Annotated in this window: 185 protein-coding genes, 1 other RNA gene and 45 pseudogenes (2 of these 231 cut by a window edge); 138 read left to right on the forward strand and 93 right to left on the reverse strand. The window is 59.4% G+C overall.

Annotated features, from left to right (window positions below; genetic code table 11):
* The 3 genes from AU14_RS07630 to phoU all read left to right on the forward strand — a co-directional run.
* Positions 1-639, forward strand: partial view of a PstA family ABC transporter permease gene (locus AU14_RS07630; RefSeq protein WP_236744542.1) — the 3' portion only. 522 nt of this gene lie to the left of the window's left edge; 639 of the gene's 1,161 nt are visible here — the last part of the coding sequence; its start codon lies beyond the left edge, outside the window; its stop codon occupies positions 637-639.
* A gap of 123 nt (positions 640-762) precedes the next feature.
* Positions 763-1,650, forward strand: a complete 888-nt coding sequence (pstB, locus tag AU14_RS07635; protein WP_041340039.1) for a phosphate ABC transporter ATP-binding protein PstB — start codon at positions 763-765, stop codon at positions 1,648-1,650.
* Between the two features lie 33 nt (positions 1,651-1,683).
* Positions 1,684-2,406, forward strand: coding sequence for a phosphate signaling complex protein PhoU (gene phoU / locus AU14_RS07640; RefSeq protein ID WP_041340042.1), 723 nt, complete (start codon positions 1,684-1,686; stop codon positions 2,404-2,406).
* Between the two features lie 27 nt (positions 2,407-2,433).
* On the opposite strand, the gene AU14_RS07645 is transcribed toward phoU, so the two are convergent.
* The 5 genes from AU14_RS07645 to mnmH all read right to left on the reverse strand — a co-directional run bounded on the left by AU14_RS07645 (position 2,434) and on the right by mnmH (position 7,106).
* On the reverse strand, positions 2,434-2,799 hold the full coding sequence (locus AU14_RS07645) for a histidine triad nucleotide-binding protein (RefSeq protein ID WP_041340045.1): 366 nt from the start codon (positions 2,797-2,799) through the stop codon (positions 2,434-2,436).
* 61 nt (positions 2,800-2,860) lie between these two features.
* Positions 2,861-4,156, reverse strand: coding sequence for an FAD-dependent monooxygenase (locus tag AU14_RS07650; RefSeq protein ID WP_041340048.1), 1,296 nt, complete (start codon positions 4,154-4,156; stop codon positions 2,861-2,863).
* A 27-nt stretch (positions 4,157-4,183) separates the two neighbouring features.
* Positions 4,184-4,789, reverse strand: coding sequence for an aminoacyl-tRNA deacylase (locus AU14_RS07655; RefSeq protein ID WP_236744543.1), 606 nt, complete (start codon positions 4,787-4,789; stop codon positions 4,184-4,186).
* 182 nt (positions 4,790-4,971) lie between these two features.
* On the reverse strand, positions 4,972-5,805 hold the full coding sequence (locus tag AU14_RS07660; RefSeq protein WP_041340051.1) for a mechanosensitive ion channel family protein: 834 nt from the start codon (positions 5,803-5,805) through the stop codon (positions 4,972-4,974).
* Between the two features lie 197 nt (positions 5,806-6,002).
* Positions 6,003-7,106 (reverse strand): tRNA 2-selenouridine(34) synthase MnmH, encoded by a 1,104-nt coding sequence (mnmH, locus tag AU14_RS07665; protein ID WP_041340053.1) that lies wholly within the window; start codon positions 7,104-7,106, stop codon positions 6,003-6,005.
* 136 nt (positions 7,107-7,242) lie between these two features.
* Here mnmH and AU14_RS07670 point away from each other — a divergent pair, with 136 nt between their 5' ends.
* The gene (locus AU14_RS07670) at positions 7,243-8,145 is read left to right on the forward strand and encodes a class I SAM-dependent methyltransferase (protein ID WP_094191179.1); all 903 of its coding nucleotides are present in this window, start codon (positions 7,243-7,245) and stop codon (positions 8,143-8,145) included.
* A gap of 184 nt (positions 8,146-8,329) precedes the next feature.
* On the opposite strand, the gene AU14_RS07675 is transcribed toward AU14_RS07670, so the two are convergent.
* The gene (locus AU14_RS07675) at positions 8,330-8,734 is read right to left on the reverse strand and encodes a VanZ family protein (RefSeq protein WP_041340056.1); all 405 of its coding nucleotides are present in this window, start codon (positions 8,732-8,734) and stop codon (positions 8,330-8,332) included.
* Positions 8,735-8,831: 97 nt separating this feature from the next.
* On the opposite strand from AU14_RS07675, the gene cysZ reads away from it, so the two are divergent.
* The 6 genes and pseudogenes from cysZ to AU14_RS07705 all read left to right on the forward strand — a co-directional run bounded on the left by cysZ (position 8,832) and on the right by AU14_RS07705 (position 16,938).
* Complete coding sequence (cysZ, locus tag AU14_RS07680; protein ID WP_041340058.1) at positions 8,832-9,581, forward strand: sulfate transporter CysZ; 750 nt, start codon at positions 8,832-8,834, stop codon at positions 9,579-9,581.
* A gap of 18 nt (positions 9,582-9,599) precedes the next feature.
* Complete coding sequence (gene rapA, locus AU14_RS07685; RefSeq protein WP_041340060.1) at positions 9,600-12,461, forward strand: RNA polymerase-associated protein RapA; 2,862 nt, start codon at positions 9,600-9,602, stop codon at positions 12,459-12,461.
* 125 nt (positions 12,462-12,586) lie between these two features.
* Positions 12,587-15,036: pseudogene (locus tag AU14_RS23255) on the forward strand (acyl-CoA dehydrogenase).
* Positions 15,037-15,231: 195 nt separating this feature from the next.
* Positions 15,232-15,612, forward strand: coding sequence for a fluoride efflux transporter CrcB (gene crcB, locus AU14_RS07695; RefSeq protein WP_041340062.1), 381 nt, complete (start codon positions 15,232-15,234; stop codon positions 15,610-15,612).
* Between the two features lie 259 nt (positions 15,613-15,871).
* Positions 15,872-16,078 (forward strand): cold-shock protein, encoded by a 207-nt coding sequence (locus tag AU14_RS07700; RefSeq protein ID WP_041340064.1) that lies wholly within the window; start codon positions 15,872-15,874, stop codon positions 16,076-16,078.
* A 164-nt stretch (positions 16,079-16,242) separates the two neighbouring features.
* Complete coding sequence (locus AU14_RS07705; RefSeq protein WP_041340067.1) at positions 16,243-16,938, forward strand: lysophospholipid acyltransferase family protein; 696 nt, start codon at positions 16,243-16,245, stop codon at positions 16,936-16,938.
* Here the strand turns inward: AU14_RS07705 and AU14_RS07710 are convergent.
* A complete protein-coding gene (locus AU14_RS07710) occupies positions 16,935-17,747 on the reverse strand; it encodes a dienelactone hydrolase family protein (RefSeq protein ID WP_041340069.1) in 813 nt (270 codons plus the stop codon). The genes AU14_RS07705 and AU14_RS07710 overlap by 4 nt on opposite strands.
* A 140-nt stretch (positions 17,748-17,887) precedes the next feature.
* Here AU14_RS07710 and ald point away from each other — a divergent pair, with 140 nt between their 5' ends.
* The 6 genes and pseudogenes from ald (at position 17,888) to AU14_RS07740 (ending at position 23,748) form a co-directional block, all read left to right on the forward strand.
* Positions 17,888-19,006 (forward strand): alanine dehydrogenase, encoded by a 1,119-nt coding sequence (ald, locus tag AU14_RS07715; protein ID WP_041340072.1) that lies wholly within the window; start codon positions 17,888-17,890, stop codon positions 19,004-19,006.
* A gap of 23 nt (positions 19,007-19,029) precedes the next feature.
* Positions 19,030-19,602 carry a glutathione S-transferase family protein gene (locus AU14_RS07720; protein ID WP_041340073.1) on the forward strand — a complete coding sequence of 191 codons (573 nt, stop codon included), beginning with the start codon at positions 19,030-19,032 and terminating at the stop codon, positions 19,600-19,602.
* Positions 19,603-19,796: 194 nt separating this feature from the next.
* On the forward strand, positions 19,797-20,408 hold the full coding sequence (locus AU14_RS07725) for a Yip1 family protein (protein ID WP_041340076.1): 612 nt from the start codon (positions 19,797-19,799) through the stop codon (positions 20,406-20,408).
* A gap of 133 nt (positions 20,409-20,541) precedes the next feature.
* A pseudogene (ilvD, locus tag AU14_RS07730) lies at positions 20,542-22,217 on the forward strand (dihydroxy-acid dehydratase).
* Between the two features lie 253 nt (positions 22,218-22,470).
* Positions 22,471-23,226: a serine hydrolase gene (locus AU14_RS07735; protein ID WP_236744546.1), complete on the forward strand. Its 756-nt coding sequence runs from the start codon at positions 22,471-22,473 to the stop codon at positions 23,224-23,226.
* A gap of 42 nt (positions 23,227-23,268) precedes the next feature.
* On the forward strand, positions 23,269-23,748 hold the full coding sequence (locus AU14_RS07740) for an asparaginase domain-containing protein (RefSeq protein ID WP_041340078.1): 480 nt from the start codon (positions 23,269-23,271) through the stop codon (positions 23,746-23,748).
* Positions 23,749-23,838: 90 nt separating this feature from the next.
* On the opposite strand, the gene AU14_RS07745 is transcribed toward AU14_RS07740, so the two are convergent.
* The 3 genes and pseudogenes from AU14_RS07745 to AU14_RS07755 form a co-directional block, all read right to left on the reverse strand.
* Complete coding sequence (locus AU14_RS07745) at positions 23,839-24,468, reverse strand: pseudouridine synthase (RefSeq protein WP_269079124.1); 630 nt, start codon at positions 24,466-24,468, stop codon at positions 23,839-23,841.
* A gap of 2 nt (positions 24,469-24,470) precedes the next feature.
* Positions 24,471-25,500: pseudogene (locus AU14_RS07750) on the reverse strand (metal-dependent hydrolase).
* 6 nt (positions 25,501-25,506) lie between these two features.
* Positions 25,507-26,676 carry a lytic murein transglycosylase gene (locus tag AU14_RS07755; protein ID WP_094191180.1) on the reverse strand — a complete coding sequence of 390 codons (1,170 nt, stop codon included), beginning with the start codon at positions 26,674-26,676 and terminating at the stop codon, positions 25,507-25,509.
* Positions 26,677-27,000: 324 nt separating this feature from the next.
* Between AU14_RS07755 and AU14_RS07760 the strand changes: the two genes are divergently transcribed.
* Entirely contained in the window at positions 27,001-27,885 is an 885-nt protein-coding gene (locus tag AU14_RS07760) for a response regulator (RefSeq protein WP_041340081.1), read from the forward strand.
* A gap of 3 nt (positions 27,886-27,888) precedes the next feature.
* Here the strand turns inward: AU14_RS07760 and phoR are convergent, their stop codons facing one another.
* From phoR to AU14_RS07785, 5 genes and pseudogenes are all read right to left on the reverse strand, one after another.
* The gene (phoR, locus tag AU14_RS07765) at positions 27,889-29,214 is read right to left on the reverse strand and encodes a phosphate regulon sensor histidine kinase PhoR (RefSeq protein WP_041340083.1); all 1,326 of its coding nucleotides are present in this window, start codon (positions 29,212-29,214) and stop codon (positions 27,889-27,891) included.
* Between the two features lie 44 nt (positions 29,215-29,258).
* A complete protein-coding gene (gene phoB / locus AU14_RS07770; RefSeq protein ID WP_041340086.1) occupies positions 29,259-29,951 on the reverse strand; it encodes a phosphate regulon transcriptional regulator PhoB in 693 nt (230 codons plus the stop codon).
* A gap of 75 nt (positions 29,952-30,026) precedes the next feature.
* A pseudogene (ubiA, locus tag AU14_RS07775) lies at positions 30,027-30,913 on the reverse strand (4-hydroxybenzoate octaprenyltransferase).
* Positions 30,914-31,009: 96 nt separating this feature from the next.
* Positions 31,010-31,591: a chorismate--pyruvate lyase family protein gene (locus AU14_RS07780; RefSeq protein ID WP_052471995.1), complete on the reverse strand. Its 582-nt coding sequence runs from the start codon at positions 31,589-31,591 to the stop codon at positions 31,010-31,012.
* A pseudogene (locus tag AU14_RS07785) lies at positions 31,572-32,128 on the reverse strand (hypoxanthine-guanine phosphoribosyltransferase). The gene AU14_RS07780 and the pseudogene AU14_RS07785 overlap by 20 nt, the downstream one beginning before the upstream one ends.
* 282 nt (positions 32,129-32,410) lie before the next feature.
* Between AU14_RS07785 and AU14_RS07790 the strand changes: the two are divergent.
* The 3 genes from AU14_RS07790 to AU14_RS07800 are packed head-to-tail and all read left to right on the forward strand — an operon-like array spanning position 32,411 to position 34,661.
* Positions 32,411-32,578, forward strand: a complete 168-nt coding sequence (locus AU14_RS07790; protein ID WP_008173532.1) for a rubredoxin — start codon at positions 32,411-32,413, stop codon at positions 32,576-32,578.
* Positions 32,579-32,596: 18 nt separating this feature from the next.
* Positions 32,597-33,751 carry an NAD(P)/FAD-dependent oxidoreductase gene (locus AU14_RS07795; protein ID WP_041340089.1) on the forward strand — a complete coding sequence of 385 codons (1,155 nt, stop codon included), beginning with the start codon at positions 32,597-32,599 and terminating at the stop codon, positions 33,749-33,751.
* Positions 33,752-33,806: 55 nt separating this feature from the next.
* Positions 33,807-34,661, forward strand: a complete 855-nt coding sequence (locus AU14_RS07800) for an acyl-CoA thioesterase (protein ID WP_041340092.1) — start codon at positions 33,807-33,809, stop codon at positions 34,659-34,661.
* Here the strand turns inward: AU14_RS07800 and AU14_RS07805 are convergent.
* The 4 genes from AU14_RS07805 to AU14_RS21130 all read right to left on the reverse strand — a co-directional run bounded on the left by AU14_RS07805 (position 34,652) and on the right by AU14_RS21130 (position 38,963).
* Entirely contained in the window at positions 34,652-37,273 is a 2,622-nt protein-coding gene (locus AU14_RS07805) for an EAL domain-containing protein (protein WP_094191181.1), read from the reverse strand. The two genes, AU14_RS07800 and AU14_RS07805, sit on opposite strands and share 10 nt — an antisense overlap.
* 55 nt (positions 37,274-37,328) lie before the next feature.
* Entirely contained in the window at positions 37,329-37,775 is a 447-nt protein-coding gene (locus AU14_RS07810; RefSeq protein WP_041340094.1) for a flavodoxin, read from the reverse strand.
* Between the two features lie 85 nt (positions 37,776-37,860).
* Positions 37,861-38,808 (reverse strand): GGDEF domain-containing protein, encoded by a 948-nt coding sequence (locus AU14_RS07815; RefSeq protein WP_236744547.1) that lies wholly within the window; start codon positions 38,806-38,808, stop codon positions 37,861-37,863.
* Entirely contained in the window at positions 38,781-38,963 is a 183-nt protein-coding gene (locus tag AU14_RS21130; RefSeq protein ID WP_236744548.1) for a hypothetical protein, read from the reverse strand. The genes AU14_RS07815 and AU14_RS21130 overlap by 28 nt, the downstream gene beginning before the upstream one ends.
* Positions 38,964-39,169: 206 nt before the next feature.
* On the opposite strand from AU14_RS21130, the gene AU14_RS07820 reads away from it, so the two are divergent.
* Both AU14_RS07820 and AU14_RS07825 read left to right on the forward strand, forming a co-directional pair.
* Positions 39,170-40,729: an inorganic phosphate transporter gene (locus AU14_RS07820; RefSeq protein WP_041340097.1), complete on the forward strand. Its 1,560-nt coding sequence runs from the start codon at positions 39,170-39,172 to the stop codon at positions 40,727-40,729.
* Positions 40,730-40,827: 98 nt separating this feature from the next.
* Entirely contained in the window at positions 40,828-41,094 is a 267-nt protein-coding gene (locus AU14_RS07825) for a hypothetical protein (protein WP_041340099.1), read from the forward strand.
* A gap of 160 nt (positions 41,095-41,254) precedes the next feature.
* Here the strand turns inward: AU14_RS07825 and panP are convergent.
* From panP to AU14_RS07845, 4 genes and pseudogenes are all read right to left on the reverse strand, one after another.
* Positions 41,255-42,930 (reverse strand): annotated as a pseudogene (panP, locus tag AU14_RS23260) (pyridoxal-dependent aspartate 1-decarboxylase PanP).
* Positions 42,931-43,123: 193 nt separating this feature from the next.
* Entirely contained in the window at positions 43,124-43,462 is a 339-nt protein-coding gene (locus tag AU14_RS07835) for a DUF503 domain-containing protein (RefSeq protein WP_041340102.1), read from the reverse strand.
* A 152-nt stretch (positions 43,463-43,614) separates the two neighbouring features.
* Positions 43,615-45,315, reverse strand: a complete 1,701-nt coding sequence (locus tag AU14_RS07840; RefSeq protein WP_041340104.1) for an isovaleryl-CoA dehydrogenase — start codon at positions 45,313-45,315, stop codon at positions 43,615-43,617.
* A gap of 19 nt (positions 45,316-45,334) precedes the next feature.
* Complete coding sequence (locus AU14_RS07845) at positions 45,335-45,949, reverse strand: TetR/AcrR family transcriptional regulator (protein WP_236744549.1); 615 nt, start codon at positions 45,947-45,949, stop codon at positions 45,335-45,337.
* A gap of 275 nt (positions 45,950-46,224) precedes the next feature.
* Between AU14_RS07845 and AU14_RS07850 the strand changes: the two genes are divergently transcribed.
* The 7 genes from AU14_RS07850 to AU14_RS07870 all read left to right on the forward strand — a co-directional run bounded on the left by AU14_RS07850 (position 46,225) and on the right by AU14_RS07870 (position 52,304).
* The gene (locus AU14_RS07850; protein ID WP_041340107.1) at positions 46,225-46,446 is read left to right on the forward strand and encodes a hypothetical protein; all 222 of its coding nucleotides are present in this window, start codon (positions 46,225-46,227) and stop codon (positions 46,444-46,446) included.
* A 154-nt stretch (positions 46,447-46,600) separates the two neighbouring features.
* Positions 46,601-47,524: a lipase secretion chaperone gene (locus AU14_RS07855; protein WP_052471996.1), complete on the forward strand. Its 924-nt coding sequence runs from the start codon at positions 46,601-46,603 to the stop codon at positions 47,522-47,524.
* Positions 47,455-47,634: a lipase secretion chaperone gene (locus AU14_RS22745; protein WP_269079141.1), complete on the forward strand. Its 180-nt coding sequence runs from the start codon at positions 47,455-47,457 to the stop codon at positions 47,632-47,634. The genes AU14_RS07855 and AU14_RS22745 overlap by 70 nt, the downstream gene beginning before the upstream one ends.
* Positions 47,635-47,775: 141 nt before the next feature.
* Positions 47,776-48,792 (forward strand): porphobilinogen synthase, encoded by a 1,017-nt coding sequence (gene hemB / locus AU14_RS07860; protein ID WP_041340110.1) that lies wholly within the window; start codon positions 47,776-47,778, stop codon positions 48,790-48,792.
* A gap of 67 nt (positions 48,793-48,859) precedes the next feature.
* Positions 48,860-51,001 (forward strand): polyphosphate kinase 1, encoded by a 2,142-nt coding sequence (gene ppk1 / locus AU14_RS07865; protein ID WP_041340112.1) that lies wholly within the window; start codon positions 48,860-48,862, stop codon positions 50,999-51,001.
* Between the two features lie 14 nt (positions 51,002-51,015).
* Complete coding sequence (locus tag AU14_RS22750; RefSeq protein WP_269079125.1) at positions 51,016-51,363, forward strand: DUF945 family protein; 348 nt, start codon at positions 51,016-51,018, stop codon at positions 51,361-51,363.
* 32 nt (positions 51,364-51,395) lie between these two features.
* Positions 51,396-52,304, forward strand: a complete 909-nt coding sequence (locus AU14_RS07870; RefSeq protein ID WP_269079142.1) for a DUF945 family protein — start codon at positions 51,396-51,398, stop codon at positions 52,302-52,304.
* 58 nt (positions 52,305-52,362) lie between these two features.
* Here the strand turns inward: AU14_RS07870 and coaD are convergent, their stop codons facing one another.
* The 4 genes and pseudogenes from coaD to AU14_RS07890 form a co-directional block, all read right to left on the reverse strand.
* Positions 52,363-52,845, reverse strand: a complete 483-nt coding sequence (coaD, locus tag AU14_RS07875; protein WP_041340114.1) for a pantetheine-phosphate adenylyltransferase — start codon at positions 52,843-52,845, stop codon at positions 52,363-52,365.
* Positions 52,846-52,911: 66 nt separating this feature from the next.
* Positions 52,912-54,503: pseudogene (locus AU14_RS07880) on the reverse strand (GMC family oxidoreductase N-terminal domain-containing protein).
* Positions 54,504-54,529: 26 nt separating this feature from the next.
* Positions 54,530-55,168: a hypothetical protein gene (locus tag AU14_RS07885; RefSeq protein ID WP_041340116.1), complete on the reverse strand. Its 639-nt coding sequence runs from the start codon at positions 55,166-55,168 to the stop codon at positions 54,530-54,532.
* Positions 55,169-55,251: 83 nt separating this feature from the next.
* Entirely contained in the window at positions 55,252-56,697 is a 1,446-nt protein-coding gene (locus AU14_RS07890; RefSeq protein ID WP_041340119.1) for a coniferyl aldehyde dehydrogenase, read from the reverse strand.
* A gap of 179 nt (positions 56,698-56,876) precedes the next feature.
* On the opposite strand from AU14_RS07890, the pseudogene AU14_RS07895 reads away from it, so the two are divergent.
* The 7 genes and pseudogenes from AU14_RS07895 to AU14_RS07920 all read left to right on the forward strand — a co-directional run bounded on the left by AU14_RS07895 (position 56,877) and on the right by AU14_RS07920 (position 62,432).
* A pseudogene (locus tag AU14_RS07895) lies at positions 56,877-57,568 on the forward strand (TetR/AcrR family transcriptional regulator).
* A gap of 428 nt (positions 57,569-57,996) precedes the next feature.
* Entirely contained in the window at positions 57,997-58,863 is an 867-nt protein-coding gene (locus tag AU14_RS07900) for a TRAP transporter substrate-binding protein (protein ID WP_236744550.1), read from the forward strand.
* Between the two features lie 65 nt (positions 58,864-58,928).
* Positions 58,929-59,537, forward strand: coding sequence for a TRAP transporter small permease subunit (locus AU14_RS07905; RefSeq protein WP_094191182.1), 609 nt, complete (start codon positions 58,929-58,931; stop codon positions 59,535-59,537).
* Positions 59,530-60,309: a TRAP transporter large permease subunit gene (locus tag AU14_RS22755; protein ID WP_269079126.1), complete on the forward strand. Its 780-nt coding sequence runs from the start codon at positions 59,530-59,532 to the stop codon at positions 60,307-60,309. The genes AU14_RS07905 and AU14_RS22755 overlap by 8 nt, the downstream gene beginning before the upstream one ends.
* A gap of 88 nt (positions 60,310-60,397) precedes the next feature.
* Positions 60,398-60,844: a TRAP transporter large permease subunit gene (locus AU14_RS22760; protein WP_269079127.1), complete on the forward strand. Its 447-nt coding sequence runs from the start codon at positions 60,398-60,400 to the stop codon at positions 60,842-60,844.
* Entirely contained in the window at positions 60,844-61,404 is a 561-nt protein-coding gene (locus AU14_RS07915) for a gluconokinase (protein WP_236744551.1), read from the forward strand. Before AU14_RS22760 ends, AU14_RS07915 begins: the two co-directional genes overlap by 1 nt.
* Positions 61,405-61,433: 29 nt before the next feature.
* Positions 61,434-62,432 (forward strand): substrate-binding domain-containing protein, encoded by a 999-nt coding sequence (locus AU14_RS07920; protein ID WP_041340122.1) that lies wholly within the window; start codon positions 61,434-61,436, stop codon positions 62,430-62,432.
* Between the two features lie 31 nt (positions 62,433-62,463).
* Here AU14_RS07920 and yihA read toward each other — a convergent pair whose 3' ends face one another.
* On the reverse strand, positions 62,464-63,096 hold the full coding sequence (gene yihA / locus AU14_RS07925; protein ID WP_041340125.1) for a ribosome biogenesis GTP-binding protein YihA/YsxC: 633 nt from the start codon (positions 63,094-63,096) through the stop codon (positions 62,464-62,466).
* Positions 63,097-63,270: 174 nt separating this feature from the next.
* Here yihA and AU14_RS07930 point away from each other — a divergent pair, with 174 nt between their 5' ends.
* The 3 genes from AU14_RS07930 to AU14_RS07940 all read left to right on the forward strand — a co-directional run bounded on the left by AU14_RS07930 (position 63,271) and on the right by AU14_RS07940 (position 65,615).
* Complete coding sequence (locus tag AU14_RS07930; RefSeq protein ID WP_041340127.1) at positions 63,271-63,879, forward strand: c-type cytochrome; 609 nt, start codon at positions 63,271-63,273, stop codon at positions 63,877-63,879.
* 161 nt (positions 63,880-64,040) lie between these two features.
* Positions 64,041-64,673, forward strand: a complete 633-nt coding sequence (locus tag AU14_RS07935) for a thiol:disulfide interchange protein DsbA/DsbL (protein ID WP_041340130.1) — start codon at positions 64,041-64,043, stop codon at positions 64,671-64,673.
* 81 nt (positions 64,674-64,754) lie between these two features.
* Positions 64,755-65,615, forward strand: a complete 861-nt coding sequence (locus tag AU14_RS07940; RefSeq protein ID WP_041340133.1) for an endonuclease/exonuclease/phosphatase family protein — start codon at positions 64,755-64,757, stop codon at positions 65,613-65,615.
* Between the two features lie 89 nt (positions 65,616-65,704).
* Here the strand turns inward: AU14_RS07940 and rpmG are convergent, their stop codons facing one another.
* From rpmG to radC, 3 genes and pseudogenes are all read right to left on the reverse strand, one after another.
* On the reverse strand, positions 65,705-65,860 hold the full coding sequence (rpmG, locus tag AU14_RS07945; protein ID WP_007153739.1) for a 50S ribosomal protein L33: 156 nt from the start codon (positions 65,858-65,860) through the stop codon (positions 65,705-65,707).
* A gap of 11 nt (positions 65,861-65,871) precedes the next feature.
* Positions 65,872-66,108, reverse strand: a complete 237-nt coding sequence (gene rpmB, locus AU14_RS07950) for a 50S ribosomal protein L28 (protein ID WP_008173462.1) — start codon at positions 66,106-66,108, stop codon at positions 65,872-65,874.
* Between the two features lie 217 nt (positions 66,109-66,325).
* Positions 66,326-66,998, reverse strand: a pseudogene (gene radC / locus AU14_RS07955) (RadC family protein).
* A 178-nt stretch (positions 66,999-67,176) separates the two neighbouring features.
* Here radC and coaBC point away from each other — a divergent pair.
* The 11 genes and pseudogenes from coaBC (at position 67,177) to argA (ending at position 76,342) form a co-directional block, all read left to right on the forward strand.
* Positions 67,177-68,379: a bifunctional phosphopantothenoylcysteine decarboxylase/phosphopantothenate--cysteine ligase CoaBC gene (gene coaBC, locus AU14_RS07960; protein WP_041340135.1), complete on the forward strand. Its 1,203-nt coding sequence runs from the start codon at positions 67,177-67,179 to the stop codon at positions 68,377-68,379.
* Between the two features lie 36 nt (positions 68,380-68,415).
* Complete coding sequence (dut, locus tag AU14_RS07965) at positions 68,416-68,877, forward strand: dUTP diphosphatase (RefSeq protein ID WP_041340138.1); 462 nt, start codon at positions 68,416-68,418, stop codon at positions 68,875-68,877.
* 1,295 nt (positions 68,878-70,172) lie between these two features.
* A complete protein-coding gene (locus tag AU14_RS21135; protein WP_236744597.1) occupies positions 70,173-71,132 on the forward strand; it encodes a phosphomannomutase/phosphoglucomutase in 960 nt (319 codons plus the stop codon).
* Positions 71,030-71,242, forward strand: a pseudogene (locus tag AU14_RS21140) (phosphomannomutase/phosphoglucomutase); the annotation flags it as partial. The gene AU14_RS21135 and the pseudogene AU14_RS21140, both read left to right, overlap by 103 nt.
* Before the next feature lie 123 nt (positions 71,243-71,365).
* Complete coding sequence (locus AU14_RS21145) at positions 71,366-71,593, forward strand: hypothetical protein (protein WP_236744598.1); 228 nt, start codon at positions 71,366-71,368, stop codon at positions 71,591-71,593.
* Positions 71,594-71,640: 47 nt separating this feature from the next.
* On the forward strand, positions 71,641-72,537 hold the full coding sequence (gene argB, locus AU14_RS07975; RefSeq protein ID WP_041340140.1) for an acetylglutamate kinase: 897 nt from the start codon (positions 71,641-71,643) through the stop codon (positions 72,535-72,537).
* Positions 72,538-72,561: 24 nt separating this feature from the next.
* Positions 72,562-72,966, forward strand: coding sequence for a hypothetical protein (locus tag AU14_RS21150; RefSeq protein WP_236744552.1), 405 nt, complete (start codon positions 72,562-72,564; stop codon positions 72,964-72,966).
* Positions 72,966-73,193, forward strand: a complete 228-nt coding sequence (locus AU14_RS21155; protein ID WP_236744553.1) for a hypothetical protein — start codon at positions 72,966-72,968, stop codon at positions 73,191-73,193. The genes AU14_RS21150 and AU14_RS21155 overlap by 1 nt, the downstream gene beginning before the upstream one ends.
* On the forward strand, positions 73,166-73,810 hold the full coding sequence (locus AU14_RS21160) for an LSm family protein (RefSeq protein WP_236744554.1): 645 nt from the start codon (positions 73,166-73,168) through the stop codon (positions 73,808-73,810). Before AU14_RS21155 ends, AU14_RS21160 begins: the two co-directional genes overlap by 28 nt.
* Positions 73,811-73,835: 25 nt before the next feature.
* Positions 73,836-75,003, forward strand: a pseudogene (gene argE / locus AU14_RS07985) (acetylornithine deacetylase).
* Positions 75,004-75,034: 31 nt separating this feature from the next.
* Complete coding sequence (gene argA, locus AU14_RS07990; RefSeq protein WP_041340143.1) at positions 75,035-76,342, forward strand: amino-acid N-acetyltransferase; 1,308 nt, start codon at positions 75,035-75,037, stop codon at positions 76,340-76,342.
* Here the strand turns inward: argA and AU14_RS07995 are convergent.
* Positions 76,316-77,385, reverse strand: a pseudogene (locus AU14_RS07995) (aminopeptidase). The gene argA and the pseudogene AU14_RS07995 overlap by 27 nt on opposite strands.
* 180 nt (positions 77,386-77,565) lie before the next feature.
* Here AU14_RS07995 and AU14_RS23770 point away from each other — a divergent pair.
* Both AU14_RS23770 and AU14_RS23265 read left to right on the forward strand, forming a co-directional pair.
* Positions 77,566-81,343: pseudogene (locus AU14_RS23770) on the forward strand (DUF1631 family protein).
* A gap of 17 nt (positions 81,344-81,360) precedes the next feature.
* Positions 81,361-82,226: pseudogene (locus AU14_RS23265) on the forward strand (phosphoribulokinase).
* Positions 82,227-82,232: 6 nt separating this feature from the next.
* Here the strand turns inward: AU14_RS23265 and AU14_RS08010 are convergent.
* The 4 genes and pseudogenes from AU14_RS08010 to AU14_RS08025 form a co-directional block, all read right to left on the reverse strand.
* Positions 82,233-83,078 (reverse strand): pirin family protein, encoded by an 846-nt coding sequence (locus AU14_RS08010; RefSeq protein ID WP_041340145.1) that lies wholly within the window; start codon positions 83,076-83,078, stop codon positions 82,233-82,235.
* Between the two features lie 37 nt (positions 83,079-83,115).
* A complete protein-coding gene (locus tag AU14_RS08015) occupies positions 83,116-83,718 on the reverse strand; it encodes an FMN-dependent NADH-azoreductase (protein WP_041340148.1) in 603 nt (200 codons plus the stop codon).
* 153 nt (positions 83,719-83,871) lie between these two features.
* Positions 83,872-84,665, reverse strand: a pseudogene (speD, locus tag AU14_RS08020) (adenosylmethionine decarboxylase).
* A 258-nt stretch (positions 84,666-84,923) separates the two neighbouring features.
* On the reverse strand, positions 84,924-85,346 hold the full coding sequence (locus AU14_RS08025) for an OsmC family protein (RefSeq protein ID WP_041340150.1): 423 nt from the start codon (positions 85,344-85,346) through the stop codon (positions 84,924-84,926).
* Positions 85,347-85,614: 268 nt separating this feature from the next.
* On the opposite strand from AU14_RS08025, the gene crp reads away from it, so the two are divergent.
* Positions 85,615-86,256, forward strand: coding sequence for a cAMP-activated global transcriptional regulator CRP (crp, locus tag AU14_RS08030; protein ID WP_007153756.1), 642 nt, complete (start codon positions 85,615-85,617; stop codon positions 86,254-86,256).
* A 1-nt stretch (position 86,257) separates the two neighbouring features.
* Here the strand turns inward: crp and AU14_RS08035 are convergent, their stop codons facing one another.
* The 4 genes from AU14_RS08035 to AU14_RS08045 form a co-directional block, all read right to left on the reverse strand.
* Positions 86,258-87,217, reverse strand: a complete 960-nt coding sequence (locus tag AU14_RS08035; RefSeq protein WP_094191183.1) for an alpha/beta hydrolase — start codon at positions 87,215-87,217, stop codon at positions 86,258-86,260.
* Entirely contained in the window at positions 87,180-87,590 is a 411-nt protein-coding gene (locus AU14_RS21170) for a sterol desaturase family protein (RefSeq protein ID WP_269079130.1), read from the reverse strand. Before AU14_RS21170 ends, AU14_RS08035 begins: the two co-directional genes overlap by 38 nt.
* A complete protein-coding gene (locus tag AU14_RS22780) occupies positions 87,560-88,156 on the reverse strand; it encodes a sterol desaturase family protein (protein WP_269079131.1) in 597 nt (198 codons plus the stop codon). Before AU14_RS22780 ends, AU14_RS21170 begins: the two co-directional genes overlap by 31 nt.
* Positions 88,157-88,270: 114 nt before the next feature.
* Positions 88,271-89,020, reverse strand: a complete 750-nt coding sequence (locus AU14_RS08045; RefSeq protein ID WP_041340153.1) for a glutathione S-transferase family protein — start codon at positions 89,018-89,020, stop codon at positions 88,271-88,273.
* A 149-nt stretch (positions 89,021-89,169) separates the two neighbouring features.
* Between AU14_RS08045 and AU14_RS21175 the strand changes: the two genes are divergently transcribed.
* Both AU14_RS21175 and AU14_RS21180 read left to right on the forward strand, forming a co-directional pair.
* The gene (locus AU14_RS21175) at positions 89,170-89,667 is read left to right on the forward strand and encodes a hypothetical protein (protein WP_236744555.1); all 498 of its coding nucleotides are present in this window, start codon (positions 89,170-89,172) and stop codon (positions 89,665-89,667) included.
* 32 nt (positions 89,668-89,699) lie between these two features.
* The gene (locus tag AU14_RS21180; RefSeq protein WP_236744556.1) at positions 89,700-90,158 is read left to right on the forward strand and encodes an META domain-containing protein; all 459 of its coding nucleotides are present in this window, start codon (positions 89,700-89,702) and stop codon (positions 90,156-90,158) included.
* Here the strand turns inward: AU14_RS21180 and AU14_RS21185 are convergent.
* The 5 genes and pseudogenes from AU14_RS21185 to AU14_RS23775 all read right to left on the reverse strand — a co-directional run bounded on the left by AU14_RS21185 (position 90,134) and on the right by AU14_RS23775 (position 94,230).
* Entirely contained in the window at positions 90,134-90,367 is a 234-nt protein-coding gene (locus AU14_RS21185) for a type 2 periplasmic-binding domain-containing protein (RefSeq protein WP_236744557.1), read from the reverse strand. The two genes, AU14_RS21180 and AU14_RS21185, sit on opposite strands and share 25 nt — an antisense overlap.
* A gap of 167 nt (positions 90,368-90,534) precedes the next feature.
* Positions 90,535-90,972, reverse strand: coding sequence for a type 2 periplasmic-binding domain-containing protein (locus tag AU14_RS21190; RefSeq protein WP_236744558.1), 438 nt, complete (start codon positions 90,970-90,972; stop codon positions 90,535-90,537).
* A gap of 82 nt (positions 90,973-91,054) precedes the next feature.
* Positions 91,055-92,110: a quaternary amine ABC transporter ATP-binding protein gene (locus tag AU14_RS08060; RefSeq protein ID WP_041343762.1), complete on the reverse strand. Its 1,056-nt coding sequence runs from the start codon at positions 92,108-92,110 to the stop codon at positions 91,055-91,057.
* 10 nt (positions 92,111-92,120) lie between these two features.
* Entirely contained in the window at positions 92,121-93,155 is a 1,035-nt protein-coding gene (locus AU14_RS08065; protein WP_041340156.1) for an ABC transporter permease, read from the reverse strand.
* Between the two features lie 104 nt (positions 93,156-93,259).
* Positions 93,260-94,230, reverse strand: a pseudogene (locus AU14_RS23775) (ABC transporter substrate-binding protein).
* 305 nt (positions 94,231-94,535) lie between these two features.
* On the opposite strand from AU14_RS23775, the gene AU14_RS08075 reads away from it, so the two are divergent.
* From AU14_RS08075 to AU14_RS08095, 5 genes are all read left to right on the forward strand, one after another.
* Positions 94,536-95,636 carry a M14 family zinc carboxypeptidase gene (locus AU14_RS08075; protein ID WP_041340159.1) on the forward strand — a complete coding sequence of 367 codons (1,101 nt, stop codon included), beginning with the start codon at positions 94,536-94,538 and terminating at the stop codon, positions 95,634-95,636.
* Position 95,637: 1 nt separating this feature from the next.
* On the forward strand, positions 95,638-96,372 hold the full coding sequence (locus tag AU14_RS08080; protein WP_041340161.1) for an alpha/beta fold hydrolase: 735 nt from the start codon (positions 95,638-95,640) through the stop codon (positions 96,370-96,372).
* A 106-nt stretch (positions 96,373-96,478) separates the two neighbouring features.
* The gene (locus AU14_RS08085; protein WP_041340164.1) at positions 96,479-97,096 is read left to right on the forward strand and encodes a glutathione S-transferase family protein; all 618 of its coding nucleotides are present in this window, start codon (positions 96,479-96,481) and stop codon (positions 97,094-97,096) included.
* Positions 97,097-97,144: 48 nt separating this feature from the next.
* A complete protein-coding gene (locus AU14_RS08090) occupies positions 97,145-97,810 on the forward strand; it encodes a glutathione S-transferase family protein (RefSeq protein WP_041340167.1) in 666 nt (221 codons plus the stop codon).
* 139 nt (positions 97,811-97,949) lie between these two features.
* Positions 97,950-98,471, forward strand: coding sequence for a DUF4202 domain-containing protein (locus AU14_RS08095; RefSeq protein WP_236744561.1), 522 nt, complete (start codon positions 97,950-97,952; stop codon positions 98,469-98,471).
* Positions 98,472-98,625: 154 nt separating this feature from the next.
* On the opposite strand, the gene trpC is transcribed toward AU14_RS08095, so the two are convergent.
* The 6 genes and pseudogenes from trpC to rpe all read right to left on the reverse strand — a co-directional run bounded on the left by trpC (position 98,626) and on the right by rpe (position 104,218).
* Positions 98,626-99,438 (reverse strand): indole-3-glycerol phosphate synthase TrpC, encoded by an 813-nt coding sequence (trpC, locus tag AU14_RS08100; protein WP_041340170.1) that lies wholly within the window; start codon positions 99,436-99,438, stop codon positions 98,626-98,628.
* Between the two features lie 12 nt (positions 99,439-99,450).
* A complete protein-coding gene (gene trpD / locus AU14_RS08105) occupies positions 99,451-100,479 on the reverse strand; it encodes an anthranilate phosphoribosyltransferase (protein WP_041340172.1) in 1,029 nt (342 codons plus the stop codon).
* A gap of 47 nt (positions 100,480-100,526) precedes the next feature.
* Positions 100,527-101,105 carry an aminodeoxychorismate/anthranilate synthase component II gene (locus AU14_RS08110; protein WP_041340174.1) on the reverse strand — a complete coding sequence of 193 codons (579 nt, stop codon included), beginning with the start codon at positions 101,103-101,105 and terminating at the stop codon, positions 100,527-100,529.
* A gap of 16 nt (positions 101,106-101,121) precedes the next feature.
* Positions 101,122-102,609 carry an anthranilate synthase component I gene (gene trpE, locus AU14_RS08115; protein WP_041340177.1) on the reverse strand — a complete coding sequence of 496 codons (1,488 nt, stop codon included), beginning with the start codon at positions 102,607-102,609 and terminating at the stop codon, positions 101,122-101,124.
* 237 nt (positions 102,610-102,846) lie between these two features.
* Positions 102,847-103,536 (reverse strand): phosphoglycolate phosphatase, encoded by a 690-nt coding sequence (locus AU14_RS08120; protein WP_041340179.1) that lies wholly within the window; start codon positions 103,534-103,536, stop codon positions 102,847-102,849.
* Positions 103,533-104,218 (reverse strand): annotated as a pseudogene (gene rpe / locus AU14_RS08125) (ribulose-phosphate 3-epimerase). The gene AU14_RS08120 and the pseudogene rpe overlap by 4 nt, the downstream one beginning before the upstream one ends.
* Positions 104,219-104,364: 146 nt before the next feature.
* Here rpe and AU14_RS08130 point away from each other — a divergent pair.
* Entirely contained in the window at positions 104,365-105,318 is a 954-nt protein-coding gene (locus AU14_RS08130; RefSeq protein WP_052471997.1) for a DUF3530 family protein, read from the forward strand.
* 9 nt (positions 105,319-105,327) lie between these two features.
* Here the strand turns inward: AU14_RS08130 and AU14_RS08135 are convergent, their stop codons facing one another.
* From AU14_RS08135 to AU14_RS08145, 3 genes are read right to left on the reverse strand one after another with little or no spacing between them, the layout of a single operon-like run.
* The gene (locus tag AU14_RS08135) at positions 105,328-106,089 is read right to left on the reverse strand and encodes a co-chaperone DjlA (RefSeq protein ID WP_041340182.1); all 762 of its coding nucleotides are present in this window, start codon (positions 106,087-106,089) and stop codon (positions 105,328-105,330) included.
* A 3-nt stretch (positions 106,090-106,092) separates the two neighbouring features.
* Positions 106,093-106,773, reverse strand: coding sequence for an N-acetylmuramate alpha-1-phosphate uridylyltransferase MurU (gene murU / locus AU14_RS08140; RefSeq protein ID WP_041340185.1), 681 nt, complete (start codon positions 106,771-106,773; stop codon positions 106,093-106,095).
* Positions 106,770-107,816, reverse strand: coding sequence for an aminoglycoside phosphotransferase family protein (locus AU14_RS08145; RefSeq protein ID WP_041340188.1), 1,047 nt, complete (start codon positions 107,814-107,816; stop codon positions 106,770-106,772). The genes murU and AU14_RS08145 overlap by 4 nt, the downstream gene beginning before the upstream one ends.
* A 271-nt stretch (positions 107,817-108,087) precedes the next feature.
* On the opposite strand from AU14_RS08145, the pseudogene AU14_RS08150 reads away from it, so the two are divergent.
* From AU14_RS08150 to slmA, 9 genes and pseudogenes are all read left to right on the forward strand, one after another.
* Positions 108,088-110,413, forward strand: a pseudogene (locus AU14_RS08150) (LPS-assembly protein LptD).
* Between the two features lie 62 nt (positions 110,414-110,475).
* The gene (locus tag AU14_RS08155) at positions 110,476-111,834 is read left to right on the forward strand and encodes a peptidylprolyl isomerase (protein WP_041340190.1); all 1,359 of its coding nucleotides are present in this window, start codon (positions 110,476-110,478) and stop codon (positions 111,832-111,834) included.
* Positions 111,831-112,839: pseudogene (gene pdxA, locus AU14_RS08160) on the forward strand (4-hydroxythreonine-4-phosphate dehydrogenase PdxA). Before AU14_RS08155 ends, pdxA begins: the two are co-directional and overlap by 4 nt.
* Complete coding sequence (rsmA, locus tag AU14_RS08165; RefSeq protein ID WP_041340194.1) at positions 112,836-113,669, forward strand: 16S rRNA (adenine(1518)-N(6)/adenine(1519)-N(6))-dimethyltransferase RsmA; 834 nt, start codon at positions 112,836-112,838, stop codon at positions 113,667-113,669. Before pdxA ends, rsmA begins: the two are co-directional and overlap by 4 nt.
* Complete coding sequence (locus AU14_RS08170) at positions 113,662-114,462, forward strand: symmetrical bis(5'-nucleosyl)-tetraphosphatase (protein WP_041340195.1); 801 nt, start codon at positions 113,662-113,664, stop codon at positions 114,460-114,462. The genes rsmA and AU14_RS08170 overlap by 8 nt, the downstream gene beginning before the upstream one ends.
* A 25-nt stretch (positions 114,463-114,487) precedes the next feature.
* A complete protein-coding gene (locus AU14_RS08175) occupies positions 114,488-114,877 on the forward strand; it encodes a DUF423 domain-containing protein (protein WP_041343766.1) in 390 nt (129 codons plus the stop codon).
* Positions 114,878-114,908: 31 nt separating this feature from the next.
* On the forward strand, positions 114,909-115,109 hold the full coding sequence (gene thiS, locus AU14_RS08180; protein ID WP_041340197.1) for a sulfur carrier protein ThiS: 201 nt from the start codon (positions 114,909-114,911) through the stop codon (positions 115,107-115,109).
* A gap of 80 nt (positions 115,110-115,189) precedes the next feature.
* Positions 115,190-115,999, forward strand: a complete 810-nt coding sequence (locus tag AU14_RS08185) for a thiazole synthase (protein WP_041340199.1) — start codon at positions 115,190-115,192, stop codon at positions 115,997-115,999.
* Between the two features lie 92 nt (positions 116,000-116,091).
* Positions 116,092-116,679: a nucleoid occlusion factor SlmA gene (gene slmA / locus AU14_RS08190; RefSeq protein WP_041340201.1), complete on the forward strand. Its 588-nt coding sequence runs from the start codon at positions 116,092-116,094 to the stop codon at positions 116,677-116,679.
* Between the two features lie 143 nt (positions 116,680-116,822).
* Here slmA and AU14_RS08195 read toward each other — a convergent pair whose 3' ends face one another.
* The 4 genes and pseudogenes from AU14_RS08195 to AU14_RS08215 form a co-directional block, all read right to left on the reverse strand.
* Positions 116,823-117,650 (reverse strand): inositol monophosphatase family protein, encoded by an 828-nt coding sequence (locus AU14_RS08195; protein ID WP_041340203.1) that lies wholly within the window; start codon positions 117,648-117,650, stop codon positions 116,823-116,825.
* 56 nt (positions 117,651-117,706) lie between these two features.
* Positions 117,707-118,834 (reverse strand): pyridoxal phosphate-dependent aminotransferase, encoded by a 1,128-nt coding sequence (locus AU14_RS08200; RefSeq protein WP_236744562.1) that lies wholly within the window; start codon positions 118,832-118,834, stop codon positions 117,707-117,709.
* A gap of 270 nt (positions 118,835-119,104) precedes the next feature.
* Positions 119,105-119,847, reverse strand: a pseudogene (locus tag AU14_RS08205) (substrate-binding periplasmic protein).
* Between the two features lie 51 nt (positions 119,848-119,898).
* A complete protein-coding gene (locus AU14_RS08215) occupies positions 119,899-121,098 on the reverse strand; it encodes a substrate-binding domain-containing protein (protein ID WP_094191184.1) in 1,200 nt (399 codons plus the stop codon).
* 341 nt (positions 121,099-121,439) lie between these two features.
* Here AU14_RS08215 and AU14_RS08220 point away from each other — a divergent pair, with 341 nt between their 5' ends.
* Positions 121,440-122,096: a response regulator transcription factor gene (locus tag AU14_RS08220; protein WP_052471998.1), complete on the forward strand. Its 657-nt coding sequence runs from the start codon at positions 121,440-121,442 to the stop codon at positions 122,094-122,096.
* On the opposite strand, the gene AU14_RS18610 is transcribed toward AU14_RS08220, so the two are convergent.
* The 7 genes and pseudogenes from AU14_RS18610 to AU14_RS08250 all read right to left on the reverse strand — a co-directional run bounded on the left by AU14_RS18610 (position 122,065) and on the right by AU14_RS08250 (position 130,360).
* Complete coding sequence (locus AU14_RS18610) at positions 122,065-122,955, reverse strand: sensor histidine kinase (protein ID WP_052471999.1); 891 nt, start codon at positions 122,953-122,955, stop codon at positions 122,065-122,067. The genes AU14_RS08220 and AU14_RS18610 overlap by 32 nt on opposite strands.
* Before the next feature lie 56 nt (positions 122,956-123,011).
* Complete coding sequence (locus tag AU14_RS18615) at positions 123,012-123,479, reverse strand: hypothetical protein (RefSeq protein ID WP_052472000.1); 468 nt, start codon at positions 123,477-123,479, stop codon at positions 123,012-123,014.
* 81 nt (positions 123,480-123,560) lie between these two features.
* Positions 123,561-124,670, reverse strand: coding sequence for a lipase secretion chaperone (locus tag AU14_RS08230; protein WP_041340208.1), 1,110 nt, complete (start codon positions 124,668-124,670; stop codon positions 123,561-123,563).
* Between the two features lie 7 nt (positions 124,671-124,677).
* Positions 124,678-125,604, reverse strand: coding sequence for an esterase/lipase family protein (locus AU14_RS08235; protein ID WP_041340209.1), 927 nt, complete (start codon positions 125,602-125,604; stop codon positions 124,678-124,680).
* A gap of 184 nt (positions 125,605-125,788) precedes the next feature.
* Complete coding sequence (locus tag AU14_RS08240; protein ID WP_041340211.1) at positions 125,789-126,103, reverse strand: DUF3301 domain-containing protein; 315 nt, start codon at positions 126,101-126,103, stop codon at positions 125,789-125,791.
* 119 nt (positions 126,104-126,222) lie between these two features.
* Positions 126,223-129,257, reverse strand: a pseudogene (locus AU14_RS08245) (efflux RND transporter permease subunit).
* On the reverse strand, positions 129,257-130,360 hold the full coding sequence (locus AU14_RS08250) for an efflux RND transporter periplasmic adaptor subunit (protein ID WP_041340212.1): 1,104 nt from the start codon (positions 130,358-130,360) through the stop codon (positions 129,257-129,259). The pseudogene AU14_RS08245 and the gene AU14_RS08250 overlap by 1 nt, the downstream one beginning before the upstream one ends.
* A 242-nt stretch (positions 130,361-130,602) precedes the next feature.
* Here AU14_RS08250 and AU14_RS08255 point away from each other — a divergent pair, with 242 nt between their 5' ends.
* A complete protein-coding gene (locus tag AU14_RS08255; protein ID WP_041340214.1) occupies positions 130,603-131,145 on the forward strand; it encodes a DnaJ domain-containing protein in 543 nt (180 codons plus the stop codon).
* A 3-nt stretch (positions 131,146-131,148) separates the two neighbouring features.
* On the opposite strand, the gene AU14_RS08260 is transcribed toward AU14_RS08255, so the two are convergent.
* Positions 131,149-131,955, reverse strand: a complete 807-nt coding sequence (locus AU14_RS08260; RefSeq protein ID WP_041340216.1) for a secretin N-terminal domain-containing protein — start codon at positions 131,953-131,955, stop codon at positions 131,149-131,151.
* 354 nt (positions 131,956-132,309) lie between these two features.
* Here AU14_RS08260 and AU14_RS08265 point away from each other — a divergent pair, with 354 nt between their 5' ends.
* Positions 132,310-133,401: a 3-deoxy-7-phosphoheptulonate synthase gene (locus AU14_RS08265; protein ID WP_041340218.1), complete on the forward strand. Its 1,092-nt coding sequence runs from the start codon at positions 132,310-132,312 to the stop codon at positions 133,399-133,401.
* Here the strand turns inward: AU14_RS08265 and AU14_RS08270 are convergent.
* Entirely contained in the window at positions 133,346-134,017 is a 672-nt protein-coding gene (locus AU14_RS08270; RefSeq protein ID WP_041340220.1) for a LysE family transporter, read from the reverse strand. The two genes, AU14_RS08265 and AU14_RS08270, sit on opposite strands and share 56 nt — an antisense overlap.
* A gap of 226 nt (positions 134,018-134,243) precedes the next feature.
* Here AU14_RS08270 and AU14_RS08275 point away from each other — a divergent pair, with 226 nt between their 5' ends.
* Entirely contained in the window at positions 134,244-135,698 is a 1,455-nt protein-coding gene (locus tag AU14_RS08275; protein WP_041340223.1) for a dihydrolipoyl dehydrogenase, read from the forward strand.
* Between the two features lie 169 nt (positions 135,699-135,867).
* Complete coding sequence (locus AU14_RS08280; protein WP_041340225.1) at positions 135,868-136,341, forward strand: Dps family protein; 474 nt, start codon at positions 135,868-135,870, stop codon at positions 136,339-136,341.
* Positions 136,342-136,414: 73 nt separating this feature from the next.
* Here AU14_RS08280 and AU14_RS08285 read toward each other — a convergent pair whose 3' ends face one another.
* The 7 genes and pseudogenes from AU14_RS08285 to AU14_RS08315 all read right to left on the reverse strand — a co-directional run bounded on the left by AU14_RS08285 (position 136,415) and on the right by AU14_RS08315 (position 143,838).
* Positions 136,415-137,539, reverse strand: a complete 1,125-nt coding sequence (locus tag AU14_RS08285) for an NAD(P)/FAD-dependent oxidoreductase (RefSeq protein ID WP_041340226.1) — start codon at positions 137,537-137,539, stop codon at positions 136,415-136,417.
* The gene (locus tag AU14_RS08290; protein WP_041340228.1) at positions 137,539-138,852 is read right to left on the reverse strand and encodes an SAM-dependent methyltransferase; all 1,314 of its coding nucleotides are present in this window, start codon (positions 138,850-138,852) and stop codon (positions 137,539-137,541) included. The genes AU14_RS08285 and AU14_RS08290 overlap by 1 nt, the downstream gene beginning before the upstream one ends.
* Before the next feature lie 208 nt (positions 138,853-139,060).
* Positions 139,061-140,356: a TRAP transporter large permease gene (locus tag AU14_RS08295; RefSeq protein ID WP_041340231.1), complete on the reverse strand. Its 1,296-nt coding sequence runs from the start codon at positions 140,354-140,356 to the stop codon at positions 139,061-139,063.
* Positions 140,353-140,897, reverse strand: a pseudogene (locus AU14_RS08300) (TRAP transporter small permease subunit). Before AU14_RS08300 ends, AU14_RS08295 begins: the two are co-directional and overlap by 4 nt.
* Positions 140,898-140,999: 102 nt before the next feature.
* The gene (locus AU14_RS08305) at positions 141,000-142,076 is read right to left on the reverse strand and encodes a TRAP transporter substrate-binding protein (protein ID WP_041340233.1); all 1,077 of its coding nucleotides are present in this window, start codon (positions 142,074-142,076) and stop codon (positions 141,000-141,002) included.
* Positions 142,077-142,220: 144 nt separating this feature from the next.
* Complete coding sequence (locus tag AU14_RS08310) at positions 142,221-142,679, reverse strand: hypothetical protein (RefSeq protein ID WP_041340234.1); 459 nt, start codon at positions 142,677-142,679, stop codon at positions 142,221-142,223.
* 124 nt (positions 142,680-142,803) lie between these two features.
* Positions 142,804-143,838, reverse strand: coding sequence for an acyltransferase family protein (locus tag AU14_RS08315; RefSeq protein ID WP_041340237.1), 1,035 nt, complete (start codon positions 143,836-143,838; stop codon positions 142,804-142,806).
* 152 nt (positions 143,839-143,990) lie between these two features.
* Between AU14_RS08315 and AU14_RS08320 the strand changes: the two genes are divergently transcribed.
* Complete coding sequence (locus AU14_RS08320; protein WP_041340239.1) at positions 143,991-145,058, forward strand: beta-N-acetylglucosaminidase domain-containing protein; 1,068 nt, start codon at positions 143,991-143,993, stop codon at positions 145,056-145,058.
* Positions 145,059-145,066: 8 nt separating this feature from the next.
* On the opposite strand, the gene AU14_RS08325 is transcribed toward AU14_RS08320, so the two are convergent.
* On the reverse strand, positions 145,067-146,068 hold the full coding sequence (locus tag AU14_RS08325; protein WP_094191185.1) for a ChaN family lipoprotein: 1,002 nt from the start codon (positions 146,066-146,068) through the stop codon (positions 145,067-145,069).
* Positions 146,069-146,231: 163 nt separating this feature from the next.
* Between AU14_RS08325 and AU14_RS08330 the strand changes: the two are divergent.
* From AU14_RS08330 to AU14_RS08385, 12 genes and pseudogenes are all read left to right on the forward strand, one after another.
* A pseudogene (locus AU14_RS08330) lies at positions 146,232-148,180 on the forward strand (CASTOR/POLLUX-related putative ion channel).
* Between the two features lie 39 nt (positions 148,181-148,219).
* On the forward strand, positions 148,220-150,868 hold the full coding sequence (locus tag AU14_RS08335) for a hypothetical protein (protein ID WP_041340242.1): 2,649 nt from the start codon (positions 148,220-148,222) through the stop codon (positions 150,866-150,868).
* The gene (gene rimI, locus AU14_RS08340) at positions 150,855-151,373 is read left to right on the forward strand and encodes a ribosomal protein S18-alanine N-acetyltransferase (protein ID WP_330217974.1); all 519 of its coding nucleotides are present in this window, start codon (positions 150,855-150,857) and stop codon (positions 151,371-151,373) included. Before AU14_RS08335 ends, rimI begins: the two co-directional genes overlap by 14 nt.
* 89 nt (positions 151,374-151,462) lie before the next feature.
* Positions 151,463-153,044 (forward strand): annotated as a pseudogene (gene prfC / locus AU14_RS08345) (peptide chain release factor 3).
* Positions 153,045-153,065: 21 nt separating this feature from the next.
* The gene (locus AU14_RS08350) at positions 153,066-153,860 is read left to right on the forward strand and encodes a TatD family hydrolase (RefSeq protein WP_041340246.1); all 795 of its coding nucleotides are present in this window, start codon (positions 153,066-153,068) and stop codon (positions 153,858-153,860) included.
* A gap of 209 nt (positions 153,861-154,069) precedes the next feature.
* Positions 154,070-154,498, forward strand: a complete 429-nt coding sequence (gene rplM, locus AU14_RS08355; protein ID WP_041340247.1) for a 50S ribosomal protein L13 — start codon at positions 154,070-154,072, stop codon at positions 154,496-154,498.
* A 12-nt stretch (positions 154,499-154,510) separates the two neighbouring features.
* Positions 154,511-154,903, forward strand: a complete 393-nt coding sequence (rpsI, locus tag AU14_RS08360; protein WP_041340250.1) for a 30S ribosomal protein S9 — start codon at positions 154,511-154,513, stop codon at positions 154,901-154,903.
* 241 nt (positions 154,904-155,144) lie between these two features.
* On the forward strand, positions 155,145-155,738 hold the full coding sequence (gene petA / locus AU14_RS08365) for a ubiquinol-cytochrome c reductase iron-sulfur subunit (protein ID WP_041340252.1): 594 nt from the start codon (positions 155,145-155,147) through the stop codon (positions 155,736-155,738).
* Positions 155,738-156,969, forward strand: a pseudogene (locus tag AU14_RS08370) (cytochrome b). The gene petA and the pseudogene AU14_RS08370 overlap by 1 nt, the downstream one beginning before the upstream one ends.
* Positions 156,969-157,723 (forward strand): annotated as a pseudogene (locus AU14_RS08375) (cytochrome c1). The pseudogenes AU14_RS08370 and AU14_RS08375 overlap by 1 nt, the downstream one beginning before the upstream one ends.
* A gap of 109 nt (positions 157,724-157,832) precedes the next feature.
* Positions 157,833-158,462 (forward strand): glutathione S-transferase N-terminal domain-containing protein, encoded by a 630-nt coding sequence (locus tag AU14_RS08380; RefSeq protein WP_041340254.1) that lies wholly within the window; start codon positions 157,833-157,835, stop codon positions 158,460-158,462.
* 59 nt (positions 158,463-158,521) lie between these two features.
* Positions 158,522-158,929, forward strand: a complete 408-nt coding sequence (locus AU14_RS08385) for a ClpXP protease specificity-enhancing factor (protein WP_041343772.1) — start codon at positions 158,522-158,524, stop codon at positions 158,927-158,929.
* A 41-nt stretch (positions 158,930-158,970) separates the two neighbouring features.
* Here AU14_RS08385 and AU14_RS08390 read toward each other — a convergent pair.
* From AU14_RS08390 to AU14_RS08400, 3 genes and pseudogenes are all read right to left on the reverse strand, one after another.
* A pseudogene (locus tag AU14_RS08390) lies at positions 158,971-159,560 on the reverse strand (D-sedoheptulose-7-phosphate isomerase).
* Between the two features lie 9 nt (positions 159,561-159,569).
* Positions 159,570-159,935, reverse strand: a complete 366-nt coding sequence (locus tag AU14_RS08395; protein ID WP_041340257.1) for a YraN family protein — start codon at positions 159,933-159,935, stop codon at positions 159,570-159,572.
* A 27-nt stretch (positions 159,936-159,962) separates the two neighbouring features.
* On the reverse strand, positions 159,963-161,837 hold the full coding sequence (locus tag AU14_RS08400; RefSeq protein WP_041340258.1) for a penicillin-binding protein activator: 1,875 nt from the start codon (positions 161,835-161,837) through the stop codon (positions 159,963-159,965).
* A gap of 132 nt (positions 161,838-161,969) precedes the next feature.
* On the opposite strand from AU14_RS08400, the gene rsmI reads away from it, so the two are divergent.
* The 18 genes and pseudogenes from rsmI (at position 161,970) to lpxC (ending at position 181,703) form a co-directional block, all read left to right on the forward strand.
* Positions 161,970-162,860, forward strand: coding sequence for a 16S rRNA (cytidine(1402)-2'-O)-methyltransferase (gene rsmI / locus AU14_RS08405; RefSeq protein ID WP_041340260.1), 891 nt, complete (start codon positions 161,970-161,972; stop codon positions 162,858-162,860).
* A gap of 59 nt (positions 162,861-162,919) precedes the next feature.
* Positions 162,920-163,272: RNase P RNA component class A (gene rnpB / locus AU14_RS18830), an RNA gene on the forward strand.
* A 300-nt stretch (positions 163,273-163,572) separates the two neighbouring features.
* A complete protein-coding gene (gene mraZ, locus AU14_RS08410; protein ID WP_041340262.1) occupies positions 163,573-164,025 on the forward strand; it encodes a division/cell wall cluster transcriptional repressor MraZ in 453 nt (150 codons plus the stop codon).
* Positions 164,022-165,005 carry a 16S rRNA (cytosine(1402)-N(4))-methyltransferase RsmH gene (gene rsmH, locus AU14_RS08415; RefSeq protein WP_041340265.1) on the forward strand — a complete coding sequence of 328 codons (984 nt, stop codon included), beginning with the start codon at positions 164,022-164,024 and terminating at the stop codon, positions 165,003-165,005. The genes mraZ and rsmH overlap by 4 nt, the downstream gene beginning before the upstream one ends.
* 2 nt (positions 165,006-165,007) lie before the next feature.
* Positions 165,008-165,412 carry a cell division protein FtsL gene (gene ftsL / locus AU14_RS08420; protein ID WP_041340267.1) on the forward strand — a complete coding sequence of 135 codons (405 nt, stop codon included), beginning with the start codon at positions 165,008-165,010 and terminating at the stop codon, positions 165,410-165,412.
* A 33-nt stretch (positions 165,413-165,445) separates the two neighbouring features.
* The gene (locus tag AU14_RS08425; RefSeq protein WP_041343774.1) at positions 165,446-167,185 is read left to right on the forward strand and encodes a peptidoglycan D,D-transpeptidase FtsI family protein; all 1,740 of its coding nucleotides are present in this window, start codon (positions 165,446-165,448) and stop codon (positions 167,183-167,185) included.
* Between the two features lie 4 nt (positions 167,186-167,189).
* Positions 167,190-168,674 (forward strand): UDP-N-acetylmuramoyl-L-alanyl-D-glutamate--2,6-diaminopimelate ligase, encoded by a 1,485-nt coding sequence (locus AU14_RS08430; RefSeq protein ID WP_041340269.1) that lies wholly within the window; start codon positions 167,190-167,192, stop codon positions 168,672-168,674.
* Positions 168,671-170,061: pseudogene (locus AU14_RS08435) on the forward strand (UDP-N-acetylmuramoyl-tripeptide--D-alanyl-D-alanine ligase). Before AU14_RS08430 ends, AU14_RS08435 begins: the two are co-directional and overlap by 4 nt.
* A complete protein-coding gene (gene mraY, locus AU14_RS08440; protein ID WP_041340272.1) occupies positions 170,046-171,131 on the forward strand; it encodes a phospho-N-acetylmuramoyl-pentapeptide-transferase in 1,086 nt (361 codons plus the stop codon). Before AU14_RS08435 ends, mraY begins: the two are co-directional and overlap by 16 nt.
* A 15-nt stretch (positions 171,132-171,146) precedes the next feature.
* Positions 171,147-172,487, forward strand: a complete 1,341-nt coding sequence (murD, locus tag AU14_RS08445; protein WP_041340275.1) for a UDP-N-acetylmuramoyl-L-alanine--D-glutamate ligase — start codon at positions 171,147-171,149, stop codon at positions 172,485-172,487.
* Positions 172,487-173,686, forward strand: coding sequence for a putative lipid II flippase FtsW (gene ftsW, locus AU14_RS08450; RefSeq protein ID WP_041340277.1), 1,200 nt, complete (start codon positions 172,487-172,489; stop codon positions 173,684-173,686). The genes murD and ftsW overlap by 1 nt, the downstream gene beginning before the upstream one ends.
* Positions 173,679-174,764, forward strand: coding sequence for an undecaprenyldiphospho-muramoylpentapeptide beta-N-acetylglucosaminyltransferase (murG, locus tag AU14_RS08455; RefSeq protein WP_041340279.1), 1,086 nt, complete (start codon positions 173,679-173,681; stop codon positions 174,762-174,764). Before ftsW ends, murG begins: the two co-directional genes overlap by 8 nt.
* The gene (gene murC, locus AU14_RS08460) at positions 174,757-176,202 is read left to right on the forward strand and encodes a UDP-N-acetylmuramate--L-alanine ligase (RefSeq protein WP_041340282.1); all 1,446 of its coding nucleotides are present in this window, start codon (positions 174,757-174,759) and stop codon (positions 176,200-176,202) included. The genes murG and murC overlap by 8 nt, the downstream gene beginning before the upstream one ends.
* Before the next feature lies 1 nt (position 176,203).
* Complete coding sequence (locus AU14_RS08465) at positions 176,204-177,199, forward strand: D-alanine--D-alanine ligase (RefSeq protein ID WP_052472001.1); 996 nt, start codon at positions 176,204-176,206, stop codon at positions 177,197-177,199.
* 202 nt (positions 177,200-177,401) lie between these two features.
* Positions 177,402-178,030, forward strand: a pseudogene (locus AU14_RS08470) (cell division protein FtsQ/DivIB).
* A 35-nt stretch (positions 178,031-178,065) separates the two neighbouring features.
* Positions 178,066-179,300 (forward strand): annotated as a pseudogene (gene ftsA / locus AU14_RS08475) (cell division protein FtsA).
* Positions 179,301-179,395: 95 nt separating this feature from the next.
* On the forward strand, positions 179,396-180,553 hold the full coding sequence (ftsZ, locus tag AU14_RS08480) for a cell division protein FtsZ (protein WP_041340286.1): 1,158 nt from the start codon (positions 179,396-179,398) through the stop codon (positions 180,551-180,553).
* Positions 180,554-180,786: 233 nt separating this feature from the next.
* A pseudogene (gene lpxC, locus AU14_RS08485) lies at positions 180,787-181,703 on the forward strand (UDP-3-O-acyl-N-acetylglucosamine deacetylase).
* 10 nt (positions 181,704-181,713) lie between these two features.
* Here the strand turns inward: lpxC and AU14_RS08490 are convergent.
* Positions 181,714-182,160 carry a DciA family protein gene (locus tag AU14_RS08490; protein WP_041340289.1) on the reverse strand — a complete coding sequence of 149 codons (447 nt, stop codon included), beginning with the start codon at positions 182,158-182,160 and terminating at the stop codon, positions 181,714-181,716.
* 212 nt (positions 182,161-182,372) lie between these two features.
* Here AU14_RS08490 and AU14_RS08495 point away from each other — a divergent pair.
* The 6 genes and pseudogenes from AU14_RS08495 (at position 182,373) to ribA (ending at position 189,899) form a co-directional block, all read left to right on the forward strand.
* Positions 182,373-183,325 (forward strand): annotated as a pseudogene (locus AU14_RS08495) (M23 family metallopeptidase).
* A 195-nt stretch (positions 183,326-183,520) separates the two neighbouring features.
* Positions 183,521-186,271, forward strand: a complete 2,751-nt coding sequence (secA, locus tag AU14_RS08500; protein ID WP_041340291.1) for a preprotein translocase subunit SecA — start codon at positions 183,521-183,523, stop codon at positions 186,269-186,271.
* 99 nt (positions 186,272-186,370) lie between these two features.
* Positions 186,371-187,588 (forward strand): bifunctional glutamate N-acetyltransferase/amino-acid acetyltransferase ArgJ, encoded by a 1,218-nt coding sequence (argJ, locus tag AU14_RS08505; RefSeq protein WP_041340293.1) that lies wholly within the window; start codon positions 186,371-186,373, stop codon positions 187,586-187,588.
* 2 nt (positions 187,589-187,590) lie between these two features.
* Complete coding sequence (locus AU14_RS08510; RefSeq protein WP_330217975.1) at positions 187,591-188,619, forward strand: Nudix family hydrolase; 1,029 nt, start codon at positions 187,591-187,593, stop codon at positions 188,617-188,619.
* Positions 188,620-188,663: 44 nt separating this feature from the next.
* Positions 188,664-189,144: pseudogene (moaC, locus tag AU14_RS08515) on the forward strand (cyclic pyranopterin monophosphate synthase MoaC).
* Positions 189,145-189,284: 140 nt separating this feature from the next.
* Positions 189,285-189,899, forward strand: coding sequence for a GTP cyclohydrolase II (ribA, locus tag AU14_RS08520; RefSeq protein WP_041340295.1), 615 nt, complete (start codon positions 189,285-189,287; stop codon positions 189,897-189,899).
* A 93-nt stretch (positions 189,900-189,992) separates the two neighbouring features.
* Here ribA and dxs read toward each other — a convergent pair.
* The 4 genes and pseudogenes from dxs to AU14_RS08540 form a co-directional block, all read right to left on the reverse strand.
* Positions 189,993-191,929, reverse strand: a pseudogene (dxs, locus tag AU14_RS08525) (1-deoxy-D-xylulose-5-phosphate synthase).
* Between the two features lie 131 nt (positions 191,930-192,060).
* Positions 192,061-192,956: pseudogene (locus AU14_RS08530) on the reverse strand (polyprenyl synthetase family protein).
* On the reverse strand, positions 192,956-193,210 hold the full coding sequence (locus tag AU14_RS08535) for an exodeoxyribonuclease VII small subunit (protein WP_041340298.1): 255 nt from the start codon (positions 193,208-193,210) through the stop codon (positions 192,956-192,958). The pseudogene AU14_RS08530 and the gene AU14_RS08535 overlap by 1 nt, the downstream one beginning before the upstream one ends.
* A 54-nt stretch (positions 193,211-193,264) precedes the next feature.
* Positions 193,265-194,036, reverse strand: a pseudogene (locus tag AU14_RS08540) (NRDE family protein).
* Between the two features lie 90 nt (positions 194,037-194,126).
* On the opposite strand from AU14_RS08540, the gene AU14_RS08545 reads away from it, so the two are divergent.
* The 4 genes and pseudogenes from AU14_RS08545 to AU14_RS08560 all read left to right on the forward strand — a co-directional run bounded on the left by AU14_RS08545 (position 194,127) and on the right by AU14_RS08560 (position 197,230).
* Complete coding sequence (locus tag AU14_RS08545) at positions 194,127-194,924, forward strand: sulfite exporter TauE/SafE family protein (protein WP_041340300.1); 798 nt, start codon at positions 194,127-194,129, stop codon at positions 194,922-194,924.
* A gap of 10 nt (positions 194,925-194,934) precedes the next feature.
* Positions 194,935-195,722 (forward strand): annotated as a pseudogene (lgt, locus tag AU14_RS08550) (prolipoprotein diacylglyceryl transferase).
* Entirely contained in the window at positions 195,719-196,558 is an 840-nt protein-coding gene (locus tag AU14_RS08555) for a thymidylate synthase (RefSeq protein ID WP_041340302.1), read from the forward strand. Before lgt ends, AU14_RS08555 begins: the two are co-directional and overlap by 4 nt.
* Positions 196,559-196,720: 162 nt before the next feature.
* On the forward strand, positions 196,721-197,230 hold the full coding sequence (locus tag AU14_RS08560) for a dihydrofolate reductase (protein WP_041340304.1): 510 nt from the start codon (positions 196,721-196,723) through the stop codon (positions 197,228-197,230).
* Here the strand turns inward: AU14_RS08560 and AU14_RS08565 are convergent.
* On the reverse strand, positions 197,227-198,753 hold the full coding sequence (locus AU14_RS08565) for a DEAD/DEAH box helicase (RefSeq protein ID WP_052472002.1): 1,527 nt from the start codon (positions 198,751-198,753) through the stop codon (positions 197,227-197,229). The genes AU14_RS08560 and AU14_RS08565 overlap by 4 nt on opposite strands.
* 194 nt (positions 198,754-198,947) lie before the next feature.
* Between AU14_RS08565 and AU14_RS08570 the strand changes: the two genes are divergently transcribed.
* Entirely contained in the window at positions 198,948-199,736 is a 789-nt protein-coding gene (locus AU14_RS08570; RefSeq protein ID WP_041340307.1) for an acyl-CoA thioesterase, read from the forward strand.
* A gap of 51 nt (positions 199,737-199,787) precedes the next feature.
* Here AU14_RS08570 and AU14_RS08575 read toward each other — a convergent pair.
* From AU14_RS08575 to AU14_RS08585, 3 genes and pseudogenes are all read right to left on the reverse strand, one after another.
* A pseudogene (locus tag AU14_RS08575) lies at positions 199,788-200,686 on the reverse strand (haloalkane dehalogenase).
* A 150-nt stretch (positions 200,687-200,836) separates the two neighbouring features.
* The gene (locus tag AU14_RS08580) at positions 200,837-201,091 is read right to left on the reverse strand and encodes a hypothetical protein (protein ID WP_094191187.1); all 255 of its coding nucleotides are present in this window, start codon (positions 201,089-201,091) and stop codon (positions 200,837-200,839) included.
* 84 nt (positions 201,092-201,175) lie between these two features.
* Positions 201,176-201,519: pseudogene (locus AU14_RS08585) on the reverse strand (hypothetical protein).
* A 153-nt stretch (positions 201,520-201,672) separates the two neighbouring features.
* On the opposite strand from AU14_RS08585, the gene AU14_RS08590 reads away from it, so the two are divergent.
* Together AU14_RS08590 and AU14_RS08595 are read left to right on the forward strand one after the other, a co-directional pair.
* Entirely contained in the window at positions 201,673-202,770 is a 1,098-nt protein-coding gene (locus AU14_RS08590; RefSeq protein ID WP_041340310.1) for an AI-2E family transporter, read from the forward strand.
* Between the two features lie 131 nt (positions 202,771-202,901).
* Positions 202,902-203,318 carry a peptidoglycan-binding domain-containing protein gene (locus AU14_RS08595; RefSeq protein ID WP_236744565.1) on the forward strand — a complete coding sequence of 139 codons (417 nt, stop codon included), beginning with the start codon at positions 202,902-202,904 and terminating at the stop codon, positions 203,316-203,318.
* A gap of 66 nt (positions 203,319-203,384) precedes the next feature.
* Here AU14_RS08595 and ilvD (AU14_RS08600) read toward each other — a convergent pair.
* A pseudogene (ilvD, locus tag AU14_RS08600) lies at positions 203,385-205,221 on the reverse strand (dihydroxy-acid dehydratase).
* Between the two features lie 173 nt (positions 205,222-205,394).
* On the opposite strand from ilvD (AU14_RS08600), the gene AU14_RS08605 reads away from it, so the two are divergent.
* Together AU14_RS08605 and AU14_RS08610 are read left to right on the forward strand one after the other, a co-directional pair.
* Positions 205,395-206,660 carry an HDOD domain-containing protein gene (locus AU14_RS08605; protein ID WP_041340312.1) on the forward strand — a complete coding sequence of 422 codons (1,266 nt, stop codon included), beginning with the start codon at positions 205,395-205,397 and terminating at the stop codon, positions 206,658-206,660.
* 52 nt (positions 206,661-206,712) lie between these two features.
* Positions 206,713-207,360: an LON peptidase substrate-binding domain-containing protein gene (locus AU14_RS08610; RefSeq protein ID WP_236744566.1), complete on the forward strand. Its 648-nt coding sequence runs from the start codon at positions 206,713-206,715 to the stop codon at positions 207,358-207,360.
* Positions 207,361-208,318: 958 nt separating this feature from the next.
* Here AU14_RS08610 and AU14_RS23270 read toward each other — a convergent pair.
* The 3 genes and pseudogenes from AU14_RS23270 to AU14_RS08625 all read right to left on the reverse strand — a co-directional run.
* Positions 208,319-208,747: pseudogene (locus AU14_RS23270) on the reverse strand (DedA family protein); the annotation flags it as partial.
* On the reverse strand, positions 208,744-209,742 hold the full coding sequence (locus tag AU14_RS08620; RefSeq protein WP_041340315.1) for a GGDEF domain-containing protein: 999 nt from the start codon (positions 209,740-209,742) through the stop codon (positions 208,744-208,746). The gene AU14_RS08620 and the pseudogene AU14_RS23270, both read right to left, overlap by 4 nt.
* Entirely contained in the window at positions 209,739-210,755 is a 1,017-nt protein-coding gene (locus tag AU14_RS08625) for a GGDEF domain-containing protein (protein WP_041340317.1), read from the reverse strand. Before AU14_RS08625 ends, AU14_RS08620 begins: the two co-directional genes overlap by 4 nt.
* 141 nt (positions 210,756-210,896) lie before the next feature.
* Here AU14_RS08625 and AU14_RS08630 point away from each other — a divergent pair.
* The 11 genes and pseudogenes from AU14_RS08630 (at position 210,897) to AU14_RS08680 (ending at position 221,485) form a co-directional block, all read left to right on the forward strand.
* A pseudogene (locus tag AU14_RS08630) lies at positions 210,897-212,149 on the forward strand (glutamate-5-semialdehyde dehydrogenase).
* Between the two features lie 5 nt (positions 212,150-212,154).
* On the forward strand, positions 212,155-212,805 hold the full coding sequence (gene nadD / locus AU14_RS08635) for a nicotinate-nucleotide adenylyltransferase (RefSeq protein ID WP_041340319.1): 651 nt from the start codon (positions 212,155-212,157) through the stop codon (positions 212,803-212,805).
* 69 nt (positions 212,806-212,874) lie between these two features.
* Positions 212,875-213,225, forward strand: coding sequence for a ribosome silencing factor (rsfS, locus tag AU14_RS08640; protein ID WP_041340322.1), 351 nt, complete (start codon positions 212,875-212,877; stop codon positions 213,223-213,225).
* Positions 213,226-213,227: 2 nt separating this feature from the next.
* Complete coding sequence (gene rlmH / locus AU14_RS08645; RefSeq protein ID WP_041340325.1) at positions 213,228-213,698, forward strand: 23S rRNA (pseudouridine(1915)-N(3))-methyltransferase RlmH; 471 nt, start codon at positions 213,228-213,230, stop codon at positions 213,696-213,698.
* 8 nt (positions 213,699-213,706) lie between these two features.
* On the forward strand, positions 213,707-215,602 hold the full coding sequence (gene mrdA, locus AU14_RS08650) for a penicillin-binding protein 2 (RefSeq protein ID WP_041340327.1): 1,896 nt from the start codon (positions 213,707-213,709) through the stop codon (positions 215,600-215,602).
* A complete protein-coding gene (gene rodA / locus AU14_RS08655; protein WP_041340329.1) occupies positions 215,602-216,744 on the forward strand; it encodes a rod shape-determining protein RodA in 1,143 nt (380 codons plus the stop codon). Before mrdA ends, rodA begins: the two co-directional genes overlap by 1 nt.
* A 109-nt stretch (positions 216,745-216,853) precedes the next feature.
* The gene (locus AU14_RS08660) at positions 216,854-217,747 is read left to right on the forward strand and encodes a septal ring lytic transglycosylase RlpA family protein (protein WP_041343784.1); all 894 of its coding nucleotides are present in this window, start codon (positions 216,854-216,856) and stop codon (positions 217,745-217,747) included.
* Positions 217,748-217,793: 46 nt separating this feature from the next.
* Positions 217,794-218,960, forward strand: a complete 1,167-nt coding sequence (locus tag AU14_RS08665; RefSeq protein WP_041343786.1) for a D-alanyl-D-alanine carboxypeptidase family protein — start codon at positions 217,794-217,796, stop codon at positions 218,958-218,960.
* A 33-nt stretch (positions 218,961-218,993) separates the two neighbouring features.
* On the forward strand, positions 218,994-219,263 hold the full coding sequence (locus AU14_RS08670; protein ID WP_041340331.1) for an HP0495 family protein: 270 nt from the start codon (positions 218,994-218,996) through the stop codon (positions 219,261-219,263).
* Between the two features lie 5 nt (positions 219,264-219,268).
* Positions 219,269-219,897: pseudogene (lipB, locus tag AU14_RS08675) on the forward strand (lipoyl(octanoyl) transferase LipB); the annotation flags it as partial.
* Positions 219,898-220,051: 154 nt separating this feature from the next.
* On the forward strand, positions 220,052-221,485 hold the full coding sequence (locus AU14_RS08680) for an ABC1 kinase family protein (RefSeq protein ID WP_041340333.1): 1,434 nt from the start codon (positions 220,052-220,054) through the stop codon (positions 221,483-221,485).
* Here AU14_RS08680 and AU14_RS08685 read toward each other — a convergent pair.
* The gene (locus tag AU14_RS08685; RefSeq protein WP_041340336.1) at positions 221,440-221,868 is read right to left on the reverse strand and encodes a YqaA family protein; all 429 of its coding nucleotides are present in this window, start codon (positions 221,866-221,868) and stop codon (positions 221,440-221,442) included. The two genes, AU14_RS08680 and AU14_RS08685, sit on opposite strands and share 46 nt — an antisense overlap.
* A 60-nt stretch (positions 221,869-221,928) precedes the next feature.
* On the opposite strand from AU14_RS08685, the gene AU14_RS08690 reads away from it, so the two are divergent.
* Complete coding sequence (locus AU14_RS08690; RefSeq protein ID WP_041340340.1) at positions 221,929-224,055, forward strand: methyl-accepting chemotaxis protein; 2,127 nt, start codon at positions 221,929-221,931, stop codon at positions 224,053-224,055.
* A gap of 154 nt (positions 224,056-224,209) precedes the next feature.
* Positions 224,210-224,464 (forward strand): GrxA family glutaredoxin, encoded by a 255-nt coding sequence (locus tag AU14_RS08695; RefSeq protein ID WP_041343788.1) that lies wholly within the window; start codon positions 224,210-224,212, stop codon positions 224,462-224,464.
* 78 nt (positions 224,465-224,542) lie between these two features.
* On the opposite strand, the gene AU14_RS08700 is transcribed toward AU14_RS08695, so the two are convergent.
* Positions 224,543-225,805, reverse strand: coding sequence for a 6-phosphofructokinase (locus tag AU14_RS08700; RefSeq protein WP_041340342.1), 1,263 nt, complete (start codon positions 225,803-225,805; stop codon positions 224,543-224,545).
* Positions 225,806-225,959: 154 nt separating this feature from the next.
* Here AU14_RS08700 and mpl point away from each other — a divergent pair.
* The 4 genes and pseudogenes from mpl to AU14_RS08720 all read left to right on the forward strand — a co-directional run.
* Positions 225,960-227,352: pseudogene (mpl, locus tag AU14_RS08705) on the forward strand (UDP-N-acetylmuramate:L-alanyl-gamma-D-glutamyl-meso-diaminopimelate ligase).
* Between the two features lie 35 nt (positions 227,353-227,387).
* A pseudogene (locus AU14_RS08710) lies at positions 227,388-228,040 on the forward strand (flavin prenyltransferase UbiX).
* A 120-nt stretch (positions 228,041-228,160) separates the two neighbouring features.
* Positions 228,161-229,300 (forward strand): acyl-CoA dehydrogenase family protein, encoded by a 1,140-nt coding sequence (locus AU14_RS08715; protein WP_041343790.1) that lies wholly within the window; start codon positions 228,161-228,163, stop codon positions 229,298-229,300.
* 143 nt (positions 229,301-229,443) lie between these two features.
* A protein-coding gene (locus AU14_RS08720) for a hypothetical protein (RefSeq protein ID WP_236744567.1) crosses the window boundary here: on the forward strand, positions 229,444-230,686 show its 5' portion. 548 nt of this gene lie beyond the right edge of the window; 1,243 of the gene's 1,791 nt are visible here — the first part of the coding sequence; the start codon lies at positions 229,444-229,446; its stop codon lies beyond the right edge, outside the window.

The raw sequence follows: 230,686 nt of genomic DNA on the forward strand, positions 1-230,686 counted from the left end.
CGTGAGCGCGGCGCGATCGATACCTCGTTCAACGACACCTTCTTCAGCGGTGGTGATTCGCGGGATCCGTCCAAGGCGGGCATCCTGGGTGCCATTGTCGGCTCCCTGCTGACGATGTTCGTCACCCTGATCCTGTCGTTCCCGATTGGTGTTGCCGCGGCCATCTATCTGGAGGAGTTTGCGCCCCAGAATAAGTTCACCGATTTCATCGAGGTGAACATCAACAACCTGGCGGCGGTACCGTCGATTATCTTCGGTCTGCTCGGTCTGGCGGTGTTCATTAACCTGTTCGGGATGCCGCGCTCCGTGCCGGTGGTCGGCGGGCTGGTGCTGACACTCATGACCCTGCCCACCATCATCATTTCCAGCCGGGCCGCGATCAAGAGTGTGCCGCCCTCCATTCGGGAAGCCGCGGAAGGAATCGGCGCCTCGAAAATGCAGGTGGTGCTGCATCACGTGCTGCCGCTGGCCATGCCGGGCATGCTTACCGGCTCCATTATCGGTATGGCCCAGGCCCTGGGTGAAACAGCGCCGCTACTCCTTATTGGCATGGTGCTTTCATCGTCGATGTGCCCGGTGGATTTTTCGACTCTGCAACGGTTTTGCCAGTGCAGGTGTTCCTGTGGGCCGGCAGCCTGAATTGGCTTTCATTGAACGTGCGTCAGCCGCCATTATGGTGCTGTTGGCCTTCCTGATCAGTATGAATGCATTGGCCATTTGGCTGCGCAAACGCCTCGAACGCCGGTGGTAAGGAGAATTGAGATGAATAGCATGAACCAAAGTATCGCCAATGAAGTGCCCTCCGAGGATGACTCAGTCGCACCGGTGGCAGAGAGTCAGCCCGCTGATACTGTAATTGAGGAAGGCAAGACCGTCGGCAAGCCGTTCGCAGACAATGCCAAGTTTTCCTTGCGCGATGTTGAAGTGTTCTATGGTGAAAGCCGGGCCATCAAGAAGATCAGCCTGGACATTGCCCGGAACCAGGTCATGGCGTTTATCGGGCCGTCAGGCTGCGGCAAGTCCACGTTCCTGCGTTGTCTGAACCGGATGAACGACAGTATTGAAATCTGTAAGGTCAAGGGTTCTTTGCAGCTGGACGGTCAGGATATTTACGATTCCAAGCGCGACGTGGTGGAGCTGCGTGCTCGGGTGGGCATGGTGTTCCAGAAGCCTAACCCGTTCCCGAAATCGATCTATGACAACGTCGCTTACGGCCCCCGGATCCATGGCCTTGCCAACCGTAAGGCCGACCTTGATGAAATCGTGGAAAACAGCCTGCGCAAGGCGGGGCTGTGGGAAGAGGTAAAAGATCGGCTGGAGGCTAATGCCACCGGCATGTCCGGTGGTCAGCAGCAGCGTTTGTGCATTGCCCGCGCCATCGCCGTTAATCCGGAAGTGGTGTTGATGGATGAGCCCTGTTCAGCACTGGACCCGATCGCTACGGCAAAAGTTGAAGAACTGATCGCCGAGCTGTCCGAGAGTTACACCATTGTGATCGTGACTCACTCCATGCAGCAGGCTGCTCGGGTTTCCCATCGCACGGCTTACTTCCACCTTGGGCACCTGGTGGAAGTGAACGAGACCAACAAGGTATTTACTTCGCCGCAACACGAACTGACTGAATCCTACATTACCGGTCGCTTCGGCTGATCCCGGCGCAGAGGAACATTGGAGAACAAACGTATGCCTATAAAGAAGGACGATGTTTACGGGGATCATATTTCCCACAAGTTCAATGACGAACTGATGGAGCTCAAAACCGAGTTCCTGAAAATGGGCGGAATGGTCGAATCCCAGGTCGAGCACGCCATTCAGGCTCTGATGGACAGCGATGGTCACCTGGCCGAAGAGATTCGGGCCAAGGATAAGCGTGTCGACCAGATGGAAGTGGCCATCGACGAGGAAGCCACCCTGATCATTGCGCGCCGGCAGCCGACTGCGCGGGATCTGCGCCTGGTGATTTCGGTCATCAAGATGGTAGCAGACCTGGAGCGGGTTGGTGACGAGGCCAAGAAGATCGCCAAACTGGCAATCAAGCTGTCAGAGGAAGGCCAGGCCCCGCGTGGCTATGTGGAAGTGCGCCATATCAGCACGCACGTTCTGACCATGCTGCACGATGCGCTGGACGCCTTTGCCCGTCTTGATTCCGAGCAGGCGCTGCGGATTATGAAGGAAGACAAGCGGGTGGACGAAGAGTATCAGGCCGCGGCCCGGACCCTGCTGACGTTCATGATGGAAGACACGCGCAACATCTCTCGCTGCATGTCAGTGATGTGGGTGCTGCGCGCGTTGGAGCGGGTTGGTGATCACGCCTGCAACATCGCGGAGAATGTGATCTTCATGGTGAAGGGCGAGGACGTCCGTCACACCTCGGTCGAAGAAGCCGAGCGGGTGGTGGGGCGCTAAGCCCCACTCAGTCCCTGTTTTTTCAGACTACGCCTGCTTCATCCGGTCGGTGTAGGGCGGCCAGCCCATAGGTTTGCCAGCCAGCAGGTGCAGATGGATGTGAAACACCGTCTGCCCTGAATTCTCCCCGCAGTTCATCACCGTACGATAGCCGTCTTCGGCGAACCCCATCTCTTTAGCCAGTTTGCCAGCGACCCAGTAGAGGTGGCCGACCAGTTCGCGGTCGTCTTCACCGATGTCGTTGATGGTGGCGATGGCTTTTTTCGGGATCACCAGCAGGTGCACCGGTGCCTGGGGGTTGATATCCCGGAATGCCAGGCTGATGTCATCTTCGTAGACGATATCTGCCGGGATTTCCCGGTTGATGATCTTGGTAAACAGCGTTTCTGACATGGTGGCTCCTGAATGATGCTGGGTTTGCTCGTGAGCGTAAATAGTGCTGTGTCTCCGGCCGTCAGAGCTGACGCAGGCCGGGAATCCGGTCGATCAGCTGGCTGAGCCCGGCCGGTAATCTTTCATCAATGCCCATAGCATAGCGCGCCACCTGATTGCGGGCGAAGGGCAGGGCGCGGGCGGCGCCGAGACCCAGGTTGCGCAGCAGGTGCAGGGGTGGCACGCGATTGCTGAACAGATGATAGAACAGGTCCATGGTCATCATCATCCGCCGGTTGGCCGGACGTCGCAGTGCTTCATACTGCTGTAACCAGGCCGGATCGGCCAGGTCCGTGTTGGCCCGGGCGGCCTCTTTGAGCTGCCCCTGCAGGCACTGGGCATCCTGAAAACCGAGATTCACGCCCTGGCCTGCCAGGGGATTGATCGTATGGGCAGAATCGCCGGCCAATACCACCCGGCCCGAGAAGTAGCGTTTGGCGTGTTGGCGCGCAATGGGAAAGCTTGCTCGGGCCTCGAGGTGCGTGAGCTGGGGCAGTTCCGGCGGGAACGCTGTCTGGATGTCCTGCAGCAAATGTTCTTCGGGCAGCGCCTTGAGCCGCGCTAATTCCTCCGGAGAGTCGTACCAGACCAGTGATGCCCAACTTTCGCCCGGGTGGTCGGGTTCGGCGCTGTGCAGTGGCAGGAAGGCTCTGGGCCCGCTGGGACAGAATCCCTGCCAGGTGATGTCATCCACCGGACCCTGGTAGCGCACCGACATCACCATGGCCTGCTGCGCATACTGATTGCGGTTGATGCCAATACCAGCCAGGTCCCGGATTTTTGATTGTGCGCCGTCGGCGCCCACGACCAGTTGTGCCTCCAATCGCTGGCCGTCATCCAGAATCAGGGTGGCGGTCGTGTCGTTTTCTTCCAGCGCGACGACGCTCAATCCGGTCAGTGTCGTGACGGTGTCCTGCGCTTGTGCTGATTGCCAGAGCGCCCGTTGGGTCACCGAGTTTTCGACGATGTGGCCCAAGTGGCTGCCGCCCAGGCCGGCAGCGTCAAATTCGACGCGGGTCAGTTGGCGGGGCATCAGCTTGCTGAGCGGGTGACGGGTTTCGTCCCAGACGGCGAGTCGGCGGTAGGGGGTGCTGCGCATGCTGGTGATCTGGTCCCATGCGTCCAGGCTATCGAGATAGCGTTGGCTGCCGGCGCTGAGTGCCGACACCCGGATATCTGGCGCTGCGTCTGGGTCAAAGGCTGGGGCTTCCAGGCGGTCGATCAAACAGACCCGGAAGCCTTGTTGGCCCAGGCCGGTTGCGAGGGCGGCGCCGACCATGCCAGCGCCAACCACCACTATGTCAAATGCGTGCGTCATATTGGGTTCCTGTCTGAAGCCACCAGTTTACGCGATGGCACAGCTCAGACAAGCGACCCGAGGGGGCAGTCGTGTAGCTTTAGTAGCCGGCCACAGTGGGTTCACTGGGTCGCAGATCTTCAGGGCGCCGCCGACCTTTCGCCAGCCACGCGGGTTTCTTGGTTCCTGGTTTTTTGAAGCCTGATTCAAGATCATCGGCTGGACCAGAGTAAGGAAGTCGGATGTTTTCATGTGCACCGATTCGGTATGACTGCCGGCGGCAAAGGCCAGCTCTGGTTGTTCAGTCAATGCCTCACTGCAGTAGACCGACATGCCGAACAGGTTGCCGAAGGGCGGCATGGCCCCCACTTCACAGTTCGGGAAGCGGTCCTTGAACTCCTGTTCGTCAGCCAGATCAATGAAGTCGGTGTCGAGGATTCGGGATAGGCGGTCCCAGCGAATACGCCAGGTCGCGGGCATGACCAGCATGGCCATCTTGCCGTCCAGCTCGATGATGACGGTTTTAACAACACGGTCGCCGGCTATTTTTACGTGGTGCGCCAGTTCCTGGGCGGTAAACGCAGGGGGGTGTGAGAGGCACATGTACTCCACGGCGGCCTCATCGAGAAAGTCCTTCAACTGCTGTGCGGGCATAGTGACAGCCTCCTACCAGCAATGACAGCGTTTCGGGGCCGTTGTGATGTCTGTGACGGGCCCGGACGGCCTGGTGGAGCCCGTAAACTCCACCATTAACCGTCATCTTAGTCGAGGATCCGCGGTTTGCGAGTAACCAGATGTATCAAAGCGCAACGGTGTTTGCCGATTACTCTTGCTGATCACTCGGCCTTGTACATGTGCACGTCGCGCTGCGGGAACGGAATGGTGATGCCTTCGGCGTCAAAGGCTTTCTTCACTTTTTCCTGCATGTCCCAGTAGTATGGCCACAAGTCATCAGTAGGTACCCAGACTCGGAACATCAGATTGACGGAGCTGTCTCCGAGACTGCCGACGCAAATACGGGGAGCCGGATCCGTGAGGCTGCGATCGTCTTCTTCCATTAAGCGCTTCAGTATGGATTTGGCCTTATCGATGTCGTCGTCGTAGCCGATGCCGAAAGTCATGTCGCAGCGGCGATTCTCATAGATGCTGACGTTCACCAGGGTGGCATTGGAAAGGCTGCCATTGGGGATCACGATACGACGGTTATCGAAGGTGTTAACGATGGTGTAAAGAATGCTGATCTCGTCAACGGCACCCAGGAATCCCTGAGCTTCGATGGTATCGCCCACCTTGAACGGCTTGAAGATCAGTATCAGTACACCGCCTGCGAAGTTGGAGAGGCTGCCCTGCAGAGCGAAACCAATTGCCAGGCCGGCGGCACCAATGATGGCGACGAAGGAGGTGGTGGCGATGCCCACCATGGAGGCCACGGAAATGAGCAGAAGAATCTTGAGGACCGCACTGATCAGGCCACACAGGAACTTGTTCAGGGTTGGGTCTTTCTTGCCAAGCTTGACGTCGAGCACGCCGACAAAGCGGTTGATCAGCCACAGGCCAATGAACAGCGTAACGATGGCCAGAACGACTTTGGGTGCGTAAGTCATTGTCAGGGAAATGGCTTGCTCGATCAGCTCTGAAGCACTGCCTTCAGATCCGAATAGGTCTTCCATAGGGGGACTCCTTGTTCGTTAGTTTTGAGATTGACCCAAGGGTAAGGGAAATAGGCTCATGAAAAAAATGCGTTTTCTGCATTGTTTATAGCAGACAAATGTTTTACCGGCCTGCCCGCAGGATCTTGGTTGGATCCTGATAGTGCCTTGCATGAACCTTCAGAAGATCCTGATCGGAACTTGGGTTACGGCCGGGTCTACGCAGTTGCGCCAGAATTGGCCCACTCGATGATGGTTTTCGGGCCTCCTCGGACAAGAATTCGACCCTGTTTCTTGTTCAACTGGTAGTCGTACATGGGGTCGTAGTAGTCCTGGAGCAGGGCCTGAATCCAGACATCGTGGCCGCTGAGGTCGTGCTGGCGGTGCTGAAGGGTCAGGGCGTCTTCCATCACTTTCCTGAGCTTTTGATGGCGTTCACCGCCTAGTCGTTTGCGAATGCGGTCAAGGGCGCTCAGCAGATACTCCTGGAAATTCAGCCAGCCATTTTCCTCGCCATCGCGGGAAAGGTAGTCGGCACACATGCCCTCGACGTAATCCTCGCGGATGATGGTGGTGCGTTCTTCCAGCGAGCGTTCCAGTACCAGCAGGGGGGTCGCTGAAATCCGCTCGCGCAGAGTCTCCGGCAACGCACAGCGCCCTACAAGGCGGCTCTCGTCTTCGAGCTGCACGGGCCCGGTCTGGAAGTGATGGGCCTTCAGCAGGGCAATCGCGAGACGGTTCTCAAAATCGATCTGTGACGGCTGCGGGGTAACCTGGCGACCAAAACTTGAACCGCGATGGTTGGCCAGGCCTTCGAGATCCACCGGGTTGGGCATCTTCTGCAGAACCCGGGTTTTGCCGGTACCGGTCCGGCCACTCAGGACCTGGAATTCGCCAGCTTCAAGACGCTGCTCCAGGCTGTCGATGAGAAAACGCCGCAGGGCCTTGTAGCCGCCCTGAACCAGTGGGTAGTCAATGCCTGAATCCTTGATCCACTGTTGGGTCAGGCGTGAGCGCAAACCGCCGCGAAAACAGAACAGGTAGCCTTCCGGGTGTTGTCGGACGAATTGCTTCCAGGCCTCAATTCTCTCGGCCTTGATGTCGCCGTTGACAAGCTGGTGCCCCAGTTCGATGGCCTTGTCCTGCCCCTGCTCCTTGTAGCAGATGCCCACCTGATGGCGTTCGTCATCATTCATCAGCGGGGCATTTTCGGCAGTTGGAAAACTGCCTCTGGCGAACTCTACCGGTGCCCGGACGTCCATCAGCGGGACATCATTCAGGAACAGTGACAGGTAGTCGTCGGTGTCGGGTCTGGTTGCCATTTCAGGGTGTAACCGGTTGCGGAAAATGAGGCGCCAGTATAGCCGAACTGGCGTTTTTCTGCTCGCCGAGCGCTGTGCCACCCCCGAGAGCTGGGTACAATGGCGAGCCCAAGAAACCAATCAGTGCGGAGAGCGGATGTCCCCCGAGTGTCTTGATCAGCATTTGCGCAAAACCCTGAGCCGGGGCCGGGTGGCGGTGTCGCGGCCGGCCGGTTGTTCAAGGATTCCACTGCATCTTTTTGATCCGTCGGTGTTGGAAGGCCCGCTTAGCCACGATGAAGCCCAGGCGGTGGTGGCAGAACCGGCGTATTGGTCGTTTTGCTGGGCCAGCGGTCAGGTTCTGGCAAGCTGGATACTGGAAAATCCCGGCTCGGTGGCGGATAAGCGGGTGCTGGATTTCGGTTCGGGCTCCGGCATCGTTGCGATCGCCGCTGCTCTCGCCGGTGCCCGCGAGGTGATTGCCTGTGATCTTGATCCGGCTTCTCTGGATGCAGTGGCGGCGAACGCGGCTTTGAACGAAGTGTCGGTGACCTTGTGCGACGACTGGCAAGCCCGGCCCGATGGTATCGATGTGATGACCGCGGCAGATGTGCTGTACGATCCTGAAAATCGGCCATTGCTGAAGGTTTTCCGAAGTGCAGTGCCAACGGTTCTGCTGGCAGATTCGAGAGTCCGGGATCTGGGTGACGATGCCTATGAGCAACAGACTGTCGTGGAGGCGCGAACCTGGCCGGATCTGAACGAGTTTGGAGAGTTCAATCGGGTGCGAATTTACGTGGCGGAGCATGATTCTGGCGGGGTAAAAAATAAAGGGCAGCGCTCAGGCTACCCTTTTCAATGCTTTGTCGAAACAAGTCGGCGCTTCCTTGCGCAAAGGGCAACAACCTTGTTGCGAGTCCCTGTGCCGCTCCCTGGTGCTGGCGTCCTAGCCGGCGTTCCGAATCTACCCTTTAAGCGAGGCGTCCATGTGTCCCTGCCTCTCCCTGCAATCCTTGCAGGGGTGCGTCCAATGCGTCGTCCTTATCCTTCTCATCCTTGATGTAAACACTATAGCAATTCCTGCTTTACAGACTTGTGACGCGAGTCCGCGAGTTTTTGACACGAATTGGGCGCTATGGAATTAAATCGCTGGTATTCAATTAGTTGGCGATCTCTTGGCTGATGGGTTTCCAAGCTGCGTACGTAATTTCGCTGTATCGTCTTACGTACATGTAGGAAATATCTCACAAGGATTTGGGCGAATCTCTCAAGTCCGGGTTTTCGGCCTGTCGTAGTCCGGGCCAGGGCAACAATCCGAGTGCGATACCGGCGCCGTCAGCGGCAAGGTCCGCTAATGAAAATTCCCGGTAGGGTAGGCCGGCCTGGATACCTTCAATCGCCAGGCCAAACAGCAGTAATGCCGGGGCGAACCACAGGGCCTTGACCTCGGGCCAGGACAGGCGCGTAAGCAGGGTCAGCTCGATAAACGCGATCACGTGGTTGACCTTGTCGCTGGCCGAGGCCGGCACGGGGTAGGGGTTCGCCGTGGTAGCCAGGAACAGGATGGCTACCACGGAAATGAGCAGGGCAATTCGCCATAGTGGCCGACAGCGAAGGAGGGTTAGAACCTGGTGTTTCAAATCTGCCATGGGGGAATTTCCGTAGGCGGCCTCGGGCTGTGGGAATGGTGGCAACATGATATGCTTTGCGCCCCGTCACTGTCATTGAAGCGGAGGGCCTACCGGAATGCTCAAGGGTAATTTTTTTCGAGGACTGGGCTATCTGGGAGAAGGCTTCCGGCTGATTCGACAGCCTGGCCTGCGCCTGTTTGTCATCATCCCCCTGGTTATAAACGTCCTGCTGTTTGGGCTGCTGTTCTATTTCCTGGCCGAAATGTTCGCCGGACTGATTGCCGCTGCCATGGGCTGGTTGCCTGACTGGGCCTGGTTGCAGGCGCTGGACTGGCTGTTCTGGCTGCTCTATGGCGCGGTCATCCTGCTGATGCTGGCCTACGGTTTTGTGATCGTGGCCAACCTGATTGGGGCGCCTTTCTACGGCTACCTGGCCGAACTCACCGAAAAACACCTCACCGGTCAGGAAGTGACCACAGAAGACAGCTGGGCTGCCATCGTCAAAGACATCCCCCGGGTGCTGCTGCGCGAGGTGCAGAAAATCCTGTACTACCTGCCGCGGGCTCTTGGATTGTTGATCATTGGTCTGATTCCGGTGGTTAACCTGGTTGCGGCCGTGCTGTGGTTCCTGTTCAACAGCTGGATGATGGCGTTGCAGTACGTCGATTACCCGGCCGACAACCACAAGGTCAGCTTCAAGGCGCTGCGGGGACTGCTGGGTGATACCCGGTTGTCGGCCTTCGGTTTTGGTTTGCCGGTTGCCCTGGCGGCCATGGTGCCGGTTCTTAATCTTGTGGTCGTGCCCGCGGCGGTATGCGGTGCCACGGCCTACTGGGTGCGCGAAAACGGCGCTACCCGACACTAATTTCTGTTTGGAGGTTTCTTGGATACGTCGGAATTTGTCATCGGTCAGCGTTGGGTCAGTCACAGTGATACCGCTCTGGGCTTGGGGATCGTCACCGATATCTCCGGCCGTCGAGTCACCCTGGGCTTCCCGGCCGCCGACGAGGAGCGCACCTACGCCATCGACAACGCGCCCCTGTCCCGGATCATTTACCAAATGGGCGAGGAGATCGAGACCTACGACGGCGAGCACTATGTCGTGCAGGCCGTTGAAGATATTGGTGGCGTGTTGATGTACCACGCCGATGACGGCGAAAACATCCAGCAAATTTCGGAAGTTAAGCTGAGCAGCTCGGTGAACTTTTCGGCACCTCACCAGCGCCTGTTTGCTGGCCAGTTCGATCGCAATGGGGCGTTCCGCCTGCGCATGGCCACGGTTCAGCACCAGGACCGGCTACGTGCCTCGCCGGCCCAGGGCCTGATCGGCGCCCGGACTCAGCACCTGCCGCACCAGATCTACATCGCTCACGAAGTGGCCAAGCGACACGCGCCTCGGGTGCTGCTGGCGGATGAAGTTGGTCTGGGTAAAACCATTGAGGCCGGCCTGATCCTGCACTACCAGCTGCATACCAACCGCGCCAAGCGGGCACTGGTGGTGGTGCCGGATTCGCTGCTGCACCAGTGGCTGGTGGAAATGCTGCGCCGGTTCAACCTGCGCTTCTCGCTGATTGACCAGGAGCGCTACGACGCGCTCAAAGACGATCAGGACGACGTCGATGCCCTGATGAGTCACATCTTCGGTGAAGAAGAGGCCGTCAATCCGTTCGAGACCGAGCAACTGGTGCTGTGCAGTCTGGATTTCCTGACCAGCAACGAGCAGGCACAGAAAGATGCGGTTGCAGCGGGCTGGGACCTGATGATTGTCGATGAGGCCCATCATCTGGCCTGGAGCCCGGAGGAAACCAGCACCGAGTACCAGGTGGTTGAGGAACTCTCCGCCGCCAGTCGTGGCCTGTTGTTGCTGACCGCGACCCCGGAACAGGTCGGCGTGGCCAGCCACTTTGCCCGATTACGGCTGCTGGATCCGGCGCGCTTCCACGACCTGGAGACGTTCAAGCAGGAAGAGCAGCAGTACGAGGCTATTAATGCCGTGGTTCGGCGCCTGCAGGACGAAGGCTCGGAGATGACCGCCGATGACCGTGCGGCGCTTCAGGCCTGGCTCGGGGATGAGCTGGATCAGCTGTTGGCCGGCGATCAGCCGCATCAGGCCATCATCGATGCGCTGCTGGACCGTCATGGGACCGGCCGGGTGCTGTTTCGCAATACCCGGGCCGCGATCCAGGGCTTCCCGGAGCGTCGCCCCTTGCCAGCACCGCTGCCGTGCCCGGAGATGTACCAGGGCCAGGCCTGGGGCCAAGATGGCCTGGCGCCGGAACAAGCCGTGGAGGAAGACCAATGGCTGTCTGACGACCCCCGCGTGGCTTGGCTGGAGAAGACACTGGCAGGCCTGCGTCCGGCCAAGGTGGTCGTGATCTGTGCCCGGGCCGAGACCGCCATAGCGCTCGAGCATTACCTGCAGCTGCGCGCAGGTATCCGCAGTGCCGCTTTCCACGAACACCTGAGCCTGATTGAGCGGGACCGGGCGGCAGCCTATTTCGCTGATACCGAGCAGGGCGCCCAAGCGCTGATTTGCTCTGAAATCGGCAGTGAAGGCCGTAATTTCCAGTTCGCGCACCACCTGGTGCTGTTCGACGTGCCGGCCAACCCGGATCTGTTGGAGCAGCGCATCGGTCGTCTGGACCGTATTGGCCAGACCGACACCGTCGATATTCACATTCCCTACCTGCAGGGCACCGCCCAGGAAGTGCAGTACCGCTGGTTCCACGAGGGCCTGAATGCTTTTGCCGAGAGTTGCGCCGTTGGCGTCGCCGTGCAGGAGCAGGTTCAGGGTCAGTGGCAGAGCGCCCTGGACGGTGACACCGCTCAGCTGGATGGCCTGGTGGCGGCCACGGCCGAAGAAGCCGCGCGCCTGCGCACGATGCTGCAGAACGGCCGCGATGCCCTGATTGAGCTGAATTCGTGCCGCCGGGACGTTGCCGATCAGCTTATCGACGATATCGACGCGGAGGAGAACTCCGCTCAGGTCCGTGATTACATGATGGAAGCGTTCGACATACTGGGCGTGGATGTGGAGGATCACAGCGATCATTCCGATGTCTTGCGTCCGGGCGAGCAGTATCACGCCGGGCACGTGGCCGAGCTGCCGGAAGAGGGGATCACCGTGACCTGGGATCGGCAGCAGGCCCTGGAGCGGGAAGATCTGGCGTTCATGAGCTGGGAGCACCCAATGGTCACCGGCGTAATGGACTCGGTAACCAGTTCCGGCCTGGGCAAGGCCGCCCTGGCTAATCTCTCGGTCAAGGCGTTGCCGGCCGGCACGCTGCTGATGGAAGCGCTGTATACCGTGCATTGCCCGGCGCCAGAATCGTTGCAGCTGTCGCGCTATCTGCCGGTCTCGCCCCTGCGCCTGCTGGTGGATGTGAATGGCAAGGAATTGTCCAAGGCGTTGCCCCATGACCAGCTGAACAAACTCAGCTCCAACATCCGGCGCCGAACCGCTCAGGCCATCGTGCCGCAGATCCGGCCCCAGGTTGAAACCATGGTCGATCACGCCGAGCGTCTGTCGGAGCCCCATCTCGAACCCTTGAAAAAGCAGGCTCTGGAGCGGGTAGAGGCAAGTTTTGAGCCTGAAATTCGTCGATTGGAGGCGTTAAAGGCCGTAAATCCGGCGATCCGGGATGAGGAGATCGATTATTTCCGCACCCAGCTTGACGCCGCCCGGGATGCCATAGGCAGCGCCAGTCTGGCGCTTGAGGGCATTCGGGTGATCGTCACCTCCTGATTTTGGATGAGGCAGGGATAACATACTGATTTGCGACCGCTGTTAAGCGCTCATCTGATGAGGTAGTGTGGGCGTACCTACTTTCGTCTAAGTATGTTACGAACCATGGATGACTGAGAGAACCTATGATGACCTTCATTCTGTTTGTTGTGGCGTTGGCCGGCCTGCTGGTCGTGATGCGTCGTGAATCTGGTGCCACGCCGGCTATTGGCGTGATGGTTGTGACGGGACTGCTTTCCTGGATTTTTGCCTCCGGTTGGCTGGCCCTGATTTTGTTTGTCGGAGCAGGTGTTACTGCTGCAGCAGGCCTGCCGGGCTTCCGGCAGAGCTGGCTGACACCGAAAATCTTCGCCACCTTCAAGAAAGTGGCGCCGAAAGTGTCAGACACCGAAAAGGTCGCCCTTGAAGCGGGTACCGTCGGCTGGGACGGCGAGCTGTTCACCGGTCAGCCCGACTGGCACAACCTGTTGATCAACCGTCACACCGGATTGAGTGAAGAGGAACAGGCGTTTGTCGACAACCAGTGCGCCCAGGCTATTTCCATGTGCAATGCCTGGGATCTGGCGGTTGAACGCGCCGATTTGCCGAAGGAACTGTGGGACTTCCTGAAGAAAGAGAAGTTCTTCGGCATGATCATTCCAAAGGAATACGGCGGTCTTGAGTTCTCTGCGAAAGCCCAGACGGCAGTGCTGCAGAAACTGGCCGCCAACGAAATGCTGATGGTGTCGGTCGGGGTACCCAATTCCCTCGGCCCAGGCGAGCTGCTGCTCAAGTACGGCACCGACGAACAGAAGAACCATTACCTGCCGCGTTTGGCCGATGGCCGTGAGATTCCTTGCTTCGGCTTGACTGGCCCTCGCGCCGGATCGGATGCCACGTCGCTGCCGGATGCCGGTATCGTCTGTAAGGGCGAGTTTAATGGCAAGGAAGTGGTGGGCATCAAGCTCAATTTCGAAAAGCGCTGGATCACCCTGGCACCCATTGCCACGGTGGTGGGGCTGGCGTTCCGTATGTTCGATCCGGATGGTCTTCTGGGCGAGCAGAAGGATTACGGCATTACCTGTGCCTGATTCCCCGTGATACCGACGGCATGGAAATTGGCCGCCGGCACTGCCCGATCGGTACGCCGTTCCTGAACGGTCCTATCAAGGGCAAAGACGTGTTCATTCCGCTGGAATACATCATCGGTGGCCAGGAAATGGCAGGCCAGGGTTGGCGTATGCTGGTTGAGTGCCTGTCTGTCGGACGCTGCATCACCCTGCCGTCCGGTGCTGCAGGCGCAGCCGCCTATTCGGTGGGTACCGCTGGTGGCTTCACCCGTATTCGACGCCAGTTCAACACTCCGGTGGCCGACATGGAAGGCGTTCAGGAGCCGCTGGCCCGGATCGCGGGCAAGACATACATTTCTCAGGCCGCCGTTAACCACACCGCGAACATGATCGATCGGGGTGAGAAACCGGCGGTGCCGTCAGCGATCCTGAAATACCACCTGACTGAGTTCCAGCGTGGTGTCCTGTCCGACGCCATGGACGTGCACGGTGGCAAGACCGTCACCCTGGGGCCGCGCAACTACCTGGGCATTGGCTTCAGTGGTTCGCCGGTGTCGATTACCGTCGAAGGCGCCAACATCATGACCCGCAGCCTGATGATCTTTGGTCAGGGTGCCATCCGCTGTCATCCGTACGTGCTGAAAGAATTGGCGGCCAAGGACGCCGATGATATCAAGGCGTTCGACGAGGCCTTCTTCGGTCACGCCGGCCTGATCTTCGGCAACGCCGCCCGAGCCTTTACCCAGGCGTTGGGTCTGGGCAAAGCCGACGTACCGTTCGACAGTGCCAGTCGCCGGTACGCCCAGGCAGTGGCTCGCTTCAGTGCGGCCTTCGGTCTGTGTGCCGATGCTGCCATGACCACGCTGGGCAGCGAATTGAAGATGCGCGAGCTGATCTCCGCACGCCTCGGTGACATGCTGTCTAACCTCTACCTGGCCTCTATGGTGCTGAAGAACTGGCACGAGGGGCAGCCGGTGGAAGGCGAGAAAGAGGTGATGGAATACAGCCTCGGCTTGCTGCTGTATCGCACCGAAAACGCGCTCGATGAGTTCCTGCAGAACCTGCCGAGCCGCCCGGTGGCGCTGGCTCTGCGAGCGATCACCATGCCGCTGGGCCGCCGTTGGGATGCACCGCACGACGACCTGTCACGGAAGTTGGCGCGGGCCATCTCCACCGATACGCCAATCCGCAAGAAGCTGATTGCCGGTGTCTGGACTGAGGACGGTGAAGGTTCGGTGGAAAATCCGCTGGCGCAGTACAACGGCCTGCTGAAGGATTACGACAAAGCTGAACAGTTGTACCGCAAAGCCACCAAGGCTTACGCCAAGGGTGAGCTGCCAATGACCGCCCTGCATCCGGAAGAGCGGTTTGAAGCGGCGCTGGAAGCCGGCGTGTACACCGAGGAAGAAGCCGACTTTATGCGGAAGTACGAAGCGGTGGTGCTGGAAATGCTGACCGTGGACGATTTTCCGTTTGATGCGTTTGCCCGCAACAAGGAAACGGTCATCGACCACAACCCGGCCTGACCGGGCCAGCTGAACCGGACTAGCCGGAGCAGTTGAAATGAAAAGGGGCGCACACAGGCGCCCCTTTTTTTGTGCCGGGCCTCCAGTCTTCAGGGCAAACAAGACCTTAACTATCCTGGTGATTGTCGGCATACTCAGGACAGGTCGCCGGTAAGGGGCGCGGCCGACGTCAGCGAATGAGGAGATTCCGAGCGGATGTGGCTTTCAGTTCTGGCAGTGAGTGCCGGCGCCGTTATCGGTGCGAACTTGAGGTGGGCCCTGGGGCTCTGGCTCAATAGTATCTATCATGCGGTGCCCTACGGCACCTTGGTGGCCAATCTCAGCGGCGGCTGGCTCATAGGTTTGTTGATCGGTTATTTCAGTCACGGCAGCTCCCTGACACCGGAGTGGCGGTTGTTTGCCATTACCGGCCTGTGCGGCGCGTTGACCACCTTCTCGACCTTCTCGCTGGAAATGTTCGCGGCCTTGCAGCAGGGCCGGTGGGGGATGGCGGTGGCCGGTATTCTGGCCCATGTGGTGGGGTCATTGTTGATGACCGCGTTCGGGATTTACTGCTTTGGTTTGGTGCGCGGTTGACCAATGATTGAGCACGATATGGGTGGGTACCACTACTTACTTAAATTATTGAAAATCCACTTGGCAACTCAAAAAATCAAGAGTACAGTTATTCGCGTAGGAAAGATTCAGTAAAGCATTTCATGAATAAGACGTACCTCCGCAGTTAGTAGTGACCGTCCTGTTTTTGATTCCGCGAGTTCTGTATTTCCGTGAACGCCAGCCTACGCCACGAGGTGTACGGCGGCAGATTAAATGATTGATTTCAGGAAGTTTAAGTATGTCTACTACTACCGGTACTGTTAAGTTCTTCAACGAAGCTAAAGGCTTTGGCTTTATTACTCGTGAAGGCGGCCCGGACGTATTCGTTCACTACAGCGCAATTCAGGGCAGCGGTTTCAAGACCCTGGCAGAAGGCCAGCAGGTTGAGTTCACCGTTACCCAGGGCCAGAAAGGTCCTCAGGCGGAGAATGTTACTGCTCTGTAATCCTTTAAGGATCAGGCATTAACAGAAAAAAGGCAGCTCAGGCTGCCTTTTTTTGTGGTTAAAACTCGCTCGTTTTGACCCGCTTTGTGATTTTTCTCCCGCTGTGTAATCTTAGTGCCCCTGTTGCTCGTTAAAACGGACGTCGAGAAATACAGGACCCTTTCATGCTTAAGACCCTCAAGAGTATCTGGATTTTCTTCTGGGCCATCCTGCTCACCGTTATTTTATTCCTGCCCATCGTTGTGGCGGCCTTGACCGGCAAACGCGGAAATGCGGCCTTTCATGGAACCCAGGTTTTTGCTTGGTGCATGCTCAAGGTTTGCGGTATCCGATTGCGGGTGCGCGGTCTGGAAAATATTCAGTCCCATCAGCGCTACGTCATTCTGAGTAACCACGCCTCTTACTTTGACCCTCCGGCACTGGTCCTCGCGCTGGGGTTGCAGTATCGCTGGGTGATCAAAAAGGAGCTGCGCAAGGTGCCGCTGTTTGGTCTGGCGCTGGAGACCTCTCGCAATTTGTTCATCGATCGATCCAAGGGTAGCGCTGCGCTGGAGAGTATCAAACAGGGTGTTGCCCAATTGCCTGATGGCACTGGCATTCTGATGTTCCCGGAGGGAACCCGGTCCTGGGATGGCCAACTGCTCCCGTTCAAAAAAGGCGGATTTGTCATTGCCCGGGATGGCCAGCTGCCCATTTTGCCGGTGACCGTGCGCGGTTCCCACGATCGTCTGCCCAAGGGCAGCGCCGACTTCAGTCCGGGCGTGATCGAAATCGTCATTCATCCGCCCGTAGAAACCGCCGACGTACCTCTGGATAATTTGATGGACCAGGTGCGCGCAACCATCGCCAGTGCTCTCTAATCAGATGGCAGATTAAAAATCTCCTGATAGAAGGTCATGGCGCCTTGCCAGGAACGGTTAGCCGCCGATTCGTTGTAAGCCAGAGGAATGTCAAACTGGTCGGCAACGGCGTCCGCGCCCGGGTTGGTAAAGGAGTGCTGGACTCCCGGGAAGCTGACCAGGGTCAGGTCCGCCTCGGCCTGCTGCATTTCGGTTACCAGTCCGGCCACTTGCTCGGTGGGCACGAAAGGATCGGCGCCGCCGGTGTAGACCTGTATCCGTGCCTTGATCTGGCCAGGCTCAGCCTTGACCGGGCTGCCCAGAGAGCCGTGGAAACTGACCACACCGTCGAGATCCAGCCCCAGCCGGGCCATGTTCAGCACCACGGCACCGCCAAAGCAGTAACCCTGTGCTGCAATTCGGCTGCTGTCGACACTCTCATGGTTTTTCAACAGTTCCATGGCGGCGACAAACCGCGCTTTAACCTGTTCCGGCTCGCTGGTGGCCTCCTGCATGAACTGCTTGGCGGTGTCGGGGTGCTGCGCCAGCTTGCCAGAACCGTACATGTCCAGGGCGAAGGCGGTGTAGCCGGCCGCGGCAATCTGCTCTGCCTGTTCGCGCACAAACTGGTTATGGCCCCACCATTCATGGACCAACAGAACACCGGGGCGTTTCTGGCCGTACTCGGTATCCCAGGCAAGGTACCCGGTAAAGGTCTGGTCTCCCACCGTGTAGTCGATTGTTTCCGTGTGCATCTCCGCTCCCGCCTGCGTGTGAATGAGCATCAAGGTTAAGGCAGTAAGAACAGCTGGTCTCAGATAGTAGTGCATGGTCAGTAGCTTCCCTGGCTTATTGGTCTTGGCTGGGTTTCCGTCGTCGTCTTGGACTTAAGTGCGACTGTTTACGTAATACCCTTCAACTACACTTTAGCAACGTATAAACGAGTGCCAATAAACTCTGGGGGTTTACAGTGAAAATCGGCGTACCGAAGGAAATCAAAAACCACGAGTACCGAGTGGGTATGACGCCAGCCGCGGTGCATGAACTGTGCAATCACGAACACAGAGTTTATGTGGAAACTAACGCGGGTGCGGCCATTGGTTTCACCGACGAGGATTACCGGCAAGCGGGGGCGCGCATTCTGGACACCGCCCAGGAGGTCTTCGATGCGGCCGAGCTGATCGTTAAAGTCAAGGAACCGCAGGCGGCGGAGCGGGCCATGCTGCGACCGGATCACACCCTGTTTACCTATCTCCACCTGGCGCCGGACCAGGCGCAGACCGACGATCTGGTGAAGTCCGGGGCTACCTGCATCGCCTATGAAACGGTGACCGATCGGACCGGCCGGTTGCCCTTGCTGGCGCCGATGTCGGAAGTAGCCGGCCGTATGTCGATCCAGGCAGGTGCTCATTGCCTGGAAAAAGCCATGGGTGGTCGTGGTGTCTTGCTGGGTGGTGTGCCCGGTGTTAGTCCCGCCAAGGTAGCCATTATCGGTGGTGGCGTAGTAGGCCAAAATGCGCTGGCCATGGCGGTGGGCATGGGCGCTCAGGTCACGGTGCTGGACCGGAATATGGATGTGCTGCGTATGCTCGACAACCTCTATGGCAATCGCATCAGCACGCTCTTTTCCACGGCCCAGACGCTGGACCAGGCAGTTACCGAGTCAGACCTGGTGATTGGTGGCGTACTTATTCCTGGCGCCTCGGCACCCAAGCTGGTCACCCGAGACATGATCAAGCGGATGCCGGAAGGCAGCGTCATTGTAGATGTGGCTATCGATCAGGGTGGGTGTACCGAAACGTCGAAGGCAACCACCCATGATGACCCCACGTACGTGGTCGACGGTGTGGTACATTACTGCGTGGCCAATATGCCCGGTGCCGTGGCACGCACCTCAACACTGGCGCTCAATAACGTCACCCTGCCGTTCGTGGCAGCGCTGGCGAACAAGGGCCCGGTGCAGGCCATGAAAGACGATCCGCATTTGCTGGCCGGGCTCAATGTGTCCGGTGGCAAGGTAACCTACAGGGAGGTGGCGGAAGCGACCGGGCATTCATACACAGACCCTGAATCCCTGCTGGGATCCTGAGCCGTAAAACCCTCGGAGAAAGCATGAAACTGATTGGATCTACCACCTCGCCATACGTCCGACGCATTCGCATCCTGCTGGATGAGGAACGCTATGATTTCGTCAATCTCAATATCTATGGCGAAGGCCGGGATGAGCTGCGGAAAACGAATCCGACCCTGAAAATCCCGGTTCTGGAGGACGATGGCCAGGAAATCTACGACTCCCGGGTCATTGCACGCTATGTCAGCGCCAAGCAGGGCCGCGACCCGCTGACCTGGGACCAGCAGAACCAGCTGACTCTGATTGACGGTGCCAACGATTCTGCCGTCACCCTGCTGCTGTCGGAAAAGTCCGGCATCGATACCAAGCAGGACGTGATGTTCTTCAACCTCCAGAGAGAGCGCATCATGACGACCCTGCGCACTCTGGCTGCGATGGTTGACGACGGCCAGTTTGAAGACTGGAACTATCCGGCCATTTGTCTTTACTGCTTGGTGGATTGGCTGGAATTCCGCGACCTGGTTGACTGGGCGGGGGTTGAGAGCCTGCTGGCCTTCCGTGACAGTCGGCAGCAAAAACCTTGGGTTGCCGAGACCGATCCGCGCTTGAGCTGATCCCGTGAGGCCACCACCGGCAGCCTGCCGGGGTGGCCTGATTTCGACTGCCCCAGTCGGAACAAAAATTCACCAATTCCGCTTCCCCAATCGCTGATCTTGACTATAGTAAGGGAGAAGGATGGCGTTCGATCCGAGTTGATCGGCGGAACGTACCTGACAATACTAAAAACAGCGATCCAAGGGGGTCATCCATGCTCCTGTCACATGCATTTGGTCTATTCACTCACCCCGATGATGAGTGGGCTTCCATTCGAAAAGAACACCACACCCCACGGCGCCTTTACGTCGCCTATGTTTTCATTCTTGCGGCCATTGGCCCGATCTGTGCGTACATCTCGACCGCTCACTTTGGCTGGACCATCGGCAATGATCGGCTGATCAAGCTGACGGAAATCAGTGCCCTGCAAATGAGTGTGCTGACTTACCTCGCCATGCTGGTGGGTGTGTTTGCGCTTGGTTACGCCGTTAACTGGATGGCGAAAACGTACGGAGCCAGGGAAGAGCACGTGCCGTCGTACGGCATTGCGCTGGCATCCTACTCGTGCACACCGCTGTTTCTGGCGGGATTTGCACTGCTGTACCCGGTGCCCTGGTTTAATGCCATCGTCTTCCTGATTGCGGCCTGTTACGGCGCGTGGTTGATGTACGATGGCCTGCCCATCGTGATGGGGATTGATAAGGACCGGGCGGTTTTTTATGGCGGGGCGCTGCTGACCGTGGCTTTGGTTATCCTGGTCTCCACCCGGGTTGGTTCCGTGATTCTCTGGAACTTCGGGGTTGGCCCGGTATTCGTCAGTGGCTAGTGCTCTGAGCTGAAGTAACGTGATCATCGTTCAAGATTCGAGGCGGCCGGCATAGGGCTGTAATAGCCATTGCCGGCCGGCGTCGATTCTGCCAGCCTGAAGCACATAAAACAGTGCAACAGGAGAGGCAACGATGACCCAGGACAAACGTCGGCGCTATTCGTCCCCAGTGGTGGACGGTATCGGAAAATCTGCCAGCCGGGCCATGCTGCGTGCGGTTGGTTTCAATGATGACGACTTCAAGAAACCTCAGGTGGGCATCGCGTCTACCTGGAGTAATCTCACCCCCTGCAACATGCATATCGATGGCCTGGCCCGGCAATCCGCCGCTGGTGCCGATTCGGCCGGTGGCAAATCCCTGATTTTCAACACCATCACGGTCTCTGACGGCATTGCCAATGGCACCGAAGGCATGAAGTATTCCCTGGTGTCCCGGGAGGTCATTGCCGATTCGATTGAAACCGTGGCCGGCTGTGAGGGCTTTGATGGCCTTGTGGCCATTGGTGGCTGTGACAAGAACATGCCCGGCTGCATGATGGGACTGGCGCGATTGAATCGCCCCTCGGTCTTTGTCTACGGCGGCACCATCATGCCGGGCGAGAATCACACGGACATTATCTCGGTGTTCGAAGCCGTCGGTGCGCACGCTCGTGGCGATCTGGACCTGATTGAGGTTAAGCAGATCGAAGAAACCGCGATCCCCGGCCCAGGTTCCTGTGGCGGTATGTACACCGCCAACACCATGGCCTCGGCGATCGAAGCCATGGGCATGAGCCTGCCCGGCAGTTCCGCCCAGAACGCGGTGTCTGAAACCAAGGAGGCCGATTGTCGTGCTGCCGGGGCTGCTGTGCTGAATCTGCTGGAGCAGGACATCAAACCCTCCGACATCATGACCCGGGAGGCTTTTGAAAATTCCATCGCGGTGGTGATCGCCCTGGGCGGCTCAACCAATGCCGTACTGCATCTGCTGGCCATGGCCAGCACCGTGGGTGTCCGGCTTGATTTGGAAGACTTCGTTGAGATTGGCAAGCGGGTTCCAGTGCTGGCAGACCTGCGCCCCAGCGGCCATTACATGATGTCCGAGCTGGTGGCGATTGGCGGCATCCAGCCGTTAATGAAAATGCTGTTGGAGCGTGGCCTGCTCCACGGCGACTGCCTGACCGTAACCGGTCAGACCCTGGCTGAGAATCTGGCGGACGTCGAGCCCTACCCGGAAGATCAGAACATCATTCATGCCTTCGACAATCCGATCAAGGCCGACAGCCACCTCCGCATTCTCTATGGCAATCTGGCCCCCACCGGCTCGGTCGCCAAGATCACTGGCAAGGAAGGCACCAGCTTTACCGGACGGGCGCGGGTGTTCCATTCCGAGGAAGAAGCCCAGGAACGAATTCTGGACGGCACTGTAGTGGCCGGAGATGTGCTGGTGATTCGCTACGAGGGCCCGAAGGGTGGTCCGGGCATGCGCGAGATGCTGAGCCCGACTTCTGCCATCATGGGCAAGGGCCTGGGTAACGACGTAGCCTGATTACTGATGGCCGGTTCTCAGGTGGCAGTCACGGTTTCGTAGTCGGTCACATTACCCCGGAGGCAGCTGAGGGTGGTCCGATTGCATTGGTTGAGGATGGCGACACCATCACCATCGATGCCGTCAGCAATCGAATCGAGCTGGATGTGTCCGAACAGACCCTCGAACAACGGCGTCAGAATTGGCAGGAACCGGCGCTTCGGTTCGAGCGCGGGGTGTTGGCCAAATACGCGCGTACAGTCAGTTCGGCGTCCAAGGGTGCGGTTACCGATCTGCCATGATTGCGTTGGCTTTTGGCTGGTATAATCAGGCCAGATTACATTCGGGCGGGTCGAACGCCTGCCCGGATTAAGCCATAGAACACAGGAACGGAACCATTTTGAACTCAGGTTTTGCACGGTCCGGCGTGCGCGACGTGATGACTTGCGTCGTCTATCTATTGCTACTTGCCCTGCCCATGGCCGCTTCGGCACAGCAGGGCCCGAATCTGGCCTCGGTTAACGCTGCCGCGGCCTGGTGGATGGAGACGACCTGTTGTTTGGCAAAAATGCCAATCGCCCGGTGCCCATTGCTTCGCTAACCAAGGTGATGACGGCGCTGGTAGTGCTGGATTCCGGTGAGCCGCTGGATGAATGGCTCACCTTCAAGAAACGCCATACGCCCGCGGCCGCTAACGCATATAGCCGGATACGAATTGATTCCGAGATGCGTCGCTCTGCGGTGTTGCGCATCGCCCTGATGTCGTCCGAGAATTTTGCTGCCTACACCCTGGCCCGAAGTCACCCCGGGGGCTTTGACGCTTTTATTGAGGCTATGAACGCCAAGGCGAGGGAATTAGGCATGACTGGTTCCCGCTTTGTCGATCCAACCGGGCTGTCGGTGGACAATGTCTCCACTGCGGCCGATCTGGTAAAGCTGGCAAAGGCGGCGCTGCGGCACCCGGAGATTCGCGAGTACTCCACTACTGGCTATTATCGGGCCTGGTTTCGTAGCCCCCGCTATAGCTTGTCGTTCGGCAATACCAATGCCCTGGTGCACCGTGACAGCTGGGGTGTGACTCTGAGCAAGACCGGCTATCTCAGTGATGCGGGCCGGTGTCTGGTGATGGTCTCGAAGATGAATGGCAAACAGGTGGTGACCGTGCTGCTGGATTCCCTCGCACCCGCTCACCCATGGGCGATGCCGGCCGCATCAAGCGCTGGCTGGATACAGGCGCAAAAGGCCAGGTGGCCAGGGCGGCCCGACGCTATGAACAGTCAAAGAATGCGCCTATGCGGCTGCCAAAAATAACTCCGTCAGTACCAACTGACGCCAACAGGAAAACGAGCCGTCATGATCCAGATTTTCACCACCGGTGGCACCATCGACAAGGTGTATTTCGACGCCAATAGTCAGTTCGAAGTGGGGACTTCGTTGTTGCCGGAGTTGTTGGCCGAGTCCAATATCCACGACGGCTACCGGGTGCAGGAACTGATGCGTAAGGACAGTCTGGAAATGACCGATGCCGATCGGCAGGCGGTACTGGAGGCGGTGTCCGCCTCCGAGTGCGACCGGATCCTGATCACCCATGGCACCGATACCATGCCCGACACCGCCGCCGCATTGGCCAAGCTGGAAGGTAAGACCATCGTGCTGATTGGTGCCATGCAGCCGGCCCGCATGCGTCGCACCGATGCCCTGTTCAATATCGGTTTTGCCTGGTCGGCCGTGCAGTTGTTGGCGCCGGGTGTGTACATCGCCATGAACGGCGAAGTATTTGAGGCAGGGTCTGTGCGCAAGAATCTGAAAGCCCAGCGGTTCGAGCGGACCTGAACCGCGCCCAGGCAGAGCCTTAATCTTAATCGGCTGAGGCCACTTCCTCAGCCGTCAATTCCCGGAACTCGCCGGGATTCAGCGTCGGATCTAACGCGATGCTGCCAATGCGACTGCGATGCAGAGCCTCCACATGATTACCCACCGCTGCAGCATGCGTTTAACCTGGTGGTAGCGGCCCTCCGAAATGGTCAGTTCTATCATCTTGTCCTCCACCATTCGAACCTGTGCTGGCCGGGTAGGGCTCGGGTCATTGCGCAGCAGCAGCCCCTGTTCCAGCTGGCGGGCAGCCTCCGGGGTAAGCGGATTGCTCAGGCTGACCCGGTAGGTTTTTGGGCATTCAATCCTTGGTGACGTCAGCCTATGCGACCACTGACCATCGGTTGTCAGCAGCAACAACCCCGTGGTGTCTATGTCCAGCCGACCGGCGATGTGCAGGGTGTGCGCAATGTCGCTTGGCAGCAGGTCCAGCGCGGTGGGATGGTCGCTGTCCTGAGTGGCACTGACCACGCCAGCCGGTTTGTTCAACATCAGATAGCGCTCGCCCGGCAGCGTGCACACTTGTCCATCCAGGGTGACCTCAACTGCCGCCGATATCTTGATGTTGGCCGATTTACAGGGCTGGCCATCAAGGTGCACCCGCCCGGCACTGATGGCGCGCTTGGCCTCCTTCCGTGACAGCTCGGTACTGGTGGAGATGAAGTGATCCAGCCGGGTCATGATCAGCAGCTTTGACCCGGTGCAGGGATGGCCAGGTTGGCCAGGCAGATAACTGGTGCTTCACCGGTGAGCCGGGCCCAGAGCAAGCCGAGTGCCTGCGGATCAAGCGGCGGGCGCGGTTTCTGACTGCTGTTGACCGGTTGCAGGGCATCGCCATTTCGTTGCGCCAGCACAAAGGTAAACGGATGGGCCCCCGGAATACCCAGTCGGATGTCGGTCGCGGTAATCTGGTTGCCCGCTATGCGGTAATCCAGAAAGCCTTTGGTGAACCATTCCAGTCGCTGGGTTTCGGGGAAGTCAGCTACGGCCTGGGCCAGGTCAGGGCGGCGTGGGAAATACTCCAGATTCAGAGGCGTATTGCCGTCGAAGAAGCCAGTGACAATCTCCACGTGATCGCGCTCGGTGAGCGCGGTAGCGCGCCAGAGCACGGGTGTTGAACGGCATGGGCTGGACCAGCACCCGGGATTCCTCAAGCCCGGCTTCGGCCAGCGCCGGCTGGACACGGTCGCTAATGATCTGTTGAGCGAACAGGGTCCAGCCGAGGTACAGGCTGGACACCGCCAGCCCCGCTGCGATGGCGCCAGTGGCCGGCGGCCGGAGCAGAAAGGCCAGGCAGCCGGCCAGCAACGGCAGGGTGTAGAGCGGATCAATGATAAAGATACTGCTGAGCGCGATCGGTCCACCGATCGGCCAGAACAGCTGGGTGCCGTAGGTGGTAAAGCTGTCCAGCAATGGATGGGTGACCAGTACCAGCGAGGTCAGCGCCAGCCAGCGCTGAAAACCGAGCGCCGGTCGCCAGCGCCAGAGCCCCCAGGCCAGCGCAATCGCCAGTGGAATCAGAACAAACAGGGAATGGCTAAACCCGCGATGCTGGGTGAAGTTGGCCACCGCCGAGCCGTAGTCCAGCACGACATCCAGATCAGGCAGGGTGCCAAGGGCGGCCCCGGTAATCAGCGCGGTCCGCCCCAGAGTCTTGCCGGCTACCGCGCCGGCAATGGAGGCACCCAGTGCCATTTGGGTTATGGAGTCCATGGTCGGTTACCGGTTGGTAGTAATCCCAAGTTTGTCGAGCACTGCCTGCCCAGGGTAGCCATCGGCGACCAGGCCAGAGGCTGACTGGTACTTCCGGATGGCTGAGCGGGTTCCCGAGCCAATGATGCCATCGGGTTTACCGCTGTCGAATCCGCGTTCGTTCAGCGAGCGCTGCAGGTCGAGAATGGCGTCCCGGGACAGGGCGGGCACGTCTTCCGGCGGTGGATTTTGCAAACCACCGGCGCCAGCGACGCGATCGGCCAGGTGGCCAACGGCAATGGCGTAGAACTCAGAGCGGTTCCAGCCCATGATGACTTTGAAATTGTGATAGGCCAGGAAAGCCGGCCCCTGGTGCCCGGCTGGCACTACCAGTGAGGCTTCGATGGGCTCATTGGCCAAGGCATTGCCAAAGGCATCGGTGATCCCCAATTCCCGCCATTTGCTCAGTGGCAGGCGACGGCCATCGGCCAGGGCGTAATCAAACCGCTGGGGCAGCAGCACTTCCCGGCCCCAGCGATAGTCCGGGTTCCAGCCCATGGATTCAAGAAACTTACCGGCGGACATCATGGCATCTGGCAGGCTGTTCCACAGATCCCGTTTGCCATCACCATCGGCGTCGACGGCGTGTTTGAGAAAGACCGTGGGCATGAACTGCACGTGTCCCATGGCGCCGGCCCAGGAACCTTCCATCTGCTTGGCCGGAATAGCGCCTTCATCAATGATGCGCAGGGCAGCGATCAGCTGTTCGGTGAAAAAGCTGCTGCGTCGTGGATCGCAGGCCAGAGTGGTCAGGGAGCTGGGCACCGACATCTTTCCGAAGTAACTGCCGAAGTTAGTCTCCAGGCCCCAGAAGGCAACCAGGTAGGGTGCCGGTACGCCGGTTTCTGCAGTAACCCGGTCAAGTAGTTCGCTGTGCTGCTCGAGCAGCATCCGGCCCTTGCTGATGCGGTCCTCGTTCACCCGTCGGCCCAGGTAGTCGGCGAAGGTGGTGGTGAACTCCGGCTGCCGGCGGTCCAGCTCAATGACACGGTCCAGGTGCTCAACGTCGGCCATGACCGAATTGGCCGTTTGCTGGCTGACGCCGGCCGCTATCGCCCGGTCCGCGAGCCGTGCCTTACATTCGCCGAAGGCGTCGGTGTTGGCTGAGGTGGTGGTGTCCTGGCCGAAGGCGGGCAAAGCAGGGTGGTCAGCAGACCGGTGATCGACAGGCGAAAAACGGTACTCCGTTGGGGCAGAATCCTTGCAAACGCGTTCAGCACACAAAACCTCGGCACAATTACGATGGTGTGAAATTCCCGGGGACCATGGTAGCGCGTTTTGGAACGACAGAAATACCGTCCGGGGCCCTTCCGAGTGACAATTGTTTAACGTCGGGGTTCCGCTGTTTGGATCACTCTGTGCCGTTTGTCGTCTTTTTGTTGCTGCGGGGTTTCCGGCACCGCCCTTTGTTTTATAGTGAAGCGACAACAATGAGCCTGTGGATAACGTAAGGTCTGAATAATGGCAACGCTGAAAGCGCTGGTGGTAGATGATGCCAGCTTCGTAAGGGATCTGGTCAAACGCACAGTGCGTCAGCGGTTCCCGGTCATTGAAACCACCGATGCTCAGAATGGCCGGCGTGCCCAGTCATTGATGTCCCGCACGGCCTTTGATCTGGTGCTCTGCGATTGGGAGATGCCGGAGATGTCAGGGCTGGAGTTGCTCCAGTGGATGCGCCAGCAGCCCCAATACCAGAAAGTACCCTTCATCATGATCACTAGCCGGGGCGACAAGGATCACGTTATCGAAGCGGTCAAGGAAGGGGTGTCGGAATACCTTGGCAAGCCCTTCAGTCCTGAGGGTCTGAGCAAGAAGATCATCAAGGTGATGGGCAGCCAGCTGAAAAACGCCATGGAGCGGGGCAGTAAATCCATGGAGAGCCCGGCGGATGCGTTCAAGGAATCGGCGACGTTGTTGACCCAGAAGCGGGAGCCCGCCCCGGAGCCCGTCGCTCAGTCATCCCCGAAATCGGCGTCGCCGTTGCTGGCGGGTAATGCTGCCCCAGCGAGTCGCGCCCCGGCCCGAGCCTCACTGACCCTGGCCTCGGTACGGTTCTCAGACAGTACCCTCAAGTCCGTGATCAAGGACATCAACTTGACCGAAGTGCGAGTGCTGGCAAAGCGTGACCAGGCGTTCCCGGGCATTCTTGACCAGGCCGTCGTTGATATCGAGATCGCTGAGGGGCAGATGGCCCGCCTGAACGGCTATGTTCATCAGTTGCAGGCCGTCGATAAACGCCAGGACACTGAGTTTGTCAGTGTCACCATCCGGTTTGTCGATGAAGACCCCAAGAAATTGGAAGACCTGTCCCGCTTTGTCGCCCGTTTCCGGGCCGGTTCCCGTTAGCCGTTAGGCGTCGGAATCGGTTTTCTCGGGCACTCGCTCAACCAGGCGCTCCCGGGGGAAGTGGCAGATGAACTCGCTTCCGGAGCCAATACTGCTGCGAATGTTCAGGGCGCCATCGTGGTTCAGCAGCACGTGCTTGACGATGGCCAGGCCCAGACCAGTGCCGCCGGTATCTTTGTGGCGGCTGGGATCGGCCCGGTAGAAACGCTCGGTCAGCCGGGGGATATGAATCGGGTCAATGCCGATGCCAGTATCCTTGACCGACAAGTGAGCGCCGTCGCGATCGCTGAACCAGCTGACAGTGATCTGGCCCTTGGGCGGAGTGTATTTCACCGCGTTGAAAATCAGGTTGGAGAATGCGCTGCGCAACTGGCTCTCGTCCCCTCGTAACAAGCGCCGGTCGGAAACCTGAACCGAAAGCTGGTGCTGTTTATCGCCACTCAGGGCCTGGGCGTCGCGGCAAATCTGTTCCAGTAGCTCCTCAACATCGGTCAGGCTGTCGTGGACAGTCTGCTCCCCGGTTTCGATTTTGGACAGCAGAATCAAATCGGTAATGAGCGCTTCCATTCGGGACGACTGGGCCGACATGGTGTTGATGGCCCGGCGCCATTTCGGCGGCAAGTCTTCAGCATTGTCCACCATGGTTTCCAGATACCCGCTGATCACCGTCAGTGGCGTGCGCATCTCGTGGGAGACATTGCCGACGAAGTCGCGGCGCATCTGCTCAAGCTGGTACAGACGGGTCACGTCCTTGGCGACAATCAGCCGGTCGTCGTCGCCAAACAGGCTGATCTGGATTTGCAGGTGAATGTGGGGTTTGGCGGGTGAATTAATTTCCAGCGGCTCACGGTAATCTCTGGAGTCGAAATAGCTCTTGAACGCCGGCGTGCGAATCAGGTTGTGGATGAGCTGGCCCTGATCGGTGGTGCGGCGGAAACCGAGCAGGTATTCCGCGGAGCCGTTCCACCATTCCATGGAGCCTCTATTGTTGGTCATCACGACGCCGTCGCGCATGGCGTTGGTGGATTCCTGAACCCGGTTAATCTGGGCCCGGAGCCGGTCCTGGGTGCTCAGATGGGTCTGATGCAGCCTGTGCAGGTGGTCGAAGATGTCGCCCCATAAGCCGACGCTCTGGGGTGCCTGCTCAGAGGCATTGGGGTTGCCAAGCCATTTGTACAGGCGTCCGGTCTGTTTCAGTGTCCACCACAGATACACCGTCACGGCGAAGGTAAACCCGTAGATGGGCGAACCCAGGTACAGGCCGATCAGCGTTGCGCCGATGATCCCGCTAATTATCAAACGGACATGCCGTGACCAGTTGTACTGCATCAAACGCTGCCTTATCTAATGAACGGAGCTGATGCCCGGGTGGGCTAGGCGGCCCGGGTGGAGAACCGGTATCCCGTTCCCCTCACCGTCTGGATCAGGTGATCGTAGCCATCTCCCAATGCCTTGCGCAGCCGGCGGATGTGGACATCAACGGTCCGTTCTTCTACGTAAACATTTCCACCCCAGACCTGATCGAGGAGTTGGGAGCGAGTATAGACACGTTCCTGGTGCGTCATGAAGAACTGGAGCAAACGATACTCGGTCGGCCCCATCGTCAGTTCGCCTTCGCCGGTCGTCACTCGGTGGCCGATCGGGTCCAGAGTAAGTCCGTCTACCTCGATGGGCGTGTCTACGCCCGGCGGTGTTGTTCGGCGCAGTACCGCTTTCAGGCGTGCGACCAGTTCACGGGGGCTGAAGGGTTTGGTGATGTAGTCATCCGCACCCACTTCCAGGCCCTGGATCTTGTTGTCCTCTTCCACCTTGGCGGTGAGCATAATAATCGGGATGCCTGCGGTCGCCTCTTCTTTTTTCAAGCGTCGGGCCAGTTCAACGCCGCTGGTGCCGGGTAGCATCCAATCTAGCAGGATCAGATCGGGCAGTTTGTCGACGATCAGGGCGTGGGCTTCCCGGGCATCCTTTGCCTCTAAGTAGTCGTAATCTGCCATTTCGAGGGCCACGGCGATCATTTCCCGGATGGGCGCCTCGTCATCGACGATCAGGACAGTTTTTCCAGACATAAGCTAAACCTGTGTCAGACCTTGTTGTATTGCTGCCTCATTACACAGCGACAATATGACAAGTATATGACAGCCTCAGGTAAACATCAGATCAAGCACCAGTCCGGTGAACACCGAAAATCCGGCCCAGTTGTTATTCAGAAAGGCCTTGAAGCAACCATCACGGGTCCGCTCACGGGCCAGAAACTGCTGGTAGATGAACAGGCAGGCCATGCCCACCAGGCCCAGGTAGTAGAGGCTGCCAAGCTCCGCATGGCTGCCGACCATCATCAGGATCAGCACCACCATGGTTTGCAGGATGGCAATGATGATCCGGTCGGCTTCACCAAACAGGATGGCGGTGGATTTGATGCCCACTTTCAGATCGTCGTCGCGGTCGACCATGGCGTAGAAGGTGTCGTAAGCCACGGTCCAGAGCACGTTGGCGGTAAACAGGAGCCAGGTGATCTGGCTGAGGCCATCGGCCTCGGCTGCCCATGCCATGGGAATGGCCCAGGAGAAGGCCGCGCCCAGAAACAGCTGGGGCAGGTGGGTGTAGCGCTTCATGAACGGATAGATAAACGCCAGCAGTGCGCCGCCGAAGGAGAGGTACAGCGTCAGGGTGTTGGTGAACAGCACGACCATCAGAAACGAGACCAGGCACAGACCGGCAAACAGGGCTACGGCTTCCCAGGCTTTGATGCGCCCCGCTGTCAGGGGGCGGTCCTGGGTGCGTTTGACGTGACGATCCCAGTCCCGGTCGGCGAAATCGTTAATGGCGCAGCGGCGGCCCGCATGAAGAACACGCCCAGGGTAAACACGATCAGGTTGCCAATGGCGGGGCTGCCATCCCCGGCCAGCCACAGCGCCCAGTACGTCGGCCATAAAAGCAGCAGGCTGCCAATCGGGCGGTCTATCCGCAGCAACCGGGCGTAATCGGCAAGCCGGTTCTGAAGATGATCGGGCATGGCGTCGAGAAGCATAGGCTTGGTCCGTGTGCAGATGCAGGTGAGCGGGTGATGCCCGGATTATAGCCAGTGCTGGGTAGAGGATGAAAGGTGGCGGATGAAAGGCGGCGGTCAGTTGAACAGGTCGGGGAGCAGGTATTCACCGACCAACAGGCATTGCTGGCGGTGGCAGAACATCGAGCGCCGGGCCATGGCCGGCTGGCCACTCACAACCCGATTACACAGTCCGGTTTCCAGCGGGCCACGCTGCCAGTCCGGGCTGCTGAACAGATAGGCGCCCAGGGGACGATTGCCAAGGTGGCGCAGGCGACGGCCCCGGCCTTCCAGGCAGGCCAGTGGGATAATGGTTCGGGCCAGCACCCAGGGCTGGCCGTCGCCACAGAGCCGGACTTCGCGAATCCAGGCCCGCTGCCGGGCCGGTAGGCCCAGATGCTGAGCTTCTTCCCGGGTGGGAACCGCAAAACCTTCGTGTTGCACCTCAACGTGGAAGGTCTCGGTGCACTGTCGTTGCAGGGCCCGGGTAAACGAGCCCTCTACCTGTAACCAATACCTGGCCGGGCCATGCACCTGGGGATTCCGGAGCCCGGCTGCTGCCAGGGACCGGTACCAGTCCGTCGAGGGGATAGTCAGGCGACGCTTATCGGAGTGACCGGAGGTCGGGTGGGCGCCGGTGTCAAAGTCCTTTGACGGCATAAATTCCAGGCGCGTTGCGCCAGTAGCCCTTGTAGTCCATGCCAAAGCCGAACAGGAAACGATCCTCAACTTCCAGGCCGGTGAAATCCGCCTTCAGCCAGGCTGGGCCTTGCGATCGTGCTGCTTGTCGACCAGAACCGCGGTCAGAACTTCCTTGGCGCCGTGAGCCCGACAGTAATCGGCTATGGCACACAGCGTCGTACCTTCATCCAGAATGTCGTCAACGATGACAATGGTGCGGTCCTGCATGTCCGCTTCCGGACGCAGTTTCCACTCCAGGATGCCGCCGGTAGTTTCCTGACGGTAACGGGTGGCATGCAGGTATTCGGCCTGCACCGGAAATTTCAGCTGAGTCAGCAATTGGCCGGTCAGGATGAGGCCACCGTTCATGACACAGAAAAGCAGTGGGTTGCTGTCTTTCAGGCGGTCGGTAAGCGCGTCAGCCAGGTTGCCAATGGCGGCGTGCACCTGCTGTTCATCGACCAGGCAGTCGGCTTCGGCCATTACCTGATTCATTTCGGCGACGGTATCGGTCATAACGGTCGGTCCTGTCGTAAAACGGGCGATTATACCGGAGAGGGGCGCTCGAAGGGAGGGGCAGTGTCGGGCCGAATGTCTGTATTTATGGCTATTGGCAGAAAACCCCGGAAGCGTCCGTCGATGCCGGCATTGGTCAATTCCGGGGTGATGGGTATGATGGCTGCCTGACTAAAACGGTTGGCCGTGCGGTGACGCCGGCCACTGTAAACCAAATTAAACAGTTGCGCGCATAATTGTCGGACAATTATGATCGCGTTCTGATCAACCGGGAGAGTAGTAATGAAGAAGTGGCAGTGTGTGGTGTGTGGCCTGATTTACGACGAAGCCGAGGGCTGGCCGGAAGACGGTATCGAGCCGGGCACCAAGTGGGAAGATGTGCCGGAGGACTGGGTTTGCCCTGACTGTGGCGTGGGTAAAGAAGATTTTGAAATGATTGAGATTGGCTGATCCCCTCGGAGCACGGATATGACTGAACAGGCCCCCATCGTTATCGTCGGTACCGGGTTGTCCGGCTATTCGCTGGCGCGGGAAATGCGCAAGCTGGACAAGGAACAGCCCATTGTCATGGTGACCGCCGATGATGGCGTCAGCTACTCCAAGCCCATGTTGTCCACGGGCTTTACTAAGGGTAAGGACGCCGACGGTCTGGCCCAGGCCTCCACCGATACCATGGCCGAGCAGCTGAACATCGAGCTGCGCACCTTCGCCACTGTTACCGGGATAGATACTGAGGCCAAGGCGCTGTTGCTGGGTGAGGAGCGGCTTGAATACAGCAAGCTGGTGCTGGCCTGGGGGGCTGATGTTATTCGGCTGTCGATCGACGGCGATGGCTTTGAGCATGTGTTCTCAATCAACGACCTGATGGACTACCGGGCCTTTCGCAAGGCGTTGGCCGGCGGCAAGCGGGTGGCGATCATGGGTGCGGGGCTGATTGGCTGCGAATTTGCCAATGACCTGCGCAATGGCGGCTACGAGGTTGATGTGATTGCCCCCTCGGATGTGGTCATGCCTGGCCTGCTGCCAGAGCCTGCGGCTGCCGCCGTGCAGCACGAGCTGGAAAATCTGGGCGCGCGCTTCCATCTGGAAACCGTGGTCGAGCGCATCGATCGTGCCGAGCAGGGAGTCTCACTCACGCTCGCCAACGGTGAGGTTGTGCACGCGGATCTGGTGATTTCCGCGGTTGGCCTGCGCCCGCGCACCGAGCTGGCCCACGCTGCCGGCATCGAGACCGGGCGCGGCATCACGGTCAATCGCGCGCTGGAAACCTCGGCTCAGGATGTCTACGCCCTGGGCGACTGTGCTGAAGTGGACGGCCATGTGCTGTTGTATGTGTTGCCGCTGATGGCCTGTGCCCGGGCCCTGGCGAAAACCCTCGCCGGCGAGCGCACGGAAGTGAAATACGGCACCATGCCTGTGATGATCAAGACACCTTGCTGCCCGACTGCGGTGTGCCCGCCGGCACCGGAGGCCGACGGCGAATGGCATGTTGAGGCCGAGGGTTCGGATGTCAAAGCCCTGTTCCGCAGTCCGGAGGGTGAGGTGCTCGGATTTGCCGTGACCGGGCGCTTTGCCGTGGAGAAACAGGCACTGTCCAAGGAAGTGCCGCCCATTCATCAGTGATCCCGCGGGGCGGCACGCAGCGTCTTCACAGAGTAGGAAATTGACAGGAGCAGGCATGCTTGAGGTAACGAAAAAGCTGGTCGATCTGCTGGATCTGTCGCCGATCGGCGATGACCACTTTCAGGGTGACAGTGAAGACCTGGGGTTTCCCAATGTCTTCGGTGGCCAGGTACTGGGCCAGGCCCTGATGGCGGCCAGCCGCACCGTTGAGGGTCGGTTGTGCCACTCCCTCCATGCCTATTTCCTGCGCCCGGGCAATCACAGCATGCCCATCGATTACGAGGTTCAGCGGGTGCGGGATGGCGGCAGCTTTTCCGTGCGCCGGGTGATTGCGCGCCAGGGCGGCAAGGAGATCCTGACCGGTTCCATGTCGTTCCAGGTGACGGAGCAGGGCTTCGAACACCAGCTGACGATGCCCGACGCCCCAGACCCGAATACCCTGAAATCCGAGCACGAGTGGGGTCAGATCATGGCGTCGAAAGTGCCAGAGCGCATGCGTGATTCGCTCACCCGCGACCGGCCGATCGAAATTCGCCCGGTTGATCCGATGAACCCGTTTCAGCCGGAGAAGCGCCCGCCGCACAAACAGAGCTGGTTCCGGGCCCAGGGACAGCTGCCGGACGACCCGGTATTGCACCGGTGCCTGCTGACGTACGCCTCGGACTTCCAGTTCCTGGGTACCTCACTCAACCCCCATGGCGTGACTTTCATGAGCAAGAACATGCAGGTAGCCAGTCTGGATCACGCCATCTGGTTCCATCGGGATTTCCGCATGGACGAGTGGTTGCTGTACGACAAAGACAGCCCCAGCGCCTCAGCAGGGCGGGGCTTCAACCGTGGCAACTTCTTCAATCAGCAGGGTGGCCTGGTGGCTTCGACCACTCAGGAAGCCCTGATCCGTCAACGCTGATTCGCCAGCACTTCCGGGAACTCTGACATCTGGCTGGCCGACTGGCGCAGCCAGTCCAGGGCATCGTTGAAGGGCAGTGGCCGGGACAACAGGAAGCCCTGAATCATGTCGCAGCCCATATCCCTGAGAAGCTGGGCGGTATGCTCATCCTCAACACCTTCCGCCACCACCGAATAGCCGAGACTGTGGCACATGTCGATGGAGGTCTGAACGATCACACGGTCTTCGGCCCGGGTGGTCAGTTCAGTGATCAGTGATCGGTCTATTTTGATTTCCCTGGCGGGCAGCTGCTTGATGTAGGACAGCGACGAGTAGCCCGAGCCAAAGTCATCGATCGAAACAGGTATGCCGTTAGCGTTCAGCTGCTTCAGCGCGGTCAGGGAATTAGCCGGATCCTGCATCATGGAGGTTTCAGTAACCTCGAAGGTTATGCGGCCCTGGTGCTTCGGGAAACTGCGCATCAGACGCTGAACGTAGCTGGGGAAATCCGGCTCCCGCAGGTTGTTGGGGGAGATGTTGACGGCAATGCCGATGTTCCAGCCATGTTCCAGTAGCCCGCTGCGCATGGCCAGGGCCTGTTCCAGGACCCAGCGGGTCAGTGGTTTGATCAACCCTGTCTGTTCCGCTATGTCGATCACTTCGTCCGGACGCAGTTGGCTCTGTTTTTCTGGCCAGCGAATCAGTGCTTCCATGCCGACCACTTCACCACTGGTCAGCGACACCTTGGGTTGCAGATATAGCGCCAGGCTGTTGTTGATCAGGGCCTGGCGTAGTTCCGAGACAATCGTCAGTCGGTCGGCACTGAATGAGTCCCGTGATGGCTTGTAGTAGGCCATCCCTCGTTCCTTTGCCCGCTCGGAGCCAGCGGCAATGGCAGCGCGGCGAATCAGGGTGTTGGCGTCGGCGCCATGGTCAGGAAACACTGCGACGCCCAGACGGGCATCCAGCGGAACTTGCATGCCCAGGTAGTCGATCGGATAGCGGATATCCTCGAGCGTTCTGACCACCTCGCGGGGCGTTTTCCGGGTAACTTGCGCATCCACCACAAAGGCAAAGGTTTGCGGGTCCAGGAAGGTCAGGAAGTAACTGCGTTCGTCGGTCAATTCCGTGGCGATCGCGCCGGGGAGATTGCGAATGGCGGCGTTGTAGTGCTTGGAGGCCAGTGCCAGGATATGGTCGCTGTTGCGGTGGCCCAGGGTCTTGGTGACCGAATCCTGGTTGTACAGGTGAATGACAGTGATGGCGTAGCGTTTTTCCGGGCTGCGCATCATCAGGTCGTTCAGCATCATTTCAAAACTGCTGCGGTTGGGCAGCCCGGTCAGGGGGTTGTGGAGTGCATGGTCCATCAGCTTGAGCTCCGCCGACCGACGAGCTGCCATGGCTCGCAATTCAGCTTCTCGTGCTTCTACCTTGTTTTGCCGTTCCTGAAAAATGCGCACGGCCAGAGCCATGGCCAGCAGGACCGCTTGCACCGCCGAGCCAATCTGCATGCCGTAGACTGTCACGAAATTATTGGGCAGCAGACCGTATTTGTTCGCGGCTGTTATAGCAGTTCCCAATGTTAAAGCGCCCCAGGCCAGCGAATAATAGGCTGCCTGTCGGTTGCCTCGCAGCCACTGCTGGGGCCCAATCAGCGTAAGAACCAGGTTGGTGGGAATGGACAATGCCACCACCAGCCGGATAGCGGTGTTGTAATCGGCCACAAAGGTGGCCAGGCCTGCTGCCGCGTTCACGGCCATGGCCAGGGCCAGTGTGCGCTTCAGGGCGATGCTGGTGTTGCCCAGGTTCAGGAACGCCTGGGAGAACCACAGGGTAAAAATCATGGCGGCAGGCACGCTCAGCAGCATGGCGCGGTTCTGAATGTCGGGGCTGGTAGGCCAGAGCACCTGAAAAGAGATGCCATTCAGGGTGGCAATGAGCAGCAGGTAACTCAGTGTCGACAGCACGTAGAGCAGGTAAACCCGCTCCCGCAGAGCCACAAATACGAACAGGTTGAACAGGATGGCGGTGATCAGGATGCCATAGTAGACCGCATGTACCTGATCTTCGATAAAGGAACCTTCGAAAAACGACTGATCATTCCAGAGCGTGAGGGGGACCTGCATTGCGCCACTGGAGCGAACTTCCAGCAAGATCTCGTAATCGGCGTCATTCGGCCGCTCGAATGGGAACAGAAAGTGCCGGTGTAGAATCGGGCGCTGCTGGAACGGGAACTTGTCGCCGGTGGTAACGGTGCGAACTACGGTCCCGTTTTCGATCAGAAAAAAACGAATCTGGTCGAGGTGTGAATAACTGATTTCCAGCAGATTCAGGTTCGGCTGGTCCGGAACTGGCAGTTTCAGCCAAAGAGTATCGGGGATGTAGCCGAAATTAGGACTCCTGTCTGCCAGCGGCTGCCACTGGCTGGAGGTCAGGAGCTCGCTGGCGGACGTTTCTGTGCCCGGCGGTACGGTCAGGTAGCTGGTCTGGGGAGATTTAACAACGTCGGCCCCCCAGCCTGGCTGGGCGATCGCAAACAGCAACAGCAAGGTTGCACAGAGTCTTGACCAGTGGGTGAGTATCACGCAGTACCGCTTTTTGTTTTCGTTATGGTTGCGAGTATGGCCTCTCATGGGCGCCGGCTCAAGACCTGGCACCGGTACTGGTCGCGGTTTTGCAGCCTTTTGCTCAGATTCTGTCCAGCCAGTCACGAACCCAGGGCAATGCCTCGGCTTCCGGTTCGGTGGTCTCCAGTGCATCGATGCGCAAGGTGTCGCCGACTTTGCGTGCCGAGGTTTCGAACAGGGCTTCTTCCATCAGGTCACCGGCACCGCAGAATGTATCGCCGTAGGAGCTGTCACCCAGAACAATCACGCCGAACGGCCGGCCCGGCTGCTGGGGCAACTGGTCGCGCAAGGCTGCGTAAAAGGGCAGCAGGTTGGCAGGCACTTCACCCTGGCCGGTGGTGGAGGTGCACACCAGCAGCGCGTCTTCATTGCCGGTAATGTCCTCAAGCGCCGGGTTTTCAAGCACAGTCACGGTGTGGCCTTCGGCATCCAGGGTTTTCTTGATGTCCCGGGCGGTCAGCAGGGCGCCCCCGTAAACACTGCCCACCAAAATACGTATAGCTGTCATTGCGGTTCCTGTTTTGCTGGTAACACCCGGTTCGGGGCGACGAAATTGGTTTGGAGCCCGATCATAAAGTCCGTTGTCGGGTCACTCAACCATCAACGTCGGCAGCCTTGCTGGTGTCCCGGCTGCGAACCCGTGGAGCGATGCGGTTACGGCCATCTTTCTTGGCGCTGTAGAGATAGATGTCGGCCTGTTTCAGCAGCTCGTCGATGGAGCCGGCCTTGGCGATGGAGCAGACTCCGGCGCTAATGGTGACCGGTAATTCGGCGCCACGGAAGCGGAACGGCGTTTGGGCTACTTCCGAGCGCAGCCGTTCGGCCAGAGTCAGCGCCTGGAGCAAGGAAGTGTCCGGCAGCAGGATCAGGAATTCTTCACCGCCCCAGCGAGCCGCAACGTCAGTTTGTCGGATGACGGTTTGCATTAGTGCCGAGAACGCCTTGAGCACTTCATCGCCGGCATCGTGGCCGTGGTTGTCATTGATGCCCTTGAACAGGTCCAGGTCAATCAGAGCGATGGAAAAATGGTGTCCGGAGCGCTGATAGCGGGAAAACTCCGCGCTCAGCCGGTTGTGCATATCGCGGCGGTTGGACAGGCCGGTCAGTTCATCGGTCTTGGCCGCCTGTTCATGGTTCTGTGCCAGTGTAACCAGTTCGTTGCGTGCCTTCAGGCGACTGGCTTCAAGTACGAAGCACAGAACCGACTCGAAGGTCAGGGTGGCGAAGAAACGGATCTTGAAATCGAGGCTGTATTCCGCGCTGACCATCGGCAACCCGGGGAACTGGAAGACAATGACGGCAACCAGATAACAGAACAGCAGCACCGCGGTGCCGGTCTTCAGGCTGGTCAGATAGAACAGCAGTGGAGGAAACACGTAGAACCAAAGCGGCCCGGTATTACTCTCTCCGCCCGAGGCGATCAGGTAGGTGAACAACAGCCAGACCATCAGCAGCAGGCCGCCCTTCTGCGCGGTTCGGTTTCCGGTCTGGGCAAAGTACGCCATGTTGACGATCACCACCAGGGCGAAACCCCAGAGCACCCAGGCGTGGCCATGGTGCCCGGCATACCAGCCTTGGCGCCAATGCCGACCAGAAACAAAATGGCCATAGCGGACAACCAGGTGATCAGACGTGATACCTGGGCGTCTTCACGCTCTCCTTCGGCGAGCTGGCCTGTGATCGACTGGTTGGACATGGGCACCTTGCGACGGGTTTTTGTAATTTTGGCGCATTTTTCCGGATTATGAGCCAATTAGCCGTAGGTTTGCATCTATTGCCTGGTCAGAATGTGATCTGGGTGAACAATGACCGTTTTATTTCAATTTGATGACAAAAAAATTATAGTTGCGCCCGGTAAACAACTTCAATTTCCCATTCAGACCAAACGAGACCCAATCTCTTATGGCCCGTTCAACCGGACTTTTGGACACTCTCCTCACCAGCCCCACCACGGAACGGTATAGGGTCGGATTCAGTCTGCTTTTTCTCCTCGGCGTATGGCTGACCGTTGGTTCTTTCAGTCAGGGCATGCCCAATAGCATGTTGCTGATGGCGGCAGCCGTTATCGGTGGGTACATGGCGATCAACATCGGTGCTAACGATGTTGCCAACAACGTCGGCCCAGCCGTTGGTTCGGGCGCGCTGTCTCTCGGCGCGGCCGTCATTATAGCGGCCATTTTCGAATCGGCCGGGGCGTTGATCGCCGGCGGCGATGTGGTCTCCACCATCAAGGGTGGCATCATTGATCCGTCGTCGTTGAGCGACAGTCAGGCCTTCGTCTGGTTGATGACGGCTGCACTTCTGGCCGGCGCGCTCTGGCTTAATCTGGCTACCTGGATGGGGGCACCGGTTTCCACCACGCACTCTATTGTTGGTGGCGTTTTGGGTGCCGGTATTGCGGCCGGCGGCTGGGGTATTGCTGATTGGGCCGTGATGGGCAAGATTGCCGCCAGTTGGGTGATCTCCCCGGTTCTTGGTGGCGCTCTGGCGGCACTGTTCCTGTATGTGGTCAAGAGGACCGTGCTCTATCGCAAGGATGTGATTCCGGCCGCGCGCACCTTCGTGCCGATACTTGTGGCGATCATGGCCTGGGCCTTTGGCACCTATCTGATGATCAAGGGCGTCAAAAAGGTGGTGAAGGTCGACTTCCTGGACGCGGCCCTGATCGGCCTGCTGGCCGCTGCGATCGTCTATTTCGCGGTCCGCACCCTGGTCGGCCGCCGCGCGGCGACCATGGAGAATAATGCCGCCGGTGTGAACACACTGTTCACCTGGCCATTGATCTTCGCTGCCGCGCTGCTCAGTTTTGCCCACGGCGCCAACGACGTCGCCAATGCCATCGGTCCGCTGGCGGCCATCAACGATGCGCTGTCATCCGGTGGTGTAGTGACCTCCGCCAGCATTCCGCTGTGGGTGATGATGGTCGGTGCACTCGGTCTGGCGGTTGGTCTGATGCTGTTCGGTCCGCGCCTGATCAAAACCGTGGGCAGCGAAATTACCGAACTGGATAAGACCCGCGCTTTCTGTGTCGCGCTCTCGGCCGCCCTGACCGTGATCGTGGCGTCCCAGTTGGGGCTACCGGTCAGCTCCACCCACATCGCCATTGGTGGCGTGTTTGGTGTTGGCTTCCTGCGGGAATACCTCAAATCCAATTACGCGACCCAGCTGCACAAGATCATGGAGCACCATGATGAGGACGAGCAGAAGCGTCTGAAGCCGTTCCTGGATAATTTCCGTGATGCCTCCGTTGAGGAGATGGAAGATCTGCTGAAACAGGCTAAAAAGCAAAAGCAGGTGCCGCTGTCCAAGTCCGAGCGCAAGCGCCTGAAGAAGATTTACCGGGAAGAGTTGGTCAAGCGGTCGCATCTGTTCAAGATCGCCGCAGCCTGGATCATCACGGTTCCGGCCTCCGCAATCATGGCCGCCCTCTTGTTCTTCACCCTGCGTGGGTTGATGATCTGATCCCGTAGGCTGGCTGTCGCTGGCCACTTTGGTCATACTATTCAGCAAGAGCGGGGGCCGTCTGTGCCCCCGGCAACCGATTATCCGTGGAGTGAATAATGAGTACATCTGTTGAAAGCCAACAGGCCAAGATGATTGATGAGCTGAGGGTGTTCATCAAGAAAGTCTTGAGCGAGCCGACTATCGCCGTTAAGTCCATGGAAATTGCCCGCAAGTATCGCAACGAGCCCAATGCGAACGAGATCATCGCTCGGGAAATCAGCGCGAATACGACGATCCGGATTCCGGAGAGCTGGAGCAAGGCGGATCACATGTTTCTCGATATCATCCACGAGGTGCTGGATGACGAAGAGGCGCTGTATTGAGGTTGGCTACGATTACTGAGCTTTGAGCGCGGAAGGCGAACGCCTGGGCAAAACCGTGCGGAGCCATGGATGGCGGAGCCGAGCGTACAGGGAAGTATTTACAGCGTGTTTTGACCGGGCGTTTGCCTGCCTCGCATACCCCAAGCCTGAGGGGTTAAGCTCAGGCCTGCTTGGCACTCTGTTCGTGCTGCTTCAACACCGCATCGGCCATCTGATGCAGAATCTGCATTTCGTCCTCAATCCCTTCTTCCGCCGACAGCTCCCGCTGTTCGATCAAGATATCGCTCAGGATTTCCCGCGTGGTTAGCGGGTTCGCCAGAACCACCCGGAACACGATGCACGGAAAATGGTAGTAGTGTGAAGGTTCCAGCCGGGTCCGTGAGACAAAGGCCTTGCCCCGCTCCCGCTGGGTTTTCTGGATGAACTTGGTGATGCGGTTCAGGCAGGTATTGAGCTTTTCCGCTTGCAGGGGGTCCGCTATTGCCAGGGCGTTCTGGACAGATTCCGGGCAGTAGCGGTAGGTCAGGATGTTCAGCTCGGGCTTGGTGATCAGCTCGAAATCTGGCTCGGCATTGATCATCGCCGCAAAGCTCTGGGCTTTCTCTATGCCCTGATCGATCAGAATCTCATAGCCTTCCCGCGCCAGAATCTTCAGGCCCGAGTGAATCAGCATCGACATGCCCGGGCGTGAGCCTTCCAGGGTGGTGCTGCCCAGATCCCGGGAGCCCTTACGGATGATGTACTGGGCGTGATGCTCGACGGCACTGGCCAGGCTTGGGTCCTTGAACACGACCAGGCCAACACCCATGGGTACATAGAGTTGCTTGTGGGCGTCGAAGGTGACGGAGTCGGCCTTCTCGATGCCCCGCAGCAGGTGTTTGTGGGTACGGGAGAACAGGGTGGGCCACCCCAGGCAGCGTCCACGTGGAAATGGGCGCCGAATTCCCGGGCTATGTCTGCCATGCCATCAAGCGGGTCGACGTTGCCGGTTTCGGTGGTGCCAGCCACGCCGCAGATGGCCATGACCTTGATCTTCTGGCGGTGCAGTTCCAGGCATTTGTCCCGCAAAGCGTCGGTCTGGATGCGGTTGTCGTCGTCGGTGTCCACCGGTACCAGGGCTTCGCGGCCAAGACCGAGTACGTCGGCGGCCTTGCGCAGGGAGTAATGCCCACGTCGGGACACCACGATGGCGGCACCCTCATAGCCATAGTATTTCAGCGCCCGGAACAGGCCTTCCTGATGCAGACCGCGGAAGCTGCCCTCGGCCGGGAAGGCGCGGTTGCGCGCGACCCACAGTGCGGTCAGGTTGGCAACGGTGCCACCGGAGCACATGGCGCCCAGGGCATAGCGGGGGTCGTGCATCCACTTGCGGTAGAAGGCGCCGTCTTCTTCATAGACCAGGCGGTGAATCATGCCCAGGACCTGGCGCTCCATGGGCGTAAACGCCTTTGAGGTCTCGGTTTTGACCAGGTTCTGGTTCAGCGCAATCATGATTTTCGACAGCGGCAGCATGAAGTACGGCAACGCGGACGTCATGTGACCGATGAAGGCGGGGGAGGCGGTGTGGACCGAGTTGGCCACCAGTTTGTCGAGCAGGAATTGCGCTTGCTCGGACACGAAGACGGGTTTTTCCGGGATGGCGTAGTCGGAGAAGTTTTTTTCGACGTCCGACAGGTCCCGTTCAACCGCAACGATGTGTTCCTGCAGAAAACCGGCAAGGTTGTTGGAGATATTCTGGTCGATCCGGCTCAACGTGGATTCCGGAGCCTCGGGCACCGTGAACACGCGATACATCGCCTCGACTGAGGCCTGGGCGGATTTTTTCTTTCCGGTCATAGGTGCCACACATGATCAGCGGTTATCCGCTGGGCCAGTTCCGGATGCCCGACGGATATGGCCGGAGTGTCGGTCCGGCGATTCAAAACTGGCCACCTGCGGTCAGCAGGCGCTCTGACATCCCTGAGGAGCAGTAGTATACGGGCTGTCGTAGCCATACGCTATAAGGCCCCATTGCAGTGTAGATAGTGGATCAGAGAATTTCCCGGTGCACGTCCAAGATGGCCGCATCGACGCGCTCTTCGATGGCTTTTTCAATCTGGTCAAGGCGCTGGGTGATCTGCTGGGATGAGGTGCCAAGGGCCGCGATGGTCCAGGTTGCACAATCCAGTGCGTCCAGGTCGGCGGTTTCGGCGACAGCCAGGTCCGGCTCTTTGCCCCAGACTGCGCGCAGGGCGGTAAAGACCTTGCGCTTGGCCTTGAGGTCTTCGCAGCCATAGAGCTGGAAGTGCAGGGTCAGTACACCCACGTGCGGGGTAATCACCGGCTGTGCAGTGGACTGGTTCAGGAGTTTTCTCAGGGCTTCAGACATTTTAATCCGTGCATGAGGGGCCGGGGCGAAGTCTCTGAAACCCGCTCAAGCACGTCCATGTGACGCTTGAGCTCCGCCATCCATGGCTACGCACAGTTTCAGAGACTCCGCCCCGCCCCCTCCTTGGCCTGTTTCAGGGACGTTGAATATCCTTAGCCTACTACAGGTGTTGCCCGTTTGATAATCGCCGCCGCATCCGTGCCCGAAGGCAGGTTGCCATAATTCATACCGCCGGCTGATTGCAGGCGGGACGCGCAGAAGGCGTCGGCAACCGCCGGGTCGGAGTGGCGTAGCAGGAGTGATCCCTGCATGACCAGGGCCATGCGGTCGACCAGGTTGCGGGCCCGGTACTGGATATCGCTGATGTCGCCGAAGTCCTGCTGCAGCTGGGCCAGGAACAGATCGAAACGGCGGTCGGCGCCTTTGGCTTCGGCGGCTTCGCGGAAGAAGGCATCCAGGGTTTCCGGTTCTTTTTGCAGCGCGCGGAGGGTGTCCAGACACTGAACGTTACCGCTGCCTTCCCAGATAGCGTTGACCGGTGATTCCCGGAACAGCCGCGGCATGATGCAGTCTTCCATCACGCCGCTGCCGCCGATGCACTCCATGGCCTCGTAGGCATGGTTGGGGGTGCGCTTGCAGATCCAGTACTTACCAACCGGTGTGGCCAGGCGTGCCAGCAGTCGTTCGTGTTCCTGGTCCTGATTGTCCAGGGCGCGGGCGATGCGCAGGGTGTAGGCCAGAGCCGCTTCGCTTTCCACCGCCAGGTCTGCGAGGACATTTTGCATCAGGGGCTGTTGATTCAGGCGGTTGCCAAAGGCGCTACGATGGCGGCAGTGGTGGGTGGCCTGTGCCACCGCCTGGCGCATGCCGGCGGAGCTGCCGATCATGCAGTCAAAGCGGGTCATGGCCACCATTTCAATGATGGTGGGCACGCCTCGGCCTTCTTCGCCAACCATCCAGGCCAGCGCGCCGCGCAGCTCGACTTCACTGGAGGCGTTGGCGACGTTGCCCATTTTGTTTTTCAGGCGCTGGATCTGCCAGGGGTTCTTGCTTCCATCCGGGCGCCAGCGTGGCATCAGGAAGCAGGACAGGCCGCCCCGGGAGTGGGCCAGTACCAGGAAGGCGTCGCACATGGGAGCCGAGACAAACCATTTGTGGCCAACCAGTTCGTAGGCCTGGCCCGGGCCTTCGGTACTCACCGGGTAGGCCTTGGTGCTGTTGGCACGGACATCGCTGCCGCCCTGTTTCTCGGTCATTGCCATGCCGATGGTAACGGAGGCTTTCTGGCTGTCGGGTAGGTTGCGCGGGTCGTAGCTGTTGGCAAGGATGCGCTGCTCCCAGTCCCGGGCCAGCTCGGGCTGTTTCCGGATGGAGGGGATGGCGGCAAATGTCATGGTGATGGGGCAGCCGTGCGCAGCTTCTACCTGGGAGTGCATGAAGTACTTGGCAGCCCGCGCCACGTGGGCCCCCTTGCCGGGGTTGGTCCACGGACTGCTGTGCAGGCCATGCTCCAGTGCAATGGTCATCAGGTCGTGGTAGGCCGGGTGAAATTCCACCTCGTCGGTGCGGTGACCGAAGCGATCGTGGGTCTGGAACACCGGTTTGTTGCTGTTGGCCTTGAAGCCCAGATCAATGGTGGCTGCAGCTCCTGCGAGCGCGCCAAACTCTCTCAATTCCGGCGCAGCAGCCTCGGCGCCCTCCCGGATGACCGCTTCCTGCAGAGCAGTGTCCTGCTCGAACAGGTTGTAGTTCTCCAGCGCCGGGGGCTGGTTGACCACTTCGTGGGTGCTGGCCAGGTATCGGTCTTCGGAGCCGTTGGTTGGGGTCTCGGGGTGTGGCTGCCGCGCGTTCATGGTTATCTCCTGGTGCCAGTCAGTCCCTGCATGCAAAAGCGAATGATGGAATTGACCAGTGCATCGGTGTTGTCAGGTGTTGCCGCCGGATTCTGGCCGGCTGAGTTGGTGACAGTGGACCTACAAGGCTTTCCGCGATGGCACCCACCAGACAGGTACTGCTCTGGCGGGCGTCTTGATCCGGCAGGCAACCTTCGGAGATGCCTTCGCGAATCGCCGTTTCGAACAGGCTGGCGTAGGCCTTGCGGTACTTCAGTCGTTCTTCTTCTACTTTCGGGTCGACCGGCTCTGCAATCAGCGACCACGCCATCATGGGGCCGCGCAAGGCGCGTTCGGCAAATTGCCGTAATGCCGTTTCCAGGCGGGCTGCGGCATTGCCCTCGGTTGCCAGCGCTTCTGCGACCTTGTCGACCTCGCGCTGGGTGGCCAGCCGGAATACGCCGGCAAAAAGGTCTTCCCGGGACTCGAAATGCCGGTAAATTGTGCCCGTAGCAACGCCGGCGAGATCTGCAATTCGGTTAATGCGAGCACTTCGGAACCCGCCATCCATAACGCACTGGAAGGTGCAGTCAACAATCCGTTGCCGCGCCTCGGCCTTGCGCTGGCGCATCTTCTCCGTTTCACGATAAGCCATGCCGGCTCCCTAGAAGTAGTGAATCACTATTCATTCTTTGTGTCAATTTCACAAGCCCCTGATTGAGCCTCATTTTGTCACATAAAATCAGTGCTTTATTAACAGTTACAAAAAATTACAAAAAATGGGTTTGATTGAAATAGCGCGGTCACCGAAACAGGATTATAAAGACGCCAAGACGATGCCAAAGCCGGCCGTTCGTCGAGACTGAGTGTAGTTGCCCTGCGGGGCGCGCCGGCACTCGATTCTCTGTTTTCGTTGATGGGGAGAGCATTATGAGTGAATTCGACGAAAGCAATCTTGAACAACCCGGAAGCTGGGGCCAGGACAGCGATGATAGTCATTCCATTGCTGGTCGGGCACGGGTTCGGGCGCAGCTGCAGGCCGATATCGAGGCTTACCTGAGTCAGGGTGGTGAAATCCATGAGATTGATACCCTCTTCCGCTCAGACGCACCGCGTAAAGTCGCTGTAGGTTTTAACAACCGTTCCTTGTGATTAATGCCAGATCAGGTCGGGGCGATTAGCCCCGGCTCTGTTTTTGACACCGTTCTCGGTAGTTGGTCCCGCGCTGGTCTATCCTCGTGCCATTCCTTTCTGGCGATGCTGAATCAATACGCCCGCACCCAAAGACCACGGATTCGCGCTGACCATGAGATCCCTTGCTCGCCCCCGCATCCTGATTCCGTTCATCCTGACTCTGCTGCTGGTGTCCGGCTGGTATGTGCTGACGTCACAAGCTGGCACTCCGGCGCAGACCTCGACCGAGCCCCGTCCCTCTGAAGCCGAGTCCGGCACTGGCCTGGCAACGGTCTCCATCGCCACAGCGCCATCGAAGTTGGTAGGGCAGGCTAAAGCTGTTTCGGTGCCGGAGCAGCTGCCGGCCTCATTGGTCGGCACCTCGGTGCCCGCTGGCTGGAACCAGGTGGACAGTGTCGGCGACTTGATTCCAACGCCGGCGTTGCGACAGTTGTTTGAATACTATCTGTCGGCGCTCGGGGAGGAATCGTTGGAGCAGCTGGTCGCCCGTATCGGACAAACACTGTTGGCGCTGCAGGAACCGGCACGCACCCAGGCCCTGGATACCCTGCGCGCCTATCTTGATTACAAACTGGCGATTTCCGACCTGGAGGCCGGCTATGGGGGCGGTACTGAGCTGGATGCGGTTCAGATGCAGCAGCGCATGCAGGAAATTCAGGCTCTGCGCCGGGCCTGGCTCGACAGTGCCACCGCCGACGCGTTTTTTGCCCAGGACGAGGCCATCGATCGTTTTCAGATCGAGAAACTCAGGATCAGCCGCGACCCGAGCCTGACCGGGGATCAGCGTGAGGTTGCGTTGGCGCAGGCCGAAGATGCCTTGCCCGCCTCATTGCGGCAGGCGCGCCGCGAAACCCGCAGGTTTACTGATTATGAAAGGGCGCGCCAGGAACTGGCCGATGATCCCGAGGCCCTGAAAAACTGGCGCCGCGAGGCTTCGGCATTGAAACTGCGCAACGGCTGCAGGCCCTGGAGCAGGAGCAGGCGAATTGGAACCAGCGCTGGCATGCCTATTCGGCCCAGCGCCAAAGCCTGCTGACTTCCGGTTTGGCCGGGCCCGAGCTGAAGCAGGCCATTGCCGACCTGCGCGAACAGCATTTCACGGATACGGAGCGGGTTCGCGCCCAGGCCCTGGATTCAATCCGGTAACACGAATGTCACGGCTACTCCTTAACCTGTCCAGGGAGTCTGCAATGGGTGGCCCGTGCCGTGTATGATGGTGTGCAGAGCGCCAATCCGGCGCTGCCAGCAGTCTTTGAATGTCCGGCCATACCATCCAGGAGGTTATCCGTGCCGAGTCCGACTCCCCGTGTTTTCCCTGCCACCCGTCTGCGTCGCAACCGCGCCAGTAGTTTTTCCCGTCGATTGGTGCGGGAGAACCAGCTGACGCCGGACAATCTGATTTACCCGGTGTTTGTCCTGGAAGGCGAAGGCCAGCGCGAAGCTGTGCCGTCGATGCCGGGGGTAGAGCGTCTGAGTGTCGATCTGCTGGTTGAGCAGGCGGCGGAGCTGGTCGAGCTGGGTATCCCGGCGGTAGCGCTGTTTCCGGTGGTGGCTGCGGACCAGAAAAATCTGTCCGGTTCTGGTGCCTGGGACCCGGATGGCCTGGCGCAGCGTGCCGTGCGGGCGCTGAAACAAGCGCAGCCCGAGCTGGGCGTAATTACCGATGTCGCACTCGATCCGTTCACCACCCACGGCCAGGACGGCATCATTGATCAGGCCGGCTACGTGCTGAACGACGTCACGGTGGAAGCCCTGGTGAACCAGGCCTTGTCCCATGCCGATGCCGGCGCGGATGTGGTGGCGCCGTCGGATATGATGGACGGGCGCGTAGCCGCCATTCGGGAAGCGCTGGAGGCGGCCGGGCATGTGAACACCCGAATCCTGGCCTATTCTGCCAAGTATGCCTCCAGTTATTACGGTCCGTTCCGGGATGCCGTCGGCTCCGCTACTAATCTGGGCAAGGCCGACAAATCGACCTACCAGATGGATCCCGCCAATTCCGATGAGGCGTTGCACGAAGTGGCCCTGGATCTGGCTGAAGGCGCGGACATGGTGATGATCAAGCCGGGCATGCCGTACCTGGATATTGTGCACCGGGTGAAGACCGAGTTGCAGGTGCCTACTTTTGTCTATCAGGTCAGTGGCGAATACGCCATGCACATGGCAGCGGCCGAGAACGGCTGGCTTGATGGCGACGCAGTGATGATGGAAAGCCTGATGGCCATGCGCCGGGCCGGCGCCGATGGCATCTTGACCTATTTTGCAGTGCGCGCGGCGCGCCTGATGAACCAGCCGCGACGCTAGAACCACGGACGACATGACAGCGTGACCGGTGTCTGCCGCTCCCGCTACAGACTGGAATTGAGGAACTATGACCACGGAAACCGCCAAGAAGCTCAAGGCTGACCCCGACCAGAATGTGCCAGCCCCGGTGGATATGCCGGCGCTTGGTGAGAGCGTTAATCTGGAGGCCAGCGAGAACTACTTTAATCGGGAAATCAGTCAGTTGCAGTTCAATTACCGGGTCCTCAAGCAGGCGCTGGATACCACGCACCCGTTGATCAATCGACTGATTTTCTGCTGCATATTCAGCAGCAATATGGACGAGTTCTTCGAGATCCGGGTCGCCGGTCTGCGCCAGCAGATGAAGTATGGCCGGGAAACCGTGGGCATGGACGGCATGATGCCGGAGCAGGCGCTGGCGGAGATCAGCCGGGTTGCCCACGAGTATATCCACGAGCAATACGACATCCTCAACAACGTGCTGATCCCGGAAATGGAACAGCAGAATATCCACTTTGTCCGTCGGCGCGAGTGGACGCCGGCCCAGGCCGAGTGGGTGCGTACTTACTTCGAAGAAGAGATTCTGCCGGTGGTCAGTCCGATCGGGCTGGATCCGTCGCACCCGTTCCCTCGTCTCGTCAACAAGAGTTTGAACTTCATCGTTGAGCTCGATGGCAAGGACGCCTTTGGTCGGGAAACCGGCATGGCCATCGTGCCCGCTCCGCGGTCCTTGCCGCGCCTGGTGCGCCTGCCGGACGACGTGTGCGACGGTGGCGAGAACCTGGTGTTCCTGTCATCGATGATCCACGCCCATGCCGACGAGCTCTTTCCGGGCATGGAGGTGAAGGGCTGCTATCAGTTCCGCCTGACCCGGAATGCCGACCTTGAGCTCGAGGACGATCTGGACGACCTGGCGTCGGCGCTCCGGGGTGAGCTGCTGAGCCGTCGCTTTGGCGATGGGGTGCGGCTGGAAGTGGCGGACAACTGCCCGGATGAGCTGACCCAGTTCCTGTTGACCGAATTTGGCCTGACTGCACGGGATCTATACCAGGTTCACGGCCCGGTTAACCTGACCCGGCTGATGGCGGTGGGTGGCCTGGTGGATCGCCCGGACCTGACCTATTCCGGTTTCTCACCGTCGATTCCAAAGCCGATCCGCAGCAAGGATTCGATGTTCGACAGTATCCGCAAACAGCCGATCCTGTTGCTGCACCCCTATGAGAATTTCAGTCCGGTGGTAGATCTGCTGCGCCAGGCCGCCAAGGACCCCCAGGTGCTGGCGATCCGACAGACCCTGTACCGTACCGGGGCGGATTCCGAGATCGTGGAAGCGCTGGCGGACGCTGCCCGGCGCGGCAAGGAAGTAACGGCGGTGATCGAACTGCGGGCGCGGTTCAGCGAGGCCGAAAACCTGGAGCTGGCGAGCCGGCTCCAGGAGGCCGGTGTGATCGTGGTTTACGGGGTGGTTGGCTACAAGACCCACGCCAAGATGATTCTCATCGTGCGCAGGGAGGAGGGCAAGCTGCGGCGCTACGTGCATCTGGGGACTGGCAACTATCACGCCGGGAACGCCCGCCTGTACACTGACTACAGCTTCATGACCTGCGACGATTCCATTAGTGATGACGTCAACAAGCTGTTTCAGCAGCTGACCGGCATGGGCAAGGCGCTGAAGATAAAGAAACTGTTCCATGCCCCGTTTACCCTGCATTCCCGCCTGCTCAGTCTGATTGAGCGCGAAGCCGGCTTCGGTGAAAAGGGGCGTATCATCATGAAATTCAATGCGCTGACCGAACCGCAGTTGATCAAGGCGCTGTACCGGGCCTCCCAGGCGGGCGTGAAAATTGATCTGATTATCCGGGGTATCTGTTGCCTGCGGCCCGAAGTGCCGGGGCTGTCGGACAACATCCGGGTCCGCTCGATCATTGGTCGTTTCCTGGAACATACCCGGGTGTACTACTTTGGCAACAAGGGGCGCCCGGATGTTTACTGCTCCAGTGCCGACGGTATGGAGCGGAATTTGCTCAGCCGGGTAGAGACTGCGTTCCCGATTGAGGATCCGGCGCTGGTGGCTCGAATGCGTGAGGATCTGGATACTTACCTGGCGGACAATTGTCAGTCCTGGGCGTTACTGTCCGATGGCAGTTACGTGCAGAAACAACCGGCCGAAGGTGAAGAGCGGCTGGCATCTCAACTGGTGTTGCTAGAGCGACTAACCGGTAAATCCTGAGGCGGAGACAGGTCTTGCAGAAAAAATGGATTATCACCGGCGTTGCCGTGTTGGCGGTAGCTGGGGCCATGCCCTGGGTTGTGGGCTTTGTTACGGAGCAGCAGTGGCAGCAGGCGACCGAGGAGATGAATCGTGCCCAGTCGTTTCTGAAGATGGAAACCGGTGCCTATCGTCGCGGGGTCCTGGGCTCGGAGCTGACCGGGGCCCTGGTGGTACAGAATCCGGAGACTGGCGAGTCACATCAGGTCGAGTACCGGGCCAATGTGACCCACGGTGTCACCGGTAGCTTGCTGGATTTCGAGCCGGTGGACGCTGGTCGCCGGAAGGACGTGACTGGTTTCCCGAAGCCAAACCGAAGCTGACCCTGGAAACCCGGCTGTGGGGAAGTGCCACGCTGGAGCTTGAGGCACCGGTGATGACCATGACCAACGAGGTCACTGGCGAAACTCTGAACACCAGCGGCGGCCTGGCGCGTATCGAGATTAGCGATACTGGCTCCCACGCCGACGCACTGATGGTCTGGCCGACACTGAGCCTGTTTGGCCCTGAAATCGATATCCGTATGGCCGACATCCATATGGAGCAAAGCCTGAATCACCTGATGGCGGACGTCTGGACCGGTGCCGGAGAGCTTGAGGTTGGGTCTATGACGGTGGTCCATCGGGCCGAACCGCCGGTGGAGTTCCGGGACTTCAGTCTGTCCAGCAGCACTGAAGCCAACCCTGAGCAAACCCGCCTGGATTCCCGGGTTACTCTGGAACTGGAGGAAATCATTCGTGGCGGCCAGGGCTACGGCCCCCACCGAATCGAATTCGCCCTGGAAAATCTGGATCTGGCCAGTTGGAGCTCCCTTACCCGGGGCATGTCCGATCTGCAAACCGTGATGCTGCAAAACGGAAGCTCGGCGCCAGTGGAGCCGGAGCAGCAAATGGCAGCCATGCAGCAGATCAATTTGGCCCTGCGCGAGCTGGCCTCGGCTGGATTTTCGTTGGGTATGCCACAGATGAGCCTGAGCACACCAGAGGGGGTGGTCACCGGTAATGTCACCGTTCGTCATCCGGAGCTCAGCGCTGACGAGCGCGCGGGCATGTTGATGGTGATGCAACGACTGACCGGCGACATGCAGCTGAGCGTGCCATCAGCATTGGCGGAGAATTACCCGAGCGTGCGCATGCAGCTGGCGCCGATGATCAAGCAGGGCCTGCTGATCAAAGACGGTGATCAGCTGGTGATGAAGGCGGTGATGAAGGATCTGATGGTGGACGTGAACGGAATGGAAATTCCGCTGCCCCCATTGCTCTGAGCCACGTTAAGCGTGACCAGGTCCCGGCCAAGGCCTGGTCCGCTCACGCCACGTTTTCTCAGGCTGATTCGAACTTCTGCTTCATAGCCGCCTCAACGGCGGGATCGACAAATTCCGAGACATCGCCACCCAGGGAGGCAATCTCCCGAATCAGGGTCGAGGAAATGTACGACAGGTGGTTCGCCGGGGTCAGGAATACGCTTTCCACTTCCGGTGCCAGCCGCCGGTTCATATCTGCCAGCTGGAATTCATACTCGAAGTCAGACACAGCCCGCAGCCCACGCAGGATGACCGTCGCGCCCTGGTCCCGGACAAAATCCGCAAGCAGGTTGCTGAAGCCGGTGACGGTGACGTTAGGAATGTGGGCGGTGGCCTGGCGGACCAGATCGCAGCGCTCTTCCAGATTCAGCAGTGGCTGTTTCTTGGGGTTGTAGGCGACGGCAACCACGATGTCGTCGAACATGCGACCGGCACGCTCGATCAGGTCGGTATGACCATTGGTAATCGGATCGAAGGTGCCTGGGTAGATGACTTTCGGCATGCACAGCTCCTTAATTCGTGAGGCCTTAGAATACCAGCTTGCCGGCCATCCCAAAATGGCGGGCGCTCAGCTCGTCAATTTAGCGGCCAGCCGTGCGCTGTTCCGAGCTGCCAGGGCATAGATCGACAGCTGTGGGTTGGCACCAATGCTGGTCGGGAACACCGAAGCATCGTGTACGCTCAGGTTGCTGACCTGATGGTGCTCGCCAAAGCCGTTCACCACCGAAGATCGGGGATCCTGGCCCATGCTGCAGCCGCCCATCTGGTGGGCAGTAAACAACCGTACCCGGTGCGGTTCCATGGCAATGCTGTTGATGGCGGCCCTGGCTTCGCCCCAGGTGGTGTACCAGTCTGAGTCCAGGTGCACCAGCCGGACCTTGCTTGCGCCGGCGGCAAACTGAATCTCCGTCATGGTCAGGTAGGCCTGTCTCAGTCCTTGCCAGAGGTAATCTGTGATCGGGTAGTCCAGAACCGGTGAGCCGTCGTCGCGCAGGGTTACCGTGCCCCCGGGGCTCTCGGGATGGAAACCGTCGCGCATCAGGGCGATGACGGATTGGGTCCAGGGCAGGCCCGCCATAGCGTCAATCTGCTCCGGCCCGTGGCCCGGAATCACGCCCGCCGACATGCCCGGATGCAGTGGCGGAACCTCCAGCTTGAAGCCGGCTGGTCCATCTACGCCATTCTTGAAGTTGAACTCATCGGAGTAGATCGACTGGGGCGCACCGTAAAACGGATCCACTTTTTCCGGCATCTGGGCAATGGTGGCGTTCACCGGATGGATGAACGAGCGCTTGCCAACACGGGCATGTGGATCTGGAATGTCGGAACGTAACAGCAGGCCCGGAGAGCCGATGGCGCTGGCGGCAACCACAAAGTGGCGAGCTTTCAGGGTCACCGTGACACCGGACGGGGTAATGCCGTCCGCGGCCATGGCGCTGGCTTGCAGGTGATCAATACGGTCCTGGTCCATGACCAGCCGTTCTGCCCGAAGTCCGTGAAACAGTCGGGCCTGATGATCGAGGGCACCGGGAATGGTGGTCATCAGCGCGCCCTGCTTGGCATTGGTGGGGCAGCCCACGCCGCAGTAGCCCAGGTTCCAGCATCCTTTCACATTCCGGGGAATGGTCTGCCAGCTGTAACCGAGCTGTTCGCAGCCCTGACGCAGGATGTCGTTGTTGACGTTCGGAGGTGTCTGCCAGGGCGCCACGGTGTGCCGCTGTTCCCGGCCTTCAAACCAGGGGGCCATGGCCTCGGGGCTAAGGTTGTCCAGGCCGAAACTGTCGGCCCAGTAGTTCAGGGTTTGAGCCGGGGTGCGAAAGCTGGAGGTCCAGTTCACCGTGGTCGATCCACCCACGCAGCGGCCCTGGAGAATGGCGATGGCGCCGTCCTGGGTCGTCCGGCTCATGCCCTCCTGATACAGGCTGGCGTAAGCGCTGTGCTCATCCATGGTGAAGTCTTTCTGGTAGTACAGCCGACCTTCTTCTACCAGGATCACGGACAGCCCGCTCTTGGCCAGGATTTCAGCGGTGGTGCCACCGCCGGCGCCAGTCCCGACGATGACCACATCGGTTCGTGGGTCTGGTGGTCGGTCAGGGTGGTGGCATCGGTTACTTTCCAGCCTGCTTCCAGGCCCCGGGCAATGCGATCGGTTAACGACATGGATAGCTCCGTTACTGAGCGTGGAATCAGGCAGTCTTGAATTGGGGCAGGGCGTCTACGGCCCACTGGGGCGGTCCCGGGTAGCCCGACAGGTGCCATTGGTCATGGCCGCCGTAGAAGGCGACGTTGCTGATCTTGGTCAGGGCAATGTAACCATTGTTGAACAGGCCGATACCGCTGGTGCGCCAGCGCTCCAGAAACGCGTTGGCGTCGGCGGTGCTGACATTGGGCCAACGAGACCACACACGGGCAATGGTCACCCGGGTGAAACCAAAGGTCAGCAGGTCGAATAGCCGCCGCAGTTCCTGTTGATTTGCTGGCCCGAAGTTGTGGATGCCGGAATCGATACGCTCAATGGTACCGGCAACGGCCAGACGCCGCGCCTGAGGTTGTTCCGGTAGCGCCGGGCCAAACATGGCAGGCAGCAGCGCCTCAAACAACTCGATATCGTCCCGGGTCAGGAACCGGAACTGGTAGCTTGTGTCCATTTGCCTGTCGACGTCGTCCAGCCGACCGGCCGGCGCTGTTGCACAGCCGCTCAGCCCGGCAGTGGTGCTGACCGTGGCGAGAAACAGGGTGCCGCCCAGTCCGCTTTTCAGAAAGCTGCGGCGATCAAGCCGGGCAAATTCGGTGTCGCCCGGTTGGGCGGCGGACGGGTCAAGCATGGCGAGTTCCCTTCTTGTTATTGTCCTGGGTGGCTTTGGATCGTTATGGATGGCGGGGGCTTTGCTTGCCCCCGCGCCAGGTCTCAGCGGATGAAGAGCTTGTATATCATCTTGTGGGCAGCGGTGCCGTGCGGTGCGTACACAAATTTGCCGCTGTTGAATTTCTGTTTGGCAAAAATGGCCCGGTGGTGGGAGAAGGTCAGGAAGCCTTCCTTGCCATGGTAGTGCCCCATGCCGGAGTCGCCGACACCGCCGAATGGCAGATCATCCTGTGCCACATGCATGAGTGCATCGTTGATGCACATGCCGCCGGAGTGGGTGTTGTCCACCACATGCTGCTGCTGGCTCTTGTCGTACCCGAAGAAATACAGGGCCAGCGGCCGGGGGCGATCATTGATGTAGTGCAGGGCCTCGTCCAGGCCGCTGTAACTGACCACCGGCAGCAGCGGGCCGAAAATCTCGTCCTGCATCACTTTCATGTCCGGTGTGGTGTTCAGGATCAGTGTCAGCGGGATTTTCCGGGTGCCATCGCCCAGGTTTTCCCGGGCCGGGTTGATTTCGATCAGCTCGGCACCTTTGGCGCGGGCGTCTTCCAGGTAGCCCTGCAGGCGGTCGTACTGGCGCTCGTTGATGATGGCGGTGTAGTCGTCGTTGTCACGCAGACTGGGGTACATGTCCGAGAAGCGGGTGCGGAACTCGTCCACGAAGGCCTGGATCCGATCAGCAGGACACAGCACATAGTCCGGGGCGACACAGGTCTGGCCGGCGTTCAGGGCCTTGCCGAAGGCGATACGCTGAGCGGCGTCTTCCATCGGCACGTCGGGCGCGACAATGGCCGGGGACTTGCCGCCCAGTTCCAGGGTGACCGGTGTGAGGTTTTCAGCTGCAGCCCGCATTACCAGCTTGCCAACTGAGGTCGAGCCGGTGAACAGCAGGTGATCGAAGGGCCGGGCGGAGAAGTCGGCGGCGACATCGGCCTCGCCGGTAATGACTGAAACCAGTTCTTCCGGGAAAGTGGCTTCAATGATTTCCTTGACCAGCGCCGAGGTGTGCGGGGTGAACTCGGACATCTTGATCATGGTGCGGTTGCCGGCTGCCAGTGATGCCACCAGTGGCCCTACTGCCAGGTATAGCGGGTAGTTCCAGGGCACGATAACCCCGACCACGCCCTTGGGCTGGTAGTGCACTTTGTTGCTGGCGGGCTGGAACAGCACCGATACATGCCGTTTCGACGGCTTCATCCACTCACCCAGATGCTTCAGGGTGTAGTTGATGCCCTGGATAGACGGCATCACCTCGGCAATCAATGATTCGTCCCGGGACCGGCAGCTGAAATCCCGGTCAATGGCGTCGAGCAGGCGCTCTTGATTCGTCAGCAGGGTGCGCTTCAGGCGTTTCAGGTTTTCCTTGCGCTCAGTGAGCGAGGGCATGGGGTTGCTACGAAACGCCTGCTTTTGATCCTGAAAAACCCGGTGGGTGTGCTGGATCTGCTTTTTACTTTCGGTAAGCTGAACGACCGTGGCTCCCATACTCTGCTCCCTCCGTTCACTGTCGGCGTATCGGGCCGGCAGTGTGCGGTTCTGTAGTGGTGAAAAAGTGCGCAATTTGCGCTTAGCGGTATTATTAGAGTATATACTCTAGGGAGTCAAGCAGGGTACGGTGGCCTATCAGGCCATCCTCAAGGCACCTAACAATCGCCGGCAAGTTTATGAAAACAAGAGACAAGATTCTGCTCTCAAGTCTGGAGCTGTTTAACGAACGGGGCGAGCGTAACGTCACTACCAATCATATAGCGGCGCACCTGGCGATCTCGCCGGGTAATCTGTATTACCACTTCCGCAACAAGTCGGACATCATTTACGAGATCTTCCTCGAGTACGAAAAGCTGGTGGATTTCTACCTGGATATTCCGGAAGACCGGGCCATGACGCTCGCCGACATGACTTTTTACCTGGAGTCGGTGTTTGATGGCCTGTGGAGTTACCGGTTTTTTCACCGCGATCTGGAATACCTGCTGGACAGCGATCAGCGCCTGCGCCAGGACTATCGGGAGTTCACTCAGCGCTGCCTCACGGCCATCAATCGCATTTTCGAGCGGTTGGCGGAGGCTGGCATCATTGAGGCGCAGCCGGAGCTTTGCGCGCTGCCATGTCGCTAAATGTGTGGCTGGTGGTGACTAACTGGATGGCGTTCCTGAAAACCGCGCACGCCGAGGAAACCTACGCCAACCTGACTTTGAATGAGCTCAAGCAGGGCATTTACCAGGTGCTGACCCTGGAGCTGCCATACCTCACGCCGGCTTATCGGGACCGGGTGCTGGCGCTGCGGGAGCAATACCGGCCAACGCTGTCGGATCAGGACGAGGCGGCACCTGAGCCGAGTCGGGTGGCCAGCCGCTAGGTCTGTTCAAAAAGTAACCGCATCAGGGAACTTTCATGGACGCTAGCCGTCATAATAGTGGACGTAGGAAATCCGGACATTTCTTGCGTCTCCTGAGCGAGTTCTCAGGTTTTAGCACGTCGCAAACCCTGACGTTTCACCGGTCTGTCTCTGGCAGACCGGTTTTTTTATGTTTTTTCCCGTTTCTGACGCCTGCCTGAGCTTGTCAGCACTTTTGGTTTTAACTAGACTCGCAAATGTTACCGGTAACATTTGCCGATACAAAAACAACCAGGAGTCCCACGTATGTTTACCAAAAGACTTGCCGCTGGCTGATTTCGGCCACTTTCGCGCTTCACGCCGCTGCCGCCGATTTTAATTTCAAGTTCCAGTCGTCAGACCCGTCCGGTGTCAAGAACTTTGAGATCCAGCAGGAGTGGGCCGACCGGGTGGAAAAAATGTCAGGCGGTCGGGTCAGTATTGATCTGCTGCCGGTTGGCAGTGTGGTCAGTCACACCGAAACCCTCGGTGCCATGAAAATGGGCGTGCTCGATGGCCATATCTCCGTCACCGGTTACTTCTCCGGCCAGGATCCGGCCTTTGGCCTGATCGGTAATACCGTGGGTGCCTGGTCCAGCCCCGACCAGCTGATCGATTACATCAATCATGGCGGCGGCTACGAGCTGATGAACGAACTTTACCGTCCGTACGGTGTGAAGTTTGTTGGCGGTGGTGGTACCGGCCTGGAGTCGTTCGTTTCCAAGAAGCCGCTGAACAGCGTTGAAGACCTCAAGGGTCTGAAGATGCGCGCCCCTGAAGGCCTGGTGCAGTCGGTGTTTGCCGCTGCCGGTGCCGCACCGGTTAATCTGCCGGGCTCTGAGGTTTACACCGCACTGGGCAAGGGTGTGATCGACGCTGCCGACTACACGGTGTTCTCCACCAATCACAACGCTGGCCTGCATGAAATTGCCGCGCATCCGGTGTATCCGGGCTTCCACTCCCTGCCGCTGATCGAGATCGCAATGGGTCTCAAGGCCTGGGACAAGCTGCCGGAGGACATCCAGACCATCATGACGGTGTCGGCAAGGGATTTCGCCCAGGACATCAGCACCCAGCTGGCCATGGCGGACAAGACCGCGGTCATGGAAGCACGCGCCAACCCGGAGATCACCGTCCACGACTGGTCAGCCGAGGAGCGCCGGAAGTTCCGCACCATCGCCCGCGATCAGTGGAAAGCCTACGCCGAGCAGTCCCCCAACGCCGAGAAGGTCTACAAGTCAGTGACCGCCTACCTCGAGTCGCAAGGCCTGCTCTGATCTGATTTCGTCCCCTACCGATACCCTCCGGCCCCGTATTCAGGGGCCGGAGTCGGGAGTTTCTAATGTCTGCTGAACATGAACCAACAGGGCAGGCGCCAGGTGATCTGGTGCCGGAGCCCCCAGAGGATGTTGGCTTTACGCCACTGGATCGCGCCATCGTGTGGTTGGGCAAAAAACTGAGCTTGGTCTTTGCCCTTATCGCTGTGGTGTCCCTGTACGAAATTGTCCGCCGCTACCTGTTCAACTCGCCCACCCTGTGGGTGCACGAAACCGTCACCTTTGCCGGTGCCACCCTGTTCGTGCTGGGCGGGTTGTACGCGCTGGCGACGGACAAGCACGTGCGCATTGTGCTGGTGTACGACTCGGTGTCGCCGGCCGTCCAGCGCTGGCTCCGGGTTGTGCATCATCTTCTGGGGTTGTTGTTCAGCAGTCTGCTGCTCTACGCCAGCTGGTTCATGGCCCAGTCGGCCGTCGTCGCGCCCTGGGGCGGCTGGCGGCTGGAGACCTCCGGCTCGGCCTGGAATCCGCCATTCCCTGCGTTGCTGAAGGTCGTCATCTTTGTTGCCGTGGTCATTCTCACGCTGCAATTCCTGCTGCACCTGATTCGTGACCTGCGTAACAAGCCCACGCCTAACCAGGTCTCGGACGACAAGGGAGAGCGCAATGTTTGAACTTGCTTCCATGGGCATCGGCTACGGCAGCCTGTTGATGCTGGGGTTGCTGATCCTGTTGTTGTTGACAGGAATGCAGCTGGCGTTTGCCACCGGTCTGGTGGCTTTGCTGTTCGCACTGGGCTGGTTTGGCCCCGACGCATTGCCGATTGTCAGTAGCCGGCTATACAGCTTTATTGGCAATTATGTGTTCCTGGCGGTGCCGATGTTCGTGTTGATGGCGTCGCTGCTGGACCACTCCGGTATCGCCCGGGACCTGTTTGACGCCATGGCCCGCCTGGGTCGTCGTCTGCGCGGTGGTGTTGCCATACAGACCCTGGTGGTGGCGGTTATCCTGGCGTCCATGTCCGGGGTGATTGGCGGCGAAACCGTGCTGCTGGGCATCCTGGCGCTGCCCCAGATGCTGCGCCTGGGCTACGACCGCAAGCTGGCCATTGGTACCACCTGTGCCGGCGGTGCCTTGGGCACCATGCTGCCTCCGAGTATCGTGCTGATCATCTATGGCCTGACCGCCAACGTCTCCATCGGCGACCTGTTCAAGGGTGCCTTTTTACCGGCGCTGCTGCTGGCCCTGCTGTACATGGGCTATGTACTGATCCGGGTCTGGCTCAAGCCGGAGATGGCGCCGCTGCCGTCCGATCAGGATCAGCCGGACACGCCGGCGCCCAATTTTTTCAAGGCCCTGCTGTTTCCCATCCTGTCGGTAGTGGTGGTGCTCGGTAGCATTTACGGTGGTGTCGCCTCGGTGACCGAGGCTTCGGCCTGGGTGTGATCGGTATTGCGCTCAGCACCTGGGTGCGCGGTGAGCTGTCGCTGGACATGATCCGAAAAGCCACCATCAGCACCTGCGGGTGTGTGGCATGATCATCTGGATCGGTATCGGTGCAACCGCACTGGTGGGTGTTTACAACCTGATGGGCGGCATCGACTTTGTCCGGGACATGGTGTTCGCGGTCAGTGGCGGCGATGCCCTGCTAACCATCCTGTTCATGATGCTGATCTTGCTGGTGCTGGGCATGTTCCTGGACTGGGTCGGCGTGGCCTTGCTGACCATGCCGATTTTCGTGCCGATTGTGGTCGAGCTGGGCTACAGCCCGATCTGGTTCGGGGTGGTGTTCTGCATGAACATGCAGGTGTCCTTCCTGTCGCCGCCATTCGGACCGGCCGCGTTCTACCTGAAAACGGTGGCGCCGAAAGACATCTCCCTGGGTGAGATATTCCAGTCACTGCTGCCGTTTATTGTGCTTCAAATTGTCGCGCTGGGGCTGTTGATTGCCTTCCCGCAACTGGCACTGTGGTGGCAATAATGGCGAACGTACCGAAACTGGTCGTCATGGGTGTCTCGGGCTGCGGCAAGAGCCTGGTGGGGAGTCTGCTGGCGCAGGAGCTGGCGGTTCCCTTCTTCGATGCTGACAGTTACCACAGCCGCGCCAATGTTGAGAAAATGGCCAGTGGCATCCCGCTGACCGATGACGATCGGGCCGGCTGGCTGACCGACCTGGCGGAGCTGATCCGGCAACAGGACTCCGGTCTGGTGCTGGCTTGCTCGGCACTGAAGCGGGCCTATCGCGAGCGCTTGCGGTCCGACAACCCGGAGCTGCGCATCGTCTATCTTCAGGGTGACTTCCAGACCATCTGGCGAGGCTGTCGCAGCGTCAGGACCATTACTTCAATGGTCAGGCCATGCTCGAGAGCCAGTTCCAGCTATTGCAGGAGCCCGAGCTGGACGAGGGTGCCGTCACTCTCGACGTCACCGGTCGTCCGGAGAGCCTGGTGCGCCAGTGCCTTGCGGCGCTGGTCACAACCGGGGAAGATGCCAGGGGCTGAAGCCGGGGCCCGTACGGGCTCCTGTTCGCCTCAGCTTTAGCCGCCTCTCTGTCGTTGCAGGAATCATGCATGGGTAAGAACAAGCGTCCGACGTTGCAGGACATTGCCGACCGGGTTGGCACCACCAAGATGACGGTCAGTCGTTGCCTGCGCGGCGGCGACAACGTGTCCGAGAAGATGCGGGAGCGTATCTTTGCGGAAGCCGAGGCGCTCGGTTACATCCCGAATCGGGCACCGGACCTGCTGTCCAAATCCAAGAGTCACGCCGTCGGGGTGCTGCTGCCTTCGCTGACTAACCAGGTATTCGCTGACGTCATCAAGGGGATCGAGTCGGTCACCGAACAGGCCGGCTACCATCTGATGCTGGCCCACTACGGCTACAGTCCGGAGATTGAGGAGCGTAGCCTGGCGTCGCTGTTGTCCTATAACGTTGACGGTGTGATCCTGTCCGAGAGTCAGCACACCGATCGAACCTTCCGGATGCTGGAAACCGCCGGCGTGCCCACGGTCGAGATCATGGACACCCACACCCGGCCGTTTGAGCAGGCTGTCGGCTTTGACAACGTTCAGGCTGCCTACGACATGGTACGGGAAATGATTCGCCGGGGCCGCACCGCCATTGTTTACCTGGCGGTGCGGCTGGATGCCCGAACCCTGCAGCGGCAGGAGGGTTATGTCATGGCCATGACCGAAGCCGGTTTGACGCCGGTGACCCTGCGTAGCGAACAGCGTTCGTCGTTCAGCGTCGGGGCCACGCTGTTAAAGCGCATCCTGGCGGACAATCCCAACACCGATGCCATCTTTTGCACCAACGACGACGTCGCCATCGGTGCCTATTTTGAGTGTCAGCGCCAGGGCATTGCAGTGCCACAGGCCATCGCCATTGCCGGATTCCATGGCCACGATGTCGGACAGGTGATGGTGCCGCGCCTTGCCAGTGTCATTACCCCGCGGGAAGCGGTGGGCCAGCGGGCAGCCCGGGAACTGCTGGCGCGACTGTCCGGTCAGCCCCAGGGCGAAACCTGTATTGATCTGGGCTACCGGATCGAGTGCGGGGGCACGCTGTAAGGCGTCTAGTGTCTGCCTGGCGGGCTGACGTTCAGTCGTCGGCGGGTGCTTCCAGCCAGTTTGTCAGTGCCTCACGGCACTCATCCACACCCCTTTTCGATGTCGCTGAAAACATGATCAGGTGATGCACGCAGCTGAACGGCTTCAGATCTTTGGCGATGCCCATCATGGCGGTTTTGGCCTGGCCGAATTTCAATTTGTCGGCTTTGGTGGCCAGAATCATCAGCGGAAGGTTGTTATGTTCACACCATTCCACCATCATTTGGTCAAATTCGGTCAGCGGGTGGCGGATATCCATCACCAGCACCAGGCCCCTTAGGCAGCGGCGGTCGTTCAGGTAGTGGCCCAGGTGCTTTTGCCAGTCGTCTTTGAGATCCCGGGACACCTTGGCGTAGCCATAGCCGGGCAGATCCACCAGACGGCAGCCCTCGCGGTTCAGGGTGAAGAAGTTGATCAACCGGGTGCGGCCCGGTGTTTTACTGGTCCGGGCCAGCTTGCCATGGGCGGTGATCGCATTGAGTGCGCTGGACTTGCCGGCGTTGGAGCGGCCGGCGAAGGCTACTTCGGCACCAAAATCCGGTGGGCATTCGTCCAGCCGGGAGGCGCTGATCAAGAAGCGGGCACTGTTGAAAGAGACGGAGTTCGGGGTCAGATCAGGGTCCACAGCGGTTGGCTTTCCTTTGGATTTCAGTTATCAGGGATTAATGTATAATGCTACACCAAATCCGGGCGGCGCGCTGAGCGCGACCGCTGTCAGTCCCGGTTTTGCGCCTGATTGGTCAGTGCCTGCCGGCTGCACAACGAAGAATACCTTTAAGATGAGAGAAGCGGAGCGAGCATGAAAAAACTGATCGCAGGAGTTGTTCTCGGTGTAAGCCTCACAGCGATGGCACACGGGGCAGGAGATCCTCAAGCGGGCGAACAGAACGCAGCGGTATGCGCCGGATGTCATGGCCAGGCCGGCCAGAAGCCGATCATGGGCAGCTATCCTAAGCTGTCCGGGCTGGGTGAAAAGTACCTGTACAATCAGCTGGTAGCGATTCAAACCGGCGATCGTGCGATTGCTGAAATGACTGGTATCCTGGACGGTAAGTCCGAGCAGGAGTTGCGGGATCTGGCCGCCTATTTCGACGACCAGGAAATGCCCCTGAGCCAGGCCAACCCGGACCTGATTGAGCAGGGCGCGGCTCTGTACCGTGGTGGCAACATGGCCTCCGGTGTGCCAGCCTGTGCTGGCTGTCATAGTCCGCAGGGTAAAGGCAACGAGCCCGGCGGCTATCCCCGCCTGAGTGGCCAGAACGCCGAATACATCAGCAAGCAGCTGAAGGCTTACCGTGGCGGCGAGCGGGCCACTGGCTCCAACGCGGCCATCATGATGGACGTGGCGGCCAAGCTGACCGACGCCGAAATCGAGGCGGTTGCCAACTACGTGTCTGGCCTGCACTGATTGAACAGCGCGTAGCTGAGACTCCAAAGACCCCGCCTCAGGCGGGGTTTTTTATTGCTTACGGCTCTGTAATCGGCTGATTTACTCCGTCTGTGGAACTTTTTCCGCTGGCTGGGTCATAATCCCTCACACTTACGACTTCACGATATCGGAGATGTCTAATGATCAGAACACTTGGAGCGGCAACTTTCCTGGCTGCGATGTTTGCCTTTGGTGCCCCGGCCAGTGCCGAAACCTGGGAAGAGGGAACTCACTATCAGAAACTGGATACGCCGGTTCGCACGGACGACAACGGCAAGATCGAAGTGGCTGAGGTGTTTTGGTATGGCTGCCCGCACTGCTACAACTTCAAACCGGTGGTTGAGGCCTGGGAAGAAGACATGGCCGACGATGTCGAGTTTGTGATGATGCCGGCCGCCCTTGGCCGTTCCTGGGAGCCCCACGCCCGCGCTTACTACGCGCTTGATGCCATGGGTGAACTGCACAAGGTGCATGACGCACTGTTTGATGCCCTGGCCGGCGAGCGCCGTCAGCTGAACACTCCGGAGGCACTGGCGGACTTCGTGGCCGGTCATGGTGTCGATGGAGAAGCGTTCCTGAAGAACTACCAGAGCTTTGGTGTGAACGCCCGGATGCAGCAAGCCCAGTCGAAAATTCGGGGAGCGCGCATCACCGGTGTTCCAACTATGCTGGTAAATGGCAAGTACAAAGTGAGCGCTTCCATGGCCGGCAGTCACGAGGCCGCCCTGGACGTTGTCGACTACCTGGTCGCCAAGGAGCGTGAAGCCGAGTAACGGGGCCGTCCGCGGCCTTCGGGTCGCGGAACCTTCGCCTTCGGGTTGCGGAACCTTCGAGAGTTGAGTGGGGCTGGCAGCATGTACAAGCGAATCCGTAAGCAGTTCAGCGGGACGGCGAAAGCGGGCGAAACGCCTCGCAGTACTTGCTCGGGCTTTGAACATGTGCCGGAGTTTGAGCCCCACCGACACATCCGGTTGCTGACCTTCAATATCCAGGTTGGCATCAATACCTCATCTTATCGGCACTATCTGACCCGCAGTTGGCAGCACATACTGCCTCACCGTAATCGGATCCAGACCCTGGACCGCATTGCCCATCTGATCGGTAACTACGACGTGGTCGCGCTGCAGGAGTGCGACGGCGGCAGCCTGCGCAGTGGTTACATTAATCAGGTTCAGTATCTGGCCGAAGCGGCGGGTATTCCTTACTGGTACCAGCAGCTGAACCGCAATCTCGGGCAGATCGCCCAGCACAGCAATGGTTTGCTGAGCCGTTTCCGGCCGCTGGATGTCACCGAGCACAAATTGCCCGGACTGATTCCGGGGCGAGGCGCCATTATCGCCCGCTATGGTTCTGAGGACGATCCGCTGGTGTTGGTATTGATGCACCTGTCGCTGAGTAAGGCGGCGCAGCAGCGCCAGCTCGGCTACATTCGTGAGCTGATTGCCGACTACCAGCATGTTGTGCTGATGGGGGATATGAACAACCACGCCGAAGAGCTGCTGACCCAGACCCCGTTAAAGGAAACCGATCTGATCCCGCTTCCGGAGTCGGCGCACAGTTTCCCGAGCTGGCGGCCGGAAAAGGCGCTGGATCATATTCTGGTGAGCCCGTCGCTGGAAATCCGCCGGTCAGAAGTGGTGAGTTATCCGGTTTCGGACCACTTGCCCATTGCCATGGATGTGGCGCTGCCAAAAGGGTATTTGGAGACTTTCTAGTCTTGGTCCAGTTTTGGTTCAGGTATAAGATTTCAGGCACAAAAAACCCGGATAAGCGCCGGGTTTTTTTGTGGATGCCGGATCAGTTATTACTTGATCTTGGCTTCCTTGTACGCAACGTGCTTGCGGACAACCGGATCATACTTTTTGATCTCGATCTTTTCCGGAGTGTTACGCTTGTTCTTGTTGGTCGTGTAGAAGTGACCAGTGCCTGCTGATGATACCAGCTTGATTTTCTCGCGCATGATGCGGCTCCTTAAAATTTCTCGCCGCGGGCACGAAGATCTGCCAGCACAGCGTCAATGCCTTTTTTGTCGATGATGCGCATGCCCTTGGTGGATACGCGCAGCTTCACGAAACGCTTCTCGGACTCAACCCAGAAACGGTGGTTCTGCAGATTCGGCAGAAAACGACGACGAGTGTGATTCATCGCGTGGGAAACGTTATTACCGGATACCGGACGCTTACCGGTAACCTGACAAACTCTGGACATACTTGCCTCCGACCTGAGCAATGGTCTCTATAGTACAAATTCGTTTTTAATGCGTCTCTGGTTGCTAAGGAACGCTTGCGCCCCTGTTTCGCGCCTCTAAACTGAACGCTGCTCGCCAGACGCCGCCAGAAAGGGACGCTTTTATACCAGAACTCGCCCCCCAACGCAAAAAATTGTTGGGAATTTGGCCAGTTTTCCGGCGCCATGGTTCGGGCAATCACATCAGTCCGCGTTCAGCCAGCGATACTACCTCACCGTGGCCGACAACCATATGGTCAAGAACCCTGATATCGACCAGAGTCAGTGCTTCTTTCAAGCGCCGGGTCAGGGCCACGTCCGCCTCGCTCGGTTCGGCCACCCCGGACGGGTGGTTGTGGGCAAAGATAACGGCAGCGGCATTGTCCTCCAGAGCTGGCGCACCACCTCGCGGGGGTACACTGCGGCACCGTCGATGGTGCCACGGAACAGCTCACGGTACTGAATGACCCGATGCCGGTTATCAAGAAACAGTCCAGCGAACACTTCGTGAGGGTAGGTGCCGAGCCGGCTGGTCAGGAAGCGACGGGTGTCCTCTGGTGAGCGCAGCGGGTCTCCCTGGCGTAGCGGTTCATCCATCACCCGCCGGGCCATTTCCATGGCGGCCTGGACCTGGGCGTATTTGGCGGTACCCAGTCCCTTGGTGTCGCAGAATTGGCTGCGGGAGGCGGTCATCAGGCGCGCAGGCTGCCAAATCGGTTGATCAGAGTGCGCGCCATGGTCATCACCGGCATGCCGGTGGTGCCGGTGCGCAGGAAGATGGCCAGTAGTTCGGCATCCGACAGGCTGTCGGCGCCGTGAGCGAGCAACCGTTCCCGGGGGCGCTCGTCCGGGCGCCAGGACGGAGTGTTCATAGGCTTTCCTTGCAGGTTCTAGTGGCTTCAGACGCATCCTGCGTCGGCCTTGATTCGAGATTACAAAGGTTACTTTAAAAAGTAACAATCGGTAAACGTCCGGCCACGCATGCAGCTGTCTGTGGCGCCTGAGCATGCTATCTTATAAGCTTTCTTTTTATGAAGATACGGAGCCCCTATGGCCGCCAAACGAATTCTGCTGGGCATTACCGGCGGTATTGCTGCCTATAAGAGTGCGGAGCTGGTTCGTCTGCTGAAAAAGGCCGGCCACAGCGTGAGGGTAGTCATGACCCGCGGTGCCGAGGCCTTTGTCACTCCGCTGACCTTCCAGGCCCTCAGTGGCGAGCCGGTTCGGACCTCGTTGCTGGATCCTGAGGCCGAAGCCGGCATGGGGCACATCGAATTGGCGAAATGGGCGGATCAGGTGGTTATCGCACCGGCCTCGGCTGATTTTATCGCGCGCCTGGCCAATGGCATGGCCGATGATCTGCTGACGACCCTGTGCTGCGCCACCGAAGCGCCAATTGCCGTTGCCCCGGCGATGAATCAGGCCATGTGGGGCAACCACCGCACCCAGCGTAACCTCCGGTTATTGCAGGACGATCCGCAGGTCACGCTGTGGGGGCCGGACCAGGGTGAGCAGGCCTGTGGCGATACCGGTCCGGGTCGGATGCTGGAGCCGCTGGTGCTGGCGGGTTTGGTCGCCGGTCAGCCGCCCACCGGTGTCCTGACGGGCAAGCGGGTGGTGATTACCGCAGGGCCGACTCGAGAGCCGATTGATCCGGTGCGCTACATCAGCAACCACAGTTCCGGAAAGATGGGCTACGCCCTGGCCGCGGCTGCCCGGGATGCCGGTGCGGAGGTGGTGCTTATCAGCGGTCCGGTTGCCATCCCAGCGCCTTCTGGTGTCGAGGTGCGCAATGTGACGACCGCGGCGGACATGCTGAAGGCGTCGTCAGAGGCGGTCGATGTCGGTTGTGACCTGTTTATCGCCAGTGCGGCGGTGGCCGATTACCGTCCACAAAGCTGCGAGTCCGACAAAATCAAAAAATCCAGCGAGCAGATGGCGCTGTCGCTGGTGCGCAACCCGGACACCCTGGCCACCATTGCCGCCCGGGCCGATGCCCCCTTTACCGTGGGCTTTGCCGCCGAAACCACTGACGTAGCCCGGTACGCTATCGACAAGATGCAGCGCAAGAAACTCCAGATGATTGTCGCCAATGACGTCTCGGTGCCGGGGCTCGGCTTCAACAGTGACAACAACGCGGTGACGGTGTTCTGGCCGGACGGCCAGGCCTCCATCGGGCCGGACAGCAAACAACGGATTGCCGATCGCCTGATGGCACTGATCGGCGAACATCTTGACCAGGCGACGGGCTGAGCTCGAACCGCTTCCTCTTTCAGTAATAGGATGATTATGACCACGAAAAAACTTCAGGTGCGGATACTGGATGAGCGCATTGGCAACCAGATCGCATTTCCGGAATACGCCACCGATGGCTCCGCCGGTCTGGACCTCAGGGCCTGCCTCGACCAGCCTCTGACCCTCGAGCCGGGCCAGACCCAGCTGATCAAAACCGGCCTGTCGATTCATATCGGAGATCCTGCGCTGGCGGCGATGATCCTTCCGCGCAGCGGACTCGGCCACAAACACGGCATCGTACTGGGTAACCTGGTCGGGCTGATTGATTCCGACTACCAGGGTGAACTCATGGTGTCCTGCTGGAATCGTGGCCAAACCACCTTCACCATCGAAGTGGGAGAGCGCATTGCCCAGCTGGTTCTGGTGCCGGTAGTTCAGGCAGATTTCGAAGTGGTGTCAGAATTCAATGTCAGTGATCGCGGCGAGGGCGGCTTTGGTTCGACCGGTACTCACTGAGTCGCGGCCCTGCCACGCACAACCCCAGGCCGGCGTCTATACTGAGCGCAACGTGCGAGTTCAGGATAAAAAATACAACAGCAGGAAGGATTATGAAGCTGGGTAAGAAAAAAACTGACGACGCTTCCGGTGATGAAAAGTCTGCCAAGAAGGCGGCCAAGAAGGAAAAGAAGGCAGTCTCGGGACCAAAGCTCAAGAAGCTGAATTCGGTGGCCCGCAGTCAGGCGCTAGTGGTTGTGTTGGCCGGAGTCGTAGCGGCAGTCCTGGTGCATTTTCTGGTGGTGCAGCCAGCCGCGATCGAGCGGTTCGAAGTGGAAAAGGCTGTTGAGGCCGAGTCGGCGGCACTGCGGATTAACCAGTATCTGGCATTGATGCAGGCCAGCGTGAACGGTCTGGCCGCCCGCCCGGATGTTATTGGCGCGGTAACTGAGCCCAGCAGTATCGTGGCCACCGAGCAGAGCCTGGCCAGCGCACTGCCAGGTATTCAGGATGTGCATCTGTTCCCGTACAAGCAGATCCCCCGCACCGCCAACGAGCAAGGCGGGCTCGGGTTCGCCGGTCTTGAGCTGCTGCGGCGGGCGGAAAATAGCCAGCCGCTGCACCCGGATGCGTTTCCCCGGGATAATCGCTGGTTGGTTCAGATGGCAACGCCGGTACGCAATCCGGTTAGCAATGCCGTGATTGGCAGCCTGCTGGTGATCTTTGACGCTGCTCGCTTGCAGCCGCTGTTGCAGGTAGTAAACGACGATCTGGGTGGCAAGTTGGAGCTGACCCAAACCGTGGCCGGCACCACGCGCGCGATCGTCAGCCAGGGCAGCGGCTCTGGCGCGGCCGAAACCCGGTCACTGGCGAACCCCGACTGGTCTGTCGCCTATACCCCCGCCAAGGCGCCAACCGCGCCGGTGGACATTGTAATGATCGCCATCCTGGTCGGGGCGCCGATCCTGTTGGCGGCGATTCTGGTGTGGGTTCTGCTCAGCCGTGCGCAGCAGCGTATCCGCCAGGACGTGACCACACTGATTCAGTGGGCGCATAAAGTATTTGGCGGCGACCGGGTCAAGCTGCCGCCGCTCCAGTGGGACATGGTGGCGTCCACCGGCGAGGTTCTGGCCCGGCTGTCCCAGGTGGTGGACAAGCGCGTGTCCAAGGCCCTCGAAATGGCGCGGCCGAAAAAGTCGGCCAGTAGCAAACAGCCCGCAGCGGCCGGCGATGAGCCCCTGTTTCAGGACAAGGACATGCCCGACATCGATATGCTCGATGGTGATGACGATGTCCTGGGCTTTGGTGGCGATGACATGCTGGGTGGTACACACCTGGAAGTGGAAGAAACGCCGGAACCAACCGTGGAGTTATCCCCTGACATCTTTCGGGCCTACGACATTCGCGGCATCGTCGGCGAGACGCTGTCCGCTGATGCGGTCAAGCTGATAGGTCAGGCGATTGGTTCCGAAGCCGTTGAACGGGGCATTGGTGCCCTGTGTATTGGCTACGACGGTCGTCATTCCAGCCCCGAACTGGCCAATGCCCTGGCCCGTGGCGTTATGGCCACCGGTTGCGATGTCATTCATGTTGGCGCAGTGCCAACGCCGGTGCTGTATTTCGCCACCCAGGAGCTTCAGACCGGCTCTGGCGTGATGGTGACCGGCAGCCACAACCCGGCCAATTACAACGGTTTGAAGATCATGCTGGGCGGCGAAACCCTGTCCGGGGATGCCATCCAGAAACTGTACCAGCGCACCCAGGCTGCCGACTTTGCCAGTGGCCAGGGTGGTCAGTCGTCGGAAGATGTCCGGCGGGCCTATCTGGATCGCATCGTCGGCGATATCGCCGTGGCCGCGCCGCTGAAGGTGGTGGTGGATGCCGGCAATGGCATTGCCGGAGAGCTGGCACCGATGCTGGTGGAAGAACTGGGCTGCGAAGTGGTGCCGCTGTACTGCGAAGTGGATGGCGATTTCCCCAACCACCACCCTGATCCTGGCAAGCCGGAAAACCTGGTCGATTTGATTGCTCGGGTAAAGGAAGAGAAAGCCGATATTGGTCTGGCGTTCGATGGCGACGGTGACCGCCTCGGCGTGGTGACCAACACCGGCAAGATCATCTGGCCGGACCGCTTGCTGATGTTGTTTGCCCGCGATGTGGTCTCTCGCAATCCGGGTGCGACGTGCTCTACGACGTCAAATGCAGCCGGCGCGTGGCCGGGGTCATTTCAGAAGCCGGCGGACGGCCGATCATGTGGAAAACTGGCCACTCGCTGATGAAGGCCAAGATGAAAGAGACCGGCGCCCAGTTGGCTGGTGAAATGAGCGGGCATATTTTCTTTGGCGAACGCTGGTACGGCTTTGACGATGGCCTTTATGCCGCCGCCCGGTTGTTGGAAATTCTCGGCATCGAAGACCGTCACAGCGACGAGGTGTTCGCGGACTTCCCTGAAGACGTCAGCACGCCGGAGCTTAATGTCGAAGTGACCGAGAGCAGTAAATTCGGGATCATGGAACGGCTGGGCCAGGACGGACAATTTGGTGACGGTAATATCAGCACCATTGATGGTATCCGCGTGGATTACGCCGACGGCTGGGGACTATGCCGCGCGTCCAACACCACGCCGGTTCTGGTGCTGCGCTTTGAGGCGGAAACCGATGAAGGCCTGGAGCGGATCAAGGGTATTTTCCGGGAGCAGTTGCAGAAAGCAGCTCCGGATATCGCAGCGGACTTCTGACCGCTGTTTATCGAACCTTTTTAACCACGTATTTAGAAGGCAACAAGATGGCGTTGGATCGTGAAACAGCAATGCAGGTGGCTTCGGTTCTGAGCCGGGGCCTGCCGTATATTCAGCGGTTTACCGGTAAGACCGTGGTAATCAAGTACGGCGGCAACGCCATGGAAAACGAAGACCTGAAGAGCAGCTTCGCCCGGGACGTGGTGCTGATGAAGCTGGTGGGAATCAATCCCATTGTGGTGCATGGCGGCGGCCCCCAGATCGGTGAGCTGCTGGAACGCCTGAACATCAAGTCGCGGTTCGTAAACGGCATGCGGGTGACCGATGCTGAAACCATGGACGTGGTTGAAATGGTGCTCGGTGGCCAGGTGAACAAGGAAATTGTTTCCCTGATCAACGCCCAGGGTGGCACCGCCGTTGGCCTCACCGGTAAGGATGCCAACCTGATCCGGGCCCGCAAACTGGAAGTGGTGGACCGCTCACCGGAGCTGGTGCGCCCTGAAATCATCGACATCGGTCATGTTGGTGAGGTGGCCAGCGTCAATGTTGATGTTATCGACATGCTGACCCGCAGCAACGTGATCCCGGTGATTGCGCCCATCGGCGTTGGTCCGGATGGCGCTTCCTACAACATCAACGCCGATCTGGTGGCCGGCAAGGTCGCGGAAGCTATGAAAGCCGAGAAACTGATCCTGCTCACCAACGTTTCCGGGCTCAAGAGCAAGGAAGACAAGGTGCTGACCGGCCTGACCGCCCAGCAGGTCAATGACCTGATTGAAGACGGCACCATTCATGGCGGTATGCTGCCAAAGATCCGCTGCGCCCTGAACGCCGTCGAAAATGGGGTTCGGACTTCGCACATCATTGACGGCCGAGTGGCCCACGCCTGCCTGCTGGAGATCTTTACCGACGAGGGTGTCGGCACCCTGATTTCCCGCAATTAAACGTCTGGTACGAGGAGACTGTGGATGAAGCGCCTGCTGAAACTGCTGGTTGTGCTCGGGCTGGGCGGCTTTGTGGTGTTCAAGGCCGGGGTCTGGTGGTTGACTGACCAGCGCCTGGCCGAGGCCCGGTCCGCTCTGGAGTCGTACGGCGTGATCGAGCGCGGCACCATCAGTTCGGGCGTTGACGGCCGGGTGCTGTTGTCCGGCAGCAGTTGGCAGGACTTTCGGTTGACCCGTCCTTTGGAAATCGGTCGCCTTGAGTTCGATGCCGGATCGCCTCTGGATCTGGCGTCGGCCCTGATAGACCCGGGCACACTGCCGAACAGCTGGACCTGCAAGCCGACGGGCTGGGGCTGGTGCTTGAGGCCACTATGTTTCGCAACTGGGTTACGGCCGAGGGTCAGAACAGCAGTGGTGAGCCCACGCTGATGACCCTGTCCTGCGCGCCGGATCCGCGCCAGCAGCTGGGCAGTGGCGACCTGATGCGGATGGGGATCACCGCATTGGGCGGCGAAGTCCTGATCCGGCAGAACGCCGACGGTGTTCACGCCGAGCTGAACACGGCGGGCACCGGCAGCCTGGAGCTGCAATGGCCCGACGCCCGAATTGATGTGATAGACCCGAACGCGTGCTCGACAGCACCACCCAGGCCATGACCGTGACCCTGCGCGATGGTGGCTTGATGCGCCGGGTAGCAGCCTACTGCGCCCGTGAGGCGGGGCTGGAGCCATCGGCCTGGGCCGACCAGACTCTGGCTGCTTTTCAGCAGGGCCTCGACGCCCGGGGCCTGAATGCCAGCCGGCAACTGCTTGCGCTGTATCGGCAATGGCTGCTGGAAGGGGGCGAAATAACGGTGGCTGTGCAGCCGCAAGCGCCCGCCCTTGGCATCCCGATTGTGCCCGTGGGCGAAGAGCCTGAGGGTGCCGAATGGACCGTGGCGTACAACGGCGCCACAGTGCCCGATGTGTTCCTGCGTGAAGCCGAACCGGTGCTCGCGGAGCCTGATCCGGGGGCTGCCGAACCCGCTGTGCAGCAGGAGAACCCGGAGGTGCAAGGGTGGTATGCTGCTTCGGTTGAGAATGCCAGTCAGTGGATAGGGCGCCAGGTGCGCGTCACCTTGTCCAATGACAACGTGGTTGAAGGTCGGCTGGTCAGCGTCAGCGAGCGCGAGCTTGAAGTCGCTCGGGTCGTGGCGGGCGGTGAAGTAGCGTATCCAATGCTGGCGCGTGCCATTACCGGTTTTGAGGTGTGGCGGCGCGGTCGCAAACAGTGACCCGAATCGGGTCCGAGGGGAGTGTATGTCGCAGTCTGAAGTAAATGTTGCGTCGGTTCCGGGCGTCAAGGACATGTTGACGCGTTTGATCTCCCTGCCTTCGATAAGCAGTGCCTCGGCCAAGTGGGATCACAGCAACGAAGCGGTTGTTCGGATTCTGGCCGAGTGGCTGGAGCCCCTGGCTTTGCCGTCGAAATCCTGGAAGTACCGGGCATGCCCGGCAAATTCAACCTGATTGCCACCCTGGGCAGTGGCCCAGGAGGGTTGGTGCTGTCCGGTCATACCGATACGGTGCCCTACGACGATCAGCGCTGGACCAGCGATCCGTTCACCCTGACCGAGCGGGATAACCGTTGGTACGGGCTTGGCACCTGTGACATGAAAGGCTTTTTCGCCCTGGCTATCGAAGCCGCCCGGGAGTTCGCCGGTTTGCCGATGAAGGAGCCCCTGATTCTGCTGGCGACCGCCGATGAGGAAAGCTCCATGAATGGGGCCCGGGCGCTCGCCGAGGCGGGCAAGCCCAAGGCCCGTTACGCGGTCATTGGCGAGCCTACCAGTCTGAAGCCGGTGCGTATGCACAAGGGCATCATGATGGAACGCCTGAAGTTCGAGGGCCAGTCTGGCCATTCCTCGAACCCCGCACTCGGTCGCAATGCCCTGGAAGGGATGCATGAAGCCCTGTCTGAGCTTTTGACCCTCCGCGGTCAGTGGCAGGAACAGTACCGCAACCCGAACTTCGAGGTTCAGGTGCCTACCTGAATCTTGGCTGCATTCACGGTGGCGATAATCCCAACCGCATCTGTGCCCAGTGCGAGCTGCATTTCGATCTTCGGCCACTGCCAGGCATGGACATGGAGAGCCTGCGCCAGGCCATCCTGAGCAAGGTGCGGCCGGTGGCCGAGCGCCGGGAGCTGAGCATGGAGTTCGAGCCGCTGTTCGATGGCGTACCACCCTTCGAAACGCCGGCCGACGCCGCACTGGTAAAGGCCTGTGAAAAGCTGACCGGGCACACCGCTCACGCGGTGGCCTTCGCCACCGAGGCGCCCTGGCTGCAAAAACTGGGTCTGGAAACCCTGGTCATGGGGCCTGGCTCCATTGATCAGGCCCATCAGCCCGATGAGTACATTGAGCTGGCCCAGCTGGAGCCGACGATTCGGATCCTGAAGGGGCTGATCAGACAATTCTGCTTGTAAGAAGCTTGTAACGACTAACTTGGAGACCGGGTTGAAATCGAACGACTGGCTGCACGGATTCCGCCACTCATCCCCCTACATTAACGCCCATCGCGGCCGTACGGTGGTGTTGACTATCCCCGGAGATGCCATTGAACACGGCAACTTCATCAACATCATCCACGACATCGCCCTGTTGAGCAGTCTGGGGGTGCGATTGGTGGTGGCGTTTGGTGCCCGCCCGCAAATCCAGACGCGTCTGGACGGTGCCGGTGCCGAGTCCTCGTTCGCCCAGGGCCTGCGAATCACCCCGGAACAGCAACTGCCGATGGTCATGGAAGCCATTGGTGGTCTGCGCGCGTTTCTCGAAAGCCAGCTGTCCATGGGGCTGGTGAATTCCCCCATGCACAACGCCCGTATTCGGGTCAGCAGCGGTAACTATGTCGCGGCCCGTCCGGTGGGCGTGCTCGACGGTATTGATTTTGGGTACACCGGCCGGGTTCGGCGGGTAGATGTGGCCGGAATCGAGAAACTGCTGGAGCTGGGGCACATCGTGCTGCTGCCACCGATGGGCTATTCGCCCACCGGCGACGCCTTCAACCTGTCTTACGAGGACGTTGGCAGCCAGGTGGCGGCGGCCTTGCAGGCCGAGAAACTACTGGTGTTCATTGACGACGAGGGTTTGCTGGAAGAAGACGGCAGTCTGATCCGTGAACTCTCCGCCCGACAGGCCTCGGAGCGACTGGCCGCCGGAGCCGTAACCGGACATGACGCGGCGTTGCTGCGGGCCGCCTGCGACGCCTGTGTCAAAGGCGTGCGGCGGGCCCACATCATCAGCTATGTGAACGACGGTGCCCTGCTGGAAGAAATGTTCACCCGGGACGGTTCGGGCACGCTGGTCAGCGGCGATAACTACGAGCAGATCCGGCAGGCCCGGGTTGAAGACATCGGCGGCATCCTTGAGCTGATCCAGCCCCTGGAAGAGCAGGGTGTGCTGGTACGCCGGTCCCGGGAAATGCTGGAAACCGAGATTGACCGTTTTGTGGTGGCCGAACGGGACGGCACCATTGTTGGGTGTGCGGCCCTGTATTACTACCCGGAAGAGCAAGCCGGCGAGCTGTCCTGCTTCGCGGTGAACCCGTCCTACCGCCGGGCCGGCCGCGGCGACGATATCCTGGCCATGGTTGAGAAGCTGGCGAAGGCGCAGGGCATCCAGAACCTGTTTGTGCTGACCACGCAGACCGAACACTGGTTCCGGGAGCGGGGCTTTCAGATCTCGTCGGTACAGGCGCTGCCAGGCCCCAAGCTGGCGTCCTACAACGCCCAGCGCAAGTCAAAAGTCTTCGTTAAACCTCTCTGACAGCGCCTCGAGGGTCTGCTGACGTTCACGGCGAGGGCGCTCGGACAGGTCCTCGACGGCCCGGTAAAAGGCCGGGAAATCGTGATTCAGTTCCAGCAACAGCTGGCGGAATCCCGGCACGTACTGGTTGTACTGACGGAACAGCGCCAGGTTGGCATTGTTCAGGCTCGTGGGATTGGCACCGAACGGGCCGGGTTGCTGCCACTGTTCCGATAAGCGCAGGTAAGTCTGTACCAGTTCGGTTAACAGCTCATCTTTGCGTTGGCGCAGGGCCGCCACCGGAATTTGCCCTTGCTGCTGGTACAGAGCTTCGAGCTGTTGGCTGGTTGCCCGCACCAGGTTCAGGGTCTGTTCCCGTTGCTGCAGGCGTTCCCGGGCGCGTTCAAACACCTCGGGATTGTCGTTTTGCCTGGACCAGAGTTTCAGGCCTTCCAGCTCCACCGCCGTTGCAAAGCTTTCGTTGAAAGTGGTGTCGCCACTGACGTAGAGGACCTGGTGCGCCAGTTCATGGAAGATCAGCGCCACCATCCGGCCCTCGCTCAGATTGGTGAAGCCGGAATGCAGGGGATCGTCGAACCAGCCAGTGTTGAATAGGCGGTGACGCCGCCAACGAAGGTGTCGTACCGGTCGCTCTCAAATTTGGCCTGCTCCCTCTTGGCGTCGTCCAGGTTGAAATAGCCCCGATAGGCCTGGCAACCCAGCACCAGATAGCACCAGCGGTGTGGTTCCAGCGAGAATTCCGGTACTGCGACCAGATTGACCACGACCCAGGGGTGATCAAGCGCGACGTACTCGGAATAGGCGTCACCGGTGGGCAGACTCAGGGTGTCGCGGGCAAATTGCCGGGCCTGTTGGCTGGTTTTTAGCTTCGCTTTCAGCTCCTCGGATGTGGTATCACGGGCGATCAGCTGTTCGACCGGTTCGCCCGCCATCATCAGAGAAACGTGGCCCGACACCGCCTGACTGTAATAGCCAATACTGGAACAACCGGAAACTCCGGCAATAAGTAGAAATAGGAAGTAGATCTGACTAAGCTGTTTCATGGATCAAGATGTTATATTGGTAACGATTGCCGGTTGGGACCAAGCCGGTATATTACAGGCATGGTTCCGATATTAGCAGGTAGTAGCAGGTGGCAATTGCCATCGTTTCCAGGGACGTAGGCCAGATGGGGCGGAAGCAATTGCTCTCTCGTTCTGGTTTCAAGAATGATCAGGTAGTTAATGGATCCGAGAGAACGTCGCAGTAGCCTCGCAAGCCCATCAAACTGGCAGCCCAGATAGACCTGGGCAGGGGCGAAGCCTGGCCATGCCAGATCGCGGACTTCTGCGCCGAAGGTCTGTTCGTCCGCTATTCAGCCGAAACCTCCCGCAAACTCGACCGCGCCCTGGCCGACGGCGACCCCGCCGAGCTGGTGGTGCGTTTCCGGAGCCTGGACGGTCGGAAGCGCCACGAGTTGCATGTCAGTATTGTCCGGCGCATCGATGGCGCCATGGGCGTTCACTTCACCCGCTCCGCGCCCGAGGCGGTCGACGCCATGTTGCAGCAATGGGGTGGCTCCCGGGACCAGGATCGCGCCTCGCTGAAGGCACCCAATGACCGGGTCCAGTATGTCCTGCACCAGTCCGCCAAGGCCGTTATCCAGTTTATCGAGCCCTTGATGGACGACTGTTTTGGCAAGATGGTCGAGGGTCTGAAACAAGCCGCCCAGCGCGCGCCCAACGACCAGCAGGCCAACGAATTCATGGATGCCTCGGGCCAGCTCCAGGGGCGTCAGCGGGTGATCTGGCACCAGATGGCACGGACTCTGGAATCGCCGTTGAAACCGGCACCTAAAGGTTTTCCGGGCTCGGAATTGTCAGTGGTGGACAAAGGCGAGTTCGAAGACTGGCTGACCATCCGGGTGATGGTGACCAAGGCCGACACCCAATTCCGTGGCGACTTGCTTCAGCTGAAATTGCGACTCGACAAGCTCGGCATTGCCAACAGTACCGGACACCACAATCCGCTAGGACCTTCCCTGGTCTGCGAGGCCTTTCACAGCGGGTTGAGCCAGCTGAAGGCGTCCCGCGAGGTCGAGAAAGTCTGCCTGAAAGTTTTTGAACAGACCGTACTTACGCAGTTGGGGCCGCTATACCAGGAGCTCAACAACATCCTGATTCGTCACGGTGTGTTGCCGGACCTGGATCTGAGCAAATACCTGAGCGATCAGACCGCCTCCCAGGCTGAGTCCGGCCCGACGCCGGCCACTGAGCCAAGCCGCAGCCCGCTGTTCAGGAACATGAACAGGAGCAGCGTGCCGGCAAGAATGACGAAAAGAGCGCGGAACAGCAAAAGCCGAAACCTGCTCGTAGCCGGGACAATCGCAGCAGCGGTGAATTCCGCGGTTACACCCAGGCGGCACAAACTGCCTTTGCCACCGTTCGCAACCTGCTGACCACACTGACCGCCAGTCGTATTTCTCGCGGTGACCCGGAGCCCGTGCCCTTCCCGGTGAATGCCCGGCCGCTGTCCAGTGGCGAACTGCAGCGGGAGCTGCAGCAGCTTCAGGTGGCGGCCATTGAAGCCTCGGCAGCCGAGACCACACTCAAGGAGCGAGTGGTAGAGAAGGTCCGTGCCAGCGGCGACAGCAAGCTGGACGAGGAGCAGCAGGGCACTCTGGATGTGGTCGACCGGTTTTTCCGGTCGGTGGTGGAAAGCCCGAAGCTGAGCGAATATGCCCAGGAGCGTATCCGGCAGTTGGAAGTGCCGGTGCTCAAGGTGGTGATGCGCGATCCGGCGTTTTTTGACGATCTCGACAGCCCGGTGCGAGGCGTGATGAACCGGCTGGCGCAGCTCGGAACCAAGGGCGGGCGCATCAATCCGGTGGTGCAGCGGCGGGTGGATGAGTTGATCCAGCGCATTACCACCGAATTCGAACAGGATACCGGGGTGTTCGAGCAGACTGTGCAGGAGCTCGATTCCCTCATTGATCGCCAGAACCTGGTTTACCGGCGCAATGTTGAGCGGGTAGCTGCCGCCGCCGAAGGCGCCCAGAAAGTGGCGGACTCCAAACAGGCGGTTTCCGAGGTGCTGGATGAGAAACTCGCTGGCCGCAAGGTGCCCAGGGCAGTGCTGAGCCTGCTTGATGGCGGCTGGCGCGACCTGTTGTCGCTGACCTGGATCCGCCAGGGTCCGGACAGTCCGCTTTGGCACGATTACCTGGCGGTGATCGATTCGCTGTTGTCGTTTGCTGCCGATCCGGACAGCACCCTGAACCTGCCAGAGCTACTGCGGGTGATTCAGGACGGTCTGTCGTCTATTTCCAGCAATCACCTGCCTTCGTCACAGATTCGCGATGAGTTGAAACAATTCCTGGTGCGTAGTCCTGAAAAGGCGCCGGATATGGTTGAGGTGCCACCGGCGAAGCCCGAGCAGAAAACCGACAAGGTCCTGTCGGAGCGTGAACAGCGAAGCCTGCAGCGTTGGATCAACCGGGCCCAGAAGTTGCGGACCGGCGATTGGTTGCGGGACCAGGATAACCCCGATGAGCCCCAGTACATTCGCCTGGTGTGGATTGCCCGCGGGTTCAGTCGGTTCGTGTTTGTGAACCACCAGGGTATGCGGGTGGTGGAACTGGAGCTCGAGGCATTGGCCCGCCACATGCGCAAGGGCATCATTGTGCCGGACAACCAATACGAGCGGCCGCTGGTGGATGAAAGTATCGATCGTATGGTGCGTAAGGTCTACGATCAGTTGTCCTGGGCCTCCACTCACGATGAGCTAACCGGGTTGCTGGGACGTCGCGAGTTCGAGCGCATGCTGGAGCAGCAACTGGCCCGCCGCGAAGACGAGCGCACACTGGTCCGGCTGGACCTGCGCCGGTTCCGCTTGCTCAACGATACCGCCGGCTATCAGGCCGGCGACGCAACCCTGAAGCAGGTTGCCGAATTGCTCGGTCGCGCGGTGGAAGACGGCATGCCGCTGGCACGTCTTGCCGGGACTGAATTTGCCCTGCTGGTGCCCGCGGAGCACGCCCAGCAGACCGCCCGCGACCTGATCGAATCGGTGGAGGCGGCAAAGTTTGTGTTTGATGGCCGGACCTACCGGCTGTCGGCCAGTGCCGGGGTCGTTGCGGAGTTGCCGGGTCTGGTCAGTGCCGAACGTTGGTTGCGGGCTTCGGAGCAGGCTCTGGCTTCGGCCAAGCAGGACGGTCACGGTAAAGTGAGCGAGTACACCCTGGACCCGGACGACCAGTCGCGCCAGGAACAGATCGCCGCCAAGGTGGCGGGACTCAGCGATCTCAACGAAGAGCGTATGCTGCTGCGCTGCCAGAAAATCATTCCGTTGCATGCCCAGGTTGCTATGGCGCCTCAGTATGAGGTGCTGATCAGCATGTACGATGATTACGGCAACCTGATTACCGGCCGGGATTTCGTGCGGATGGCGGAACGGTATGACCGGATGCAGGCGGTGGATCGCTGGGTAGTCGGCCACATGCTGGACTGGTTGCGCGAGCGTGCGCCGGATCCGCGTCATATGGGTGGCATCTGTATAAACCTGTCGGGGCATTCCCTGAACGACCAGTCCTTGCTGGAGTTTATCTACGAAAAACTGAGTGAGAAAGACGCGCCGATCGAACGGCTCTGGTTTGAGCTGACCGAAGCTTCTGCCATCAACGACGTTGAGGCCTTTGCTGACTTCATGCTGGAAATGAAGGAACTGGGGTGTCGCTTCTGCCTCGGTAATTTCGGCAGCGGTCCGAGCTCATTCCAGTTTATGCGGTCATTGCCGGTGGATCTGATCAAGATCGACGGTTCGTTCACCAGTCAGCTCAGCACCAGTGAAACCGACCGCGCCATGGTCAAGTCCATGGTCGAAATGGCTCACTACATGAAGCGGGAAGTCATTGCCTCTCAGGTTGAATCCCGCGACATCCTCGATATGCTGACTGAGCTGGGCGTCGATTACGCTCAGGGCTTCGTGGTGGAAAGACCCCGATTGCTCACCAGTCTCACCTGATCTCCGGACCTTTCTGTATGTCCAAGCGTCACCCGATTATTGCGGTTACCGGCTCCTCAGGCGCCGGCACGACCACCACCGGCCAGATATTTAGCCGGATGTTTGCCAGTGAGGAACTGAATGCCGCGATGGTCAGCGGTGACAGTTTTCACCGCTACAACCGGGAGCAAATGGCGAGGCTGGCGGCCAAAGGTCAGTTTGGTGAGCGCAACCACTTCGCGCTGGCGGCCAACCATATCGATAAGCTGGAAGCGCTGTTCTACGACTACGGCCACACCGGCAATGGCCGCTACCGGCAGTACGTGCACGACGAGGACCGAGCCTGATGGCGGCGGGCCACAAGCCCGGTACCTTTACACCTTGGGGGCCTTTGCCGGCGGAGAGCGATCTGTTGTTTTACGAGGGCCTGCACGGTGGTGTGGTCAGTGAAACCTACAACATCGCCCAGTACGTCGACCTGCTGATTGGGGTGGTGCCAATCGTGAACCTGGAATGGATCCAGAAGATCCACCGGGACACCAACAAGCGGGGTTACAGCCAGGAAGCGGTGGTAGAAACCATTATCAACCGGATGGACGATTACGTGCACGACATCGTGCCCCAGTTCTCCCACACCCATATCAACTTCCAGCGTATTCCCCTGGTCGACACCTCCAATCCGTTTGTGGTCAGAGATGTACCGACCGAAGACGAAAGCATGCTGGTGATCCGGTTCCGGGACCCCTCTGAGGTGGATTTCCCCTATCTGCTGCAGGTCATCGCCAACAGCAGCTTGTCCCGTCACGACACCCTGGTGATTCCGGGCACAAAAATGGCGCTGGCCATGGATCTGGTGGTGCGACCCATGGTCCAGCGCCTGATGGCGCGCAAGCCCTTTGCCTGAGGCCGTTCAGGCGGTTAGTTTGCCATCCCGGTAGTCGCGCAGGGCCTGTTCGATTTCCTCACTGGTGTTCATCACGAAGGGGCCGTATTGCACCACCGGCTCGCCAATGGGTTTGCCCGCAATCAATAGCAGCCGGGCTCCCGCAGCACCAGCCGTTAACCGGATCTGGTCGCCGTCACCCAGGATATTGGCCGCGCTCAGGCAGAGCGCGGCATCGCCAAGCCTGGCCTCTCCCTCGTACAGGTATAACAGGCCATTGTGGGTTTCCGGCACCGGCAGCGTGACTTCTCCGCCCGGCTCCAGGTGCAGGTCAGCATAGATCGGCTGGGTGCTGCGGCCGCTCTCGGCGCCGCGATGCGCGGTGTCGCCCAGCACCAGGTTGCCGGCAATCAGCTTGATCTGGCTGCCATCCACATTAATGCTCGGGATCTGCTCGGGCTGGATGTCGCGATAACCGGCATCGGTCATTTTTTCTGCCGCCGGCAGGTTAAGCCAGAGCTGGAACCCTCGCATGGTGCCTTCTTCCTGCTGGGGCATTTCCGAATGGATGATGCCGCGCCCGGCAGTCATCCACTGCACACCGCCGTTGCGCAACTCGCCCCGATTGCCCAGGTGGTCCTGGTGCAGCATGTGGCCTTCAATCATATAGGTCACGGTCTCGAAGCCACGGTGCGGATGAGACGGAAAGCCAGCGATGTAATCGGCCGCATCGGCCGAGCCAAATTCATCCAGCATCAGAAACGGATCCAGCCGAACCGCCTGGGTCTGTCCCAGCGAGCGCTTGATACGAACACCTGCACCGTCGGATGTTTCGGCACCCGCGATCACCTGCTTGAGAGGTCGATCTGTCATTTTTGCCTCCTTCCAAAAGGGCATTGGAACGTTGTTATCAGGCGGTCAGAGTTTCGATATTGCGCCGGGCTTGTTGCAGTGCATCGGCTTTGCGGTCGTCCCCCATGTTCAGGCCTTCTGCGTAAACAAAGTGCAGGTCCTTCAGGCCCAAAAAGCCCAGGAAGGAGCGCAGGAACGGGGTCTGTGAATCGTTCGGGGTGCCGGCGTAGATGCCGCCGCGTGCCGCCAGAATATAGACCGGGCGATCTTCCAGCAGGCCCACCGGGCCGTTTTCAGTATAGCGGAAGCTGATGCCGGCCCGTGCGATGTGGTCAAAGTAGGCCTTGAGCACGGACGGAATGCCGAAGTTGTACATCGGCACGCCGATGACGATGATGTCGGCCTGTTTCACCTCTTCGATCAGTGAATCTGAATAATCCACCACGCGCTGCTGTTGGCTATTGCGGTCGTCTGCGTTGGTCAGGAAGGCGCCAAAGCGGTCGGCGTCCAGGTGCGGCACCGGCTCTGCCGACAGGTCACGTTGCAGGATGTCCAGGTCGCCATGGCTGGCCCGTAACTGCTCGAGCGTACGCTTGACCAACTGGGACGATTGGCCGTCCTGGCCAAAGATGCTTGCGGTGATGACGAGAATGTTTTTCATGTTCAATGCCTCCGGGATAATTCGACAATATAGAGGTATTGAACTGCGTCGCCGGCAAAGATGAAATCGGAGAATCTTGGAAGGTTTATTCAGAATTTTTGATTAAACGCTAGAGCCCGCATGTGGACGGGCTCTAGCGGGCACTGACAGGCGTTATTCGACGTTGCGGGAATAGAAGATTTCCAGCATTTCCCGACGCAGGCGGTCTTCGATGGACTGGGCTTCCCCGGGGCCGAGGTCGCTGGCATTAACGCCAAACACGTAGTTATCCAGGTCGAAGTTCTTCAACATCATCTTGGTGTGGAACAGGTTTTCCTGGTACACGTTGACGTCGATCATCTGGTAGGCGGCCTGGGTGTCCTCGGTCAGATAGTTCTGGATCGAGTTGATGTCGTGATCGATGTAATGCTTGGTGCCATCCACGTCACGGGTAAAACCGCGCACCCGGTAGTCCACGGTCACCACGTCCGAATCAAAGCTGTGGATCAGGTAGTTCAATACCTTCAGCGGTGAAATCAGGCCACAGGTGGACACGTCGATGTCGGCCCGGAAGGTGCTGACGCCGTCGTGGGGGTGACTTTCCGGATAGGTGTGCACCGTCACGTGGCTCTTGTCCAAGTGAGCAACGATGGTGTCGGGCAGAGGTCCCGGCGACTCCTCGTTATCCGGCTCCTCACCGTTGGTCAGTTCGTGCTCGGCGATCAGCATAGTGACCGAGGCGCCGTGGGGCTCGTAATCCTGACGGGCGATGTTGAGCACGTTGGCGCCGATGATCTTGACGACATCGGTCAGAATCTGGGTCAGACGCTCGGCGTTGTACATCTCGTCGATGTAATCGATGTACGCCTCACGCTGTTCTTCGGTCTGCGCATAACAGATATCGTAAATGTTAAAGTCAGGGATTTGGTCAGGTTGTTGAAACCGTGCAGCTGGAGTTTGGATTCCATGCTCAGCCCCTCCGTATCGTGGAGATGAATGACTGCAGACGTGTGTTACACGCTCTGCCAAGGCCGCCACCGATAACTGACCCGGTTGTTCACCTTTTGCGCAGACCGGCGGAGAGGGTGCGTATTATGCACACCGAGGGTGACGTTGAATAGTACAGGCACTGCATTTCCACATCCGTGATTGCCGCTGTGGCGGGGGCTCCAGCCGGAGAGTTCCGGCGCTGATACGCCGCCGGTACAGCGGTCCTAGTGTTGGCTTTAATCGGCGTCACGGATTTCGTGGCTGTGGCTGATTTCAACGCCGGCCTGCTCAAGCATGATGGACGCCGAACAGTACTTTTCAGCCGACAGGCTAACTGCCCGTTTGACCTGGTTTTCTTTCAGGTTGTGCCCGGTCACAACGAAGTGTAGATGGATTTTGGTGAACACTGCGGGCACGGCGTCAGCGCGCTCGGCTTCAAGTTCGGCATGACAGGCGGTGACCTCTTGCCGACTTTTCTTGAGGATGCTCATGACATCGAACGAGGAGCAGCCGCCCAGTCCCATCAGCAGCATCTCCATGGGGCGCGGGCCCAGGTTTTCGCCACCGTGATCGGGCGGGCCGTCGAGTTGCACGCTGTGGCCACTGCCACTGGTGACCTTGAAGCTGGCGTTTCCGGTCCAGTCAACGGTTGCTTTCATGGGGGATTCTCCGTTTCTGTCTGATCAGGGCCGAAATCGTCGGCGCGCTGTTAAAAATGGTTGGCTGGATGCTAGCACAGTCACTTTCTCGCGGCAGCTGAACGGGCCGTTACCTGGTTCACTTTGTGGAACTGTTCCGGTTGCCCAAATAAGGCCTTCTTGCTATAAGTTGCGGTGTTTTTGAATAAAAAAGAACGAACCCGCAGGGAAAGCTGGGTGCATAACAATCATAGGGACCCGCCAGTATTTAGGAGGCACGACTCGCACTATGGCCACTATCGTCAAGCCGGTTGAACAGAAAACCAAACATCTCGATTATTTCCTTTCGCAGTGCCATCGACGCCGTTACCCGGCCAAGAGCACCATCATTTATGCCGGCGACAAGAGTGATTCGCTGTTTTATATCGTCAAAGGTTCCGTCACTGTCATCATCGAAGATGACGACGGCCGGGAAATGATCATGGCCTACCTGAACGCCGGAGACTTTTTCGGTGAGATGGGCCTGTTCGACAACATGGATTCCCGTAGTGCCTGGGTTAAAGCCAAAACCGAATGCGAAGTGGCGGAGATTTCCTACACCAAATTCCGGGAAATCGCCCAGCAGGACCCCCGCGTGCTGTATTTTATTGGCGAACAGATGGCTTCACGTCTGCGTCAGACCACCCGCAAGGTCGGCGACCTGGCATTCCTGGACGTCACCGGACGGGTTGCCCGCACTCTGCTGGATCTGTGCAAGGAACCGGATGCTATGACGCATCCCGATGGCATGCAGATCAAAATCACCCGGCAGGAAATCGGCCGTATTGTCGGCTGCTCCCGCGAGATGGTGGGCCGGGTTCTGAAAACCCTGGAGGATCAGGGTCTGGTTCGGGTGAAGGGCAAGACCATGGTGGTCTACGGAACGCGCTGAGCTAGCTGATCCGTTCCTCCGCCAGAAAAAGGCCGCTGATCTCAGCGGCCTTTTTTTTGTCCGCTGGCGGACACAGGGAGAGGATGAACTCACGAACCTCCTCGGCATTGGTCTCATTTAACATCTCGTGGCGACCGCCCTCGAACAGTCTCAGGCTGACCCGTTCAACACCTGCGTCGCGGATGGCCTGAAAATGACGGGTAATGCCTTTGCCCATTTCGCCCACTGGATCGTCAGTGCCGGCAAACAGGTGCACTGGCAGGTCCTTGCGCCACCGGGTGGGGTTGATGGTCAGCATGCCCCGAATAAAATCGTGCCAAAGTCCGGTATTGCAGGCAAAGCCGCACAGTGGGTCGGCAACGTAGGCGTCCACCTGGGCCGGATCCCGGCTCAACCAGTCGCAGTCGGTTCGGTTAGGTCGGAACAGGCGGTTGAACTTGCCAAAGGTCATTCGGGCGATGAGGGGGCTGATGTGCCGGCCGCCGTAGAGTTGGCTCAGGCCGCCAATGATCAGCCGGGACACCAGCAGGTGAGGTCGGTGAATTCGGTTGGTGGCGCTCAGGACCAGCACATCCAACGCCTCCGGATGCTGCTGGGCACAGCTCTGGGCAATGAAAGAGCCCATGCTGTGGCCCAGCAATAACACCGGCAGCCCCGGAAACAGAGCCCGGCTGTGGCAAAGTACCCGGTGCAGGTCGTCGGTGACCTTGGCCCAGCCGTGGCTGTCGCTATAGTGCCCGCGGTCCTGTTCTGGCGTGGCCGCGCCGTGTCCGCGATGATCGTAGGTGACGACGGCGATACTTCTCGCGTTCAGCCACCGGGCGAACTCGGAGTAACGCCCTGCATGCTCAGCCATGCCATGGGCAATGACCAGAACGGAATTTGGCGTTGCTGGCTGGAATACGGTGCCGCGGATGCTGTGCTCATCCTGGCTGGTCAGTGTGAACGGGTGTTCGTGCATGGGTTGTCCCTGAAGCGTCCGATGCCGGGCGTTCCCATTCCGGCGGTTTCCAAAGGTGTCTGAGTCGAGACCATAATCCGCCGGGCCGTGCCATGTCGCGGAACAGGTCCACGTATTCGTGCGTCCATAGCACCAACAGGTTATTGGATGGCACCGGTCGGGTGATGCCGTAATCAGGCGGATCCTGGGCATTTTCGTCCACGAAGGAGCCGAACAGGCGATCCCAGATGATCAGGACGCCGCCATAGTTGCGATCGATGTAACCGGGGTTGCGGCCGTGGTGCACCCGGTGGTGGCTGGGGGTGTTGAATACCCACTCAATCCAGCGCGGCAGACGGCCAATCAGTGTGGTGTGGATGAAGAACTGATACACCAGCGACAGTGCGTAGCGATGCCGATCCAGACCGGGTTGAAGCCCAGCAGCGCCAGTGGCAGGTAAAACAGCCAGACGCCGTTGAAGATGTTGGTGGCGTTCTGGCGCATGGCGGTGGAGAAATTCATCCGCTCGGAGGAGTGGTGTACCACGTGGGCAGCCCAGAACCAGCGCATCCGATGGCTGGCCCGGTGCATCCAGTAAAAGCAGAATTCCACACCCAGGAAGGTGAGAAAGGCCGTTAGCCACGTGAGTTCCAGCTCAAATAAACGATAGTGGTAGCAAAGCGCAAACACCGGAAATGCAATGATGCCGGCAAACAACAGCTCCGTGGTCTGGTAGCCGGCGCCGAGGGCAAAATTGCGGATCGCCTCCCGGGTGTCCATCAGAGCCGGGTTATGACGGATTCGAAGGTATTCCCACAGCGCCACAGCGATAAATACCGGGGTGGCGATAACAAAAATGAGCTGGCGTTCGTCCAGCGCGAGCCAGGGCGAAACAGCGTCCCACAGGGGGCGTAGTCCGCTATCTTCCAGCACCGCCAGCAGCATGTCAGTCAGATTCATATCAGCCTGCCAGTTTAATTATTGATCTGATTCTATTCTGGCATGGCTTCGGGTCCAGCGCGGTGTCTGTTTCCGACACCGGCGCTAGCGATTTCCGACATCGCAGGGGCGCTTTCAGTTCGCCTTGCGGTGGTTCTCGTACAGCTCCGAGAGCGGCTGGATCTGGTCCTGCCACTGGTCAAGCCAGGCCTTGATGTCCTTTGGGATCTTGCCCGGCTTGGGCCAGGGCACCGGGTACTCGGCGGGCTGGAACATGGGCGCAAATATGGCTGCCGCGGTCAGGTCGGCCCGGCTAAAGCTGTCTCCCACCAGATACGGCTTAGCACCATACGCCGCGGCCAGATCGGTCAGCAGGCTTTCCATGACCTGACGCGATTGTTCTGAGGTTTTTTCGTTGATCTTCATCCACTTGCGCATGGTCTCGTCGACCCGGCTGAACACCAGGCTGAGCAGGATGCGGTTGTAGAACGGGGTACCGGCGGCCAGCATCGGCACCACCACCTTTGGGCGCTGCAGGAAGTGGTGATAGGCGTAGCACCGCACGGCCGGGCCGGCTTCCTCATCCAGGCGTCGCTCCCAGGCCAGGGCCTGCTCCCGCTGCCCGGGGTCGGCCGGAGTGAGGGGACGGTCCGGGAAAGTCTCATCGAGGTAGTCCAGGATCTGGGCCGAGCCCTGCACGCACTGACCGTCGTGATCCAGCACCGGAACCGAGGTGCATTTGCCCCCGGTGAGTTGCTGAACGGTCTTGATGTGTTGTCCTGGTAGTAGAGTCACGGTCTCATAATTGAGGCCTTTGTAGTCCAGGGCCCACCGGATTTTCTCGCAGTAGTGGGAAATGGCGAACTGATAGAGCTTGAGAGCCATTAAAAATCTCCTTGTTGTAGGTGCCTAGCATAGTCCCGAATCGCCGTCAGAAGAAGCCGGCGCGTGGGAGTGTGCGGCAGACGGTGGTCATGGCTATCCCAGCGCCTTACACTGTCGCGCCAGGATCACAGAAACAAAGGACGTTGACCATGTATTCACGCCATGCACGGCTAGTGCCTGTCGTCGCCACCGCCGGTCTGTTGGTGTCAGCCTGCACCTCATCGCCTTCGGACACCGAATCCAAAGAACCGGCCGTCGTCAGCCAGTATGCCTGCGGCCAGCTGCACATTCGTGTCACCGACGATCCCGATCGTCGGCTTCTTGGCATTGATTACCGCGACAAACGACTACTCCTGAAACCTGACAGCAGCGCTTCAAGGGAGATCTTCGTGGCCCCGGGCGATACCACGACCCGATTCCAGCGCCAGGGCGAGCAGGCCGAACTGACCATTCGCGGCGAAACCTTCCCGGAATGCCTGCCACCGGGTGCGCTGGAGCGGCCCTTCACCGCCCAGGGCAGCGACCCGGTTTGGCAGGCCCACGTGTCGAGTGCAGAGCTGGTCCTGAGCCCGCCTTACGAGGATCAACAGTCGCTCAGGCTGCCGAGTGAATTGGTTACCGCCAACAGGCACGGGCGGGAGTCGTAGCCGAAGCCAGCGGTACCCGGGCGACACTGACGGTGGCGAACCAACTCTGCCAGGATCCGGTAACCGGAGCCCAGTACCCGAATCAGGTTCGACTCACCATCAATGGTCAGAGTTTTCAGGGCTGCGGTGGTAATCCGCTGCGCCTGATTCGGGGTGCCGAATGGGTGGTGGAGGATCTGGCTGCCGAAGGGATTATCGATCGGTCACGGCTAACCTTGAGGTTTATGGACGACAACCGGATTGCCGGCCAGGCTTCGTGCAATCGCTACACTGGCCGCTACCAGTTGACCGATGAAGGCGGTATCACTGTCAGTGAGCTTACGATGACACGAATGGCCTGTGCACCCGCACTCATGGCCCAGGAAGCCCGTTTCATTGAGGCATTGGAGCGTGCATCCAGGATTCGGATTGGGCCCCATGGCGAGCTTCTGCTGTTAACCTCAGAGGCCGGGTTACTGTCGGCGTTTCAGTCGGACCACGACACGTTATAACTCGCCAGAATTTCATCAAGACGCCCGCTTTGCTTGAGCTTGCGAACGCCCTCGGTTAACAGGCTGGCGAACTCCTCAGATTGGGGATGGACCTGTGAAAAGGCAATGTAGACGGGCAAGCGTTCCAGCTTGACCACCATACGCAAATTGTCCTGTTTGCCCAGTTGCCCGAGGGTCCACTGCATCACGTCCAGGTCTTCAGGGAGCACGTCGGAGCGATGGTGCTCCAGCAGTTCTATGGCCCGGTCTAGTGGCGATAGGCCCGATAAAATCCAGACTCGTTCCGGGTTATCCCTGTGCTCCTCAATGTAGGCATCAAGCTCTGATGAGTAGGAGTAGCCGTTGATGGTTACCAGAGTCTGCTCACTTAGCGATTCTATGCCTGATAGCTCCAGTCGCTTTCTACGTGGGTAAACAGAGCGGTGCGCGCGTAGCCGATGGCCTCCTCGGGATAGACGAATCCCCTTGCGTCCCGGGTGAAGGCACCGACTACCGCATCGATATAGCCCTCATCGGCCAGTTCCAATGCCCGCGCCCAGCTTACGTTGGTGTACTCGACGTCCAGTTGAGCCAGGGCGAAGGCCTCCCTGGCGATCTCGATCATGTAGCCCTCCCGCTCTGAGCCTGCCGTACAGTTGTGGGGACACCAGGGATCGGCGGCGATGGTGATAGTTCGTTGGGCTTCAGGCTGGCGGATTTCGGTGGTGACGGAGACTTCGACAACGGGGGTTTGAGTGACTATAGGGGAAGAGTCTTCTGGCGGCGAGCAGGCCGCCAGAAAGGCAAGAGCAATCAACAACAAGGCGTTCAGCATGATGAACTGGCCGGATCGCCGCAAAAGCGGCTAGACCTTCATCATACGCCCGCCCCAGATTTTTGTAACCCGACCGGGCCAACTAGGCCCGGTTGTCCCTCTCGCTGGAGGCCTCGGTTGGCACAAGTGCCCGAGTCAGGTCCTTCATGGTCAGCGCGCCAACCTGCTCGCCGTCCCGCACCACCCGGAAGGTCAAAGAGGTGTCACCCTTGGAGCGGGACAGTACTGTTTCCAGGTTGTCCTTTTCGGTGATGTCACCCGCGTACTCAATGTCATCCCGATCTGGCTGGGTCATGATCGACCGAACCCGGAGCACTCGGGCGCGGTTGATGTCACTGATGAAGTCGATGATGTAAGGATCGTTCGGGTTCAGCAGGATATCCTGGGGATCGCCTTGCTGGATCACTTCACCGTCTTTCAGGATCACCAGGTGGTCGGCCAGTTTCAGCGCTTCGTCCAGGTCGTGGGTGATGAAGACAATGGTCTTCTTCAGTTCTTCCTGAAGTTCCAGCAGCAGGTCCTGCATGTCGGAGCGAATCAGCGGATCCAGCGCCGAGAAGGCCTCGTCCATCAGCATGACTGGGGCGTTGGAAACCAGCGCACGGGCAATACCCACGCGCTGCTGCATGCCGCCGGATAATTGATGCGGGTACTGGTTTTCGTTGCCTTCCAGGCCAACCCGGGCCAGCCACTTGCGGGCTTCCGCTTCGTAGTCCTCGGTTTTCTTGCCGCGCACATCCATTGCCATGCCCGCGTTTTCCAGCACCGTCCGATGCGGCAGCAGGGCGAACTTCTGGAACACCATCGACATGCGCTCGCGCCGAAGTTTGCGCAGCTGGGTTTCGTCGTACTGCATGACGTCTTCGTCGCCAAAACGGATCTCACCGGCGGTCGGTTCAATCAGGCGGTTGAGGTGCCGGATCAGCGTTGATTTGCCGGAGCCGGACAGCCCCATGATCACGGTGATTTCGCCATCGCGCATATCAACGTTGATGTCGCGCAGGCCCAGCACATGGTTCTGCTTTTCAAGCAGATCGGACTTGTTCATGCCGCGGCGTACGTATTCCAGCCCGACATCCGGTGTCGGGCCGAAGATCTTGTACAGGTTCTTGATGGAAATCTTGATGTCTTTATCCACGTCTCTGTCCTCAGTGCTTTTGGGAGGCATTGATGCGTGCCAGAGAAGCTTTGGTGACCCGGTCGAGGATCACGGCCAGAATCACGATGCCGAGGCCAGATACCAGGCCCACGCCCAGTTCCAGGTTTCGGATGCCGCGCAGAACCAGTACGCCCAGACCCGGTGCAGACACCAGGGAGGCGATCACGACCATGGCCAGGCTCATCATGATGGTCTGGTTAACACCAGCCATGATATTGGGAAGCGCGAGCGGGATCTGGACCTTGAATAGCTTCTGTCGAGGCGTCATGCCGAAGGCATCGGCAGCCTCAATCACGTCTTTGTCCACCAGCCGGATGCCGAGGTTGGTCAGCCGGATGACCGGAACAATGGCGTACAGGATGATGGCAATGCCGTAAAGCTTGGACTCGGTCACGCTGAACAGGAAGATCAGCGGGATCAGGTACACGAATGGCGGCAGCGTTTGCAGCATGTCCAGCACCGGGATGGTCATGCGTTGCATCATGTCGCTTCGGGACATGGCAATGCCAATGGGTACCCCTAACAGGACGCAGAGGAAGGCGCAGACAAAGATGATTGCCAGAGTCTGCATGGCGTAGGTGTAGTAATCGATAAACGCCAGGGTAACGAAGCTGGCGGCGACAAAGCCCACCAGTTTCCAGGATTTGCTCACCACGAACACCACCGCCAGCAACAACGGGATAACGATCCACCAGGGTGCGCTGAGCATGGCATACAGGGTGCCATCGAGGGCCCAGCTCAGCGGTTGGGTGATGGGATCAAGGACCAGGCTCATGCTGTCCTTGACGGCCAGGAAGCCTTCTTCCAGGCCCTTGGTCAGATCCCGGGATTGCGGAAACGCCGGGCAGGCTTTGTTCAGGGCGTCCATGGACGGGAAGGGAAGATCCCACAAAGAGGTTTCGGTGGGTTCGCCGCCTTTGGCTTTAGACAGCAGCTGTGCCATGGACATCGGGGCGTCACTCTTGCCCTGTGAGCACCAGTCTTCCAGACCGAGTGAGGAAAATAAAGCGTCGTAAGTAGCCATGATTCGTCAGGTTCCTGCGCGTATCTCCGCCAGGTCAACGGACATCGGGTTGGTGAGTGGAAGATAGGCAGGGCCGGCGCGGGCCCTGCCTCAAACGGAAAGTATTACTCGCCCAGGATCGCGGCGAGGCGCTCACGAGCCGAGTCGTTCAGCCAGTCTTTCCAGGTGTCGGTGTTGGTGCTCAGGAAGTACACCGCCGCTTCTTCGGCAGAGGCGTTGTTGTCGCTCTTCCACGCCAGCACCTGGCTCATCGTTTCGGTCTTGAACGTCAGCTTGCTCAGCATCTCGGCAACTTCCGGTTCGCGCTCCTGGAAGCTGGTGGTCACTGCGGTTAGCACCGATGCGGCTGGGAAGTCGGAAACCTGCGGGTTGTCGTTGTCTTTTTTGCCGTTGGCGTCGTGGGCTTCGGCGTCGTACTCGCCCAGGTCAATCCGGGTCATGTCGAATTTACCCAGCGGTACGGTCGGGGCCCAGTAGTAGCCAAACCAGGGCTCTTCGTTCTGTACGGCCGACGCCATGGACGAGGCCAGGGTCTCACCAGAGCCGTGATTGAAGACTTCAATGCCGGAGGCTTCGAGGTTCAGGGCGCGGATGAGGTTGTCGTTGATGATCCGGCAGCCCCAGCCATCCGGGCAGTTGTTGAAGCGGGCTTCGACCAGCTCGGGGTTGGCCATAATGCCTTCGATGGTTTTCAGCTCCGGATGTTTGTCGACCACGTAGGTTGCAGCCACCAACCTTCAACGCCGCCGGGTGACAGCACTTCACCAAGCCGGACGATCTTGCCTTCCTTCTCCAGACGTTCGAAGACTTCGCCAGTGGAGTTCACCCACAGCTCGGTCACAATGTCCGGCTCGCCGTTTTCAGCAACCGAGGTGATTGCGGGTACAGTGTCGGAAGGCACCACGGCCACTTCGCAACCGTAGCCCTGTTCCATCACGAACTTGGCGACGTTGGTGACCACGGAGGCAGAGGCCCAGTTCATTTCGGTGATGGACACCTGGCCGCATTCATTGGCCTGGGCAAATCCTGGGGCGGCAGCTGCACACAACAGCGCAGCAGACATAATCTTGCGCATAGTCACTTCTCCTTATCAGGGTTGGCTAATTAGTTGCTTGTACATTAATGATAGTTCACGAATTACGGTTGGGGGGCCGTAACAGATCGGAGCGGGAACGATAATTTCAATCTTGGTTTTGGCAGACAAAATAAGTAGGTTTCTGACATTACATACCGTTCAGGATAAGGATCTTGAGCAGAGATACAAGTTTGACACTAAATATGTGTCTGCTTTCAGTACGCATTGGTCGATTAAAATGCCCGATCTGTCAGCGCTTTGTAGCATTCGCCGATTAGACTCCGTCCGTTTAGGGGAGGTGAATCATGACAGAATTACGGGTACTGACACCGCACACCGCCATCGCGGAGGAACAAGCCACCCGGGACGGTCGACAGCGTCGTTTGCTGCGTTCGTTCCTGCCGGAAATGGTGCAGTTGGAGCGTCTGTTGGCGGAGGCTCCGAGGTCGGTGACGACCCGGATTCTGGATCGCATACCGGTTGCTGACATGTCGTTGCCCATCTATCGGGTGGATCTCGGCTCTGAGCGACCAGATGCGTCATCGATGGTGTTGGTTGGCGGGGTGCACGGCCTGGAGCGCATTGGTACTCAGGTGGTCATGGCCTGGCTGGAATCCGTGCTGGCGCGGCTGCGCTGGGATGACAGCCTGCGAAAGTTGCTGCAAACCGTACGGGTGACCATCCTGCCAATTCTCAATCCCGGTGGCATGTTCCTGAATCAGCGCAGCAATCCGGGTGGTGTGGATCTGATGCGTAATGCGCCAATTGTCGCCCAGGAGCGCAGTGCCTTCATGCTGGGCGGTCAGCGATTATCGGGCCGGTTACCCTGGTACATCGGAGCCCCTGAGCAGGGTATGGAAGCAGAAAACCTGGCGCTTGAGTCGGTGATTAACGATGTGGTTCCGGGACGGCCGTTTAGTGTGGCCCTGGATTGTCACTCCGGCTTTGGCTGGAAGGACCAGATCTGGTTTCCCTATGCCTACCGCCGTCGCCCAATGCGGCGTATCGCCTCGGTGATGGCGCTAAAGCTGATCTGGGAGCAGGCGTATCCGAACCATGATTACCAGTTCGAGCCCCAGTCGCGCCATTACCTGACCCATGGCGATCTTTGGGATTACTTCTACAAGCAGGTGAATCGCACCAGCGACGGGGTGTTCCTGCCGCTCACGCTGGAAATGGGATCCTGGCGCTGGGTGCGTAAAAGGCCACGGCAATTGTTACGGCTCGATGGGCTGTTCAATCCACAGGCTCCGCACCGTCACAAACGTGTTTTGCGAAGTCACCTGGCCTGGTTGGACTTCCTGCTCAGTGCCGCGGCCGCCCATGAAAACTGGTTGCCGGCCAGGGAGCAGGAGTCCATGCTGAGAGAAGCTGCGATTATGCACTGGTATCGGGACGCTCAATAGTATGGACTGGATTCTGTTGCGGGGGTTAACCCGTGAGCAGGCCCATTGGGGTGACTTTCCACAGCGCCTGCAGTTGGTATTTCCGGAACACCGTTTTCACCCGGTCGATTTACCGGGCACCGGTGTGCATTGTCGCGACGACAGTCCGGACACTATCGTCGGTATTCGTGAGGCGGTTCGGCGGCAGGTCGCTCACATCCCCAAGCCCTTCAGTATCCTGGCGCTGTCTATGGGCGGCATGGTGGCTCTGGACTGGGCCCAGCACGCGCCGGAGGGTGAAATTCAGCATCTGGTGCTGATCAACACCAGTTCCGGCTTCAGTCCATTCTGGCAACGTATGCGTCCAGGCGTCTGGCCACAGCTGGTCCGACTGCTGGCTCGACGCGAGCTGTTTGACCGGGAGCGAGACCTGCTCCGATTGACCTCCAATCGTGTTCCGCCCCTGGAATTGATCAAGCAGTGGTATCGTATCCAGCGCCAGCGCCCGGTCAGTGTCCGCAACGCGGGCCGACAGATAGCCGCCGCAGCCCGCTTTAAACCAACGCCCAAAAGACCCATGCCTGAAGCGCTGCTACTGGCCAGCCGGGGCGATCGAATGGTGCATTGGAAGTGCAGTGCGGTCCTGGAAGAGCGCTGGCTGTGGACACTGAAGCTGCACCCGGATGCCGGCCACGATCTGGTTATCGACGATCCGGACTGGATTGTCCGACAATTGTTGGCTTGGCTGTCTCGCTAGTAGTGGTTGCTTGACGCAACTCTCTGTTCGGGGCAGGCTCAGCGTTTGTCTGCCGGTGGCAGTCACCCTCAACCACTCTAAACCGTCTGGAACGGAGCCAACAACAATGAAAATCTTTGAGACCAAAACCGCCCCGAATCCTCGCCGCGTGCGCATGTTTATGGCCGAAAAGGGCTTGCTCGAGAAGGCCGAGTTTGTCGAGATTGATCTGATGAAAGGCGAGAACCTGACACCGGAATACGTCGCAAAGAATCCGATGAAAAAAGTTCCGGTGATGGAACTGGACGATGGCACCTGCATTGCCGAAACCATGGCCATCTGCCGCTACTTCGAGGAAAGCTACCCGGACACCCCAAGTCTACTGGGTGATACTCCGCTCGAGAAAGCACAGTTGGAACAGTGGATGCGGTGGATCGAGCTGTTTTTCTTCATGCCCACGGGCATGTGTTTTCAGCACACCAGCGGCTACTTCAAGGATCGCATGAATCCGATCAAGGAGTGGGGCGAGGAGTGCGGCCAGCAGGTCGAGAAGTTTCTGCACTTCCTGAACAAGCAGCTAGAGGGTAAAGAATACATCTGTCTCGATCGCTTCACTGCGGCCGATATCAATGCCTTCACCACCATTGCCTTTGCCCGGGTGATCAATATCCGCATCAAGCCTGAGCAAACCAATCTGCAGGCCTGGTTCGAGCGCATCAAGGCGCGGCCATCGGCACAGGTTTAATGCTACTTGTGATGCCAAGCCGCCGATCATCTGAATCAGGAGAATGCTTTGATTGATCTCTATACGTCGCCGACCCCCAATGGCCATAAAGTGTCCGTATTGCTGGAAGAGATGGGGGTTGAGTACAACCTGATCCCGGTCGACCTGTCCAAGGGTGCACAGAAGACCCCGGAATTTCTGGCGATGAATCCCAATGGCCGTATCCCGGTCATTGTGGATCGCGACAACGACGATTTCGTGGTGTTCGAGTCCGGGGCGATCATGATTTACCTGGCTGAAAAGTATGGCCAGTTCTACCCCGACGATCCCAAAGTGCGTTCGCGGGCGCTCCAATGGCTGATGTTCCAGATGGGCGGAGTGGGGCCGATGATGGGCCAGGCCAATGTGTTTTATCGCTATTTCCCGGAGAAGATCCAGCCGGCCATTGATCGCTACCAGCACGAGTGCCGGCGTTTGTTTGAAGTGCTGAACACCCGCCTGGAACAATCCCGCTACCTGGCCGGCGACGAGATCACTATTGCCGATTTCGCCAATTGGGCCTGGGTGCGTACCCATAACTGGTCCGGCGCCTCGGTGGAGGGTCTGGAGCATCTGATACGCTGGGTCAACGAGCTCTATGAGCGCCCCGGTTGTGTGGCCGGTATTCACAAACCGGAGCGCCCGGGAAGTTCGGACGACCTGGTCAAGAGTGCCCAGACCATGGTAACTCGCTGAGCATCGGGTAAAATCACAGCCTTGATGACAACCGACAGGAGACCGGCATGATCGCCTCGGCACAACTGACCTGTGCATTGGACAAGATTGATGGCGCCAACCGCGCGACCCGAACCGGGAAACCGTCGATGGCGAGTCGTTGCCGCGGGAGTACGCCTACAGCCAGCACATGACCCGCTGGCTGTTTGCGCTGGAATCGGAGCCCTCCGAGCGGATGCAGATTGCCTGCCGGGCCCAGCACATCGAACGTTGGACCATTCCGCGCTCGGATTACCCGGAAGGCCGCAAAGCCTACTACCAATGGCGCCAGGCCTGTGGCCGCATGCACGGACGCCGGGCCGCCGAGATCATGGCGGACTGTGGCTACCAGGCGGCCGAGTGCGAGAAGGTGGAAACCATTCTGACCAAGCGCGAGCTGCGCCAGGATGCCGATACCCAGTTGCTGGAAGACGTCGCCTGTATGGTGTTCCTGGAGCGTTACTTTGCCGATTTCTATGAAGAGAAAGCGGACTACGACCGGGAAAAGTGGCTGAGAATCGTTCGCCGGACCTGGGGCAAGATGTCGCCTCGGGGGCATGAGGCGGCGCTTAAATTAGCGGAGGGTATGCCTGCCCATTTGCTGGAGCTGTTGCAGGAGGCGCTGGCGGGAGCTGATGAGTGATGTAGGCTTCCAGTTGCGTGCACGGGGCGGCGGGTAGAGCCGCCCAAAATTCGCTGTGAATACGTCCCTGTACGCTCGGCTCCGCCATCCATGGCTCCGCACGATTTTGGTCAGCTCTACCCGCCGCCCCGTTCTGGCATTTGAGTAAGCACTCTCAGAAAAACAGTTCCTGCAGTTTCTTGCCGGGATCTTCTGCACGCATAAACGATTCACCCACCAGGAAGCCGTAAATTCCCCGGTCGGTCATGGCCTGCACATCGGCGCGGGTCATGATGCCGCTTTCGGTGATGCTCAGGCGATCCTTGCCAATGCGTTCGTGCAGGTCGAAGGTGGTGTCGAGCGACACCTCGAAGGTGTGCAGGTTGCGGTTGTTGATGCCAACCAACGGGGTTTTGAGGGTCAGCGCGTCGTCCAACTCTTCTCCGTTGTGCACTTCCACCAGCACATCCAGGCCGATTTCGTGGGCAATGCCTTCCAGCTCCTGCATCTGGTCCTTGGTCAGGCAGGCCGCGATTAGCAGGATGCAGTCCGCGCCCATGGCCCGGCTTTCGTACACCTGGTAGGGCGCCACCATGAAGTCCTTGCGGATTACCGGCAGGCCGCAGGCGTTGCGGGCGGCGACCAGGTAATCTTCGTGGCCCTGAAAAAAGTCCCTGTCGGTGAGCACGGACAGGCAGGCTGCGCCGCCTTGCTCGTAGCTTTCGGCAATCACTTGCGGCTCGAACGGGTCCCGCAGGATGCCCTTGCTGGGTGAGGCTTTCTTGATCTCCGCGATTACCGCCGGCGCCTGGCTTTCAATCCGGCTGCGCAGGGCCTTGGCAAAGCCTCGCGTCGGCGCCTGGTCGCCCGCCATCGCCTTCAGGTCATCGATGCTGACCTTCGCTTTGCGATCGGCAATTTCTTCCCATTTGCGCTCAACAATCTTGCGCAGGATGGTGGGGGTGCGGTCGGTGTGTCGGTCAGTCATGGGTGCTGTCGCTCAGAAACACTGTGAAAAGTCAGCCAGTTCGGACATCTTGCCGGCAGCCAGGCCAGAGCCGATGGCGTCCAGGGCCAGTTCTACCCCGTCTTTTGGAGTGGCGGCAAGTCCCGCTACGTAAATCGCTGCGCCGGCGTTCAGGGCGATCATGTCGCGGGCTTTCTCGGCCATCTCGTCGTGGCCGCGACCGAAGGCGGCCCGGATCAGCTTCAGGGAGTCCTCGGAGCTGTCCACGGTCAGGCCGACCAGGGATTCACTTTTGATGCCCAGATCTTCCGGGGTGATGTCGTATTCGGTGATCTCACCGTTTTTCAGTTCGGCCACGTGTGTGGGGCTGGCCAGGCTGATTTCGTCCAGCCCGTCCTTGGAGCACACCACCATGATGTGCTCGGAGCCCAGCCGCTGCAGAACTTCTGCCATCGGCCGGCACAGGTCCTTGGTGAACACCCCAAGCAGCTGGCGTTTTACGCCGGCCGGGTTGGTCATCGGGCCGAGGATGTTGAAGATGGTGCGGCAACCGAGTTCCTTGCGCGGGCCAATGGCGTGCTTCATGGCGCCGTGATGGGCCGGGGCGAACATGAATCCAACGCCGATCTGTTCGATGCAGCGGGCTACCTGTTCCGGCGACATGTTGAGGTTGATGCCGGCCTTCTCGATCAGGTCGGCACTGCCACTCTTGGATGACACGCCGCGGTTGCCGTGCTTGGCGACAAAGCCGCCGGCAGCGGCGACCACGAAGGCGGCCGCCGAGGACACGTTGAACAGGTTGGCGCCGTCGCCGCCGGTGCCGACGATGTCTACCAGGGGTTCGGCCTTGACGGTGACGCCGGTGGCCAGCTCTCGCATGACTTCGGTAGCCCCGGTGATTTCATCGATGGTCTCGCTTTTGAGCCGCAGGCCCATCAGGAAGGCCCCGATCTGCGAGTCGGTGGCCTCGCCCTTCATGACGATGCGCATAACCTGTTTCATCTCGTCCCGGGACAGGTCCAGGTTGGAGGCAATCCGGTTCAGAGCTTCTTTCATGTCCATGGTGTTGGGGCTCTCCATTGTCATTGGCTGATCAGTCATTGGCTGATTCAGCGTCTCAGGAAGTTGCGCAGCAGTTCGTGTCCCTGCTCGGTCATGATTGACTCGGGGTGGAATTGAACGCCTTCGATAGGCAGGGTCTTGTGCCGCACGCCCATGATCTCCTCGATGGAACCATCGTCGTTGCGGGTCCAGGCGGTCACTTCCAGGCAATCCGGCAGGGTGTTCTGGTCAATCACCAGGCTGTGGTAGCGGGTGGCCTGCAGTGGGTTGTTCAGGCCCCGGAACACACCGGTGTCCTGGTGGAAGACGGGGGACACCTTGCCGTGCATGACCCGACCGGCGCGGATGACGTCGCCACCGTAAACCTGGCCGATGGCCTGGTGACCCAGGCAGATGCCCAGGATCGGCAGTTTGCCGGCGAAATGGCGAATCGCCGCCATGGACACACCGGCCTCATTGGGCGTGCACGGACCAGGAGAGACCACGATGCGCTCCGGTTGCAGTGCCTCGATCTGCTCCACTGTAATTTCGTCGTTGCGGTACACCTGAACGTCCGTGCCCAGTTCCGCCAGATACTGCACCACGTTGTAGGTGAAGGAATCGTAGTTATCGATCATCAGCAACATAAATCGTTCCTCCGCCTCAGTGGTCGAAATCGTTGTAGGTCATGGCCACCGCGCGGAAAATTGCGCGGCCCTTGTTCATGGTTTCCTTCCACTCAAGGCGGGGCACCGAGTCTGCTACCACGCCGGCACCGGCCTGGATATGCAGGGTGTTGTCCTTGATCACCGCGGTGCGGATGGCGATGGCGGTGTCCATGTTGCCGTTGAACGACAGATAGCCCACGGCGCCACCATAAACGCCGCGCTTGACCGGCTCGAGATCGTCGATGATCTCCATGGCCCGAATCTTGGGTGCGCCACTGAGGGTGCCCGCAGGCAGGGTGGCCCTCAGAACGTCCAGGCAGCTGGTGCCCTCGTTCAGGCGGCCGGTAACGTTGGAGACGATGTGCATAACGTGGGAATAGCGCTCCACGATCATCTTGTCGGTCAGGCGCACGGTACCGGTTTCTGCGACTCGCCCGGCGTCGTTGCGGCCGAGATCAATCAGCATCAGGTGTTCGGCAATTTCTTTCGGGTCAGCCAGCAGTTCCGATTCCAGTGCCTTGTCTTCGGCCTCGGTGGCGCCCCGCTTGCGGGTGCCGGCGATGGGCCGGACCGTCACTTCCTCGTCTTCCACCCGGGCCAGAATTTCCGGTGAGGAACCGACGATGTGGAAATCGTCCAGATCCAGAAAATACATGTACGGCGAGGGATTCAGTACGCGCAGGGAGCGGTACAGGTTCAGCGGCGGCGCCTCGAACGGGATCGACATGCGCTGGGAGATCACCGTCTGCATGACGTCACCGTCGAGCACGTATTCCTTGATCTTGCCGACCGCGGCCTCGAATTTGTCCTGACTGAAGCCGGAAATGAAGTCGCTCTCGTCCACGGTTTTGCCCCGTAGGTGTGCCGGGGTGCGGGGAGCGTCGGCGGTCTGCCGATGTAGATGGCCTTCGAGTTCATCGATCCGGGCCAGGGCCTGTTCGTAGGCACCCTCGACGTTGGGGTCGGCATGGACGATCAGGTGGAGCTTGCCGCGCAGGTTGTCGAACACCACAATCTCGTCCGACACCATCAGCAGGATATCCGGGGTGCCGATCTTGTCCGGCGGGCAGCTCTTGCGAAGGCGTTTTTCGATGTAGCGCACGGTGTCGTAGCCGAAATAGCCGACCAGACCACCGTTGAAACGGGGCAGTTGTTCCAGATCCGGGGCGTTGAAACGGGCCTGATAGTCCTCGACGAACGCCAGCGGATCTTCCACCTCTGCCTCTTCCACCAATTCGCCGCCGCGGCGCACTTCGATGCGATGATCAAAGACTTTCAGCACCTCGTGGCTGGGTAGGCCGATGATTGAGTAACGGCCCCATTTTTCGCCGCCCTGAACTGACTCGAACAGGTACGAATACGGGCCGCTGGCCAGTTTCAGATAGGTGCTGAGGGGCGTGTCGAGATCCGCGAGAACCTCGCGATAGACCGGAATCCGATTAAAGCCGGCGTGGGCGAGCTCGGTAAATTGCTCGGGTGTCATGTCTTGTTTCCCTGAAGTCTGATCTGCTTTCGGGCGGCTCGGGAGTTGGGCGGGCCGTCCGGATGGTTGCGTGCTGATCCGACCATAGCCAGTCAGCCGCCGGGCTGTTTCAGCCGGTACGCCATCGCCACCATCGTGTCGCGCGGGTAGTGAGAGTGCCTCGCGCTGCAGTCAGATTCAGTCCCTGCACGGCAGGAATCTCCCGAAATGAAGTGATCAAGATAAAGTCCTTTGAGATTACAAAAGCTCGGCCAGCGAATCAACAACCGCGTCTGCGCCCAGGGCATCCACTGACTGGCCAAAGTTATAGCCATAGCGGACGGCAACGCAAGGCAGGCCGGCCGCCAGGGCTGCATCAATGTCCGCCGACGAGTCGCCCACCATCACCGTGGTGCCGCGGGTGCCGCCCAGGGCTTCCATGGCGTGCAGCAAGGGAGCGGGGTCTGGTTTCTTGACCGACAGGGTGTCACCACCGACCGACAGATCGAACCAGTGGTCCAGGCCCATCTGTTCCAGCAGCGGCGCAATAAACTGTTCCGGCTTGTTGGTCACCACCGCCAGTTTGCAACCGTGCCCCTTGAGTTTGGCAAGGCAGGCCTCGACGCCGTCATACACCACCGCGTGTTGACCGTTGATCTGTTCGTAGGCGTGGAAGAAAATCGCCAGGGCATCGTTGAACAGCGCGTCGTCTTTGGGTTGTGCCGGTTCCCAGTCGGTCTGTCGGGCCAGGGCGCGTCGCACCAGCACACTGGCGCCATTACCGACCCAATCACGAACCCGGTCGATGCCAACCGGTGATCGGCCCAGGTGCTCAAGCATCTGGTCCACGGCGGCTGCCAGGTCCGGGGCGCTGTCGACCAGGGTGCCGTCCAGATCGAACAGCGCCACTCCAGGCCAGCGCGAACTGAACAGGCCAGCCAGACTCATTGGCCGATCACCTTGCGGGCCTGCTCCAGTTCTTCGCGCATAGCGTCGATGGTGGTCTTGTAGTCATCGGTGTTGAAAATCGCGGAGCCGGCGACAAAGGTGTCGGCGCCCGCTTCAGCGATTTCCCGGATGTTCTCGGTTTTCACGCCGCCATCGATTTCCAGGCGGATGTTGAAGTTGCTGGCGTCAATGCGCTTGCGCGCCTCCCGCAGCTTATCCAGGTGCCGGGAATGAATTTCTGGCCACCAAAGCCCGGGTTGACCGACATCATCAAAACCATGTCGAGCTTGTCCATGACATGATCCATGTAGTGCAGCGGGGTGGCTGGGTTGAAGACCAGGCCGGCCTTGCAGCCGCCATCACGGATCAATTGCAGGGAACGGTCAATGTGGTTGCTCGCTTCCGGGTGAAAGGTGATGTAGCTGGCGCCGGCGTCGATGAACTGGCGGATCAGGTCATCGACCGGAGACACCATCAGGTGAACATCGATGGGGGCGGTAACGCCATGCTTGCGCAGCGCCTCGCAGACCATGGGGCCAATGGTCAGGTTGGGCACATAGTGATTGTCCATCACGTCGAAGTGGACCACATCGGCGCCGGCGGCCAATACGTTATCAACTTCCTCGCCCAGGCGGGCAAAATCGGCAGACAGAATGGATGGGGCGATCAGGTATGGATTCATGATGGCTCTCTCAGGATCTCTCAAAGACGTTGGCGCGCGCATGCGACGAGATGGACGTGTCGAGCAATCCCTGCCGCACAGAGTATAAAAGGAATGCTAGTCTAGCAGTTTGAAGCGCTTTTTTCGTAGCCAAAGAGTCAGGATCTGTGCGTAGAGTCGGTAGAGAGGCGATCAAACAACTGCTGGGCGGCCTGTTGCTGGTGGGTTGCATGGGCTATGCCGTTGCCGCCGCCGATGGCGAAGAGCCGGCAAGCGTGGGGGCGACCACTGCCACGACCATCCGGCCGGCGGTGGCTACTGAGCTGGCGGACAATGCATTGAGTCGGTTGCGCCCGGAGGCGGCGGTCTGGCTGGAGCTTGAGAGTGGTGGTCGTACCCTGGGGTTGTTTTATCCGGAACAGGACCCGCCGGCCAACGGCGCTCTGGTGATTCTGGCGGATGTTGGCGACAACGCTGCCGCTGGTGTCGCCGACGAGCTGAGCCGGCACCTGACGGCCAAGGGCTGGTCGGTGCTGGCGGTGGGGCTGCCGGCGCCTTCGCCGCCGCTGCAACGTCACCTGGAGGCGCAGCCGGAGCCCGCGGATGCCGACGCGGAGGACGGTACCGAAGAGGCCAAGGGGGATGGCAGTGACGACTCGTCGGTGATGATTGATGTCATGGCCTCGCCTACCGGCGAAAACCCGGAGCAGGTCTATCGGAATCGGGTTCGCCAGAGTCTGGCGGCCGCTGCGGCTGTGCTGGCGGAGCGAAGCTATGACCAGCCGGTGCTGGTGGGCTTGGGCCGGGCCAGCAGTCACCTGATCGCGACCGATGGCGAGCTTCAAGGTGCACCAGCGTTGATCTGGGTGGCACCGGAATTCTATCCCCGCGATGCCGTTGCCCTGGCGGACACGCTAACCAGTGGCGGCGAGGTGGCAATACTGGAGTTATACGCCAGTCGGGGGGAGGCCAGCGCGGCAAGCCAGCGGCGTTGGGCCGATTTGCGCCGTGCCGGTGTTGAGCAGCTGGATCGTCAGCCGGTAGCGATTAGTCGACCGCTGTCGGCCCATGGTGCGGGCGCCCTTGCCGGTCGCATCGATGCCTGGCTCAAAGCCCGCTGAAACCAGTTTCTATCGCAGTGCCCGGTGCCGACGCTTGACCAGTTCCCAGGCCTGTTGGTAGCGCAGCAGGCGTTCCTTGGCCAGGGCGCGTTCTTCATTGCTGACCTGCTGCTGGGCCAGCTTGTCCGGATGGCAGCCAGACACCTTCTTCTTGTAGGCCCGCTTGATGTCGATCAGAGCGTCCCGGCGGGTCACCCCCAATAATTCGCAGGCCTGTTCGTAGCTGGTTGGCTTGGCCAGGTTTTCGGCATGGCGGATCCAGACCTTGCTGGCGTAGCTGTCGAAAATGTCATCGCTGACAGCCACCGGCAGGCCAATCTGATCGATCGCGTCTTCGCAGCGATAACGGCGCTGTTTACCGGGGCGGCCCATCAGCTGGGCGGCATGACACAGGCAAATCGCCACGATCAGCGCCGGCGCGGGCCAGATCCGGTTGCTCAGGCGCAGGGACAGGCCCCGCAGCCCCGGTAGCTGCTCCGCGGACTTGCCGCGCTGGAACCAGTTGATGGCCCGGCGGCGCTGACGCTGGGAGAGTTTGAGCGCCTTGATCAGGCCCTCGGCGTAGCGAATGTCGGCTTCACTGACCCGGCCCTCGGCCTTGGCGACATAGCCGAGGAAATAGAACAGCGGCAGCCGGCACCAGCCTGGCAGTCGGGTGCGCTCGAGCAGGGTTGAGGTTTGATGGCCACAGGACGACAACTCCCGCAGCAGGCTGGTGAATTCCGCTTCGATCCGGGCCGGTAGTAGTGGCTGCTCCGTGCTGTCCACCATGGCTCAGGGCTTCCTGTGCTTGAGGGTCTGGTCCAGGGCTTGCAGGCGTTCCGGCGTACCTACATCGACCCACTGCCCATGGTGTTCGACGCCGCGAACGCGTTGGTCACTCATAGCTTCGCGCAATACTGGGCCGAGTTTGCCGGATTGGTCGTCCAGGCCCTGAAACAGCCGGCGGTGTAGCAGGCTGATACCGGTGAAGGTGAGTTTGTCGGTGCCGTCCTCGGTCACGGTGCCGTCGGCGTGGAGCTGGAAGTCGCCCGCCGGATGGTGCTCAGGATTGCTGGTCAGCACCAGTAACGCGTCGCAGTCGGACGGTGGTGTCAGTTCGGAGAGCGGGAAGTCGCACCAGATATCGCCATTGATCACCAGAAACCAGTCGCAATCCGCACTGGTCAATTGGGGCAGGGCGCGAACGATGCCTCCGGCGGTCTCCAGTGGCTCGCCTTCACGGGAGTACTGAATCGACAGGCCGAAATCCTCACCGGTGCCCAGTGCCGATTCAATCTGTTCGCCCAGCCATGCATGGTTGATGATCACATCGCGGAAGCCGTCGGCGTGCAGCCGCTCCAGGTGATGCACGATCAGCGGCTTGCCCCCGGCCGTAAGCAGAGGCTTGGGCGTGGTCAGGGTCAGCGGCCGCATTCGTTCGCCCTTGCCGGCGGCCAGGATCATCGCTTTCACTGCGGGGTTTGCTCCTGGTTCGGAGCCGCACCAATGCGTTGTTCGATGGCGGGCATGACCACAGCGCTAAGCCACTCGTGGAAATGGCGCAGGGCCGGTTGCCGGCGGCTGGCGATGATCAGGTAGTTCACCGTGCGGGGAATGTCGGCCAGGTAACCGTGCTTGCCATCCCGGATCGCCAGGCGGGCAAAGATGCCCGCGGCTTTCAGGTGCCGTTGCATGCCCATCAGTTCAAACCACTGGCGGAAGGTTTCGGCATCGGCCCGGTGCAGCCCGGCGTCGGCGCTGCGCTGGCGGAAAAACTCGAGCCAGCGGCAAATGGCCTCCTCGGGCCAGTGGATATAGCAGTCCTTCAGCAACGATACCGCATCGTAGGTGACCGGCCCGCAGACCGCATCCTGGAAATCAATGACGCCCGGACGGTCGCTGTTGTCGGCGACCAGAAGGTTGCGGGAATGGTAGTCCCGGTGCACGGTCACTTCCGGCTGTGCCAGGGCGCTTTCCCGCAGGAAAGCGAATGCGGTATCCAGCAAGGCCCGTTCCGTGTTGTCGAGGCTCAGGCCGAGGTATTGCTCGAGCAGCCAGTCTGGAAACAGGGCCATCTCACGGTCCAGCAACGCGGCATCGTAGGGCGGCAGCGGATAGTCGTCCGGTGCGGCCAACTGCTGGATCTGCACCAGCTCGGTCAGCGCGCCCTGATATAGGCGATCGGCGTTGCTGTCATTCAGTTCGGCTAGCATCAGGTTGTCACCGAAGTCTTCCAGCAACAGGAAGCCCTGCTCGAGATCAGTCTGCAGGATTTCGGGCACGTGGATGCCGTGCCGGTGCCAGTGACGGGCAATGGCGAGAAAAGCAGTGCAGTCCTCGTGCTCCGGGGGCGCATCCATGACAATCAGCGGAGTGGGTTGGCGGCTCTGGTCATTGCGCCAGACCCGGAAATAGCGCCGAAAGCTGGCGTCACCGGAGACCGGCTCGGCGATGGCTTCGGACAGGCCATTGAACTGCCTGACCCAGTTGGTCAGCAACTTCTGACGGGTATCCATGATGCGGCTGGCTTTCCTGGAAAAATGGATGATCGATGACAGCGAAAGTTAGCAGACCAGTATAAAGACGGTAAATCGGTTTTGCAGCGGACTTTCCGTTAACAACCCCTTAGGGCACGTGTAAACTAGGCTGCTTTCGTGGTGTTGCGCAGTGATGCGCAGTCGTGCCCATAATCATGCCGTCGATTCACTGACCAGCAACAGGAAGCCTGTCACCGTGCCAATTTCCGATCGCCATCTGCAAAGGCCTGCGCTCCGGTTCGGCAGGTGTGTGGCGGTCGCGATCCTGGGATCGGCGCCGTTTTCGGTGCTCGCCCAGTCTGCACCCACTGCCGCGGAAATTGACTGGCGCCCAAGGGCGCAGTTACCAGAGTCGGCGCTCGAGCGCCTGCCGGTATTCTGTGACGGTGGTTATCTGCCGTCCGGTGCCGACGGTCACCAGGCTGGCGTCGGCGCCATGCTCGGCGAATCCGGCGCTGGGCCAGCACCGATCGAGGCGAGCGGCTTGATGCCCGCTACGAAATTGATCGCGCGCTCTACCTCAAGGGCGATGTCCGGATACGCAGGGTGGCTTCGAAGTCAGCGGGTCCGAGGCGCGCTACAATCAGTCCGAAGGTCGGGTTTCGGTGCAGGGGCCGCTGGTAAGCCGGGGCGAGGGTTTTCTGCTCACCGGTGACAGCGCCGAGTACAGCGTCGATTCCGGACGATTCGATATCAACACTGCCACCTTCCTGATTCACGGTGCCGACATGCGCGGCCAGGCCGGCAGCCTGACGCGGCTGGACGAGAGCCAGGTCGACATCCGTGATGGCATGCTGACCACCTGTGGTCCCCAGCAGAACGACTGGGCCATCGTCGCATCGGATATTCATCTCAATCAGGCCGAGGGTTTTGGTACTGCCAAACACGTGCGCCTCGAGGTGCTCGATGTGCCGGTGTTCTACTGGCCCTGGGCCAGTTTCCCCATTGATGACCGGCGCAAGACCGGCTTCCTGTATCCGTCGTTCGGGTCCTCCAGCGCCGGCAGTGGTGCCTTTGTCTCGGTGCCCTATTACCTGAACCTGGCGCCGCACTACGACGCCACCCTGACGCCCCAGTACATTCACGGCCGCGGCCTGTTCAATGAAGCCGAGGGCCGTTACCTGAGCCGCTGGGGCGAATCGGTGCTGCAGCTCGGCTACATCGACAACGATTCGGCCTACACCGACGAGAATCCGGGCGAAGACGGCGAGCGCTGGGCGCTGGATGTCGCCACCCGCGCCAACATCGGCAGCGGCTGGACTGGCTACGGTGACTATTCGGTAGTCAGCGACGAAGACTACCTGAGTGATCTCAACCGCAGCCTGGAAATCAATCAGACCACACATCTGCAGCGTCGGGGCGGCGTGCGGTATCGGGATCGGAATCAGTACTTTGAAACCTACCTGAATGACTACCAGACCATCAGTGACAGCATCGCTGACGTCAACAAGCCCTATGCCCAGCTGCCGGAGGTGCTCTACGGTGCCACCCGGGAAATGGGCTGGCTGGAAGCCGGTCTGGAAAGCCAGTACACCGTGTTCTATCGCGACAATGAGAACCTGACCGGGCTGGATCGGGCCAATGGCCAGCGCCTGCGCGCGGTGCCGGAGTTGGCGCTGCCGATGCGGGCTCTGTGGGGCTTCAGTCGGCCCTCGGTGAGTGTGGATTACACTCGCTACGAGCTGGAAGATTACACCCTGGGTGACGAAAGCATTGACCGCACGGTGCCGATCGCCGAATGGGATAACGGTTTGTACTTTGATCGTCAGTCCAGCGTTTTCGATGTGCCCTACAACCAGACCCTGGAACCCCGGCTCTACTACGCCTGGGCCGATGCCGAAGCTGACCAGAACGACATTCCGGATTTCGATACCGATCTGCAAGCCTTTCGTTTTGATCAGCTGTTCCAGCCGGATCGATTCACCGGGGGTGACCGGGTCGGTGACACCAATCAGCTGACGGTGGCGGTCACCAGTCGATTCAACGATCTGGTGACGGGTGCGGAGCGTGCTCGCTTCAGTATCGGCCAGGTCCAGTACTTTCAGGATCGTGAGGTGACCCTGTTCGGTGAGGGCGCCGGTACCCGGTCTCGCTCACCGCTGGCGGGTGAGATGGTCCTGGCGCCCCTCGACACCCTGGAAATCCGGTCATCGGGTTTGTGGGACCCAGAGACGGGTGAAACCGAGGAAGGCCGCAGCCAGTTGATATACCATTCCGAGGATTACCGCTATCTGGCCAGCCTTGGTCACACCTACAGCAAGGACGAACTTGAACAGTCGGACATCGCCGGGGTTTTACCGGTCACTGATCGTGTTAGCCTGATCGGTCGATGGGTTTATGATTCCAGTCTGGATCGCACGGTTGGATCCCTGGCCGGGCTGGAATACAACAATTGCTGCTGGAGCGTTCAGGTGGTGCACCAGAACTACCTGACCGATGACAGTGAACTGGATACCCGGTTGCTGTTCCAGATTCAGCTGAAAGGACTCGGTGGCAGTGGTGGCTCGTCCACCCGCATTTCCGAGGCTATTTACGGTTTTGATGAGCGGGAGCGTCGTCGGTTTGGAACTCCCTGACCGGAGTTCAGACTAACCCACGGCCACGGTGCCCGCAGCCCATTTATTATCAAGAGGTGTTTATGAAGGCGACCCTTCGCCATGCTGTACAAACGTTGCTGTTGGTCGCGGCCGTTGCCCTGTCGCTATCGGCGCAGGCGGAGCGCAAGCTGCTTGACCAGGTGGTTGCGATTGTTGATGACGACGTCATTCTGCAGACGGAACTTGATGCCCGCATCAATACGATTACCACCCGGCTGCGCGCCCAGGGCACGGGGTTGCCGCCCCAAGATGTCCTTGAAGAGCGGGTGCTGGAACAGCTGATTACCGAATCCATCCAGCTCCAGCGAGCGGATAAGCTGGGCATGCGGATCAGTGACAACGAGCTGAACGAAACCATGGACAACATCGTTGAGCGCAACGGCATGACCATGGCCCAGTTTGAGCAGCAGCTGGCGTCCGAAGGTGTGACCTTCCGCCAGGCTCGGGAACAGATCCGCAACGAGATGCTGACCAGCCGGGTGCAGCAGCGCCAGGTGGGCAACCGGGTGCGGGTAACTGATCGTGAAATCGAGAATTATCTGGAAGCGCTGGAAGCGTCTGGCCAAAATACCGCCGAGTACCAGTTGGCCTACATTTTCATCGAAGTGGACGACCCCAGCGACGAAGCCTCCGTGGCCGAGACCCGTGAACGTGCCCAGGATCTGCGCCAGCAGATCGTCGATGGCCGTGATTTCCGGGAAGTTGCGGTAGCGGAATCAGACGCCAGCAACGCCCTTGAGGGCGGCAATATGGGCTGGCGTACCGAAAGCCAGTTGCCGTCGCTGGTGGCACCGGTGGTGCCCGAGCTGGAAGTGGGCACGCCCTCGGCAGTGCTTGAGAACAACAGTGGCTTCCACCTGGTTATGGTGTTGGACAAGCGCGGCGGTGGCCAACAGCAGGTTATCCAGCAGCACAAGGTACGGCACATTCTGATTCGCCCCTCCGAGGCGGTGCCCGATGCCAGTGCCGAAGCCAAGATCCGCGATATCTACAACCGGCTTGAGCAGGGCGCAGACTTTGCGGATCTGGCTCGCGAGTACTCTGACGACCCGGTCTCCGGCTCTGACGGCGGCAACCTTGGCTGGGTCAATCGGGGCCAGATGGTGCCGGCTTTTGAGCAGGCCATGCTGGAGGCGGACCTGGGTGAACTGCGCGGACCCTTCCGCTCGCAGTTTGGCTGGCACATCCTGCAGGTGCAGGAGCGCCGGCAGAAGGACATCAGTGGCGATGTGAAAAAAGCCGAAGCGCGTCAGGCAATATACCGTCGCAAATCGGAAACCGAGCTGCAGAACTGGTTGCGCGAGATTCGGGACGAAGCGTTTGTTGAATTCAAGGGCGAGTACGCCCCTGAAGAAACCACCGATGGAGAAACCACCGATGGAGACGGCAGCGAGTCATGACCGATCCGGTGATCCTTGCTCTGACCGCGGGTGAGCCCGCAGGCATTGGCCCGGAGCTGTGCTTGCAACTGGCTGCGCAGCATCGGGACGAGGGTATTGTGGTGGTGGCCAGTAAAACGCTGCTGGCGCCCGCGCCGAGCAGCTGGGGCTGGATGTCATCCTGCACGACTGGCAACCGGGCCAGCGTCCTGCTACCAGGGCCGGTGAGCTCTCGGTCCTCGTGGTCGATGGTTGCGCCAGTACCGAAGCCGGTGTGCTCGATCCGGCCAACAGCGCCTACGTGCTGGAGACGCTTCGTGCGGCCGCCAACGGCTGCCTGCAAGGAGACTTCGATGGCATGGTTACCGCCCCGGTGCACAAGGGGGTAATCAACGAGGCCGGCATCGCATTCAGTGGCCATACCGAATTCCTGCAGGAATTGTGCGGCGTCGAGCGCGTGGTCATGATGCTGGCAACCGAGGATCTTCGGGTCGCGCTGGTGACCACCCACTTACCGCTGAAAGACGTGTCCGCGGCCATTACGCCAGAGCGACTGTCGCAGGTAACCCGCATTCTCAATGCTGACCTGAAGGCGTTTTTCGGCCTTGAGCAGCCGCGTATCCTGGTCGCCGGCCTGAATCCCCATGCCGGGGAGGGCGGGCACCTTGGCCGCGAGGAAATCGAGACCATTGAGCCGACGCTTGAGCAACTCAGGCTGAAGGCATACAGCTGACCGGTCCCTTGCCCGCCGATACCCTATTTACGCCCCATTGGCTGAATGATGCCGATGCCGTCCTGGCGATGTATCACGACCAGGGTTTGCCGGTGTTGAAATTCCAGGGCTTTGGCAGGGCGGTAAATATCACCCTGGGCTTGCCTATTGTCCGTACCTCCGTCGATCACGGCACTGCCCTGGATCTGGCCGGAACCGGTACCGCCGATGCGGGCAGCCTGCAGACGGCAATCCGCGTGGGTGCACAAATGGCCCGCTGTCGAAATGTCGCTAACCAAGAGAACCGTCCGTGAGTAATAAAGCCGGCCACCAGGCCCGAAAGCGATTTGGTCAGAACTTTCTCCACGATCCCGGCGTGATCGAGCGCATCGTGCGTGCGATCCACCCAAAACCCGAGGACACGCTGGTGGAAATCGGCCCGGGTCTGGGGGCAATCACGGAAGAAATCCTGGCGGTGAACCCCAGGCTGCAGGTGGTGGAACTCGACCGTGATCTGATTCCGGTGTTGCGAACCAAGTTCTTCAACTACCCGGAATTCCGCATCCACGAGGCCGATGCCCTTAGCTTCGACTTCAGCCAGCTCGCCGACGATGACCGGGGCCTGCGGATCATCGGTAACCTGCCCTACAATATTTCCACGCCTCTGATCTTTCATCTGCTGGGACAGGCAGGTGTGGTCAAGGACATGCACTTCATGCTGCAAAAGGAAGTGGTGCAGCGACTGGCGGCAGTGCCCGGTGATAACAACTATGGTCGCCTGGGCATCATGGCGCAGTACTTCTGCAAGGTGCAGCCCCTGTTTGAAGTTGGCCCCGGCGCGTTCCGGCCGGCGCCGAAAGTGGATTCGGCCATTGTTCGCCTGGTGCCCCATGAGACCCTGCCGCACCCGGCCAAAGATTTGGGTACGCTGCAGGCGGTGGTTCGCACCGCGTTTAACGCGCGGCGCAAGACACTGCGCAAGGCACTCGGCAGCCTGATCACCGTCGACCAGCTGCAAAGCCTTGGCATCAACGATGGCCTGCGACCGGAAAACCTCAGTCTTGCCGACTATGTTCTGATTGCCGATCTGCTGGTCGATCAGAAAGTCTCAGATGCCGGCTCCGAAGAGGTAAGTAATGACTGACTACGCCATTGGCGATATTCAGGGCTGTTATGACCGCATGCGGGATGTCCTGGCCAAGGTTGAGTTTTCGCCGTCGCGGGATCGGTTGTGGGTCGCCGGCGACCTGATCAATCGTGGCCCGTCGTCACTGGAAACGCTCAGGTACCTTGAGAGTCTGGGCAGTTCGGCGGTGGTGGTGCTGGGCAATCACGACCTGCATCTGCTGGCGGTGGCGCTGGGCGGACATCCACCAAAGCGCAAGGACACTCTGGCGGATATTCTCGATGCCCCCGATCATGACCGGCTTGTGGCCTGGCTGCGTCAGCAGAACCTGAGTGTTCATGACCCGGATCGCAATCTGATCATGGTACATGCCGGTGTTCCCCACATCTGGAATGTGGACCAGACCATGGAGTACGCCCGGGAAGTGGAGTCGGTGATTCGGAGCGACGATGCCGAGTACTACTTTACCCACATGTACGGCAATGAGCCGGCGTGCTGGCATGAGAGCTTAGCGGGCATGGACCGCTGGCGGGCAATCACCAATTACTTTACCCGCATGCGCTTTATTCGTGCGGATGGGACGCTGGAGCTGGCGACCAAGGAGTCAGCCGAACATGCACCCAAAGGCTATGCTCCCTGGTTCACCTATGCCCGGCCGGATGACGTACGCGTGGTGTTTGGTCATTGGGCAGCGCTGGAAGGCCAAACGGGCAACGATCAGTTCATTGGGCTGGATACCGGTTGTGTCTGGGGTGGTGTGCTCACCATGATGAACCTGGACACAGGAGAAAAGATCCACTGTGAGTGCTGAGCACGTAAAACCCGGGCCCGGTATCATGCGAGCGCCGCTGGCTCTTGGTGCCGGGGCGGCGTTGCTGGCTGTCATGGCCGGAGCCTTTGGCAGTCATGGTCTCAGGGGTACGCTGGATGCGCGCGGCCTTGAGGTTTTCCAGACGGCCGTCACTTATCAGATGCACCACGCCATTGCTCTGGTGCTGGTGGCGTTGCTGGCATTAACCTCGCTCAGTCGACGGTTGCTGGCTTGCGCGGCTGTGTTGTTCAGCGCAGGTATTGTGCTGTTCAGTGGTAGCCTATACCTGTTGGTGTTAACCGACCTGCGCTGGATTGGACCACTCACACCCCTGGGTGGGTTGTGCTTTATGATGGCCTGGGCCCTGCTGGTTGTGGCTGCCGTGCGCCATCCAAGAGTCCCGGGCCAGAGTTAGTGCACCGGGAAAACAGAGGTAAGCAAACGCTATGCAAGTTGAAGTGAACGGCGATGCGATGGAGCTCCCGGCCGGAGCAACCATAGGCTCCCTGATTGATCAAATGGCCCTGGCAGGCAAGCGCCTGGCCGTGGAAGTGAACGAAGACATTGTCCCGCGCAGTCAGCACCAGAGTTTTGCACTCAGTGACGGCGACCGGGTGGAAGTTGTTCACGCCATCGGTGGCGGCTGAACTGCCACGCTTTTGGCTCCGTCCGGCTTTGCGCTGCCGGGGCTACAAATCCAAGATTCATTGAAAACCGCAGGTAGGTTATGAGCGACACTCCCGAGACACAGCTTCCCGAAGACAAGCCCCTGGAAATTGCGGGCCGGGTTTACCAGTCCAGACTACTGGTAGGCACAGGCAAGTACCGTGACCTGATGGAAGCCGGTCATGCCATTGAATCCAGTGGCGCTGAAATTGTTACCGTGGCTGTGCGCCGTACGAATCTGGGCCAAAATCCGGATGAGCCCAATCTGCTGGATGTGATTTCCCCGGAAAGCTACACCATCCTGCCCAATACCGCCGGCTGCTACACCGCCAAGGATGCGGTCCGTACCTGTAAGTTGGCCCGGGAACTCCTCGACGGTCACGATCTGGTGAAGCTGGAAGTTCTGGGCGAAGAGAAGACCCTGTACCCCAACATGACTGAAACCCTGGTGGCGGCGGAAGAGCTGATCAAAGATGGTTTTAAGGTGATGGTGTACTGCTCCGACGATCCGCTGCTAGCCAAGCGTCTTGAGGAAATGGGCTGTGTGGCGATCATGCCGCTGGGTGCACCGATTGGCTCCGGCCTGGGTATTCAGAACCGCTACAACATCCGCCTGATTGTTGAAAACGCCAATGTTCCGGTTCTGGTTGATGCCGGGGTAGGCACTGCCTCTGACGCTACCATTGCCATGGAGCTGGGTTGTGATGGCGTGCTGATGAACACTGCCATCGCTCAGGCCAAGGATCCAATCCGTATGGCCAACGCCATGCGCCTGGCTATTGAATCCGGCCGCGAGGCTTACCTGGCTGGCCGTATGCCCAAGAAGCTTTATGCCAGTGCTTCATCGCCCATTGATGGCACCTTCTTCTAATATCGGGCTTTCCGTCCAACCACGAAAAAACGAGGGCCGGCGCATAGCGACCGGCCCCGAAAAACGACAAATCAGAGCGCTGTAGTCCTGCCATGACCGATCAAAAACCGAGTCGCCGTGAGGCCATTCTCCAAGCCCTGGTGGAACTCCTTGAATCCGATCCAGGAGCCCGCATCACTACCGCCGGTCTCGCCAAATCCGTGGGCGTTACCGAGGCGGCGCTGTATCGTCATTTTCCCAGCAAGCGGAAGATGTTCGAAGCCTTGATTGAGTTTGCTGAAGACGCGGTTTTCTCCCGTTGTCAGCTGATACTGCAGGAGCAGGAGGATGTCCGTGTTCGCCTGCAGCAGCTGGTGCATCTGGTGCTGGTGTTTGCCGAGCGCAACTCCGGCCTTTGCTGCGTGCTCACAGGGGATGCCCTGATGGGTGAAAACGATGCCCTGCGCCGGCGTGCGTCGCAGTTCTTTGAACGTCTGGAGACTCAGGTGCGCCAGGCCTTGAAAGAGGGTGAGATTCGTCAGGGTTTGCGACCGCGCACCAGTGCGGCCCGAGGGGCGGATTTTGTGCTGGTGTTCCTGGAGGGGCGGATTCAGCGGTTTGTGCGCTCGTCCTTTACTCGATTGCCGTCGGCTGACTTTGATGAGAGTTGGGGGTTGGTTGCTGAGGGTGTTTGGGGCTGAGGGTTTTGTCCTCAAAATCCGTGGAAGTGATTGCCAGGTAATGCCAGCACAGAACCGCTACGAGCACATCCATGTGGGCTTGTTTCCGGCCATCCATGGCCTCCAACATTCTGTGCCGGCATTACCCGACAATCACCCAATCTTCAGTCGTAGGCCGAAGCAGTCCTGAGGATTTTTCGTACAGGCTCCCAGATTGCAGGTGCTGAGATCAGAATATCCCTGCCATAAAGATCAGCCGGGTAGCCTTCCGGCACTTCACCGAAATGACCCGCTGTCGCGCCGGCTTCCAGTGCGATCAGTCGTGCGGCAGCAAAGTCCCAGGGGCTGACGTTCTCGTAGTAAATGTCCAAGCGACCACAGGCCACCCAGCAGATATCCAGTGCGGCCGAGCCAATGCGTCGCAGATCCCGGCATTGATGGATCATCGCATCCAGTCTGCGCACCAGGGGTTCGAGGTTGTCCTTGGTGTAGGGGAAGCCGGTGGCGAACAGGGAGTCCCGGGGTACGGTGGCGCCACTGTGGTTGATCGTCTCGCCGTTCAGTGTTGCCCCGGCGCCGCGGGTGGCTCGGAAGGTTTCGCCCGGAAACGGCGCGTGCACTACGCCTGCCTGAACCCTTCCTTTCTCAGCGTAGGCAATCGACACCGCTACCTGCGGGTGGCCATAGGCATAGTTCACTGTGCCATCGATGGGGTCAACGATCCACAGCGGTGTGTCCAGCTCTTCGGCCTGGGATAGGTCGGGCATGGTTTCTTCGGAGAGTATGCGGTGATTCGGGAAGCGTTCGCGGATGGCGCCGGTAATGAATTCGTCGGCCATCACATCGGCGTGGGTGACCAATTCAGTTTGCTGTTTCAGGTCTGTGCGCAGGGTGTTTTCTTCCCGCTCGTGGCGGATCAGCTCACCGGCCTGAAGGGCCAGCTGCTCGGCGAAGTCGGTGATGGCTTGAAGAGAAGATGCAGAATCGGACACGGCGCCCCCATGGTTTACGCAAGTGCGAATGAGGGCGCCAGTCTATCACGTCAAGTTCAGAGGCTGGTCAGCCAGGCCTCCATCTTGTTCATGGCTTTGACGAGCCGCGGGCAAGCCTGCTCGACAAAGTCGTCGGCCAAGTCCGTGGCGGCATAGTCACCACCGGCCAGGTTCAGCGCTTCGGCACCATCGAAGTCAACGAAGGCCAAGCGAGCGGCGAGGTGGTCTGGTACGAAGCCAAAATCACTGGCCGGAAGAATCGCCACGCCGGTGTTTTCCAGCAAGGCCTGGCAGAAGGCCTGGCTGGTTTTGATGTCTTTGCTGGCGAGCTGTTCGCGGAAGTTGGAGAAGTCCGGGAACAGGTAGAAAGCACCTTCGGGCTTTTGCACGACCGCACCCATATCGCTGAGGCGACGGTGCACGTATTCGCCGATCACCTTCAGCACACGACGGGACTGCACCAGGTATTCGTCGATATCGTCGCCGCCATTGAACGCCGAGATGGCGGCGTACTGGATTGGCGCGCTGGTGGAGGTGAAGGTTTCACTGGCAATGATTGCCATGGCATCCAGCAGTGGACGAAGCTCCCTCGGGAAGATGAAGGTGCCCAGTCGCCAGCCGCCGGCGCCGGCCCACTTGCTCAGGCCGGTGCTGATGATGGTGCCTTCCGGATAGTAGCGGGCGATGGACTTGTGCTTGCCTTCGAAGTGTACTTCTCCGTAGATCTCATCCGACAGCAGAATCAGCTTGTACTTGCGGGCGACGTTGGCGATGGCCAGCAGCTGGTCGTCGGTGTAGGTGCAGCCGGTGGGGTTGGACGGGTAGTTCAGGATCAGGATCCGCGGCCGTGACGGGTCGTCGCGGCAGATGATGTCCAACTCTTCGGCGGTCAGTTGCCAGTTGTTTTCAGCGTGGGTTGGCAGCCAGTGCACGGAGCGGCCGATGATCCGCGCCTGGGGGGCGTAGGATACCCAGCTTGGGCGCGGTATCAGCAGGTCGCCGTAGTAGGCCAGCTGCAGGATGAATAGTAGTTCCTTGGAGCCCGGGCCGATTAACACGTCTTCCCAGGAGCAGCGCATGCGTTCGCTGCGGTTGATGTAGCCTGCGATGCTTTCGCGCAGGCTTTTCAGACCTTTGACCGGTAAGTAGTCCTTTTCATGGGCGTGCTCTTTCAGCGCGTCCACAACCCGCTCTGGCACCGGGAAAGGTGACTGGCCCAGCCCGAGTTTGATGATGTCTTTGCCATCGGCTTTGAGTTGGTTACTTAGCTCGTTGATGCGGAGGGTCGCGGAGGCTGAATGCCCCGAACGTTCAGGTTGATTGCATAACGGTGTTCGGTTTGTATGTCCATTATCCCGGTCTGTGGTTTTTGAATGGCTTTTTCAGTATAGAAAACCCAAACATATCTGTGACCGGGGTAAGGATAGGTGATTGCCGCATTCCAGGGTTGGACTTTAGTCGGTGATCTCCAGGTCCAGGTGTTCCAGTGCCTGATTGAATTCGCTGCGCAAGGCACGGGCATCTGGATGATGCCGGGAGAAGGCCGCGCGAAAGAGGCGTTCGTCACCGACTACTCCGGGTAAGGCGGTTATCCGCGACAATTCAGGGTATCGCCCTTTGTTGGTATCGATCAGATGATTGCACGCCTTTTTTTCGCAGATGAATACATCGACCCGGCCCATCGCGACCATGCGAAGACCGGCCAGATCAGGATTCTCCTGGTTCATGGTCACCACCTGCGATGGGCCTTGCCCAAGCCAGGCCATGAACTCCGGAGCGTAACTGTAGCCGGCGGTCACTCCCACGCTCAGATCTGCCAGATCGTTGTAGCTGGTCCAGGAAAGCGCGGCGTCTTTGCGGGCGTATAGTACGTCTCGTGCTGAGCTGATTGGTGCGGTGAACAGGTAATAGCGCTCGCGCTCCGGTGAGCTGGTCAGTGAGAACAGCAGGTCTGCATTGCCGCGGCGAACCATCATTTCCGCCCGGGCCCAGGTAGAACCTGAAACTCCGGTTCATAGCCCATCGCCCGAAGTACAGTACGGATGGTGTCGACGTCATAGCCCTGAAGGACGCCATCCTCAACGTACTCGAAAGGCGGATACTCTGTAGTCACCACCTTCAGCACCGGTGCCGTTTCCGACAGCACCGGCAAGGCTGCTGATATCAGGAGGATGCTGATAGTGTGGCGGATCAGCATAGGTAAAGGTTTCCCCGCATGAATCGTTGATTTCTCAAGGAGTCTAGCTCATCAGCGCGTGCGCACCCAGACCTCAACCCGGCCATTGCGTTGTTGGCCACTATCGCCGCCAACGGTTCCTACCGGCATGTAGTGTCCGTAACCGGTGTAGGCAACATTCTTTAACCCTTTCGTCGACAGAGCCTTGCGAACGGACAGGGCGCGCAACTCGGAGATCATCTGGGCTCGTAATTCATTGCTCTGGGCATCGGCGAAGCCGATCAGCAGGACATCGTCGGCGCTCTGGTTATGGCTGTCGAGAAAGGACATTACTCGCGCCAAATCTCGCTGGGCCTTGTTGTCGAGGCGGGTGCGCCCTTCTGCGAACCGGAAATTAACCGTCAACCGCTGATAATTGCCGGTCAGGCGTTTGAAGGTCGAGGGTGCCTTGCCGTCCAGCTCCGGTTTTACCGCGATGGGGGTTTGCGACACAAAGCCAGACCGGGAGACGATTTCTTGGCCTTCCTGACCAAGAGCGAACTCAATAAAGGCTTTCGCGAGGGGAGTGGTCCGCTCGCCCGGGGTGTACATGAACAGGCGTCGGGCGAGTGGGTAGTCTTCGCTGGCAACGGTCAGTTGGTTGGGCTTCAGGGCCGGGGCCGCACCATCAGAAATGGCCAGAACCTTGCTGTTGCGAACCGAAGCCAGGCCGGCAAAGCCAATACCGGCGGGATCCAGGCTAACATCGTCGGACAGCTGATCGTTGGACTCGTAGCGCTGAGCGGTAGCATCCAGGGTGAATTGCTTGCGCAGAACCAGGCTCTTGAAGGTATCCCAGGTGCCGGATCGGTCGTCCCGGGCATAGAGGTTTATGGGTTCATTTCGTCCTCCGAGCTCTGCCCAGTTGCTGATCTGGCCGGCAAAGATGCGAGCCAGGGTGTCGATGCTGAGCTGGTTAACCGGGTTGGATGGGTGCACGAGAATGGCCAGGCCATCAATCGCGATGACGTGTTCGCTGGCCAGTTCGGTGAGATCAGCGCGTCCTGCCATTTGCGACAGTTCCGACGATTTCACCGGGCGTGACGATGCCCAGATGTCGGCTGTGCCCGCGTTCAGAGCTGCAAAGCCGGTACTGGAGCCATGCGCGGCGACCAGCACCCGCACCGGTGAGTCTGAGCGTTCGCCGATCAGGATCGCTTCGTTTTCGGTACCTGTGTTGCGGGTGATGACCCTCGTGTCGCCTTGGCTGTGCAGGAAACCCTCAACCAGCATGGGCGCCAGCGTGGCGCCAACGGTGTTAGAGCCGTGAATGGCCAGGTCGTTGGCTTGGGCCAGGGGTAGCCAGAATACTGTGGCCAGAAACCACAGGAATGCATGGCGCAGGCTCCGCCGGGATGCAGGTTTTTCATCCTAAAACTCCGTTAAAACTGATAGTTAGCGTTTTAAAAGAATGCGACAGAAATGTGACAGTTATGTGTCAGGTGCGCTGAGCCAGGGCTGAAGCTGCACGGGGTTTTGGCCAGAACTGTTAAGCAGGCCGCGGTGCCTGGGCGATAACTGGCATAGAGTGATTGGGCTGCAGTAACAAAAACACACAAGATGCGGGGTTACCCATGAACCAAACCTCAAGCCAGGTGGTCCGTGATCAGCTCGCCCGTTCCGGACAGTCATTGCCGCTGCACCGGGTTCTGATTGTTGATGATCATCCGCTGTTTGCCCAGGGACTGGCCGGTTTGCTCACCCAGTCTGCCCTGGCTGGTGCGGTGGAGGTGTCGGAGTCGGTGGAGCAGGCAGTTGCCGCGCTGTCCGGCCCATGCACAATCGATCTGGTGCTACTGGATGTTTCGCTCCAGGGTGAAACCGGGCTGATGTTGCTGCCCAGAATGAATGCCCACAAGCCACCTGTGGTGGTGATTTCCAGCTCTGAGGACGAAACCACGGTGCGCGCGGCACAGGCCGCTGGCGCCCGGGGCTTTTTGCCAAAATCCGCAGGTCGGACGGCGTTGATCCGTATGGTTCGCAGTGTCAGTCGGGGTGGGGAATATTACCCGGGACGGCGGTCTCTGCCGACACAGATTCAGGTGCTGACGCCCCGGCAAAAGGATGTGCTGGCGCTGCTGGCACAGGGGTTTCCGAACAAGCGCATCAGCCAGAGCCTTAACCTTACCGAACACACCGTTAAAACCCACTTGAAGGCCATCTTCATGCACCTTGGGGTGCACAATCGCACCGAGTGCGTCAGTCAGGCACGCCAGATGGGCTGGCTGTAACCGACCAAGGGGGGGCTTGCTGCTGTGCCATCGGAGGTTGAGTCGGGGTGATTGGTAGCGCCGGCAAATCGAGCCAGAAGGTCGTGCCAGCATCGACCGTCGAGCTGACGCCGCAGGTGCCGTGCATTAATTCAGTCAGCTCCTTTACGATGGCCAGTCCGAGCCCAAGCCCGGCTGAGTGTTCGTGATTGCCGGTGCCGCGTATAAACGGCTGGAACACCCGATCCTGAAGCTGCGGGGCGAGCCCGCTGCCGTTGTCGCTGACACTGATCCGTATCAGCCCGTTCCGCAGCATCGCTGAGGTGCGAATGTCGGTGCCGCCGCTGTGATCGATTCCGTTAAAGACCAGATTCTGCAGGGCCCGCAATAACAGCTGAGGGTCGGCCAGCACCTGTAGTTCCGACGCAGTATCGGTCCGGTACAGCCGGATCTTATGCAGTTCAGCATGATCAACCGTCAGGTCGATCAGCTGATCCAGCAGCCCGTCCAGATCTACGACCTGGGGTTCCGGATGAATCATGCCCTCGTTGATGCGGGAAATATCCAGCATCGTGCTCAGTAACCGCTGAAAATGACCGACCGTACCCTGCAGCCGATGTACCAGGGCCTGTTGTTCGGTTGGCAGTGAGGTTGCTGCCAGGTTGGCGAGGTTCAGGCCGATGATGTTCAGGGGTTGGCGGAGGTCGTGACTGGCCACGGTGATCAGGCGGCTCTTGCGCTCGCTCTCTTCTGCAGCAGTCTGGTGTAAATGGTGGATTAGCTGCTGGTCGAGGTAGTGGGCGCGGTGACGGTATTCGGTAAGCCAGGCGCCGATCATGCCTATGCCATTGGCGGTCAGCATGAAGAACAGGTTGTTCATCAGTGCGTGGGTGGGTAGTCCAATGGTCAGCTCGCAAATCAGGTACGCCAGGATGATCAGGCGGAAGCCAGGCTGGCGGAAAAGAAGGGCAGGCCCATGGCGAAGTACCCAAACATCAACATCAGCAGCATGCCTTCATAGGGCAGCGGGAAATCCCGCAAGCGGGCAGCAGCAATGATGGCGACAACACTCAAACCCCCGACCAGATAGGCCAGGGTATACAGACGCTCGAAGGCCAGGTCTCCCGGCCAGCGCTGATGTGACAGCCAGCAGATCAGGGCAATCACCGGGCAGGTGACCGTCAGCCGGATGGTCACAGTCACCTCGGCCAGTGCTGGGGGCAGTGTGGCCAGGTCCAGGAGGATAAAGATGCCGAAGATCAGCAGACCTGCTGCGGACACCAGCCGGGCGCGTTCCCGCACCGCCAAAGCCCGGCGCTGCCGGTATGCTGGTTCAAGTTCGGTGCAGAAGCGCAGCCTCCGGAACCCGGATGACTGCTGCGACATGATGACCTGAGGGTCCATGATCAATTACCTGCCGGTGTTGGGCGACCGCCAGTGTAAAACGTTGTGCGGGCCGAAGACGCGCATGCCCGCACAGTCTGATCAATTGCTTCCCAGCATTTTCAGGCGTGCCCAGGTCTGCTGTTTCTGATCGGGAAAGTGCTGGTTCAGCAGTTGAGTTTGCTGGGCTGACACATCCGTCTCGCTCAGGCCGGAAGCGCGCAACTGGTCCAAAGCTGCTTCGTAGTGCTGGTAACGGGCATCGAAGGTTGACCGCTCCTGCAGGTAGTCGGTCACGCTGGCGGCCGCTTCCGGCGACATGCCCTGTGCCATGAGCTTCTGGCCAGCGCTTTCCGGTGATTCGGCGGCGTTGATGGTGGCCATGCGGCGACGGTTCAGTTCGTTGCTTGTCAGCAGGTGTCGCTCGGTCTGTTGCAGTTGCGACGGCAGCTGGTCGCGGTGCCAGGCTACCAGTGCGGTTTTGGCTTCTGCCGACAGGTCGGTGCGGGCAGCGACGCCCAGCGTTGCCAGGGTGTACTCGCCGTAGGCTTCCTCCAGTCCAAAGAAGGCCTGGTGGGCTTCCGGGCTGAATACGCCCTGGCGCACCTGTTTCAAATCTGTGAACGCTTTTTCAAGCATCTCTAATCGGTAAGTCGGGTCATTCTGGCGGCTCGGGTCCAGCGCTGTGGCCTGAACGGCCAGGGCTTCCTGCTTGTACTCAAGGTACTGGTCCAACAGTGCCATGGTCTCATCTGCCGCCGTGGGTGGCAGACTGGTTATGGCCAGCGTCCGGATCTGTTCCAGTGCCTGGTCTGGGGACACTTCACCCACGGTGTTCAGGAAATAGTCGAAGAAATCCTTGGTCTCCAGATCGACGATCAGCTTGCCCTGGCTATCAGCTTTGAGCGCACCATCAATGTCGGTGCCCTTGAGTGAGGGTGCATAGGGATCGGGGCCCAGGCTGGTTGGGGTGCTGCTCGCCACTTCGGCGCCTGTTTTCGAGTCATCCGCGGCTGACCCATCGGACGAATCTGCTGGCGGATTGATGGTCGTGTCAGCAGTCGGCACCGGGGCAGGCGCGTTGACTGTCTTGATGTCGGTGGTGGGTGCGGACGCCTCTGGCAGGTACCACCAGATCGCACTGCCGGCCACCAGGGCCGACAGTGCGAAGCTGATGAGCCATCGACGATATTGCTGGGGACGATGTCTCATAACTGCCTCACAGACCACGGTTCTTCAGGCGGTTGGCTTGTGAGCGATAGAGTGACACCGGATTGGTCCAGAGCGAGCGAACCCCAAACAGGTGGTTGATGGCATCAACGTGGTTCATGTCGTAGTGAGTGCCGATGACGTTGCCCATCTTGGTGGAGCAGACGCCGACTAAGCCATCGCTGGGCTCACCGCCAAAGGCCAGGGAGGTAATGCCAAGGAAGGGGTCGGTAGCATCGAGAATGTTGGTCCAGACTCCGCGGCCGGTCCATGAGAAGTACTTGATGCGGTTGCCGTTGATCCAGACATCTTCATTGGTGCCAGAGCAGGAGGAGCGGTTTACGCCTTTCCAGCCGAGGGCGTCGTTGAGATCAGTGGTGCCTCGGGTGGTCAGGGTTTCCAGGGCTGCGACGCCATCCTGTGGATTGCTGGAGCCGGACAGGGCGTTCACCAGGCCGCCCAGAGCATTGGCAATGGCCTGGGCGCCACCCTCAACATAGCTTCCCGGTGGCAGTACACCACGGACCACGTCCGCCACGGTGGAGCCCTTGTTTACCCCGTTGATGGAGGTGATGGAGGCAATCTTGTGGGGAATGAGTGACGCGGTGACCCGGGAGGTGGGCGCACCCTGGCTATGGGCCATCAGGTTCACCTTGGAGTGGCCCAGGCCGTTGACGTAGTTGGCCAGCTGCTGGCCACGCTGTTCACTGCTGTTAACGAAGGAAACACTGGCGGAATAGACTCGCGCACCGCTGCGTTCCAGGTTCCAGGGAATGGTGTGGAAGTAGTTGATCAGACCGCCGATGGTGTTGAAACCGGTGACGCCATGGACCAGAACGATGGGGTGCCGGGTTGAGGTATAGCCTGCGTGGGTGAAGAATGAGACTGACAACAGGACGAGCCCCAGCGCGAAGGCTGCGGTTTTTCTTATACGCATGATTAACTCCAATTGTTGTTGTAAGCGGCCACGTTAGTGCGGCCATAGGTCGTTAATGCGTTGTCGATTATTGGTGTCCAGGCAGGGGCAATAAATCGCCCATTTGGGGGAGGGGTGTGAGCGAATAGTGGCGATAGGGTTATCGGGGCAGACTGCTTAGGAGAGAGTGCTCACAGAGAAGCGTTCACGGATGCCGGTGAGCGTCCAGTTCCATGTGCATGATGCGTTGACCCAGCATGATGATCCGCCCGGTATAGCGCTCCTCTCCGGTGCTGGTGAAATCGAACAGGAATCGGCGCCAGACCCTGATCCGGCCTTCGGGGTCGCGCTTGAACCAGATTCCGCGGAGAAAAACGGCGTCGTCCAGCAGCATCACGTCCATCGATTTGCAGTAGCGGCGAGCGGCCAGCAGCACAAAGTCCTTGATGGCCTTGGCACGCCACCAGTACCAGACAACGAACGTAGCTGTGAAGAGCCAGAAAAGGGTTCCGAGGGTCACGATAAACGCAGCTTCAATGGGAGTGGAGAGTAAAGGATGGGCCCCAGACTACCCCATCAGGGCGGCCCGGGGAAATACTGCCCGGCATGTCGGCACGCCGGGCAGGGATCGGGCAAGGCTCAGTGTGTAGTCTTGTTGTGGTCCCGGGCCAGCAGGATATAGAACGCCGGCAACACGAAGATGGTGAACAGCGTACCGATACCCAGGCCCGCACTGATGGTGAGGCCGATGGCAAACCGGCTCTCGGCACCGGGGCCGACCGCGATCAGCAGTGGCACCATGGCGAAGATAAGCGCCAGTGACGTCATGATGATCGGGCGCAGGCGGATGGCCGCCGCTTCGATGACTGCCTTGATCTTGTCCAGCCCGCGTTCGACCTGGAGCTGGTTGGCGAACTCCACGATCAGTATGCCGTTCTTGGACACCACCCCGATCAGGGTAATCAGCCCACCTGGGTATAGATGTTCATGCTGGCAAAGCCGAGCACGATAAACGACATGGCGCCGGCTACCGACATGGGCACTGATACCAGGATGATCAGCGGATCACGCCAGCTTTCGAACTGTGCCGCAAGCACCAGGTAGATCACCAGCAGCGACAGGAAGAAGGTCACCACCAGCGCGCTGCCCTGGGTGGCTAGCTGCCGGCTTTGACCGGTGTAGTCGAAGCTGAAGCCCTGGGGGAACACTTCCTCGGCGGTCTTCTCCATGTAGTCCATGGCCGTACCCGCGGCGACACCCGGCATCACCACACCCTGGAGCGTGAGCGAGTTTTGTTGGTTGAACTGGGTACGTGATGAGGGTTCAACGTCATTGCTGAAGCTCACCACGCTGCCCAGGGGCACCAGAGTGCCGGTATCGGAACGGATGTAGTAATCGTTCAAGGCCTGGGAGTCCAGACGGAATTTCTGGTCAACCTGGGGTATTACCTGGTACGACCGGCCTTCCATGTTAAATCGATTGATGTAACCACCACCCAGCATGCTGGACAGTGCCTGGCCAACGTCCTGCATCGAAAGCCCCAGATCGGCTACTCGATCCCGGTCGACCTTGATCCGGGTGATGGGCCGGTCGAAGTTGATCGACTTCTGCAGGAACATGAAGTTGCCGCTACCCATGGCTTCACCCAGCAGCTCGTCCGCCACCTGGTTCAGCTGCTCATAGCTGTTGCCAGTAGTGATCACGAACTGGAACGGCAGGCCGCCACCAGAACCGGGCAGCGACGGCCGTGGGAACACCGCGGTTTGCAGACCGGTTACCTTGCTAAGTTCGGCGTCCAGTTGCGGTTGTGCCTCGAACTGGGAAATTTCCCGCTCGCTCCAGGGCGCCATCTTGAAACCACCGAACACGGCATTCGGCCCGGTGAAGCCAATGATCATGAAGTCTTCCTCGTACCCGGGCAGGGATGACATCCGGCTCTGGATCTCGTCGCCGTGCTCCTGCAGGTAATCGAGGGTTGAGGTCTGTGGTCCCAGTCCCTGATAGAACAGAATGCCCTGGTCTTCGGTCGGCGCCAGCTCGTTCTGGCTCATCATTGCCATGAAGTAGATGGAGCCGAGTACGACAAAGGCAAAGAAAATGACCACCGATTTGGTTTCCATCAGCGAGGTCAGTGCCCGTTTGTAGCCATTGGACAGGCCGTTGAAGCTGCGCTCGACCAGACCCTCGAATTTGCCGGGGTTGCCGTGGGGTTTCAGTACCATGCCAGACAGCATTGGCGACAGGGTCAGGGCCACGATACCGGAGATCACCACGGCGCCGGCCAGGGTGAAGGCGAATTCGGTAAACAGCGAACCGACCAAACCGCCCATGAAACCAATCGGTGCATAGACGGCGACCAGGGTGGTGGTCATGGCGATGATTGGCACCGCCATTTCCCGGGCGCCTTGATGGCGGCATCAAACCGGGTCTCACCCTGCTCGATGTGGCGGTGCACATTTTCGACCACGATGATGGCATCGTCGACCACCAGGCCAATGGCCAGAACCATCGACAGCAGGGTAAGCAAGTTCAAGGAGAAGCCAAACATCAGCATGATAAAGGCGCCACCCACCAACGACAGCGGCACTGCCACTGATGGCACGATGGAGGCACGAACGGAGCCCAGGCACAGGAATACCACCACCAGTACGATCACCAGTGCTTCCAACAGAGTCTTGATAACTTCGTTGATGGAGTCTTCGATAAAGTCGGAGGCGTCGTACGCCAGCCGGACGTTCAGACCGGAGGGCAGTTGGCTCTCGATATCAGGCAGTGAATCTTTCACCAGGCCGGCAACAGTGAGGGGGTTGGCGCCGGGTGCCAGCTCGATAGCGACGTAGGTAGCCGGGTCGCCTTTATACAGCGCGAGCTGGTCGTAGGATTCAGAACCGAGCTCCACGCGGGCGATGTCCTGTAGGCGAATCTGGGTGCTGCCGGACTGCTTCACCACCAGGTTGCGGAACTGGTCAGGGTCGGCGACATCAGTGTCGCTGGTCATGCTGATTGCGGTGTACTGACTTGGTGTTGCCGACCGCAGCCTGGTAGTTGTTGGCGCGCAACTTGGCGACGACTTCCGGTGGTGTCATGTCTACCGCGGCTAGTCGCTCCGGGTCTAGCCAGACTCTCAGGGCAAACTTGCGGCCAATGAGGTCGGCCTTGCCGACGCCGGGGAGTGCCTGCAGCTTTGGCTGCACGACGCGGGTCAGGTAATCGGAGATCTGCGGAACTTCCAGCTCACTACTGTAGAACGCGATGTACATCAGCGCCGTGGAGTCACCAGTAGTGGACGTGATAACCGGATCCTGGGCTTCGGCCGGCAGCACGTTGCGCTGACTGGCCACCTTGGCCTGGATTTCCGCCAATGCGGCGTTGGCATCGTAGTTGAGCACCATCTTGGCTTCGATGGTGGAAGTGCCCTGGGAGCTTGTGGAGGTCAGGTAGTCGATGCCGCTGGCTTCGGCAATGGCCTGTTGCAACGGGGTGGTGATGAACCCTTTGATCAGATCCGAGCTGGCACCGGGGTAGGCCGTGGTGACGGTTACCGTGGTGCTTTCAAGTTCCGGATACTGCCGGATTTCCATCTCCATAGCCGCTCGGGCGCCGAGCAGCAGGATCAGTAGGCTGACCACCGTTGCCAATACTGGACGGTGGATAAAAATGTCGGTAAATCGCATTATTCAGACGCCTCCTTTGACTGGGCGGAGTCGTCCTGAATCGCGACTGGCTGGCCAGCTCGCAACCGCAGCAGGCCTTTGGAGACGATGGTTCCGCCTTCTTCCAGACCCGACAGAATGGCCACTTTATTGTTCCGGGTCTCACCGGTCACCACGGTGCGGCGGGTGACGACCTGGGTGTCGTCATCGTTCTTGCCAATGACAAACACGAAGTCACCGTAGGTGTTGTAGGAGACAGCCGTGCGCGGAACGGTGACCACTTCGTTGTCTTCCGGCTGGCGAGTCATGACAGTGGCGAACATGCCCGGGCGCAGAAGCTGTTCTTCGTTATCGAGCGTGGCGCGAATACGCACGGTGCGGGTTTCCGGGTTAACCGAGGTGTTGATGGCGGCGACGGTGCCCTTGAAATCGCGCTCGCGCACGGCGGCGACGGTTGCTACAACCGGGTAGCCAGTTTGCACGTCCGGCAGGTTCTTCTCCGACAGGGTGTAATCCACGTAAATCGGATCCAGCATGTTGATTTCAACGATGGGGGTGCCGGTGGCGACGTATTCGCCACGGTCGACCATGCGGATACCGAGACGACCATCGAAAGGCGCGCGGATGATTTTCTTGCTCAACTGGGCTTCAGCTTCGTTGACCCGAGCCCGGGCGGCGTCGAAGTTGGCTTTGGCCTCGTCGTACTGGGACTGGGACACAGCGCGCTTGGGCAGCAGGTCAGACACCCGCTTGAATTCCTGCTCGGCCAGCTGGGCTTCGGCGCGACGGGTGCGCAGGGCCGCCTGGTCGATGGCGGAATCGATACGCAGCAGCACGTCGCCCTGCTTGACGGTGTCACCTGATTCGAAGTTGACCACTTCGACCACTCCGGGCACCTCGTTGGCGACCTGAACGCCGTTTACCGCTTCGATGCTGCCCACGGCTTTGATGGCAGGTGTCCATTTTTCGATTTTGGCTTCAACGGCGGACACTTGAGCCGGTGGGCGTGGCTGACTCATCTGTTCTTCCATCTGGCCAAACTGGTAGAACTTGTAACCAAAAATGCCGCCAAGGACGACGCCAAGAAAGATGATAACGATCACGAAGCGGGAGGCAGTACGCATAATTCGGGTCCTGGGAATCGGGTTTGTTCTTTCGTGGGTGCAGCCGGAAAATACATGTTTTCTACAAAACATAGCATCCTACAAAATATGCAGGGTGCTTGTCACCGGGTTGTCGGTATTTCTGCGTAGGGCGCCTGGGCGTTTGGGACTCCGGTGACGCTGCCGGCTTACGCGCTCGAGGCTGGTATTGTCGACGGAAGAAGTGACAGAATTACGACCATTCATTCGCTAAGGATCAACCCATGCACTGGATTCTCGGTATCGCTCTGGCGGCTGCTGTCTTTGTCATTCTGAAGCAGTGGGGGGCGTTGTCGCCCGACAAGCAGAAAACCGCAATCTGGAAAGGCGTGCTGGTGGTCGGCGGCGCGCTGCTGCTGTTTCTGGTGCTGACCGGGCGGGTGCATGTGCTCACTGCGGCGGTGGCGGCGGTGCTGCCGCTATTGCGCAAGTTGCCGGCGCTGCTCAAATTCATGCCCATGGTGAAACAGCATCTGGGCCGGGGTGATGGGAGTGGTGCTGGGCAGGGTTCTGGGGATGAACAGTACGAGAAGGGCTCGGGTCGTTCTGCCGCCCATGGGGGCATGTCGAAGCAGGAAGCGTGCGAAATTCTGGGGGTAGCCCGCGGTTGCGAGGAACAGGAGGTCGTTGCGGCGCACCGCCGTTTGATCCAGAAACTGCATCCGGACCGCGGCGGCAATGATTATCTGGCGGCCAAGATCAACGAGGCAAAAGCCGTTCTACTTCGAGGCCGTTCCCGCGCCGACGCCCACAGCCAAGACAGTTGACGGTTAGCGCAGGATGTCGACCTTGACCTCGAAGCTGCGGTTGTCGGAACGGCTACTGTTAACACTGTAAGTGATGCCCGAGCGCTCAGTGTTGGCGGAGGTGGAGGTGCTGCCCAGTGCCACCCATTCGCCCGGTTCCACCCGGCGAATGGTTACCACGGCCTCGGTTTCATAGCCGGGCAGGGCCGCCGGATCTTCCTCGAACGATACAATACTCACCTCAATTGCCCGGTCCGAAATAACCTGCGGGCTTACCAGGAAACCACTGCGGGTTTCGACCTGTTGGAGAATAGCCGCCGGGTTGCGCCCACCCTGAACAGCAAACGGCAGGGTTCGGACCTGGCCGGAGGTGATGTGGGCCGACTGGCCATCCTGCACCACCAGGGTTCGGAGCTGGCTGTTGTTGGTGCTGGTGACTTTGCGCTCAACGGTGACGTTGACCCGTTTCTCCGAACCGGAGACTCCGGCCCCGGAACGTTTTCCACCAATATCCTGACGGGACCGGACGGTGATGCGCAGCTGCGCTGGTGCCACATCCATGGTGTCGATGAGCATGCCGATTTCATCCAGCAAGGCAGGCTCACCTCGCACGACCACCTGTTGGCCCCGAGCGGTAATGGTAACCGGGGCGTTCTGGTAAAGCTCACGGATCTGCTGGGCGACGTCGTCCGCGGGGCGGTTCTGTAACTCGTAGACTCGTGCCTCAGCCTGGGCCGTGGCCGGCAATATTAGCAGGCTCAGGAACAGGGCCAGGATCCGGGGCAAATTAACCGGACCGCGTCGGAGAAAATGAGGTTCTGTGAGTGTCATATTTGCTCCCGACCCTGCCGTCGACTGAAAAAGTCTGGACAACGGGGTTGCCAAGTTGAAAACCGGGGGTATATATTGAAAAGCATGAAGACCACACACGCGATCTGTCAATTGAATGTTCTGCAAGCTTTCGGTGAAAAATCGATAGCGGCGATCGCTGCTGTGTTTTCTTGGTGGTTTGGATATGGCTTTTATTTTAGCCAGAGCCAGGGCCGCCCATAAGATCTTCATCGACCGAATAACGAGGAAGGCAGCCCGGCAGAAAACCCAGGCTGCCACCGGACTCAAAAAGCCCCGACTGGTAGCCCAGCCGGGGCTTTTTTGATTCTGACACAGGGAAACGGGAACACTGATATGAACATGCCACCGAGTTCTGAGACGCTGACAAGTTCTGCAGCGTTGAATGATACCAACGCACTGAACCAGCCAGCCACCGATACGGCAGTCAGTCAGCGCCAGGAAGTGGCCTTGCCCACCGCCGCCGGTTTGCGCCAGCAACTGCCGGTTTCGGCCAGCTTGGCCAGGCAGATCGCCGGGCAGCGCGAGGCCGTCCGAAAGATTCTGCGAGGCGAGGGTGACCGCACCCTTATTGTGATGGGGCCTTGCTCCATCCACGATGAAGTGGCGGCCCTGGAGTACGGTGAGAAGCTGAAGCGCCTCGCCGATTCTGTCAGTGACCGTTTCCTGATTGTGATGCGCGCCTATCTGGAAAAACCGCGGACCACCGTGGGCTGGAAGGGGCTGCTGTACGATCCCGAGCGCACCGGGGCCGGCGATCTGAACGAGGGCCTGGTTCGTTCCCGCCGACTGTTGCTGAATCTGTCACAGATGGGATTGCCGCTGGCAACCGAGGCGCTCAGCCCCTTTGCCATGGATTACCTGGGCGATCTGATCAGCTGGAGCGCCATCGGTGCCCGCACCACCGAATCCCAGATTCACCGGGAACTGGTGAGCGGCCTGCCGATGCCGGTGGGTTTCAAGAACGGAACCGACGGTGGTATTGGTGTCGCCACTAATGCCATGCGGTCGGCGGCCCACCCGCACCATCACATGGGAGTTTCAGACAGCGGTGCGCCGGTGATGATCACCACCCAGGGCAACCCGGATACCCATCTGGTGATGCGGGGCGGACGTGGAATTACCAATTACGATGCCGACAGCATTGCCGTCGCGGTGCAGGCCCTGGCTGGGGCCAACCTGTCCACTTCAATCATGGTGGATTGCAGCCACGACAATGCCCAGAAGCAGGCGGAACGTCAGATCGACATCGCCCGTGAGGTCATGGCGCAGCGTGCGGCAGGTAACGACCACATCCGCGGCCTGATGCTGGAGAGTTTCCTGGAACCCGGGCGCCAGGATGACAGCGACGACCTGATCTTCGGCTGCTCGATTACAGATCCGTGCCTGGGCTGGAGCCAGACGGAGGCTCTGATCCGCTCACTGTAGACAGTAACAGCTGGCCGGCCAGTAACAGCAGTACGCCGCCCATCATGCGGTCGAGCCAATGGCCAAACCGGTTAAAGCCCCGGCGGACACGGGGCAGTGTGAAGAACACTGCAACCAGGGCAAACCACAAGGCGGTGGCAGCAGCCATGTAGAGGCCGTAGCCGGCCTGCAGGGCAACCGGGGTGTCCGGACTGATCACCACGGAGAACAGGGAAACAAAAAACAGGGTGGCCTTGGGGTTAAGAGCATTGGTCAAGAAACCCAGGCGCAGCGCCGCCAGCCCCGATTGAGGAGTGCCAGGTTCAGCGTTGACGTGAATGCCTCCGGCGCGCGAACGCAGGCATTGAATGGCAATCCAGGTGAGGTATAGGGCACCGACCACTTTCAGGATACTGAACAGCCACACCGATTGCTGGATGATCAGGCCGATACCCAGCAGTGAATAAGCCACGTGCACCAGGATGCCGAGCCCGATACCCACCGCGGTCAGCAGGGCACGGTCCCGGCTTTGACTGAGCGCCTGCCTGAGCATAATGGCAAAGTCTGGGCCAGGGCTGGCCACCGCCAGAAGATGCACAAGGGCGACAGTCAGAAATTCAGGCCAAAAATTATACACGATTCAATCCCTCGATCCTGTTGGTTGCAAGAGGTTGCAGGTGGTCGCAAAAGGCTGCAAGCGCCCCAGCTTAAGTCAATTATCCGGAAATTTCCCCTTTGCTCATACCCTTCTGGCTCATGGGCGATCTGATCTGCTGCTTTCAGCCTATACCCTATACTGTTGATTACATAAGGCTCTGCCAGCACGTCATTCGACGTCACGACGGTTGCAAGGAGAGGTTTGTATGGAAAAGCGAGAGGTCGATGTTGCCATTATCGGGGTCGGCACCGCCGGGATGGTCGCCTACCAGCGTGTCCGCAAAGCCACTGACAATGTGGTGCTGATTGAGGCGAACCGGTACGGGACTACGTGTGCCCGGGTCGGCTGCATGCCCAGTAAACTGCTGATCGCAGCGGCGGACAATGCCCATCACATGACTACTGGGCCACTGTTTGGCATTTCAGCCGGTGACATCAACATCGATGGCAAGGCGGTGATGAAACGGGTTCGCCAGGAACGGGATCGCTTTGTTGGCCCGGTGGTGGAGTCGGTGGACAAATTCCCCGATCACCACCGCATGTTCGGGCACGCCCGGTTTGCCGGTCCGAAGCGCTTGATGATTGAGGGCACCAACGGCGACGTCCGGGAGGTGCATGCTGAACGGATCATCATTGCCACTGGGTCCCGCCCCAATATCCCGGGTTTTCTAAAGGAAGCGAAAGACCGCCTAGTGGTTAACGATGATCTCTTCGAATGGCAGGACCTGCCGGAGTCCGTTGCGGTGTTTGGTCCCGGAGTGATCGGCCTGGAGCTGGGTCAGGCCTTGAGCCGTCTTGGTGTGCGAGTGCGAATGTTTGGTGTGGGTGGCTCGGTAGGGCCGATTCTTGATGAGACCATTCGGCAGTACGCCCTCGACACGTTCAACCGAGAGTTCCCGCTCAACCCCGAGGCGGATGTAAAACAGGTGGAACGCACTGAGAGCGGCGTCCGGATTACCTTTCAGGATGACGATCAGGGAGAGGTGTCCGAGACCTTCGATTACCTCCTGGCCGCGACCGGTCGGCGTCCCAACGTTGATGGCCTGGACATCCTGAATGCTGAAATTGAGCTGGATGACAAAGGCATGCCGCTGTTCGATCCGTACACCCTTCGCTGCGGCGACAGCCACATTTTCATTGCCGGCGATGCCAATAACACACTGCCGCTGCTGCATGAGGCGGCCGACGAGGGCCGAATCGCCGGCGACAACGCGGCGGCCTACCCGGAAGTTATGGCGGGCATGCGCCGCACACCCCTGGCTGTGGTGTTTACCGATCCGCAGATTGCCGCCGTGGGCCTGACCATTGATGAAGTGGACGAGCGCTGCAAGGGCCGCTTTGCCGTTGGCGAAGTGTCGTTTGAAGATCAGGGCCGCAGCCGGGTTATTGGCAAGAACGTGGGCCTTTTGCGGGTATACGGCGAGCACGGCTCCGGGTTGTTCATGGGCGCCGAGATGTTCGGGCCCGCGGCCGAGCACATTGCCCACTTGCTGGCCTGGTCGGCCCAACACCGGATGACCGTCAGTGAGATGCTCGAGATGCCGTTCTATCACCCGGTCATTGAAGAAGGTTTGCGCACGGCCTTGAAACAACTGAATCGCAACCTCAGTAAGGGCCCAGAGCCAGCAGAAGGCTGTACCGATTGTGGCCCCGGTGTTTAGCGGGCGGTCTTCATAGGCGGTCTGAAGGGTATGAGTTAGTGCCTATAGCGATTACTTAGCCAATAACCGGGCCCTATCAATAGGATTGGTGAATTTTACTTCTGTGCCGTCTGGTTGTGGCCTAGGATGGCGGTCATACTCAATTAAGTTAACGTCAAGGAGACACGCAATGGGTAAGAACTTTATTGGTTTGGACACGGAAAAAACTGTGCAGTTGGCAGATTCGTTGAATGATCTGCTGTCCAACTATCAGATTTTCTACATGAACGTGCGCGGTTATCACTGGAACATCAAGGGTGATAATTTCTTCGAGCTGCACGTGAAGTTTGAGGAGCTGTACGACGACCTTCTGTTGAAAATTGACGAGATTGCCGAGCGGGTGCTTACTCTCGGTCATCGTCCGGCCCATGCCTACAGCACCTATATCGAGAAATCAGAGGTGCAGGAAAAGAAAGATGTTTCCGACGGCCTGGAAGCGATGGAAAACATCGTTGAAAGCTTTGCCAAGCTGATTGGTAAGCAGCGTGATCTGTTGAGCCTGGCGAGCGATTCCGACGACGAAGGCACCGCGGCACTGATGAGTGACTACATCTCACAGCAGGAAAAAACTGTGTGGATGTATCGGAGCTATCTGGGTCACTAGGCCCGATAGAATTCCCGAAGTAAGGGCGGCCCAGGCCGCCCTTTTTTGTGCCGGGTAAAGTAACCGGACGAAATCAGACGGCGGCTTCAAGCGGCGGAACCTGCTGATGCAGGAACCACTTTTCGGTCACTACCTTCCGAGTGAACCAATGGGAGCGCATCAGCGTGGTAGCCAGCGGCGTCTTGATCCAGTCGGGCACCTGCCAGCCTTGCTCCAGTTCGGTGGCCCGGGTGCCGAAGCGTTCGGCGATGGCATCGCCGTAGAGTTGCAGTGACGATGCCGAATAATCCTGTGCATCGCGAATAACATCGGCCGCCATCAGGGCGGATTCAATTGCCGGCCGAATGCCTTCGCCACTCTGGGTGTAAGCCAGTCCGGCAGAATCGCCAATCAGCAAAATGCCGTCGTCGACCAATGGCCGTTCGGCGTGGGCATAGAGCAGGTAGGCATGGCCTTTGAACCGACCCGGAAGATCGGCCGGAATGCGGCCGGTGTCTTTCATGTCCTGCACAAAGGCTTCCAGGTGCTCGGTCAGCCGGTGATTGTCTTCCCGGCCCAGGCCGATATTCAGATAATTCTCCTTGCGGAACACCCAGGCGTAGCCCTTGAGATCGCGGCAAAACCAGAGTTCCGGGGTGTCACCCCGGGCCTGGCAAATCTGGGCCTGCTCCGGCGTCATCTCGAACTCGACCTCTTTAGCGGCAACGATGGTTTCATGACTGCCGGGGCCCTCGCCCAGTAATCGCGCCACCGGACAGAAGTGGCCACCGGCACCGATGATCAGCGGTGCTTCCCAGGTGCCGTTGACCTGCCAGTTTCCGCCCTCGCGATTGATGCTTTTCACGGGTGTGGAGAGCATCTTTGGCGCGGTCACCCGGTCCAGCAGGTAGGTGTCAAACTCGCACCGGCGAATGCCATAACTGACCACGTCGCCATGGTCGTTTTCCACCGGTGCCTGGCCCATCATACCGATGCGGAAGCGTCGGATGGGTTGCAGGGTTCGGCCGTGGCTGTAGTCGTCGCGATCGATTTTAAGGGTGTTCATCACTGCTGGCGTGACCCAGCCGGCGCAGGTCTTGTCCCGTGGGAAGTCCTGTTTGTCGATTAACAGTATGCGTTTGCCACTGTCCTGCAGGCTTTGGGCCAGGGTAGAGCCTGCAGGGCCGGCGCCAACAATGATCAGATCGTAGTAATCCATCACGCTTGCTCCGGTGCTGCGGGTGTTGTGTAGAGGTCTTGTCGGCTTTGTGGCAATTGGTTGTTGGCACCGTGGGTGAACACTACCTGGAAAAGCTGCAGTGAGCCGGTCCGGAATGCAGCAATGGAGCCGGCCAGATACATGCGCCAGGCCCGGGTAAAGTGCTCATCATACATCTCCGAGACCTGGTCCTGGTTTTCGGTGAACCGATCCATCCAGTGGCTCAGGGTCTGGGCGTAGTGCAGCCGGAGGTTCTCCACATCGAGGACGGAGAAATCACCCTGTTCACAGATCTCCATGAACTCGCCAATGCTGGGCGGGTAGGCCCCCGGGAAAATCCGTTTCTCAATCCAGGCATTCATCAGCATGGGCCGGTTACGGCCGATGCTGTGGAGCAAGGCAATGCCGTCCGGTTTGAGGCTGCGTTTGATCAGGGCCGACAGTGCCGGGTAATTCTCCTTGCCGACGTGTTCGAGCATGCCAATCGATACGAAGGCATCGTACTGACCTTTTATATTTCGGTAGTCGTCCTCCACGTACTCAACCAGGTGGTCCAGCTGTTGCTGGCGGGCCTGCTCCCGGGCATAGACCAGTTGCTCCCGGGAGATGTTGTAGGAGTGCACTTTCACACCATAGTGACGGGCCATGTAACGGGCCAGTCCGCCCCAACCACAGCCGGCCTCGACTACGGTCATGCCCGGTTTGAGCCGGAGTTTGCGGCAGACATGTTCCAGCTTGGCCAGTTGTGCCTGCTCCAGGGTCAGGTCGGGGCGCTCGTAGTAAGCACAGGTGTACTGCATTTCCGCCTGATCCAGCCACAACTGGTAGAACTCGTTGCCCAGATCGTAGTGGTGGTGGATGTTTTCCTTGGCTTCGGTGATCCCGGTGGAGCGCGGGTTGTGATTGCGCCAGAGTGCGTCCAGCCATTTTGGCCATTCCTGCCGCGCGGCGTGCACCGATCGATACAGGGTTTCCATCAGATCCGGCAGATCGCCTTCAACGTCCAGCCTGCCCGCGCTGTAGAGATCGCCAAAGGCCAGGTTGGGGTTGGCGACCAGGGAATAGAGCGCCTTTGGGTCTTTCAGGTGGAGGGCAAAACGGATCTCCTGATCCTTGGGATCAATGACGTCGCCGTTCCACAGCTGGAATCGGATGGGAGGCGATCCGGCCATGCGCATAAGTTTGGCGATAAGCCAGCGTTCGTAGTTGTGAGGGTTGCGGTCGGTCTGTGCTGCTTCCAGCGGCAGGGTTAGCACGTGTGGTGTGGATTCACGGCCCGTTTGCTCGGTTTTCTGGGCGGTGTTTTGTGTCATGGGTCCCTCTCTCCCTTAGCCTGACCTGAACATCGCGGCCCTCTGTGCGAATGCGCACAGGGACTTGTCCCGTCTGTTCATCCGGGAACCGCCGGTTCTGTGTTCAGTATAGAAAAGGTTGGGATTTTGTCAGGTTAGGACGTGAAAGGGCTGGAAATGATGGGTAGCGACAAAAAACCGGGCCATGGGGCCCGGTTTTTCAGAGGGGTCAGTAGGTGGAACTCATTCCGAACCATTCGGGGAAGATCACGATCAGTGCCAACACCAGAATCTGGATCAGAATGAACGGGATAATCCCTCGGTAGATGTCCACCGTTCGGACTTCCGGCGGTGCCACCCCTTTCAGGTAGAAGAGCGAGAAGCCAAACGGTGGCGTCAGGAAGCTCGTCTGCAGGTTCATGGCAATCAGGATGGCGAACCACAGCATGTTGATGCCCATGGCCTCGGCAATCGGCGCCAGAATCGGCACAATGATGAACGAGATCTCCACGAAGTCGATGAAGAAGCCGAGGATCAGGATCACCAGCATCGCCAGGATTATGAAGCCCCACTGGCCGCCTGGCAGCAGGTGCAGCCATTCTTCCAGCAGGTAGTCGCCGCCGGTGTAGCTGAACACCATAGAGAACGCAGTGGCACCGATCAGGATCGCAAACACCATGGCGGTTACCTTGACGGTATCCTTGGCGCTGTCCCAGACCATCTTGAACGAGAACTGCTTGTAGATGAGAGCCAGAACCACGGCGCCAACACCGCCCAGTGCCGAGGACTCGGTGGGCGTGGCGATGCCGCTGAAGATGGAGCCCAATACGATAACAATCAGCGCCAGTGGCGGAATGATCGCGAGGAGGGCCGACACGACTTCCTTCTTACGTGAGTGGTTCGGATCTTGCGGCATCGCCGGTGCGGTTTCCGGCTTCAGACGGGTCAGGATCAGGATGTAGGCAATGTACAGACCGATCAGGACAACGCCCGGCCAGACCGCAGCTTTGAACAGGTCGCCGACGGGAATGCCGATAACGTCACCGAGAATGATCAGGATGATCGACGGTGGAACGATCTGTCCCAGGGTGCCCGAAGCACAGATGGTGCCTGTGGCCAGACGCTTGTCGTACTTGTGGGCCAGCATGACCGGCAGGGAAATCAGGCCCATGGCCACAACGCTGGCACCGACCACACCGGTGGAGGCAGCCAGCAAGGCGCCTACCAGAATGGTGGAGATGGCGAGACCACCCGGCAGGCCACCGAACAGTCGGCCCATGGAGGTGAGCAACTGCTCAGCCAGCTTGGTGCGCTGCAGCACCACGCCCATGAAGATGAACAGGGGCACTGCCATGAGTACGGTGTTCTGCATGACGCTCATGATCCGGAACGGCATGAACGCGAAGAGATCCATGCCCTCGGCATAAATACCGAAGAACAGTGCGACACCACCGAACGTAAAGGCGACAGGGAAACCCGCCATCAGCATCAGCATGGCGACGCCGAACATAATCATACCTATCATGCCAGACCTCCCGCGCTGTGCTCAGAGGTATAGCTTTTCTCGCCGGACATTACCCGCAGGCGTAAGTGATCATGCCCAGACCGGCTGTGCCGATGAAAAACGCCGTGACGGGAATAACCGATTTGATCAAATAGCGATGGGGCAGGCCACCGGGATCGCCACTGCCTTCACCCATGCTGTAGGAGTCCAGGGCAAAGCTGTAGCCGTAGGTGCCGATCAGGTAAGCGAACGGGAGAACAAAGATCACTGCGCCAACCAGGTTAACCCAAGCCTTGGCCTTGTTGCTCCAGTTGGTGTAGAAAACGTCTACGCGAACGTGGCCATCCGTGCGGAGTGCGTAGGGAATACCAAACAGAAAAACGATTGAATACAGGTGCCATTCCATTTCCTGCATGCCGATCGATACTTCATTGAATGCGTAGCGGGACACCACGTCGTAAAACACGTTTGCGGCCATTAGTATCATCGCGATACAGGCGACCCAACCACAGAGATTGGACAATCGGGCCAGGCCCTCGTCCAGTTTGATAATCCACCGCATTTACAATCCTCCGCCAAGCGGGTTGGCGTTTTTTTCGTCTACTATAAACAACGAAACCGGGACCACTCAGAGAGCAATCCCGGCTCGATTTGGGGCGCTATCTTACTCGACTTCGCCCATCGTGTTGAGGTACGCACGCTCAGAAATGTCTGTGTAAGCGCGGGACTGCTCAAGGTACTCCTGCTGAGACTTAACGATCTTGGCGGCCAGTTCGTCGCCTTCAGCAGCTTCTTTCAGCAGCTTATCGTTAGCCTCCTTCATAGCCTGGAAGACTTCGTCCGGGAACCTCTTGATCTGAACATTCGGATATTCTTCCTGAATGCTGGCCCAGGCCTTGGCATTCTCATGCTGGGACTGAACCAGCATTTCGTATGAGGACAGGCGCATGGAAACACGCAGGATTTCCCTCAGGTCAGCTGGCAGCTTCTCCCAGGTCTTCTTGTTGACCAGGAACTGCAGCTCGGTGGCCGGCTCGTGCCAACCGGTGTAGTAGTAGTCGGCAATCTGCTGGAAGCCAAGACGAAGATCCAGAGCTGGACCTACCCACTCAACGGCGTCGATAGTGTTGCGCTCAAGTGCTGTGTACAGCTCGCCCGGTGCAATGTTGGTCGGGCTTACGCCCACTTCAGCAAAGACTTCGCCGGCGAAACCAGGAATACGCATCTTCAGACCCTGCAGGTCTTCAACGGAGTTGATTTCCTTGCGGAACCAGCCACCCATCTGGATGCCGGTGTTACCACCCGGGAAGGACATCAGGTTGTGCGGGTTATACACTTCCTGCATCAGCTCCATGCCTTCGCCATGGTAGAACCAGGCATACTGTTCCATGGCATTCATGCCGAAAGGCATGCTGGTGAAGAACAGGGTGTTGGGTACCTTGCCTTTCCAGTAGTAGGACGCGGAGTGGCCCATGTCGTACTGACCGGCTTTTACCATGTCAAACACGCCAAATGGCGCTTTATGCTTGTTGGCAGAGTCGATGCGGATGCGCAGACGGCCATCGGACATCTCTTCGGCCATCTTGGCCATGTTTTTAGACGCATCACCGAAAATAGGGAAGTTCGGGCCCCAGGTTTCGGCAAGGCGAAGAGTAAACGTATCCTGAGCGAGCGCCTGCGTGGCGGCAAAGGTCGTTGCCACAGCCAGCGCAGCCGCGGAAAGAACAGAACGGATCTTCATTGCTCTTCAATCCTCTTATCGTTTTTTGTTCAGAGCGTCCTCCGGGTAGGAGGAGTTAACTCATAACGGTAGCCCAAGTTAACAATTATCGTTAGGAAACGGAACGAAAACCGGCCATATCTACGACCTAGGTCGTACGGCTGTTTACATATCATCCATCCGGCCAATCTGGCGTGCCAGCCGCATGGCTTCATGCTCTTCCAGGGCTTTCAAATCCTCCAGCAGCGTGACTGCTTCGGGAATTTCTGCTTTGCCAATCAGGGCGTCGTACAGTTCCATTACCTGATCGTGAAAATCGAACACTTCACGCGCGATACCATCGAAATCCAGATCGGCGTAGTGAGTGTCGCAGGTGCGATGGCTTTCGATTGGCTTGTGGTTGGCGTAATCGTAAAGGCGGGTTTTCATCGCTTTCGAGTCGGCCTGTTTCTCAAACTCAGCGACCGCTTGCTCCAGCATACGTTCGTGACTGCTGACGTAGTCGAGCAGCGCGCTGGCGCGTTCATTCTGGGTTTTGGCGGCGGATTCGTGCAGGCTCTCAGCCAAGTGCGCGTGCAACTGGCGGGTCCAGTCGATGAGATCCTCGAAGGTTTTTATTTCCATGGAGGGCTCCTTGGGCCGGAGTGCATTGAAAATAATGGGAGGTACTTGTCAGTCTAGCTAACATCTCGCCAGTTGTGATGGCTTACAGCAGATAAGTGGATTTGGATCAGTTTGATGTTGACCGTTACGCGTGGGCGGTTTCAGCTTTTTGCCGCCAGCTGCGAAACCGGGCCAGTGCCGGTTTTTCCACCGAGTAGTGAATGGCCGCGGCCAGGGCCAAAGCGATTGCCAGCGCCAGTCCCACGCCAATCCAACCCGGCAGCCCTGTCCGGTAACTCAGGTCGATAACGCCGTAACCAATATTCTGATGGACGAGGTACAGGCTGTAGGACAGGCTGCCGAGCCAGAGCATGGGGCGGTTCGCCAGCCATGGCAATCGGCCGTAGACGGCAAGGGCAAACACCCCGAAGCACCCTAGGACAAAAAGGCTGTAAGGCATTTTGTAGGCGAACAGGCCATGCCCAATACTGGCAATCAGCAGCGTGTTATCGAAGACCGAGCCGCCCCCGTAACGGTGGCGACGATAAATCAGCATGCCCGCTACAAACAGCGGGGCGTATTTCACAAACAACAGATCCTTGACCAGAAACTCGATGCCCTCCGGGATCTGTTTCCACCAGAGCACGCCGATATAGCTGATTAGTATCCAGACCGTTAAGGCAGCGCGAAGCTGTGGCCAAGTTCGGAGATTGAAGAACAGTAGAGCCATCCAGCTATAGAAGGTAACCTCCACCACCAAACTCCAGTAGGCGCCGTCAACATGCTGCATGCCAAAGTATTCGTGCAGTAGCGTGGTATTGAGCAGCGCGGTTTCGAAGGTGACCGCTCGGCTTTCCGGGCCGAGCCAGTGCACCGAGATGAAGGTGAGCGCAATGGCGGCCCAGAGCGCAGGTAGCAGACGGAAGGCGCGAGCCAGGCCAAACCAGCCGGCCCTGGAGGTGCGCTCCAGCGTCATGAAGATCACAAAGCCGCTGAGAATAAAAAACAGATGGACCCCGTACCGACCGAACTGCAGGCTGCTGTTGAGGATGGCCGGCAGTTCGAACCCGTGGCCGTAGAGCTTGTCGTAGTAAGGTAGGTAGTGGAACAACACAACCACAAGTGCGGCCAAACCACGCAAGGCATCAAGGCTGGCTAAACGGTTGGGTGAGGAGGTCATAAGTCGGTCCTTTTGGATACCGCTATAATAGCCCGCATTGGGGGCCGGCAATATGGTTGTGACCTACGGTATGCTTGCCGCGGCTATACCATGTGTTAATCCGCCGCGGCACAAGTCACCGGTTTTCTTGAATAAGGCAGGGAGTTGCGACCATGGCAACCACGTTAGGCATCATCGAAGGCTTCTATGGCCCGATGTGGAGCTGGCAGGAGCGGCGCCGTCTGGTGCGCGCCCTGGCACCCCACGGCTACGGCTTTTATCTGTACGCACCCAAGGCCGACGCCTTCCTTCGGCGGCGCTGGCGGGAGCCTCATCCTGCAGAAGTGGCTGCGGAGCTGGCGGACTTCGCCCGTTTTTGCCGTGAAGAAGGCCTGCGGTTTGGGGTTGGGTTAAGCCCATTCGAGATCTTTAATCGTTTCGACGATGAGGCCCGGGCGGCACTCGCCCGCAAGTTGGCGTTGCTGGATCGCATGGGTATCGATGAACTGGCCATCCTGTTTGATGACATGCGCTCTGACACCCCCGACCTGGCTCACACCCAGGCCGAGATAGTGGACTGGGTTCGGGACCACAGTTCAGTCCGACAGCTCAGCGTCTGCCCTAGTTATTATTCAGACGATCCGGTGCTGGACCGTGTGTTCGGGGAGCGCCCGGCCGATTACCTGGAGACTCTGGGACGCAAACTGGACCATGAGGTCAATATCTTCTGGACCGGCGAAGAGGTCTGTTCACGGGAAATTTCACCGGGACACCTGAAACGGGTGGGCGATGTACTCGGGCGTAAACCGGTGCTGTGGGATAACTACCCGGTAAATGACGGTGACCGCATGTCCCAGCACTTGCACTTGCGGGGCTTCACCGGCCGGCCAGCGGCTAATGCCGCCCACATTGCGGGCCACGGCATCAACCCAGCGTTGCAGCCAACGCTGACCACCGTGCCGGCAATTACCCTGGCGGAATCCTACCGCCTGGGCCCGGACTATCAGTATGGCCATTCGCTTCGACATGCGGCGCGGGAGGCTCTGGGGCTCGACTTGGCGGATCAGATACTGCGCGATCTGTTGGTGCTGCAGGACGCCGGGCTGGGCCGCATTGGCGATGAAAAGCGCGCAAGCCTGGAGAGCATCTATGGCGCCTTCAGCCATCCGGCGGCCGAGGAAATTCTGCGTTGGCTCCGGGGCGAGTATCAGGTGACCGACGAGATGGTGGCTACCCAATAAGGCGACCCTTATTCGCAGCTTGCTGATTTTGCCTGGCTGAACCGGTCGGACATCGCCGCCCGGGCGCGCTCGGCATCGCGATACTCCTTGGGCAGGGGCTGGAGAAAGTACAGGTAATCACCTTTGCTGCGCTGGTCCTCTAGGTTCGGTTGGCTCTGCCCCGTAGGCCAGAATATCGGTGTCAGGACCACCACATCCAGTTCTGGTGCCCGTTGCTTCAGCAGCGCCACAGTGCCCAGCCGCTCTTCGCTGTGAAAGGTACCCGTTAGATGCAGGATCTGGTGACCCGGATAAAGCTTTCGGGCACGCAGAATCTCCACCGCCATGGTGTTGTCCCGGAGCAGTTGCGCCTTGTAGATGTTCTGCATGCGCTCATTCATGCCTTCTTCGCCAATCCCATGACCGCCGGTGAGCGCGGTTACGAATTTCTCCCGGTAGCCCGGGGTGTCGGTAAAGGGATTCGCCGGTAATTGTGCGCGAACATCCGCAGGCAAGGTGTCGAGGTAATCAGGGCCCTGGCGCCCGACACAGCGGACGACCTGGCTCGGCGCATTGGCGGCGATCACGGGCATTGCCCGGGCCTTGGCCAACTCAATCAGCGGACGGTATGAGGCCCGGTAGTTGTCCCAGGCACTGGCATCCTCAATCAGTTCTGCCTCACCCGTCTCCCCGGCGAGGTAGCGGTCCAGCTCTCGCTGGTGGTCCAGATCAAACTGCTCCATAGTCAGGACCAGGGCCGGGTTCTGGCGGTAGAGCGCCGCCTGGAGCCTCGACTGCAAAAGATGCGAACCGTGGTGGCCATGATACTCCCCGACGACGATGACATCGGCCTCTGTAAGTGCGTCGGCCAAGGCAGCAATGCTCAGCGAAGTACCATTGTCGGCATCCACGATGGTGGCATCGTACTGGGTTTCAGGGGCCTCAAGCGTCGCCGGCGGATCCAAGGCCGTGGCGCAGCCGGCCAGAGTGATCAACGAGGAGAGGAGCAGGGTAATCAGTGGAGGTCTCATGGGAGCAGTATACGAAACCCAGACCGCAATAGGTCCTGATGATCGCAACCCGGTCCTGTTTGGTTGTCAGGGATGGCGCTGATAGATAGGGAAAAGGTTCGGGAAATCAGGTGATTGTCAGCTATGCTAGCAGGACATTTGCTCATTAAGTACAGGACCCCGCATGCTTCCCTTCCGGATTGTTGATCGAATCAAGTTCCTGGTCGAACGCCAGTTGGTGAAAGGGGCCGGTTTCCAGTTATTGGTAGTCGCTGCGTTCATCGCCCTGATCTCGCTGGTTGGTGGTCTCCTGGTCGTGCCGCTGGGGGAGTCTTTCGACGATGTTGGTTCGGCGATCTGGTGGGCGTTTCTGAGGCTGACTGACCCGGGCTACCTGGGGGACGATGTCGGCAGCTGGCAGCGCATTGTCTCGACTCTGCTGACAGTCAGTGGCTATGTGGTGTTCATGGGTACGCTGGTGGCCATCCTGACCCGCTGGTTGATCGCCAAGATGGCCGATCTGGAACGCGGACTGACGCCAGTCACCCTGAAGAATCACATCGTGGTGCTGGGGTGGACCAGCCAGACATTGCCGTTGTTGTCGGAATTGCTGAGCTCGTCTGGCCGGATGCGGCGCTTTCTGGAAAAGCACGATACCCAGAAGCTGAACCTGGTGGTGCTGTCCGAGGAGGCCTCCGCTGAACAGGTGCATGAGCTCCGGAGTGAACCGGGTATCCGGCGGCGCGCGCGACAAATCATTCTACGGTCGGGCTCTGCCATTCAGCCGGACGCCTTGCATCGGGTTGCCTGCCTGGATGCGGCGGCAGTGATCGTGCCCAGCGCTACCCAGGGCGTGGGTAGCCTGGTGACCTCCGATGTCGAGACCGTGAAGGCACTGCTGTCCATTGCCGCCCAGGCTCGTCAGTACCAGTCATCTCTGCCGTATGTGGTGGCCGAGATTCAGGACGTGCGCAAACTGCCAGTCATCGAGAGAGCCTATCCCGGTGAGGTGGAAGTAGTCGCCGGTGATGCCTCGATCAGCTCATTGATTGTTCAGAACATCATTCATCCGGGGTTGTCGGAGGTATACAACGAGCTGCTGACCGGCTCCGAAGGCAACAGCATCTATGTTCGGGGTGGTGAGTCAATCGCGGGGTTGTCGCTGGCGGAGTTAGCGTCGGCGCGGCCGAACGTGATTGTACTGGCTTGCTGCGCCCGGTTGGCAAAGGCTGGGATGTCCGGCTATTGGCGCCCTCGGCGACGCGGATTGAGGCGAATGACCGGGTCATCATGATGGCCAGGGACTACTCTGAAACCGAACCTAACGCCAAGCGGCCGACGCTGCCGCCAGTCGACCGGCTGAAGCCGAAGGTAGCTGTCCGCAACGGTGCAGCACTTGGGCAGCGGGTGCTGGTACTGGGTTGGAACCGGCGCGTGCCCAGCCTGGTCGCAGAGTTTGGCAGTTACAGCAATCAGTCGTTTTCGCTGGACCTGGTATCGGTGGTGCCTGCGGCGGAACGCTCACTGGCGATTTCCCGCTACGTGGGCGATCACCCAACGGTCCACTGCCACCATGTTGAAGCGGATTATATGGTGGAGGGGGAGCTGCGGCGGCTTGATCCATCCTCATACGATTCCGTGGTTCTGTTGAGCAGTGACCGTTTAGCATCGGGGGAAGAGGCAGATGCCCGGGCGATGGTCGGGTACCTGCAGCTTGAAGATATTTTGATGGAGAAAGAACGTCGTCCTCATCTCATTCTTGAACTCAGTGACCCGGATAACCGGCCGCTATTGTATGAACATCGCAGCGAGATGCTGATCAGTCCGATGATTCTCAGCCACATCCTGGCCCAGGTCGCATTGCGCCGGGAGCTAAGGGTGGTGCTGGATGAGTTGTTTACGGTGGGTGGTGCGGAAATCCAGTTCCGTGACCCGAGCGATTACCCGCTTCCGAGCAGCGTCGATTTCCATCTGCTGGAGCGCATCCTGGCCGATGAGGGAGAGATTGCACTGGGAGTGTTCCGGCAAAAGGCCGATGCCCAGGGACGGCACTTGCATTTGAATCCGCCACGGCGGGACTACCTGGACCTACAGCCGTGTGACCGTTTGGTGGTGCTGGCTCTTACCGCCTGAGCGCCGTTCATCGACATACCTGGAAACGTATTTTCAAACATGCCCAACATTCGTAACTGGCGCGAAATTATCGCAAGCCTGCTGCTCCTTGCCCTGCTGGTCGTTCTCTCGGTTGCAGGCGTATGGCGCAACGCCAATTTAACCTTCAGTGACTGGCTAATTAACGCTAGTCTGGTCACCTCCGATATCGATCCAAAGGTGTTGCTCGTTGAGCTCGACCAAGCATCGGTTCAGCCGGAGGAACTGTCGACACTGGAGTCAAAGCTGAACGAACTGGGTGCTCGTGAGGTGGTTCTCCTGCCCCTGGCCCAGCCAAGGGTGGCCAGGGAAAAGGCTCGGCGAGTCACCGATTCGCTGTTGGTGACCCGCTTTGCCGGCGAGCATGACACTGAGGTTCCTGATGGTGCGAAGTGGCTATACGAAGGCATGAGGACCGGTTGGGTCACCACCCCAGAGTTTGACGCGGGCTATTTCCGAGTCGTTCCGGCAGGATTCGTCGGTCAGGGCATCAACAACGACATGGAAATCGCCGCCTGGTTTGTTCCCTTGCTGGAGGGAGGGCGCGATCTGGCCGATTCTGTGGCACTCAACTTCGCGCTTTTAGGGAATGGCCTGCCAACCCTGAGTCAACGTCAGATTTTGGCTGGTGAAGCCATCTCGGAGCTTGTTCAGGGGCGAGTGGCTCTGATTGGATCAGCTGATCCATTGCTTTCGCCGGGGTATCAGGTACCCGGAGTCGGGGCGCCTTTGAGCAATCTGCAGATACAGGGCCTGGCTTTGGCCACGGTGGCCGCCGATGCGGAGTTGCGATTTCCCGCTCCCCTTTGGGTCGGATTGGTGGTCGGCCTTCTCTTTTTGTTTAATCTGTTTGTTTTCCAATGGCTGTCGGTGGTTAATGGCGTCTTGTATTCGCTGTTTGCCGTGGTCGGCTTCGGGTTCGTGGGCTGGTGGCTGTTCGAGTCGTTCGACATGTTGCCGCCTGTGGCCGACGGCACCGCAGCACAACTGGTATCATTATTGTTCGTCTATCAGGCTCGCCGGTATGCGGAAGCCAAGACCCTAACGACCATGCTGGGTACAACCCATTCGGCCCTGTTCGAGCGTTACGTACCGAAGGCGTTCAATGATAGCGAGTCGCCGTGGCCCAAGCTGGTGGTCTTCATCAATCAGCAGCTCAACCTGAGCCGGACCATTCTGCTGGAGCGGGTGCCCGGCGATCACCGGGTCCGGGAAATCCAGGCCCTGAACTGCAGCATCGAGGATATTGCTGAGCAACGCCGGGACTACGAACGTGCCCCCTACAGCGACGCGCTGCAGCACCGGGGGGCGCTCCAATTACGCCGGGCTTTCCTCGAGCGCGTGGGCGAGCAGGAGCTGGAGTACCTGACGCCGCTGATTTACGCCGGCGAGGTGCTTGGGTTCTGGGCGCTGTCGGTGATGCCGGAGGAAAACTGGAGTCAGGAAGCCTTCGAAAACAACATCGCCAGTTTCGCCAGCCAAATCAGCGAGCTGCTCTACCATCGGCAGCAGCTGGAGCGGGAAAGGGCGCGCGAGCGCCGGCTCGGTCGACGGATCCTGGCGCTGGATATTGGTCGCACCCCCCACGAGCAGTTGCGATCGGCCCAGGAGCTGCTGGGGAATCGGTTGCTGTCGCTTGAAGCCATGTTCAACAACCTCGATACCGGCGCCATCATGTACGACCTCTTTGGCCAGGTGCTGCAGGTCAATGCCCGGGCCTTGGAGATTGCCGGTGAGGCTAAGGTGTCGGTGTATCGGATGACCGCCTTGGATTTCCTCTGTGGTCTGTGTGACCTGACCCAGGACGATGCCCGGCGCCAGCTCCGCCATGCCACGCTCAAGCGCGCGCTGGTGCGTCTGCCGGTAAAACCCATCAATGGCTACCAGGGCCTGATTCTGCTCATCCGTCCCATCAGCGAGCACAGTGACCGGCCGGATGGCCGCGCGGGGGCCGGTTTGTTCATGCCGTTCAAACTGCTTGGCCTGTCGTTCGAGCTGGTCGATATGAGCCACACCCGCAAGGCCCTGGGCTTTCGGGATGACCTGCTGCACCAGCTGGCGCTGGCGATCCGGGATCGACTGTCCCGGCCCGGCCGGTCCGAGGCTGACAGTGCCCGGGTGGCCAATCTCCAGGCGCTGATGGATACGCCGGCGTCGAAGCCTGCCCGGCCGCAGCCGTCGAGCTCGGCCAATGTTGCCGCCGAAATCACCACCGATACTCCGCCGGTTGAAGAGGCGCCAGTTTCGACTGCCGGAAAAGTTGTCCCGGCGCTGAACCTGCAGGTCTGGGTTGGCCGAAAAACGGCGGTGGTTGCCAGTGTCTCGAAGGAGGCCAGTCTCCGGCTCCAGGAGACCCTGGCCGAAAACATCCTTAGAAGTGTGGGCGAGCGCGATTTGCGCTCGGTCGGTCCCATTCACTGGCCAGTCTTCAACAATGTCCGGGCGCCGGGAAATTCCCTGAGCGATCTTCGAGCTGTGTTGGGGTACGCGCTGTCGGATCTGGACGGCCGGAAGCTGATTGCCCTGGGGGTCGCTGCACCGGAGGACTATCGCGGCGATGAGCCTGGTTTCAACACATTGCCGGTATCAGCCCGGAAATCAGCTTTAACCATAGCCTCGCCGAGCTCGCCACCAGTCCGACTCTCAAGCGCGCGTTGTGGCAGGAGCTGAAGCCGCTGGCTGGTCAGTGATGCGGGGCTCAGAAACCTATCAACAGGTGCTGGACGGGGATCTTCTGATTCGCGGCCTCAGCACGGATGACCTACCCCGGGCTCTCTCGATCGAACGCCAAGGGCATTCCTACCCCTGGACTGAGGCCCTATTCCGCGACTGCTTTCGGGCCAACTACCGGTTGTGGGCTGCCTGCCATGGCGATCTACTGGTGGGCTACGCCGTGGTCGCCTACATGTTCGACGAAGCCCACCTGCTGAACCTGTGTGTGGATCCGCGTTGGCAGGGCCAGGGTGCCGGGCGACGATTGCTCAGGCATTTGCTGAGTGAAGCAGCCCGTGAGCAGATGGTGCAGACCATTCTTGAGGTGCGCCTCAGTAACGACACCGCTTACCGGCTCTATTCGGTGGAGGGATTTGAAGAAATCGGTCGACGACCGGAGTTTTATCCAAACGGCGACGGCCGTGAGGATGCCCGGGTAATGGCGCTCCAATTCCCGGCTTGATGTCTCGGTAATAGCGGTTCGCGTCAGAATCCCTTAGCCCCTATAATAGCGCCTTTCTCGGAACATCAGATTCAGGTTGTCTTTCTATTATGTCGAACCTTCCTCAGGAAGTGGCCAAGCGCCGTACTTTCGCGATCATCTCGCACCCGGATGCGGGTAAAACCACGATCACGGAAAAGGTCCTGCTGTTCGGGCAGGCGATCCAGAAAGCCGGTACCGTTAAAGGTAAGAAGTCCGGCCAGCATGCCAAGTCCGACTGGATGGAAATGGAGAAGGAGCGGGGTATCTCCGTGACCACCTCCGTTATGCAGTTCCCCTACGGTGGCAAGCTGGTGAATCTGCTGGATACGCCAGGTCACGAAGACTTTTCTGAAGATACCTACCGCACCCTGACCGCGGTGGATTCCTGTTTGATGGTGATCGACAGCGCCAAGGGTGTTGAGGAACGGACCATCAAGCTGATGGAAGTCACCCGCCTGCGCGACACACCGATTATAACGTTCATGAACAAGCTGGACCGGGACACCCGGGACCCGGTTGAACTGATGGACGAAGTCGAGGATGTCCTCAAGATCGCCTGTGCGCCCATCACCTGGGCCAATCGGCATGGGCAAGGGGTTCAAGGGCGTTTACCATCTGCTCCGTGACGAGGTTATTCTGTACCAGTCAGGTCAGGGTCACATGATTCAGGACACCCGGGTCATCTCCGGTCTGGATAATCCCGAGCTGGACGAGGTCATTGGTGCCTATGCCGCTGACCTGCGGGATGAGATCGAGCTGGTCAAAGGCGCGTCCCACGAATTCGATCAGCAGGCGTTTCTCGCCGGTGAACTGACCCCGGTGTTCTTCGGTACGGCGTTGGGCAACTTCGGTGTCGATCATATGCTCGACGGTCTGGTTGAGTGGGCACCACAACCTCAGCCCCGGGAAACTGACCAGCGCGAGGTAGAGCCCGCCGACGATGGCTTCTCTGGTTTTGTGTTTAAGATTCAGGCCAACATGGATCCCCAGCATCGGGACCGGGTGGCGTTCATGCGCATTGTTTCCGGTAAATACGAGCAGGGCATGAAAGCTCGCCACGTACGTATTGGCAAGGAAGTGCGCTTCTCCGACGCGCTCACCTTTATGGCCGGCGATCGTGACCATGCCGCCGAAGCCTTTGCTGGCGACATCATCGGCCTCCACAACCACGGAACTATCCAGCTTGGTGACACCTTCACCGCGGGTGAAAACATGAAGTTCACGGGCATCCCGAACTTTGCCCCGGAACTGTTCCGCCGTATTCGCCTGAAGGATCCGCTCAAGGCCAAGCAGCTCCAGAAGGGCTTGATTCAGTTGTCCGAGGAGGGTGCGGTCCAGGTCTTCCGGCCGCTGCGGAATAACGATCTGATCGTTGGTGCCGTCGGTGTGCTGCAGTTCGATGTGGTGGTCAGCCGGTTGAAGAGCGAGTACAAAGTTGAGGCGATTTACGAACCCATCAACGTGGCAACAGCGCGCTGGGTAACCTGCAAGGACGAGCGCAAGCTGGATGAGTTCCAGCGCAAGAACAACGACAACCTGGCCCTGGATGGCAGTGACCGGCTGGCCTATATCGCGCCAACCATGGTTAATCTGAATCTGGCCCAGGAGCGGTTCCCGGACGTGGAATTCCACAAGACCCGGGAGCATTAAGCTACCGAGTTGGAGGTTGCTGTGCAGCTGGTCGACGCCCATTGTCATTTTGACTTTCCGGAGTTCGACGACTGTCGCGACGGTGAGCTGGCGAAAGCGCGGGCCACTGGCCTGGTAGGTTTGGTTATCCCCGGGGTTCGTCAATCCGACTGGTCCCGGGTGCGCGATACCGCGCTGGCTTTTCCGGAAGGGGCTTATTGCCTGGGAATTCATCCCTGGTACGTTGGCGAGCATGATGCCGGCGACCTGGAATTACTTGAGCAGTTGGCCAGTGATCATCCTGAGCGTTTTCTCGCTATCGGCGAGTGCGGGCTGGATCGGCTTCGCGGCACGCTGGCAGAGCAGTGGCCTTGGTTTGAGGCACAAGCCGGACTCGCGGCGCGATTGGATTTGCCCCTGGTGATTCATTCGGTTCGCACCCACGACGAGGTGCACGGTGCATTGCGCCGCCTCAACTGGAATGGGCCTGCCTTGATTCATGGCTACTCCGGCAATTATCAGCAGGCAGCCAAGCTGGTGGAACTGGGGTGCTCGATAGGTGTCGGTGGAGTCATTACCCATTCACGGGCACGCAAGACCCGGGATGCGGTAGCCCGGCTGCCGCTGGAGGCGCTGGTGCTGGAAACCGATGCGCCCGATATGTCGCCTCAGGGTGTGGGCGCCGGGCGCAATTCGCCGGCCAATCTCGGGCAGATCCTGAGCGTGCTCGCCGAGTTACGGGGCTTGTCAGAGCAGGCGCTGGCGCCAATTCTGTTAGAAAACGTGGCGGCGCTATACCGCTGGCAACCCGGTGACGTCTCGGTGAAATCCCGGTGACATAGGGGAATAACGAAACACCGTGGGTCAGGGTTGGCATTCTTTGGTGGTTCGAGTATACTTCGCGCCCTGGCTTTTCAAGGCGATGTCACTGTCTCAGCCCCGAACGGTGTCACTGCCACAGTAATTACAGGTAAAGATCTCTCCCGGAACCAAGCTGTTCGGGTGGAGGTTTTAACGTTTCTTATATAGCGTTCAAGGCGGAATCAATGAAGACTCTGAGTGCGAAACCAGAAACAGTAAAACGTGACTGGTACGTTGTAGACGCAGCCGGCAAGACGCTGGGTCGTCTGTCAACCGAAATCGCCCGTCGTCTGCGGGGCAAGCATAAGCCTGAGTATACCCCTCATGTCGACACTGGCGATTACATTGTAGTTATCAATGCTGGCCAGGTCCGGGTTACCGGCAAAAAGGCATCTGACAAGATGTACTACAGTCACACTGGCTTTCCGGGTGGAATCAAATCCATCAACTTCGAGAAGCTGGTAGACAAGGCGCCCGAGCAAGTTATTATGAAGTCTGTCAAAGGCATGCTTCCGAAAGGCCCGCTCGGCCGCGCCATGTTCAAGAAGCTGAAAATCTATGCCGGCGCTGAGCATCCTCACGCAGCCCAGCAGCCCAAAGAACTCGACATTTAACGGAAGGCGGATATGTCTGTAGCACAAAATTACGGTACTGGTCGCCGCAAGACATCCACGGCTCGGGTCTTTATCAAGCCGGGAAGCGGTAACATCTCTATCAACGGTCGCACTATCGAAGACTTCTTCGGTCGTGAGACTCTGCGCATGATCGTTCGTCAGCCGCTGGTTGTAGCGGAATCAGCTGATCGTTTCGACATCAACATCACCGTTAAAGGTGGTGGTATCAGTGGTCAGGCCGGCGCTATTCGCCACGGTCTGACTCGTGCGCTGATGGATTATGACGAAACTCTGCGTCCGGCTCTGCGCAAAGCGGGTTATGTTACCCGTGACGCCCGTGAAGTCGAGCGTAAGAAAGTGGGTCTGCGGAAGGCGCGTAAGCGTCCTCAGTTCTCCAAGCGTTAATACCGCTGGAGCAGCACCCGAAAAACCCGGCCAATCGGTCGGGTTTTTTTATGTCCGTTTTCCGGGCCAGCCAGCTAAGCTGGAGTGGGGAACGGCCGCCGATGGCGGCTTTCCGACTTGTAAGCACATGGTAATTTCATTACCATTTGGTCGCTTATATTTTTGGGTTGTGAAGTCCTTTTAGATGCACATTGCCAGCTGTCTTGCGGGCTGTGACATCGCCTGATGGGAGAAAACCATAATGAGTAATGGCGACGTGAGCCAAGGCCGGCGCCGGTTTCTGATTGGCGCTACAGCAGCTGTCGGCGGGGTTGGCGTTGTTGGTGCGGCAGTTCCTTTCCTGGGGTCATGGAATCCCAGTGCAAAGGCTGAAGCTGCCGGCGCACCAGTAACTGTCAATGTCAGCAAGCTGGAACCGGGCCAACAGATTACCGTCGAGTGGCGCGGAAAGCCGGTATGGGTTATCCGCCGGGACAAGGCGATGCTAGAAAATATCGAGAAACTGAATGAGGCGGTGAAAGACCCTCAGTCAGAAACGCCCCAGCAGCCGCCCTATATCGAGGGCATTTATCGCGCACTGAAGCCGGAAATCGCGGTCATTGTGGGCTTGTGTACCCATCTGGGGTGCGTGCCTTCCTATCGCCCGGAAGTGGCACCTGCGGATCTTGGCGAGAACTGGCTCGGCGGTTTGTTCTGCCCCTGCCACGGCTCCAAGTACGATCTTGCCGGCCGGGTATACGACGCACAGCCAGCGCCCTTGAACCTCGAGGTTCCGCCGTATCGCTACGACGATGATACGACCCTCACGATTGGACTTGATCCGGAGGCGGCGTAATGAACAAGTTGTTGAACTGGGTAGACGAGCGTCTGCCTGTTGTTGATGCTTGGAACAAGCACGTAGCAAGTACTACGCGCCCAAAAACTTCAACATGTGGTACTTCTTTGGCTCACTGGCCATGCTGGTGCTGGTTAACCAGCTGATCACCGGCATCTGGCTGACCATGAGCTACAACCCCTCCGCCGAGGGGGCGTTTGCGTCCGTTGAATACATCATGCGTGATGTCGAGTGGGGCTGGCTGCTGCGCTACCTGCACTCGACCGGCGCTTCTGCGTTCTTCATTGTCGTCTATCTGCACATGTTCCGTGGCCTGATGTACGGCTCGTACCAGAAGCCCCGTGAACTGATCTGGATCTTCGGCATGCTGATCTACCTGATGCTGATGGCGGAAGCCTTCATGGGCTATCTGCTGCCTTGGGGTCAGATGTCCTACTGGGGTGCCCAGGTAATCGTTAACCTGTTCGGTGCCATTCCGGTGATCGGTGAAGACCTGGCGCTGTGGATCCGTGGTGATTATCTGGTATCCGGTATCACCCTGAACCGGTTCTTCGCTCTACACGTGGTGGCGTTGCCGATCGTGCTGTTGGGCCTGGTTGTGCTGCACATTCTGGCGCTGCATGAAGTGGGTTCAAACAACCCTGACGGTATCGATATCAAGAAGAACAAGGATGAGAACGGCATTCCCAAAGACGGTATCCCGTTCCACCCCTACTACACCGTGCACGATCTGCTGGGTGTGGCGGTTTTCTTCTTCATCTTCTTTGCGGTGGTGTTTTTCTTCCCGGAGGCCGGTGGTCTGTTCATCGAGAAGCCGAACTTTGAGCCGGCGAACGCGCTGAAGACACCGGAGCATATTGCACCGGTCTGGTACTTCACTCCGTTCTACGCCATGTTGCGGGCGGTCACGGTCGACTTGTTTGGTCTGCCAGCGAAATTCTGGGGTGTCGTGGTCATGGGTGGCGCCATTGCTATCCTGTTCGTGCTGCCTTGGCTGGACCGTAGCCCGGTTCGCTCCATGCGCTACAAGGGCTGGATGAGCCGCGTCGCGCTTGCCATCCTGGTTGTCAGCTTTGTGGTGCTGGGCTACCTGGGGCTGGTGCCGGCCACCGAGGGTCGTACCACCGTCGCCCAGATCCTGACCGTGCTGTACTTCCTCTACTTCATTCTCATGCCGTTCTACACGCGTATGGAAACTACCAAGCCAGTGCCAGAGAGGGTGACAGGATAATGAGAAAGCTGATTTTTGGTCTTTTCATCGCAATCCTGCCAGCCTCGGGCTGGCTGCCGGCGGCGGTGTTCCGCTCGATAACATCGAGACGGACCACACCGACAAGGCGTCTTTGCAGCGTGGTGTGGCTCTGTTCACCAACTACTGCATGGGCTGTCACTCCATGGAGTACGCCCGCTATAAGCGCGTGTCCGATGACCTGGAGATTCCTGTCGAGCTGTACGAGGAGAATCTGATTTTCACCGGTGCAAAAATCGGTGAGCTGATGAAGAACTCCATGAACAAGGATATGGCAGCGGACTGGTTTGGCGCACCGCCACCGGATCTGACCCTGGAAACCCGTCTGCGCGGCGAGCCCTGGGTATATTCCTATCTGCGTGGCTTCTACAAGGACGACAGTCGTCCACTGGGCGTGAACAACGTGGTCTATGCGAATGTTGGTATGCCTCACGTCATGGTAGGTCTGCAGGGCCTGTGTGCGGTTGAGCCGAAGATCGGCGTCGATGCCAGTGTCGAGCCGTTGAGCGGTAACATCAACAACGCTGACGTCTGCCCGGAATATGCGATTGAAGGCAGCATGTCTGCTGCGGAGTTCGATCAGGCCATGTACGACCTGACCAACTTCATGTCTTACATGGCCGACCCGATTCGGGTGGAGCGCGAGCGTTTGGGCGTGTTCGTTCTGATCTTCGTCGCGATCTTCTTCGTCTTTGCCTATCTGCTCAATCGTGAGTACTGGAAGGACGTGCACTAAGAAATAGGGTATAATCCCGTTTCCCGATTTCCAGTGGGCAATAACCGGCCCACTGGAATTTTGCGTTTTTTCGGAATCATTTCGGTTTGTTTACTCGTGAGGTAGTTTTATGGGCGTTGTGACCAAGCGGTCATCAATGACGTTTTTCTCGGATCCGGTCAGCCATTACAGCCACCGAGTGCGTATTGTTCTGGCAGAGAAGGGTGTTACCGTCGACATTGTGGACGTGGATCCTGATAACCCGCCGGCTGAGTTGGCTGACACGAATCCATACAACGCCTTGCCGACGCTGGTTGATCGTGATCTGGTGCTATACGAGCCCAACATCATGATGGAGTATCTGGACGAACGCTTCCCGCACCCGCCGTTGTTGCCGGTCTACCCGGTGGCTCGCGCCAACAGCCGTCTGATGATTCACCGTATCCAGCGCGACTGGTGTGGTCTGGTTGATCAGATTGTGGCCCAGCCGAATGCCAAGGCCTCTGATGCCGCTCGTAAAGAGCTGCGCGAGAGTTTGTTGGCGACTGCGCCGCTGTTTGGTGAGATGCCGTTCTTCCTGTCTGAAGAATTTACCATCGTCGATTGCTGCATCGCCCCGATCTTGTGGCGTCTTCCGGCGCTCGGTGTGGATCTGGACGACAAGCAGGCGCGTCCGCTGCATAAGTACATGGAAAGCATCTTCAGTCGTGAGGGCTTCAAAGCCAGCCTTTCTGACCTCGAAGAAGACATGCGCAGCTAAACGGTCGACACCCGCTATACCGGTCCAGGAGATTGGCAGTGCCTGATAACAGTATCACCATGACATCGAGCCGTCCGTACCTTGTCCGGGCTTTCAACGAGTGGATTCTGGATAACGACTGTACCCCGTACATCGTAGTGGATGCCGGAGTTCAGGGCGTTCAGGTTCCCACTGAGCACGTTGCGAACGGTCAGATCGTGTTGAATATCAGCCCGGGCGCAGTGCGAGGTCTGGTAGTCGGTAACGGTGCCCTGGAGTTCAGTGCGCGCTTTGGTGGTGTGCCGATGCAGGTGTTCATTCCCTTGCAGGCGGTCATGGCCATTTACGCCAAGGAGAACGGTGAGGGCATGGTGTTTGGCAGTGAGCCGGGTTCACCGGATCCGGACGGCACCACGGACAAGGGCGATTCCGGCCCGGGTGGAGAGGATCGGCCATCGGGCCGGCCAACGCTAAAGGTCGTGAAATAGCGAGTCGATCGTCAAAAAAGCCAGCATCAGCTGGCTTTTTTTTATCCCCCAAATAGTTTGCTGTCAATCAGTCCGCAAAGGGCGTTGATGATGACCATCAGCAGTGGTGTTGCCTCGGTGGGCGAGAGGTTGTTGAGGGCGATTTCATGGTCTTCCGGATGCATCAGGGAGGTGATGTCGGACTTCTCCCGCGCGCTCAGCACGACTACATTCATTTCCCGGTCGTGGGCGCCTGAATGGCCTGGATAAGGTTGGCCTTGTGTCCGTCGTCAACAATGACAAACAGCAGGTCGCCTGGTTTGCCGATGGCGCGCACCTGGCGCGAAAAGGTGTCGTTGAATCGATTATCCCGGCAGATCGCCGAGTAGGTTGTCGCGTCCGCGCCCAGATTGATGGCGGGCAGGGCGGGTCTATCCTGATCGAAACGGTTCAGTAGCGCGGTGCAGAAATACTGGGCCAGGACGTTGGCATTGCCATTTGCGCAGGTGATGATCTTGCCATCCTGAAGCAGTGCGTTGACGAAGGCATCGGCGACTTCCTCGATGGCTGGTCCAGCTGTACTTGCCGCCTGTGCGGTCTGCTCCATGTGGCTGGCGAACCATTGGTTGATCTGGTGTTCGGTGTCCGTCATTACGTCTGTTTACCCTGCGTCAATTGCGTTCTTGATCCATTCTACCCGGTATCTTTTTACGGTTCCCGGGCTGATGGCGATAACATCAATGCGGCTCAGGCAGTCCCATCGGCCATGGCGATGGAGGTAAAAAGCCGCCGCCTGCCGGACTCTGCGCTGTTTTTGAGGGGTGATGGAGCTGGCCGGGTCCGCGAGGCTGCCGGGTCCGCGATAGCGCACCTCGAAAAACACCAGTGTTTCCCCGTCCTGCCCGATCAGGTCGATCTCACCACCACGGCTGTGGACATTGCGGGCTATAATTCGCACGCCGCGACCAGTCAGGTATCGTGCGGCAACGCCCTCGTAATGGTTGCCTACTGCTTTGTTGCCGTCCATGGCAAAAACAATCCGTTGTCTGGTGTTTTATTCGCCCTGAACCGGTGAGCCGAAGGTTTCTTCTCCGGCCGTTTCCGGCTCGGCAGCCTCGAGCTCTGGTAACAGTTCCGGACGACCATTGCGGAATTGCGCCCAGAGTTGCTTCCGATGGATGCTGCCGTCGTCGGTCATGCTCAGTTCGCCGGTCTGGCCGTCGATGGTGGCCGACTTCACCTGGCGTAAAAGGGGTAGGCGTTTGCTCAACTGCCAGGCGTCGGCCCCCATGGCAAACAGGCGGCCAAGCTGGCCATGGGTGCCAGACAGGTGCTTGTTGGCTTCGGCTTTTAGCTTGTTGTCCTCGCTCAAGGTCCAGGGGGTATCGGTGAAGATTACCTGATCCAGGTCACGATCCCGAGCCGGGTCGGGATCGCCCTCGTAAACGATTGACGGTGAATACACCGGAAGATCGCCGCCAAAGTAGTAGGCGAACAGAGGCTTGAACTGGCGGGCAATGGTCGGCTCGGCGACCATGATGATGGCTTCGGCATCTTGCCGCCGGCGGGGCTCGAATTCCACGTCCAGGCCGATGGTGCGCTCCACCTGGATTGCCCGGTCCCGGGACACGCTGATACCCAGCAAGTCGGCGGTGACCGCGCGCAGGTTGTCCTCCCGGAAGAAGCGTTCGATGTCCAGGGCCTGGCTGCCGTTTTCGGCCATCCGCTGGTTCAGGGCCGCTTCAACACGGTCGCCCCATTCGCCTTGGGGGATCAGGACCAGGGCATGCTGAATGTCCTTGGCCTTGAGTCGGTCCGCAATTTGGCGGGCCTCATCTTCTGCCGACAGGCCAAACTGGTACAGGCCCTCAGGAGCTTTTTTGCCTGCGGGCAGGTAGTTAAGCCCCAGTGCCGGAACCGGAAGGGTGTTCATTGCGCTGAGGGTGTTCAGTGCTTCTTTATCGAGCGGTCCGACAATCAGGTCGACGTTTTCCCCGGACAACTTGCCGTACAGTTCCTTAAACGGAGTGCTCGAGGTATCAACCACCCGGATCTCGGTGGCGTCACGGTCTACGGACGGATCTTGGTAGTAGGCGGCGATAAAACCATCGCGGATCGCCTTGCCTGCGGCGCCCAATGGGCCGGTCAGCGGCACCGCGAGTGCAATCTTTTCAGGGCGGCTTTCCGCCAGGCTCGCAATCAGCTGCAACTCTGATGGTAAGACCTGGGCGGCCGGGTGTCCGGGCCAGTTGTTTTGCCAGTTCCGAATGGTCCGGCCCTGCTGGTCGAGCTCGATGCCGGGCGCACGCACGGTCACGGCCAGTTCCAGCCAGCCTTGTACTTCGTAGCCGATAGCTTCGCTGTTTGCGCTTTCCAATGCCCGATCTGGCACGGTCTTCAGTTGCTGCCAGATCTGATCGTGCAGCTGCTGCGGATTCGCCTGACTGTCGGTCTGGGTTAGCAGGATCAGGGTCATGGCTGCGGGCAGTGGCTCGCCGGCCAGGGTGTAGGTCTCGGCCTGCAATCGGGCCGCCCGGTTCATCAAGTCCGGGCTGTACTCGGTGATGCTGTCCGGAGACAAGCTGGCAGCCAGGTTGCGCGCCCAGTCGCTGTCATCCAAGGCGGTGGCGCTTGCCATAGCCAGCAGTTGTTTCTGGCTTTTCAGTCCCGGTGCCGGTTGCGTTAGCTGTTGGCTTTGCAGTAGCGTTCGCGCGGCCTCATGGTTGCCTTGATCCTGAAATCGGCTGGCAATACGCAGCAGATAGCGTTGCGCGGTTTCGCGATTGTCTTCCTGGCCGGCAAGCTCCAGCGCCTGTTGCGGGCTCTGGGCAACGTGGGACTGAAGGTTTACGCTGGCACAACCGGCGGACAACAGGGCCACGGCAAAGACGGTGGCGAGGGCTCGGTGGTTGACGGGGTTTTTGATCATGGCAAGCTCGAACTACTCCGGATAAATGGGCTTGTGGCGCCAATCTGACGGTGGCAAGTTTAACAGCTCCGGGGTTAATTCACATGACGTAAGTGTCATCGTGCAGGCATCAGCGACAATGAGGCATAGAATTTGAAATCTGAGGGTAGGGAGTCGGTGTCCGAGGCCGGCAAAAAAGAGCAGGCTCAAGGCGTTCTCTATATTGTGGCGACACCCATTGGCAACCTGGACGACTTGTCTTCTCGTGCCGTGTCCGTGCTGAACGGGGTCGATGTGGTGGCCGCAGAGGACACTCGTCACAGTGGTCGGTTGCTGCAGCACCTGGGGTTGCACAAGCGCCTGATTGCGCTGCACGACCACAACGAGCGCGACCGGGCCGGCAGTTTGCTGCAGGAACTGGAAGCGGGCCGCAGTGTTGCGCTGATTTCCGATGCCGGTACACCGCTCATTTCGGATCCGGGCTATGTCCTAGTCCGTGAAGCCCGCAGTCGCGGTCTCAAGGTTTCTCCTATTCCCGGAGCCTGTGCCCTGGTGGCGGCACTCAGTGCGGCCGGCCTGCCCACCGATCGGTTCCTCTTTGTCGGGTTCTTGCCGGCCAAGCGTTCCGGTCGACGCGCCGCCCTGGAGCAGCAGGTTCGGGAGACAGCGACTCTGGTGTTCTACGAATCGCCCCACCGAATTCTGGATGCCGTGAGCGATATTGCGGCGGTGTTTGGCGAGGAGCGGGAAATTGTCCTGGGCCGTGAGCTGACCAAAACCTTCGAGACCTTTTATTCGGGCAGTGTCGCTGAGGTGCTGGCAACCCTCGAGGCCGATCCACACGGCACCAAGGGGGAGTTCGTGGTGATGATTCATGGTGCCGAGCCGGTGACCAGTGACGATGACGCCGGGGCGTTGGATGTTGATCGCCTGCTTAAGCTGCTATTGCCCGAATTGCCGGTTAAAAAGGTGGCCAAGCTGGTGGCCGAACTGAGTGGGCGGCCAAAGAACGAGCTGTATCAGCGGGCGCTGGAGCTGAAATAGGCATTTCTACGCCGGCACTTTTCCTTGCATGGCCTGTGGTGCAGGAGTATGGTCTCGACCGAGCTCGCCAGACAGTCGCCGCCGGTTTTTAACCGGGGGAGGAAAGTCCGGGCTCCGCAGGGCAAGGTGCCAGGTAACGCCTGGGCGGTGAGAGCCGACGGAAAGTGCAACAGAAAGTAGACCGCCTAAGCGCCTTCGGGCGCCGGTAAGGGTGAAACGGTGCGGTAAGAGCGCACCGCGTGACTGGTAACAGTTCACGGCGATGGTAAACCCCACCTGGAGCAAGACCAAATAGGAATCCAATGGCGTGGCCCGCGCTGGATTCGGGTAGGTTGCTTGAGGTCTGTGGTGACGCAGACCCTAGATGAATGACTGTCCACGACAGAACCCGGCTTATCGGCGAACTCACTTCTCTTCTCCTTATAACAGGCGCCGCCAAAGGTGGCGCCTGTTATGTCCAAAGATTCTCAAACCTAACTTGCCTTCTTCAGACTTTTTTGCAGGTACTTGATTTTCCTTCTTTTCTTATTCGTAATCTCGGCGCCGCCTCAAATCACTCGCTGTAACCTCTTGTCATAAAAGGAACTTTTACCAGTACGACGCTGTTCGCGGCGCTTGCATTGTGTATTGCGTGTTTCTATAGTGTGCATAAGTGGGAAAAAGTGGTTAGTAGTGGTTTTTTGTGGTTTTCAGGCCCCCAGAGACGGCGTAAATGAGCAATTTCCTTGGCAGTCATGCCATCAATATGGATGCGAAGGGTCGCTTGGCGATCCCCGCCAAGCTGCGCGAAGAGCTCGCGCAGCTCTGTGGTGGGCGCATTGTATTGACGGCCAATGCCGATGAAGAGAGGTGTTTGCTGGTTTACCCCGAGCCCGAATGGGAGGCGCTGCGCCCCAAGATTGAAGCGCTGCCCAACATGAACAAGGCAGCGCGCCGGTTGCAGCGATTGCTGCTTGGTAATGCTGCGCCCATGGAGCTGGACTCCGCAGGGCGTATCCTGATTCCACCGACACTGAGAAGTTACGCCCATCTAGAGAAGAAACTGATGTTGATTGGTCAGGGTAAGAAGCTGGAACTGTGGAGTGAGGAGCGCTGGCTCGCTTGGCTCGACGAATCCTCCGATGACGATGATATGCCCCCTGAGATGGAGGCGCTTTCCCTATGACCTCCGGACGTAAGCAGAAGTCAGGAGCCGCGTATTCGCACCGCTCGGTACTTCTGGATTCGGCGGTCGACTACTTGGTCAATGATCCCGAAGGCGCCTATGTTGATGCCACCTTTGGTCGTGGTGGTCACAGTCGGCTGGTTTTAGGGCGCTTGGGCGAGCAGGCGCACCTGCTGGGCATTGATAAAGACCCGGAGGCCATTCGGGTAGCCGAGGAGCTGGCCGCTGAAGATGCGCGGTTTTCCTGGTTTCACGGCTCGTTCGCAGATTTGGACGTGGCGCTCGAGCGGCAGCAGTGGCCGACCGTAAATGGAATTCTGATGGATCTCGGTGTGTCGTCGCCGCAGCTGGATGACGCCTCGCGGGGCTTCAGCTTCATGCGTGATGGTCCACTGGATATGCGGATGAATCCGCAGCAGTCCCCGAGCGCAGCGGAATGGCTGGCCGAGGCGGACGAAAAGGACATTGCCGATGTCATCTATCGATACGGCGAGGAGCGTTTCTCCCGCCGTATCGCCCGTTTGGTGGTAGCGCGTCGTCAGGAAGAGGCGATTGAAACCACCCGTCAACTTGCCGAATTGGTGAGCGAGGCGGTACCCAAGAAAGAAAAGCATAAGCACCCGGCGACCCGGACCTTTCAGGCTATCCGGATTTTCATCAATCGGGAGCTCGAGGACCTGGAAGTAGGTTTGAAGGTCGCCGTTGATCGGCTCGCGCCCGGTGGTCGACTGGTGGTGATCAGTTTTCATTCCCTGGAAGACCGGGTGGTGAAGCGTTTCATGCGTGATCTGGCGCGCGGCCCGCAACTGCCGAAAGGCATCCCGGTCACTGCCGATCAGGAAGCTTCGGCATTCCGCCTGATTGGCAAGGCGGCGAAAGCCGGTGCAGACGAAGTTGGAGACAATGTCAGGGCCCGGAGCGCCGTCATGCGCGTTCTGGAGCGAATTGATTCAGATAATAAGCCGAAAGGGAGCGCCTAATCATGGGTGCGGTAGCAATCGAACAACCAGTTAAAGCGGCCAGGCTCAACAAGCAGCGGATGCGTGTGGGTGTAGCCACGGCCGTGCGGATTTCCCGGCAGGTTTTTGATGCCACCCGGCAGCGCAACGTCATGATCTCTATGGCATTGGTGACGTTGCTGGTGGCCTCGTCCATTGGCGTTGTGGTCAGCGCCCATGAGAACCGGGAATTGTTCAACACGTTGTCCCAGCTGCAGGCCGAGCGCGACCGCTACCAGCAGGAGTGGAGTCAGCTGCTGCTGGAGCAGAGTGCCTTGAGTGCCCATGGTCGAGTGGAAAAACTCGCAGCAGCGCGCTTCGGGATGGTCGTTCCGGGGCGCCAGGATATCGTTCTGGTACCACTGATGTCGCCGGCGTTGGCGCACTAATACACGAGAATAACAACCGTCAGGGTGATTGATTTGTCCGGTCAGGGAACGCAGAAAACATGGAGCCAGCGATTGGCGTCCGGCCTTAAGGCCTGGCGCTATGGCTCCGTGCTGGGCGTTTTCCTGCTGGTGATTGTGGCTCTGGGCTGGCGTCTGGTTGACCTGCATGTGGTCGATAACGATTTCCTGCGCAAGCAGGGTGATGTTCGAACCATTCGCGTCGAGTCCATTGATGCCCATCGTGGCGTTGTCTCTGACCGCTACGGTGAGCCGCTGGCAGTCAGCACGCCGGTGCAGACCCTGTGGGCCAATCCGTCCGAGATGGATGCAGAAGAAGCCCGCCTGACCAACCTTTCCCGGCTGCTCAATATCAGTGAAGCTCGTCTTCGTGAACGGCTGCAAACTTACGCCGATCGTGAGTTCATCTACCTGCGCCGGAAGGTTCAGCCCGGCCTTGCCAAAGAAATCATGGCATTGGATATCGACGGCGTTTATTCCCGTCAGGAGTACCGGCGTTATTATCCGGCTGGCGAAGTGACTGCTCACATCGTTGGCTTCACCAACATTGATGAGCGTGGCCAGGAAGGCATGGAGCTGGCGTACAATCAATGGCTGTCCGGTGAGTCCGGTCGCAAGCGCGTACTGAAGGACAACCGTGGCCGCGTCATCAAGGATCTGACTCTTATTCGTGACGCCAGCCCCGGCCATAACCTCCAGCTCAGCATCGACCTTCGTCTTCAGTACCTGGCCTATCGCGAACTCAAGGCCGTGGTTCAGGCGCACAGTGCAAGGGGCGGAACCCTGGTGATGCTGGATGTGGATACCGGGGAAGTGCTGGCGATGGTGAACCAGGGCTCCTATAACCCCAATGATCGCAGTCAGCTGGCCCCGGAAAATCTCCGGAACAAGGCGATTACCGACCTGTTCGAGCCGGGCTCAACCATGAAGCCTGTTGCCATGGCGGCGGCACTCGAAACCGGTGACTATTCCACGAACACCACCATTGACACGTCGCCCGGTTATCGCCGGTTTGGCCGTTTCACTATTCGGGATCATCGCAACTACGGCGTGATCAGTCTGACCGATATCATTGCCAAATCCAGTAACGTCGGTATTAGCCGGATTGCCACGGACATTGGCGGTGACACCATCCGCAACTTGTACAGCCGATTGGGGCTTGGCCAGCCAACCGGCATCGGTTTCCCGGGCGAGGCCGTCGGTGTATTGCCGTCGCCGCCCAAATGGCGTCCGGTTGAGGAAGCCACGCTGTCCTACGGCTACGGCCTGAGTGTTAACGCCCTGCAGTTGGCGCAGGCATACATGGTGATCGCCAATGGCGGTGTTCGCTATCCCCTGAGTCTGATTAAGCTGGATCGGGAACCTGAGGGGCAGCGGGTACTCTCAGAGAAGGTGACCTATGAGGTTCGGAACATGCTTCGGGAAGTGGTTTCCCGTGGCAGTGGTAAGCGCGCCCAGCCGGGCTTTTACACCGCTGGCGGCAAGACCGGAACGGTTCACCTGGTTGGAAAGCAGGGTTACGAGGACAGCCAATACAAGGCAATTTTTGCTGGCATGGCCCCGATCGATAACCCCCGAATTGTCACGGTTGTAGCCGTGGATGCGCCTCAGTCCGGCGAATATTACGGTGGTGAAGTTGCTGCGCCGGTATTCGCCCGGGTCATGAGTGACGCACTGCGACTGTTGAATGTGAAGCCTGAACTGGAAGTCGGTGGCGCGAGTGCGCCGGTCAAGACAGCCGGGGAGCGAGGGTAAGCCTATGTGCATCACATCACTCAGCACGTTGTTACAGGGAACTGTGTCCGTGCCGTCGGTGTTCGACGTGACCATTCACGGGCTCAAAACGGACAGCCGAACGGTAAAGTCCGGGGATGCCTTTGTCGCTCTCGCCGGCGCCAAGACGCCTGCAGATCATTACGTTGAACAGGCCATCGCCGCAGGCGCGACGGTGGTATTGCTGGAATCGTCTGAGTCGGGCGAATGTTCGGAATTTCATGGTGCCTTGGTGGTACCAGTGGTCGGCCTGCGTGACCGTCTGGGCGAGATCGCCGATCGGTTCTTTGAGCACCCGTCCCAGCGTCTGCGTCTGATTGGCGTGACCGGCACCAACGGCAAAACGTCGGTCAGCCAGTACATTGCGGCGCTGCTGAAAGACACCGGAACGCCTTGCGGTGTCCTTGGGACGCTTGGTTACGGCATGCCCGGTGCGTTGCAGCCCGCTACCCACACCACGCCCGACGTCGTGCAGACCAACCGGATGCTGTCCCGCATTCTGGCTCAGGGTGGTCGTGCTGCGGTGATGGAAGTGTCCTCCCATGCCCTGGATCAGGGCCGGGTCGATGGCCTCACTATTGTGGCCGGCGTGTTTACCAATCTTACCCGTGACCACCTTGATTACCACGGTTCCATGGAAGCCTACGGCGAAGCCAAGGCGCGCCTGTTTGACCGGGAAGCCGTGCACGTCTCGGTGATCAATTTTGACGATCCGTTTGGTCGGCAACTGTTTAATCAGCTCGATGGTCAGTGCGACCGGGTTCGCTACAGCCTCCACGAGGCCCAGACCGAACTCTGGCTGAAGTCCTTCCGGCCCACCGATGAAGGCTTTGAGGCCACTGTAGATGGCCAGTGGGGATCGTTCGACATCGCCGTTCCCCTGATGGGCAGCTTTAACGCCAGCAATGTCCTGGCAGCCATGGCAACCGTACTGAGCTTGGGCGTGCCCGTTGAGCGCGTGCAGCAGGCGGTGAGTGGCCTGATGCCACCGCCGGGCCGGCTGGAAAAATTCAGCGGCGCCAACGGCGTCCGGGTTGTGGTCGATTACGCCCATACCCCGGATGCGCTGGCCAACGCACTGGCGGCCCTGCGCCCACACGTGACCGGACGCCTGATTTGCGTGTTCGGCTGTGGCGGTGACCGCGACCGTGGCAAGCGCCCGGAAATGGCGCGTGAAGCTGAGGCCCGGGCCGATGTTGTCATTGTTACCGACGACAACCCGCGAAGCGAAGATCCTGCTGTGATCGCCAATGACATCGTGGCCGGTTTTTCTACTCCAGACCGGGCGTCGGTGATTCACGACCGGTCAGAAGCTATACAGACGGCGATAAAAATGGCCACGCCGGACGATCTGGTTCTGATCGCTGGAAAAGGCCACGAAGCCTATCAGGAAGTGGCCGGGCAGAAATTTCCGTTCAGTGACGCAGAGCAGGTTCAGCATGGCTTGAACCTGAATGGTGGTGTGGCATGATGCGCGCCTTCTCGCTGGCGGAAGCCCGGCAGTGGACCGGTGCTACCTGCACCCATTCAGGGCTCGAGGGAATCGAGTTTACTGGCGTGTCCACGGACACCCGCTCAATTGGGCCGGGGCAACTGTTCGTCGCCTTGCGTGGTGATAATTTTGACGGTCACGGTTTCCTGCAGATGGCCCGTGATTGTGGCGCGGTGGCCGCCGTTGTGGATGAGGCTGATGCCACCGTGGACCTGCCGCAACTGGTGGTGGCCGATACCGTTGACGCACTGGCCCAGCTGGCGGGTGGCAATCGCAACGAAAGCAGCGCCCGATTGGTGGCCGTGACTGGCAGCAGTGGCAAGACCACCGTTCGGGAAATGACCGCGGCAATCCTGGCGCAACTGGGGCCGACATTGGCCACCAGTGGCAACCTGAATAACCACATTGGTGTGCCGCTGACTCTGTTCGGGCTGGCGCCGGAACACCGATACGGCGCCATTGAGCTGGGTGCCAGCGGGCTGGGCGAAATTGCGCACACCGTGGCCATTACCCGGCCCCAGGTTGTGATGCTGACCAACGCAGGCACGGCGCACCTGGAAGGGTTTGGCAGTTACGAGAACATTGTCCAGGCCAAGGGCGAAATCATCGATGGTGTCGAAGATGGCGGTTTGGTAGTGCTGAACCGGGACGATCCCGCCTTCGACCAATGGCAGGCACGGGCAGGGCATCGCCGCGTGGTCAGTGTTAGCCGGGAGGATAACATCGACGCCGATTACGTCGTGAAAGCGGTTCAATCGCAGGCACCCGGTCAGTCGTTCCAGGTCATTGGGCCAGACGGATGGAGTTGCACCTTAGGTCTGGCGCTTGCGGGTGAGCACAACCAGACCAACGCCATGCTGGCCATCGCCGCGGCGCGGGAACTGGGTGCTGATGATCAGGCTATTGTCGCCGGGCTGGCGGCGTTAGCGCCGGTTAAGGGCCGCCTGCAAAATATCGAGCTGGCGCCGGGACTGACCGTCATTGATGACAGTTACAACGCCAACCCGGCGTCCATGAAGCCGCGCTCAGTGTCCTGGCCAAGCAGGAAGGTGAGCGCATCGCCGTGTTCGGCGCCATGGCCGAACTGGGTTCGCAGGCCAAGGCCCTGCACCGGGAAGTGGGTGAGTTCGCCCATACTGAACAGATTGAACGTCTGCTGACCGTTGGCCCCGGCTGCGAAGGCTACGCCGAGGGCTTTGGTGCAGCGACAGAGGTATATCAGACCCACGAAGACGCCGTTAATGCTGTGATCAGCGCGAAGCAGTCACCGCTGACGGTGTTGGTGAAGGGGTCCCGCAGTTCTGCCATGGATCGCGTGGTAGAGGGAATTAAAGACAAGGTGAATAACTCATGCTGCTCTGGCTGACAGAGGTTCTATCACAATATTTCTCGGCACTGACCGTGTTTCAGTACCTGACCCTGCGCGGGATCCTGGGTACGCTCACGGCGCTGCTGATCTCACTGATCATCGGACCGGTGATGATTCGCAAGCTGAGCCAGTATCAGATCGGCCAGGCGGTGCGCGACGATGGCCCGCAAACCCATCTGAGCAAGGCCGGCACGCCGACCATGGGTGGTGCCCTGATTCTAGTGGGCATCGGCATCAGCACTCTGCTGTGGGCCGATCTCAGCAACCGTTACGTCTGGATCACCCTGTTGGTCACCCTGTTGTTCGGGGCCATTGGCTGGGTCGACGACTATCGCAAGGTCGTGGAGCGTAACCCCCGTGGTCTGCCCGGGCGCTGGAAGTACTTCTGGCAGTCGGTCATTGGTGCCGCGGCCGCCATTGCTCTGTTTTTAAGCTCGTCGATGCCCCAGGAAACCTCCCTGTACGTGCCATTTGTCAAGCAGGTGTCGCTGACGTTGGGGCCGGTCATTTTCATCCTGCTGACTTACTTCGTCATCGTCGGCAGCAGTAACGCGGTGAACCTCACTGACGGCCTGGATGGCCTGGCGATCATGCCGACGGTGATGGTGGCGGGTGCCCTGGGGATTTTCGCGTACCTGTCCGGTCACGCTCAGTTTGCCGATTACCTGCTCATTCCCCACCTGCCAGGCACCGGCGAACTGATTGTGTTCTGCGGTGCGATCGTGGGTGCCGGGCTCGGTTTCCTCTGGTTCAACACCTATCCGGCCCAGGTCTTCATGGGCGATGTCGGTGCCCTGGCTCTCGGCGCTGCGCTGGGTGTGGTTGCAGTGGTGGTCCGTCAGGAGATCGTGCTGTTCATCATGGGTGGCGTGTTCGTCATGGAGACGGTGTCGGTGATCCTGCAGGTGGCTTCGTTTCGCCTCACCGGTCGGCGGATCTTCCGGATGGCACCGTTGCACCACCATTTTGAATTGAAAGGCTGGCCTGAACCGCGGGTAATCGTGCGGTTCTGGGTGGTCACCGTAGTTCTGGTCCTGATTGGCCTGGCCAGCCTGAAAATACGCTAAGGGTTTGCATCGTCTATGAGTGTCATTGTTTCGGATCGTCGCACACTGGTGGTAGGGCTCGGTAAAACCGGGCTCTCCTGCGTGCGCTATCTGTCCGAGCAGGGCCGTGACATCACGGTCGCCGACAGTCGCGAAACGCCTCCCGGCCTGGACGAGTTGCGAGCAGGCTGGCCAGATGTGCCGGTGCACCTGGGGCCGTTCGATGCGGAGCTGTTCTCCGGCTTCAACGAATTGGTTGTTAGCCCGGGTATCGACATTGCAGAGCCGGCGATCAAGCAGGCCGCACAGGCCGGCGCCCGAATTCGGGGCGATATTGACCTGTTCGCCGAAGCTGCGGATGCGCCGATCGTGGCTATCACGGGCTCCAATGGGAAAACCACGGTTACCACCTTGGTTGGTGAGATGGCCGTGGCCGCGGGGCGCAAGGTCGAGGTGGGCGGTAATATCGGCACGCCGGCATTGGATCTGCTTGGCCGTGGTGCTGATCTCTACGTGTTGGAGCTATCCAGCTTCCAGCTGGAAACCACGGAAGGTCTGCATGCACTGGCGGCCACTGTGCTGAACGTCAGTGACGACCACATGGATCGGTACCCGAACAAAATGGCTTATTTCCAGGCCAAGCAACGGATCTTCCAGGGCTGCAAAACCGCTGTGGTGAATCTGGACGATGCCTTGAGCACGCCCATGGCACGGGAAGGGTTGCAGTTCATCTGTTATGGATTCCATCGGGTCAATCCGGAGACCTTCAGCACCCGCGACGACGACGGCGGAACCTGGGTGACCTTCGGCTTCGAAAACCTGCTTCGAACCAGTGAGCTGTCGCTCATGGGGCACCATAACGTCAGCAATGTGATGGCGGCCCTCGGTCTTGGCCGCGCCGCCGGGCTGCCTATGGATGTGATGCTCGAGGTGGCGCGCAAATTCGGCGGACTGCCGCATCGCTGCGAGTTTATCCGCCAGGTAGCCGGTGTTGATTACATCAACGATTCAAAGGGCACCAATGTTGGCGCCTCTGTGGCAGCAATTGAAAGCCTGGCGCCGGAACAGGGCAAGGTGGTGCTGATTGCTGGTGGTGACGGCAAGGGTGCGGATTTCGCACCGCTGCAGGCGCCGGCGCTGTTGCATTGTCGGGCGCTGGTGCTGATTGGCCGCGATGCCGGGCTGATTGCCGACGCTGTGGGTACCGGTGTTGAGTGTCATCAGGTCAAGACGCTGGCGGACGCGGTATCAACCGCAGGCAAGCTGGCCCAGTCTGGCGACCGGGTGCTGTTTTCACCGGCCTGCGCCAGCTTCGATATGTTCCGGGATTATCTCGATCGCGGTGAGCAGTTCCGCGCATTGGTGGAGGCGCTCTGATGCAGACCGGATTCGCCGTACCAAACCGACATCAGTGGCTGGGTGAAATCCAGCCGCTGCCGATGCTGGTGATCAGCTCGGTGGCGCTGCTGGTGATGGGCGTGGTGATGATCTCCTCGGCCTCCATGGACATGGCGGCGGAGACCATGGGTAACAGCTACCACTATGTCATCCGCCAGTTGCTGTTCGCCGCGATGGGTTGCGGCATGGCCCTGGTGGCGGTGAATGTGCCGGTTGCCTGGTGGGAGCGCAGTGGCTGGCTACTGCTCGGGATCGGCCTTCTGGCCCTGGTGCTGGTGTTGACGCCGCTGGGGCGGACCGTCAACGGCTCCACCCGCTGGATCCCGTTTGGCCTGTTTAACGTGCAGGTCTCGGAAGTCGCCAAGCTGTGCCTGATCGCCTATCTGGCCGGGTACGTAGTGCGCCGCCGCGACGAGCTGCTGAACACCTGGCCGGGATTTCTCAAGCCCTTGGTGGTGCTGGGGGTTGCCTCGGTGTTGCTGGTTATTCAGCCGGATTTCGGTGCCACCGTGGTGCTGGTATCGGCCGCCGCCGGCATGATTTTCCTCAGTGGCGTTCGGCTCAGCCGGTTTGTGCCGCTGATTGTGATTCTGGTGGTGCTGGGCTCGCTGCTGGTGCTGACCCAGCCCTATCGACTGAAACGGGTGGTGAGCTATCTCGACCCCTGGAAGGATCAGTTCGACAGCGGCTATCAGCTGACCCAGTCGCTGATCGCATTTGGCCGTGGCGACTGGGGCGGTGTCGGGCTCGGCAACTCGATCCAGAAATTGTTCTATCTACCCGAGGCTCACACGGACTTCGTGTTTGCCATTATCGCCGAAGAATTTGGCCTGCTGGGATCGCTGATCGTGCTGGCCCTGTTCACTCTGTTGGTAGTCAGTGGTTTCGTGATTGCCCGCCGGGCAGAGAAAGCAGACATGCCCTTTGGCGCCTGCTTTTCCTACGGCATTACGTTGCTGATCGGTCTGCAGGCAACCATCAACATTGCGGTCAGTACCGGCATGCTGCCGACTAAGGGCCTGACCCTGCCACTGGTGAGCTATGGCGGTTCCAGTTTGATGATTGTTTGCGTGAGTATTGGTGTTTTGGCTCGAGTGGAAATGGAACGTCTGGATAAAGCGCGTCTGGCTGAAGAAAAGTCCGGTCGGCGAACCCGGGGAGGGGCTGCCTATGAGTGAGCAGCGCCGATTCCTGATGATGGCCGGCGGCACCGGTGGCCACGTGTTTCCCGCGCTGGCCACGGCCAGGGCGCTTGAGGCACAGGGTCACCAGGTGTATTGGCTGGGCGCCAGTGGCGGGATGGAGCAGCGGCTGATCGGCGATACCGATATCCCGCTGTCGCTGATTCACATATCCGGGCTGCGCGGCAAAGGCAAGCTGGCGTTGCTGAAAGCACCGTTCCGCCTGATGCGAGCTTTGGGTGAGGCGTTCACGATTATGCGCCGGATTCGCCCCCACTGCGTGGTTGGCATGGGTGGCTTCGTCACCGGCCCGGGCGGTGTTGCTGCCTGGCTGACCCGGACACCGTTGGTGATTCATGAGCAGAACGCGGTTGCCGGAATGACCAACCGGATTCTGGTTCGGTTCGCAGAAACGGTGCTGGAGGCCTTCCCGGGCAGTTTCGGTAACGGTGTGGTTACCCGCTGCACGGGCAACCCGGTGCGCCAGGATCTGGCCCGGCTGCCAACCCCGGAAGACCGCATGACCGAGCACGAAGGAGCGCTGCGGGTACTTATTGTGGGTGGCAGTCTCGGTGCCGAAGTGTTTAACCGGCAAGTACCGGAAGCGCTGGCAGCAATGGCCGAGGCTGACCGTCCGGTCATCCGTCACCAGTGTGGTGAAAAGAATTTGGAGGCGGCCCGGTCCGCTTATGAACAGCAGGGGCTGGAAGTGAATGTCGAGCCCTTCATCAAGGATATGGCCGAGGCGTATGCCTGGGCCGATGTCGTGCTCTGCCGTGCTGGAGCGCTGACGGTTTCTGAGCTTTGCGCGGCTGGGGTCGGAGCGATCCTGGTGCCTTTTCCCCACGCGGTTGATGACCATCAGACCAAGAACGGTCAGCAGATGGTCGCGGCCGGCGCGGCGGTGCTGATTCCCCAGACCCGGCTGACCCCGGAAAACCTGGCAGAGACCCTGGCTGACCTGGGACGCGACCGAAACCGCGTAATCAACATGGCGAAGGCCGCGCGTACGTTGGCCCGCCCCGATGCAACGGAGAGAGTTGTGAATTATTGTCTGGAGGCCGCCAATGGCTGACCCAACCAATCCGCCGCTGGTTTATCAGGTGCCGGAAATGCGCCGTATCCGCCAAATCCATTTTGTGGGTATTGGCGGTGCTGGTATGAGTGGTATCGCAGAAGTGCTCAAGAACCAGGGCTACGACGTTTCAGGTTCTGATCTGAAATCCGGCGCGGTCACCAAGCGCCTGGAGGCCATGGGTATTGAAGTGCACATCGGCCACCGGGCCGAGAACAGTGACAAGGCCGATGTGGTGGTCGTATCCACCGCGGTCTCAGCGGACAACCCGGAAGTGGTTGCTGCCCGCAGTCGCCGGGTACCGATCGTGCCGCGGGCCGAGATGCTCGCCGAAATCATGCGCTATCGCCATGGTATTGCGGTGGCAGGCACTCACGGTAAGACCACAACCACCAGCCTGATTGCCTCAGTGCTGGGCGAAGCCGGACTGGATCCCACCTTTGTTATCGGTGGCAAACTCAACAGCGCCGGCACCAATGCCCAGCTGGGCGGTTCCCGTTACCTGGTAGCGGAAGCCGATGAGAGCGATGCCTCGTTCCTGCACCTGACACCAGTGATTTCGGTGGTGACCAACATCGAAGCTGATCACATGGACACCTACGGTGGTGACGTCGAGAAGCTGAAACAGACTTTCGTCGATTTCCTGCACAACCTGCCGTTTTATGGTGTTGCCGTGATGTGTGTGGACGACGGCTACGTGCGCGAAATCATTCCGCGCATTTCCCGGGCCATCATCACCTACGGCATCGACAACCCGGAGGCGGATTACCGCGCGGAACAGATTCAATCTGACGGCCTGCGTACCCGCTTTGTGGTAAAACGCCCCGGGGGTCGGTCAGATCTGGCGGTAGAGCTAAAAATGCCGGGTCGGCACAACGTCCTGAATGCGGTAGCGGCGATTGCCGTGGCCACCGACGAGGGTGTCGACGACGCCGCCATTTGCCAGGGCCTGGCAAGTTTTGCCGGCGTTGGGCGCCGATTCCAGGTCTACGGCGATTACCAGACGCCGAAGGGCAACATCACCCTGGTGGACGATTACGGCCACCATCCGACCGAGGTTGAGGCGGTCATTCGCGCAGCGCACGATGCCTGGCCGGGTCGTCGTCTGGTGATGCTCTATCAACCCCATCGCTACAGCCGCACCCGCGATTTGTATGAAGACTTCGTGCGGGTGCTGTCCGAGGTCGACGGCTTGCTGCTGATGGACGTCTATTCCGCAGGTGAAGCCGCCATTCCGGGCGCTGATGGCCGGGCGCTGTGCCGCAGCATCCGGCAGCGGGGCAAGGTTGAGCCAATGTTTGTGGAAGACAACAACGAAATTGAAAGCCTGTTGGCGAACGTGCTACAGGACGGCGACCTGCTGATGACCCAGGGCGCCGGAGATATTGGTGGTGTGGCAGCCAGATTGGCTGCAGCAGGAGTAATTGCCAGTGAGTGACATGCAACATCCCGAACCCCAGCCCTATCAGGCGCCCCCTGAGCTCGTGCGAGAGCTGGGGCGCGTGGCCGTATTTATGGGCGGCGATTCCGCCGAGCGGGACGTGTCCCTGAAAAGCGGAAAAGCAGTGCTGGCGGCGCTGGTATCAGCCGGCGTTGATGCCTTTGCGGTCGATGTCCGTGGTTGCCTGTTGAAGACCGTGGAAGAACCGGACTTTGACCGGGTCTTCATCGCCCTGCACGGACGCGGTGGAGAGGATGGCACGCTCCAGGCGATTCTCGGTCAAGCCGGGATACCGTACACCGGTAGTGAAGTGCTGGCGTCGGCACTGGCCATGGACAAGCTGCGCACCAAATACGTGTTCGAAGGCTGCGGTCTGCCGACGCCGAAGTTCCGCACCATGTCGTCCACCGATGAGGCGGAGCAGATCGTGGCGGAGCTTCGCGCACCATTGAGCGTGAAGCCGTCCCGCGAGGGGTCCAGCATCGGCATCCGCAAGGTCAACACTGCCGAAGAGCTGGTGGAAGCCTACGAGGAAGCCGAGGCGCTGGACACCCTGGTGTTGGTGGAAGAGTGGATCGAAGGGCCGGAGTTCACCGTGAGCCTGCTTCAGGATCGGGCATTGCCGGCCATTGGCTTGAGCACCGATCACGTGTTTTACGACTACGACGCCAAGTACCTGGCCGACGACACCCGTTACCGGATTCCCTGTGGCTTGGCCACTGACGACGAGATCCGTCTGCAGCAGCTGGCACTGGATGCGTTCCGCGTGGTGGGCTGCCGGACCTGGGGGCGTGTCGACATCATGCAGGACGACGACGGCCAGTTCTGGTTGCTGGAAGTGAATACGGTGCCGGGTATGACCGATCACAGCCTGGTGCCGATGGCAGCCAGGGCGGCGGGCATCAGCTTTGAGGAGCTGGTGGTCCGGATTCTCCACGACACGCTGGTCCCTAACACCCAGGCCTCTAACGCCCAGGAGGGTAGCGATGCTTGAAACACTGCTGATCCGGAGTCGGGCGGAACCGTCCGATCCCCCGCGGCGCCGGGGGGCTACGTCCCTCGGTCCGGAGCGGGACCGGTTTGGCGTGTTGAAAGCAGTGCTGGCCACTGTGCCCTGGTTGCAGGTGGGCATGGGGGCAGTGATCGTACTGCTCGCAGCGTTAGTGCCCTGGGGCACTGGCAAAGTGCTGGGAGCCATGGATCAGCAGATTCTGGCGGTCGATGTGAAGGGCGAGTTGGTGGGTGACAGCAAGGTCGCGATCGAGCGAGCTGCCGGTAACTGGATTGGCAAAAGCTATTTCGCCACTGACCTGTCGGAGATCAAGGACAGTCTGGAGCGGCGGCCCTGGGTTGAGTCCGCGGCGGTGCGTCGGGTCTGGCCGGATCGGCTGGCCATCGACATTCGCGAAAAGAAGCCGTTGGCCTATTGGACCGACGGCCGGCTGGTCAGCCGCACCGGCGAGCTGTTTCTGCCGCCCAACCCGGAAGTGGCAGGCCGTCTGCCTAAGCTGGCAGGGCCCGATGAGCGGGTTCGGGATGTTATTCGCATGGCCCAGACCATGAGCGAAGATCTGGTCGGCCACGGCCTCAACTTCGCAGGCCTGTCGCTGGAACAGCGCGGCGCCTGGACCTGCAACTGGCCAACGGCATAGAAGTGGTGCTGGGACGGGATCAGGTCGAGCAGAGATTCGAACGGTTTATCACAGTTTATGAAACCCGACTGGCGTCACGGTCGGACGAAGTCAGTCGGGTCGATGCCCGCTACACCAACGGTGTGGCAGTGCAATGGAAGGAGGCGCAAGCCACTTCCAGCCCGAAATCATAGCAACGGTTAATTCAGACCACGGTTTGGTGAGATACATGTCATCGGTTGAAACGGAAAACATGATTGTCGGCCTCGATATCGGAACATCCAAGGTGGTTGCGATTGTCGGCAAGCGCAAGATGGACGGCACCATTGAGGTGGTGGGCATTGGTTCCCACCCTTCACGGGGGCTAAAGCGTGGGGTGGTGGTCAACATCGAAACCACCGTCCAGGCCATCCAGCGTGCGGTGGAAGAGGCTGAGCTCATGGCGGGGTGCCGTATTCACTCGGTGTATGCCGGCATTGCCGGTAGTCACATCAAGAGCCTGAACTCCCATGGCATCGTCGCAATTCGCGATCGTGAAGTGACCCAGGCTGATATTGATCGGGTCATCGATGCCGCCCAAGCGGTGGCCATCCCGGCGGACCAGAAAATCCTGCATATCCTGCCGCAGGAATTCGTGATCGACAGCCAGGAAGGCATCAAGGAGCCGATGGGCATGTCCGGTGTCCGGCTTGAAGCCAAGGTGCACCTGGTGACCTGTGCCGTTAACGCGGCTCAGAACATCGAAAAGTGCGTGAAGCGCTGCGGCCTCGAGGTGGATGACATCATCCTGGAGCAACTGGCTTCCAGCCACGCCATTCTGACCGAGGATGAAAAAGAACTCGGTGTTTGCGTGGTTGACATTGGCGGCGGCACCACCGATATCGCGGTGTTCACCGGTGGTGCCATTCGGCACACCGCGGTCATCCCGATTGCCGGTGACCAGGTCACTAACGACATTGCCATGCACTGCGGACACCCACGCAGAACGCCGAGGAAATCAAGATCAAGTATGCCTGTGCGCTGACACAGCTGGCGGGTGCCGATGAGACCATCAAGGTTCCGAGCGTTGGCGATCGTGCGCCCAGAGACCTGTCCCGTCAGGCCCTGGCGGAAGTGGTCGAGCCGCGCTACGAGGAGCTGTTCACGCTGGTCCAGTCCGAACTGCGCCGGTCGGGGTTCGAAGACATGATCCCGGCAGGCATCGTTATCACGGGCGGTTCCTCCACCATGGAAGGTGTGGTGGAACTGGCCGAGGAAATCTTCCACATGCCGGTAAGGCTGGCCTGTCCGCAGGCAGTCTCGGGTATGACGGAAGTGGTCAACAATCCGATATACGCCACCGGCGTCGGGTTGCTGATCCATGGCTTCCGCCAGATGGATCTGGGGCGGGCGCCGGTGCTCAAGGGTGAAGATGCACCCTCGCTGTTTGAGCGCATGAAAGCCTGGTTTACGGGGCAATTCTGACCGCCAGGAATGCAGAAAACGAAGGTATCTCGAATAAACATTCTCGAATAAACAGCCTGGAAAGGCTGAACTAACAGCACGAAGGAGTAGGGGAAATGTTTGAACTCGTCGATAATGTCCAGCAAAACGCTGTCATTAAAGTCGTCGGTGTAGGCGGAGGCGGCGGTAACGCCGTGCGTCACATGCTTAACAGCGACATCGAAGGTGTGGAGTTTATCTGCGCCAACACAGATGCACAGGCACTGACCGACATGGATGCGCGCCAGATCATCCAGCTTGGTGGCAACATCACCAAGGGCCTGGGTGCCGGCGCGAATCCGGAAGTAGGGCGCCAGTCTGCCCTGGAAGATCGCGACCGCATTGCTGAATCCCTGCAAGGCGCGGACATGGTCTTCATCACCGCAGGTATGGGTGGAGGTACCGGTACCGGTGCAGCCCCGGTTGTGGCCGAAGTGGCTCGCGAGCTGGGTATCCTGACCGTGGCAGTGGTTACCAAGCCATTTACCTTTGAAGGTGGCAAGCGCATGAGCGTCGCCGAAGCCGGCCTGAAGGAGCTGGAAGAGTGTGTCGACTCGCTGATTACCATTCCGAATGAAAAACTGCTGGCGGTCATGGGCAAGAAGACCAGCCTGCTGGACGCCTTTGCCTCGGCCAACGATGTGCTGTTGGGCGCGGTTCAGGGTATCGCCGATCTGATTACCCGCAACGGCATGATCAACGTCGACTTTGCCGACGTGAAGACGGTGATGTCGGAGATGGGCATGGCGATGATGGGTACTGCCCGCGCCACCGGCGAAAACCGGGCCCGCGAAGCTGCCGAAGCCGCTGTACGCAGCCCGCTGCTGGAAGACATCAACTTGCAGGGCGCGAAGGGTATTCTGGTCAACATCACCGCAGGCATGGATCTCAACCTGGGCGAATTCTCCGAGGTTGGTGACATTGTGCGTGAGTTTGCCTCGGATTCCGCCACCGTGGTTGTGGGTACCGTGATCGATCCGGAAATGACCGACGAACTAAAGGTCACCGTAGTAGCTACAGGCCTCGGTGGTGACCGGGAAAAGCCCACCAAGGTGGTGGACAACTCCCGCACACTCGATGGAACAACCGATTACAACCAGTTGGATCGTCCGGCGGTTCTGCGTCGTCGCGCTGTGTCTCACGGCAACGTTGCGATTGACCAGAGCAAGGAAAGTGAAGAGCAGGGTGTCGACTATCTCGATATTCCCGCATTCCTGAGACGTCAGGCTGATTGATAATCTGTTGCAAGTGTGATCCGGTTTAAGCTGTTGCCGGTCCAGGTTTGAAAACTGGAGCAGCAAAAGGGAACCATTAATCCGGATAAACGTGCGCTGATTACCAAGCGTTGGCTTATTGTAAATTTGACGCAAAGCCGCGTTGGTTAAATGGTACTCAGTCTTACTTTCTGATATTCTCCGGGCAGATTTTTGCTCAGAATATCGACATTTTGTGACGGAATAATGAACCGATGATCAGACAACGGACACTTAAAAACACTATCCGTGCTACCGGTGTAGGGCTGCACTCCGGGGAAAAGGTTTACCTTACCCTGAAGCCCGCCCCGGTAGACTCAGGCATTATCTTCCGGAGGACCGATCTGGACCCGATGGTCGAGATTCGTGCCTGCGCGGAAAATGTGGGTGAGACCATGCTGTCTACGACGCTGGTAAAAGACGGTGTTCGTGTGGCGACAGTAGAGCACTTGCTGTCGGCAATGGCTGGTCTCGGTATCGATAACTGCTTCGTGGAACTCAGCGCTGCTGAGGTGCCGATCATGGATGGCTCCGCTGGACCGTTCGTGTTCCTGCTTCAGTCTGCCGGCATTGCCGAGCAGGAAGCGGCCAAACGTTTCATCCGCATCAAGCGGGAAGTGACTCTTGAAGAAGGCGACAAGAAGGCTACCTTCCTGCCGTTTGAAGGTTTCAAGGTCAGCTTCGGTATCGACTTTGACCACCCGGTGTTCAAGGGTCGTGCCCAGACCGCAACCGTCGACTTCTCCAGCACCTCGTTTGTGAAAGAGGTGAGCCGCGCTCGGACCTTTGGTTTCATGCGCGACATTGAGAAGCTGCGGGCGATGAACCTGGCCCTCGGTGGCAGTGTGGACAACGCCATTGTGGTTGACGATTACAAAATTCTTAACGAAGACGGTCTTCGTTACGATGACGAGTTCGTTAAGCACAAGGTGCTGGACGCCATCGGCGATCTGTACCTGCTGGGCAATAGCCTGATTGGTGAGTTCCGGGGCATTAAATCCGGTCACGATCTGAATAATAAGCTACTGCGCAAGCTCAGGCTGAAGAGGATGCTTGGGAAGTGGTTACTTTCGATGACGAAGCGACCGCGCCCATCTCCTACATGAAGCCTGTGCTGGCGGCTCCGGCTTAAGGCAGGACGCCTAATCCCGGACGTGGCTTGCGAGTTTTTCGAGAACCTCGCGTAGTTTTTTATCCTTCGTGTGCCCGGCTTCCTCTTTGAGGAGCCGGGCATTTTCTTTGCTCAGGGGTGCTTTTACGAACCTGGGTGCGTCCTGGAATCTTGGCGGGACAACCTTGACCTTGAGCTTCCAGACGAACTTGAACAACTCGTTCTCCCGCACTTTCTCCATGATCTCGTGCTGGCGGAAGCGAATCTGGCTGGCTTTACCGGCATTCCCTGCGGACAGAACCAGCTCACCTTCCTGACAGCTGACAAAGCGTGTGCCCTCGGCAAGCGAGCCGGGTAGCGCGGACAGCACCTGTTCTTCGGCCTGGCGATGGAGCTCCGCCTTGGTCATGAGCTCTTTCAGGACCGGGGTGCCACCGAGCTTGTCAAAGCTTGCTTTCTGTTCGCTTTTTCGCTTCATGGGCGGGTTTTCACTCGACGAATTTGTTTACGATTGGTTACACTTCGGCACGGTTTATGCGTAGTGCCAGTACTAGACTCGTTTTACATTGTCGAGACGAAGTATGTCTACCGGGCACTACGACTTTTCAGTACGTAGTTGTTGTCATGGATGGCAAGCCCATATGGAAATTTCCGAGGCGCAACACTACAGGACACAGGTTGCGACTCAAGATGAAATCAGAAAATGATATGAACATTATCCTTGTTGGCAGACATCACGGGCAATCCCGCGTGGTGGCACTGAACGCGCCGGTGGCCGTGGGCCTGCTCTGCCTGTTACTGGCGGTGCTTGGTATGGCGGGCTGGGCAGGTTTTCAGGTTGCGGTCAGCAAGGCTGAGGCCGCGAAACCGACTCCGTCGGCCCTGGTGGCTCATTGGCAGGCGCGGCTGGACGAACAGAAGTCAGAATTGTCGGTGGTACAGCAGGAAGTTCAGCAGCAGATTGATGCGCTGACCCTTCGCCTGGGCCAGATACAGGGCCGCTTACTCCGGCTGGATGCGTTAGGGCAGCGGTTTGTCGAATCCGGACTGGTTGCCAGTGAAGAGTTCAATTTTGACGAGCCAGCCGCCGTTGGCGGTCCGGAAGACATCGGTGAGCGGGAGTCGTTCAGCGCACCGGCACTGACCCGGATGATTGAGCGCCTGGAAGAGCAGCTGGACGACAGAGAGCAGCAGTTGCGGCTACTCGATAAGCTGGCATCGCGGCAGAAGCTCGAAGATGAAATGTTTGTTGAGGGCCGGCCGATCACCTGGGGTTGGCTCTCCTCCAAGTACGGTTATCGCTCGGACCCCTTTAATGGCAAGCGCACCTGGCACGACGGCGTGGACTTGGCTGGCAAGGAAGGCAGTGACATTATCTCGGTCGCCGGAGGTGTCGTAACCTGGGCCGGCGAGCGCTACGGTTACGGCAACCTGGTGGAGATCGACCACGGTGATGGCCTGGTCACCCGGTACGGCCACTGCAAGACAATCGAAGTCAACGTCGGTGATGTCGTGCAGAAAGGGCAGGTCGTGGCCTGATGGGCAGCACTGGCCGGTCTACCGGGCCGCACGTGCACTTTGAAGTGTTGCATAACGGCCGTTCCAAGGATCCGGTGAAGTACATCGCCCGATCCAGCAACTGAAGTTTCTTTCCGCTCCACGTGAGGGTTCCTTCCCTCACGTCCTGCTGTCCCGGCGTCCTCAGCGTCGCCTTGACCGGCAGTTGGAACATCAACAAGTTATCCCAATCTGTCCGGCCGTGAGCGCTACCTTTTTTCCTGTCGCGAAATAAGGTTAGAATGCCGGCTTCCTCCGATTAATCAAAGAAGCAGTGGTCTATGTTCACAAAGCTTGCAACCAAGATGTTCGGCAGTAAAAATGCCAGAGAAATCAAGCGTATGCGTAAATCAGTAATACGCATTAACGAACTTGAGGAACAGTTTGGCAATTTTTCCGACTCCGAACTTCAAGGCAAGACTGCTGAGTTCAGACGTCGAATTGAAGAAGGCGAGGCCCTGGACGCCTTGCTGCCGGAAGTATTCGCCACGGTTCGCGAGGCCAGCCGCCGGGTTATGGGCATGCGTCATTACGATGTCCAGCTGATTGGTGGTATCACCCTGCACGAAGGCCACATTGCGGAGATGAAGACCGGTGAAGGTAAGACCCTGGTGGCAACCGCGTCGGTGTACCTGAATGCTCTGCCGGGTAAAGGGGTTCACGTGGTAACCGTGAACGATTACCTGGCACGCCGTGATGCCGAGTGGATGGGCAAGCTGTACCGGTTCCTTGGACTGCAGGTCGGCGTTGTTGCCTCAGGTCAGCCGCAGGAAGAGAAGCGCGCTGCCTACCAGGCCGACATCACCTACGGCACCAACAACGAATTTGGGTTCGATTACCTGCGCGACAACATGGCGTTCAGCACCGAGGACAAGGTGCAGCGTGGCCTGAATTACGCCATCGTGGATGAGGTTGACTCGATCCTGATCGACGAGGCGCGGACCCCGCTAATCATTTCTGGCGCCGCAGAGGATAGCTCCAAACTCTACAAGGCGGTCAACGAGCTGATCCCGAATCTGGAGCAGGGCGAAGTGCCGGAAGAAGGCGAACCTACCGGCGATTTCACCATCGATGAAAAGTCCCGTCAGGTTGAGTTGACCGAATCCGGTCACGAGCGCGTCGAAGAACTGCTGTTGGATAAGGAGCTGTTGGCCGAGGGCGAGAGTTTGTATTCGGCCTCAAACCTGAGCTTGCTGCACCACGTTCATTCGGCACTGCGTGCCCATCACCTGTTCCAGAAAGACGTCGACTACATCGTCCAGGGTGGCCAGGTGGTCATCGTTGACGAACACACCGGCCGTACCATGCCGGGTCGTCGCTGGAGCGAGGGCCTGCACCAGGCTGTTGAGGCGAAGGAAGGCGTGAACATCCAGGCTGAGAGCCAGACCCTGGCTTCCACCACCTTCCAGAATTACTTCCGTCTCTACGACAAGCTCGCGGGGATGACCGGTACCGCTGACACCGAAGCGTTTGAATTCCGTCAGATCTATGGCCTGGATGTGGTGGTGATTCCGCCCAACAAGCCGATCCAGCGTATCGATTACAACGACCTGATCTACCTGACCCAGGAAGAGAAATTCCACGCCATCATCGATGAGATCAAGGATGTCACCACCGAGGGCCGTCCGATCCTGGTGGGTACTGCGTCCATTGAGGCGTCCGAGCTGTTGTCGATGCTACTGAAAAAGGCGCGCATTGATCACAAGATCCTGAACGCCAAGCAGCACGATTCCGAGGCCCTGATTATTGCCCAGGCCGGTCGCCCCGGTGCGGTCACCATTGCCACCAACATGGCCGGTCGTGGTACCGACATCGTACTGGGTGGTAACTGGGAGTTTGAAGTCGCGGACATGGAGAACCCGTCCGAGGAAGACATTGCCAAGATCAAGGCCGAGTGGACCGAGCGCCACAACCATGTGCTGGATGCCGGTGGCCTGCACATCATCGGTACCGAGCGGCATGAATCCCGCCGTATCGACAACCAGCTACGTGGTCGTGCCGGTCGTCAGGGCGATCCGGGTTCCTCCCGCTTCTTCCTGTCGCTGGAAGACAATCTCATGCGGATCTTCGCGCCGGATCGGGTCAAGAGCCTGATGCAGGCCATGGGCATGAAGAAGGGCGAAGCCATTGAGCACCGCATGGTGACCAATGCCATTGAGAAGTCCCAGCGCAAGGTTGAAGGCCGCAACTTCGACATGCGTAAGACGCTGCTGGAATACGACGATGTCGCCAACGACCAGCGTACGGTGATCTACGAGCAGCGCAATGAAGTGATGTCTTCGGAAGACATTTCTGACATGGTCGATACCATCCGTGCCGACGTGGTCGACACCATGGTCAGCGAGTACATCCCGCCCCAGAGCATGCCGGAGCAGTGGGATGTGGCCGGGCTGGAATCCCAGCTGCAGTCAGAAATGTCCATCGAGCTGCCGGTGCAGAAGTGGCTGGACGAAGACAGCAACCTGCACGAAGAGAATCTGCGCCAGAAGATCCTCGACGAAATCGTCACCGCGTATAAGGGCAAGGAAGAAATTGCCGGCGCCGAGGCCATGCGCAAGTTCGAAAAGCAGGTTTTCCTGCAGGTGTTGGACACCTTGTGGAAAGAGCACCTGTCGAACATGGATCACCTGCGCCGTGGTATCCACCTGCGTGGTTATGCCCAGAAGAACCCGAAGCAGGAATACAAGCGCGAGGCGTTTAATCTGTTCGAGGACATGCTCGAAACCATGAAGCGTGATGTTACCCGGGTGCTTTGCCACGTCCGGGTGCAGAGCCGGGAAGAGATGGAAGAAGTCGAGCGCCGTCGCAAGCAGGAGCTGGAGCAGGAACTGGCCCGTGCCCGTCTGCGTCACGACGAGACCAGCGCCACCGCTGAGAGCTCTGCTGAAGGCGCCGGTCAAGGTGAGCAGCAGGCTGGCGCCGCGCCGGAGACCTTTGTCCGCCAGGAACGCAAGGTGGGGCGCAACGAACCCTGTCCGTGCGGATCCGGCAAGAAGTACAAGCAATGCATGGTAAGGTCAGTTAATCGTTGAGACTGAACCAAGGTTCAAGACCCGCAACCTGAGATCCTCAGGCTGCGGGTTTTTACGTTATGAATTGCCTGTTTCAGGCATTGTCAGAGGAGATGCAGGATGGCAGTAGGTCCCGGAACCTTGCCCGAATTTTTCCCGGTGGCCGGCGTCAAGCTGGGCATTGCCAGCGCCGGTATCAAGAAGCCCGGCCGAAAGGACATTGTGGTGTTCGAACTGGCGCCGCAAAGCCGGGTCGCCGGTATCTTTACCCGTAACCAGTTCTGCGCGGCACCGGTCACCCTGAGCCGACAGCATCTTGCTGCAAAGGCACCGCGCTACCTGCTGATCAATACCGGCAATGCCAACGCCGGCACCGGTGAGCGCGGCATGACCGATGCCGTGGCGTGCTGTACCGCGCTGGCGGACCAGGCCGGAGTCAGCGCCACAGAGGTGCTGCCATTCTCCACCGGCGTGATTGGGGAGCTGTTGCCGGTGGCGAAGATTGTCGATGCTTTGCCGGCCGCTCTTGCCAGCACCGATGAAAACCGCTGGGCCGAAGCAGCCAGCGGGATCATGACCACCGACACCCGGCCCAAGGGAGCATCCTGCCAGCTGGATCTCGGTGGCCACACCGTGACCATTTCCGGCATCAGCAAGGGTGCGGGTATGATTCGCCCGAACATGGCTACCATGCTGGGGTTCATCGCCACCGACGCCCGCATCGAGCCGCAACTGCTGCAGACCCTCGCCTACGAGCTGGGCGAGAAATCGTTCAACCGCATTACCATCGATGGTGATACCTCCACTAACGATTGCTGCATGTTGATGGCCAGCGGTCAGTATAGCGGGCCCGAGATCACTGCGGACAGCCCCGAGCTACCCAAGCTGCGCGAAGCCCTGCGTCAGGTTTACCTGGACCTGGCACACGCCATCGTGCGTGACGGCGAGGGCGCCACCAAATTCGTCACCATTGACGTCAGCGGCGCTGCGACGCAGCAGGAGGCTCTGGATGTGGCTTACACCGTGGCGCACTCACCCCTGGTGAAAACCGCCCTGTTTGCTTCCGATCCCAACTGGGGCCGGATTCTGGCTGCGGTGGGCCGTGCCGGCGTGCCTGATCTGGATCTCAATGCCCTGGAGATTTTCCTGGGCGAGGTTTGCCTGGTTCGCAACGGTGGTCGCGCCGACGACTACTCAGAAGTGCGTGGCCAGGCCGTCATGGATCGTGAGGACATTACCATCGCCATCGATCTCAAGCGTGGCACGGTGAATGAAACCGTCTGGACTTGCGACTTTTCCCACGACTACGTGACCATTAACGCTGAGTACCGGACCTGAGCATGACCGACGTAGCAGCACCGATCCGTGAGATTCACGTCGCCGTCGCGGTAATTATCCGTGATGGTCGGGTGCTGATTGCCCGGCGTCCGGACCACGCCCACCAGGGAGGGCTGCTGGAGTTTCCTGGTGGTAAGGTCGAGCCGGGCGAAACGGTCCAGCAGGCACTGGTGCGCGAGATTGCCGAGGAAACCGCTCTGGCAGTGCCGGAGGTGTCGCTTGAGCCGGTTATCGGCATCCGCCATGACTACGGTGACAAGCGGGTGTTTCTGGACGTCTGGTGCACCACAGAGGCCGCGGGTGAGGCTGTAGGCTGTGAAGGTCAGCCTATCGCCTGGCTGGCGCCGGAAGAGCTTCAGGATGATCAGTTCCCGGCCGCCAATCGCCCCATCATCCGGGCCCTGCGCTTGCCCTCGTCGTTGGCAATAACCGGCACCATGACCACTGTGGACGGTGGCGTGGCGAGCCTGCAGGCGGCGCTTGAGGATCGAAAGCAGTCGTTGCAAAAGCAGACATTAATAGTGCTTCGGGCTCCGGAGCTGGCGTCAGACGCCTACCGGGCGGTAGCTCAGCAGGCACTGTCGGTCTGCCGGAGTGCCGGCACCGGTTTGATCGTCCACGGGGCGCCGGAAAGGTTTGCCGACACGTCGGGTGCTGCGGGGCTGCACTTGCCGTGGCGCGAGGCCGCAAACCTTGTGTCCCGGCCGGTGCCGCCGGAGGTCTGGCTCGGTGTGTCCTGTCACAGCGCCGATCAGCTTGCTCATGCGGTCGAGATCGGGGCGGACTACGCCACCCTTGGGCCAGTGCGGGCGACGGCTACCCACCCTGGAGCAGAGGGCATCGGCTGGGACGCCTTCCGAGAGCTGACCGCCATCGCAAACATTCCGGTGTTCGGACTGGGCGGCCTGAGCCTGAAGACATTGATCGTGCCCGCAACGAGGGTGGTCAGGGCATTGCGGGTATCAGGTTCTGGTGGCCGCAAGGCTAATCGTTATCCGGGGCTGTGGCGCTCATCTCTGGTATGCTTTTAATCCTGCCAATCGAAACCCTCATTCAAGACAGTTCTGGAGACACCGTGAGCAAGCTGACGCACCTTGATGATAATGGCGAAGCGCATGGTCGATGTCACTGACAAGGCCGTAACCGAGCGCGAAGCCCGGGCCGAGGCCACCATTAGCATGGCCCCGGAAACCCTGAACATGATTATTGCCGGTGATCATCCGAAAGGGGATGTGCTGGCGGTAGCTCGCATTGCCGGCATCATGGCCGCGAAGAAGACCCATGAGCTGATTCCGCTTTGCCACTCGCTCAATCTGACCTCGGTTAAGGTTGAGCTGGCGCCGGGCGAAGACGGTGCCTCGGTACATATACAGACCCGATGCAAGCTCTCGGGGCAGACGGGTGTCGAAATGGAAGCGCTGACTGCAGCCAGTGTTGCGGCTCTCACCCTTTACGATATGTGCAAGGCGGTAGACCGCGGGATGGAAATTGGTGCCGTGCGCCTGCTCGAAAAGAAGGGCGGTCGCAGTGGCCATTGGGTATCACCGACGCCCTGAGAGTTAATCCGTGCCGGGTGTTTGCTCGTAGATCCCTGATAATCCAGAGGCCCAGGAGAGGAGCCATGTCGGGACTACGCCAAGCCAATGACCGCGTGCTAGAATGCGCGGCCCGATTGATTGAACCACGAGGAACGACTGTGGCTGTTCGTTACATCCAGACCTGCCGTTTGCCGACTCCATTCGGTGTTTTTGACATGCACGGCTTTGAGGAACCGGACACGGGTAAAGAGCACGTGGCCCTGACCCTGGGTGAACTGGACAGGAACGAGCCCATGCTGGCCCGTACTCACTCGGAGTGTCTCACCGGCGACGCGCTCTACAGCATGCGCTGTGACTGCGGCTACCAACTGGAAGAAGCCTTGCGCAGTATTGCCCGGGAAGGCCGGGGCATTCTCATGTACCTGCGTCAGGAAGGCCGTGGCATTGGCCTGCTGAACAAGATCCGCGCCTATAACCTGCAGGATCAGGGTGCCGATACGGTCGAGGCCAATGAGCAGCTGGGTTTCGCCGCCGACCTTCGGGATTACAGTATGTGTAAGGACATGCTGGAGCATTTGGGCATCAAGAGCCTGAGGCTGATGACCAACAACCCGAGGAAGGTTAAGGCCCTGGAGTCGTACGGCATCGATATCACCGAGCGGGTGCCACTGCATGTGGGCCGGAACCCGCACAACGAGCACTACCTGGACACCAAGCAGAGCAAGCTTGGACACTGGCTGGAAACCCATCAGGATGACGATCTCACCGAGTGAGGTCCGGAAGCTTTGCCAGTTGCATGAAAAAGCCCGCCAAATGGCGGGCTTTTTTGTGGTGGCGGCACCCCCAGTTCAAAACTGTCTACCAGTTCAAGACTGTTGCACCGCCTTCAGGCTCTGACGCTGCAGGCGCTCCATGCGTCCTTCGATGGCGGTGCGGATGCCGTCGGCATCGAGGCCGCAGTCGTGCAACAGCTCACCGTGCTTGCCGTGATCAATAAACGTATCCGGCAGGCCCAGCTGCAGTACCGGCATCTGTACCTCGCGATGGTTCAGGAACTCGGTCACCGCGCTGCCGGCGCCACCGGCAATGGCGTTCTCTTCAAGTGTCACCAGCAACTCGTGTTGCTCCGCCAGGGCGACGATCAGCTCCTCGTCCAACGGCTTCACAAAGCGCATGTCCGCCACCGTCGCACCCAGAGCCTCAGCTGCCTCCAGCGCAGGCGTGAGAAGCGTGCCGAAGTTAAGGATGGCAATGTTGCTGCCGTCACGAACGCGTCGGCCCTTGCCAATGGGCAGTCCGTCCAGAGACGGTTGTATCTCTGCGCCAGGGCCAGTACCACGGGGGTATCGAACAGCAGCCGGGCCGCTGAACATCAGCCGGTTTGCAGCAGCTGGCGGGTTTCATTTTCATCCGACGGTGTCATCACCAGCATATTCGGGATGCAGCGAAGGTAGCTGATATCAAAGGCACCGGCGTGGGTCGGGCCATCCTCGCCCACGAGTCCAGCCCGGTCGATAGCAAACAGCACGTCCAGGTTTTGGATCGCAACGTCGTGGATCAGCTGGTCGTAACCCCGTTGTAGAAAAGTAGAGTAAATCGCCAGGACCGGTTTGGCGCCATCGCAGGCGAGCCCGGCGGCCAGGGTGACCGAATGCTGCTCGGCAATGGCGACATCGAAATAGCGCTCAGGATAGCGTTCGGCAAACGCCAGCAGATCCGAGCCCTCGCACATGGCGGGGGTGATACCAACCACCCGTTCGTCCTGCTCTGCGGTGTCGCACAGCCACTGACCAAAGATATTGGCGTACTTGGGCTTGGCCGGCTTGGGGGTGACCGGTTCGGGTTTGTGGGCCGGCACCGGTTCGATCTTATTGATGGCGTGATAACCAATCGGGTCGGCTTCGGCCGGGGCGAAGCCTTTGCCCTTGGTGGTCACCACGTGCAGGAACTGAGGTCCTTCGAGTTCCCGGATGTTTTCCAGGGTCTCGACCAGCAACGGCAAGTCATGGCCATCGATGGGGCCGATGTAATTGAAACCCAGCTCCTCGAACAGGGTGCCGGGAGCAATCATTCCCTTGAAATGTTCTTCGGTTTTCTTGGCCAGGGCCATCAGGTGCGGCGCGCCCTGAAGCACCTTCTTGCTGCTGTCGCGAACCTGGTTGTAGGTTCGGCTGGCCAGCAGTTTGGCGAAGTAATTGGAGAGTCCGCCGACATTCCGGGAGATCGACATGTCGTTGTCGTTCAGAATCACCAGCATGTCGGAATGGAGATGGCCAGCATGGTTCAGGGCCTCGAAGGCCATGCCTGCGGTCATCGCGCCGTCGCCAATGACGGCAATGCTCTTGCGACCGGTATTCTGCATGCGGGCGGCGATGGCCATGCCCAGGGCCGCACTGATGGAGGTGCTGGAATGCCCCACACCAAAGGTGTCGTACTCGCTCTCGGCGCGCTTCGGGAAGCCGGCCAGGCCGTCCTTGCGACGGATGCTGCCCATCTGTTCACGTCGGCCGGTGAGAATCTTATGGGGGTAGGCCTGGTGACCTACGTCCCAGACCAGCCGGTCTTCCGGAGTGTTGAAGACATAATGCAAAGCCACGGTCAGCTCGAGCACGCCAAGTCCGGCGCCAAAATGGCCCCCGGTCTGGCCCACCGACCACAGCAAAAACGCGCGCAGTTCCCGGGCCAGCTGGGTAAGCTGTTCAGCCGGCAACTCTCGCAGCTGGGCCGGGGCATCGATCCGGTCCAGCAGCGGGGTGTTGGGCCGCTGTGACGGGATTTCCTTGAATGTGTAAGTATCCTGCATCTGCTCGGGTCTTTTCCGGAAATTCGGCAACTGCCTGGCATTATAGGGGAACAGGGCTGCCTGTTTCACACCAATCGGGCCAGTTGTTACGCATTGATTAAAGTCAGTGTGCGCCCTTCGGGGGCAGGGGTTCAATGGGTTCGTGCCACCACGTAATCCGCCATTGCCCGCAACGGGTCTGCCTCGGGGCCAAAGGCCCGGAGACTCTCGAGCGCACCGGAAAGTAACGCAGCCAGATGCTCCCGGGCACCGGCCACGCCCAGCAGGGCCGGATATGTCGGCTTGGCGCGGGCGGCGTCTGAGCCCTGGGGTTTGCCGATCACCTCGGTGGCACCTTCGATATCCAGAAGATCGTCCTGAACCTGGAACGCCAGGCCCAGGGCGCGGGCATAGGCAGTCAGGTTCGTCAAAGCCCCTTCTGACACCGATGGCGCGGTCAAGGCGCCGAGCCGTACGCTGGCCTCAATCAGGCGCCGGTCTTGTGCCGATGCATGGTTTCGAGCTGGCTCAAAGACAGCGTCTTGCCTACTGACTCAAGATCGATGGCCTGGCCACCAACCATGCCCAGACAGCCGCTGGCGCGTGCCAGCTCCTGGATCATCGCCAGCCGTGCCTCGGCACTGCCTTCACTGTTATTGGCCAGCAAACCAAAGGCCAGTGTTTGCAAGGCATCGCCGGCCAGAATGGCGGTCGCCTCGTCAAATGCAATGTGCGTGGTGGGGCGGCCCCGGCGCAACTCGTCATCGTCCATGGCCGGCAGATCGTCGTGAATCAGGGAGTAGGCGTGAATCAGTTCCACCGAACAGGCAGGCGTCAGGCCCTGGTCGCCGGCTTGTCCAACCGCTTTGGCTGCGGCCAGGCACAGCGCCGGGCGGATGCGCTTGCCACCGCCGAGGACGCTGTAGCGCATGGCTTCCTGTAGCCGCTCGGAGGCTGCGCTTCGTTCGATGCATCGATCCAGCTCCGCGTCCACGCGAACTCGACAGGTCTCCAGGAAATCCATGGCCAGTTTGTTCTGATCAGTCATCAGTTGGCATCGTCCGGCTTGAACGGTCGGGTTTCCAGGGTGCCGTCGCTGTTCTGGACCAGCTGTTCCACACGTTGCTCGGCACTCTTCAGGGCTTGTTGGCATTCCCGGGTCAGCTTGACGCCCCGTTCGAATGCGGTCAGCGACTGCTCAAGAGAAAGTTCGCCCTGCTCGAGGTCCCGAACCAGCTTCTCCAGTTCATCAAGGGATTTCTCGAAGTCTGCAATGGATGTGGCGCCTTGTTCAGTGGCCATCAGGGCCCTCCGATCGGGTGTCAGAATTTGGCGGATTATACCAGAGCTTGCGGGCTATCGCTGCCACTGGAAACGGCGATATTCAAGCGCTTGCGCATTGGGACCCCAGCCCTGTTCACTGACTGTGACCTGGCCATGGTGAGACACGCTTACAACGGTGGTGGCACGGGTTCCGTAGCGTCGCCGACAATGAACGGTGATGACAGGAAGCGCTCGGTGTCCAGGCCAACGCCGGTGTCGGGCAGTAGGTTATCCGGTGCCGGCGTGGAGTCCTGGAGCAGGGAAATCAACGCCTGGTGCAATTGGTCAGCGTCGCCACCAGACGAGGCCACCACATCGGCGACATTCTGGCGGAGACGCAGCAACTTCGGCCAAGCGTTTGCAGCAGATGGTTGCTGAGCCCGTAGGCGCCGCGATGCACCCGTCGGCCGGGGTGGGCATCCCGGTTGCTGTAATACCATCCAGATTCCGCATTCAGTTGCACCAGATTGAAACCGGCATACTGTTCGGTTCGGCTCGACAGCGAGCTTGCAAGGGCCGAGGTGGGTTCGGCCAGGGCGCGGATCGGCAGCTCGCCACGGCTGTTCTGGCCGGTTTCGGGGGAGCCCTCGCGGACATTGGTCACGGCACTGACGCGGCCGTTCCCGTCCACCGCAAGCCAGGTTCCGCCAGATTGCAGATCACGGCCGGCCAGGATCTCGGTGCCCTGTTCCGTCGTCCACCAGTCCATGGCCGCCGTCGGCCGGCGGAAAAATTCATCCCGGTTAGCGGCCACTACGAGAGGGAAGTCAGGATGCTGGCCAAGGGTGAAAGCAATCAGGCACATGGCGTTACGCGGCGCTCCGGGAGTTAATGAAGTTGCAAGTTGTGGTGTGTATCATACCAGCCTTATTTTCTTGGGGGTGTGGGCAAGGCGATGGCCCTGTTTTACGTTTTTGCGTCCTACCTTGCGCTGGGTGCTCTGGCTGGAACTTTGGCCGGTCTTTTCGGTATTGGCGGCGGGCTGGTTATTGTCCCGGTACTGATCTTCAGTTTTGGCCTTCAGGGCGTCAGTTCCGAGGTGGCGGCCCACCTCGCAGTTGGCACGTCGCTGGCGACCATCGTGTTCACCTCCCTGAGTTCAATTCGTTCGCACAATCAACGGGGCGCCGTGCGCTGGGAGATATTCCGGCCGATGGCGGTGGGTATTGTGATTGGTGCGGTCTTGGGTGCCTGGTCGGCGTCACTACTCAGCGGGCAGGCGTTGGAGTTGGTTATTGGCGTGTTCGTCATTGCCGTTGCGATCAAAATGCTGATTGGAGCCAATCCGAAACCCGGACGGGATATCCCAGGTCACCCCGGACTGGCCGCTTCCGGCGGAGTCGTTGGTTGGGTCTCTGCCATTTTTGGCATTGGTGGTGGCACCCTGACCGTGCCGTACCTGAGCTGGTGCAATGTGCGGATGCAGCAGGCGGTGGGAACATCGGCGGCCTGCGGATTGCCCATCGCCGTCGCCGGTGCCTTGGGTAACGTGTGGACCGGCTGGGGTCAGCCGAGTCTGCCCGAGTACAGTTTGGGCTTTGTATATTTGCCGGCACTGTTCGGCATCGTCCTGACCAGTGTATTTTTCGCCCGCTTCGGTGCGGCGCTGGCACACCGGCTTGATGGTGCGGTGCTGAAGCGAATCTTCGCCGTGGTCCTGCTGGTTTTGGGACTCCGTTTTCTTCTGAGCTGAGAGGTAGTCGATGCTGCAGCATCCCCAAATAGACCCGGTGGCCATCGCCATTGGGCCGTTTAAGATTCACTGGTACGGCCTGACCTATCTGGTTGGCTTTTTAGCGGGTTGGTGGCTGGGCCGTTTGCGTACTCGCAAGCCCTGGTCGCCGATCAACGAAGAGCAGATGGGCGACCTGCTGTTCTACCTGGCACTGGGCGTGATTTTGGGTGGCCGCTTCGGCTACGTGATCTTTTACAACTTCGACGTCTTTCTGGCGGACCCACTGTGGCTGCTGCGAGTCTGGGAAGGGGGCATGTCCTTCCACGGAGGCCTGCTGGGCGTGATGCTGGCTATGTGGTGGTATGGCCGCAAGGTCGGTGCCGGTTTCTGGAAAATCGCCGATTTTGTGGCTCCTCTGGTACCGGTCGGCCTCGGTGCCGGGCGTATCGGTAACTTCATCAATGGCGAGCTCTGGGGCAAGCGACCGACGTGTCCTGGGGAATGGTGTTTCGCACTGCTCCGGACAGCCTGGCTCGACACCCGTCCCAGCTGTACCAGTTTGCCCTCGAAGGTGTAGCGTTGTTCGTCATCCTCTGGTGGTTCTCCGCGAACCCCCGGCCGAGAATGGCGGTATCCGGCATGTTTCTGATCTTCTATGGGATCTTCCGGTTCCTGGTTGAGTTCGTGCGCGAGCCGGACCCACAGTTGGGTTACCTGGCCTTTGACTGGCTGACCATGGGGCAGGTGTTGTCTACACCGATGATCCTGGCCGGCGCCGTACTCATGTTTATTGCTTATCGGAGAACTGCAGAATGAAAGCCTATCTCGACCTGATGCAGGACGTCGTGGATAACGGATTTAACAAGGGGGACCGAACCGGCGTCGGTACCCGCTCCGTGTTTGGCCGTCAGCTGCGCTTCAATCTGCAGGATGGTTTCCCCTTGGTGACTACCAAGAAGGTTCATCTGCGCAGCATCATTTACGAGCTGCTCTGGTTCCTGAACGGCTCAACCGACAATAACTGGCTGAAAGAGCGCAAGGTCTCGATCTGGAACGAGTGGGCGCTGGAAGACGGCGATCTCGGGCCAATCTATGGCAAACAATGGCGCAGCTGGCAGTGCCCGGACGGCCGGGTAGTGGACCAGATCAGCGAGGTTATCGAGCAGATCAAAACCAAGCCCAACTCCCGCCGCCTGATTGTCTCGGCCTGGAATCCGGCTGAACTGCCGGACGAGTCCATTGGCCCCCAGGATAACGTGCGCGAAGGCCGTATGGCACTGGCACCTTGCCACTGCCTGTTCCAGTTCTATGTGGCCGACGGCAAGCTCTCCTGCCAGCTCTACCAGCGCAGTGCCGACCTGTTCCTCGGGGTGCCGTTCAACATCGCCTCCTACGCCTTGCTGACCCACATGATTGCCCAGCAATGCGATCTGGACGTGGGTGAGTTCGTGCACACCTTCGGCGATTGCCACCTGTACCAGAACCACCTGACCGACGACATCGTATTCGAACAGCTCAAGCGGGAGCCGCGCGGGTTGCCAAAACTGGTCATTAAGCGCAAGCCGGCTTCGATCTTTGAGTACGAGCTGGAAGATTTCGAGTTTGAAGGTTACGAGCCGTACCCGGTGATCAAGGCGCCGATCGCAATTTAAACGGCAGACGGCTGCCTCAAAGTCTGATCGCGAGGCTGGGGCGAGCTTTTCAAAACTGTGCGGAGCCATGGATGGCGGAGCTCAAGCGTCACATGGATGTGCTCGAGCGGGTTTTGAAAAGCTCGGCCCAGCCCTTGCTAACACCAACAAAGAGGACCTGAAATGAGGAAAGCCCTCATCGTAGCCATGTCCCGCAACCGGGTCATCGGCCGAAACAACAATCTTCCCTGGTACCTGCCCGGTGACCTGCGCTACTTCAAGCAGGCAACAATGGGTAAGCCCATCATCATGGGCCGTAAGACCTGGGATTCCATTGGTCGCCCTTTGCAGGGCCGCATGAACGTGGTGATCTCCCGCAACCCGGACTGGGAAGCCCCTGCTGGGACAGTGGCGTCAACGTCATTGCAAGATGCCCTCGTCAAAGCTGAGGCACAGGCAGAACTGGAAGGTGGTGAGGAAGTGATGATCATCGGCGGTGGCCAGATCTATACCGAGGCGCTACCGATGGTGGATCGAATGTACGTTACCCAGGTGCACGCAGAGGTGGAAGGGGACGCATTCTTTCCTGAAGTGAACTGGGATAGGTGGGAAGAAATCGGACGGGAGGATTTCTCCGCGTCCGATAACAACCCTTACGACTACAGCTTCGTAGTCTATCAGCGCCAGGCTTAAGCCTGGCGAGGCGGGCGCTTGCCTGCGGGCTTGCCGCCCTTTCCGGGAGGCTTGCCACGACCGCCGGGGCCGCCGCCAGGACCACCGCGGCCTTTCGGGCCACCCTTCTTGAAGCCGCCTTTCGGGCCGTTCTTGAAGCCACCTGGACGACCACCCTTGCGGTCACGACGGGGCGGAGTGGCGGAGACTACCGGCAGCGCTTCTGGTTGCTCCAGCGGCAGAGAACCCGGCTGAGCGGCTTCCATCCAGCATGCCAGTGCACCAGCCACCATGGCCATATCCATCTCGTTGCGCTCGGCAATCTCATCCAGCAGAGACATCGCCTTGGCCAGCTTCTTGTCTTCGGCAAAGCCTAGCAACTGACTCTCAAACTGCTGCTCGCGCATCTTCTTGAGATCGGTCGGCGAGGGCAGCTCGTAAGCTTCCATCGGCGAGTTGGTGGCGCGCTCCAGAGTCTTCAGCCAGCTGCGCTCGCGCGGAGTGACCAGCAGAATCGCCTTACCGGTACGACCGGCACGACCAGTACGGCCAACCCGATGGATGTACGCTTCGGTATCGTAGGGCACATCGTAGTTGATGACGTGGGTGATTCGGGACACGTCCAGACCACGGGCTGCCACATCGGTGGCGATAATGATGTCTTTCTTGCCGCGCTTGAGATCTTCAACGGTCTGCTCACGCTGGCGCTGGTTCAGGTCGCCACTCAGGGGGGCCACGGCATGGCCCCGCGCTGACAGCTTCTCGGCCAGCATAGTGGTCTCAGCCTTGGTGCGCACGAAGATGATGGCGGCATCGATCGGCTCAACTTCCAGGATGCGGGTCAGGGCATCCAGTTTACGCTCGGCGTAAACCGGCAGAACGAACTGGGAAATGCGCTCGACGGTGCGGGTTTCGCTTTCGATCTTCACTTCCGTGGCGTTGCGTAGGTAAGTCTGGGCAACCTTCTTGATCTGCGGCGGCATGGTGGCCGAGAACAAGGCGCGCTGACAGTTATCCGGCGTTTTGGCGAGGATTGCCTCAACGTCGTCAATGAAACCCATGCGCAGCATTTCGTCGGCTTCGTCCAGAACCAGGGCCTTCAGGCTGTCCAGTTTCAGGGTGCCCTTGCGCAGGTGATCCAGCATCCGGCCGGGAGTGCCGACAATGACCTGGGCGCCGCGACGCAGGCCTTTGATCTGAGGATAAAAGTCCTGGCCACCGTAAATTGGCAGAACGTGGAACTGGCGGAACTTGCTGGCATAGGTAGTAAAAGCTTCAGCCACCTGAATGGCCAGCTCCCGCGTTGGTGCCAGCACCAGAATCTGGGGCTCGGTAACGGACGCGTCGATTCGACTCAGCAGCGGCAGGGCAAAAGCCGCAGTTTTACCGGTACCAGTCTGGGCAACACCCAGTAGATGGTTTCCGGCGAGTAGGGCGGGGATGGACTGCGCCTGAATGGGCGACGGTTTTTCATAGCCAACGGCGGTCACGGCTTCAAGTACGGCCGGGTCCAGACCCAGTTCGGCAAAGGACAATTCTGACATTGATTCACTCGGAATTCGGGAGGTAAGGCATTGCAGGCAATGCATGATGTGACCGCATTATAGCTGCTTTGGCGCTTCTTTAATACGCATATTCCCGTGAACCCTGTAGGTAGTTGCCGGTGCGCCATTATTGCGTTGGCAGCGTAGATACGGCAGTCTCCTTTTTCCCGATAGGTTGCTAACAGGAATTCAATATGACCTTTGATCAGCTGTTGTCTGCGGTACGAGCCGATGAGGAACTTGTCATTCCCCCCAGTTGGGGGCAGGGCCGGGCAAGCTTTGGTGGCCTGGTGGCGGCACTCATGTTTGACCGCATGGAGCATCTGGTCAGTGCCGGGCGGCCGATGCGGTCGTTGCAGGTGTCATTCGTCGGTCCGGTGGAGCCGGGCGTTGGGGCCACCTTCGAAGCCGAGATTCTGCGCGAGGGCAAGGCCGTCAGTCAGGTGCAGGGCCGCATCTTACAGGGTGGCGAGCCGCGCCTGGTCTGTCTCGCCAGCTTTGGTGGCGACCGCCAATCCGCAGTGCAGGTAGATGCACTGCCAGCACCCGGGTGCGAACCGGTCGAGCAGTGCCAGGCATTGCCCTACATTCCGGGCGTCACTCCAGATTTCACCCAGCACATCGAGATGCGGTGGGCGTTTGGTCACATGCCTTTCAGTGGTAAAGGCGGCCGTGAGATGGGTGGTTGGATGCAGTTCCGGGAAACTCCGGAGAGCTTTTCCGACGCTCACATTGTTGCCCTGATTGACGCGTGGCCGCCGGCGGTCCTGCCGCACCTGAGTGGTCCGGCACCGGCCAGCTCCCTGAGCTGGGCCCTGGACATTGTGCACCCGCGTCCGGCTCTGGAGCCCGGTGACTGGCTGCTCTACAAGGCCAGTATCGACCAGGCCGGCGCCGGTTATGGCCACACCCAGGCCGGTATCTGGACCGCCAGTGGCGAGCTGGTGGCCCTCAGTCGCCAGACCGTGACGGTCTTTGGCTAACGGGGTTGTCGAGAGCTGGAGCGAGGGTGGGAGATCGAAGGAAATGGCGGCTCAGGCCGCCATTTCTGCTTTCATCGCGTCGATTACAATGCGCGCGAAATCGTCCGGCGAATCTTCCTGCAGGAAATGACCGCCCCGCAGCGTAATGTGGGGCTGACCGTGGGCACCGGGAATCCGGCGCTGCATATGGCGGTCGCCGCCGCGGGTGATCGGGTCGCCACTGCTGAAACAGGTGATGAAGGCTTGCGCCATTTCTCCAGCACCCGCCAGGCGTCTCTGTTCGCCGCTCCGGAAGGATCGTCGCTGGATAGCGGAACCAGTCGGGGGAAGGCTCGGGCACCGGCCTTGTAGTCCGCTGACGGGAAGGGTGCCTCGTAGGCGGCCAGTTCGGCCTTGGTCAGTGTGCGCTCGGTGCCCAGCTGAACAATGCGGCCGATGGGAAACCAGGGGCTGTGGCCAGCGAAGGCCTTCCAAAGTGAAAACACCGTCGGTACCGTTTCCTCGCCCGTGGGCAGCATGCCATTGCCAACAATGATCCGGCTGAAGCGGTGCGAGTGCTCGGCGGCCAGTCTCAGTCCCAGCAGTGAGCCCCAGTTCTGACACACCAGCGTGACATTACGCAGGTCCAATTCTTCCAGCCAGGCGCTCAGCCATGCCATGTGGCGGTCGTAGCTGTAGTCCTCAACCTCCGCCGGCTTGTCAGACTTGCCAAAACCAACCAGATCCGGGGCAAGAACCCGGTGTCCGGCGTTGGCAACCAGCGGAATCATGTGCCGGTATAGGTAAGACCAGGATGGTTCTCCATGCAGCATCAGCACCGGTGAAGCCGTCTTCGGCCCCTCGTCCACATAGTGCATCCTCAGATTAGGTGCTACTTCCAGGTAATGTGGAGCGAACGGGTAATCCGGAAGACCTGCGAAGCGGGCTTCATCGGTTCTCAGAATACGCATACCATCGACTGTCCTGACTGATGGGGTGGTGATTGCCGGAGACTGCCGGTCCCGAAAGACGGGCCGATTCAGACAATCGTCGAAGATCAGGATAAATCAGATGGAAAATTTGTGTGTTTGAGTTGCGTAACAGAGCGTTGCCGCTTTGAATCAGGACGCGATGCCGAACAGCTGTTCCGGGTTGTCAATGTGGGCCATGGCCGCATCGCAGCAGTTCACCGCGCCGCAGTCGTCGGCAGAACAGAGTCCGATGGTCTGGCATTCGGCGTCCTGATGATTGTCGCCCTCATTCCGGAAGATCCGGGCCCGGGACAGAATCGAACGGCAGTGGCCGCAGAGTAGGGTGGGTACGGCGCTGCCCTCGGCCAGGTGGGCGGTGTAGATTTGATGATCATTCATAGTCATATTTATCCTCCTGATACATCCAACCTAGGGACGGAGTGTGACAATTTAAAGATTAGGTCCCTTGTTAAGACTTAGTGTTACGCCTCAGTTGTCCGGATCGACCACCGGTCGACGGTTGGAGCGCTTGTCTTCCCAATCAAGCGCCTTCGGATCGTACCAGCCGATGGCCCGGAGTACCTTTTCCCGGGTGGTCGGCGACAGGGTTGGCCAGAGTTCGTGAAAATCGTCCAGACCAAGCTCCCGCTGCCGCAGCTGTTTGCTTTGCAGCCGGTTGATGGTACGCGGCAGTTGTAAGGCCTCGCCCAACTGACTGGCACTAGCACCTCCTGTCCCATCACCTTGCGGCGGTGGGTACGGGCGGCAAGAACCCGGCGCAATTCGACGGCGGCTTCCAGAGCAGTTTCCGGCGTAAACGTTTCCAATTCCAACAGTAGAACCTGTCTCAGTTTAGCTGATCAATAACCGACCACTATACCCCTAAGAAGCTACAGTGGCCACGTTGCCGTGATAGGCTAAGCTCATCCCCCGGCTGATACCACCGTGGGCCCGTCTTCGCTTCTTGGTCAGGAATACCCAGAACTATGTACGCAAAACTTGAAACACGGACTTTTCTCGCAATGCTGGTGGGCGTGTCCCTGGCTTTTGTGTTGCTGATGAAGCCGTTTTTTGGCCCTATTTTCTGGGCCGTGGCTATCGCGCTCATCTTTCATCCCGTGCAGCAGCTGTTGGTACGAAAGCTAGGGGAGCGCCCGAATCTCATTGCCTTTATCACTCTGATCATCTGCATGGTGATTGTGGTGATCCCCGTGCTGGTGTTGGTCACCTCCCTGATCGCCGAGGGTGTTGGCCTGTACCAGCGAATCCAGAGCGGCGAAATACGCCCGGGTGAGTACGTTGACCAGGTTAACCGGGCGTTCCCGGCCATCCAGGCGTTTCTCGCGCCTTTCGATATCAGTTTTGAAGAACTTCGGGACCGGGTCGTCAGCCTGTTCGTGGGCGGCAGCCAGTTCCTGGCAAAGCAGGCACTGGGGGTCGGCCAGAATACCTTCCAGTTTTTCCTAGGCCTGGCACTGATGGTGTACCTGGCGTTTTTCCTGCTGCGGGACGGCAGCAAATTGGTGGAGTTGCTGATCAAGGCGCTGCCGCTGGGGGATGAGCGCGAGCGTTTGTTGTTTGCCAAGTTTGCCGAGGTCACCCGGGCCACGGTTAAAGGCAACCTGTTGATCGCCATCATCCAGGGTGCCCTGGGTGGTCTGATCTTCTGGGTTCTGGGGATCAAGGGCGCGCTGTTGTGGGGCGTGGTCATGGCCATCGTTTCTTTGTTGCCGGCGGTGGGCGCAGCGCTGGTCTGGGTGCCGGCCGCCATTTACCTGGCCGCGATTGGAGACATGGTGGAGGCGACCATTCTGACCATCTTCGGTGTGGTGGTGATTGGGCTGGCGGATAACCTGCTGCGCCCGGTCTTGGTGGGCCGGGACACCAAGCTGCCGGATTACATGGTGCTGCTGTCGACACTGGGTGGCATCGTCATGTTCGGGGTCAATGGGTTTGTCATGGGGCCGCTGGTGGCCGCACTGTTCATGGCCTTTTGGGGCATCTTTATCCGGGAGTTTGGTGAAGAGTCCCATCGGCAGTCGTCAGTTACGGTGCCGAATCGTCAGGATGAGGATTCGGCCTGACGTACGCCGCATCGCCCGGGGTGCGCAAAGATGAAAATGTGGTAAGGTTTCAGCGTTTGCCTCGTAGATCGTGCAGAGGGGCACCTCAACATAACAAGACCAGTGTATCGATGAGATCAGGAGTAATGCAGGTGAGTAATACAAAAAAAATGACCAACAATCTGGGGCGTCTGGCGATCGCTGCCGGCACCGTAATGATGCTCGGGCTGGCTCCCGCGGTTTCTGCCAACAACACCGTAGCCGTTAAAAATGCGCTCTACGGGGCTGGCTATGAAATCCAGAATGTCAGTGCCCAGATGGACGACTCAACCCGCGCAGCGCTGACCGAGTTCCAGAAGGATAACGGTCTGCAGGCCACCGGTACGCTTGATGAAGAGACCAAGAAGGCCCTGGGCATGATCTCGGTGCAGGTTGCTGCGGCATCGAACGGTTCCAGCCAGTCTGCGAGCAACGACGACGCTTCGAATTCCTCGGCGTCAGTTGAGACCGACGACAAGACTGAGGGCGCCATTGAAGAAGATGAGGAAGGCGGCTGGTCGCTCTGGTAAACCGGCAAGAATAAAAAAAGCCCGCCAGGTGCACCTGAGCGGGCTTTTTTGTGGGTCAGTGACAACTCAGTCGAGTTTGCTGAGATCCCGGACCGCGCCCTTGTCCGCGCTGGTAGCCAGCAGGGCGTAGGCTTTCAGTGCCGCAGAGACCTTGCGGTCCCGGGCTAGTTCAGGCTTCCAGCCTTTGGCATCGCGGGCTTCACGACGACGGTCCAGCTCGTGCTGGTCCAGCTCCACATTGATGGTGCGGTTCGGAATGTCGATGCGGATGCGATCACCTGTCTCAAGCAGACCGATGGCGCCGCCGGCGGCCGCTTCCGGAGACGCGTGGCCAATAGACAGGCCGGATGTGCCGCCGGAGAACCGGCCGTCAGTCAGCAGCGCGCAGTCCTTGCCCAGGCCCTTGGATTTCAGGTAGCTGGTGGGGTAGAGCATTTCCTGCATGCCCGGCCCGCCCTTGGGACCCTCATAGCGAATGATCACCACCTCACCGGGCAAAACCTCATCGCTGAGGATGCCGGCCACGGCAGAATCCTGGCTTTCAAATACCCGTGCCGTGCCCTCGAATACGAAGATGCTCTCGTCCACGCCTGCGGTCTTCACTACGCAGCCGTCCAGGGCGATGTTGCCGTAAAGCACCGCCAGGCCACCCTCGGAGGAGTAGGCGTGTTCGACGGCCCGGATGCACCCGGTCTCACGATCGCCGTCCAGTGTTGGCCAGCGTGTGCTCTGGCTGAAGGCGGTCTGGGTCGGGATGCCGGCAGGTCCGGCCTTGTAGAACTCCACTACGTTCGCCGGTGGTGACCGCATGATATCCCAGGTCTCCAGGGCTTCCTTCATAGTCTTGCTATGCACGGTGGGCAGGTCCGTGTTGATCAGGCCACCTCGCTCCAGTTCCCCGAGGATGCCCATGATGCCGCCGGCACGGTGGACATCTTCCATGTGGTATTTCGGGGAGTTTGGAGCCACCTTGCACAGCTGCGGCACCCTGCGGGACAGCTGGTCAATCTCGTTCAGGGTAAACGGCACGCCGCCTTCCTGGGCTGCAGCCAGCAGGTGCAGTATGGTGTTGGTGGAGCCACCCATGGCGATGTCCATCACCATGGCATTTTCGAAGGCCGCCATGGAAGCGATGCTCAGGGGCAGTACCGAAGCGTCGTCTTCCTCGTAATAGCGCCGCGCATTCTCCACAATCTGACGACCGGCGTTCAGAAACAGCTGCTCCCGATCGGCGTGGGTGGCTAGCATGGAGCCATTGCCGGGCAGTGCCAGGCCGATGGCCTCGGTCAGGCAATTCATGGAGTTGGCAGTAAACATGCCAGAGCAGGAGCCGCAGGTGGGGCAGGCGCTGCGCTCGTACTCGGCCACAGTTTCGTCGTCGGCATTCGGGTCGGCCGCGATCACCATGGCATCGACCAGGTCCAGCTTGTGTTCAGAAAGTTTAGTTTTGCCGGCTTCCATCGGGCCACCGGAAACAAAGATCGTCGGTATGTTCAGGCGCATGGCAGCCATCAGCATGCCCGGAGTGATCTTGTCGCAGTTGGAAATGCACACCAGAGCGTCGGCGCAGTGGGCGTTGACCATGTACTCGACGGAGTCGGCGATGATCTCCCGGGACGGCAGGGAGTACAGCATGCCCGTCGTGGCCCATGGCGATACCGTCGTCCACGGCGATGGTGTTGAATTCCTTGGCGACACCACCGGCCTGTTCAATTTCGCGGCAGACCAGCTGCCCCAGGTCTTTCAGATGAACGTGGCCGGGTACGAATTGGGTAAAGGAGTTGGCAACCGCAATGATGGGCTTGCCAAAATCTCCGTCTTTCATACCAGTGGCGCGCCAGAGGGCGCGGGCACCGGCCATGTTCCGACCGGCGGTGGAAGTCCGCGAACGATACTGAGGCATGATGTTCTGATCTCTCTGTGTTTACCGGATGATGGTTGTTGGTTGGCGTTGTGCAGCGTTAAAGGATACCAGATTAGACACCTATCGCATGGTTGTTTTGGCGGGCGGCGCTTACAATGAAGAACAGGAATCAATCATCGTCACTGGATCGGGATGATACAAGGAGCTTGCCTATGGCCGGCGAGGACAGCCTGCCTTTTCGTCGTCTTAGAGAATTCCATCCGTTGAATCGGCTTACCGATGCGCAACTGGTTTTGCTGGCCAGTCGCGCTGAGCGCCGCACCTTCGGCTCGGGTCAGAGAGTGGTTGAGAAGGGCGTCAGGGACGGTCTCGATTTCTTCCTGATCACCGGCAAGGTCGAGTTGGAGTCGGTGGACGGGCGGAAAACGCAGATAGAGGCAGAGTCGGATGCGGCACTCAACCCCATCGCCAGACTGCAGCCACGGATGTACGACGTGATTGCGGTCAAACTGTGCGAATTCCTTATCGTCGAGCAGGATATCCTGAACCAGATGCTGCGTTCGGCGCCGGTAGAGCCGGAAGGGATGGGCTCGAACGAATCCCTGGCCACTGAGGTCAGCGGGGGCAATGACGAGAGCGAGCTGCTGATGGAGTTTTACTCTGAGCTGCGTTCAAATCAGATCAAGCTGCCCAGTGTGCCGGACGTCGCCTGGAAGGTGCGTCGGGCGGTGGACCGGGACGACTCCACTGCCGAGCTGGTGGCCAATGCGGTTTCAGCGGATCCCTCCATTGCTGTCAAACTGGTGCGGGCCTGCAACAGTCCGCTTTACAGGGGCTTCAGTGACGTTCGAACCGTGCGTGAGGCGGTCGTCCGTTTAGGCATGCACACCACCCGTCAGCTGGTGACGGTGTTTTCCATGCGGGAGGTGTTCAAGACGCGCCAGCCTGCGCTGCAGCAGGAAATGGAACGATTGTGGCGGCATTCCCGGGAAATGGCGGCGCTGTGCTGGGTGCTCGCCGATCATGCCACCCGGTTAAACCCGGAAGAAGCTATGCTGGCGGGCCTGCTGCATGACATAGGTGTGGTACCGGTTCTGGTTCAGGCGGAGCACCATGCTGGCCTGTTTGCCAACCCGGATAATCTGCACCATGCCATCAGCGAGCTGCGCGCCGATGTTGGCACGGCGGTGCTGGAAAACTGGGGCTTCCCGACGCCGTTCATCGAGGCTGTGCGCCACGCGGAGAGCTGGGACTATGAGTGCCGGTCGGCCGAGCCCCAGCTCACGGACGTGGTCATTGTGGCGCAGTTGCACTCGATGATCGGATCCCAGCAGAATGCCGGGCTGCCGTGCTTTGATCAGGTACCCGCCTATCGTCGGCTGGGTGAGTTGGAACTGAATGCGTCGAGGAGTCTGCAGCTTCTCACGGAAGCCCGTGCCCGGGTAGATGAAGTGCAACAGTTGCTGTCAATTCGATGACCTTGTTGGGTCTGTTTACTTTGGAGTCCACCTCTCGGTGACCTGTACTGATATGAATGTACCGCTCTTTCCGCTGAATTCCATTGTCCTCCCTCGGGGGCGGATACCCCTGCAGCTGTTTGAGCCGCGTTACATCGACATGCTGACCCGGTGTATGAAAGAAGATCGAGGCTTTGTTGTCGTGCTGCTGCGCGATGGCGCCGAAGTTGGCCCGACCGCGTCGTTCTATGACATCGGCACTTACGTTCGCATCATTGATTTTCAGCAACTGGAGAACGGTTTGCTGGGCATCACGGTGGAGGGGGCGGCCAAGGTCACCGTGGTCAGGAGTTGGCAGCAGGAGGATGGTCTCAACGTCGGCGATGTCGAGGTTTTGCTCGATGAGGCTGACAGCGAAGTGCCGGACCGGTTTAACGAACTGCCGTCGGTGCTCCGGGCGCTGTTCCGGCACCCGGTGGTGCGGGATCTGGATATGGACGTGGACTATGGCGATGCCCGACACGTTGGCTGGCGCCTGACCGAGCTGTTGCCCCTCGATAAGCAGGAAAAGCAGCGTCTGGTTGAATTGCAGGACCCGCTGGAGCGGCTGAGCGTCTGCAGGAATTGCTGGAGGCTCTGGAAGAGGGCTGAAACCAGAGACTCTAGGCAGGACGCAGGTTCGTTTGTGCCTCAGGCCAGGCCAGGGCAACATAGCCGATAGCAAGCACCAGCACGCGCTTGCCGCCAGGGCCATCGACAGATCCGGGGCCAGGTGCACCCGGTCGTACCGACTGTAACTCGCCCGCACTGCTCCGGTGATAGCAAGCCCCAGCAAGATCCCGCCAATCACATCGGTAAACCAGTGAACTCCCAGGTACAGCCGGCTGAGTGCCACTGGTACCAGTGGCAATGAGAACAGGACATAGAACTGCCAGCGCTGCGTTTGCGGCTTTCGCCCGCGACGAAGCTGGCCAGCAAGGTGACAAACACGGTGATACCGGTGCTGTGGCCACTCGGGAATGCGCCGGACGATGGCGGGCTGAACACGGCGTCCGGCCGGTCGACGCCGAGGGTAACCTTAAGCAGCCAGACCAGGACGATCGCGAGCGCGGCGGCCATGACGATATGAATGGCGGCGGCGTAGTAGCCCGGAAGACGAGTGCCAGGCAGGTCAATATCGCTGCGGCGGTCAGCACTGGTGGATCACCCAGCAGGGTGGCGATAATCACCGGGCTATCGAGTAGCGGCTGCCGGAGCTGCTCAAACCAGGCCAGTGCCAGCTGATTGAATGGCTCAAGAACGTGGGTCTGGGTGGCCAGCAGGCCCCAGAGCAGAAACAGGCCGGAGGCGGCCAGCGCCAGCATGATGGAGGCGAGGGGGAATTCGCCTCCTCGGTCCGGGCGGTGGTTGGTGTACAGGCGCCAGAACCGGTGGGTGGCGTCGTATCTGGCCATGCGCCGTTCCAGCCAGCGATACAGCCGTCCACCTTTGCCCAGGCCCAGCTGAAACTGGATCAACACCAGGTACACCGCTATCAAAGTGGCCAGGCTGATGCCCACCACTGGATAAAAGTACGCCGGCGGCTGAAGGTCGCTGGCCAGCGCACTGCCCACCAGAAAGCCGGGAAGAATGTACACCGGCGCCCAACCCACCGCTGAAACAATATTGAACGCCAGGAATCGCTGCCACGGCATCCACAGAGCGCCGGCAATCAGGGGGATGATGGGGCGAATAGGCCCGACAAAGCGTCCGATGACCACGCTCTTGCCGCCGTGCTGGCGAAAGAAGGCCTGGCCCTTTGCCAACAGGATGGGGTAGCGGCTGAGTGGCCATACCACATTGAGCCGGCCCTGGAGTTTGCGCCCGAGGGCAAAGCTGACGGTGTCGCCTGCAATGGCACCCAGGCCGGCCCAGATCAGGGCCTCGGTCAGTGGCATGCCGGTTTGCCCGGCCAGTGCCGCCATAGCGAACAGAATCGCCACTCCAGGCACGATGATGCCCGCAATCGCCAGAGACTCGACAAAGGCGGTACTGAATAGGGCCGTGGCCAGCCATCCCGGGTTCAGGCTTAACCAGGCCGATAACTCCCTGAGCCAATCACCGCTCATGCTGCGATAGTCTCTCCGGCACTGAACCAGACCGAATCAGCACCGCGTCGGCGGGCCTCTTCCATGGCAGCGTGAGCCCGTTTGCGCAGGTTGTCGGTGCGGGTATCTCCGCTACCTCGCGTAGTGCAGCCAATGCTGACCGTTGCTTTGCCTACCACCGCCCACTGATGCTCGGCAATGGTTCGGCGTATTCGTTCGGCAATCACTCGCACCCCTTCTTCAGGGGTGTACGGCAGGATCAGGAAAAATTCCGAATCGTTCAGGGTGTAAAGGGTGTCGCCGGCCCGGATGACATCAAACAGATGCTCGGTCATGTCGCGGAACAGCGTTTGAACGCCGGCCTTGCCATGCAGGTCCGCCGCTTCGTCGGCGTAGTCGATACTGAGATCGATAACCGACAGCTGATGTCCGGTGGCGATGGCTCGGCTGATCTCTTTTTGCAGGGTTTCATCCAGAAAGCGGGCGTTATGGGCCCCGGTCACCGGATCGGTAATGGCCAGATCTTCGGCGGATTGGGCCATGTGGTCGTAGTGCCAGATATACAGCGACGCCGCGGCGAGCAGGATAGCCATGCCGGTAATGGCAATGATGGCATCGGTGGTGGGTTGCTGGAACAGCACCACCCCTGACGTGGGCACTAGCAGAAGGAATGACAGCGCCATGCCCTGGCGCAGCGGCAGGATCAGCAGGTTCAACATCAGCAGTGGCATGGCCCAGTGGGTAATGCCCGGGCCGTCGAGTGTCAGCATGGCAGCCAGCAGGCCGCTGTTCAGGCCGGACAGAATGATCAGGTGTCCCGGCGCTGACAATTGGTGACGACGGCACACTGCGGTATAGGCAACCCCTGCCAGGGTCAACGTTGCCATGCCAGTGGCGAGGTAGAACAGCTCATAGAAGCCATAACGGAGATTCTGCATCGCCAGCGCCAGGATGAAGAGCGTAGCCAGAACATAGCCGGTTCCATGCGTCCAGGTTCTCAGGCGGGTCTCGGTCATGAAGTGGGTCCTTGTGCGGGCGGTGGGGTCTTGCTCCCGGTCTGGTTCCAGGCGCTGTAGGCCTGGGTCCGGTTGCCGCCTTGTTGCTGGGCACGGCGCAGGGCGTTGGCGGCGCTCTGCTGCAGGCTGTCGGCATCGTCACCGATGTTCAGGCCGGCAACGCCGGTGCTCACCGTCAATGCCATGTCATGGGATTCCAGCAGCTTGCCCAGTCCGTTGCGTATGATCTCCGAACGCTTGATGGCGTCGTGGGTGGCGATGCCGGGCAGAATGACCAGGAACTGCAGGTCCGCGACCCGATAATAGGTGTCGAAGTCGCGGATCTGGGAATGCAGATAGCGCCCGATGCGGGGCAGGATAGAGCGAATATCCTGGTCCGGATTGCGGTCGCTGAGGTGGGTGTCGAGGCCAATCATGATGATCGACATATCGGTGCCTTCACGCTCGCTGCGCTGGATTTCCTTGTGCAGGTCAGCCGAGAGGTATTCCCGGCTGGCGGCCTGGGTCAGCTCATCGGTACGGCGCAGCGGCGCCAGCTGGCGGTTTTTGTATTCGCGCAGGAAAACAAGCAGGCCCGAGAGCAGGGTGGTCAGCATAAAAGCACTGACCATCTGGTGTCGATCGGCCAGGCCAGTAGCGAGTGGGATAGTCAGGCCGGCAAGCAGCATCATCGCCAGGGTGATTCCCATCGCCAGTTGCAGTGGCAATAGCGCAAACGCCAGCAGGGGAAGGGCGTAAAACCAGTGACTGAGCGCCCAGGGGCCGGTCCAGAAACTGGTCAGCATCAGTAACAAAAGCGCTACGAAGAAAAACCGCTGGACACTCGGCCAGGGGTGTTGCTGACGATTGCTGTGAAAGGTTTGTGCGCAAATCACGATGCCGGCGGCAGCGGCGGCAGCGGCCGCCGTCAAGGGCTCACCCAGCGTTGCGCTGAGCGCCGAAAAGGCAATCAGGACCACGAATCCGGCCCGCGACAGTCTGCTCAACAAAAAGTTTTCGGCCAACTGGGCCATGGTATCCGTCCTTTTTAGAAACTCCCTAAGTATGTGGCATATCGCAGGGTTATAATATCTGTTTGGGGTGCGTACTTGAAACGGGAAAGGTAAAGTTAGGCCCTGATAATGAATTCTGCTGGTTAACACGAAGGTAAACGGATGGATATTGCAGCTTACATGGCTGAGGTCGGCGAGCAGGCTCGCGCAGCCGCGACGCTGGTAGCTCGTTCCACAACGGCGGTGCGCAATCAGGCCCTGCTGGCCACTGCCCGAGCCCTGGATACGGCACGCACCGAGCTGGCCGAGGCCAACGCCAAGGACCTGGACAACGGCCGGAGCAACGGTCTCGACGGTGCCATGCTGGACCGGCTGGAGCTGACCCCCGAGCGAATCGATACCATGATCGAGGGGCTTCGACAGGTTGCCTCCTTGCCGGATCCGATCGGTGAAATCACTGACATGACCTATCGTCCGTCCGGAATCCAGGTGGGCAAGATGCGGGTGCCTTTGGGCGTGATTGGCATCATCTACGAATCCCGTCCGAACGTGACCGTAGAGGCTGCCAGCCTGTGCCTGAAATCGGGGAATGCGACCATTCTCCGGGGCGGCTCCGAGGCCATTCATTCCAACCAGGCTATAGCCCGGTGTCTGAGTCAGGGTCTGGCCGAGGCCGGCTTGCCGGAGACCGCGGTGCAGGTGGTCAAAACCACTGACCGTGCGGCGGTGGGCGAGCTGATTACCATGCCCCGGTACGTCGATGTCATCGTGCCCCGTGGAGGTAAAGGCTTGATCGAACGCATCAGCGTGACGCCCGTGTGCCGGTAATCAAGCACCTGGACGGTGTTTGCCATGTCTATATCGACAGCCACGCTGATCCGGAAAAAGCCCTGAACGTTGCGGTGAACGCAAAAACCCAGCGCTACGGTACCTGCAATACCATGGAAACCCTTCTGGTCGATGGCGAGATCGCCGATGATATCCTGCCGTTGCTGGCCACGGCTTTTGCAGAAAAGGAAGTAGAGCTGCGCGGCTGTGAGCGTACCCGGAGCATCATCGATGTCGTTGAGGCGGTCGAGGCTGACTGGGAAGCAGAATACCTTGGGCCAATCCTTGCGGTACGGGTGGTTGATGGCCTCGATGGTGCGATCAAGCACATCAACCGCTACAGCTCCCAGCATACCGACAGCATCATCACCGAAAACTTCACCCGGGCGCGTCGTTTCCTGACCGAAGTGGATTCCAGCTCCGTGATGGTTAATACGTCCACACGCTTCGCTGACGGCTTCGAGTACGGGCTGGGCGCAGAGATTGGCATTTCCACCGACAAGATTCATGCCCGCGGGCCAGTGGGGCTTGAGGGTCTGACTTCCCAGAAATACGTGGTGTTCGGCGACGGCCACATCCGGACCTGATGCCAATGCATGTGATCTATGGCGGCACCTTCGATCCGATTCATCACGGACACCTTCGGCTGGCCCTTGAGATCAGTGATCGGTTGGAAGTTGTACCGATCAATCTGGTGCCGTGCCACATTCCGCCGCACCGAGGTGATACCGGGGCTTCTGCCGAACAGCGGTTGCGGCTGCTGGAGCTGGCACTGGCTGGGGAAGCCCAGCTGCGCGTCGATGAGCGCGAACTCAAGCGGGCAGGGGCGTCATATACCGCCGATACTCTGCGCCAGTTGCGTGAAGAGCTGGGGCCTGAGCACCCCCTGACCATGGTGGTTGGAACCGACTCGTTTGCCAGTTTTGACCGTTGGCGGGAGTGGCAGTCCATTCCCGAGCTTGCCCACATTGTTGTGGTTCGTCGGCCCGGGGCTGAGCTCGACCCGGATGGATTGCCAGCGGCGATGCTGGCCGAGCGCCGGGTGTCTGACCCTCAGGCCTTGCATGGCCAGCCTTGCGGCTTGATGCTGGACCTGCAGCTGCCACTGCTGGAGATTTCTGCGACCGGCATCCGCGAACGGATCGAAGCCGGGCGGTCACCCCGTTATCTGGTCCCGGATTCGGTGTGGCAGGAGATTCGTCGTCAGGGGCTCTATCGAGCCTGCCCCGATGGCAACTTTTAGTGCTACAATCGCGTCTGAATAGACTTTTCGGGCGGCCACTTCGGCTGACGCCCGTCTAACAGGGTGATTATGCAGGCAGAACAACTGAAAGATCTGGTAGTTAACGCGCTCGAAGATGTGAAAGCACAGGACATCAGCGTAATTGATGTCCGTGACCGTACCAGTGTCACCGACTTCATGGTTCTGGCATCCGGAACATCCAACCGACATGTGAAATCCCTCGCCCATTCAGTGGTCTCGGACGCCCGGGACGAAGGCATTCGCGCCAACAGCGTGGAAGGTGACACTGTGAGCGACTGGATCCTGGTGGATTTGGGCGATGTGATTGTTCACGTCATGATGCCCGCCACGCGCGAGTTCTACGATCTGGAGCGCTTCTGGCGTGATGCCCCGGATCTTGGTGTTGCGGGCAGCGAATAAGCATGCGCTTACGTCTGATCTGCGTGGGGCAGAAGATGCCCGACTGGGTCAGTGCCGGGTATCATGATTACGCCCGCCGGATGCCGCCGGAACTGCCGCTGGAACTGGTCGAAATCCCCTTGGCACACCGGGGCAAAAACCCGGATATCCCCAGACTGATGCAACGCGAGAGCGAAGCTCTGCTGGCCGCGTCCGGCTCGAAGGACCGGGTCGTCGCGCTTGAGGTTGGTGGTCGTCCCTGGTCCACGGAAAAGTTGGCAAGTCAGCTTGAGAACTGGCAGCAGGATGGCCGCGATGTCAGTTTCTTCGTCGGTGGTCCTGATGGCCTGGCCGACGCCTGCCGTCAACGTGCCGACCAGCAATGGTCGCTCTCGCCCCTGACGCTGCCCCATCCTCTGGTTCGTATTCTGCTTGCCGAGCAACTGTACCGGGCCTGGTCGATTACCCGTAACCACCCGTATCACCGGGCATAGGGGCGGGTATGCCGTGGGGTGAATTCAAGGATACTGCCGCCGAACGCCGTTTGTTCCAGCGCCGCACCCTGGTTATGCTGACGTTCGTGCTGATGCTGATTGGCGCCTTGCTGGCCCGAATGTACCAGCTGCAAATTGTCGAGCACGAGGTGTATACCACCCTGTCCGACAAGAACCGGGTGCAGGTCCAATCCGTCCCGCCGCCCCGGGGACTTGTCTACGATCGCAATCGGACCCTGCTGGCGGAAAATCGCCCGGTGTTCAGTGTCACCCTGGTGCCTGAGCGGGTGGACGGCATGTCCGAGACACTGACTCAACTCGACCGCATTCTGGATGTCTCTGAAGAAGACCTTGAACGCTTCCAGCGTCGCCTGCAGGAGCCCCGTCGTCCATTCCAGGAAATCCCGCTACGCTACGACCTAGATGAGCAGGAAATGGCTCGTTTGGCCGTGCATCGGCACCAGTTGCCCGGGGTTGAGGTCAAGGCCGAGCTGGTTCGGTATTACCCCCACAGTGAACTTACTGCCCACGCCCTGGGCTTTGTTGGCCGCATCAACCGGGATGAGCTGCAGCGCATCGACCCGGTTAATTACGCTGGCACCAACTATATCGGCAAGTCTGGAATCGAGCGCTTCTACGAGGAAGTCCTGCACGGGCAGGTTGGATATCAGCACGTGGAAACTAATGCCCGCGGCCGTACCTTGCGGGTATTGGAGCGAGAGAATCCGGTGCCGGGCGAAGACCTGCAGTTGCATCTCGACCTGAGGCTGCAGAAACGCGCCCACGAACTGTTGGACGGCCGGCGCGGTGCCATCGTGGCAATCGAGCCAGCAACTGGCGGCATCTTGGCGCTGGCCAGCGTGCCCGGTTTCGATGCCAACAAGTTTGTCACCGGGATCAGTGTCGCGGACTATCGCGAGCTTAGCGAGAGCCGGGATAAGCCGCTTTTCAACCGCGCGCTGCGCGGCCAGTACCCTCCCGGTTCCACCATGAAGCCTATGTTGGCGATCGCGGCTCTGGACAGTGGCGCGACGACCCGAGACTACACCATCTGGGACCCTGGCTATTTCAAGCTGAATGAATCCGGCCGCCGGTACCGGGATTGGAAGAGGTCCGGTCACGGCTGGGTTGACTTGATGGACGCCATGGCCGAATCCTGTGACGTCTACTTCTATGAAATCGCGGTGAAAATGGGCGTGGACACTATGTATAACTATCTGTCGCGCTTTGGCTTTGGTGAAGATGCTGCCCTGGATGTGTCTGGCGCCCTCAGTGGTTTGTTGCCGTCTCGGGATTGGAAGCGGGCGACGCGTAACGAACCCTGGTATCCAGGTGACTCGGTGAACCTGGGAATTGGCCAGGGTTTCATGCTGGCGACGCCGCTGCAACTGGCTACCGCCACCTCTCTGATTGCCAACCGGGGTACCTGGGCCGAGCCCCGGTTGCTGAAAGATATTGATGGTGACACCTCGGTGTCTGGCTTCTTGCCCGATAGCAATCACGAACCCCTGAAACTGAAGGACCCCAGTGATTGGGAGTATGTGGTCGACACCATGGCGGAGGTCATGCACGGTCGCAAAGGTACGGCGCGTGGGGCCGGGGCTGGCGCACCATACCGTATGGCGGGCAAGACCGGTACGGCGCAAGTCTTCAGTCTGGCTGAGGACGAGGAATACGATGCCGAGGAGATACGGGAGCGGCTTCGGGATCACGCGCTGTTTGTCGGCTTTGCACCGGTTGAGAATCCGGAAATCGCAGTCGCTGTCATTGTCGAGAATGGCGGTGGCGGCAGCAGCACGGCGGCGCCCGTGGCCCGCGAACTGTTCGACGCCTGGTTGCTGGAGTTCCAGCAGTCAGATGACGAGGCGCTGGTGGGCAGCGTCGACTCCGGGGGAGGGGAGTAATGGCCCTGAACGATTTCATTGATTCTACTGCCACCAATCCGCTCGGCCGGCCCCGTGGTATCTGGTCAGCGCTGCACCTGGATCCCATCCTGCTGTTCCTGCTGCTGGTGCTGGTCTCCGGTGGCTTATTCATCCTCTATAGTGGCGCCGACCGCAACATCGAGGTCGTCAAGGCGCAGGGGATCAGACTCGGCGTCGCCTTTGTGGTGATGCTGGTGTTCGCCCAGCTCGACCCCTCCGTGTTTCGGCGTTGGGCGCCCTGGCTTTATGCGGCCGGTATTGCAGCTTTGTTGGCGGTACTGCTCGTCGGTGTCGGGGCCAAGGGCGCCCAACGCTGGCTGGCCATTCCCGGGCTGCCCCGATTCCAGCCCTCGGAGTTGATGAAACTGGTGGTGCCGATGATGGCGGCCTGGTACCTGTCGCGGCATTTTCTGCCACCCCGTTTCCGCCATGTCATCGTCGGGCTGGCCATCGTGCTGGTCCCCATGATGATGATCATTCAGCAGCCGGACCTGGGCACTTCGTTGCTGGTCGGCATGGCAGGTCTGTTTGTGGTTTTCTTCGCGGGTATCAGCTGGAAGCTGATTCTGGCTTTCGTAGGTCTGGTGTCGGTCTCGGCTCCGATGATGTGGTTCTTCGTCATGCGCGAGTATCAGAAGCAGCGCGTGCTGACCTTGCTGGATCCCCAGAGCGATCCATTGGGCGCTGGCTGGAACATCATTCAGTCGAAAACCGCTATAGGTTCCGGCGGCGTTGACGGCAAGGGCTGGCTACAAGGCACCCAGTCCCATCTGGAGTTCTTGCCTGAGAGTCACACTGATTTCATCGTCGCGGTGCTGGCGGAGGAGTTTGGCTTCATTGGCATGCTGGTGCTGATGCTGGTGTACGTGCTGATTATCCTGCGCTGTCTCTACATCGCCGCCACCGCCCAGGATTCGTTCAGTCGCCTGCTGGCCGGTGCCCTGACCATGACCTTCTTCATCTACATCTTTGTTAACGTCGGCATGGTCAGTGGCCTGCTGCCGGTGGTAGGGGTACCACTGCCATTGATCAGTTATGGCGGCACTTCCGGTGTTACTCTGATGGCGGCCTTTGGTGTCCTGATGTCCATTCACACCCACCGCCGGATGATCAGCGCCTGAGTAAAGGTGGCGAGTGGGTAATGGTGAACCCTGGTTATAACCCGTTACAATAAGTCACGGCTGCCCACCCGTTGATTTGGTGGCCGTTGTGCAAGAGGATTTCCGGACTGTGATTTTCAAGCCTTCGTTCTCATCCCTTTTGGCGCTGTCATTGGCCCTGTTTCTTGCCGGGTGCGCGTCATCGCCGGAAACTGACCATTCTTCCCGTTACAGCATTTCCCAGGATCGGGCGCCCTCGGGCAATTTTGATGCCTCCGGGTTGTCTGATGCCAAGCCGGTCTACGAGGCGCCGCGCCGGGCTGGCAACAAGTCACCGTACACGGTATGGGGCAAGCAGTATCAGGTGCTTGGCAGCAATGATGGCTATGTAGCCCGGGGTACTGCCAGTTGGTACGGCGAGAAGTTTCATGGCCACAAGACGTCGAATGGCGAAACCTTTAACATGTACTCAATGTCTGCGGCCCATAAATCCCTTAGAATTCCGGGATATGCCCGGGTGACGAACCTGGATAACGGACGTTCGGTTATTGTTCGGGTGAACGATCGTGGCCCGTTCCATGGCGACCGGCTGATTGATCTGTCATACGCTGCGGCAAAAAAGCTGGGCTACCAGTCCCGGGGCACCGCCCGGGTCGAGGTGGCAGCAATCACTGTCCGGCAGGATGGCTCGATGTCGCTGGCGGGTCAGCCGTTCATGCCCGGAAACGCCGTGAACTATCCTGAGACCCAGGTGGTTGCCAGCGGCGAGATGGCCACCGGCGGTGATGCTCTGTTTGTTCAGCTGGGCTCGTTCAGCAGCCGTGGTCCGGCGGAGAAACTCAGGGACAGGGCCCAGGCTATCGTTGAGAGCCCGCTGCGGGTCCGGTCCATTGATACCAGCTCGGGCCGCTTCCACCGTGTACAGGTAGGCCCGTTTGCCGACGAAACCAGTGCCCGGAAGGCACAGAGCCTGCTGGAATCCCGGGGCTTCGCCCAATCGATTATGCTGACTGATTCACACTGATAAACAACCAGAAAGACACACACTCAAACGACAAATGACTGAACCCATGGCCCTAAAATCATTGCTCCGTTCCTGTTCGATCCTGTTGGTTCTGACGCTGGCGCTGGTTGGAAAAACGACAGCGCAGTCAGTTCTGATTCCCTCGCCGCCGCAGATTGCCGGCAGCTCCTACGTGCTGATGGACCCCAAGAGTGGTCGCATCATCATGGAAGAAAACAGCCATGAGCGGCTGCCGCCGGCCAGTCTGACCAAGATGATGACCGCGTACATTGTCGAGCGTGAGCTGGATGAGGGGCGGATCAGCATGTCGGATATGGTGCCGATCAGCGTCCGCGCCTGGAAAACCGAGGGTTCCCGGACCTTCGTCCGTGAAGGCACCAGCGTGCCGGTTGAGACCCTGCTTAAAGGCGTGATCATCCAGTCAGGTAACGATGCGTCGGTGGCGCTGGCCGAATTTGTTGCTGGAAGTGAGGACGCGTTTGTCGACATCATGAATCAGCAGGCCCAACTGCTGGGCATGAAGGGTACCAATTTTGAAAACGCCACCGGCCTGCCGTCGCCGGAGCACTTCTCCACCGCCTACGACCTGGCCATTCTGGCGCGGGCCATCATCAATGATTACCCGGAAAACTACCCGATTTACGCGGAGAAGCATTTCACCTACAACAATATCCGTCAGCCCAACCGCAACAGCCTGTTGTGGAGGGACGATACGGTTGATGGCCTCAAGACCGGCCACACCGAGGAAGCGGGTTACTGCCTGGTGGCTTCGGCGAAACGTAATGATTCCCGGTTTATTGCCGTGGTGATGGGCACCAGCAGCTCCGAATCCCGCTCCCAGGAAGTCCAGAAGATGCTGAACTATGGCTTCCGCTACTACGAGAGCGAACGCCTGTTCCGGACCGGCCAGGAAGTGATGAAGGCCGACGTCTGGTCGGGTCAGGCCGATCAGGTGTCTGTTGGCCTGACGGACGATGTGTTCGTGACCATTCCCCGGGGCTCACGCAATGACCTGGAATCCACGGTTGACCTTGATTCTGTGATTAAAGCGCCCATCAAGGTGGGAGACGAGCTGGGCCGGGTGAAGGTTTCCCTGAACGGTGAGGTTCTGGTTGACCAGCCGGTACAGGCCCTGACGGAAGTTCCCGAAGGCGGCTTCTTCAAGCGCATCTGGGATGCCATCAAGCTCTTTTTCGTTCAGTTGTTTCAGTGAGGGGGACGCTATGCCTCCGGGAGTATTGACGGCATGAGTGAGCCGAACGCACCTAAAATTGAATTTCCCTGTGACTACGTCATCAAGGTCATCGGCAATGCCGCACCGGATTTCACCGACTTTGTGGTCGAGGTTGTCGAGCGGCATGCGCCGGGGATTACCGAGGACAGAATCGCGGTGAACGACAGCAGCAAAGGGCGGTTTTCATCTGTTCAGCTGACCATCGTGGCGACCGGGGAAGCCCAGCTCAAAGCGCTGTTTGAAGAGCTCAAGGCTAGCGGCCGAGTTCACATGGTGCTGTAAACACAATGGCCGACCTGATCGTTCGTTCACTGGGGCAGCAGCCCTACATGGAAACCTGGGAGCCATGAAGGCCTTCACCGCCGAGCGGGATGAAACCGTCACCGACGAACTCTGGTGTCTGGAGCATCCCCGGGTGTATACCCAGGGGCAGGCGGGCAAGGCCGAGCATATTCTTGCCCCCGGCGACATTCCGGTTATCCCGGTGGACCGGGGCGGTCAGGTCACCTATCACGGTCCGGGTCAGTTGGTGATCTATCTGATGATTGATCTGAGCAGGCGTAAGCTTGGAGTGCGGGCGCTGGTGGACCAGATCGAGCAGGCCATTGTTCGCACACTGGCCGAGCTGGATATCGAGGCTGCGCCCCGGGCGGATGCGCCCGGCGTTTATGTCGGCGAATCCAAGATTGCCTCGCTCGGGCTGCGGGTCCGGCGCGGTTGTTCGTTCCACGGCCTGGCCCTGAACGTGGCCATGGACATGGAACCCTTCCGCCGCATCAATCCCTGTGGCTACGCCGGCCTGCCCATGAGTCAGGTCTCCGATTTCAGCCCCGATGCCACCGTGCCCGAGCTTGAGCGTCGCCTGGCGGCCCAGCTGGTCGCCGGTCTCGGCGCATCAGCAGTTGACCACCGCCAGGCTGGTAAGCGCCACCCCTGCATCGGGTCACTCTTGCATTGGCCCGGTGGCCGCTCTTGCCGAGTCGATAGAGGTAGGTCAGATTGGCACCGCATCCGTATAATGAACAGAGCCGCCGGTGGCGGTGAAATTCTCGGATCCCGACAGGTCACGCATGTCAGCCAGCAGACGTCCAGGAAAATCGGTCTCCCGCATTAAAACCGGCAGCTTCGAGCGCCGGCTCAGTCTCACCCGCGCCGGTTTGTATGCCGGTACCCGCATGGCCTCGCACATGGCCACCAATTGGTTCAGCAATCGCGAAAAGCGGGAACAGAAGCATCGCGCCATGCTTTCGAGTCAGGCGCGCTTTTTGGTGGATGAACTGGGTCAGCTTAAAGGCAGCGTGGTCAAGATTGGGCAGGTCATGGCGCTGTATGGGGAGCACTTCCTTCCGGACGAAGTCACTGAAGCCCTGCACACGCTCGAGGATCAGACCACCTCGCTGGAATGGTCCGCCATTGAGCGGGTGCTGAAAGAGGAGTTGGGGGCGGCGCGCCTGGCGGAGCTGGAGGTTGATCCCGAGCCCATCGGCGCGGCATCGCTGGGTCAGGTACACCGGGCCGTGCGCCGCAGTGACGGCCTGGAACTGGTGTTGAAGGTTCAATACCCCGGGGTCGCTGATGCGGTCGACAGCGACCTGAACTCCGTTGCTCAGCTATTGAAAATTGCCCGGTTAGTCAGTTTCGGTCCAGAGTTCAATGACTGGCTGGAGGAAGTCCGGGACATGATGCACCGGGAGGTGGATTATCGACTGGAGGCCCGGACCACCGAAAAGTTCCGGGAAATGCTGGCCTCTGATCCGCGCTTTATCGTACCGCGGGTGCTTCAGGAATACTCCAGCGCCCACGTCATTGCCTCTACCTACGAACATGGTCATTCAGTGAGTTCGGGGCCGGTCAAGGAATTGCCCCTGGAGCGTCGCAGTGCGCTGGGCAAAGCCGCCCTGGAGCTGTTTTTCCGGGAGCTTTTCGTTTGGGGCGAAATCCAGACCGATCCCAACTTTGGCAACTACCGAATCCGGATTGCGGGCGAAGAAGGGGAAGACCCCGGCTACGACCGCATCGTGCTGCTCGATTTTGGCGCCGTACAATCCTACTCCGACCGGTTCCTGGATCCGGTTCGACAGATGATCCGGGCTTCCTATGAGCAGGACCTGGAAGCGGTGATCGATGGTGGCGTAAAGCTGCGGTTCATGAGCCTGGACTGGCCCCGGGACGTGCTGGAAACCTTCGGCAACGTGTGCATGTCGGTACTGGAACCGCTGGCCTCGGACCATGACCAGTGGCCGGATTACGCGGTAAACAGCCAGGGTCAGTACCGCTGGAAACAGAGTGATTTGCCGTCACGGGTGGCCCGTCAGGCGGCCCGCTCGGCCATCAGCCGGTATTTCCGGGTGCCGCCCAAGGAGTTTGTGTTTCTCAATCGCAAACTGATTGGCGTGTATACCTTTGTCGCCGTGCTGCACTCGGAATTTAACGGCGAGCCATTGCTGCGCAAATACCTCTACGGTGAGGATGCCTCGGCGACCAGCCAGAGCACGAAGGCGTAGCGAAGGCCCTTGCCGATGGCCACCAGGATAACGAAATTAAGCCAGGGCACCCGCATGATGCCTCCCACCAGCGTGAGCGCATCGCCCCCCAGCGGCAGCCAGCCCAGAAGCAATGACCACTGACCGTAACGGTTGAACCGGTTGCGTGCGCGATGCAGTTGCATTTCGCTGATAGGAAACCACTTTTTATCCTTAAAGCGATCGACTTGCCGGCCGATAATCCCATTAACAACGGAGCCGAGCGTGTTGCCGAGGGTGGCTGAAAACCACAGCCACCAGTACGAAAATCCCTGCGTCACCATTGTACCCAGCATGATTTCCGAGTAGGCCGGAAGTAATGTTGCGGCCGCAAACGCCGTCAGGAAAAGCGTCAGATACGCCAATCAGGTCTCCTCGATTTGAAATTCACAATGTTGCTGCCGCGACAAACAGGTTGCCCCACGATGAAACAGCTTTCCCTTCAGTTCAAACTCTATGCCCTGGTGATTTCCCTATTGCTGGTGCTGGGTATCAGTATTGTTGTCACCGCCCAGATGTCACTCGCCAGCATGGAAGACCGGTTGACGTCGGAAGCCAGGGACACGGTGCAGGGCATTGTCATGGACCAGTTGAGTGCAACCGCAGGCAAGTACGGCGAGCTGGTCAGCGGTCAGTTTGCCACGGCTTATCGCACGCCCGAGGTGGTGCGCAATATTATCACGCGCAATATCCAGGCCGACAGTTCAGGTCGGATTAGCCGCCGGGACATGCAGGAGACCATCGGCGCAATCCTGGAGGAACAGACCAGCCTGAGCTCTATCTACGCCCATTTCGAGCCGGACGCCTACGATGGTCAGGATCGGTATTTCACTGGCGGGGTTGAAGAGCACAGCAGCAACGACGGCACCCTGGAAATCTATTACTACCGGGGACCGGATGGCAACGTAGTGTTTAACCGCTCGGAAGACACTGCGTTCAAGTACCTGGAAACCCGCAACGAATTCGGCATCCGCGACGGCGAGTGGTACCTGTGCTCTCTTGAATCGAAGACCCCGTGCATCATGGAGCCGTACGAGTACGAAATTGAGAAAGGCTACACCGAGCTGATGACCAGTCTCGTCATCCCCATCCTGGATGATGGTGAGTTCGCCGGCGTGACCGGAACCGATCTCAACCTGACCACTCTGCAGCAGGCCATCACCGAAGTCAGCCAGACCCTGTTTGATGGCCAGTCCCGAGTAACTCTGCTGAGCCAGCGCGGCCTGATCGCCGCATCCAGTCATTACCAGGACCAGCTGGGCCGCCCGCTGAACGAAGCCTTGCCGGAATTGGCGGATGAATTTGTGCAATTGCACCAGGGCGAGGGCAGCTTCGACGACGGTGAAACCCTGGCCGTGTCCTACCCGGTGGACATCAACCTGGCTAATAGCCAATGGTCGTTGCTGATCGAGCTGCCCCGGGACGCGGCCCTGGCCGGCGTGCAGGAGATGACGCGTTTGCTGAAGGATGAAGTGGCCGCGACTGCCACCGATCAGACCGTGGTTGGTATCGTGGTCGTGGTATTGGCCACGCTGGTCCTGATTGTGCTGGTTCGCTCGGTGACCCGGCCGTTGAACGAAATCCGCGATCGGATGCAGAACCTGGCCAGTGCCGAAGGTGATCTGACACGGGAATTGGACATCGACACCCACGCCGAGCTGATTGACCTGGCGGGTGGGTTCAACACCTTCCTGGGCCGGCTGCGGGGCATGATCAACGACCTGAAGGACGTGAACTCACAGGTCCGTGAGCAGGCCCGGGGCGTAGGCGCCATTGCTCTGGAGACAGACGAGCAGACTTCGCGCCAGCACCAGGACATCGACAGTGTGGTGACCGCGATGAATGAGATGTCGGCGGCGGCCGGTGAGGTGGCCGGCTTTGCCGGCGATGCCGCCGAAAACGCGCGCATGGCCCAGGACGGCATTCGATTTACCCAGGACACCTTGCAGGCGGCAGTCAGTGGCGTGAACGCGGTCTCCACCGATATGGGCCAGGCCAGCACTGCCATTGGTCACGTGGCCAGCCGCAGTGAGGACATCAACCGGATTCTGGACGTGATTCGCGGTGTTGCCGAGCAGACCAACCTGCTGGCGCTGAACGCCGCCATTGAAGCGGCCCGGGCCGGCGAGCAGGGCCGGGGATTTGCGGTGGTTGCTGACGAAGTCCGGACCCTGGCCCAGCGCACCCGGCAATCCACGGACGAGATCAGCGAGATGATTGATGGCCTGAAAGTGGATGTGAACGGCGCGGTATCGGTGATCGAGAATGGCGTTGAACGTGCCTCATCTGCGGTCGATGGCACCCAGGAAGCTGCTCACTCGCTGGCGACGGTGGTCGAGCGTATCGGCACCATTGTCGAGCACGTTACCCAGGTGGCCACGGCGGCCGAGGAACAGAGCTCGGTCAGTGAGGAGATTAACCGCAACCTGACCCACATCGGCGACGCTGCCAATGATTTGCGTGAGCTGGCGTCCCGGGTCAAGGGCAGCGGATCCACCCTGGATGAACAGGTTCAAGTGCTGGAGCGGGAGCTGGGTCGCCTGAAGACCTGAGGGCAGGGTGGGCATGGCCGGGGCCGGCGGTATGGTCCTGCGCTATGACCCTGATTCAGAGCATCAATTTTCAATTTTTCCCGATCGTGCGATCATAGCGCCCAAGATTTCACGAATGCGTTACGCGCAAATTTCCGTATTTCAGGAGGTCCTGATGGATCATGTAACAATTTACGGTCGCACCAGCTGCGGGTTCTGTGTCCGGGCGAAGAGTCTTTGCGAGGCCAAGGGGCTGGCCCACACTTGGATCGACATTGCGGCTGAAGGGTTGAGCAAGGCAGACATTGCCGAGAAGATTGGCCGGCCCGTCCACACCGTGCCGCAGATCCTGGTTGGTGACGAGTACGTCGGTGGGTGTGACGAATTTTTCCAGTTCGTCCGTAGTCGGGAAGCCGTGCTCCAGAACTGAGTTCAGGCCCCAAAGAAAAAACGCCCGGTCGCGTTGAGCGCCGGGCGTTTTTCTATGCCTTCAGATCGTTCAAATAGTTCAGATCTGGAACGGCGTTTTCAGCTTTTTTTCGACCAGCTGATTCTTCAGCTTCGCTACTCGCGGCAGCCCGTTATCGAATGGCGGGAAGCTTTCGCCCTCAATCAGCGGCTGCAGGTAATCGCGGCAATCCTGGGTGATGCCAAATCCGTCATCGGTGATGTAGTGAATCGGCATCTTCTTTTCCTGGTTGGCGACTTCGCTCAGGGGCGCTTCGCCGATCTTCCAGCGGTAGGGTTTAGCCTGCTCGCGGACGATGGTAGGCATTAGCGCCTGCTTGCCATTGATGGCCATTTCCACGGCGGCTTCGCCGACCGCGTAGGCCTGCTTGACGTCTGTGGCCGAGGCAATGTGGCGGGCACTGCGTTGCAGGTAATCGGCAACGGCCCAGTGGTACTTGTGGCCCAGGGCCTGCTTTACCATGTTGGCCAGTGCAGGTGCTACGCCACCCAACTGGGTGTGGCCAAAGGCATCCTTGGCACCAGCGTCGGCCAGGAAGCGGCCGTCTTCGTACTGGGCACCCTCGGAAGCCACTACCACGCAGTAACCGTATTCCTTCACGCAGTGATCAACACGGGCCAGGAAGGCTTCGCGATCAAACGGGATTTCCGGGAACAGGATGATGTGAGGCGGCTCGCCTTCACCCTGGCCAGCCAGACCGCCGGATGCCGCAATCCAGCCAGCGTGGCGCCCCATCACTTCCAGGATAAACACCTTGGTGGAGGTTTCGCACATGGACTTGATGTCCAGACTGGCTTCCATGGTGGAGGTGGCAATGTACTTGGCCACAGAGCCAAAGCCCGGGCAGCAGTCGGTGAATGGCAGGTCGTTGTCGACGGTCTTGGGTACGCCAATACAGGTGATGGGGTAGCCCATCTTCTCGCCAATCTGCGACACCTTGTAAGCGGTGTCCTGGGAATCGCCGCCACCGTTATAGAAGAAGTAACCGATGTCGTGGGCGCGGAACACCTCAATCAGACGCTCGTATTCGCGGCGGTTCTCGGAGATGTTCTTGAGCTTGTGACGGCAGGAACCAAACGCACCACCTGGAGTGTGGATCAGTTCCTGGATGGCTTCATCAGTTTCAAGGCTGGTATCAATCAGCTCTTCCTGCAGCGCCCCGATAATGCCGTTGCGGCCGGCGAAGACCTTGCCGATCTTGTCCGGGTGTTTGCGGGCGGTCTGGATGACACCGCAGGCACTGGCATTGATGACGGCGGTGACACCGCCAGACTGAGCGTAGAATGCGTTCTTGATGGCCATCTTGGGCTGGAGCCTCCTCTGATTCAACGTAGGCGCAGATGATACGCCAAACCGCGTCGATTTTCATGAGCAGGATTGCGGATGGCGCGGCTCTTGACGGGCTCGGACGGATACGGGAGGCTTGTCGGGTTTCAATGACAGAGGCAGTAACGGAATGCATATTCATATCCTGGGAATCTGTGGCACCTTCATGGGCAGCCTCGCGGTACTGGCCCGGGAGCTCGGTCATACGGTGACCGGCTCCGATCAGGGCGTGTACCCGCCGATGAGCACCCAGCTACAGGCCCAGGGCATTCGGTTGATGGAAGGCTATAGCGCCGATCATTTAGAGCCTAAACCCGACCTGGTGCTGGTCGGTAATGCCATGTCCCGCGGTAATGCCGAAGTGGAGGCGGTGCTTAACCGGAACATCGATTACATGTCGGGGCCGGAGTGGCTGGCCCGGGAAGTGCTGCGGCATCGTTGGGTTCTGGCGGTTGCGGGTACCCATGGAAAAACCACCACCACTTCCATGTTGTTGTGGATTCTGGAGCAGGCCGGATTCCAGCCCGGTTACCTCGTAGGCGGCGTGCCTAACGATTTCCCGGTGTCGGCGCGGCTCGGAAACAGCGATTTCTTTGTCATCGAGGCGGATGAATACGACAGTGCATTTTTCGACAAGCGCTCCAAGTTTATCCATTACCGGCCGCACACTCTGATTCTCAATAACCTGGAATTTGACCACGCCGATATCTTCGACAACGTTGAGGCCATCGAACGACAGTTCCACCACCTGGTGCGCACCGTGCCGTCCCAGGGCCTGGTGATTCGCCCGGCCGTGGACTCGCATCTGGACAATGCCCTGGAGCTGGGGTGCTGGAGTCCGGTTCAGGACACCGCCATTGGCAGTGAAACGCCCCGAACCTGCGACTGGCGAGCTGAGCTGCTTTCTGAGGACGGTAGCCGGTTTATGGTGATTCACCATGAGCAGCCGGTGGCCACCCTGAAGTGGTCGCAGACCGGCATGCACAATGTGCGCAATGCGCTGTCTGCCATCGCCGCAGCGCGCCATGTGGCATCACGCCGGACCATGCTGTTGCAGCCCTGTGCCGGTTCTCCGGCGTCAAGCGGCGCATGGAGTTGCTGGCTGATGTGGGCGGCGTCCGGGTCTACGATGACTTTGCCCATCATCCAACCGCGATCGCGACCACACTTGAAGGCTTGCGAGCGCAGGTCGGTGACGAGCCGATTGTGGCGTTGATCGAGCCGCGCTCCAACACCATGAAGCAGGGTGTGCACCAGCAGACACTGCTGCCTAGCGCGGCCATGGCAGACCGGGTGCTTTGGGCTAACCTCAACAACATGGATTGGCTGCCGGCACTGGTCGCCGAGTGGCAAGCCGCGCATGAAGATGAGGGGCGGCACCGGGTCGAGGCCTCAGTCGAAGCCCTGATTGGCCAGGTGTTGGACGATCTGCCGCGCCTTGCCACATTGTGATTATGAGCAACGGCGGTTTTGGCGGTATCCACGGTAAACTTGTTGCCGAACTCGAGCGTATTCAGGGCTGATTCTTCCGCTATCACACCTATGATCAAGGCGAACCATGACTGAAACCGCAGCGCAGGCGCGAACCGTCAATCTGGCTTTTACCGGCGCATCGGGTGCCCAGTATGGCATGCGCCTTTTGCAATGCCTGGTGGCGGCGGGTTGTCGGGTCAATGTCATGGTCAGCCGGGCGGCCCAGGTGGTGATTGCCACCGAAACCGAGCTGAAACTGCCGGGCACACCGCCGGCTATGCAGGAGTTCCTGACCGACTGGGCGGACGCCAGGCCCGGGCAGATTCTGGTATTCGGACGTGACGACTGGTTTGCGCCACCGGCGTCCGGGTCCGGTGAAAAAGCCCCGCTGGTGGTGTGCCCATGCAGTACCGGCACCTTGTCAGCGCTGGCCACCGGCGCCAGCGACAACCTGATTGAGCGGGCCGGCGACGTCGCCTGAAAGAGCGCCGGCAGCTGATATTGGTGCCCCGGGAGGCGCCGTTCTCCGAGGTGCACCTGGAGAACATGCTGAAGCTGACCCGAATGGGCGCGGTCATCATGCCGGCCAGCCCCGGCTTCTACCATAAGCCGGACTCGGTCCAGGATCTGGTCGACTTTATCGTTGCCCGCCTGTTGGACCACCTCGGAATTGCTCAGGACCTGATGCCGCGCTGGGGCGAAGCCCGCTCGGAGAGTAAGCGTAACAGTCAGGACTGACGCCGGCCGCCGATGGTTTTGGTCAGCCCGATTGATGGTTTTCACCATTGAGTGAAACGGCCGCCCGGCCGAGACTTGGTGAACGACAATCACAATACGGGTTACTCACCGAGGTTCACCATGATTCCACGTACACTATTCGACGCCGATCTCGAAGGCTTCCGCGATTCCGTCCGTAAATTCCTTGAGCAGGAGGCGGCACCCTACCACGAGCAGTGGGAGAAAGACGGCCAGGTCAGTCGTGAGCTGTGGCGCAAGGCCGGTGAGCTGGGCTTTTTGTGCCCGACCATGCCGGAAGAGTACGGTGGAGTAGGTGCGGATTTTCGCTACAGCGCGGTGGTCATGGAGGAAGTTGCCTACGCCGGGCTGACCGGCATCGGCTGGGGCCTGCACTCTGACATCGTGGCGCCGTACATTCTGAATTACGGCTCGGAAGAACAGAAGCAGCACTACCTGCCCAAGCTTGTCTCCGGTGAGATGGTCACCGCCATCGCCATGACCGAGCCCGGTGCCGGGTCCGATCTGCAGGGCGTAAAGACCACGGCGGTCAAGAACGGCGACCACTATGTACTGAACGGCTCCAAAACCTTCATCACCAACGGCCAGCTGGCGGACCTGGTGATCGTGGTCGCCAAGACCGACCCGAAAGCGGGCGCCAAGGGGACGAGCTTGCTGTTGGTTGAGGCGGCTTGGGAAGGGTTTGAGAAGGGCCAGAACCTTAACAAGGTAGGTATGAAAGCCCAGGACACGTCGGAACTGTTTTTCCAGGATGTGAAAGTGCCCGCCACCCATCTGCTGGGTTCCATGGAAGGCCAGGGTTTTGTGCAATTGATGCAGGAGCTGCCGGCTGAGCGCCTGCAGGTGGCGTTGTCGGCGGTTGCCGCTGCGGAGGCTGCATGGCAGTGGACTCTCGATTACGTGAAAGAGCGTAAGGCCTTCGATAAGCCGGTCATCGCATTCCAGAATGCCCGGTTCAAGATGGCTGAAATGAAGGCTGAAATTACCGCCGCGCGCGTGTTCACCGATCGCTGCCTGGAACTGCACCTGGACAAGAAGCTGGATATCCCGACCGCTGCCATGCTCAAGCAGCTGACCACGGATCTCCAGTGCAAGGTGATGGATGAATGCGTGCAGTTGCACGGTGGCTACGGCTATATGTGGGAATACCCGATCGCGCGCGCCTGGGCTGATTCCCGGGTGCAGCGAATCTACGCCGGCACCAACGAAATCATGAAGGAAATTGTTGCCCGCTCGTTCTGATCGATAACCCCCGGTGCCGCGCGCCGGGGGTTATACAGGTTGAGTTACCAAAGTTTACAAATTGCCAAACCTATCAAGGTCTCCCGTTCCCACATCCCTTAGAGTGTCGGCACAACCTCTAACAAGGATAAACGGTTGCCGTGATGAAGCCTCCCCATTGCCCCAGTGTGTCACTTCTGGTTCTCGCCCTCGGTCTGGCCGGGTGTGGCGAGGAATCCGACAACCTGCCTGTCGATGGCAGAGACTTTGACGGTGTCGAATACAGCGAACCGGTGGCCTACACCGGCAAGGCCATCGATGGTTACCTGATCAACGCCCGGGTCTGGCTCGATATGGACGGCGACGGCCAGCACACCCCGGGGCCGATGACGATTACCCTGGATAACGGCGCAGAAGTGGTGCTTGAAGCCGGCGAGCCGACGGCAATGTCGGGTGAAAACGGCGACTTTGCCCTCGATGTGGCCGAACTCGAGCAGGATCCGGAAGTAGGGCCGGACCTCGATCCCCGGGATTACCCGCTGCACGCCCTGGCGCTGCCGGGCAAGACCCTGGAGCAAACGCCGGCCGGGAATGTTGCGGTTGCCAGTGCCTACCTGCTGTCGGCACCGCCCGGGGTGCGCAATGTCACGCCCCTGACAACCCTGGCCAGATTTCGGGCCTTGGCTGGGCTGGCAGAAGGGTCCACGCATAATCTTCCGGAAGGTCTGGTGGGGATGAACCTCCGGCGGGATTACGTCCAGGCGAAAGACGAGCGTGCCCACGCGTACGCCCGGGCACTGGCCCGGTTCATGGCGAGTCAGATTCCAGATGGCTATAACCAACTGTTGGCCAATGCCGGCAGCACCGGGACCGAGCGTTATCTGAGCGCAGATGCGGCGGTTTTGCTGGGGGTGTCGTTGGCGCAGCATGCCCCTGACATCGTGAATATCGTCGATGAAGTGGCCGGCAGCGAATACGCCACCGTGGCGGTGGAATCGTTGGTGTTGCCGGAAGTTGCTCTGGAACTCAGTAATCCGACCTTGCTGACTCGTCAGTACATACTTGCCCAGCCGACGTTGTCAGCCGACCTGCCAACCGGCGTGTCGGATCTGAAACAGTCGGCGGAACTGTTGTTTGACTACAACGAGGCAGGGCAGCTCCAGTCCATTTCGGCCAATGGCTGTCTGGCGCCATCGATGCCAGAGCTGGCTCGACTGGTTGCGGTTGATGGCTATGTTTCCGGGCTCGCTACTCAATGGTTCCCCTCGGCGGCGCTGTCTGAGCAGAGTGTGATTAATTACGACAATCCCGGCATCGATGAGCGGCTCGTTTTCGACTGGGCCAAGGATCAGATCCATTTCGAAACGGCGACCACCTGCCATGAGCATGAGGGCATCTTTGCTGGGT

The sequence above is a fragment of the Marinobacter similis genome (assembly GCF_000830985.1).
Lineage (GTDB): Bacteria > Pseudomonadota > Gammaproteobacteria > Pseudomonadales > Oleiphilaceae > Marinobacter > Marinobacter similis.

What these genes read in the sequence shown, in the direction of transcription:
- pstB (WP_041340039.1), top strand. Translation starts at nt 763, where the DNA reads ATGAATAGCATGAACCAAAGTATCGCCAATGAAGTGCCCTCCGAGGAT.
- phoU (WP_041340042.1), top strand. Translation starts at nt 1,684, where the DNA reads ATGCCTATAAAGAAGGACGATGTTTACGGGGATCATATTTCCCACAAG.
- AU14_RS07645 (WP_041340045.1), bottom strand. Translation starts at nt 2,799, where the DNA reads ATGTCAGAAACGCTGTTTACCAAGATCATCAACCGGGAAATCCCGGCA.
- AU14_RS07650 (WP_041340048.1), bottom strand. Translation starts at nt 4,156, where the DNA reads ATGACGCACGCATTTGACATAGTGGTGGTTGGCGCTGGCATGGTCGGC.
- AU14_RS07655 (WP_236744543.1), bottom strand. Translation starts at nt 4,789, where the DNA reads ATGCCCGCACAGCAGTTGAAGGACTTTCTCGATGAGGCCGCCGTGGAG.
- AU14_RS07660 (WP_041340051.1), bottom strand. Translation starts at nt 5,805, where the DNA reads ATGGAAGACCTATTCGGATCTGAAGGCAGTGCTTCAGAGCTGATCGAG.
- mnmH (WP_041340053.1), bottom strand. Translation starts at nt 7,106, where the DNA reads ATGGCAACCAGACCCGACACCGACGACTACCTGTCACTGTTCCTGAAT.
- AU14_RS07670 (WP_094191179.1), top strand. Translation starts at nt 7,243, where the DNA reads ATGTCCCCCGAGTGTCTTGATCAGCATTTGCGCAAAACCCTGAGCCGG.
- AU14_RS07675 (WP_041340056.1), bottom strand. Translation starts at nt 8,734, where the DNA reads ATGGCAGATTTGAAACACCAGGTTCTAACCCTCCTTCGCTGTCGGCCA.
- cysZ (WP_041340058.1), top strand. Translation starts at nt 8,832, where the DNA reads ATGCTCAAGGGTAATTTTTTTCGAGGACTGGGCTATCTGGGAGAAGGC.
- crcB (WP_041340062.1), top strand. Translation starts at nt 15,232, where the DNA reads ATGTGGCTTTCAGTTCTGGCAGTGAGTGCCGGCGCCGTTATCGGTGCG.
- AU14_RS07700 (WP_041340064.1), top strand. Translation starts at nt 15,872, where the DNA reads ATGTCTACTACTACCGGTACTGTTAAGTTCTTCAACGAAGCTAAAGGC.
- AU14_RS07705 (WP_041340067.1), top strand. Translation starts at nt 16,243, where the DNA reads ATGCTTAAGACCCTCAAGAGTATCTGGATTTTCTTCTGGGCCATCCTG.
- AU14_RS07710 (WP_041340069.1), bottom strand. Translation starts at nt 17,747, where the DNA reads ATGCACTACTATCTGAGACCAGCTGTTCTTACTGCCTTAACCTTGATG.
- AU14_RS07720 (WP_041340073.1), top strand. Translation starts at nt 19,030, where the DNA reads ATGAAACTGATTGGATCTACCACCTCGCCATACGTCCGACGCATTCGC.
- AU14_RS07725 (WP_041340076.1), top strand. Translation starts at nt 19,797, where the DNA reads ATGCTCCTGTCACATGCATTTGGTCTATTCACTCACCCCGATGATGAG.
- AU14_RS07740 (WP_041340078.1), top strand. Translation starts at nt 23,269, where the DNA reads ATGATCCAGATTTTCACCACCGGTGGCACCATCGACAAGGTGTATTTC.
- AU14_RS07745 (WP_269079124.1), bottom strand. Translation starts at nt 24,468, where the DNA reads ATGACCCGGCTGGATCACTTCATCTCCACCAGTACCGAGCTGTCACGG.
- AU14_RS07760 (WP_041340081.1), top strand. Translation starts at nt 27,001, where the DNA reads ATGGCAACGCTGAAAGCGCTGGTGGTAGATGATGCCAGCTTCGTAAGG.
- phoR (WP_041340083.1), bottom strand. Translation starts at nt 29,214, where the DNA reads ATGCAGTACAACTGGTCACGGCATGTCCGTTTGATAATTAGCGGGATC.
- phoB (WP_041340086.1), bottom strand. Translation starts at nt 29,951, where the DNA reads ATGTCTGGAAAAACTGTCCTGATCGTCGATGACGAGGCGCCCATCCGG.
- AU14_RS07780 (WP_052471995.1), bottom strand. Translation starts at nt 31,591, where the DNA reads ATGCCGTCAAAGGACTTTGACACCGGCGCCCACCCGACCTCCGGTCAC.
- AU14_RS07790 (WP_008173532.1), top strand. Translation starts at nt 32,411, where the DNA reads ATGAAGAAGTGGCAGTGTGTGGTGTGTGGCCTGATTTACGACGAAGCC.
- AU14_RS07795 (WP_041340089.1), top strand. Translation starts at nt 32,597, where the DNA reads ATGACTGAACAGGCCCCCATCGTTATCGTCGGTACCGGGTTGTCCGGC.
- AU14_RS07800 (WP_041340092.1), top strand. Translation starts at nt 33,807, where the DNA reads ATGCTTGAGGTAACGAAAAAGCTGGTCGATCTGCTGGATCTGTCGCCG.
- AU14_RS07805 (WP_094191181.1), bottom strand. Translation starts at nt 37,273, where the DNA reads ATGAGAGGCCATACTCGCAACCATAACGAAAACAAAAAGCGGTACTGC.
- AU14_RS07810 (WP_041340094.1), bottom strand. Translation starts at nt 37,775, where the DNA reads ATGACAGCTATACGTATTTTGGTGGGCAGTGTTTACGGGGGCGCCCTG.
- AU14_RS21130 (WP_236744548.1), bottom strand. Translation starts at nt 38,963, where the DNA reads ATGTCCAACCAGTCGATCACAGGCCAGCTCGCCGAAGGAGAGCGTGAA.
- AU14_RS07820 (WP_041340097.1), top strand. Translation starts at nt 39,170, where the DNA reads ATGGCCCGTTCAACCGGACTTTTGGACACTCTCCTCACCAGCCCCACC.
- AU14_RS07825 (WP_041340099.1), top strand. Translation starts at nt 40,828, where the DNA reads ATGAGTACATCTGTTGAAAGCCAACAGGCCAAGATGATTGATGAGCTG.
- AU14_RS07835 (WP_041340102.1), bottom strand. Translation starts at nt 43,462, where the DNA reads ATGTCTGAAGCCCTGAGAAAACTCCTGAACCAGTCCACTGCACAGCCG.
- AU14_RS07840 (WP_041340104.1), bottom strand. Translation starts at nt 45,315, where the DNA reads ATGAACGCGCGGCAGCCACACCCCGAGACCCCAACCAACGGCTCCGAA.
- AU14_RS07845 (WP_236744549.1), bottom strand. Translation starts at nt 45,949, where the DNA reads ATGGCTTATCGTGAAACGGAGAAGATGCGCCAGCGCAAGGCCGAGGCG.
- AU14_RS07850 (WP_041340107.1), top strand. Translation starts at nt 46,225, where the DNA reads ATGAGTGAATTCGACGAAAGCAATCTTGAACAACCCGGAAGCTGGGGC.
- AU14_RS07855 (WP_052471996.1), top strand. Translation starts at nt 46,601, where the DNA reads ATGAGATCCCTTGCTCGCCCCCGCATCCTGATTCCGTTCATCCTGACT.
- ppk1 (WP_041340112.1), top strand. Translation starts at nt 48,860, where the DNA reads ATGACCACGGAAACCGCCAAGAAGCTCAAGGCTGACCCCGACCAGAAT.
- coaD (WP_041340114.1), bottom strand. Translation starts at nt 52,845, where the DNA reads ATGCCGAAAGTCATCTACCCAGGCACCTTCGATCCGATTACCAATGGT.
- AU14_RS07885 (WP_041340116.1), bottom strand. Translation starts at nt 55,168, where the DNA reads ATGCTTGACCCGTCCGCCGCCCAACCGGGCGACACCGAATTTGCCCGG.
- AU14_RS07890 (WP_041340119.1), bottom strand. Translation starts at nt 56,697, where the DNA reads ATGGGAGCCACGGTCGTTCAGCTTACCGAAAGTAAAAAGCAGATCCAG.
- AU14_RS07905 (WP_094191182.1), top strand. Translation starts at nt 58,929, where the DNA reads ATGTCTGCTGAACATGAACCAACAGGGCAGGCGCCAGGTGATCTGGTG.
- AU14_RS22755 (WP_269079126.1), top strand. Translation starts at nt 59,530, where the DNA reads ATGTTTGAACTTGCTTCCATGGGCATCGGCTACGGCAGCCTGTTGATG.
- AU14_RS22760 (WP_269079127.1), top strand. Translation starts at nt 60,398, where the DNA reads ATGATCATCTGGATCGGTATCGGTGCAACCGCACTGGTGGGTGTTTAC.
- AU14_RS07915 (WP_236744551.1), top strand. Translation starts at nt 60,844, where the DNA reads ATGGCGAACGTACCGAAACTGGTCGTCATGGGTGTCTCGGGCTGCGGC.
- AU14_RS07920 (WP_041340122.1), top strand. Translation starts at nt 61,434, where the DNA reads ATGGGTAAGAACAAGCGTCCGACGTTGCAGGACATTGCCGACCGGGTT.
- AU14_RS07930 (WP_041340127.1), top strand. Translation starts at nt 63,271, where the DNA reads ATGAAAAAACTGATCGCAGGAGTTGTTCTCGGTGTAAGCCTCACAGCG.
- AU14_RS07935 (WP_041340130.1), top strand. Translation starts at nt 64,041, where the DNA reads ATGATCAGAACACTTGGAGCGGCAACTTTCCTGGCTGCGATGTTTGCC.
- AU14_RS07940 (WP_041340133.1), top strand. Translation starts at nt 64,755, where the DNA reads ATGTACAAGCGAATCCGTAAGCAGTTCAGCGGGACGGCGAAAGCGGGC.
- rpmG (WP_007153739.1), bottom strand. Translation starts at nt 65,860, where the DNA reads ATGCGCGAGAAAATCAAGCTGGTATCATCAGCAGGCACTGGTCACTTC.
- rpmB (WP_008173462.1), bottom strand. Translation starts at nt 66,108, where the DNA reads ATGTCCAGAGTTTGTCAGGTTACCGGTAAGCGTCCGGTATCCGGTAAT.
- coaBC (WP_041340135.1), top strand. Translation starts at nt 67,177, where the DNA reads ATGGCCGCCAAACGAATTCTGCTGGGCATTACCGGCGGTATTGCTGCC.
- dut (WP_041340138.1), top strand. Translation starts at nt 68,416, where the DNA reads ATGACCACGAAAAAACTTCAGGTGCGGATACTGGATGAGCGCATTGGC.
- AU14_RS21135 (WP_236744597.1), top strand. Translation starts at nt 70,173, where the DNA reads ATGCTGGGTGGTACACACCTGGAAGTGGAAGAAACGCCGGAACCAACC.
- AU14_RS21145 (WP_236744598.1), top strand. Translation starts at nt 71,366, where the DNA reads ATGGAACGGCTGGGCCAGGACGGACAATTTGGTGACGGTAATATCAGC.
- argB (WP_041340140.1), top strand. Translation starts at nt 71,641, where the DNA reads ATGGCGTTGGATCGTGAAACAGCAATGCAGGTGGCTTCGGTTCTGAGC.
- AU14_RS21150 (WP_236744552.1), top strand. Translation starts at nt 72,562, where the DNA reads ATGAAGCGCCTGCTGAAACTGCTGGTTGTGCTCGGGCTGGGCGGCTTT.
- AU14_RS21155 (WP_236744553.1), top strand. Translation starts at nt 72,966, where the DNA reads ATGACCCTGTCCTGCGCGCCGGATCCGCGCCAGCAGCTGGGCAGTGGC.
- AU14_RS08010 (WP_041340145.1), bottom strand. Translation starts at nt 83,078, where the DNA reads ATGACAGATCGACCTCTCAAGCAGGTGATCGCGGGTGCCGAAACATCC.
- AU14_RS08015 (WP_041340148.1), bottom strand. Translation starts at nt 83,718, where the DNA reads ATGAAAAACATTCTCGTCATCACCGCAAGCATCTTTGGCCAGGACGGC.
- AU14_RS08025 (WP_041340150.1), bottom strand. Translation starts at nt 85,346, where the DNA reads ATGAAAGCAACCGTTGACTGGACCGGAAACGCCAGCTTCAAGGTCACC.
- crp (WP_007153756.1), top strand. Translation starts at nt 85,615, where the DNA reads ATGGCCACTATCGTCAAGCCGGTTGAACAGAAAACCAAACATCTCGAT.
- AU14_RS08035 (WP_094191183.1), bottom strand. Translation starts at nt 87,217, where the DNA reads ATGCACGAACACCCGTTCACACTGACCAGCCAGGATGAGCACAGCATC.
- AU14_RS22780 (WP_269079131.1), bottom strand. Translation starts at nt 88,156, where the DNA reads ATGAATCTGACTGACATGCTGCTGGCGGTGCTGGAAGATAGCGGACTA.
- AU14_RS08045 (WP_041340153.1), bottom strand. Translation starts at nt 89,020, where the DNA reads ATGGCTCTCAAGCTCTATCAGTTCGCCATTTCCCACTACTGCGAGAAA.
- AU14_RS21175 (WP_236744555.1), top strand. Translation starts at nt 89,170, where the DNA reads ATGTATTCACGCCATGCACGGCTAGTGCCTGTCGTCGCCACCGCCGGT.
- AU14_RS21190 (WP_236744558.1), bottom strand. Translation starts at nt 90,972, where the DNA reads ATGCTGAACGCCTTGTTGTTGATTGCTCTTGCCTTTCTGGCGGCCTGC.
- AU14_RS08065 (WP_041340156.1), bottom strand. Translation starts at nt 93,155, where the DNA reads ATGGCTACTTACGACGCTTTATTTTCCTCACTCGGTCTGGAAGACTGG.
- AU14_RS08075 (WP_041340159.1), top strand. Translation starts at nt 94,536, where the DNA reads ATGACAGAATTACGGGTACTGACACCGCACACCGCCATCGCGGAGGAA.
- AU14_RS08080 (WP_041340161.1), top strand. Translation starts at nt 95,638, where the DNA reads ATGGACTGGATTCTGTTGCGGGGGTTAACCCGTGAGCAGGCCCATTGG.
- AU14_RS08085 (WP_041340164.1), top strand. Translation starts at nt 96,479, where the DNA reads ATGAAAATCTTTGAGACCAAAACCGCCCCGAATCCTCGCCGCGTGCGC.
- trpC (WP_041340170.1), bottom strand. Translation starts at nt 99,438, where the DNA reads ATGACTGACCGACACACCGACCGCACCCCCACCATCCTGCGCAAGATT.
- trpD (WP_041340172.1), bottom strand. Translation starts at nt 100,479, where the DNA reads ATGGACATGAAAGAAGCTCTGAACCGGATTGCCTCCAACCTGGACCTG.
- AU14_RS08110 (WP_041340174.1), bottom strand. Translation starts at nt 101,105, where the DNA reads ATGTTGCTGATGATCGATAACTACGATTCCTTCACCTACAACGTGGTG.
- trpE (WP_041340177.1), bottom strand. Translation starts at nt 102,609, where the DNA reads ATGACACCCGAGCAATTTACCGAGCTCGCCCACGCCGGCTTTAATCGG.
- AU14_RS08120 (WP_041340179.1), bottom strand. Translation starts at nt 103,536, where the DNA reads ATGAGTCTGGCTGGCCTGTTCAGTTCGCGCTGGCCTGGAGTGGCGCTG.
- AU14_RS08135 (WP_041340182.1), bottom strand. Translation starts at nt 106,089, where the DNA reads ATGGTGGACAGCACGGAGCAGCCACTACTACCGGCCCGGATCGAAGCG.
- AU14_RS08145 (WP_041340188.1), bottom strand. Translation starts at nt 107,816, where the DNA reads ATGGATACCCGTCAGAAGTTGCTGACCAACTGGGTCAGGCAGTTCAAT.
- AU14_RS08155 (WP_041340190.1), top strand. Translation starts at nt 110,476, where the DNA reads ATGAAGGCGACCCTTCGCCATGCTGTACAAACGTTGCTGTTGGTCGCG.
- AU14_RS08170 (WP_041340195.1), top strand. Translation starts at nt 113,662, where the DNA reads ATGACTGACTACGCCATTGGCGATATTCAGGGCTGTTATGACCGCATG.
- AU14_RS08175 (WP_041343766.1), top strand. Translation starts at nt 114,488, where the DNA reads ATGCGAGCGCCGCTGGCTCTTGGTGCCGGGGCGGCGTTGCTGGCTGTC.
- thiS (WP_041340197.1), top strand. Translation starts at nt 114,909, where the DNA reads ATGCAAGTTGAAGTGAACGGCGATGCGATGGAGCTCCCGGCCGGAGCA.
- AU14_RS08185 (WP_041340199.1), top strand. Translation starts at nt 115,190, where the DNA reads ATGAGCGACACTCCCGAGACACAGCTTCCCGAAGACAAGCCCCTGGAA.
- slmA (WP_041340201.1), top strand. Translation starts at nt 116,092, where the DNA reads ATGACCGATCAAAAACCGAGTCGCCGTGAGGCCATTCTCCAAGCCCTG.
- AU14_RS08215 (WP_094191184.1), bottom strand. Translation starts at nt 121,098, where the DNA reads ATGCTGGTTGAGGGTTTCCTGCACAGCCAAGGCGACACGAGGGTCATC.
- AU14_RS08220 (WP_052471998.1), top strand. Translation starts at nt 121,440, where the DNA reads ATGAACCAAACCTCAAGCCAGGTGGTCCGTGATCAGCTCGCCCGTTCC.
- AU14_RS18610 (WP_052471999.1), bottom strand. Translation starts at nt 122,955, where the DNA reads ATGAACAACCTGTTCTTCATGCTGACCGCCAATGGCATAGGCATGATC.
- AU14_RS18615 (WP_052472000.1), bottom strand. Translation starts at nt 123,479, where the DNA reads ATGGACCCTCAGGTCATCATGTCGCAGCAGTCATCCGGGTTCCGGAGG.
- AU14_RS08230 (WP_041340208.1), bottom strand. Translation starts at nt 124,670, where the DNA reads ATGAGACATCGTCCCCAGCAATATCGTCGATGGCTCATCAGCTTCGCA.
- AU14_RS08235 (WP_041340209.1), bottom strand. Translation starts at nt 125,604, where the DNA reads ATGCGTATAAGAAAAACCGCAGCCTTCGCGCTGGGGCTCGTCCTGTTG.
- AU14_RS08250 (WP_041340212.1), bottom strand. Translation starts at nt 130,360, where the DNA reads ATGCGTACTGCCTCCCGCTTCGTGATCGTTATCATCTTTCTTGGCGTC.
- AU14_RS08255 (WP_041340214.1), top strand. Translation starts at nt 130,603, where the DNA reads ATGCACTGGATTCTCGGTATCGCTCTGGCGGCTGCTGTCTTTGTCATT.
- AU14_RS08260 (WP_041340216.1), bottom strand. Translation starts at nt 131,955, where the DNA reads ATGACACTCACAGAACCTCATTTTCTCCGACGCGGTCCGGTTAATTTG.
- AU14_RS08265 (WP_041340218.1), top strand. Translation starts at nt 132,310, where the DNA reads ATGAACATGCCACCGAGTTCTGAGACGCTGACAAGTTCTGCAGCGTTG.
- AU14_RS08275 (WP_041340223.1), top strand. Translation starts at nt 134,244, where the DNA reads ATGGAAAAGCGAGAGGTCGATGTTGCCATTATCGGGGTCGGCACCGCC.
- AU14_RS08280 (WP_041340225.1), top strand. Translation starts at nt 135,868, where the DNA reads ATGGGTAAGAACTTTATTGGTTTGGACACGGAAAAAACTGTGCAGTTG.
- AU14_RS08285 (WP_041340226.1), bottom strand. Translation starts at nt 137,539, where the DNA reads ATGGATTACTACGATCTGATCATTGTTGGCGCCGGCCCTGCAGGCTCT.
- AU14_RS08290 (WP_041340228.1), bottom strand. Translation starts at nt 138,852, where the DNA reads ATGACACAAAACACCGCCCAGAAAACCGAGCAAACGGGCCGTGAATCC.
- AU14_RS08295 (WP_041340231.1), bottom strand. Translation starts at nt 140,356, where the DNA reads ATGATAGGTATGATTATGTTCGGCGTCGCCATGCTGATGCTGATGGCG.
- AU14_RS08305 (WP_041340233.1), bottom strand. Translation starts at nt 142,076, where the DNA reads ATGAAGATCCGTTCTGTTCTTTCCGCGGCTGCGCTGGCTGTGGCAACG.
- AU14_RS08310 (WP_041340234.1), bottom strand. Translation starts at nt 142,679, where the DNA reads ATGGAAATAAAAACCTTCGAGGATCTCATCGACTGGACCCGCCAGTTG.
- AU14_RS08315 (WP_041340237.1), bottom strand. Translation starts at nt 143,838, where the DNA reads ATGACCTCCTCACCCAACCGTTTAGCCAGCCTTGATGCCTTGCGTGGT.
- AU14_RS08320 (WP_041340239.1), top strand. Translation starts at nt 143,991, where the DNA reads ATGGCAACCACGTTAGGCATCATCGAAGGCTTCTATGGCCCGATGTGG.
- AU14_RS08325 (WP_094191185.1), bottom strand. Translation starts at nt 146,068, where the DNA reads ATGAGACCTCCACTGATTACCCTGCTCCTCTCCTCGTTGATCACTCTG.
- AU14_RS08335 (WP_041340242.1), top strand. Translation starts at nt 148,220, where the DNA reads ATGCCCAACATTCGTAACTGGCGCGAAATTATCGCAAGCCTGCTGCTC.
- rplM (WP_041340247.1), top strand. Translation starts at nt 154,070, where the DNA reads ATGAAGACTCTGAGTGCGAAACCAGAAACAGTAAAACGTGACTGGTAC.
- rpsI (WP_041340250.1), top strand. Translation starts at nt 154,511, where the DNA reads ATGTCTGTAGCACAAAATTACGGTACTGGTCGCCGCAAGACATCCACG.
- petA (WP_041340252.1), top strand. Translation starts at nt 155,145, where the DNA reads ATGAGTAATGGCGACGTGAGCCAAGGCCGGCGCCGGTTTCTGATTGGC.
- AU14_RS08380 (WP_041340254.1), top strand. Translation starts at nt 157,833, where the DNA reads ATGGGCGTTGTGACCAAGCGGTCATCAATGACGTTTTTCTCGGATCCG.
- AU14_RS08385 (WP_041343772.1), top strand. Translation starts at nt 158,522, where the DNA reads ATGACATCGAGCCGTCCGTACCTTGTCCGGGCTTTCAACGAGTGGATT.
- AU14_RS08395 (WP_041340257.1), bottom strand. Translation starts at nt 159,935, where the DNA reads ATGGACGGCAACAAAGCAGTAGGCAACCATTACGAGGGCGTTGCCGCA.
- AU14_RS08400 (WP_041340258.1), bottom strand. Translation starts at nt 161,837, where the DNA reads ATGATCAAAAACCCCGTCAACCACCGAGCCCTCGCCACCGTCTTTGCC.
- mraZ (WP_041340262.1), top strand. Translation starts at nt 163,573, where the DNA reads ATGAGCAATTTCCTTGGCAGTCATGCCATCAATATGGATGCGAAGGGT.
- rsmH (WP_041340265.1), top strand. Translation starts at nt 164,022, where the DNA reads ATGACCTCCGGACGTAAGCAGAAGTCAGGAGCCGCGTATTCGCACCGC.
- ftsL (WP_041340267.1), top strand. Translation starts at nt 165,008, where the DNA reads ATGGGTGCGGTAGCAATCGAACAACCAGTTAAAGCGGCCAGGCTCAAC.
- AU14_RS08430 (WP_041340269.1), top strand. Translation starts at nt 167,190, where the DNA reads ATGTGCATCACATCACTCAGCACGTTGTTACAGGGAACTGTGTCCGTG.
- mraY (WP_041340272.1), top strand. Translation starts at nt 170,046, where the DNA reads ATGCTGCTCTGGCTGACAGAGGTTCTATCACAATATTTCTCGGCACTG.
- murD (WP_041340275.1), top strand. Translation starts at nt 171,147, where the DNA reads ATGAGTGTCATTGTTTCGGATCGTCGCACACTGGTGGTAGGGCTCGGT.
- ftsW (WP_041340277.1), top strand. Translation starts at nt 172,487, where the DNA reads ATGCAGACCGGATTCGCCGTACCAAACCGACATCAGTGGCTGGGTGAA.
- murG (WP_041340279.1), top strand. Translation starts at nt 173,679, where the DNA reads ATGAGTGAGCAGCGCCGATTCCTGATGATGGCCGGCGGCACCGGTGGC.
- murC (WP_041340282.1), top strand. Translation starts at nt 174,757, where the DNA reads ATGGCTGACCCAACCAATCCGCCGCTGGTTTATCAGGTGCCGGAAATG.
- AU14_RS08465 (WP_052472001.1), top strand. Translation starts at nt 176,204, where the DNA reads ATGCAACATCCCGAACCCCAGCCCTATCAGGCGCCCCCTGAGCTCGTG.
- ftsZ (WP_041340286.1), top strand. Translation starts at nt 179,396, where the DNA reads ATGTTTGAACTCGTCGATAATGTCCAGCAAAACGCTGTCATTAAAGTC.
- AU14_RS08490 (WP_041340289.1), bottom strand. Translation starts at nt 182,160, where the DNA reads ATGAAGCGAAAAAGCGAACAGAAAGCAAGCTTTGACAAGCTCGGTGGC.
- secA (WP_041340291.1), top strand. Translation starts at nt 183,521, where the DNA reads ATGTTCACAAAGCTTGCAACCAAGATGTTCGGCAGTAAAAATGCCAGA.
- argJ (WP_041340293.1), top strand. Translation starts at nt 186,371, where the DNA reads ATGGCAGTAGGTCCCGGAACCTTGCCCGAATTTTTCCCGGTGGCCGGC.
- AU14_RS08510 (WP_330217975.1), top strand. Translation starts at nt 187,591, where the DNA reads ATGACCGACGTAGCAGCACCGATCCGTGAGATTCACGTCGCCGTCGCG.
- AU14_RS08535 (WP_041340298.1), bottom strand. Translation starts at nt 193,210, where the DNA reads ATGGCCACTGAACAAGGCGCCACATCCATTGCAGACTTCGAGAAATCC.
- AU14_RS08545 (WP_041340300.1), top strand. Translation starts at nt 194,127, where the DNA reads ATGGCCCTGTTTTACGTTTTTGCGTCCTACCTTGCGCTGGGTGCTCTG.
- AU14_RS08555 (WP_041340302.1), top strand. Translation starts at nt 195,719, where the DNA reads ATGAAAGCCTATCTCGACCTGATGCAGGACGTCGTGGATAACGGATTT.
- AU14_RS08560 (WP_041340304.1), top strand. Translation starts at nt 196,721, where the DNA reads ATGAGGAAAGCCCTCATCGTAGCCATGTCCCGCAACCGGGTCATCGGC.
- AU14_RS08565 (WP_052472002.1), bottom strand. Translation starts at nt 198,753, where the DNA reads ATGTCAGAATTGTCCTTTGCCGAACTGGGTCTGGACCCGGCCGTACTT.
- AU14_RS08570 (WP_041340307.1), top strand. Translation starts at nt 198,948, where the DNA reads ATGACCTTTGATCAGCTGTTGTCTGCGGTACGAGCCGATGAGGAACTT.
- AU14_RS08580 (WP_094191187.1), bottom strand. Translation starts at nt 201,091, where the DNA reads ATGACTATGAATGATCATCAAATCTACACCGCCCACCTGGCCGAGGGC.
- AU14_RS08590 (WP_041340310.1), top strand. Translation starts at nt 201,673, where the DNA reads ATGTACGCAAAACTTGAAACACGGACTTTTCTCGCAATGCTGGTGGGC.
- AU14_RS08605 (WP_041340312.1), top strand. Translation starts at nt 205,395, where the DNA reads ATGGCCGGCGAGGACAGCCTGCCTTTTCGTCGTCTTAGAGAATTCCAT.
- AU14_RS08610 (WP_236744566.1), top strand. Translation starts at nt 206,713, where the DNA reads ATGAATGTACCGCTCTTTCCGCTGAATTCCATTGTCCTCCCTCGGGGG.
- AU14_RS08620 (WP_041340315.1), bottom strand. Translation starts at nt 209,742, where the DNA reads ATGACCGAGACCCGCCTGAGAACCTGGACGCATGGAACCGGCTATGTT.
- AU14_RS08625 (WP_041340317.1), bottom strand. Translation starts at nt 210,755, where the DNA reads ATGGCCCAGTTGGCCGAAAACTTTTTGTTGAGCAGACTGTCGCGGGCC.
- nadD (WP_041340319.1), top strand. Translation starts at nt 212,155, where the DNA reads ATGCATGTGATCTATGGCGGCACCTTCGATCCGATTCATCACGGACAC.
- rsfS (WP_041340322.1), top strand. Translation starts at nt 212,875, where the DNA reads ATGCAGGCAGAACAACTGAAAGATCTGGTAGTTAACGCGCTCGAAGAT.
- rlmH (WP_041340325.1), top strand. Translation starts at nt 213,228, where the DNA reads ATGCGCTTACGTCTGATCTGCGTGGGGCAGAAGATGCCCGACTGGGTC.
- mrdA (WP_041340327.1), top strand. Translation starts at nt 213,707, where the DNA reads ATGCCGTGGGGTGAATTCAAGGATACTGCCGCCGAACGCCGTTTGTTC.
- rodA (WP_041340329.1), top strand. Translation starts at nt 215,602, where the DNA reads ATGGCCCTGAACGATTTCATTGATTCTACTGCCACCAATCCGCTCGGC.
- AU14_RS08665 (WP_041343786.1), top strand. Translation starts at nt 217,794, where the DNA reads ATGGCCCTAAAATCATTGCTCCGTTCCTGTTCGATCCTGTTGGTTCTG.
- AU14_RS08670 (WP_041340331.1), top strand. Translation starts at nt 218,994, where the DNA reads ATGAGTGAGCCGAACGCACCTAAAATTGAATTTCCCTGTGACTACGTC.
- AU14_RS08680 (WP_041340333.1), top strand. Translation starts at nt 220,052, where the DNA reads ATGTCAGCCAGCAGACGTCCAGGAAAATCGGTCTCCCGCATTAAAACC.
- AU14_RS08690 (WP_041340340.1), top strand. Translation starts at nt 221,929, where the DNA reads ATGAAACAGCTTTCCCTTCAGTTCAAACTCTATGCCCTGGTGATTTCC.
- AU14_RS08695 (WP_041343788.1), top strand. Translation starts at nt 224,210, where the DNA reads ATGGATCATGTAACAATTTACGGTCGCACCAGCTGCGGGTTCTGTGTC.
- AU14_RS08700 (WP_041340342.1), bottom strand. Translation starts at nt 225,805, where the DNA reads ATGGCCATCAAGAACGCATTCTACGCTCAGTCTGGCGGTGTCACCGCC.
- AU14_RS08715 (WP_041343790.1), top strand. Translation starts at nt 228,161, where the DNA reads ATGATTCCACGTACACTATTCGACGCCGATCTCGAAGGCTTCCGCGAT.